The sequence below is a fragment of the Zymomonas mobilis subsp. pomaceae ATCC 29192 genome (genome assembly GCF_000218875.1).
Taxonomy (GTDB): domain Bacteria; phylum Pseudomonadota; class Alphaproteobacteria; order Sphingomonadales; family Sphingomonadaceae; genus Zymomonas; species Zymomonas pomaceae.
In genome coordinates, this window is record NC_015709.1 from 519,043 (window position 1) to 749,728 (window position 230,686).

A 230,686-nucleotide genomic window follows, 5' to 3' on the forward strand; every position below is an offset into this window, starting at 1 on the left:
CGATGAATAAACATCTCAATAAGAGATTTTATAAGAAGAGGATCAAATTTCTTTAAAACGTCTTTGTTTTTATTGCAGATTACTTCTAATCTTAATCGCCTAAATATTCTGCCCATGAATGGGGTGTTTCATAGACTAAAACAGCCGCTAATAACGGAAGATCTGTTTTGATTTTCTGCCATATCCATTGGGCGATATGTTCTGCCGTTGGATTTTCCAGTCCCGGAATATCATTCAGACAATAGTGATCTAATTGTTTAAGGACAGGGCCAAAAATATGTTCAACGTCGAAAAAATCTATAACAAACCCAGTATTTGGATTAACGGGGCCTTCCAATCGTAATTCAACGCGATAGCTATGGCCATGTAAACGATAACATTTATGGCTTTTTGGCACATGCGGAAGACGGTGCGCGGCCTCAAAAGTGAAGGCTTGCGTAATTCTCATATCTTTCTCACGTAAATTTTAAGGTTCATTTTCCAAAGGAATGCCAAGGAAAACAATGAAAAGGCTTTATAACGCTAATTAAAGAGTTAGCGCATCTCTTTTCACTCTCTTTTCAAAAAAAATAAATATTATTTTTTTATTATGAATTTTTTATTCACAAAAAAATGATAACGATAATATTTATCAATAGACGTCAATAGAAAGCTCTGTTAATTTCCTGAAATTCGGAACAGAATTGGACAAGGTAAGAGATAATATGCGTGTTTTCTTTTCTCTTTTTGTAGCCGCCGGTATTTTAACGATGGTACCGCCTGCACAGGCTCACGAAGCCTCTTCTGTTGCAAAAAAATCTATGATGAAATGTAAATGTAAGGGGTGTCATGGAGCGGCTTCGCATAAAGATGTTTCACACAGTAGTCTTTCTAAAGAAATGCCCGAAAAGGCTTCTTAATTAAAAAATCAAGCTTTTAAGATACAAAAACAGCAGTAGGATAAACCCTTATCCTGCTGCTGTTTCGTGTTTGTATCCGTATAATGTGCAATATGCTGTTAATTTGGAGTGGCTTATTATCGACAAGAAAGCAAACGGCTGACATTTTTAGATATATGAAACTTTTAGGAGAAATAATAATGCGTATTTTATTGCCTGCCCTGACAGCATTCGCCGTATTAACGGCTGCAGCTCCGGCGATGAGTGCGCCTTGCCGTGATGCCAAAGGTAAATTTACAAAATGTAGTGTTGAGAAAAAAACCGTTTCAAAACGCTGTCGGGATGCCAAAGGTAAATTTACAAAATGTAGCCCAGAAAAAGAAACTGCGGATGGTCAAACCACGATGATGAAATCATCTACCTAAAATTTTATACAATAAAACTTAAAAGAAGGGAGGTTGAAATTTTTATCAACCTCTTTCTTTTTTCACTATTTTTTCGATATTTATAAGAATTAGTCTTCTGCGACCAAGCGGGGCATAATTTCAAGATTCGGTGCTTCTTTAAGCATCTGATCTTTGGTTTCAATATTCAAATCTCGAAATTTACGGGCAGTCACGAGAACACGAGACTCAAAAGAACCGACAAATTTATTGTAATTCTTAACGCTGTTTTCCAAGCTGCTTCCCAAAGCTCTCATATGCGAATCCACTCGACTAATGCGCTCATAGAGTTCTTTGCCTAATTCTCCAATTTTACGCGCATTATGCGCTATATCTTCTTGCCGCCAGACAGCGGCAACCGTACGCGCAATCGCAATAAGATTAGTAGGCGTCGCCAGCAATACACGCTTTTGAAAGGCATATTCCCAAAGGTTATGATCTTGTTCTAACGCGGCTGATAAGAAATGTTCGCCCGGAATAAACATAATGACATAATCGGGGGCTTCCTTGAATTGATCCCAGTAACTTTTCTGGCTTAAGCCATCAATATGATTTTTAATCGCCTTGCTATGTGCTGCCAAATAAAGCTTTCTGGCATCCTCTTCTACCGCATCATAAGCGTCTTGATAGGCATTTAAGGAAACTTTTGAATCAACGATCAAAACGGAACCATTGGGTATTCTTATAAGAGCATCGGGACGAAGACGGCCCTTTTCAGTATTAATGCTGACCTCAGTTTCAAAATCAACATATTCACTGAGACCACAGGATTCTAGAACATTACGAAGCTGTTGTTCGCCCCAGCAACCCCGCGCTTTGGGTGCGGTCCTTAAGGCATTGACCAGCTTGTTGGCTTCATTTTTAACCGCATCCTGTCCTTCCCGCATAGCCGCAACCAAACTCGTCAAACTGCCATATTCTGTTTGACGCAGCTGTTCGGCCTGTTTAACCGATTCTTCATAGCGCTTCAGGCTTTCCCGAACAGGCTGTAATAAAAGCTCAAGCTTAGCTTCACCTTCGCGTTCTGATTGAGAAAAACGGCTTTGCGCTTGTTCTAAAAATTGTCCATGCGCTTTTTCTAATGTTTTCGCGGCTAAACTATCAAATTTCTGGGAGAGCGCTTCTTCTGTAGCCTTTAATTGCTCTATTTGTATCGAATAGGCTTTTTCCCGCTCTTCTTCACCCCGTTTATAGGCTGCCTGTTCTGCTGTTAAAGAGGACGCCTTTTCACGCCAGCTTTCCAAATCCCGTTCAAGCTGCGGAATTCTTTTGATCTGCACTTCTGCCTTGGCAAGATCCAAAGCCACGTTTTTCAGGCTATCCTTGTCCTTTTTAAGATGTTTTATATAGCAGAATAAAGGCAATGCGCCGAATATAAGGCCTAAAATTAATGCAATGATCGGCAAAAGCGCATTCATTAACAGCTTTCCTTGATTTTGAAGAAAGGGAAAGAGTCCCTAACCCCTTTCCTATAAGCCTGAAAAAACGCTTTTACCGTACCTAGTAACTAATCCAAGTCCAAGTTATGAGGCTTAATAGACCTCTTCACGATTTTTACGCTCTTTTAATAGCTTTTTCATCAATATACCGCGTTTTAATCGCGACAAATGATCTATAAAAAGAATGCCTTCAAGATGATCAATCTCGTGTTGAAGACAGGTGGCCAGCAACCCATCAAGACGCTCTTCATGCGGCATCCCGTTACGATCAAGCCATTTAGCATGAATAACTTTAGGCCGTTTTACATCAGCATATTGATCAGGGACAGATAAACAGCCTTCGTTATAAATAGATTCTTCATCACCTTCCGGTGTTATCTCGGGATTGATGAAAACTAGCGGCGTATGTTTATTTTTATCCTTGCCTTTATCGTTATCTTTACCCTCATTTTCATCAGGTGACTGAAGATCAATCACCAACAATCGCTTGGCAACCCCGACTTGAATAGCCGCTAATCCGATACCCGGGGCTTTATACATCGTTTCAAACATATCATCGATCAGGGTCTGTAGATTCTGATCAAAATTTTCTACAGGCACTGATTTTTCACGAAGACGAGGATCAGGCACTTCTATGATGGGCAATACCGCCATAATTACTTTCTCTAAAACGAGTTTTCAGGCTACGGGCCGTCTGGCGCGTAGGGCTTGAGCCAAGGTGCCATCATCTAAATAGTCAAGTTCCCCCCCAACAGGCAAACCATGCGCTAATTGTGTGATACGCACCGGCATATTTTCTAAACTATCAGTGATATAATGGGCTGTTGTCTGACCTTCCAGTGTCGCATTCATCGCCAGCACTACTTCTTTGATTTTACCACCTTTAACCCGATTGATCAAAGCTTCTATGGTAAGATCTTCGGGTGTTATCCCATCAAGCGCTGACAACCGGCCCCCCAAAACGTGGAATCGTCCTGAAAACAAACGCGAGCGATCCAGTGCCCATAAATCGGCGACCTCTTCAACCACACAAAGCAAAGCATCATCACGGCGAGGATCGGAACAGACAGAACACGGATTAGTCGTATCAATATTACCGCATTCAGAACAAACCGTCAGGCTTTCTTGTACTGTTTCCAACGCCTTTGCCAGACTATGAAGCGCGGTTTCTTTCTTCTTGATAAGATAAAGTGCAGCACGACGGGCAGAGCGCGGCCCGAATCCCGGTAAACAGGATAAACTTTTTATAAGGTTTTCAATAGGAGAAGCGGACATAGTCAATCTGATAAACATTTCCATAAAAATCGGTAGCCTATTTACCATGAAAGGCCGCTCAAAATCGGGTTTTTTCTATAAAATTGAAAAAATTATGTTAATTCCCGACTTGCAATCTCGGACTGATCACGCTCTTTTCTGCGTTATGAAAATTATCTTCATGGGGACGCCCGACTTCGCTTTGCCGACGCTTAATGCGCTTGTAAAAGCAGGACACGATATTCTCGCGGTTTATTCTCAGCCACCCCGACCAGCCGGTCGGGGCAAAGCCCCGCGGCCTTCGCCTGTCGAACAACGGGCACGCGCGCTTCATATAGAAGTACGCACACCCGAATCTTTAAAAAGCGCTGAGGTTCAAAAGGCATTTTCAGCTTTAAATGCCGATGTTGCCGTCGTTGCAGCTTATGGCTTGATCTTACCGGCAAATATATTGGCAATGCCTAAAATGGGATGCCTGAATGTTCATGGTTCACTTCTACCAAGATGGCGGGGGGCCGCCCCTGTGCAAAGGGCTATTTTAGCCGGAGATGAAGAAACGGGTGTAACCATTATGCGGATGGAGCGGGGCCTTGATACGGGGCCAATGCTCAAAATCGGGAAAACACCGACGGCTGATAAAAATGCCGCGATACTCTCTGATGAGATTGCCGAGTTAGGTGCAAAATTAATGGTAGAGGTTCTGAATGCGCCCTCAGATTATCCACCACAGCCACAACCCGAAGAGGGGATAACTTACGCGGCCAAGATTGAAAAAGCAGAGGCCCTACTCGATTTTTCAAAGGGAGCCGTCCAAGCTGAACGCCAGATAAGAGCCTTTGCGCCTAAACCGGGAGCCTTTTTTCTCTATAAAGAAGAAAGAATCCGAATATTAGAAGCCCAAATATCCCCGCAAGCGGGCGCTATCGGGAAAGTTTTAAATGATAGCCTTTTAATCGGATGTGGCACGGATTCTTTGCAACCTGTTGTGGTTCAACGCGCAGGTCGTAATCAGATGAAATTGGCGGATATGTTGCGCGGCTTTACTATTGATGTGGGTACCACACTTTCATGAAGCGTTATCGCCTGACAGTAGAGTTTGACGGTCGCCCCTTTATGGGATGGCAACGACAAAAACATGGGCCATCGGTTCAGGGCGCTATCGAAGAAGCGGGCTTTTCGATAACCAATCACCCTTCCCCTGTTCAAGCGGCAGGACGCACGGACGCGGGTGTTCATGGTTTAGCCATGACAGCGCATATTGATATAGCCCGTGAATTTACGCCTTTTCGGCTTATGGAAGCCTTAAACGCGCGTCTAAAACCGCAACCCATTGCCATTTTGGCCTGTGAATCTGTGGATAGCGAATGGCATGCCCGATTTTCCTGTGTTGGGCGGCGCTATCTTTACCGTATTATTAATCGGCGTGCGCCCTTAGCATTAGAGGCTGGCCGCGCATGGCGTATTACGAAACCTTTGGATGCCGAGGCGATGGACAAAGCCGCCAAAAGACTGATCGGGTTACATGATTTTACAACTTTCCGTTCGGTGCATTGTCAGTCGCAAAGCCCTGTCAAAACATTGGATAATCTTGATGTCACACGAAACGGCGATAGTATCGAAATAACAGCCGCCGCCCGATCTTTTCTTCACCATCAAGTGCGCTCGATGGTGGGGTGCTTGGCCCTGGTGGGGCAAGGGCAATGGAATGCGGATACTATGTCGGAGGCATTGGAAGCCCGTAATAGAGCAGCATTAGGCTTCAATGCGCCCCCTGATGGCCTCTATTTTACACAAGCTATTTATTGATTATAAGAAGCTATGACGCATTCAGAAATGAATACCGACGCATTACCCTATACCCCTGTCGCAGATGGTATCCGGATTGCCTTGCGCGTTACGGCGCGCGCCAGCAAGACCGGATTCACCCAGCTTGATAAAGATAGTTCGGGACGGGGGCTTTTTCGTATTCGGGTAGCAGCACCTCCGGTTGAGGGCGCTTCTAATAAAAATCTTATGGCTTATTTGTCCAAACAGTTTTCGGTTTCAAAAACGGCTGTCAGCATTGATTCTGGGGAACATTCGAAAATCAAAATTATTCATATTACAGGTAATGCGCCTGAACTGTCCCAAATAGCGGATAAGGTCATTTCTAAAATTAGCTAAGCCTCATTAAGCATCCTATAAGGCTGGATGGTTTATCTAGCCTTATAGAAGCTGTTTTTTTGTAAAATAGCCTTGGAATATCCGGCATAGCCTGTCTAAGGGCGAAAAATATCTCGCCAAGAAAACAGCAATAATTTATTGGCGTTTCCTACATGATAAAAAAACTTCCCTCCGCTCCCAAAATTGGCATGGTCTCTTTGGGCTGTCCCAAGGCTTTAGTGGACAGCGAACGCATTTTGACGCGCCTGCGTTCAGAAGGCTATGACCTATCCTCAGATTATGATCAGGCTGATGTCGTTCTGGTCAACACCTGTGGCTTTATTGATTCTGCCAAAGAAGAAAGCCTTGAAGCTATTGGTGAAGCTATTGCTGAAAATGGCAGAGTAGTCGTTACAGGCTGTTTGGGACATGAAGCGGATCGTATTCGGAACCGTTTTCCCGATGTATTGGCTATTACCGGCCCACAACAATATGAAGACGTTGTCACGGCTATTCATGAAGCTGCCCCTATTGAGGCTTCGCCTTTTCTCAATCTGGTGCCCGAACAGGGTTTGAAATTGACCCCGCGCCATTACAGCTATCTTAAAATATCTGAAGGCTGCAATCATCGTTGTAGTTTCTGTATTATTCCTTCCTTGCGGGGTGATTTAGTCTCTCGCCGTGTGGATGCTATTTTGCGTGAAGCTGAAAAATTGGTGGCCGCAGGCACCAAAGAACTTTTGGTCATTGGGCAGGATAGCTCGGCTTATGGGGTCGATTTGCGCCATGAATCCTTTCAGTGGAAAGATCGGTCAGTCAAGGCCGATTTAACGGAGTTGGCGCGGGGATTGGGCGAATTAGGAGCATGGGTAAGACTGCACTATGTTTACCCTTATCCGCATGTAGATCAGCTTATTCCTTTGATGGCGGAAGGTTTAATTCTTCCCTATCTCGATATTCCCTTTCAACATGCCGCCCCTTCTGTTTTGAAAAAAATGAAACGGCCTGCAAATGAAGTGAAAATATTAGATAGATTACAAAACTGGCGTTCGATGGTGCCTGATATTGCGCTTCGTTCAAGCTTTGTCGTCGGCTTTCCCGGCGAAACCGAGCAGGATTTTCAATATCTATTAGACTGGTTAGAAGAAGCGCAGCTTGATCGCGTAGGGGCTTTCCGTTTTGAGGCTGTAGAGGGCGCAGTAGCGAATAGCTTTGACGGCGCGGTTCCTCAAGAAGTCAAAGATGAACGGTATCAACGCTTGATGGAAAAGGCGGCGGCTATTTCTGCTGCAAAATTACAGGCTAAAATCGGACGCAATATTCCGGCTATTATCGATATTGTCGATGGTGAAGGAGGAGCATCGGGTAGAAGCTATGCTGATGCGCCAGAAATTGATGGGGAAGTCCATCTGCGGGATGCGGGTCATTTAAAAGTGGGTGATGTCATTACTCTTCATGTCGAAGATGCGGATGAGCATGATCTTTTCGGTGTTGCTTTAGATTAAAGAATAGTCTTGGCTTTTGCTTTTAGAAAAGCCAAGATAAAAATATAAAGTTAATGCGTATCAAAAACAGTTTTTAATAGCTTTTGGATGCTATTTACGCTCTCGTTATAAGCATTCATTTTATTAAGTCCGTCTCATTTTCTGTATCTGAAGGAGTATTAAAGATGCGTGCGTTTCAATCTTTACTGGCTACGGATCAGGGACAGCCTGCGCAGGCAATAGAGACGGTTACCGTTGAACAATTTGAAAAGATTATTGCGGATAAAGACCCTAACTTTAACGCCGCCGCCAAGCTTTCCCAATTTACAGGCCAACCTGGTAGCTGTCTAATTTTACCTGCTACAGAAAAGCAGGCATGGCAAATTTATGTGGGCGTTTCAGAAAAACATACCGTTTGGGATCTTGCAAAGGCAGCCAGTTTTTTACCAGAAGGCTGCTATCGGTTGAGAGCCAAGAATAGCCCGTTATTAGCTTTAGGGTGGCTATTGGCGCAGCATCATTTTGATCGTTATCGTTCTAAATCCTCCCTTCGCCCTGAATGTCAGCTTTTGATTGATGCCGATCAAAATATTGTGGACGAAATTATCGCCCAAGCTGAAGCTGTCGCTATGGTAAGGGATCTTGTGGATACCCCCGCCTGTGATTGCGGGCCTGAGGACTTACAGCACAAGGTAAAAGAGATCGCGGAATCTTTTCATGCCAAAGTGACCGTGACAAAAGGAGAAGATTTAGAAAAAGGCTATCCCATGATTGCAGCGGTTGGTAGAGCTGCCGCCCCTCATCGGATGCCCAGACTTATCGAATTACATTGGGGTGATCCCGACAAGCCCAAAATTGCCCTTGTGGGAAAAGGCGTGTGTTTTGATTCAGGGGGGCTTGATATTAAGCCGTCTTCATCCATGCTCCTGATGAAAAAAGATATGGGGGGTGCTGCGCATGCCCTCGCCCTCGCCTATTTAGTGATGGCCTTGAAATTACCTGTTCATCTCCATCTGTTAATTCCTGCCGTTGAAAATGCGGTATCTGGCGATGCCATGCGTCCCGGTGACATTCTTAATAGTCGGAAGGGCACAACGGTTGAAATTGGGAATACTGACGCTGAAGGACGGTTAGTATTGGCTGATGCTTTGACCAAGGCTAGTGAATCTCGACCTGAACTGATTATTGATTTTGCCACTTTAACGGGGGCTGCCCGTGTAGCGCTGGGGCCGGATTTGCCCGCCTTATTTTCTAATGATGACGCGTTGGCGCATGCCTTGGCTGATGCCGGTAAGAGCGTTGATGATCCATTATGGCGATTACCGTTATGGTCGGATTATCTTTCTATCCTGAAATCGACGATTGCTGATATTAATAATGCAGGTGCCGGCGGTATGGCGGGCGCGATTACAGCAGCTTTGTTTTTACAAGAATTTATTTCAGATCAGGTCAAATGGGCCCATTTTGATACCTTTGCGTGGCAACCAGTAGCAAAAGCAGGTCGTCCGAAAGGGGGTGCCGCTTATGGTCTTTTGGCTTCATGGAAAATGTTAAAAGATCGTTTTTCTGAATAATTAAAAATATTTTGGAGAAATAAGCTCAAAAAACGGTTTTCTTTTTTAGAAAATATTTCTGTAAATCTTTAATTCATAAGGAATTCTGATCTTACGAGTAATTAATTATCCTATATAAGAGGAAGAGGGAAGATGACTGTTACGAAAAAGAAGACGCCTGTTTTTTGTCTAACGGAAAAATCTTCCTCTTTCGATCCAAGGATTAATGCTTTTAAAGATGGCTTGGCGGATATAGCCCTTGCCGGCAAAATTTTTTCTTCTCATTATGCAAAACCTATCATTCGTTATTGTCATAACAAAGCGACTTTTCTGCAAAAAGAAGCCCGGGAAGATAGCCAGTCTGTCAGTCAATTATTACCGGGTGAAGCGTTTGCTATTGTAGAAATTATGAATGGTTGGGCTTGGGGATATAGCCTTCATGACCATTATGTAGGCTATTTGCCTCTTCAATCCTTAATTTTGCCCCCTCCTCGATCTCCATCTTATATAGTAACCGCTTTACAAACCCCTGTTTTTTCAGCAGCAGATATAAAATCACAACCTACTTTTTTCTGGTCAATAGGGTGTCGTTTTTCAGGTGAACCTATTGATGATTTTATAGTGACAGAAGCGGGCTATATTCATAAACGTCATGCTTGTTTATCAGAAGATTTAGAAAAAAATTTTCGTGATCCAGCGGGTATTGCAGAAAAATTGGTAGGATTGCCCTATCTTTGGGGTGGTCGTGGCTGGGGGGGTATCGATTGTTCCGGTTTAATACAGGTAAGTCTGATGATGACTGGACGATCTGTTCCCCGCGACAGCGATATGCAGCAGGCGGTATTAGGAAAAGAGATAGCGCCTGAAATACCGCTTCTTCGCGGGGATTGTATCTTTTTTTCGGGCCATGTTGGTATGATGCTTGATGAAGAACGAATAATTCATGCCAACGGCTTTTGGATGGCAGTAACGATTGAAAATTTATCGGATGTTGTCGCTCGGTTATCAAAATTAAATGCCTTGCCTATTTTGGCCCGGCGGAGATTATAAAATTATGACGGCTATTTTTATTGACGGAGGGGCTGGTACAACCGGCCTTGAAATTCGGGAACGACTGGCCAGTCGATCTGAATTTTCTTTTATTACTTTGGAAGAAAGCCGTCGCAAAGACCAAAAGGCGCGCCATGAAGCCTTAAATAATGCTGATATTGTTATTTTATGCTTACCTGATGATGCCGCCTGTGAAGCTGTTGCCATGATTGAAAATCCAGCAACACGAGTAATCGATGCCTCTACAGCCCATCGCACGGCGCAAGACTGGATATATGGATTACCGGAATTAACCAAAGGGCAACGTGAACGGATTAAATCTGCTCGTTTCGTTGCTAACCCGGGCTGTTATCCCAGCGGATTCTTATCTTTAGTACGCCCGTTAACCGAAGCCGGTGTGATACCGCATGATAAAATGCTGACAGTGCATGCCGTTTCCGGTTTTTCGGGTGGTGGACGAAAGATGATTGAAGCCTATCAGCAGGATAAACCTGTTTCGGCCTTTAATGCTTATGGTCTTACCCTTAATCACAAGCATATTCCAGAAATGAAATACCATGCCGATTTAGCGCATTCACCGATTTTTGCGCCTGCGGTTGCCCCTTGTTATCGAGGTATGCTGGTACATGTACCCTTATCTTTAGCAGATTTAAGGAAAAAGGTGACGCTTGCAGATTTACACCAAATATTAGCGACGCATCATCAAGATTCAGTGACTATCCGTGTTCAAGCTTTGGCTGAAACAACAGAGATCAAACAAATTCAAATCGAGCATTGCGCAGGTAGTGACCGAATGGAATTATTTGTTTTTGGTAATGAAAAAAATGGACAGGCTTTATTAGTGGCAGCCCTTGATAATCTTGGTAAAGGCGCAGCAGGTGCGGCTGTCCAAAATATCAATCTGATGTCAGGATGTGACGAAACAGCCGGTTTGCGCTTGTAATTTGTATTTTTACTTTCTGGTTAAATTTTGCTGAAGAAGAGCCTAGCTTTGAAAATTTTTTTTAGGGTGACCGCTCTGGCAGCGGTAATAATATCGGGCGTTACGGCTGCTAGCGCTGATATTGTCAGTGACCGTATGGCAGCCGTTGTTTTGTCTGAACAAGCCTATCGCCAACAACCAGATAATTCAGAAATACAGTTTAAATTGGGGCGCGCCTATTTGATGGCGGGACGATATCTTTCCGCTTGGCAATGTTTCAATAAATTGGTTATTCGTGAACCCAATAATGACAAAGCACGGCTTTATATGGCGCTGGCGGCCATTGGCAGTAATAATCGAGCCGCAGCACAAAGTATATTAGCGCCTATCACAAAAATTCCTCCTGTTGATTTGGGATTGGCCTTGGCTTTGGCGGGGAATCCTGCGGCGGCTATCGCTCAATTGGAACCTCTTTCAACGACACCCGCTGCCACCCCCAAGTTGCGTCAAAATCTGGCTTTTGCCTATGCTATGGCTGGGCGCTGGAACGAAGCTTCGCAAATGGCAGGCCGTGACCTACCACAAGAACAGGTGAGTGCTCGATTAACCCGATGGAGTAACATCATCCAAGAAAAGGATGGTGCGGCTCAGCTTCAGGCTTTTATTGGCGTGCCTCGCGCTAAGGATTATGGTTTTCTTTCGCCCCCTATCCGACAAGAAGATAAAAATACGAACCTCAACAGGCCAATAACGGTTGCTTCAACGACAGAGGACAGCAAAAAGAATGCACCTGTGCCTTCCTCAAACCTCAATAAGCGGCCTCCTTTAGAAATCGCAACGCTAACACGATCTGAACCGGCGTCACAATCTGCTTCAAAACCCGGTATTTCGGAAACTCAGGTGATAGTGTCCACGCAACCATCGCCTGTTGTGGCAAGCAAAAACGCACCCCTATTATCCGTTGAGACTCTCGATAAAAAACCTGAAGCAGCAAAGGAAACGACAGTTGCCTCCGTTACGCCTTCTCAAGAAACAAGAACAACGCCTTCAACAATAACCGAAATCAATTTGCCTTCTTCAGAGGATATGCCCAAAGCAACGGCTTCTGGGAACAGTCCTGAACTTGCTTCCCAGACAGAAGAAAAAGTAAAAGAAATCGAGCCCGTTTCTAAAAAGAATATGGCGCAAAGGCCTATCGAGAAGCAAAACAAGAAAACGTTAAATCTTCCAATCCAAGAAATTTTAGCGCAAAATAAGAAGATACCCTCTCAACCGGATTCATTATCTGATGATAGAGATACCTCTAAATCGCCTGTAAAGACTTTGACCAAAACAGCCAGTGTAAAAGAATCTATAATTGATAAAGAATCCCGAAAAGATCAGTCATCCGCGTTAAAAACACAGGGAATAATTTCGGGTTCAAATTGCCCATTATCTTCTGGGACAGCTTCGCATGATAGCTGTCATATTATCAGTCATCCCGCCATCCAATTGGCAACCCATAAATTACCGATTGTACCCGCTGTTTCCAACCAGATGCAAAAAATGTTCACGGCTATGCAAGGAAAAGTCCCTGCTGTCTCAAAATACAAATTTATACCTTATAGCGATGAAAATAGTCCAGTTTATCGGTTATTATTAACAGGTTTTGCCAATGAACAAGAAGCTAAGACTATTTGTAATGCCTTGATGCAAAAAGAAACGCCTTGTTTATTGTCAAGCTACAAGGAAGCTGTTTATACGCCTAAAAATGGGAATAAAAAGAAAGAAAAATAGTTTTAGGAAGGCATGAGCAGGCGTCCCTTCTTCCAGGAAGAGACGCCTTGAAACGGCGCTTATAAAAGGACTTGCCCCCCCTTTATCGTATGAAGCACCTGCCCTTGCAAAGTTTCTCCGTCAAAAGGCGAGTTACCTGCCTTTGCAGCCATTTCTGCGCTATCAAGCTTCCAGCTTTTTTCAGCGTCAAAAATAATAAGATCGGCTTCTTCACCTTCCGCCAATCGCCCCCCTGCACAGCCCAATAATTTGACAGCATTACCTGATAACAGATTGGCTAAACGGGCAAGATCGATAACACCCTGATGAACCATCGTTAAAGCGGTAGCCAGCAGTGTTTCTGCCCCCGCCATCCCAGGTTGTGCATCAACAAAAGGCAATCTTTTGTCTTCTGGCCCACGGGGATCATGCGCCGAACAGAAAATATCAATCGTTCCATCCCGTACAGCTTCGATAGAGGCTAGACGATCTTCCTCTGATCGTAACGGTGGTGATAAACGCGCAAAAGTACGGAAACCTTCAATCTGTTTTTCTGACAGTAAAAAATAGGCCGGATTAATGCCACAGGTAACCTTCACGCCGCGTTTCTTAGCTGCTCTTATCAGTTCAAAACTACGCGCGGTAGTAAGCTGGGAAAAGTGAATTTTGGCACCCGTTTCTTCAGCCAGCATTAAATCACGTGCAACCGCCATGGCTTCTGCAATAGCAGGGGCTGCCTGTAATCCTAAATGGCTAGCGACTTCCCCTTGGGTGGCAACACAACCCGCAGTAAGCCCCCCATCTTCAGCATGAAGAATGACAGTCAAGTCGAGAGATCGGGCATAATTTAACAGCCGATACATCAATCCAGAATCGGCAATCCACTGACGCCCAGTAGCGACCGCTTTCGCCCCTGCCATTTTCATCAAGCCGATTTCGGCAAGCTCTTTTCCGGCTAATCCCCGGCTAGCTGCCGCGAGAGGATAAATCCACGCATGGGGTTTACCTGCTTGCGCCGCGCGTTGCACTAAAGCCGCTTCATCTAAAGGCGGTGACTGATCCGGCATCAAGGCTGCACGCGTAATCCCGCCACGCGCAAAGGCAGGTAAATCAATAGCAAAAACGCCTATATCGACAATGGCCGGGGCAATATAATGTCCCTTGGCATCCATAATCTCATCGGCTTTTGTGGTATCAATATTACCTACAGCGATAATATGACGATCTTTTATTAAGATGCCACCTTTAACTATTTTTTCGGTAACCGGATCAATGAGTCGACCGTTCGTTATTGCCAATAAGGTCATGCCCAGCCTTTCACAGCACGTCTTTGACGGGTTAACACATCAAGACAGGCCATTCTTACAGCAACACCCATCTCGACTTGTTCTGTAATCGCAGAATGTTTGGGATCATCGGCAACAGCGGAATCAATCTCGACACCACGATTTAATGGACCGGGATGCATAACCAAGGCATCATCAGCTGCAAGCTGTAGTTTTTCAACGGTTAAGCCAAATAAGGCATGATATTCCCGCAAGGAAGGAATAAAACCACCCGACATTCTTTCGCGTTGTAGCCGGAGCATCATCACAACATCAGCACCCGCAATCGCTTGATCGAGTTCGGAAAAGACCTCTACACCAAAAGATTCTATGTGATCCGGCATCAGCGTAGGCGGCGCAACAACCCGCACATGAGCGCCTAGCTTTTTCAACGCAATCATATTGGATCGGGCGACTCGACTGTGCATAATATCGCCACAAATTGCGACGATCATACCTTCAATCCGCCCCTTACGACGACGGATAGTCAGGGCATCCAATAAAGCTTGCGTAGGATGTTCATGTTGGCCATCGCCCGCATTCAGCACCGGACAATCGACCTTATCAGCGATCAGCTGTACCGCGCCTGATGCCTGATGACGAATAACAAGCATATCCGCGTGCATGGCATTCAGCGTTACTGCTGTGTCTATCAGGGTTTCGCCTTTTTTAACGCTTGATTGGGCTACCGCCATGTTGACGACATCCGCCCCTAAACGTTTGCCTGCAATCTCGAAAGAGAGCAATGTTCGGGTCGAATTTTCAAAAAAAGCGTTAATTTGGGTCAATCCGGCCAAACTATCATCATGTTTAACCGCCGCTGCCCGATTAAGGGCAACCCAGCGTTCGGCCTCATCCAGCAGAAAATGAATTTCAGGAGCCGATAAAGGCGCTATGCCAAGTAAATGGCGATGGGGAAAAGAAGAATTTAGCGACATCGGGATAGTGGCTTACTGCCTCTTTTGATTTCATTCAATAACAGAAAAAAAGAGAATGCTTTTTTTGTGAAATGACAAGTTCTGACAAAAAAGGCTCTGCTGATAAAGCAGAGCCTATAATTTTTATAGAGACCTATTAATTTTTAAGCGGAATGTTTTCTCAAACGCAAACAGCCCAACAAAATGACAACCAAAATAAAGAAACCAGCCCCCGATAAAAACCAGGGCATCAATTTCATAAGAAGCGCTGGTGCGCTCTTATTAGCTCTTAAATCCGCGACCTCTGAAGCGGTCACATGGGCAATCGCTTTATTGCCAAAACGATCAAGCACATAGTTAGAGACGGCAACAATTTGATCATCCTTCAGCTCACCTGCATAGGCGGGCATCCCAACCGTTTCATCATTTGTCTTACGGGAGACACCATTTAAAATAGCCATAATCAGATTATTGGCCGTAATCCCACCCGTTGCACTATTATGATTAAGTGAAGGATAAAAATGATCGGCCGTACCCTGCCCATCCCGTCCATGACAGCTAGCACAAGCATTCATGTAAAGCATTTGTCCATCGGTAGAGGATGAATCCGTCATCGCCTGCGCTGTGCGGCTGGTGATAGGTTCAATCAGAACGGGATCAGCCGATTCTTGGGTGCCGAAGCTGAAACGGGATTGTCTGGTGCCGCTATGATCTTGCGGAGTGATAGTCTTCAGGTAAGCGGCCATAGCGTGCACATCAGCAGCCGATAGAAAGCGAAGACTGTATTCAATGGCTTCCGCCATATTGCCAGCCGCCTGTGCCTTGCCCGCGACATGGCCAGTATTCAAATAAGTAGCGATTTCTTCTTCGCTCCAGCTACCAATACCCCCGGTTTCATCCGGCGTAATATTAGGCGCATACCAACCGCTGACGAGCGCGCCCGTCATATAACGACGACGAGACTCTGCCATAAAAAAATTTCGGGGTGAATGGCAGGTACTGCAATGGGCTAAATTATCTACGAGATAGCGACCACGATTTATTTGATCACTTACTTTGGGGTTATTTTTAAAGGGTCCATCGTGAAGAAAGAGTAAATTCCAGCCAGACATCAGCAATCGGATATTAAAAGGAAAGGCCAATTTAGTGGTTGCTGCCGGTTTCTGATCGACAGGGGCAACGCCCTGCATAAAATAAGTATAAAGGGCATGGACATCTTGATCCGTCAAGCCCGCATAGGCCGTATAGGGCATAGCCGGATAGAGATAAGCACCGTCCTTTCGGATACCTTTTCGGATGGCCCGTGCGAATTCCTGTTCACTATAATTACCAATGCCCGATGTTTTAGAAGGACTAATATTAGGGGAGATGATCGTTCCCATCGGCGAAGCAATGGCAAATCCCCCCGCATAAAGCGGTGCTGTTAAGGATGCACCTCGATGACAGGCCAAACAATCCCCTGCCCTAGCTAAGTAATCTCCACGTTTTAAGATTGTATTTGAGTCATTCGTAAGGCCCTCCGAGGCTGTTGTTTTGACGTCAGATTGACTGGAAGTATGGGGAGGACTGCTGACCTGAGCTGAAGCTATAGCCGGAAGCGACAAACAGAATCCTGCTACGGACGCCAGATGGCGAAAAAATGGCCTGATCATCATAGCCCTTTCTTATACTTCACGTGCAATAGTATCGGCGATACGAATAGATAAGGCGATACCGGTAAGGGTCGGATTAACAACGCCAGCAGCAGGAATGACGCCAGTAGTTGCCAAGAAAAGATTAGGATGATCGTGGCTACGGCATTCTCCATTCACCACGGAATCGGAAGGATTATTCCCCATGATAACCGACCCCATAATATGGTCATGATTTTGCCATGCACTGACTTCATTGATGATAGTGCCGTTCATTCCAGTCGCGATACGTCGATAATCATTCATAATTATGGCTTTGGCGGCCTCGGTATAAGCAGGCACGTCATAATGAATAGATAAGGTCGGTAGCCCCAATGCGTCGCGCTTGGTAGGATGAGGTATCACCCGATTAGTCGGTAGAGGTATGGTTTCCAGCATGGAGGAAATATCAACCCAACGGGCAGCATCGTGACGAATACGCGCATCAAGTTCTTTTCCAAAAAAGCCTTGGGCAATTAATCTTTCTGCCACAGGCATATTAGGAGAAGCATTGCCGATATTGTGTTTTGAGGCTGCATAATGGCGACGATGCAAGCCATCCCGCATATTAACAATACAGGCTTCTTCAACGGTGCCGCGCCCCGCCCATAAGGGTTCATCAGATAAAAACTGAATAGCCAGACCATTATGATCCATGATGTTCCGCCCTACCTGATCAGAGGTATTGGCAACATCAGACATCAGTAATAATTTAGGGGTCTCAAAACCATGAGCGGCAACGATAAAATAGCGCGCTGTCAGCTTTTTATCTTCCCCTTTTCTACTACGATAATGAACCGCTTCAATCTTATTACCGCTTCCTTTTTCTAATTTAAAAGCCGTGGCGTTGGTCAACAATTTGACACCCGCTGTCACGGCATGGCGCGCATGGACGTCGCCACTATACATAGAGCCGATGGGGCAAACGGGCATACAGTTGTTATTACCAGAACAAGCGGGTCGTCCATCATAGGGCTGGTTGGTCGGACGTGCAGAAGGCTCTTGAATAAAACGATAACCGATCTTCCCCAGACGATCGATCATTCGGCTACTCATATAGGTAACAGCATCCGCCGGCATGGGATAATCTTTCGATCTTGGCGGGAAAAATTTACCACCCTGCCCACTTTGATCTTCATCTGCGCGTCCAGAAACACCGATCGCCTCTTCTGCTCGACAATAATAAGGCTCAAGATCATCATAAGATATTGGCCAATCCCGACCTTGACCGTAAAGGCTTTGTAGCTTCATATCATTTGGCAGATAGCGCCATGCACAGGCCGCCCAATGCCAAGTAGTTCCGCCTACCAATTTCAGCATACCGGGAAGATAGTTAAAAGATCCCGTATTCTCGATATAATCCTTGGCAAAAGAAGTCGGTGCTGAGGGTGCGTTCGGATAGGGGTCATTGTAATTTATTTTGCGGGGAGATGTCCGAAAATTTTCAGTGATCTTCCAACGTGGAATGGCCTCTCCCGCTTCAAGAATAATAACCGACTTTCCCTGACGAGCTAACTCGTAAGCCGCATTATTGCCTAGGGCACCTGAACCGATCACAATGACATCGGCGTCATATTCCATAATTACTCTTTTCTTTTGGAAATATGGGGAATTATAAAGACGGATAGATAAAAGCGCTGAAAAGGCCGCTGCTAATCCTGCTTGATAGTAGCGGGCGGATTTACCCAGTAGCTGGGGCCACCGCGGGCATAACTCGGAATGACGGTCGCATCCAAGGTAGGGCGATACATCAAGGCGCTACTATAGCTGATAAAGCGGGCGTTATCTTCCATCGCATGGCCTGCCGGTGTCCCGACATAGCCTAAATACCATGCCGAAATAATCGTCTTGGCCGTTGTCATTAAGGCATCATCCTGCCCTATAGCCGAGAGCCGTAATAAAGATGAATCTGTAATAGCTGCCGCTGCGATAGCCTGCCTCAGAGCTTGTGATTTGACAGAAAAATCGCTGTCGACAGCCAATAATGCATCCCATGTCCGGTCAGACAAACCCCGATCGAGATCATTATGTCCCGTCAGAAAGGTAGAAAGCGAATAGAACTGATCCCGTAAGGGTTTATCATTATTATCCTGTGCCAATAAAGGGGCCGTTCCCGCTGCAATAGCTGTCCCAGCTGAGAATCCTGCAACTTTCAGGAATTGTCGTCTATTGGTAGGTGTTCCCTCACCTCGAGAAGGGATTTCTTCAGAAGATTTTCTATTTGTCGGCATATTATCCACGCTTCTCAATAGGGACAGATTGTTAAATTATATTACTTTTTAATAAAAAAATAGCCCTATTGATATAATAAAATGCCAACCCCTTCATAATGAACACAAATTATAAATCGAAAACGAAATCAAAAAAATTTTATAAATTGAGAACGGTAATAATTTTTTTTGTAAAAAAATAAGTATTAAATCATTGCAAAAGAATCAATAGCACCTTGAAGAATATAAGCCGCTGCCATTTTATCAACAACTTCACTTCGTCTTGCACGGCTGGCATCTGCTTCGAGTAAAGTTCTTGTGACCGCTTTGGTGGACCAGCGTTCATCCCACATCAGCACCGGCAAGCCTAACGGTTCCATATTCCTTGAAAAAGCACGAACAGACTGTGTTCTAGGGCTATCGGTACCATCGAGACTAAGCGGCAATCCGATAACCAGTCCTTTTATTTGCTGCTTGGTTATAAATTGTTTTAACAATTCAAAATCGAGTGTAAATTTTTTACGCCTGATCGTCTCAGATGGGCTGGCAATAATCCACTGGCTATCACAAACAGCAAGACCAATCGTTTTTGTACCGACATCTAATCCGGCTAGTCTGCCGCCTGACGGCAACGCTTCCCGAAAAAGCTTAAGCTCCTGTTGTTTTTTCTGAATAGTGTCGTTCACTTTATCATTGATAAAAAAAGATTGATCATCCTTATCAAAAGGCATGTAAGAGTCCTTATTGTGTCTGGCTTTTTCGGCCATCTATTAAAAACATTCTGTATCAGGATTTTTTTTAAGACAGAGTAATTTTTTTCTAAAAATCGAGCCTTTTTCGCTAAAAATTCAAGAAAAAAACGCGTTGGTCTCTTAATTATGAAGCGCTCTTTTATAACAGTAGGGTGTTCTGCACTTGAAGCAAATCTTTACGGGTGCTAGCGCAAAACTATGTCCGTCATAGATGCCAGCACTGTTCGCAAAATAGCGAAACTCGCCTGCATCGCTGTAACTGAAGAAGATGTTACCGCGATGGTTCCTGAACTCAACGCCATATTGGGTTGGGGTGAGCAGCTATCCGCTATCGATACCGATGGCGTTGAGCCGCTTACCTCGGTTATCGCCCAGTCGCAACGCCTAAGAAAAGACGAAGTCACCGTCTCTGATATGCGGGATGCGCTGCTTGCCAATGCGCCTGAAGCAGAACATGGCTTTTTTACTGTGCCTAAGGTAATCGAATAATATGGCCCATATTACTGATCTCGGTGTTACCGAATTACGCGATGGTATCGCAAAGGGCGATTTTTCTGCCCGAGAAGTCGCTGAAAATTTCATTGCAGCGACCGATGCAGGAAAATCGCTGAATAGCTTTATTACCCTTACCCCCGATCATGCCCTTGCAAAAGCGGATGAAGCTGACAAAGCGCGTGTCGCTGGCACATTAAAACCGTTATCGGGTGTGCCCTTGGGTATTAAAGATTTGTTTTGCACAAATGGCTATCGTACCACTGCCGCAAGTAAAATTTTAGATAATTTCATTCCGCCTTATGAATCCAGTATCACTGAAAAGCTGTTTTCTGCGGGAGCTGGTATGATCGGCAAACTGAATCTTGATCAGTTCGCTATGGGATCATCCAACGAAACCAGCGCTTTTGGCAATGTCATTTCGCCATGGAAAAGAAAAGGGGATAACGTCGATATTACTCCCGGCGGATCATCGGGTGGATCGGCGGCGGCGGTTTCTGCCAGATTAATTCCTGCTGCAACGGGTACCGATACGGGTGGTTCTATTCGTCAGCCAGCATCCTTTACAGGTATTGCCGGAATCAAGCCGACTTATGGTCGCTGTTCCCGCTATGGTGTTATTGCCTTTGCTTCTTCTTTGGATCAGGCAGGTCCCATGGCGCGTTCGGTGAAAGACTGTGCCGCTTTACTAGAAGTGATGGCGGGTTTTGATCCCAAAGATTCTACCTCAATCGACGTAGCCGTTCCTGATTGGGAAAAACTGCTTTCTTCCGATCTTAAAGGTAAAACCATTGGTATTCCAAAAGAATATCGGGTGGATGGTATGGCCGACGAAATCGAGAAGCTTTGGCAGCATGGTATTAAAATGATGCAGGATGCCGGTGCCAAGATTGTAGAAGTATCTCTGCCCCATACTCATTATGCCTTGTCTGCCTATTATATTATTGCTCCAGCAGAAGCTTCTTCCAATCTTGCCCGTTATGATGGAGTGCGTTACGGAGAACGCGTAACGCCTGAAAATGGCAATCTTGTTGATATGTATTCAGCTACCCGCGCGGCAGGTTTCGGGTATGAAGTGAAACGTCGGATTATGATTGGCACCTATGTGCTATCTGCCGGTTTTTATGATGCGTATTATATTAAAGCCCAAAAAGTCCGCGCGCTGATTGCTCGTGATTTTGAAACTGCTTTTCAAAAATGTGATCTTTTGTTGACCCCTGCCACGCCAACGGCCGCTTTTGGTTTGGGTGAAAAACAGGATGATCCTTTGTCCATGTATTTAAATGACGTCTTTACCGTTCCGGCTTCATTAGCAGGCTTACCGGCAATGACGGTACCTGTTGGTCTGAATGAAAAAGGTTTACCCCTTGGTCTACAATTGATCGGCAAGCCTTTAGACGAACAGGGTGTTTTAAATGCCGGTCTCGCTTTAGAAGAACGGGCCGGATTCACCAGCCTGCCGGAGAAATGGTGGTAAGATGGAAAAATATATTCTTGAAGGTGCGACCGGCAGTTGGGAAATTGTCGTTGGGCTAGAAGTCCATGCACAGGTTATTTCTAAGTCAAAGCTATTTTCAGGGGCGGCTACAACCTTTGGGGCAGAGCCTAATGCACAGGTAGCGCTGATTGATGCGGCGATGCCCGGTATGTTGCCCGTTGTTAACCGCGAATGTATCCGTCAGGCTGTTCGGACGGGGCTTGCGATTAAAGCGGTTATCAACCGTGTTTCCAAATTTGATCGTAAAAACTATTTTTACGCTGATTTGCCGCAAGGTTATCAAATATCGCAACTTTATCATCCCATCGTTGGTGAAGGCAGTTTGCTGATTGATGTCGACGGTGAAGAACGCGAAATCGGCATTGAACGCATCCATGTTGAACAGGATGCCGGTAAATTGATGCATGATCAGCATCCGACTAAATCCTATGTAGATTTAAATCGCGCTGGCATTGCATTAATGGAAATTGTTTCCAAACCTGATATTCGGTCTCCGGCAGAAGCAGGTGCTTATATCCGTAAATTACGGGCAATTCTGCGCTATGTTGGTTCTTGTGATGGAAATATGGAAGAAGGCTCGATGCGGGCTGATGTCAATGTTTCCGTTCGCAAGGCTGGTGAAGAGTTCGGAACGCGTTGTGAAATCAAAAATGTAAACTCAGTACGTTTCGTACAAGCTGCGATTGAATATGAAGCCCGCCGTCAGATCGAAGTGATCGAAGAAGGGGGCACAATCATTCAGGAAACGCGGCTGTTCGATCATGATAAGGGCGAGACGCGGTCATTGCGCTCAAAAGAAGATGCGCATGACTATCGCTACTTCCCTGATCCTGATCTTTTACCTTTGGAACTGACAGAAAGTTTCATTGATGAATGCCGCGAAAGTTTGCCGGAATTACCGGATACCAAACGTCAGCGCTATATCACGCAGCTAAATTTAACGCCTTATACAGCGTCGGTTATCACAGCAGATCATGAAACCGCCGCATGGTTTGAATCGATGCTGGAATATTTTAAACAGCCCGATGCAAAAATTGCAACGGCGGCAGCCAATTGGCTCACGTCTGATTTATTCGGTGCGTTAAAAAGACTGGGTCGAGATATTACAGATAGTCCGGTTTCCCCTAAACAGGGTGCTGAACTGGTCGGTTTAGTCGCTGATGGTACGCTGTCAGGTAGTCTCGCTAAGCAAGTCTTTGAGATCATGCTTGAAAATGGCCAAGATCCAGCCCAGATTGTGGAAGAACGGGGCTTAAAACAGAACAGCGATACGGGGGCCATTGAAGCGGTTATCAACAAAATTCTGGAAGATAATCAGGACAAAGTTGAACAATACCGCGGCGGTAAAGACAAGCTGTTTGGCTTCTTTGTCGGCCAGACTATGCGTGCGATGGCAGGCAAGGCCAATCCCGCTGTTGTAAATGAGCTTTTGAAAAAAGCATTGGCTGTCTAAATAATTAGTCATAAATTTAAAAAGCCACCAGGATATATCTGGTGGCTTTTTTTATATAAGTTATTCTAAAATTATCTATCTTTAGATTAGCTCAGCGGATCTAACATGAAATCATGAGAGCTTGTTTCATCAAGCGGAAATTTAGAATGGGTATGAAGGTAATCAATTAAAACTTTCAGTTTACGTGATATACGAGGCCGTGCAGGATAATAGAGTACAAGCCCTGAAGTAGGCGGGCTCCAATCTTCTAACATGCGTACTAATCGCCCTTCTTCAATAAAACGTTCGACGTACCCATTCACCGTATAGATCACGCCTAACCCATCCAAAGCAGCCTGAACCATAACCGCCAAATCACCGAGAATAAGACGACCATCAATATTGATCATCAAATTTTCATTTTTATTGGTAAAATTCCAACGCTGGATAATCTCACCCGATGTTCGCCGGAATTTAATGCACTCATGGGTTAATAAGTCGCGTGGATGACGCGCTATGCCCCGTTTCGCAATATATTCAGGTGAAGCGACTACAGACCACATCATAGAAGGGCCAATGCTAACGCTGGTTACATCTTTTTCGACGAAACCACCAAAACGAATACCCGCATCAAAACCATGACTGGATAAATCAATCATCGTGTTATCGATGGCGATTTCCATTTTCATTTCAGGATAGGTTTCCAGAAAATCCCGTAGTAAAGGCCGTAATGCCAGAAGATAACCTGCGCGGGGCATAATAAGACGCAAGAGACCCGAAGGCGGCCCACCATCATCCCCAACATCAGTAGAAGCGCTGATAAGTTCATCTACTGCCGGTTGAACCCTTGCTAAAAAGCGGGCACCGGCATCTGTCAAATGCACACTTCGGGTCGTTCGGTGGAAGAGCATCACCCCTAATCGATGCTCTAAGGCTCGAATAGATTGGCTGACGGCTGAGGGAGAAACCCCAAGACGTTGTGCCGCAGAAGAAAAATTCGCCAGTCTGGCTACACAGACAAAAGCGACCAGACCATCAAGCTGATTTTGTCGCATAAAAGTCGAACGCGCCCATTCCTAAATGATGATGCTGTTATAAAAACAACAGCATCAAGTTCCGCATAAAAAAACAAATCTTATCTTAAAAATTATACCTATTGTAATTGGCAAGATAGGAGGTGATTTGTTTTAGACTATATTTTCGTATAAAAATTATATATTTATATAATAATATATTACTTAAATTTACTATATAATTTATCTAAGAAGATTTCCATCCTCCCCCAAAAGAACGGATCAAGCCGACTCCAGCTTGTAAGCGCTGTGTTTGAATAACAATAGCCTCACGGCGATTTTGCAATTCAGCCGTTTGGGCGATCACGACTTCCAGATAATTGGCAGCCCCTTCTTTGTAACGAATAGTCGCAAGGTTATTCGCACGCCTTGCCGCCGTAACAGCATATTCCTGATCGGTATGCGCATTAGCTAACCAATTAGCTAATGCCAGCTGATCTTCAACATCCTGAAAAGCTTTCAAGACGGTATTCCGATAAGCCGCTGCTGCCGCATCAAAATCAGCCCGAGCCTCTTTTACTCTGGCGCGACGACGGCCACCCTGAAATAGAGGTAAAACCCCCATAGCAGGCCCCAAAGCCCAAAAACCAGAAGGGGCAGATAATAAATTAGAGGCCGCAGAATTGGATCCGCCATCGGCTGATAAAGAAATAGTAGGAAAAAACGCAGCGCGAGCAGAACCGATAGCAGCATTAGCGGCTGCCATACTCCGTTCTGCGGATGCAATGTCTGGCCGCCTTTCTAAAAGCTGCGAAGGAACGGAAACAGGTATGACAGGGGGACTATTAATTTGATCAACGGGATCAATTGAAAAATTGCTGGGTTGTTCACCAATTAACGCCGCAATTGCATGTTCCATCAAGGCACGGCTTGACATTACTTGGGAAAGCTCTGCCCGTGCCGAAGAAAGCTGCATGCGCGCACGCTCAACATCGACCCCAGAAACTGCCCCGCCATCATGTCGAGCAACAGTTAACTGCAAAGCGCGCATATAAGCAGCCACAGTCTCACGATATAAGGCCGCTTGTGCATCCAAGCCCCTTAATCGCATATAGTCATCGGCTAACTCAGCTTGCAAACTGAGCCGAACTGATCCCATATCGGCAGCACTGGCCTGAGCCATCGCTTTACCTGCCTTGATCATATTACGAATGCGACCCCAAACATCGACTTCGTAACTGATACTGCCACCCGCAATAGCAGGATTATAAATATAAGGGCTATGGGTACTACCGGGATATCTAAAGACCCGTTGTCTTGTAATACTGCTGTCTATACTGATTGAGGGAAATAAACCGGCACGGGATTCCTTCACATAGGCCTGTGCGCGTTGATAATGGGCTAAAGATTCCGCCAATTCTGGACTATTTTTTTCAATACGGTCTTCAAGATCATTCAGTCGATCATCATTAAATATACGCCACCATGTGCCCCGTGGTAAGGCATCTGCCGGCTGTGCCGAAGTCCAAGCCCCGCCCTCTTTAAACGTAATCGGCATGTCTTTAATGTCATTAGCCGTCGGCGTATGATAGGGCGGTGCAAAAGAGCAGCCTGACATGAATCCGCCTAAAAGAACGGTGCCGATTAAAGAAAAAGACGATAGTTTTTTCAATATAGGGCTGCACCGATTTTTAGAAGTTTTCATAGCCTTAGGCAACGCCACTCCCAAAAAGGTCTCTCTATTTATCATGGGCGGCCCCATCAGATTTAGAATCAGGCCGGACAAGATCGTTTTCAGCAATGTCATCCATAGGACTATCAATCACACGATCGCTACGCGATATGCCTCCTGCCAATTCAATCTGGCGACCGAGATCGCGTGTAATCTTAATGATATGCAGATGGACATGATTTTGCGCATCAATAGTAGCCACTGTCATACCTTCCTGACGGAATAAAACAGCACTGGCGGGAACACGCACAATATTAGACGGTGTGGGTAAGGTGAATTCAACCTGTGTATAAGAACCGGGTTTCAAAGCATGATCCGCATTCTCTGCCGCCATTTGAACTAACATTGTTCCGCTGGCAGGCGTTACCGCATGGTTAGTATCAACATAAGTGGCATGAAAAGTCCGGTCTGGATATTCCGGTAAATGTAAAACTGCCGTGATGCCGGGCTTGATTTGTGCGGCATAAGCCTGAGGCACATTGACATAAACACGCATCTTATGAATATCAGAAACCGTAAAAAGGGGTTGCTGAGCATTATTAGCGTTTGAGGTACCCCCGATAATCAAGGCCCCAATATCAGTTGCACGTCCTGTGACGACCCCATCGAACGGAGCGACAAGCTGCTTAAAACCAATTAAAGCACGCAGCCGATCAACTTCAGCCGATGCCTCATGTTCCATAGCAACCCGTGCCGCATAATTAGCCTTTTTCTCATCGGCTTCTTGTTGGGAAACAGCATCTTCTGCAATCAGCTTTTGCCAACGATCCGAAGTCGTTTGCGCTAGAGCCCGCTGCGCCGCTGCGGTCGCCAAACTGGCTTTTGCTGCGGCATATTGCTGATCGAGATCAGGCGCGTCGATTAAACCCAATATCTGGCCTGTTTTAACGGAGGCTCCAATATCTGTGTACCAGATTTTAAGATATCCACTGGTACGGGCATAAACAGGTGCCTGATACCATGCATTTACCCGTCCGGGCAAAGTCAGGGTGCTGGTTCCGGGGGCCTCGGTCGGTGATATAACAGCGACACTCGGAATAGCCTCGTTTTCTGTCCATTTTTTAACGGTATGCTCGGTCTGATAGCGACTGTAAATTCCATAGCCTGCTACACCCACAAGCACACAAAGGGTAATAATACCAACCCATTTTAATCTATGATTTTCTTGCTTTTCATGATTTTTGTGCTGGGCCTTTGCGTCCTGCGTATCATGCATAGACTTCTCCATTGGTACCATCGCCTTTATCAGGCCCTTTTTTAGTATCCGGACGGTCGTCTTCCGACGGGTCGGCATGTTCAGGAAAATTCGGATTTATCTTGGGATCTTTACGATGCATCAAAGAAAAAAGAGAAGGCACAAAGAGTAAAGACGCGGTGGTCGCAATAATCAAGCCACCTACAACAGCACGCCCCAAAGGCGCATTCTGCTCGCCTCCATCGCCTAAACCTAATGCCATAGGAAGCATACCAATAATCATAGCAAGCGCCGTCATTAAGACCGGCCTGATACGAGTGGCACCGGCTTCAAGCGCCGCCTGTGCAGAGCTAAAACCCTCTTCCATCTTTTCACGGCAAAAACTGATAACCAGAACAGAGTTAGAAGTGGCAACCCCCATGCACATAATCGCCCCTGTTAAGGCCGGCACAGATAAAGGCGTCTTTGTAACAAAGAGCATCCAAACGATGCCTGCCAAAGCACCGGGTAACGCCGCAATGACGATAAACGGATCAAGCCATGATTGGAAATTAATAACAATCAAAAGATAGATCAGAACAATGGCGCCTAAAAGACCAAAACCCATTCCTTTAAATGCGGTATTCATGGTTTGATATTGCCCCCGCAACGTTACGGTTACGCCTAAGGGTTTTTGTTTTTCCATTTTTTGGAAAACCTTCAGAATATCATTCGTAACCGCCCCGAGGTCACGGCCCTGAATAGCCCCATAAATTTCAAATAAAGAGGCCAAGTTATATTGAGAGGTAACCGCGCTACTATGGGTTCGGATAATGGGTCCCAAGGCTCCCAATATTTGCGGTTCAGGGGAATACATTGCCTGCCCAGAAATAGGCACATTGCTAAGATGGGGCAGACTATCGACCATATATTCAGGCGTTTGGGCGACAACAGGATAAGAAACCCCGTTTTTAGGATCGACCCAAAAAACAGGAGCTAACTGTGAAGAACCCGCAAGGGATGTTCCAAGGCTGTTCGTGACATCTTGTTCCTTCAACCCCAACTGGGCGATACGAGAACGATCAATTTTGACTGTAAATTCGGGATAAGCTGAAGATTGCTGAATACGGCTATCAACCAGTCCCGGAATTTTACGCACTTCTCTTAACAAGATACGAGCATAAGCCTCGTCATCCTCAGGATTGCGGCCCGTTACCTGAATATCAATGGGAGAAGGCGAACCAAAATTTAAAATCTGGGAAACGATATCTGCGGGTAAGAAAGCAAAGGTTTCTTCGGGATATTCATGCGGCAATATTTCCCGCAATCGCTTGATATATATATCCGAAGGTGCATGATCTTCCGTAAGGCTGATCATGATATTTCCGTCTTGCATACCGATAGAACCCGTTGCGTCATAGGTTGTATTGATAGCACTCGAAGAAATACCGATATTATCAACAACCGAGCGCAACTGATCCGCCGGAATAATGGTACGAATCCGGCTTTCGATACGGGCAAAAATAGCTGAAGTTTCTTCAATACGCGTGCCGATCGGCGCTCTGACATGCAGCGTGATAGAACCTGAATCGATTGAAGGGAAAAAATTTCGCCCTAAAAATGGGGATAGAGTAAAGGACAAAATAACAAAGGCATAAAAGGCGATAATAAACAGCCAGCCTAACCGCAAAGCTTTTTCTAAAAGATGGACATAACCCAGCCGCATCTTTTCAAAGTGATGTTCAAAACCCTGTTGAAATCGTACAAAAAAATTAGAAGATCTAGGTGTATTTTCCGGATCACCCTTGTGGGGAATCGGCTTTAATAAATACATTGCTAGAGTTGGGACAAGCGTCCGTGATAGCAAGAAAGAAGCCAACATAGCAAAGATAACCGACATACCCATCGGGGCAAATAAGAAGCCCGCAATACCCGGTAAAAAGAACATCGGAACAAAGGCAATACAAATACAAAGCGTTGAAACCAGCGCAGGCGTTGCAATTTGCATCGCGCCATCAATAATAGCAGGAATAACGTCTTTACCATGTTCTAGATGCCAGTTGATATTTTCGATAGTGACTGTTCCGTCATCCACCAAAATACCGACAGCGAGCGCTAATCCCCCTAAAGTCATAATATTAAGGGTTTGACCAAAAGCCGATAGCAAACCAAGCGCTGCCATAATAGCCAATGGAATAGAAATCGCGATAATAACCGTTGAACGCCATGATCCCAAAAATAACATGATCATAAGACTGGTTAAGACAGCGGCTATAGCGGCTTCTCTTGCTACGCCTGAAATAGCTTATTTCACAAAGATAGCCTGATTAGTCAGGGCTTCGACACGCAGGCTGCTGGGTAAACCGACAAGTAGACTTGGTATTTTAGCTAAAATACCGGCAGCAACCGAAACCGTAGAGGCAGACCCGTTTTTATAAACGGTCAGAAGAACCGAGCGCGCCCCGTCAACATGCACCACGTTAGTTTGCGGTGCAGAACCATCACGGACATGGGCGACATCACTAATGTAAACGGTCGCCCCGTTGATAGTTTTTATCGGGAGATGATTAAGCTGTTCCGTTGATCCGGGAACATTATTCAAACGCACATTATATTGATAAGGCCCGATTTTGGCAAAACCGGCCGGTGTAATCTGAGTTTGTTGTGCGATAGTATTGGAAACATCTTCGGCGGTTAAACCCTTTGACTGTAAGGCATGAGGATCGACGTCAAATTGAATCTGACGTACGCGTCCCCCCCAAGGATAAGGGATAGCTGATCCCGGGACAGTGATAAGCCCTGCCCGTACTGCATTAAAGCTAAGATCATTTAACTGCTGTTCGGTTAAGCCTTTACCATGCACGGAAAGCTGTAAAATAGGAACCGTCGAGGCACTATAATTCAAAATTAAAGGTGGATTAATCCCACGGGGTAAGGATCGAAGAACCGTTTGGGCGCTTGCGGTAATTTGAGCATTAGCCAATCGGATGTCTGTTCCGGGTTGAAAGAAAATTTTAACAATACCAAAATTGGCAATCGCCATGGCTTCCAGATGATCGATATTGTTAACGACCGTCGTCATGGACCGTTGATAAGGTGTATTGATACGACTTTGAATATCATCAGGGGACATACCCTGAAATTGCCAAATAACGGCGACAATCGGAATTTTAATATCCGGGAAGATGTCAGTAGGCGTTTTAAAAGCAGATAAGACACCGACGATCAGAATCATTACCGCCATAACAATAAAGGTATAGGGGCGACGTAGGGCAATGCGTACCAGCGCGAGCATAAGCGGTGTTCCAGATCGTTGATACGAATCCTTGTTTGATCGACTATTTTAATCCAACCAAACAGGCAAAAAAGTTAATGCGTCGTTGCTGCTGTTTTACAGCCGATTTATGTCTGATATGCAACGTAAAATTTCAGACGTTAAGTAACAAATTTCTATAGAGTGTTTGAAGAATTTCTACATAATGGGCTTTCCAGTTAATCCGTTGCACTATCAAAAGAGTGCCTTTAAAAGGTATAAATCTGGCTTTTTTGTGGGTGATTATGGTCATGCCTTCCCTTTCTTCTTTCGAAAAACCGCCATTACGAGCGACCATTATACCGGTAACACCTCTACGACAAAATTGTAGTTTGATTTGGTGCCATGAAACAAAAGTCGGTGCGATTATTGATCCGGGTGGGGATTTACCCCTTATTCTCGACTCTATCGCAAAATATGGGGTAAGCGTCGAAAAAATTTTAATCACCCATGGTCATTTTGATCATTGTGGGGCTGCTGCGGTTCTAAGTCGAACCTTGAATATTCCTATTATCGGCCCTCATAAGGCAGACCAGTTCTGGATTGACCAGATTCCTGAAAATGCTCAACAATATGGATTTGAGGCAGAAAGCTTTATACCGAATAGTTGGTTAAACGACCTAGATAAAATTGATCTTGGAAACCAGATTATTATAACCCGTCATTGTCCGGGACATACACCGGGACATGTGGTTTTTCATCACGCCCCTTCGCGTTTGTCCATAGTTGGGGATGTGTTATTTAAAGATTCTATTGGTCGTAGCGACTTCCCGGGCGGTGATCCCCAAGCTTTAATTACTTCTATCACTGAAAAATTATGGCCAATGGGTAATGAAACTGCGTTCATTCCCGGTCATGGACGCCCTTCTACTTTTGGTGCGGAACGCGCACATAACCCTTTTGTTGCGGATGCCGTTTTGGCCCGAATGCCCTGATAAAATCAGGGCATTAATCAGGACAGCACATAATTTTAAAGGGACCAAAAAATCTCGAAAAAATTATTTTTATTACTTCCATGCCCAATAAAGCTGGGCAGGCGGAATATTGATCCATTCCATTTCGTGGTCAATATTGGGGAAAACAGGATCAAGAAAGTTTTTTACCTTAGGCGAAAACTGGTAAACTAAAAAAGCACCGCCCGGTCGTAAAGCCGCGCCCGTTTCTCGGGCGATGATGGTTCCAACGCCTTCAGGTAAGGTCGAAAAAGGCAAACCGGACAAGATGAAATCGGCATGATCAAAACCATGTTCCGCAATGATTTTTTGGACATCAGCGGCTGACCCATTAACCGGTATAAAGCGGGGGTCCCGAATCGTCCGTTTTAAATAAGCGATAAAATCGGGATTAGTATCTATGGCAATCAAGGTGGCATCAGGGGCCATCCGGTTTAAAACGGGGCCACAGAAAGTACCAACCCCGGGCCCATATTCAACAAACAGCTTGGTATTCTGCCAGTCGGTTTTTGATAGCATCCGGTTAATCAGTTTTTGCGATGACGGAATAATAGATCCCACCATCACCGGATGCTTCAGAAAGCCTTGAAAAAACATCGATAAAGGGCCGGATTCATGCATCTGTGTTTGCTTATTATGAGCCTGTTTCAAGGTATCATCTGCGGAAGATCCTGTCATCGCTACTCCACAACTCATCAAATATCTGGGGCAGGAAGTGCCCGCGAAGGCCTTTGGTTCGCATAAATCATCATGTCAAGGCAAGCGTTGCGATTAATTATTCGCAGAAAACGAGACTAAATCTACTAAATATCACTAAAGATTTTTTCATTTCGGATGAAAATAGCCAGAATAGCGCGCTTTTTTTCGGCGTTAGATCAAAAACAGAAGATATTTTTCAATTAAAATTGAGAACAAAAACTATTGTCACCGTTGTCATAAAAAAAAAGGTCGACCAAAAGGTCGACCACAGTATTAGGAGAGGATGCCTGAAAGGCCTAATCTTAATGGGCGTTTCAAATAGATTCTGCAATTGCTAAAAAAAACAGTGCAGTTGCATTTTTTGCAATTATAACAAGGTTAAAATTCCAATGATACCGCTAGACATGCACAAAATGAAAGCTTCGGGGCATATCAGGCGTTAAAAGGATATTTTAAAGCACTAAAAAGAACAAAAAATAACGAGAGGAATGACTATGCGAAGGTTACCGCCTTTAATCGCTATTGAGGCTTTTGTGCAGGTCGCAAGACTAGGTTCGATCAAGGCGGCAGCAGAAGAACTAGCCTTATCATCTCCGGCTTTAAGTCGGCGGATTCAACAGTTAGAACGATTTGTTAATCGACGTCTTTTTGACAGACAGCATCAGGCTATGCGGCTTAATGGTGATGGGGAAACGCTTTATAATCGTCTTGGGCCTGCTTTGGATATTTTGGCCGAAGCCGTTGAAATTTCGACAAGTGGTGGTCATGAGTTATTGCGCTTACGATTGGGGGTTTCTCCGCTTTATGCTTCTTCTCAAAATTTAATGAAGAGGATGGCTAATTTACGCGCCTATCATCCAGAACTTCACATCGATATTGATACAGCCCCCCACGCTTTATCCCGTTTGGGGGAAGGTCTGGACGTAGCTATTGCCCTCGCGCGGGAAATGGATCCGGCTTTTTATTCTTATCGGTTAGGCCTTAATAAAATTATGCTTTTTGTTTCCACTTCGTCCACAGAAGGCAATAAAATTTTAGAAAAGCCCGAAGATCTCGCCCATCAGACGTTATTTTTACATCGCGAAATGCCTGATAATTTTACCACATGGCGAGAGGCGATAGGCATGCCCAAGTTAGAACCTGCGGCTATAGATTTTTTCGATTCGGGGCAGTTGATGCTGGATGCGGCCGCAAACGGTATGGGCATTGCCTGTTTGCTGGATTGTCATTACACGGATAACTATCGTCAACTTTTAAAACCATTATTTAATACCGACGTTGACAGCCCCTATAGTTATTGGTTTGCCTGTCGCCGATCTTCGTTAAGCCGTCGGCCTGTCCGGTTATTTCACGAATGGCTGATCAATCCACCTTCTCCGAATAAATAGGATAGATTAATCAGCCGAATCGATAGGGTGCTATTTATCAGATGCAATCTTTGCTTTTTTGATTTTACCCGGTTTTACAGGTGGCTCACCCTTGGGTAAAGCGTCGATATGTTCCATACCGTCGATTACCTCACCCCAAACGCTATATTGGCGGTCAAGGAAGGTTGCGTCATCAAAACAGATAAAAAACTGACTGTTTGCAGAATGCGGATATGAAGTACGTGCCATAGAGCACACGCCTCTTACATGCTTTGCATCAGAAAATTCAGCCTGAAGATCAGGTTTTTCAGAACCAGACATGCCGGTTCCGGTTGGGTCGCCCCCTTGGGCCATAAATCCCGGAATGACACGATGAAACACAACGCCATCATAAAAACCTTCACGAGTCAGTTCTTTGATGCGTTCCACATGTTTAGGGGCGAGGTCTGGACGGAGACGAATAGTGACATCACCGTCATCCAACGTCAGGATTAAAAGATTATCGGGATCATCAGCCACAACAAGGCCTCCTTAGTCGAAAAATTACAAGACTGTTTAACTAGGCGGTTACTGCTATAGATGCCAGCGTTTTTCCCTTTTGACATAATATGATAGAGGCCATCTTCTCTCATACATCTGGGAAAGGACGGATTTCTGATATCTCATCACAAAAAATAATGAATACGGGGCGTATTCAAGTGGGACAGTATCCGAAGAGGAGGGAACGGATATGAAAAAGAATACTGTTAATGACTCTGATACAGGCATTAATCATCAGGGAACAGAGACCTGGCCCGAAAAAACTGATGAGAATAAGGTGGATGAATGGCAAAATTTGCCGAATACGCCTGAAGAAGAAAGCCGCTTGGCTAATGAATTCGTCCGTCAAATCGTATCCTGCGTTGAAGCGGGCGACAATGAAACCGTTTATGCCTTAGTGGCACCACTCCACCCTGCGGATATTGCAGAATTATTTGCCCAAGCGCCCGTTGAGATCCGCCGTCCTTTAGCCGCCGCCATTACTGATTTGATGAGTGGTGAGGTTATTTCCGAAATGAATGAATGGGTGCGGGAGGATCTGTTAAAGGCTCTTACGCCTCAAGAAATAGCGAATATTGTTGCCCAGCTTGATTTAGATGATGCCGTTGTTATCATCAGTGAATTAGATCCCCAGAAACAGCAGGAAACCTTGCAGTTAATGGCATCCGATGATCGGTTAGCTATTGAACGCGCGCTCTCCTTTCCTCTGGAATCTGCTGGCCGCTTAATGCAGCGGAATCTAATCGCTGTGCATGAAAAAATGACAGTTGGGGACGTCATTCATTATCTTCGACAAAATGATGATTTAACGACTGACTTTTGGGAAATTTTTGTCGTCGATCCATCCCATCGGCCCATTGGTACTTGCAAGCTATCATGGATTTTAAGAACACCTCGCCACGTCTTAATTTCTGATATTATGCAACCGGAACAAACCCTCATTCCTGTCACAATGGATCAAGAAGAAGTCGCACTTCGATTCCAAAAATATGGTTTGATTTCTGCAGCAGTTATCGACGAATCTGGCCGTCTCGTCGGTATGATTACGGTTGATGATATTATTCATATTATTCGGGAAGAAGCCGATGAAGATATTCTAAAAATGTCAGGGGCTGGTGATGGCGACATCAACGAGCCGGTTTTTGACAGTTACAAAAGCCGTGTACGTTGGTTGATTACCAATTTGGGCACGGCGTTAGTCGCTTCAACTATCATTGGTTTTTTTGAAGGCACCATTGCCCATATGGTAGAATTGGCAACTTTAATGCCGATTGTCGCAGGTGTAGGCGGCAATGCCGGATCGCAAACTATGGCCGTAACTGTGCGGGCGCTTGCCACCAATCAGTTGACCAGTTCCAATTCTGTGCGTTCTATTATCCGTGAAATGCGTATTGCCTTCTTAAATGGTATTTCAGTCGCTATTGTTCTTGGAATCGGAACCTGGCTTGTCTTTCATAATATTTTACTGACAGAAGTTATCGCCACCGCCATGATGGGCAACATCATTATTGGCGGTTTAGCAGGTGTATTAGTGCCATTAACTTTTCACCGGGCAAAGGCAGATCCGGCTGTTGCCTCATCTATTTTTGTAACTATGACGACGGATTCCATGGGGTTTTTAACCTTTTTAGGTTTGGCAACGGTAAGTGGTCTGACAGGGTAAAATTTTCTTATCGTTGCTTTCCCAAGAATATTCGCCAGATTTATTCAGGATTTTCAAATTTGGCAGGCACTGTTTCGGTAATCCATCCACCGCCTAATACGCGGTCACCATCGTAAAAGACAGCCGCCTGTCCCGGGGAAACACCATATTCGGGCTGTAGAAATGTAACCTTTTCCCCATCGAAACGAGCCGCAACCGGTTTCGCGGCTGAACGAATTTTTACTTGTATGATCTGATCGAAATCTTCTGCCAACCAATTAACATCTTTAATAAAAGCTTGATCCACAGCCAGCGCCCGTCGGGGGCCAACAATTAATTGCCTTGTTTCCGGTTCCAAGCGGACAACGTAAAGGGGCTCGCTTTGCCCCCCGATTTCAAGCCCTCGCCGTTGCCCGACTGTAAAATGAATAAGACCGTGATGCTGTCCTAAAACATTCCCCGAGATATCAACAATATCACCGCCTTTTCCGGCATCAGGGCACCTTTCTTCAACAACGCGCGCATAATCACCATCAGGAACAAAACAAATATCCTGACTATCCGCTTTCATCGCCACCGAAAGACCCAATTCCGCAGCCATTTCGCGCACTTTGGGTTTAGGTAATCCCCCTAAAGGAAAACGGAGATAGTCTAGTTGTTCTTTTGTGGTAGCAAAAAGAAAATAGCTTTGATCCCGTGCAGGATCTAAAGCCCGATGCATTTCTGTTTTGCCCGTATTCGATAGACGACGAACATAATGGCCGGTTGCCAAACAATCGGCGCCAAGATCACGTGCCACATTCAAAAGATCAGTGAACTTTACGCCCTGATTACAGCGAACACAGGGGATAGGGGTGCGACCCGCTGCATATTCAGATACAAAATCGTCGATAACACTTTCTTGAAAATTATTTTCGTAATCAAAAACATAATGGGCAATGCCGATTTTTTCAGCGACTGCTCGGGCATCACGAATATCTTTACCGGCACAACAGCTGCCTTTTCGTCCAACGGCCGCACCATGATCATAAAGCTGAAGCGTGATACCAATTGTCTCAGCGCCGGTTGCTTTAGCTAAAGCCGCAACAACAGAACTATCCACGCCGCCGGACATCGCAACGACAATCCGCGCTTCATTCATGGGGCGGTTAATCTGGAAATCAATAGGCATTAAAATCTCGTTTATACTAGTCGCTGTGATATATCAGAAGCGTAAATATTGGGCTTTAAGCGCATTACTACCCATAAAAAATGGAATAGAGCGATAATATAGAACAGAAGGCGTTAATTTTTGTGAAAAAAGCGATCTCTTCTCAGGAAAATCCGTCAGCTTCTTATAGCTTGTTATCAAACCGATTGAAAACTGCACAGAACAAGAGCGTTACCGCCTGCTTAGAAGAGAAAAGGCAATTCTTGAGGAAAAGGCCTTCCCCTTTGAAGGCCTTAATTGATGTACTTACACAGAAAAGCGAAAATGAGGCGAACAATCTAGACGTATTATGCGGTCATTTTAACCCAGAAGCAGCCAAGATAATGGGCACTCAAAAATCAGATTTTCCGAATTAAAAATACTACTGGAAGGGCAAATAGCGCAAACTGAAGAAAAATTCACTCATATGCGTTGTAGGTGAACCACCAACACCTTGCCAGCCCTCACGCGTAGAATAGGCTAGCTGAACACCGGCTTGCACTGTCCCGTAATGCCCTTTTAAGAAACGCCACCAACCACCGATAGTAGCTTCGCTGACCCGCTTTGTACTGCCGACACAAGCGCTGGAAAGCTCTTTGCTACAGCCAGAATTATCATAAAGCGGATTACCATATCCATAAGCTATACCATTAGCGGTAAAATACGCCCGACCCGCTTCTTGAATACCATAATAACCATAAAGATCGATACGAGGCGTCACATGCCCCATAATACCGGCTGTTGCTTGTAGGCTCCAAATCGGAACAGGACGGCCCTCTGCATCAATTGTGGCATCAGGCAACAGGACAGAACCATAACGCCCGATACCTTTCCCGACCATACCGGCTAAGCGCAATTCCACCTTTTTAGGCACAATCGGCAGCACCATGGAACCCCCACCACCGCCGGTCAGTGAAGAATAGTTGTGACCTGTGCCATCAGCCGCTGTTACACGATCATGAGGCATATGCATGATACCCACAATTTCATAATGGCCCCAAGCCGGATCCCATGCCAATTTACCGATAACATCGGGCGCAAGCTCGGATGAATAAGGCGAAGGCTGTGTCAAACCCGTACCAGTCGATGTGATTGTAGAAGTCGAACCATTGGGGAGGACTATTTTGCCATCACTATCCGTAAATCCGGTTGTATCATAAAGCGTAGCAGGATTTTCTACCGATAATGCCGCCCAGAATCGATGATTAAACCAGTCTTTAGCCAGGCGAACCTGCCACTGTCTTGCCCAAGTTTGCCCTGCCAGCATGGAAGATTCAATCGTTTCGGCGACACTTTCCTGACGAGGAATAATGCCGACACGATTAGGCGTTGCAAGACTCCATGCCTGACCGCCTAAGACATGGAAATTATAGCGGGTATTATCATAAGCAAGATAGGCTTGTCTGAGGCGCATAACATAACTGTTACTTTCGTAAGGGTCAGTTGTCGCCCCACCTGCCCCAAAATCGGTTTCAACAAAACCGGAAATAGTAGAGTTTTGAGAAATATTGCCTCTCACTAATAAAGAAAGCCGCGTGTAGCGAGCGCTCGCTTCCATATTATTGAGATGATAATCAGGATTATTTCGGTAAGGCATTGCCTGCCAGAAATTAAAGGTACCTGAGGCGACATGGCGATCGGCGGCTACACCCGAAGCATCGATAAAGCCACCAAGAACAAAGGTCATGGGACCTAAATTGAAAATCCCATGGTCACCCAATGCACCCGAAATCTGCGCACCCGCACTTTCTCTTGGATGAGGGCCAACCCCGTTATTGGCGGACATCGCAATTATATCCCGCGAGTGACGGGCAATAATAGCTTCGGTCGGCACATCCGTGTGTTTAAAGACCTCGACTTCACCATTTTCACTTTGTCTTACTTTAGCGATATCATCATCGGCTATGATTAAGGAACCATTCGCACTATGATTTCCTGAAGAAGGCGTCTGATCAGAAGGCATACCGGCTAATGAAGCCATGCCATTTTTATCCGTCTGATTTTGGAAAGGATTCATTATCAGATCAAGCGTATTAGGCACCGTATTCGCGGTATTATTATCCGTTGGATGCTTTTCGGATAAGGAATCCGCTGTGGCCAAAGTCGCCACAGAAGCCTTATTTTCAGAATGACCCTCATCCGGTAAAGACGCAACCATAGAAGAAGCCGGAGGTGTAACGCGCGCTAGTTCTTCATGGGTTTTTTGGGCTACGGTCTTTTCAGTAGCCGTAGACGCTGTAACCGCTGACTTATTGGAAATTATCCCCTCAGCCCCATTATTTTGATTTTGGGCTAACGCTTGGGTCGTTCCCTGCTTTTTGACAGCCAATTGTTGGCGCACGGCTTGCAAATCACGCTGTAAAGCGGCCTGAGCCTGTTCAATATGCTGAATTTCTTGTTCAAGAGTCTCGATCGAAACGCTGTCATTTTGTTGAGCGGCTTGCGCCAAAACGGGGGTAGGTAAAAAAGGAAATGTAATAAAGCCAGCTAACAACCATTTTCGGCATTTTTTTGAAAAATGCTTTACACGTAAATTTAAAAGGCAGTGGCTATCATTAACCAAAGACGACATTTCAGATTGGCCACCCCTATAATTATAATTTATTTTGTGTTTCAAATTATGACAGCCTTGTAAAAATATATTTACGATCTGATAATCATTCTTATATTTTCCGGCCTTTATTCCAACTATCTTTCGAAAATACCACCTATATTTTTTTCAGATTGTTATTTTTATGTAACAAACTTTATAAATTTATGATTTTTATATAAAAAATCATTTCATTTAGAATTAGCCCGCTCTGCAGCAGCCAATAGGCGTTTTTCGATAGCTTTTAATCGATTTTGGTTGGTTATCTTATGGGCCAAAAGGTCGGATACATAAAAGACATCAACAGCACGCTCACCATAAGTGGCGATATGCGCTGAACTGATCGTTAATCGCGCATTGAATAATGCACAGCCAAGATCATGCAATAAGGCAGGACGATCTTGGGCATTAACTTCGATGACTGTAAAACGATCTGAAGCTTGATTGTCAATAAAAACGGATGGCTCAACATGAAAAGCATCCCCTCGCCAAAATAACGGCGGGCGAAGGGCCGCTAATTTATTACTGGTACGAATATGACTAGTTGCGGCATCTTCAATAGCTTGCATCATACGATTTAAATGCTCGCCTGTTTTAATGATGCCGCCCTGCGTGTGTTGCACCAAAAGATTATCCATGGCCATTCCATCCCGCGTGGTATGAATACGCGCATCAAGAATAGTGCCACCGGTGGCATGAATAGCGCCCGCAATACGATAAAAGAAACCGGGGTGATCAATTGCATAAAGGCTAATCATAGTAGCGTCATAGGCAGGCATTTCTTTGCCTTTGACTGAAATCGATTTTTGAGCCTTATCCGTGGCAGCCATTTGTCGGATATTTTCAACAATAACATCAGATCGTTCTGAAAACCAATAATCATCCGGCAGACGTTTCAATAAATACTCTGAATCTTGATTATTCCATTCCAATATTTCACGAACATGTTTTTGTTGATTTTCTATTCGCTCCTGCCGTTCACTACCCCCTCGCATCGGACCTTGTTGTAAACACTGAGAACAGGCATCAAATAAAGCTGTCAGAAGCTGATTTTTCCAACTATTCCAGACATTAGGCCCTACGGCTGTAATATCAGCCAATGTCAGCAGAAATAATAACCGAAGTCTTTCGGGGCTTTTTACTTCATTAGAAAAATCTGTAATAGTTTTAACGTCTGCTAAATCGCGCTGGAAGGCGGTATGGGACATAAGTAAGTGATTTTTGATCAGCCATACGACCAATTCCGTCTCAGCGGGTGTTAACCCTAAACGCGGACAAAGACGATTTGCAATTTCAGCCCCCAATAAGGAATGATCACCGTTACGACCCTTGGCAATATCATGAAGAAATACGGCAATACATAACGCACGATGGGCATCAATCTGCTTAAAAAGTGTTACGCCTAAGGGATAATCTTCTGCCATTTCGCCTTGTTCAACACGGGCCAGCAAATCAATAGCGCGAATAGCATGTTCGTCCACGGTATAATGATGATACATGTCGAACTGCATTTGGGCGACAATCCGACCAAAATCAGGAATAAAACGGCCTAATACCCCGGTATTATTCATAGCCTTTAAAATAGGGGCCGGATTACGGGAAGACGCAAAAATAGCCGTAAAGGCAGCATTACATTCTGGGTTATTTCGTAATTCTTCATCAATTAAAATGGCATCACGGCCAGCTTGACGCATGGTCAAAGGATGAATGCCGAGTTTATGGCGATGGGCAACGGTGAAGAGTATTATTAATTTTGAGGGATTTTGTCTGAAAAAATCGTCATCCGTGACGATAATTTGCCCTTGCTCAACTGAAAAACCTTCTATTTCTCGGGCTGAAGAAGACCCCCATAGGCGTGTTTTTAAATAATGATTTTCTTTTAAGGCATCGATAAAGAGGGCCGCCAGATTTCCCACCATTTTAGTCACTAAAAAATAGTGATGCATAAAGCGCTCGACAGCTGATTTTCCTCCTTTTGCTTGATAGCCCATTCTTTCTGCTAAATTACGCTGAACATCAAAATTCAATCGTTCTTCAGGTCGGTTAACCAGAATATGAAGGTGGCACCGTACAGCCCATAAAAAATTTTCACACCGTCGAAAGCGTTTGGCTTCATGGCTGGGAATTAAATCTGCCTTGATAAGCGCGTAATCATTAAGAATAGGAACAGACAGATGATTATGTTTGGCCTCTTCCTCCAGATAAAGATATTTCGCTATCCAAAACAGACTTTGTAGGTCTCTTAATCCCCCCTTACCTTCTTTTAAATGCGGTTCGACCAGATAACGACTATCCCCACGGGTATGATGACGGGTATCCCATTCTTGTAATTTGGCGGCGACAAAGGCACGGCCAGAGCCTGCGACAACTTTTTTGATAAAACGAGAAGAGGCTTCTTCAAAAAGACTATGGTCACCGACCAGATAACGCCCTTCCAAAACGGCGGTACGAATTGTTATATCTTTTTTGGCCATTTTAACCAGATCGCCAAGGCTACGATGAGATTGGCTGACCCGTAAACCTAAATCCCACAAAAGCGATATCAGCGATTCAATGAGGCTTTTTTGTTTTTTATTCGGCACGCGTGCTGATAAAAAGGCAAGATCAACATCAGAATGAAGCGCCATTTCACCGCGCCCATATCCCCCGACCGCCATTAAAACCAGATTTTCGGCTTTTTCTGAATCATCCACTAACCAGTGAAAAGCCAGTTTGATAATCTGATCTGTCAGATAGGCATAACTTAAAGCTGTTAATCGCCCTTGTCGGGGTTTTTGGGCTAAGCGCTCAGCAATAGCGGCACGGCCATCGACGACCGCCGTTTTTAATAAACGGCAGATCGCGGAACGCTCGGCGTAAATATCCTTCCCTGCAGCCTTCTTTAGAAAGGCAATTTCCCGATCTATTCCTTCATAATCGATAATATCTTGAGGACGGGACAAGGATGCAAAGGGTGCAGACATTCTGATAAATCCTATCTGACAGAAATCAGATTCTATTTTAAATCAGGGGCAAGCGCCTCAGCAGTCAACGTTTTAATCGCTTCTTCTACCGTAACGATGCTCTGATCACGACTACCTAGGCGACGGATGGCCACTTTACCTTCTTCGGCTTCACGTTTGCCGACCACTAAAATATTCGGCACCTTGGCAAGACTATGTTCGCGCACCTTATAATTAATCTTCTCATTCCGAAGATCGGAGGTGACACGAAGGCCTGCCGCCTTCATTTTGGCAACGACGGCTTCTGCATAGCTATCAGCCTCTGAAACAATTGTGGCCACAACAGCTTGCACAGGCGCTAACCATAATGGGAAACGTCCCGCATGATGTTCAATAAGAATACCGATAAAGCGTTCAAATGTCCCGATGATCGCCCGATGTAACATTATAGGCCGTTTGCGACTTCCATCTTCGGCTACATAGCTGGCATCCAGCCGTTCCGGTAAGACATAATCAAGCTGTAAAGTACCACATTGCCATGTCCGACCAATCGCATCCGTTAAATGGAATTCGAGTTTCGGGCCATAAAAGGCACCTTCGCCCGGTAATTCTTCATAATCAATGATACCGACTTGCTCTAACGCTGATCGCAACCCGTTTTCTGCATTGTCCCAAAGCGTATCATCCCCAGCCCGCAATTCAGGACGCAAGGATAGTTTAACCGCATATTTCTCAAAACCGAGATCGCGATAAACAGCATCCAATAAACTGACAAAAGCTTTGGTTTCAGAAACGATTTGTTCTGCTGTGCAAAAAATATGGGCATCATCTTGCGTTAACTGACGCACCCGCATCAAACCATGTAAAGCGCCATGAGCTTCATTACGATGACAGCAACCAAATTCTGCCATACGTAACGGTAATTCCCGATAGGAACGGATACCTTGCTTGAAAAGCAGAATATGAGCAGGACAACTCATCGGCTTTAAAGCCATCAGATTGCCTTTACCCGACAAGACGGGCTTATCAGGATCGGTGCCCGGCACTTCATCCGGCACAACAAACATGTTTTCTCGGAATTTGCCCCAATGGCCAGACGCTTCCCATAAAGAAGCATCCATTAATTGGGGGGTTTTTACTTCTTTATAATCTGCCCCTTGTAAGCGACGACGGATATAGGCCTCTAATTGTAACCATATAGTATAACCATGCGGATGCCAGAAAACGGATCCTTGCGCTTCTGGTTGAAGATGGAATAAATCCATTTCTTGTCCGATACGGCGATGATCGCGTTTGGCTGCTTCTTCTAATCGTTCAAGATGAGCTTTAAGCTGCTTGGCATTTAACCAACCCGTACCATAAATCCGACTCAACATCGCGTTATTCTGATCGCCACGCCAATAGGCACCAGAAACGCGCGTCAGTTTAAACGCTTTGGGATCAAGCTTACCCGTCGAGGGTAAATGAGGTCCACGACACATATCAAGCCATTCACCAGCACGATAAGTTGTTAAGGCTTGCCCTTCCGGTAATTCTTTCGCCCATTCCGCCTTGAAGCTTTCACCCTGTTTTGTCCAAAGCGCAATTAAATCGTCGCGTTCCCAAACTTCGCGTAACAGCGGTTCATTACGGGCAATAATGCGCCGCATTTCCGCTTCAATAACGGGCAAATCTTCTTCAGTAAAAGGACGATCTTTTGGCGCAAAATCATAATAAAAGCCATCTTCAGTAATAGGGCCAAACGTGATTTGCGTGCCGGGGAACAGATTCTGTACCGCTTCGGCTAACACATGGGCATAATCATGACGCACCAATTCCAAAGCAGCAGCTTCGTCTTCAACCGTAATAATCTCTAAGGAGCCACTTTCCTCAAGAGGCTGGGAAAGATCTACCAGCTGTCCCTCAAAACGGGCAGCTAAGGCCTTTTTGGCAAGGGTGGAAGAGATAGACCCTGCGATCTGTGCCGCGGTAGTGCCATGCAGAACCTCGCGCTCCGAACCGTCAATAAGCGTGATCCTGATCTTCTCAGCCATTCTGTCTTTCTCGTGTATTAGAGGTTAATAAAAGCGGATTAAGCCGCTACAAAAAAGCTTATGCGCGGTCTTACCCCTGTCTTGCAACCTTTGATATGCCTCAATGATATATTATATCATTAAAAAATGAGAAAATCAGGGAGTACCCCGAAAGATAGACCTTTTTAAAAAAAGAGATAAAACTATGTCTGATTCTATTTAACGCTGTTTGCTTTACATCTGATAGCGACAATTAGGCTTGATTATAATGACAAGTTCTTTTTTAAAATCCCCTCAAGGTAATCGGCTCGCCTACCACAAATTAGAAGGTAAAGGGCCGACAATCGTTTTTTTCCCCGGCTATATGTCGAATATGCATGGTTCAAAAGCTATTGCACTGGGCGCATGGGCTGCTGAAAAAGGCCGTTCTTGTCTTCGTTTTGATTATTCCGGTTGTGGCGAAAGTGAGGGACTGTTCATAGATGGAACCCTCGAAAATTGGTTTAATGATAGTTTATCCGTCATTGATCAGATTACCGAAGGCCCTCTTGTTCTGGTGGGTTCCTCTATGGGCGGATGGCTTATGCTATTGGTCGCTTTAGCCCGTAAAAAACGTATAGCTGGACTGGTAGGCCTTGCGGCAGCGCCTGATTTTACAGAATGGGGCTTTAAGGATGAAGAAAAGAACATCATTCAAAAACAAGGAAAATTGGTTTTACCTATAGAGGGCAGTAGCGATGAAGCTATTGTTACCAAAGGTTTTTGGGAAAGTGGTCAAAAGCATCTGCTTCTTGAAAAGTCTATTTCCGTTTCTTGTCCCGTCCGCCTGCTTCAAGGACAAAAGGATCAAGAGGTTCCGTGGCAGCGGGTCTTGATGCTTGCTGAAAAATTATATTCTGATGATGTTCAGATCACCTTGATTAAGGATGCTGATCATCATTTATCACGGCCTTCTGATATTAAACTGGTTATTAATATTCTGACAGAAATGCTGGCCAGTTTTTAAAATGTTTTTTGAGAAACGCAGGTATAATGTTATTTTCTTTACTTACTTTATTAGCTGCAGGAGGGCAATTGCCCGCTATTGAGGATAATACTATCCCTATGGTATCGCTCCCTAAGTCCCCGAATTTCTTAGCAACGGGTCCTAGAGAAGAACCAAAACCCGTCGTCAAAAAGACGCCTTTGGCGCCCCAAGGGAAAGCAGAAAGCAAGCTTAAAAAATATAAATATAAAAAAAAAGATAATACCCTGCAAGTTGTAGCGCCGCCTGCCAGCTTAAAACAGCGTTATGATCATTGTATTAATATGATAGACGAAGATCCTGAACAAGCCGCTGAGATTGCGAATACATGGCGATTAAGTGCGGGGGGTGTTTTAGCTAATCAATGCTTGGGCATGGCCTATGTGGCCTTAGGGCGCTATAGTGCGGGTGTCGATGCTTTTGAGCAGGCTGCCCGTGAATCCGATTTGGAACATGACGGTCGTTCAGCGATCTTCTGGATTCAAGCGGGCAATGCAGCCTTGGCCAATCAAGATCCGGGGGCGGCTCGGGGCGCGTTTGATCATGCGCTGATGTTGTCAGTTTTACCGGATAAAATGCGGGGTAATACCCTTTCGGATCGGGCACGGGCTGATGTCGCATTGCATGATTATGCCTCTGCCCGTCAGGATATTGATAAGGCCTTAAAATTGATCGGCAAGGATGGAAGCATTTGGTTAATGTCTGCAACCTTAGCCCGCCAACAAGGTGATTTAGAACGCGCTAAAAAGGATATTATAGAAGGGGAAAAAATTGCCCCATTAGATGCCCAAATTTCTTTCGAAAAAGGGCTGATTTTTGCTCTTTCAGGGGAGATTGAAACAGCCCGTGCCGCTTGGGATCGAACTATCAGAGCTAATCCCAAAGCAGAATTAGCCGAGGTCGCCCGTAAAGCGATGGACGAAATGGAGCAGCAAAATAATACTGTTGCCGCCCCTTCCGCCTCTTCCTCTACAACGACGCCTCCGCCCCTTAAAACGAATAATCAGCCTGATCTTAAAAAATAAACAATTAAAATAGCTCGCCATAGCCTTTCAGATATTAAACAACATAAAGAATAAGGGCTAACAAGAGAAAAGACAGAATATCTGAAGAAGATAAATCGAAATTATTGCTAAATTTTTCTATAAATAGAAAGGTTTAAAATACCTTTTTATTTAAAAATTAGCTATCTTCTCAAAATGTCTTTCAGGTCATTGCGTTTACAAGAAGGCCAAAAATATGCGCTATATTCATACTATGATCAGAGTATCCGATCCTGATGCAACTATCCGCTTTTTTAATATTTTGGGATTGGAAGAAGTGGGTCGTGTTAATAATAATGAAGGCCGTTTCACGCTGATTTATATGGCGGTACCTAAGGATGATGTTCAGGTTGAACTGACATGGAATTGGGATGAAAAAAGTTATGACGGCGGACGAAATTTTGGCCATCTCGCCTTCGAAGTCGATAACATTTATGAAAGCTGTCAGAAATTGATGGATAGCGGCTATATTATCAACCGCCCACCTCGGGATGGTTGGATGGCTTTTGTCCGTACACCCGATGCCATTTCAATCGAATTACTACAAGCCGGTGATAAATTAGAAGTGATAGAACCTTGGAAATCAATGGCCAATAGCGGAAGCTGGTAAACTATCCAAGTTTATCCGGTTTTTGAGATTATAGGGATGCTTTATTATGTCGGTCGAAATTCTAGCCGTTCCGGCTTTTGAAACTAATTACATCTGGATTTTACACGATAAAGTGAGCAACAAAACAGTTGTTGTTGATCCGGGTGAAGCCGCCCCTGTCTTCGCGGCCCTTAAAAAGCACGGTTGGACTGTTGATCAGATATGGAACACCCACTGGCATAAGGATCACACAGGGGGAAACGAAGATATCAAGGCCGAAACTGGCTGTGATGTAATCGGCCCTGCCCATGAAAAACATCCTATCCCGGGCATGAACCGCCCTGTCGATGAAGGGGATGAAGTCGCAATCGGCTCACTTCAAGCACGCGTTATGGCTGTCCCCGCTCATACCGTGGGTCATGTCGCCTATTATCTACCAGATCATAAAATGCTCTTTTGTGGCGATACTTTATTTGCGATGGGTTGTGGGCGCTTATTTGAAGGAACTGCTGACCAAATGTGGCAGGCTTTACAGCGTTTTTCCAAACTTCCTCCTGACACAAAAGTCTATTGCGGTCATGAATATACGCAGGATAACGGACATTTCGCTTTAACGGTTGATCCCGATAATCTGGCATTACAAGAACGGGTTAAAGAGGTAGATAAATTGCGTGCAGACAAAAAAATCACCTTACCTTCAACGATTGCGCTTGAATGGGCTACAAATCCCTTCATGCGCACAAAAAACCCCGAGGAACTCGCTAAACTTCGCGAAGCAAAGGACAATTTTTAAGCATCCTTAAAGATAACGCTTCCTGTTTATTGAGGGAATGGAACGATGACCGATAAAGCCAAAAAAACAGCGCTTATTTTGATTGAATATCAAAATGATTTTGCCAATCCTAATGGTGCCCTTTATGAAGCGGTGAAGCCCGTAATGGATGCCAACCATATGTTGGATAATACTAAGGATTTGCTCGCAAAGGCACGGGCGTTAGGCGTAAAAGTTCTTTTTTGTCCTATCACTTTTACAAGCGATTATCATGAATTAAGCCCCAATCCTTTTGGTATTTTAAAAGGCATTATTGAAAAACAAGCCTTTCAAAAAGAGACATGGGGAGCTGAAATTATTGATATTCTTCCCATTAGAGAAACCGATATCGTCATTGAAGGCAAGCGGGGTTTATCCGCATTTTACAGCACAAATCTTGATTTTATTTTGCGTCAACTGGGCATTGAAACGGTCGCTGTTGCTGGATTTTTGACGAATTGCTGTGTTGAATCCACACTCCGCACCGCTTACGAAAAAGGCTTTGACACCATATCTTTAACGGATTGTACGGCAGCAACTAGTCAGGAAGAGCAAGATTTTTCTATTTCCAAAAATTTCCCAATGTTTTCCCGCCCTCTTCTGTATAAAGATTTCCTGAACGAACTGGAAAATGGTCAGCGCACGGATACATCGGGGGGTGGATATGCCTAAAGAGTCTATTTCGGACAAAAAAATGCAGGATCAAACGGTTCTAGCTGCTCTTATTCCAGCCTTATTTAATAAGGCACTTAATTTGAGTAAAACAGATAGAATAGCGGAAGCCATCGCGGTCTATGGTGATTTAGATCAAACGCTGGAAGGGATAACAGATCCAGCTTTGTTATCTTATTCGGCGATGGCCTTGGCTAATCAAGCTAGCTGTTTTCGGTTATTACAGCAAACCGAAGCTGAAATAAGCAGCTATGATAGATTGATCCAGCGTTTCCAAGATACTTCTGAAATAGAATTACAAGTATATGTTGGCAAGAGCCTGTTTGATAAGGCTGTTCTTCTTAGCCAAGCCAATCGTTATGATGAAGCTATTGATTGTTATGATGACTTGATTGAACGCTTCTCTGACTATTCTATGCCTCTTTTACAGTCAGGCGTCGCCAAAGCTTTATTTAACAAAGCCAGTCTTTTTAGTAAAATGGAGCAGACAGAAAAAGCAATCGCTTGCTGTGATGTATTGCTCAATCAATTTATTGATAATCCAGATCCCTGTTTTGAAAAAATTATTGCGAATACCCTACTGAATAAAGCAGGTTGCCTTGAAAAATTAAAAAATTTCGCTGAAACGGTTTCTGCTTATGATCGCTTCCTAGATCATTTTTTACAAAGTGAAGACGAAGAATTACAGCTTTGTGTAGCGATAATTTTTGTTAAAAAAGCAGAAGCTTTAAAAGAAAATAACCAGCTAGAAGAGTCATTAGCCGTTTATAACACTATGATAGCGCGTTTTCAGGATAATCTGGAAGAGAAAATAGCGTTACATTTAGCTAAGGGATATTTTAACAAAGCTGATATTTTATGTCGGTTACAACGGCGTGAAGAAGAAATTAAGACCTACACGCTCTTTATTAATCGGTTTATTAAAACAGAAGACCCTAGCTTACAAATCGGTATTGCAACGGCGCTTATTAAGAAAGCCACTAATCTTGTCGCATTGGGACGCATAGAAGAGGCCATTTCTTGCTATGATACTCTACTGACCGCACTAGATTCCGAAGAAAATCAGGAACTACAAAAATATCATATTTTAGCTGATAAGGAAAAGCAGGCTTTGGTAACTGTTCAATCGTAACAATCTTTATAGTCTTTAAAATTTAATGATGAGCTGAGTTTTCGCTGTTTTCAACATAGCGTCTTTTTCTTTTGCCCCTTATAGCAGGGACATTTCCATTCACCCTCGCCGGTTTTTTAAAAGCGATTGCAAGGTTCATCATGTCTATTGAAAATCAACAACTCGAAAATGCAAAAATTCTGTTTAATGAAATTGCCGAATTATCTGAAAAGCAAGATCATGAGGCGGCTATTACTGCTTATGAGACATGGCTAACACAATTTTCGTCACAGAAAGAAGAGGCGATTCAACTTTATGTTGCCATGGTGATGGCGAATAAAGCGGTTAGTTTAACAGCCCTTAATCGCACTGATGAGGCATTATCAGCTTATGATGCGTTGGTAACACGTTTTGCTGAATCTGAAGATAATAATTTACAAATTTTCGTTGGTAAAACGCTTTTTGATAAAGCGGTAACTTTACGAAAGGCTAAACGAAATGAAGAAGTACACGCCGTTTATGATGAGCTGATCAACCGTTTCCGCAATAGTCAGGAAGTTGAACTCCAAGTCTGTGTCGCGAAAGCTCTTTTTAATAAAGCCGGTAATCTTGATGCGGTCGAAAAACCGGAAGAAGCCTTAGCAACTTATGATGACCTTATCGTTTTATTTTCCAAATCTTCAGACCTTCAACTTCAAAATAATGTTGCAAAAGCATTATTCTACAAAGCCGTAACGCTCAAAAATCAAGAGCGCACCGAAGAAGAAATCGCCTGTTATGATGAACTGATTCGTCTTTTTTCACAATCAGATGATAAAGAATTACAAAATGGTGTTGCCAAAGCTTTATTTAATAAAGCCGCCAGTCTTTATAGTTTGGAACAGATTGACGAGGCGATTGCGACCTATGATACCTTAATTCAACGTTTCATCACCGTTGAGGATGAAGCGACAGCAAAAATCGTCGCTAACAGTTTTTTTGAAAAGATTGCCTTATTAAGCGAACAAGGCCACCTTGATGCGGAAGTCAAAGGCTATGAATCATTTCTCGAACGCTTTTCAAAAAGCAATGAGCCCACAGTTCAGATAATGACAGCAACCGCTTTGATCAATAAAGCGGTCAGTTTAGCGCAATTGGATCGGCATGACGAATCTGTCGCTAGTTATGATGATCTTTTGGCGCGTTTTGGAGATCATGAAGATAAAAATATTCAGCTTTATGTCGCACGGGCCCTTTTCAGTAAAGGAAGCAGCATCGGCGACCGTGGAAATCCAGAAGCGGCTATCCCTGTTTATGACGATTTTTTGGAACGTTTTGGAGGAACCGAAGAGGGTGGTTTACAGGTAGGTGTCGCTACGACCCATATCAAAAAGGCCATTTATCTTACGAGTTTAGGTCGTATTCCAGAAGCAAAAGCGAGTTATGAACGTTTAATTGAAGAGATGGATGCTGAAAAAAATATGACTCTTCGCCATTATATAACCATGGCAGAGCAAGGCAAAAATGAGTTAGAAAAGCATCTTTGATTAACCCTTGTTACTTTTGAAATGAAAAAAGCTCTGGTTTTTAAGACCAGAGCTTTTTAATTTAAACGAGCAATTAGCGTATAGTTTGAAAAATTTGTTTGAGTTGCATGGCTGGTCCCATTGCACCTTGCACTTTGACACGGCCTGTCATGAACGCCGTCATCGGATTAAGGTTACCATCGGCCAATGCCTGAAAATCTGCCCAGCTAAGGCTGATAACACTGTCAGCTGGCCCGTCGTCTTTTTCTACCTTACGACCGATACCATCTAAAAGAATGCTACCCTCCTGCCCAAAGTCAAATTTAATTTTTGAACCGGCAACATAGGCATCACTTTTTACGACCTTGGCGATAAACTGATCTTGCGTAAAACTCAAAATTTTTCCCTTCTACGCTGTTATACTCATGATACTAAAATATATTATTTGCCTAATAATGGGTCGAGTTTACCCGCGCTGTTTAGCGCAACCAGATCATCACAGCCGCCAATATGTTTATCATCTATAAATATTTGGGGGACGGTCCGGCCACCAGAGCGCTTGATCATTTCTGTCCTTTTAGCGCTATCCGTTGTGACATCATATTCGTCAAAGCTTACACCTTTTTCAGCAAATAACGCCTTTGCCCGCTTGCAATAAGGGCAAACATTCGTGGTATAAATTTCAATATGAGCCATAATATTTTCTCCTCTGATTAAGGTAGGATGCGCTATTCAAACAGATATAAGAAAGAGAGCCACCGATTGTTACCTATGGCCTGTTACTTTCTGCCGATTGTCTATAAAAGTGAAATACTAAAATTACAGTTATATAAAATCTTAAGCGCCTTCAGACAGTAGCGCGAAAGAGGATATTACAAAATTGTTTTATTTAAGTGAGATTAATACCAAAAAGCAAAACATTGGGATCGGGTCTGGCAACTTGCAACTGCCCTCCTCGTTCTTCGATTAAAGCATGAATTAGCCATGCCGCAGCCAATCTAGGGGTTAATTTTTCAGGAGGAATCTTACCCAAAAGAGCCGCTTCAATCTGTTCGTCAAAAACAAGCCGGCGCCCCTCTGCACGAATGACAATTTCGCGGCCTTCTGCCCCAATATCCAGCATCCCACCCCGAATCAAAGAGTCAGAGGCGATTAAAGACAGATTGAGCAATACACGGACGGCCCCTTTTTCCATAACGGGATCATTCATCATCCAGCCTAGCTGTATACGATGATCAAAACCGAAAAGTCCCGCAATCGCTTCACGGATTTCTTCAGTATCAACACTTTCAGAAAATCCACCCGCTTGTCCAAAAGCCAGCCGAAAAAATTTGAGTTTGTTAGCAGAGACCTTAGCGCTTTCCGAAAGAAGATCGACACAACGCGCCCGCATTTCAGGGTCTTGCTCATCGGCCAGTAGTTCGATCCCGTTATTCATTGCACTGACAGGGCTTAAGAGATCATGACAAAGCCTAGAACATAATAGACTTGCCAGATTGATAGCCGTCATGGTCATAAAGTCAAAAATCCTTCAAACTGACATTTTTTAAATTTATTATTGTGACATAAACATAACGGCATAAGCTTTATAAGAAAAAACAGTTTAGTCCGTGTAATTTTTAATAGCGCTATACGCTTTTATGAAGAATAAGCTCACATGGCAAGAAAACCCCTTCTATGCGGCCACTCTTACAGGCATACCATCCTTCTATTTTATTAAAAGCCGCAATAAGCCAATATTGACCATAATGCGCTAAGGCGGCATCTGTCGCCGAAGGAAGGCAGCTACCGGAAGGATGAGAATGATAATGGCCAATAACAGAAAGATGGCGACGTCGTGCCTCTCGATGGGCTGTAATTAAACCCGCTGTTTCCATTTCAAAAAAACGTCGGGGATTGGGTGCGATATTGGGCATAGGCATAATTTCTGTTACATGCCCGCTAGAACCGAGCAAAAGACCGCATATTTCAAGCATGGGTCGCGCTCGGGTCTCACTGAGAATTTTTTTTACAAAATTCGGATTGATGAAAAGTGTTTCACCCTTTTTATCAGGTGACTGAATTCGGTTGCTGGAGGCCATATTATTACCATGGCAAATCATCTGCAAAAAACCAAGAGGGGTGATAAAACGTAATGCCAACAGAGAAGGTCACGTTAACAGAAGAAATGATCGGTTGGCGACTAGATCGTGCCTTGGCCAGTGTATTAAATCGTCTTTCTCGTGAAAGACTGAAAAATCTTATTGCCACCGGATGTGTTACCAATAGTCAGGGGATATTGATAAGAGATCCTGCTTTCAAAATTAAAACTGTCGATTCTTTCACGATTGACATCCCTTTGCCCCGCCCTGCCCATAACGAGGCACAGGATATTCCTTTAAATATTGTTTTTGAAGATGACCATCTTTTGATTGTGAATAAACCGGCGGGGATGGTTGTTCATCCAGCCGCCGGTAATTTTGATAACACATTGGTCAATGCCTTGCTGCATCATTGTGCCGGTAAACTGTCAGGCATTGGGGGTGTTGCAAGACCGGGTATTGTACATAGGATTGATAAGGACACGAGCGGCCTTTTAGTGGTCGCCAAAACGGATCCTGCCCATGCAGGTCTTGCAGCTCAATTCGCAAAACACTCTATTGACCGCCGATATCAGGCGATAGTGGTAGGACGACCTTCGCTTCAAGGGCATGTCGATGCCTCCTTGGCCCGATCTTCTGTTAATCGTCAAAAAATGGCTATTGTTGCAGAAGGGCGCGGAAAGCATGCTGTAACGCATTATCGTATGGTAACCCCTTTAAAAGAGGCTGCTTTAATTGAATGTCGTCTGGAAACAGGACGCACCCATCAGGTACGCGTCCACATGGCTTCGATTGGACATTCTTTGTTAGGTGATCCTGTTTATGGGCGGAGCAAAAAAGCCCATCATGCGTTATTAAAGGAACTGGCATTTCAAAGGCAGGCGCTTCATGCAGCGCATCTCGGTTTTATCCACCCGATTTTAGGTAAACAAGTGGACTTTAACGCCGAAATGCCCCAAGATATGCAGCTTTTATTCAAGATGCTTATGGTAAGTTGAACGAATAACAGCAATTATTATAGGTAGCGAGTTTGGGAAGACGGGAGACAGATAAAATGGCCACCAGTAGCACCCTTCCAGCAGTGGTTCCTGCATTGGGCGGTGACCAGAGTCTTAATCATTATTTAGCCGACATCCGTAAATTTCCGATTTTGAAACCGGAAGAAGAATATATGTTGGCTAAACGCTTTCAGGAACATCAAGACCCAAAAGCGGCAAGTCGTCTGGTAACCTCCCATCTGCGTTTAGTCGCAAAAATCGCCATGGGATATCGCGGTTATGGCCTACCCGTTTCTGAATTGATTTCAGAAGGTAATATCGGCCTGATGCAGGGTGTCAAAAAATTTGACCCTGACCGCGGATTCCGTTTGGCTACTTATGCGATATGGTGGATTAAAGCTTCAATTCAAGAGTATATTCTGCGGTCGTGGAGCCTTGTCAAAATGGGGACCACTGCCGCGCAGAAGAAGTTATTCTTTAATCTGCGACGATTGAAAAGCAATCTTCACGCCTTTGAAGATGGTGATCTAAAGCCTGAAGAAGTCAAATCTATTGCGACCAATTTAGGGGTCAGCAATGACGATGTCGTCAGCATGAACCGCCGGATGGCCATGGGGGGCGATAGTTCCCTTAATGTCTCTGTCCGCGAGGACGGCGAAGGCCAGATGCAAGACTGGCTTGTCGATCAGGAACCGTTACAAGATCAGCAGATCGAGGAAGAAGAGGAAAGTATTGTCCGCCATAAATTATTGGTGGAAGCGATGGATAAGTTGAACGATCGCGAAAAATACATTTTATCAGAAAGACGATTGAGCGATAATCCAAAGACCCTTGAAGAACTGAGCCAGGTCTATGGCGTTAGTCGGGAACGTGTAAGACAGATTGAAGTGCGGGCTTTTGATAAATTGCAAAAAGCCATTATGGAAATCGCCGGAGATCGGAAGTTATTGCCGGCTATGGCCTAACCCCTAACAAGACAGAAGAATGGCCTTTTCTAGTCCTCTTAAACGCTCCGGTTTTAATCGGAGCGTTTTTTTATTATCCGATGAATCTAAAAAGAATTATATGCCTTTCCCATAGGAAAGCTTGATTGATCGTTTTTCAATCCTGATTTTAAATATAAAGTAAAGAGATTAGAAACATACCCTGTAAATAGGTAAGTCATTTTCTGCTAAAAATATATTTTCTCATAAGGACAGGATGAATGGCAAAAGTAAATACTATTTTAGAGGCTATAGGTAACACGCCCCATTTACGCTTGAACAAGTTGTTTCCTGACCATGAGGTCTGGATCAAAGTTGAAAAAAGTAATCCCGGTGGATCAATCAAAGATCGTATTGCTCTGGCCATGGTGGAAGACGCTGAAAAAAAAGGCAAGCTTAAAAAGGGGGGTGTCATTATTGAACCTACCAGCGGCAATACGGGTATTGGACTTGCCATGGTGGCCGCGGTTAAGGGCTATAAATTAATATTGGTCATGCCAGAATCGATGTCGATTGAACGCCGTCGCCTGATGTTGGCTTATGGTGCCGGTTTTGATCTTACGCCCAAGGAAAAAGGGATGGCTGGTGCCATTGAAAGGGCTAAAGAATTAGCTGCCCAAACGGAAGGGGCTTGGATTCCCCAACAATTTGAAAATCCGGCCAACATCAACATTCATGCAACAACAACGGGCCCTGAAATCCTAAAAGATTTTAAAGAAACGCCCATTGATGCCTTTATCAGTGGTGTAGGAACAGGGGGGCATTTAACAGGTATTGGGGAAACTTTACGAAAAGCTTGGCCTGATATTCAAATATTTGCGGTTGAACCTGCGACTTCTCCGGTATTGGCAGGTGGAAAACCGGGACCGCATGCTATTCAAGGCATAGGCGCAGGTTTTGTCCCCAAAAATCTGCATAAAGATATTCTAACAGGGGTTATAGAAATCCAAAATGACGAAGCCAAAAGCTGGGCATTAAGAGCTGCCACAGAAGAAGGTTTACTTGTCGGTATTTCAACAGGCGCCACCTTAGCCGCGATCGATAAAAAAATAAAAGATTTACCAAAGGATAGCCGTATCCTCGGGGTTAATTACGACACAGGCGAAAGATATTTATCCGTTCCAGATTTTTTGCCAGAGGCCTAATACAACCGCTAAAGTAGGTTTTGTCCCGTCTTATTTATCGGAAGCTTTCAGCGCTTATTGCGCTGTACAACTTCCGATACGACGGGCATCTGCTTTGAATAAAAATGGCATGTGTCCTGAAATACCCTGACTATCGATCCGAGCACTGTGATCGTTATCAACGTGAATGGTGCTACGCGCCCATCCTGCATCCCCACAATCATATTGTACTGTAGCTGTGTCGGGTTTGTTATCGACTACCAGCCCTTTGCATTGATTAGAAGCAATCGCACTATGCATCAATTGATGGGGATTACCCAGACACACATCGGTAATGCCTTTGGGAAGCATGGAAATGCGCCATTGGCCTGATTGCAGCGATGATAAAGCCATAGGTGTTGGTAAGGTTGTAGCCGCAAATAACGGGGTAATACCTAAAAAAGCGGCAAAATAAGCCAATCCCCTTATAGAAGATTGGTTTAGATAAAAAACAGACATATATTATCCATCAATGCTAAAGCAAATTCTTGCTTTAAAGGCGATATCAAGGCTGGGTAAGTTTTTTTAACAGGACAAATATTGTTTAATGTTAAACATAACTTTCACTGTCAGTTGAGGCTCTCTTGCGGATTAACACCCCATAAGTTGCGGATATGGATGTATCCGGTTTGTCCGTGAATATTGAATAGACACCAGTTATCTTGGCATTTTGAAATGCGTCCTATGACACCCGCTTCCGCGCGCCAAACAACCTGAGAGTTTGCAGACGGAAGAGCGTATAAATTCTGAACGCCTTGACCATTTAGAATGGCTGTACGTCTATCGGACAGCAGCGCGGCGGCAATCCAACCCGTTGCGCCATCAACATCTTCGACTTTTCGCCAATTCTCATGACGGGCAATCACCTTAACCGGTAAATCAGGCCGTTGATAATGCCAAATAGCCGGATAATTAGCCCCCGGCCCGCTTCTCATAAAGGCTTCACTGGCACTGATAGAAGCCCAATAAGGCAAAGTAGAATGATTGACCGCCGCCCATACCGGTATACTGACATTTAACGCTTCTAAACTAAGGGATAAGACAAAAAATTTTGCGGCTACACAGAAGAAGCTTTTTTTCCCAGACTGAAATAATCGCATCATATAATTGTCTAAGCCTAGTTGTTATTTCTGAGCGCGCTCCTATCGGAGAAGAAAATACTCAAAAATAATAAACAAATAAAAATAAGTCTATGAAGGAAAAGGGCAATAAGCGTCAATATTGCTTTGACATATCCTATGCTTTTTATAAAATTCCTGTAACGGGCAAATTTTCCCTCTCCTATAAGCTATGCGCTTATAAAGAAAACGCACTAACAGGAGAAAGCCCTGATCTGTATATTTATTGCAAAAAATACTTCCCTTAAAAAGCGTATGCTGCTAAGAGCGCACTCCTCACCGAGTAATTGGTGACGATCGCATTTCTATGCGGGAGAGGTGGCCGAGTGGTTTAAGGCAACGGTCTTGAAAACCGTCGTGCGCGGAAGCGTACCGTGGGTTCGAATCCCACCCTCTCCGCCAACATCTCATCTTAATATATACATTTTTTATGCCTGCTTACGTAAAACGGGCTTTGCAATTCTTATCGCAGTCTCGCCAATATAATTGGGGCTGTAAAAATTACTGATTACATGAATCAATGTTCTAATATTATTTCCGTTGTCAGAATATTGTGCATAGATATAACTAATATTCCTATTGCTCTTATATCCCGAATGCCGCTTTTCAAGCCTGCTCTATATTCCTATATTGGGCTATATAATCACCTCATCACCTCAAATATCGAACCCCCTTTATAAACCGAGCGCAGTAAGGGACGGATGGTCATCAGGGCGGCGGCCTATCGGCCAGAAAAACAGTCGATCATTTTCTTTTATCGCGACATCGTTAATACTCGCTAAACGGCGCTGCATAAGCCCTGCCGCATCAAATTCCCAATTCTCATTTCCATAGGAACGAAACCATTGTATTTCGCTATTATGCCATTCATAGGCAAAGCGAACTGCAAGGCGATCGCCGGAAAAGCTCCATAATTCCTTGATAAGCCGGTATTCTAATTCTTTTTCCCATTTTCTTTTCAGGAATAGTTTGATGGCATCACGCCCTTGGATAAATTCGTTTCTGTTGCGCCAATAGCTATCCGATGTATAGCTTAGAACTATCTTTTCAGGATTACGGCTATTCCACGCATCTTCCGCTAACCTGACTTTGGTAGCCGCAGCCTTCTCTGTTAAGAAAGGCGGTAATGGGGGGCGATCGATATTCATATAGGCCCTCTAACAATAAAATTACGTATTTTTAATATTAGTAAAGCTATGGAATTAAAAAGAAAATTTTCTCAAATATTATTAGAAAAAAGGTCGGTTGTACTGTATCCGTTATTTATGGAAAAATGCACAATCGATGGTTATCCGCAATAATTTTATCTTATAAAAAATTTATCTAAAATCTTTTACTAATGCCTAAATATATCTGTTCCGCTGGTGTTGCACTATTAAGACCAACATTAGCACCAATATCAAGTTGCACCGTATCAGTTAACGCATAAACTAAAGCACTATCAGCGGAATATTGCGTGGTTTTACCCGTTGGATCAAAGTTAGTCGCAGACCATAGTTCAGCGATAATATTCAACCTTGGGGTAATCGCATGGGTCAGGTTAAAGACATTTTGCATCGCCGCATGCATACCCTTATTATCGTTGTTAAGGACAATATCGAGTTCAGGGGCCAAGGTTAACAGGAATCCAGCAGGTAACTTGATGTTAGCCGCCGCCACCATGCCCCCTTCCCAATGGCGATTGCCAATATTATGGCCAGCAGCTGGCGCTTTAACATAAGGTATAATCGCAAGGCTTACCCTATCATCTTCATAATATCGGGTTTTCCAACGCATAATTACATCGCCGGAACCGCCATAACTGTGTTTTTCTTTGCTAATGCGATCCTGTGTCCAGACCTGCGTATAGGGAATCCAGTTGACCTGAAAATCCATATAGCTGTTGATACCATATTTCAGGGTCGGATTAGTGGCATAAAGGGTTTGAGTATTAAGGTTACCTACCCTTGATTCACTATAATTAGTAACATCTGATTCTATCTGCCAATGACCTTTGGGAACGGTACAGGCAGCGGAAGATTTTGTGGGACGATCCGTACAGATAGGCCCTAATGGATCGCCGTCTTGCAGAAGATCACCCGTCTCCGCATAGACAGCGCCACTACTCATGCAGAATGCACCCAGCAAGCCCCATGATAAATAAGAAAGTGATTTTTTGAAAGAGAAAGAAATAAATCACCTCTATAAAATATAATGCTGATACCAAAAATCAGTAGCAAATAGCCTTTCGCTAAAAAAGTAACATAATGTATATTTTTTATTCGTTTGATAATTAATCATTCATTTAATAATATAAATTTATTTCTTTATAAAAATTAATACTATATTATATTTTCTTATTAATTTATTTTTAATTATATCTATCGTCTTTCTTTGGTAGCCACAAAACGAATATCAGGATTGCGACCAGAAACGTAATTGAGTTCCCATTCATCTTTAGCCATAAATACGGGCGCTTTGTCTCGATCTTCTGCAATAGCGGATTGATGCGTGGCAATAAAACTAGCTAACAGTTTAGAATCGTCAGAAGCCAACCAACGCGCTGTCTGCCAAGGCGATTGTTCTAATGTGGCAGCAACCCGATATTCTGCCTCTAACCGTGATATCAGAACCTCTAATTGTAGCTGACCAACAACCCCAATAATCCATTGCGCACCGATAACGGGATGGAAAACGCGAATAATGCCTTCCTCTGCCATATCATCCAGCGCTTTTCTTAGCTGCTTTGATTTGGTGGGATCCGACAAAATAACACGTCGTAAAATTTCCGGTGCAAAGTCGGGTAACCCTGTAAAATTGAGATCGCTATTATTTTCGCTTAGGGTGTCCCCTACCCGTAAAGTACCATGATTAGGTATACCGATAATATCACCCGGAAAAGCTTCATCGGCTACTTCGCGATTTTGTGCGAAAAATAAAATCGGACTATGAATAGAAATTGCCTTGCCGGTACCTATCTGATTAAGTTTCATGCCCCGGCGAAAACGACCTGAACATAAACGCATAAAAGCGACCCGATCACGATGGGCAGGATTCATATTAGCCTGAACTTTAAAGATAAAGCCATTGACTGTGGGATCGTCGGGATCAATAGGGTCTGGTTGTGCGGGTTGCACCCGAGGCCCGGGGGCATGGCGCGCAATAGCTGAAATCAACTGTTCGACACCAAAATCTTTTAGAGCCGAGCCAAAATAAACAGGTGTCAAATCACCGGATTGATACGCTTTTTCATCAAAAGGCGCATAACCGATTTCAGCCAATTCCACTTCTTCCCGAAGCCGGTTCAAGGCATTATCGGAAATTAAAGACGCCAGTTTTGGATCATCTAAACCCGTAACAGCTGTCTCATCACCGGTATAAGCGTGGTTGTCTTCTGTTGAAGGTCTTAAAAGCTTTTTATTTTCAATGTCATAAAGCCCTTCAAATAACCCGCCCATACCGACTGGCCAAAGCATGGGGCTTATATCAAGGGCTAATTGATCAGCAATTTCATCAAGAAGCTCGAAAACAGGTCGCCCTTCCCGATCTACTTTATTAATAAAAGTAATAATCGGTACAGAGCGAAGGCGACAAACTTCAAAAAGTTTACGGGTCTGGGCTTCAATACCTCTTGCCGCATCAATAACCATAATAGCCGAATCAACAGCGGTTAGAGTACGATAGGTATCTTCCGAAAAATCTTCATGTCCTGGTGTATCCAACAGGTTAAAAGTCAAACCTTGATATTCAAAGGTCATGACAGAAGACGTTACTGAAATACCGCGTTGCTGCTCAATTTTCATCCAGTCAGAACGGGCGCGACGATTATCACCGCGGGCTTTCACTTCACCCGCTAGATGAATAGCGCCTCCAAAATATAATAGTTTCTCCGTCAGCGTCGTTTTACCGGCATCAGGATGAGAAATAATAGCGAATGTGCGTCGATCTGGGCGTGCGTTAGAAGTCATGAAACCTGAATCAGATTAAAAGCCTGTTAGAAAAGCGCTCCTATAAAATAGCGCTGTGGTCGGGAAGGCTTGATCCCCAACCGCTTCAGAATGACATGAACAAAAATAAGGATTTTAGCAAGCAAAAGGCCCTATCTTTAAGAAAGGAAAAAATTGGCGCGGTAAAAAATTAGCTTAATTTATATATTTTTTATAAAATTCAACAATAAAAATATTGAAAAATTTTAATATTTTTGGGTCATTATAGCAAAAAAAAACGCGTCTATCTTTAGAATAGACGCGCTATAATAAGGAGAGGGAATTTAAAAAAAACTATGATTTAATGTCTCGCATAACTTTTTTACTTTTTGACTTAGCTTCAGATTTATGTTCCTGTGCCGAGTCTTTTAAATCCTCATATTTATCTTTTGCACTTTCTTTAAGATCTTCGAAAGTGTCTTTAACTTTGTCAATACCATCGCTTAAGGCTTCTTTGGCCGCACCCAGCGCTTTGCTAGCAGCCCCTTGAGCCTGATCCATGATACCTTTGCTCTGTAGTTCAGGATCATCGAAAGCTTTTCCGACTTTCTCTTTACCTTTACCAAGGGTTTGTTGTGCAGAGCCTTTTAATTTATCATAAGTCCCAGACATTTCGACCTCCTCAATTAATTACCTGAATTCTAGGTTAATCTACCCAAAAAGTAGATAATCCTTAGAATAAAATACGTGAGACATTTTATAGTATTAATAACGAAGAGATTGATGAGAAGGTTCCTGAAATATTGAATTTATTTTTTTAGCAATGCTTTTTACAATTTGCAGGAAACTTTATGAATTTCTGTTCATATTGATTAAAATTTTAACCTTCATTCTTAACATTAACCTTCATTCTCAACCGATTACGGAGATTATTTATGATTTACGAATTTTTACAAATTTCTATTAAGGAAGATACAGATAGTGAATTTATTGCGGCTGTTGAGAAAGCCAAACCTTTATTTTTAAATTCTCCTGGTTGCGAAGGCTTAGAATTGACGCGCTCGCATGAACATAAAGGTCGTTTTTGTTTAATTATACGCTGGGCTTCGATAGAGGCACATGTGGAAGGTTTTCGGAAATCAGATGCCCTGCCTAAATGGCGCGCTTTGGCCAACCAATATTTTGCAGAACCACCGCGGGGCGAGCATCTTATCCCCGTTTTTGAGGTTTAAATAGTAAAAGGCAGGCTTTCGCCTGCCTTTTACCATCATCGATAACTAATTGCTGAAAGATATAAGGTAAAAAATCAAATTAGACCTGCCAACGGGCTTGATGGATCGGCATACAATCGGCGTCCCATACGGCCCGCCCGATAGGCCAAACGACCTGCTTCTACCGAAGCTTTCATGGCCTGTGCCATCATGACGGGGTCCTTAGCTTCTGCGATAGCGGTATTCATCAACACCCCTTCACAACCCAATTCCATCGCAACAGCGGCATCCGAGGCGGTACCAACGCCTGCATCAACCAACACAGGCACATTAGCCCCTTCGACAATAAGACGAATCATAACCTGATTTTGTAAGCCCAATCCTGACCCAATGGGGGCCCCTAGCGGCATGATAGCTACAGCCCCGGCATCTTCTAATCTTTTAGCCATGATGGGATCGTCACTACAATAAACCATTGGCTGAAAGCCTTCTTTGACAAGCTGTTCAGTGGCTTTAAGTGTTTCGATCATATCAGGATAAAGCGTCCGAGCTTCACCTAAAACCTCTAATTTGACTAATGTCCAGCCACCCGCTTCTCTTGCTAGCCGTAAAGTTCTCAAAGCTTCATCGGCTGTAAAACAACCCGCTGTATTGGGTAAAAAACAGTATTTCTTCGGATCAATATAATCTGTCAACATAGGTGCAGAAGTATCGGTTAAATTAACACGACGCACAGCAACCGTTACAATTTCAGCACCCGAGGCGACTAAAGCAGCAGCATTTTGGGCATAGTCTTTATACTTACCCGTACCAACAATAAGCCGTGAATTGAAGGTTCGACCTGCAACTGACCAACTATCTTTGTGAGACATTATTTATTACCTCCACCAACAAAATGAACGATTTCCAGTTGATCGCCCGCTTCAATTGTCACATTGCCAAGTTCAGAACGTGGCACAATTTCAAGATTGCGCTCAACGGCTACTTTAGCAGGGTTTAAACCAATTTCTTTCGCAAGACCGGCAATTGTTGTTCCGGCTCTAACCTGATGGGGTTCACCATTAAGCTTGATATTGATGACACTATCACTCATGAAAAGCTGCCTTTGCCTGAGAAATGTTTTCTGTCCTATAAAGAGCCTTTACCCTTACTCGCAACCGGAAGTAACATTATGGCAGAAAAGCCGACAATATTTATTCTTAATGGGCCTAATCTGAACCTTTTGGGTTTAAGAGAGCCTGACATTTACGGTCATGAAACGCTTGATGACATTGCGGATAGCCTTGAAGATCGCGCTTTAGAACTGAATGTTGCGGTTGATATCCGACAATCTAACCATGAAGGCCATTTAATTGATTGGCTACAGGAAGCACAAGCTGTAAAGGCAAAAGCCGTTATCTTGAATGCAGCAGCGTATACCCATACATCTGTTGCGATTTATGATGCAATCAGAGCAATCTCGGTACCGGTGATTGAAGTTCACTTGTCGAATCCCCATGCTCGTGAGTTTTTCCGTCATAAAAGTTATGTCGGTGAAGCGGCCTTGGGGACAATTTCGGGTTTTGGCGCAAAAAGCTACCTTCTTGCGCTGGACGCCGCCGCCAAGCTCTGACATGGCAGAGTCAGTATAACTGTCCGGTTATCGTAGGCTATGTCGAATAGTTTAAAAATACCGGACAGATGGAATAATTTGATGAGCGTAAGAATGACAGAAAAACACAAAGAAGCCATGCAGGTCGATCCCGAACTGGTTAATCAACTCGCAAAATTACTCGACGAGACCAACCTAACCGAAATCGAAGTACAAGATGGTGACCGCCGTATTCGTGTCGTTCGTAACGCTACGGTCTATGCCGCCCCCACAACTATGGCCGTACCAACTGCGGCTATGCCCGCTCCCGCTGCCCCGCCCGCAGCTCCAGCCGGAGTGCCCCTTGCCGATCATCCGGGTACCGTGCATTCACCCATGGTAGGCACTGTCTATCTTGCACCTGAACCCGAAGCCTCTAATTTTATTCACGTGGGCGACAAGGTTGAAAAGGGAGCAACTTTGCTGATTGTTGAAGCCATGAAAGTTATGAATCCGATTGTTGCCCCCAAAAGTGGGGTCGTAACTTCAATTATGGTAGAAAATGCTCAGCCGGTCGAATTTGATCAGCCGCTGGTAGTAATAGAGTAACTCTGTGGCCATCAAAAAAATCCTTATCGCCAATCGTGGCGAAATCGCTCTTCGTATTCATCGCGCTTGCCATGAAATGGGCATCAGCACCGTTGCTGTCCATTCAACAGCCGATGACGAAGCCATGCATGTTCGTCTGGCAGATGAGACGGTCTGTATCGGGCCAGCACCTGCTGGTGAAAGCTATCTTAATATCCCCAATATTATTGCTGCCGCTGAAATTTCTGGCGCAGATGCGATTCATCCGGGATATGGCTTTTTATCTGAAAATGCGCGCTTTGCTGAAATTGTTGAAAGTCATGAATTAATCTGGATTGGGCCCAAGCCCGAGCATATTCGAATCATGGGCGATAAAGTCGAAGCAAAGCGGACAGCGGGTAGATTGGGTTTGCCCTTGGTGCCCGGATCAGATGGTCCTATTCATAATTTTGCTGAGGCAAAGGCAACCGCTGATGAAATCGGTTACCCGGTTCTCATTAAAGCGGCATCCGGCGGCGGTGGTCGGGGTATGAAGGTCGTCCCTTCGGAAGATCAACTTGAAGTGCTAATGGCACAAGCCAAATCAGAATCCAAAGCGGCTTTTGGCGATGATACCATTTATATGGAAAAGTATCTCAGTGCGCCCCGCCATATTGAATTCCAGATTTTCGGGGATGGAGAAGGTAAAGCCATTCACTTAGGGGAGCGTGATTGCTCCTTACAGCGTCGCCATCAAAAAGTTTTGGAGGAAGCGCCTTCCCCTGTTATTTCCGCAGAACAGCGGGCTGAAATGGGCGCAATTGTCTCCAAGGCGATGTCTGATATGGCTTATCGCGGGGCGGGTACCATTGAATTTCTTTACGAAAATGGCCAGTTCTACTTTATTGAAATGAATACCCGTTTACAAGTTGAACACCCCGTAACAGAAGCCGTTACCGGTCTCGATTTAGTGCGTGAACAAATCCGTATCGCAGAGGGTAAGGGTTTATCACGCACCCAAGATCAGATTGTATTATCAGGACATGCGATTGAATGTCGGATCAATGCTGAAGACCCTGATAATTTTACCCCGTCACCGGGTACCGTCAAAAATTATCATGTTCCTGGTGGATTTGAAGTTCGGATTGATAGCGGCCTTTACAATGGTTATACCATTCCACCCTATTATGACAGTATGATTGCTAAGCTGATCGTTCACGGGGAAACCCGTAGCGAAGCTATCAGTCGTCTTTCACGCTCTTTAGAAGAATTCATTATTGATGGTATCAAAACGACGATACCTCTTCAGCGTTCGCTTTTAGAGAAGCAAGCCTTTGTTGATGGTGACTATACCATTAAATCGCTTGAACAATGGCTAGAAGAAAAAAGTCTGAAAAAATTCTAATATTTATCCTTAGCATTCTAAAATTAATTATATGAAAAAGAGCCGTAGAAGTACGGCTCTTTTTTTGTAATATTTGGCCTAAGAAAAATTAAGACTGAGGGGGTAATAAAGGCTGTTCTGCCCCATAAGCAATAAACCCGGGATTTAGATAACCGGGCTTTCCATAGAGTAAAGCTTCACCGTCAACAGTTACAACATTGCCACCAGCGGCCAAAAGAATGGCATGTCCGGCAGCCGTATCCCATTCATGGGTTGGCGATAAACGGGGATAGATGTCGGCTTTTCCTTCTGCCAACCAGCAAAATTTCAATGAAGATCCCGCCTTTATTCTTTCTCCAACCGGTAAGCTATCCAAATAAGCCTCTGTCGCCGGATTATTATGAGAAAAAGAGGTCATAACATCTAGCTTCTCACTAGGTTGACGGGTCGTAATAGCCGTGTGATTTAAAAATTCTTGATTAGGTTCAACTTTTGCGGTCCATGCAGATTTTGCCAAGACATCGCCTCCATATATCTGGCCGGTAGCAGGCGCATAAATAACCCCCAAAATCGGCATACCCTTTTTGATGAGGGCAATATTAACCGTGAATTCATCCCGTTTATTAATAAACTCTTTGGTTCCATCGATGGGATCAACTAAAAAGAAGCTGTCTGTGTTGTACCCTTTTTTTGTTGCAGCATATTGTTCTTCCGCGATGACAGCGACACCCGGCTGCAGCTTCTTCAATCCTTCTAAAATGATAGCTTCGGCTTCCCGATCTGCACGGGTGACGGGACTGTCGTCTTCCTTAGTCATGACAGTGAAGTCACCATGATAAATTTCTAGAGCTTTTTCACCGGCCTGTAAGGCGATTTGAACTAATCCTTCCAATAAAGCGGCCTGAGGTGAAAGTGATGGTATAAGCATAAATATCTCCTTGAGGCTGAAGGCTTTTCGGAAGAAAATCCTTCTTTCCTATCTAAAGTTTCTCTAAAAATAAGTGTAAATTTTTTAAAAGCCAAAAAAAAGGCAGCGCTTTTCGAAGCGCTGCCCCTTTAATAAAAATAAGCGATTGAGCCGTTATTCAGCAGCATCCGTTGTTTCAGGCGTTTCCGTCACATCGACTTCAAAACCGATGGAGGGTTGACCAAAATCAACCGTCTTTTGGGCTGCCCGTAGAGCCGCATCACGACTATTGGCCGTTACACGCATCCGCTTCATGGCAGCACCCGTACCAGCCGGGATCAGACGTCCGACGATGACGTTTTCTTTAAGACCGCTTAAGGTATCAATCTTACCTTGGACAGCGGCCTCGGTAAGAACGCGGGTCGTTTCCTGGAAGGAGGCGGCAGAAATAAAGCTGCGGGTCTGAAGCGAAGCTTTAGTGATACCTAACAGAATAGGCATAGCCTGCGCTGGTTCCTGACCTTCGGCTTCCAGCTTGGCATTAACCGCCTCGAAGTCTTCTTTTTCGACCTGTTCACCCGGTAAGAAGATACTATCTCCAGCCTGCGTAATTTCAACTTTAAGCAACATCTGACGAACGATCGTTTCAATGTGCTTATCGTTAATTTTCACACCTTGCAGACGGTACACTTCCTGAATTTCCGAAACAAGATATTCAGCCAAGGCTTCAACACCCAGAACTTCCAGAATATCATGCGGATCAGGGCTACCACTGATCAGATTGTCACCCCGTTTGACGTGGTCACCTTCCTGAGCATCAATAACCTTGGATTTCGGCACCAGATATTCGATTGGCTCTGAACCATCATCTGGACGGATGATAACTTTCCGTTTGGCTTTATAATCTTTACCAAATTCGACGCGACCAGACACTTTCGCAATGATCGCATTTTCTTTTGGTTTCCGGGCTTCGAACAGCTCGGCCACACGTGGCAGACCACCGGTAATATCACGCGTTTTAGCCGATTCACGGCTGACACGCGCAAGAACGGTACCGGCCAAGACTTCTTGTCCGTCATCGACCGAAATAACCGTACCCGGTGACAGCATGTAACGGGCAGTTTCGCCAGAATCACCATTTAACAAAGTTAAACGTGGGCGAAGGTCTTCTTTACCCCGTGGTGCGCGATATTCCACTACCACGCGTTGAGAAATACCCGTTGCTTCGTCGACCTGTTCTGTCAGGGTCTGATTCTCTACCAAATCCTGATATTTGACGACGCCCGCACTTTCCGTCAGCACTGGAATGGTGAAAGGATCCCATTCGGCCAGTCGATCGCCCTTCTTCACCATATCACCATCTTCATGCAGCAAATGGGCACCCAGAAGGATACGGCTTGAGGCAAGTTCACGACCGTCAGCACCCATCAATGCCAATTCACCCGTACGGCTAAGCGCAATCAGCTTACCCTGAGGGTCAATAATGGTACGAAGATCACGATATTCCAGACGACCATCCGTGACAGCTTCAAGATGAGACTGTTCATTTAACTGAGCAGCACCACCAATATGGAAGGTACGCATCGTCAACTGAGTACCCGGTTCACCGATTGACTGTGCCGCAATAACGCCGACAGCTTCACCGATATTAACCGGCGTACCACGCGCAAGATCACGACCATAACAAGCGGCACAAACCCCGCCATGGGATTCACAGACCAACGGACTACGGATTTTTACAGACTGGATACCAATATCTTCGATAACAGCGATATGCGCTTCATCGAGCAGCGTGCCTACGGCGATCGCTGTTTTACCGTCGGTACCGATAATATCTTCCGCTAAAGTCCGTCCAAGGATACGTTCACCCAAAGAGGCAATAACATTACCGCCCTGTGTAATGGCCTTCATCTCAAGCGCGCGTTCGGTACCGCAATCCTCTTCAACGACCACACAATCCTGACTGACGTCCACAAGACGACGGGTCAAGTAACCAGAGTTAGCCGTCTTCAATGCGGTATCCGCAAGACCCTTTCGAGCACCATGGGTAGAGTTAAAGTATTCAAGAACGGTCAAACCTTCCTTGAAGTTCGAGATGATCGGCGTTTCGATGATTTCACCTGATGGTTTCGCCATCAAACCGCGCATACCAGCCAGCTGTTTAATCTGGGCAGCAGAACCACGGGCACCGGAATGCGCCATCATGTAAATAGCGTTAACCGGCAATTCCCGTCCATCTGGTCCTTTATGAACCATCTGGATTTCTTTCATCATCTCGGCCGCAACACGATCACCACAACGCGACCATGCATCGATGACCTTGTTGTATTTTTCCTGCTGCGTGATCAAACCATCCTGATACTGTTGTTCAAAATCTTGAACCAGACCACGGGTTTCTTCAACCAGGGCTTCTTTCGCCGCAGGAACGATCATATCGTCCTTACCGAAGGAAATGCCTGCCTTACAAGCGTATTTGAAGCCTAGCGACATGATCGCATCGGCAAACAATACCGTATCCTTCTGACCCGTATGACGGTAAACGGTATCGATGACATCACCGATATCTTTTTTCGTCAACAAACGGTTGATCGTTTCAAAAGGAACCTTGAAGTTTTTCGGCAGGGTTTCACCCAACAGCATACGACCCGGCGTAGTTTCAACCCGCTTCATGTAGGTCTCACCCTGCTCGTCCACCTGTGGCACACGGCTGGTGATTTTGCTGTGCAACGTAACCGCACCGACATTTAAGGCCTGATGCACTTCCGTCATATTGGCAAGACGCATACCTTCACCCGGTTCATTTTCTTTCGCCATGGAAAGATAATAAATACCGAGAACCATATCCTGCGACGGCACAATAATAGGCTTACCATTGGCCGGTGACAGAATATTATTGGTAGACATCATTAGCACGCGCGCTTCAAGCTGTGCTTCAAGGGATAGTGGCACATGAACGGCCATCTGATCACCATCAAAGTCAGCATTAAAGGCCGAGCAGACCAGAGGATGAAGCTGGATAGCTTTACCTTCGATCAAAACGGGTTCAAATGCCTGAATACCCAAGCGATGCAAGGTTGGTGCACGGTTTAACATCACGGGATGTTCGCGGATAACCTCTTCCAGAATATCCCAAACTTCTTTCCGCTCTTTTTCAACCCATTTCTTAGCTTGCTTCAAGGTCATTGAAAGACCTTTCGCATCAAGCCGCGAATAGATGAAGGGCTTAAAGAGTTCGAGCGCCATTTTCTTAGGCAGACCGCACTGATGTAATTTCAGCTCCGGCCCCGTCGTGATGACAGAACGACCTGAATAGTCAACGCGTTTACCCAACAGATTCTGACGGAAACGCCCCTGCTTACCTTTCAGCATATCTGATAAGGATTTCAGCGGACGTTTGTTACCCCCTGTAATCGTGCGACCGCGACGTCCATTATCAAACAGGGCATCGACCGCTTCTTGCAACATCCGTTTTTCATTGCGGACAATGATATCCGGTGCACGGAGATCCATCAGCCGCTTTAAACGGTTGTTACGGTTAATAACCCGACGATAAAGATCATTAAGGTCAGAGGTCGCAAAACGCCCTCCATCCAACGGCACCAACGGACGTAATTCTGGTGGAATAACCGGAATAACTTCCAGAATCATCCATTCAGGGCGGTTACCAGATTCGATGAAGCTTTCGACAACCTTCAAACGTTTGATAATCTTCTTCGGCTTCAGCTCTGATTTAGTATGCTTCAGCTCTTCAAGAAGATCTTCGCGCTCGGTTTCAAGATCAAGGGCTTCTAAAAGCTTCTTAACTGCTTCAGCACCGATACCCGCCGAGAAAGCATCTTCCCCATACTGATCCTGCGCATCAAGCAGTTCATCTTCAGTCAAAAGCTGGAATTTTTTGAGCGGGCTCAAACCCGGCTCAATAACGATATAGCTTTCGAAATAAAGGACCCGTTCGAGTTGCTTCAACTGCATATCAAGCAGAAGACCGATACGGCTTGGTAAGGATTTTAGGAACCAGATATGCGCAACCGGCGCTGCTAGTTCAATATGACCCATCCGCTCACGGCGCACCTTGGAAACGGTGACTTCAACGCCGCATTTTTCGCAGACGATGCCTTTATATTTCATGCGCTTATACTTGCCGCATAAGCATTCGTAATCTTTAATCGGGCCAAAGATACGTGCGCAGAAAAGACCATCCCGTTCCGGTTTAAAGGTACGGTAATTGATCGTTTCAGGCTTTTTTATCTCGCCATAAGACCATGAACGGATCCGCTCAGGAGAAGCGATGCTGATCTGGATGTGATCAAAATGCTCCGGACTAGCAAGCGGATTGGCAAAATTAGCTAATTCGTTCATTCTCAATCCCTTCATAGAAAGGGCCAATAGATAAGGCAGGGGCACATGGTACAGCGATTAGAGCCATACCATGTGTAGGAAGATCAGCGTTTATTCAGCGGCTACCTGAAAACTGCCATCGTCTTCATCCTGCGCCTTGGTCGTCTTAAGCTCGACGTTCAGCCCCAGACTGTGCATTTCCTTGACAAGCACATTGAAGCTTTCAGGAATGCCCGCCTCAAAGGTGTCATCGCCCTTTACAATGGCTTCATAAACCTTGGTTCTGCCGACGACATCATCAGATTTGACCGTCAGCATTTCCTGTAAGGTATAAGCAGCCCCATAAGCCTGCAACGCCCAAACTTCCATTTCACCGAAGCGCTGGCCACCGAACTGTGCTTTACCACCCAGCGGCTGCTGCGTGACAAGACTATAGGGGCCAATGGAACGGGCATGGATTTTGTCATCGACCAAATGATGCAGTTTAAGCATATAAATATACCCAACCGTCACCTTACGATCGAACTGTTCACCTGTCCGACCATCGTAAAGCTCAACCTGTCCAGAATCATCGACACCGGCCAGAGCTAACATGTCGGAAATATCTTCAGGTTTGGCACCATCGAAAACCGGCGTTGCCATAGGCACACCATTTTTCAAAAGGCCAGCCATCTCAACGATCTGGGCATCGCTACGCGCATTGATATCGTCTGTATATTTCTCGCCATAGACTTCCAACAGCCGTTCTTTCACAGCTTCGGGTGGAGAGAAATCCCATTCGTAACGATCAGCATTCGCTTCACGCCATTCATCAAGAGCATTACGGATTTTAGCACCCAGACCACGAGCAGCCCAACCCAAATGGGTTTCGAAGATCTGACCGATGTTCATACGACTTGGCACACCCAATGGGTTAAGCACAATATCGACAGGCGTCCCATCCGCAAGGAAAGGCATATCTTCAGGTGGCAAGATACGGCTGATAACCCCTTTGTTACCATGACGACCGGCCATCTTATCACCTGGCTGAAGCTTACGCTTCACGGCGACAAAGACTTTTACCATTTTCAGAACACCCGGTGGTAATTCATCACCCCGTTGTGCTTTTTCAACGCGATCTTCAAACCGCTTCCGAATGATCTCATCAGCACTATCATACTGATTTTTGATCGCTTCGAGGTCAGCCTGACGTGCATCGTCGATTACCGCAAATTTGAACCATTTATGGGGTTCAACAGAGACGAGCACTTCCTCGTCAATTACGGCACCTTTTGGGATAGTTTTGAGCGGAGCAGCAGCCACCTGCTGACCCATCAATACTTCCTGAAGCTGCGCATAGGTGGCGCGATTCAAAATCGCGCGTTCATCCTCACGGTCTTTCGTCAAACGCTCAATTTCTTCGCGTTCGATAGCCATTGCGCGTTCATCTTTATCCACACCATGACGGTTAAAGACACGAACATCGACAATAGTACCCGCAACACCGGGGGGCAGACGTAAGGAGGTATCGCGAACATCCGACGCTTTTTCACCAAAAATGGCGCGCAGCAATTTTTCTTCTGGCGTCATGGGGCTTTCGCCCTTGGGGGTGATTTTACCGACTAAAATATCGCCCGGCTGCACTTCTGCACCGATATAAACGATACCGGCTTCATCAAGGTTGCGAAGGGCATCCTCGCCGACATTCGGAATATCACGGGTAATATCTTCCGGCCCAAGCTTGGTATCCCGTGCCATTACTTCAAATTCATCAATGTGAATTGAAGTGAACACGTCATCCTTCACAATGCGTTCGGAAATCAGAATGGAATCTTCATAGTTATAACCATTCCAAGGCATAAAGGCGACGAGCACATTGCGCCCTAACGCCAATTCACCCATTTCGGTGGAAGGCCCATCCGCTAACACATCACCGGCATTCACAATATCGCCAACACTTACCAACGGACGCTGGTTAATGCAGGTTGATTGATTAGAACGCTGGAATTTCATTAACCGATAGATGTCGACACCGGGTTTGCCAGCTTCGACTTCGCCGGTTGTACGGATAACGATACGAGAAGCATCAACCTGATCGACGATACCGGAACGTCTGGCCGAGATGGCAGCTCCAGAATCACGTGCGACGGTTTCTTCCATTCCGGTACCAACAAACGGTGCTTCTGCCCGAACTAACGGAACAGCCTGCCGCTGCATGTTGGAACCCATCAAAGCGCGGTTAGCATCATCGTTTTCAAGGAACGGAATGAGAGAGGCTGCTACCGAAACCAACTGTTTCGGGCTCACATCCATCAACGTAACCTGTTCACGCGGAGCCATGAGGAATTCACCCGCTTCACGTGCAGAAACCAGATCTTCCACAAAATGCCCTTCGGCATCTAATTCTGCGTTAGCCTGTGCAACCGTGTAACGGCTTTCTTCCATTGCGGAAAGATAGACAACCTCATTTGTTACCTTGTGATCGACGACCTTACGATAAGGCGTTTCGATAAAGCCATATTTGTTAATACGGCTAAAGGTAGCAAGCGAGTTAATCAGGCCGATATTCGGACCTTCTGGCGTTTCAATCGGGCAGATACGACCATAATGCGTAGGATGAACGTCGCGCACTTCAAAGCCCGCACGTTCACGCGTTAGACCACCCGGCCCAAGCGCTGAAACACGACGTTTATGCGTGACTTCAGAAAGCGGGTTGGTCTGATCCATAAATTGTGAAAGCTGCGAAGAACCGAAGAATTCACGAACCGCGGCAACCGCTGGTTTCGCATTAATCAGATCATTCGGCATCACCGTTGAGACATCAACCGAGGACATGCGCTCTTTAACGGCGCGTTCCATGCGGAGAAGACCTACACGATACTGATTTTCTAGCAATTCACCGACAGAACGGACACGACGGTTACCGAGGTTATCGATATCGTCGACTTCTCCCTTACCATCTTTTAGATCAACCAGCGTTTTTACAACGGCCAGAATATCTTCAGCGCGTAAGGTAGTCGTTGTATCCGGACAATCCAGATCAAGACGCATATTCAATTTTACGCGACCAACAGCGGATAAGTCATAACGTTCTGGATCGAAGAACAAACCATAGAAAAGGGCTTCAGCCGTTTCCTTGGTGGGCGGTTCCCCCGGACGCATAACACGATAGATCTCGGCCAGGGCATGGTCGCGATCTTCGGCTTTATCTGCCTTTAAGGTATTCCGAATCCATGGACCCGTTGAAACGTGGTCAATATCCAAAAGATCAAGAGTGACGACACCGGCATTATCCAGTAATTCCAGATTTTCAGGCGTGACTTCATCACCTGCCTCAATCCAGATACGTCCCGTTGATTCTTCGATAATATCGTAGGCGGAATAGTGACCGTAAATTTCTTCAGTCGGAATGAGAAGCGTTTCTAAACCATCCCGTCCGGCTTTATTGGCGGCACGTGGAGAAATTTTCTGACCCGCTGGAAAGATAACCTCGCCGGTATCGCCATTAACGATATCAAAAATCGGTTTACGACCACGCCAGCTTTCAGCGATATAAGGCACCTTCCAGCCCCCGTCACCACGGACGAAAGTGATCGTATTATAAAAATGATGCAGAATCTGTTCTGCATTCAGGCCTAAAGCATAGAGTAGGCTCGTAACCGGTAACTTGCGCTTACGGTCAATCCGAACATTAACAATATCTTTGGCATCGAATTCAAAATCGAGCCAAGAACCACGATAAGGAATAACACGGGCAGCAAACAGGTATTTACCTGAAGAATGCGTTTTACCTTTATCATGATCAAACAGAACACCCGGGCTACGATGCATCTGGCTGACAATAACGCGTTCTGTACCATTGATGAAGAAGGTACCATTCCGCGTCATGAGGGGCATGTCACCCATATAGACATCTTGTTCTTTAATATCGAGAACAGAACGGGTGTCAGTGTCGGGATCGACTTCAAAAACGATCAGACGCAAGGTGACGCGCATCGGTGCAGCATAGGTAATACCCCGCTGACGACATTCATCTACGTCAAATTTGGGTTCTTCAAGCTCATACTGAACAAAATCCAGCTCAGCCACGCCCCCAAAATCACGGATCGGGAAGACAGACCGAAGTGTCTTTTCTAATCCCGAAACATAATTATCCTGTGGGCGTGAACGCAGAAAGTTTTCATAACTATCACGCTGAACTTCAATCAGATTCGGCATATCCACTACTTCATGGATATTACCAAACATCTTGCGAATACGCTTCTTCATACTCGCATGGCCGATAGCAGATGCCTTGGTCGCCATATAATCCTCACGCTTCTCAACCGGTCGCCTTGTTAGGGGCGGACTCCTGCCGACAAAGAGTTTATCTCTTGGACAAGATATAAAACTGTTTTATCGGTTTGGCCGAATGCCTTAATGCACATTGCTATAGACAACAAAAAGCCGCGACACATCGAAGGTATCGCAGCTGTCAGCGTCTTTTGCCTGTAGTTTCCTATACTTAGATCCCTGCGCAAGATGGATCTTATCCCGAAAAACTAACAGGAAAGCTTAAATATAAAAATATCTAAGCGTTTACTATGATAGCAATATAGGGAGGCTATCGGTAATTGTCGAGAGGGCACTCGATTTTTTATCTAAAAAAATTATAAATTTTTATAGAAGCAGATTTTTTCCAACGAAGTTTTAAAAAAGTAGAATTATCCGCAACCAAAAATTGGACTCTATATAAACAAAAAAGGCGGCCTTAGGATAAGACCGCCCTTTTTTATAAGGCTTAAGAAGCTTTAAAGCTTACTTCAGCTCAACGGTAGCACCGGCGGCTTCAAGCTGCTTTTTCAGCTTTTCAGCTTCGTCCTTAGCAACGCCTTCTTTGACGGGCTTCGGAGCACCTTCGACGAGCGCTTTAGCATCCGTCAAGCCAAGACCCGTGATTGCACGGACTTCCTTAATGACGTTGATCTTCTTGCCACCGTCACCGGTGAGGATCACATCAAATTCGGTCTTTTCTTCAGCAGCAGCAGCGCCAGCAGCAGCAGGAGCAGCAACAGCAACAGCGGCAGAAGCAGAAACGCCCCATTTGTCTTCGAGAAGCTTAGAAAGTTCAGCAGCTTCAAGAACGGTCAGCGCGGACAGATCTTCAACAATTTTTTCTAAATCAGCCATGATTAACTCCGTAGCGGGGTAAAAATATGCCCCGTGGTTTCAGTTGTTTACTCAAAAAAATCAGGCAGCATCTTTGGCGGCATAAGCACCAAAAACACGTGCAAGCTGACTGGCGGGAGCCTGAATCGTCTGGGCGATTTTGGTTGCAGGTGCACTGATGAGACCCACAATTTTCGCACGCAGTTCGTCCAGGGACGGCAGTTCAGCAAGCGCCTGCACGCCAGCCGTATCGAGGAGAACGTTACCCATGACCGCGCCAACGATTTCCAACTTTTGGTTGGTCTTCGCGAATTCGACCGCTACTTTGGCAGCAGCAACCGGATCCGGTGACGTGGCAAGAGCCGTTGGACCCGTCAGCAATTCGCTGAGCGGAGCCTGCGGCGTTCCTTCGACGGCAATGCGGGCGAGCTTGTTTTTAGCCACTTTGAAGCTGGCACCGGCTTCACGCATTTTTGAACGCAACACAGTGGACTGTGCAACGGTCAAACCGAGATTACGGGTGACAACAATGACACCTGACTCAGCAAACGCGCTTTTAAGACCGGCAACCAGCTCAACCTTTTGAGCTCGTTCCATGCCTCACTCCTTATACGTTGCCTCAATGACCATCCATTAAGGCATTCAAAGTCATCAGATAAATACGCCATCTGATAACTTGTCCGAGGGGTTCGGCAACCAGTCTTAGTTTGCACTTAAAGCCGGTTAAACACTGAAACCCCGTCTATGCGGGTGATTAAGATAGAAAAACCTATCTCCCGCAGTCTCGGACGGCACTGGTTCTGGATAAAAATTCTATCCAAAACAAACTATAAAAAACTTTTCAGGCGGGTCTTTAAAGAAAGACCCGATGAAGATCAAGCCGCAGCAGGAAGATCGGCGATATCAATATCGATACCAGGGCCCATCGTGGAAGAAAGCGCAATTTTCTTCACATAACGACCTTTGGCACCGGCTGGTTTTGCTTTTAACAGAGCATCAACCAACGCATCGAAATTGGCGCGAATATCTTCTGCAGAGAAGCTCGCTTTACCAATACCGCTATGGATAATACCGGTACGATCGACACGATATTCAACCTGACCGCCCTTGGCCGCTTTCACGGCTTCCGTGACATTCATCGTCACCGTGCCAAGCTTAGGGTTAGGCATCATACCCTTTGGCCCAAGAATCTTACCTAAACGACCAACAACACCCATCATGTCAGGGGTTGCAATGCAACGATCGAAGTCAATCGTGCCGCCTTGAATAGCATCCATCAGATCTTCTGCGCCCACGACTTCTGCACCAGCGGCCTTGGCTTCTTCGGCCTTAGGTCCACGGGCGAAAACACCGACGCGAACATTTTTACCCGTACCCTTAGGCAGAGTCACAACGCCACGAACCATCTGATCAGCATGACGCGGATCAACACCAAGGTTAACGGCCAATTCAATGGTTTCATCGAATTTAGACGTTGCATATTGACGCACCAGCGCAATAGCTTCTTCTACGGTGTAGAGTTTCGTCTTATCAACGCCGGCTGCAATAGCTTTCGCTTTTTTTGAGAGTTTAGCCATCTAATCAGCCCTCCACCACTTCGAGGCCCATAGCACGGGCAGAACCTTCGATGATGCGCGTTGCTGCATCGACATCATTTGCGTTAAGATCAGGCATCTTGGTGTTAGCGATCTCAACAATCTGGGAGCGCTTGATTTTACCAGCTACAGCCTTACCCGGTTCTTTAGAACCAGATTTCAAGTTGAGCGCCTTTTTCAGAAGGTAAGATACAGGGGGCATCTTGCTTTCAAAAGAGAAAGAACGGTCAGCATAAACTGTAATGATGGTTGGAAGCGGAGTACCTGGCTCCATACCCTGCGTTTTGGCATTGAAAGCCTTGCAGAATTCCATAATGTTAACGCCGCGCTGACCCAAAGCTGGACCGATTGGCGGACTTGGATTAGCTTTACCTGCCGGCACCTGCAGCTTAATATAGCCGGTAATCTTTTTTGCCATTTTATTCACCCTTTTTCAGGTTGAGCGGTTTACCGGTGACCCCTGTGGTCACCTCCCGCAAAAGGCTTCAATTTTTGTATTGAAGCCTAATTCTTAATAATTTCAGTAAAATTTACTCGGCGCGTTCAACCTGTTCAAACTCTAATTCAACAGGCGTTGCACGACCAAAAATGGAAACAGACACTTTAACTCTTGCGCGGTCAAAATCGAGATCTTCAACGACACCATTAAAGCTAGCAAAGGGGCCTTCAAGCACTTTCACTTGATCACCGATTTCAAAATCGACCTTGATCTGTGACTTTTTGCCCGCCACTTCAGCCTCAGCTTTACGATTGAGGATATGATCAGCCTCGGCATCACTAATAGGTTGAGGTTTTCCAGAAGATCCCAGGAAACCGGTTACCTTCGGTGTATTTTTAACTAGATGATACACATCTTCGTTCATATTCAACTTGGCAAGAACGTATCCGGGAAAGCATTTCCGCTCGACAGCTACTTTTTTACCACGACGAACTTCAACGGCTTGTTCAGTTGGAACTTCGATAGCCTCGACAAGATGCTGAAGACCTAAACGATCAGCCTCGGAAGCTACCGCTTCTTTAACCTTATTCTCAAAACCGGAATAAGCGTGAATAATATACCAGCGCGACATGAAACCAAAAATCCCTTAAGCCAGTAACGACAAGAGAAGCCGAACAACATGGCTGAAAGCAGCGTCGACAACAAAGAAAAAGACACCAAGCAAGATAGCCATTATGGCGACCATAATAGCCGTCATGATAGTTTCCCGTCTGCTTGGCCATACTACTTTAGCAGTTTCGGCCCGGACCTGCCGAAAAAATTCGGCCGGTGTTATTTTGGCCATGTATGCCTCCAAGCTGAAAGCCAGTTTCGTTTGACGCAATTGGCCAGATCTTCTGAAATCAGCCTTGCATAAATCTTTCTATTCCGCGTTACCTTAAATTACCAGAAAAATGGCAGGAGCGGAGGGACTCGAACCCACGGCCCTCGGTTTTGGAGACCGATGCTCTACCAACTGAGCTACACTCCTACGGTAACGGAGGTCGGGTTAATAACCGGAGGAAATGATAAAAGCAAGGGGGATATTCAAAAATTACATATTCAATATGCGTATTAACGGCAATAATACTGTCTTCGTTTTTGTCTTTACTGAATATTTAGGAAAAAAGCCTGAGGGTCTCCTCAGGCCTTTTTCTTTCTCATTTTAAAACAAGAATTTGTTACCAGATACGAACACGATCAGCCGGTGCTAGATAAAGCTGATCCCCTTCTTTAACATCAAAGCTTTGATACCATGGATCAAGATTACGGACAGTAGCCACCCGATAACGTGAAGGTGAGTGCGGATCTGTTAAGAGTTGCTGCCGTTCAGCGGCCTCGCGCTGTTTTCTACGCCACACCTGCCCCCAACCTAAATAAAAGCGTTGGTCGCCGGTTGTGCCGTCAAGAATAGGCGCAATCTGATCGCCAAGGCTAGCATGATACGCATCATAAGAAAGCGTTAAGCCAGCCAGATCAGCAATATTTTCGCCCAAGGTTAAACGGCCTTGAACATGGAAACCAGGAAGAGGTTCATAATTATCATATTGTTTAGCTAGTTTATCGGTAAGCGCATTAAAGTTCTTGATATCAGAAGGAAGCCACCACTGCGCTAAAGCACCCTTTTCATTATATTTGGCCCCTTGATCATCAAAGTGATGACTCAATTCATGCCCAATAACAGAACCGATTCCGCCATAATTGATCGCTGGATCAGCATTAGGATCAAAGAAAGGTGGCTGAAGAATGGCTGCTGGAAAAACAATTTCATTCATCGGTGGGTTAGCATAGGCATTAACGGTCATGGGGGTCATAAACCATTCACCCCGATCAAGCGGCTTCCCGAGTTTTGACAGATTATACTGATAATCGAAAATATTGGATCTTTGCACGTTCCCGAACAAATCATCACGTACGACCGTCAAACCTGTATAATCCCGCCATTTATCTGGATAACCGATTTTAGGCGTAAAGGAAGCCAACTTTAAATGCGCCCGCTTTTTAGATTCTGGGGACATCCAACTTAAATTATCGATGCGGCGGTCCATCGCAGCGGTAATATTTTTAACTAATTGGTCAGCCGCCGCTTTTGCTTCAGGTGGGAAATAACGCGCTACATAAATTTTGCCGATTTCTTCGCCCAAAGCACTATCAATTAAATCAGTACCTTTTTTCCAGCGGGGACGATCCTGTGGTTGGCCAGAAAGCGCCGTACCATAAAAAGCAAAATGCGCATCAGAAAAAGGCTGAGAAAGAAAAGGGGCACCTGCACTAAGCGCACGAATATAGAGATAATCCTTTAAGGTCTGAATAGACGTCTTGGAAATACTTCTAGCCATAGCTGTGAAGGCTGTTGGTTCGCTAACCAAAAATTCTTGCTGGCTATTAATGTCAGCGGCAGAAAAGAAAGCATTCCAGTCAAAATGCGGCGCTTTTGAATCAAAATCAGAACGCTGCCATTTATTATACGTCAAATCACGATCGCGACGGTCTGCTTTCCGCCATTGAACAGTTGCCAGATTAGTTTCGAAGGCCATAATATTGGCAGCGCGTTGCTCTGCATAAGCCTGACCTGTTAACTGAAATAACTTGGTTAAATAGGCAACATAGGCTTTCCGCGTATTTTCTAATTGGGCATCTTTATTGAGATAATAATCACGGTCAGGCATTCCTAAACCCGATTGGTGGAAACTGACGATATACTGTTCAGGATTACGATCATCTTGTTCAACCAAGAAGGTGAAAGGCCCACTAACCCCTAAGGGCATCAAAGCGCCCAATTGCCTAGCAAAGTCATGACGATTTTGAATGGCTTTGATGGCGTCAATAGTAGGTTGTAACGGCTTTATACCTTTTAAATTGACTGTTTTTTGATCCATATAACTGGCATAAAAATCACCGATTTTATTGCCCGGATTTTGGACAAGTTCATCTAAAATAGTTTTCATGCGCTGCGTAGAGAGATCGGCTAACTGCGTAAACATACCATAGCTTGCACGATCATCAGGGATAACTGTCTTTTGATCCCAGGCACCATTGGCATAATTATAGAAATCATCCCCCGGTTTTGTAGAACGATTCATCCCCGCTTCATCAAAACCAAAAAGACCGATCTGCGGTCTGCTCAGTAAAGGCTGTACGCCAGCAGCCAAAGCTGGCGCGGCTACTGAAGTCAAAGCTAACACAGATAAAAATGAGCATTTGGCAGAAAAACGAGGATATTTCACAGAAAACCTTCCTTAGTAATATCGTATATTAAAGTTTTTCACTGTTTTTAAAAAATCAGATATTAAATATTATTTGGAGTCAAGTATAAGAAATTATTCAATCTTTATTGGAGATTAAATAAAATTTTTATATTATCATTTACAATATTATTATCATTTTTTAAAATTGAAAATTATTATATTCTATCAGAGTAACATCTGTTTTGACTATATCAACCCTTTTCGCGTAATAATCGTGCTTTATCCCGCTGCCAATCCCGTTCTTTAATCGTGGCTCGTTTATCATGTGTTTTCTTACCGCGTGCCACCGCCAATTCCACTTTAGCGCGTCCTTTATCATTAAAATAAAGACTAACAGGAATAAGCGTCATACCTTCACGGGAAACAGCGGTCTGCATTTTACCGATTTCGCGTTCACGCAATAGTAATTTTCTAGGCCGTTTTGGTTCATGATTAAAACGGTTGCCATGACTGAATTCAGGGATATTGGCATTGACCAACGTAACCTGACCATTTTTTATCTCTGCATAGCTTTCCGCGATGGATCCCTGACCGAAGCGTAAGGATTTAACTTCGGTTCCGGTTAGCGCAATACCCGCTTCATAAAAATCTTCAAACGCATATTCATAACGCGCTCGACGGTTTTCCGCGAGAATTTTGGCTTTTTTGAATTGTGGCGGACGGAAAACAGCCATAAATTAAATTAACCTTGCATGAGAAAGAGCTGCCTCGACTAAAGCTTTGCTGGCCTCTGAAGGCGGTACTAAAGGCAGACGCAATTCATCCGAGAATTCTGGATACAAACGGGAAAGCGCGTATTTTACCGGCCCCGGTGAGGAATCGCTGAATAAAGCAGAATGCAAGGGATAAAGACGATCCTGCAAAATCAGCGCATCATTATAACGATTTTCAGCACAAGCTTTCTGGAAGTCAGCAGAAAGTTTAGGGGCAACATTAGCCGTAACTGAAATACATCCAACCCCACCCATGGCATTAAAAGCAAGCGCCATGTCATCGTTACCGGAAAGCTGACAGAAGTCAGTTCCGCAAGCTAATCTTTGGGCGGACACCCGCGCGATCTGTCCTGTTGCATCTTTGATACCCACAATAGCTGATAAACGCGAAAGTCGCCCTAAAGTTTCAACCGCAATATCACTGCTTGTCCGCCCCGGCACATTGTAGATAACAATAGGAATCGGGCTTCTTTCAGCCAAATAACTATAATGGGCAAACAGGCCTTCTTGGCTGGGCTTATTATAGTAAGGCAGCACCACAAGACCAGCAGAAGCGCCTGCTTTGGCAGCATGTTGCAAGTGAAGAAGAGATACTTTTGTATCATTGGAACCACAACCGGCAATAACGGGTACGCGTCCTTTAACCTGATCAATACAAACAGCCATAACATGGTTATGCTCTTCTATCGTCATGGTGGCACTTTCGCCCGTTGTGCCGCAAGGAACCAAAGCTGATGAGCCGCCCTCTATCATGCGGTCAACATGCGCCCTGAAAACCACTTCATCAAACTTTCCGTTGCGAAACGGTGTCACAAGAGCGGGAATTGAGCCCGTGAACATTATCATCTCCTTCCCTTTGGTCTGAAGCTGTCTCATATAATAAAGACTATGGCCCATAACCAAACTTTACTGTCGTCTGATAAAGACGTGAAGCCGCTGCTGTCCAGACAACTAAAACGTCGCATTCAGTTTCTTGCCCTGTTTGCGAGTTTTATTCCGGCAAGTCTGTTCCTTTCTGATCAGACTTATGGGCAACGCAATAGCATTGCCATTGTCAATCAGCCAGCGGTCACAGATAGTAAAATTGCAAAATGGCAAACCTTACGATCAGGTACATCGTTATCTTTTCAAGATTATGCCAGTTTTTTAATCGAGAATCCGCATTGGCCAGCCGAAAATATTTTACGTCACTCCGCTGAAAAGACCCTGACAGATGGTTTAATCGCAATGGGGGAAAAGCCCCAATCCGCTATTCGCTTTTTTGAAATATATCCGCCGACAACGAATAGTGGTCGTGCCGCTTATGCCTTGATTTTAGCGGCTTATGGACAGCAAGCGGAAGCCATTAAACAAGCTAAATGGGCGTGGACCGAAGGCTATTTGCCCCTTGATATAGAAAATGCACTTCTTACGCGTTTTAATAACGCTTTTACATCCCAAGAACAGGCGCTTCGTGAGGATAGATTATTGTGGAGTCATAATATTGACGCTGCCCGCCTTCAATTATCGCGTGTCCCTGAAGATCAAAAACCTGCATTTGAAACCCGCATCGCCTTACAAAGCGCCGCCCCTGAATCAGAATCACTTTTAGCGGCATTAGGTACTAATGCTGATGATGACCCAGGAATGTTGGCCGACCATGTCCTTTATTTACGCGCACAATCCCGTCCCTTTGATGCAAGAAACTTATTGGCGGCTAGTCGCAAATGGCAACATCCTCCCCTAGATGCCGGCGAATGGCTTAATCTGCTTTTAACTTTTGCTCAAGCGACCGCGAATGATAAACAATATGCTCAAACTCTAGCGATTGTTCGTCAAGTTTTTAGCGCATTTTCGGATGGCACAAAGGTAAAGGACCAATCTTTTACTATTCGAGATCGTTATACCGATCTTCTGTTTTTAGGAGGACGAACCGCTTTAAAACATTTGGGGCAGCCACAAGAAGCCTTGGCTCTCTTTAGTCATTATGCCGCTGCCTCTAAAAGCCCCCAAAGTCGTAGTCGGGGATATTATTGGGCAGCACGTTCAGCCTTGGCTATGCAGGATAAAGGCGCAGCGCGGCATTATCTAATGCTTGCAGCGCGCGCCCCTGATCAATTTTATGGCCAACTCTCCCTAGAGATATTAGGCCAAGATGTTCCGATTCCGCCTTATGCACCGGCCCTCCCCGATCAGCAAAGACAAAATCTATTTTATGGGACATCCTTAACCCAAGCGAGTATTCGTTTAGGACAGCAGCAGAATTGGCGAGACCAAAGTATCTTTTTGCGTGCTTTGGCCAATGCTTTAAAACAACCCGAAGAATATGCCTTGGCGACGGATCTAAGCCTACGCATTGGTCGTCCCGATTTAGCGGTTATGGCTTCTCGATCTATGCGTAATAGTGATTTAATATCTTATAATCGTAGCGGCTATCCCAGCTATAGCTTGCCCGTAGAAAGTCAACCAAGCTGGGTTATGGTTCACGCCCTGTCCCGACAAGAAAGCCAATTTGATCGCCATGCAAAAAGCAGTGTCGGCGCACTGGGCTTAATGCAATTGATGCCTAAAACAGCCAAGGATCAGGCGCAAAAACTGGGATTGTCTTACGATCCGGCACGACTGGTTGATGATCCGTCTTATAATCTGACTTTGGGCGCAAGCTTTTATGAAAGAATGCGGCGTTACTATCAAGGTAGCCATCTACTTGCTGTTGCGGCTTATAACGCAGGCCCCGGTAATGTGAATCGTTATCTGTCAAGCTATGGGGATCCACGACTTGCTAATGTTGACGTTATTGACTGGATCGAAGATTTTCCATTGGATGAAACCCGTAATTATATTCAACGCGTTTTAGAAAATGCAGTGGTTTATAGTCGCATCGATCCTGATACCAATCGTAGCCGTGTAGGGGGCCAAGCTTTGTCGGATTATCTTGGGGGGATGAACCATATCGGCCCGACCTTATCTCAATCTCAATAAGTCTGAAAATCGGGCAATTTTCTTAATCGAAATAGATTAACGCATCCCCGTGATTGTTTTTCTGTTTTCTTTAAATCCGGGCTATAAAAAGACAAATTAATGCAGAGCAAACCCAACTATATTACCCCCAATGGCTTACAGCGTTTGAAAGAACGCTATCATCATTTGATGAACGAAGAGCGTCCTAAAATTGTCGAGATTGTTAGCTGGGCGGCAGGAAATGGTGACCGTTCAGAAAACGGTGATTATATTTATGGCCGCAAAAAAATGAGAGAAATTGATCGTGAATTATCTTGGCTCGCCCGCCGTCTTAAAGCTGCCCGTGTCGTTAACCCTGCTGAGATTAAAGATCGTTCTAAAATATGGTTTGGTGCAAAAGTAGTTATTGCTGACGAAGAAGATAATCAACGTACAGTCATTTTAGTCGGTGAAGATGAAGCGGATGCCAGTCAAGGCTTAATTAGTTGGCAATCGCCGCTCGCCCGTGCTTTACGAGGCGGTAGCCTAGGCGATTTACGGCGTGTACGATTGCCTTCGGGTGAAAAAGAATGGGAAGTGGTCGAAATCCTATATCCTTAAGAGATATACTTAATAGAGATAGATTGAAGAATATGATCTTAGATCAAAATATTTGTTCTAAGGTGTATAAAGCGCAGGACGCCTGCTAAATATCCAAATCCAGTTTTTCTTTCGCCAATTTTACGATTTCCGGATCTATGGGGGGCGGTGCTGTCGGCAGATTTTTTTCTAGCTCATCAGCAATAAGCGTCAGGGCTGTAATACGGGCTGCTTTTTTATTGTTAGCATCGATAACATGCCAAGGCGCCCAATGCATACTGCATTGCTTGAACATATCGGAAAAAGCGGCGTTATATTCATCCCATTTATCCCGTGCTTCAAAATCTGGAACTCCCAGTTTTTGATGTTTCCATGGGTGGGTTAGACGCCGTTTAAAACGATCATCCTGCGTTTCCTGTGTAATATGACAAAATAGCTTAACGATATTGGTGCCATCTTCTCTTTGTTGGGATTCAAACTCATTGATTTCATCATAGCTACGCTGCCACGCTTCTGGTGTCGCCAGATGCTCGACCCGCTCTACCAACACACGGCCATACCAGCTACGGTCAAATACAGCGATTTTACCCGCAGAAGGCATTTTTGACCAAAAACGCCATAAAAAATGATGTTCTTTTTCTTCTTGGGTGGGGACGCCAATAGGCCAAACATTAAAATGACGCGGATCCCATCCCGATGTCAAACGTTGAATAATACCGCTCTTGCCCGCTGCATCTGTTCCTTCGAACACGACAATCGCTCGCCGACGATAGACGATATAAGCCACCAGAATATGCGACAACCTTTTTTGAAGTTGCGCCAGAGCTTTATCATAATCACCGTTGAAGGATTTTCCCTGTTCGTAATCGGCAAGATTGATGGGCATAGCGGTATTATCCTTTTAAAAGTTCAGTCTTACTTTAAGCCTTTTGAGAACTGCCTTTCTGTATAGTCGGCTTAGTCGCGATACGGAGAGATAATTCCCGAAGCTGACGCTCACTGACCGCAGCAGGGGCACCCATCATCAAGTCTTCGGCTTTTTGGTTCATAGGAAATACAACGACTTCGCGGATATTTGGTTCACCAGCCAGCAGCATGACCATTCGGTCAACACCCGGTGCCGCGCCACCATGAGGCGGTGCACCATATTTGAAAGCATTAATCATGCCGGCAAAATTTTCATCAACCATAGCCTGATCATATCCAGCGATTTCAAAGGCTTTGTACATAATATCCGGTCGGTGATTACGGATAGCCCCTGATGAAAGCTCAATACCATTACAGACAATATCATATTGATAGGCCAGAATATCGAGTGGATCTTTGGTTTCCAAGGCTTCCATACCGCCCTGTGGCATAGAAAAAGGATTATGGCTGAAAATGACCTGTTTGGCTTCTTCATCATATTCAAACATAGGGAAATCAACAACCCAGCAGAAACGGAAGCTATCCTTTTCAATCAATTCCAATAATTCGCCGACACGGTTGCGGGCAGCGCCAGCCAGTCGTGCGGCTTCGCTTTCTTTACCAGCCGCAAAGAAAACGCCGTCATTGGGACCAAGATTCAAGGCTTCTAAAAGTTTTTTAGTCGCTTCTTCACCCAAATTACGCGCAATCGGGCCGCCTGCTTCGCCATTTTTAATATTGATATATCCCAGACCGGCAAAACCTTCGTCACGGGCCCAAACATTCATGTCATCAAAAAATTTACGGCTACGCTCACCGGCCTTAGGCGCAGGAATTGCGCGCACCACGCCCCCTTTGGCGACGATTCCGGCAAATAATCCAAAACCCGAATCGCGAAAATGCTCGCTGACATCACTAATTTTAAGGGGATTACGGAGATCCGGCTTATCAGAACCATAATATAACATGGCATCCCGATAAGCTATGCGTGGAAACGGCGCTGGGGTAACCGTTTTACCTTCGCCAAATTCATCAAAAACACCCGCTAAAACCGGCTCGATCGCTGCAAAAACATCTTCTTGCGTGACAAAGCTCATTTCAAAATCGAGCTGATAAAATTCACCCGGCGAACGATCAGCACGGGCATCTTCATCACGAAAACAAGGCGCAATTTGGAAATAACGATCAAAACCGGCGACCATCAGCAGCTGTTTGAACATCTGTGGTGCTTGCGGCAATGCATAAAATTTGCCCGGATGGACACGGCTAGGTACCAAATAATCACGCGCCCCTTCTGGACTGGAAGCCGTTAGAATCGGGGTTTGATATTCGGTAAAACCCTGATCAATCATCCGGCGGCGCAAGCTGGCAATGACATTAGAGCGTAAGACAATATTGCGATGTAATCTGTCCCGACGAAGATCAAGATAACGATACCGTAAACGAATATCTTCAGGATAATCCGCTTCACCGGCTACCGGTAAAGGTAATTCTTGGGCAGAGGACTGGACTTCGATTTCTGAAGCCCGAATTTCAATTTCACCTGTTTTGAGGTTAGGATTGATAACTTCCGGTGCTCTTTCGACAACTTCGCCCGTAACGGTGATAACCGATTCGAGTCGTAAACGGTCTAATTCGGCAAAAACCGCCGAATCACTATCGGCTACGATTTGCGTTAAACCATAGTGGTCGCGAAGATCGACGAAGAGTAACCCACCATGATCGCGTTTGCGATGCACCCAACCAGAAAGGCGGACGCGCGCACCGACATCGGTACGTCGAAGGGCTGAACAAGTATGGCTGCGATAGGCATGCATGAATTAAATTTCCTGATTGCACTAGATTTTTGTTTACTGTGGCGCTTCGCTCGGACAGCTTGTCTTTGTCAAGGCACACAATCCGGTTATGAGTAGGCTAATGCAGATTCATCCTCTTATTTCAGATAGCGAAACGCTAGCCGCTCTTTGCGCCCGATTATCTCGGGCTGACTTCGTTGCCATTGATACCGAATTTATTCGGGAAAACAGCTATTGGCCGGAGTTATGCCTGATTCAGATCGCGGATGATAAAGAAGCCGCGGCCATTGATCCACTGGCTAACGGCCTGGATATGACCCCTCTTACTGATTTGTTGGTCAATAATGAACAGCTTCTTAAAGTTTTTCATGCTGGTGGCCAAGATCTTGAGATTGTCCACCATCATACAGGGAAAATGCCCTTCCCCCTTTTTGATACCCAGATTGCCGCTATGGCACTTGGAGTCGGGGAACAGGTTGGTTATTCCAATCTGGTAGAACATTACCTCTCTATAAAATTAGATAAAGGGGCGCGTTTTACCGACTGGTCACGCCGTCCCTTGGATCGTCGTCAATTAGATTATGCCATTGGAGATGTAACCCATCTCGCTACTTTATTTCCTATGTTACTGAATGAACTGCGCGAGAAAGGACGCGGGGATTGGTTAAATCAGGAAATGGAACGGTTGGCTGATCCTGAACAATATATCAATGATCCTGAAAAATCATGGCTAAGAATAAGAATACCCAATCGTAAATCGGATACTTTAGGGCGATTGAAGGCCTTGGCTGCATGGCGAGAATATGAAGCCCAGGAGAAAAATTTACCGCGTGGACGCATTGCCAAAGATGAAACCTTGGCCGACCTAGCCGCCCATCCCCCACGCCGCCAGCAAGAACTGATAAAAGTTCGAGGCCTTTCAGGTAATTGGGGCAATAACGATATTGGTCAACGTTTGATGTCCGCCTTAAAGGAGGCAACCCCTTTAAAACCTGAAGAAATCCCTAATCGCGGCGATAAAAAGGGGGGCATCGGTAAAGACGGGGCCATGATCGCGGATTTACTAAAGTTACTTTTAAAAGTGCGGGCCCGCGATGCAGAAGTAGCCGCCCGTTTGATAGCCAGAAGTGATGATATTGATGCTCTTATCGCTGGTCAGAGGGAAGATATGCCCATTTTGACAGGATGGCGTTATGAGCTTTTCGGAAAAGATGCCTTGGCCCTGATTGAAGGGAAAATGGCTTTTAGCGTTCAAAAAAATAAAGTGGTAATGACCATGATTGAGAATGCGTGAAATAGAAAATGCGCAGTTTTGCAGCTTTGGTCTTAATCTTGAATAAGAAATTTTTCTTAAAGGCGAAGATCAAAGCTTTTTTTTAAAAAAATTCTACGGCCTCCGTTGCGTTGAAACTATGCGCCAGTGCTTTTAATCGGCGGCCAACAGTCTCGCCATTAAGCCTGTGATTTCCATAAAACTGTAGAATAACCTGATTATCACGGCGAATAATACGACTTTCTTTTAAGGTTGAAGTAACGCCTGCTGATAAACGCATACCTAGGCGAATAGCCTTACCCCAACGAAAAGCGCGAATTCTGTCTTCTTCCGTTAGCAGGTTATTGACCACCTTTTTATCCATAGTGCCGTCATAACTGGTAGCCAGCGCTTCCCCAATCAAAGCACGTCCTCGGGCATCCAGCCCGACCCAACGCCCATGTAGAATAATACTTAGAATTTGTTCTGCCCGAAAATCGGGATTAATTTGCCATGCCGTATCGGCCAATAAACACGCCGCATGGCGCAAACGATGGTAAGCAGGTAGCTCATCGATAAAAAGCGGTGTCATCCAATTATAAAGCGTTTCACCTTGCTGATAGAATCGGCCTGAAGCCTCGCCGCGTTGATTCGCACTCCAGATTAGAGGATCGAGTTTTTGGGTTTCTTTATCCAAGCCAAGATACAGCAGACCTTCCCGCAGACCATAAACAGAGGTCACAAGATGCTTGCTATTCAGTTGCCGACTAACAACCGATAATAAAGCGGCAGCATCGGATAATTGCCCGATACGGGAAGAAGAGATGCCCGCCTTATTTCTTAATTTTTTAGGATTGTGACGTTGAATTATACGCAATAACTTAGTCGGACGATCTCTACCCATAATATAGTTATGTAAGACGGGAATCGGGTAACGAGTTGCGTAAAGATCCAATCGTGTCAAAGAGCGCCATGCACCACCGACCATATAAAAAGGTAGATTTTTAGCCTCTTTTAACCAACTTGCTTTTTTAAAAGCTTCGGCGACAGCCCGATCGAGGGCATTACGATTTTTTTTACGAATATCTGCAATTCGAAGAACCCCAAAAGGAAAGGAAATACGCTCGCCGACTTTTCCATTTTCAATCCGTATAAGCTCTAAACTACCACCGCCGAGATCGCCGACGATACCGTTTGCATCAGGCATAGCGGATATAACACCATAGCCAGACCCTTGGCCCTCTTCTTCACCGGATAAAACCTCTACTTTTAGCCCAATTGCTTTTATGGCCTCTAATACTACGTTGCCATTTTCGGCATCTCTTATCGCCGCCGTTGCGACTGTGCGCAAAGAACTTAATTTCATCGCCTTTGAGAGTTCCCAGAAGCGTTTTAGTCCATCTAACGCGCGGGCAATGGCTTCATCATCAATATTCCCATTAATAGGAATATTCCGCCCAAGCTGGGCCGCCACTTTTTCATTGAATAAAATACGGGGTGTGCGCGTAAGCTGATCATAGACGACTAAACGGATTGAGTTGGAACCAATATCAATAATCCCTATCGGCCCAGTATTACACCAACGCCTTTGTTGAGGGAAAAAGGAATCCGCAGTGGCCTGCCTTGCATTCAGCATTATAAAAAAATCCGTATAAACTGTTCGCTATGAAACTAGGCAGTGAAACAAGAGCCACAACCCTTATACCGCCCCGATAATTTCTGGTAAAAAATTTACCAGAAATTATAACATTATTACTAATCGATACCCATTAGGGCATATAACAACGCTTTAAAGGAAAAAATATAATAAAGATTATATCTTATATTTCTTCATGAAGGCTTAATTTGGGTATCTTGCCTTCAATTAAAGCTGTTCCCCGTCCTGAAAGCGAAGGATTTGTCATAAAGTAATGATGAAGATTAAACCGATGTTCGGTATCTTTAATACGTTCATAGCGCCCATCAGGAAGTAGCCGCCAGCTTTGTTCGCTATCCAAAAGATTAGCGACCATAATCTGATCTAATACTTGCGCATGGACTGTCGGATTTTCGATAGGAACCAAGGTTTCAACCCGCCGGTCAAAATTACGCTGCATCCAATCAGCTGAGGAAATAAAAACCAGTGCATCCTTATTCGGCAAAGCTTTACCGTTACCAAAACAGACTATGCGACTATGCTCAAGAAAGCGGCCAACAATTGATTTTACCCGAATATTATCAGAAAGACCCGGAACCTGAGGTCTGAGGCAACAGATACCTCTTATAATCAAGTCGATATGCACCCCGGCTTGAGAAGCCCGATAAAGGCTTTCAATAATAGCTGGATCGACAAGCGAGTTCAGTTTGGCCCAGATGACACCCGGACGTCCCGCTTTAACATGCGCGACTTCGGCCTCAATCAATTTTTGTAATTTATCCCGCAAACCATGAGGGGATAAGGCAAGCATTTCTAAATGAGGCGGTTCAATATAGCCCGTCACATAATTAAAGAGCTGTGCAGCATCCCGACCGGCACGTTGATCCGCCGTAAAAAAGCTGAGATCCGTATAAATACGCGCGGTTACAGGGTGATAATTACCCGTACCAAAATGGCAATAGGTTCTATAGCTGTTTCCTTCACGGCGTACCACCATGGAAACTTTGGCATGGGTTTTCCAGTCAATAAAACCATAAACGACCTGAACCCCTGCCCGTTCTAACTGGGTTGCCCATTTTAAATTTTGCTCTTCGTCAAAACGGGCTTTTAATTCGACTAATGCCGTAACAGATTTTCCAGCATCGGCGGCATCGACCAGCGAACGAATAACGGCAGATTGTTTGCCCGCCCGATAAAGGGTTTGTTTGATGGCGACAACATCAGGATCAGCCGCCGCTTGCTGTAAAAAAGCAAGAACAACATCAAAAGTTTCGTAGGGATGGTGAACGATGATATCTTTTGCCCGAATGGCGGCAAAACAATCACCACCATATTCCATAATTCTTTCAGGAAAACGGGGTGTAAAAGGCGCAAATTTTAAATCGGGACGATCTTCTTCAACCAACTGCCCCAGATCTGAAATAGCTAAAAAACCACTGCTCTGGAAAAGAATAGCGTCCCCGCTAATTTCATCACACACTAATTTTTCAAGGTCATGGGGCATATCCTTTTCCATTTCCAGCTGGATAACACGCCCTTTACGGCGCATTTTTAAGGCAGAATGGAAAGAAAGGACAAGATCTTCTGCTTCTTCTTGAAATTCGATGTCACTATCCCGAATAAGACGGAATGCGCCATGGCGTATTACATCAAACCCGGGGAACAAAATTGAAACAAAACGCCTTATCAAGGTTTCTACTGCCACATAACGCGCGGGTTTAGTAACAGAGCTTTGGCCGGATGGTAAACGCACAAAACGGGGTAACGTTGACGGGATCATGACCAATTCCCGCACCGGAATTTTATCCGCCTGCCGCACCAGATCAAAAACGAGGCTAAAGCCTTTATTGGGAATAAAAGGAAAAGGATGCGCGGGATCAAGCGCTTGAGGGGTCAATACAGGGAAAACCTGTTCCCGAAAATGATTTTCTAATATCTTGGCATCTTCACCTTCGATTTCATCCATGCTTAGAACATGAATACCGGCACTTCTCATTTCATGACAGAGACCATGCCAACAATCCTGCTGATTAGCCATGAGTTCACGCGTACTGGCGGTCAAAGATTCAAGCTGTTGACCAATGGTCATACCATCATTGGAATAGGCGTTTAGACTTTGAACTTGTTGCCCTTTTAGACCAGCAACGCGCACCATAAAAAATTCATCAAGATTGTTACCCGAAATCGAAAGAAAGCGAAGTCTTTCAAGAAGCGGATGAACTTTATTACACGCTTCTTCCAATACACGATGGTTAAAGGAAAGCCATGAGAGTTCCCGATTAAAAAAGCGTTCATTTAGAGGGAGTTCAGCGATAGTGGCCATGTTATTCTCTTCCATCAGTAGCGGATCGGATGAACCGGATTGGCTTTTATCCTCAAGAGTACAAAGCCGCTTTTTTCGATTCTTTATGCAGGGGTATTTTGATTGAATGACAGCATGATAAGTTTGTTTTAAAAAAATAAGACACCGCTTTAAATAGCAAAAATTTTTTAAAATTTCTCTCTATATCCGCAATTTTTATCCCAGAATTTCACCCATCAGAAATATATCTTTATTTTTCTATGTCAGTAATCATTTGTCCCATCATAACAGCACGTACAACGTTTAAAGTCAGAGGGCCTCGACGCTTTAAGGCCGCTTGATCAAGTTTATCAATCCAATCCAGAACCATAATATAATTACGTTCTATGCGCGGGGTCACCCATTCCAGTATTTCAGAAGATACAGCCAACCCCCGTCGTCCCAACCGTCGTTCAATCAACGCTGCAATCAAGGCTTCGTCAGGCGAATTCAAACTAAGATGCGGACTGGCAATCATACGTGACCTTAAATCTGGAAGCTTGATTTTCCAAAGCGGTGGTGGCTGATCTGCAATGACTAATAAAGGACGTTTTAATCTTTCAGCCCGATTCCATGCGTGAAAAATAGACTCTTCGGAATGCTTTTCTGCATTATCAATTAATTCCCCCCCTGTGCGCGCTACAAAAAGCCGGCCTAAAAGGCTACGGCCCGATTTTCGCATCCCGGTTAAAAGCGCCGATTTTACCGGCCATTGCTGCCATAAACGAAGCTGTTCAACCGCAATATGATTAGCGGCACTAACAATAAAGTCTCCATCATTTTCTGGTTCTGGCCAGATCAGAGGCAACGCCATCTGGGTGATAGGAGGAAAAGTATTCATTGATCAGGGCGTGGGCGCCAAGGGCGCCACCTTTCTTTTTACAACAGGTATTGGGTTAGCGTGATCCGTATTTTTCACAGGTGGATTTTGATTATAGCTCTCAACCGGTTTAGTCATTATTTTTTGGGTAAAGGTAGCCACTTCGGAAGCGGGCGCTTCAATCGAAATGAAGGTTTGATCATCTCCGAGATTCCCGCCAAATAAAGCCATCATATAGATAGCATCTATATGCTCAACACCCGCTTTTAACAACATAGGAAGATTATCATCCGAGGTTGATTTCAAAGTAAACCGTGCCAGTATTTTTTGATCAATACCATATTTAGCTAAGAAAAGAACCGATACAGGCCCGTTTGGCCAACTATAATGAATGTGAATTTCTGGGACTAAAAGACCACTAGCCCCATATTGCTCTAAAATACTTTGCCACTGCGCTTTATTATGACTGCCTAATTGGGTTGTATTAAGCAATATCGGATCAAGGTTATCACCTGTTGGCCGAATATAAGCAATATGGCTGTGGATCGTCTTGAATTCGGCCCATGCTTTCTGCCACGCATTGCGCCATTCAAAGCTAATGGGTGCTCCCGCTGTCCATGTTACAGGAACCAACAACATAGGGGGAGAGCGATGCCGATCTTTCCTGAGACCTAACAAGGCCCCCCCTCGCGCACGATCAAATTCAACACCCAACGTCGCAATATAACGATTCGGGCCAATTTCTTCTTTTTCGACCACAATGGAAGAAACGATCGAATCAAGTTTCCGATCGGAAAAAGGCGTTTCAGAATCTTTTAAGGTTTCGTCCCGATCAAAGTCGTTTCGTTTCGCCCATAATAACTGCCAAGCTCGTCTTTCGGCCAGACGCCAACCGATCAGCCGCGCCGTTTCTCCCGATGATGCGCTAACATCCACTCTAAGGCCGGAAACCAAAAGATTTTCAGTCGTTTCTACAGGAGGGATACCTCTATCTCCGGGTTCAAGTTGAGCATAAAGCGGCATAAAGGATAGCTGATAGCTTCCCACTATGACCAGCAACGCCCGAAAATAATAACGGAAAATTCCGTAAAAAAATGATAATCTCCGCTTCACATTCAACCTTTTGAACAGTTCGGTCTAGAAATCCAAGTCTGATGGTGTAGGGCTGTCTTTCATGACTACAGAAAGCAAGCAAAAATATAGCTATGCCGATGCCGGCGTTTCCATTGCAACCGGTAATGCACTGGTCAAAGCGATTGCCCCCCTTGCCCGCGCGACAGCGAGAGCAGGGGCTAATGCAGATCTGGGCGGCTTCGGCGGCTTTTTCGATTTAAAAGCCGCAGGCTTCCATGATCCTTTACTCGTCGCTGCCAATGATGGTGTCGGGACTAAGGTAAAATTAGCCATTACCAGCAACCGCCATGACTATGTAGGCATTGACCTTGTCGCGATGTGTGTCAATGACCTGATTGTCCAAGGTGCCGAACCTTTATTCTTTTTAGACTATTTTGCTTCAGGTCATCTGGATCCGGCTTTGGCAGAACGCGTCATCGCTGGCATTGCAGAAGGCTGTAAAATAGCGGGGTGCGCTTTAATCGGGGGAGAGACAGCAGAAATGCCGGGTCTTTATGCCGATGGTGATTATGATCTTGCAGGTTTTTCAGTCGGTGCCGTAGAACGTTCACAGGTATTGGAAGCCGGTCGCGTCCAAGCGGGCGATATTATTTTAGGTTTAGCGTCTTCGGGTGTGCACTCTAACGGTTTTTCACTGGTCAGAAAATTAGCCGAAGGGCAAAAATGGGATTTAAATACTCCGGCCCCTTTCAAAAAAGAGTCCTTGCTGATTGATGTCTTAATGACGCCAACCCGCATTTACGTCCGATCGCTATTGCCGCTTATTCGTCAAGGCGTCATTGCCGCTTTAGCTCATATTACTGGCGGCGGCTTGCTTGAGAATATTCCCCGTATTTTGCCAGAAAATTTGCATGCCCGCATTGATGCTTCCAGCTGGGAACAACCCGCATTGATGGCCTTCTTGCAGCAAGAAGGAAGCCTTGATCAGGCTGAAATGGCACGCACCTTTAACTGTGGTATTGGCATGGCCGTTATTGTCCGTCCAGAAGAGGCCGATAAAGTTATGAAATCGCTGCAAAATGCTGGAGAGGTCGTGGCAAAAATCGGGACAATCGAACAAGGTCAAAAAGGGTGCACCGTCTTTGGAAAAGCAGGAAGCTGGGCGAGTGAACACCCGTGGGAGGCGACCCATCATGCTTGAGGCGAGTAAGAAAAAGCGTGTTGCCGTTCTGATTTCAGGACGTGGATCTAATATGGAAGCCTTAATCGAGGCTTCCAAACATCCCGATTGCCCTTATCAGATCACTTTGGTTTTTTCTAATATTGCTGAAGCAAAAGGCTTGGAAACTGCTAAAAAAGCGGGCATTGAAACAGCCATTCTTGATCATCGTGGTCATGGGGGGCGCGCCGCTTATGATCGTAAAGTTTTGGATATTCTTAAGGCTGCTAATGCTGACATTGTCGTTTTAGCAGGCTATATGCGGATCATAACGCCTGAATTTGTTGCGGCATGGGAAGGCCGAATGTTGAATATTCACCCTGCTCTTTTACCAAGCTTTACGGGTCTTGATACGCATCAACGGGCTTTGGATGCAGGTGTTAAACTTCACGGTTGTACGGTGCATTTTGTAACGGCTGAATTGGATGCAGGCCCTATTATTGCTCAAGCTTCTGTGCCTGTTTTAGATGAGGATACCGAAGAAACGCTCGCCCATCGTGTCTTAAAGCAAGAGCATCGCATTTATGCTGAAGCCTTAAAAGATTTGGCCGCGGGTAATCTTATCCTAAAAGATAAACGCGTTTTTCATAGGAAGGGATAATCTTATGGCAGACGAAACAAAAATAAAGATTGGTTTGATTGGTGCTGCCGGCCGTATGGGTAAAGCTATTCAAGAAGCCGCTGCCCAGCAAGTCGAAGTCAATCTATTAGGCGGTATTGGAAGCCAAGGCGCTGTTTTCGGTGATTATAAAAATAGCACTTCTTTAGCGGAAGCCTCAGATGTTCTCATCGATTTTTCTGCCTTTAAGGCTCTGAATACTAACGTTGAAGCCGCTCTTCAATATAAAAAGCCTATAGTTATCGGAACAACAGGGCTTAGTGATGAAGATCATCAGTTCATTCAACAAGCAGCTAAACATATTCCGGTAATTGTCGCCGCAAATACGTCGTTGGGTGTTAATATGCTGGCAGCGCTTGTCGAACAAGCGGCGGCAAAATTAGGCTCGGACTGGGATATTGAAATCGTTGAGATGCATCATCGTCACAAGAAAGATGCCCCATCAGGTACCGCCTTATTACTAGGACGGGCCGCAGCCGAGGGCCGCGGTGAAAAATTGGAAGATATTGCGGATTTACAGCGTTGTCCTGCGACCGAGCCCAGAAAAACCGGTTCGATCGGTTTTGCCAGTTTAAGAGGCGGCTCGGTAGCCGGTGATCATATGGTCGTTTTTGCCAATGAAGGCGAACGTATTGAATTGGGTCATCGTGCTGAAAGTCGGATTATCTTTGCACGCGGTGCATTAAAAGCCGCTTTGTGGTTAACCCATCAGTCTGCAGGGCTCTATCAAATGAAAGATGTCCTAGGTCTATGACACCTGATGATATTGAAGAGTTTTATCGACGCTTAGCCAAGGATAATCCGAACCCTCGTTCTGAACTCGTTTTTAAAAATCCTTATACGTTATTAGTTTCGGTCGTCTTGTCGGCACAGGCAACAGATGTCAGCGTTAATAAGGCGACAGAACCCCTTTTTGCGTTTGTAGATACCCCGCAACAGATGGTCGCGCTGGGGGAATCGCGTCTTAAAGAGTTTATCCGATCTATCGGGCTTTATAACAATAAAGCTAAAAATATTATGGCGCTTTCTCATATCTTGGTAGATCAATATGGAGGGCAAGTTCCAGAAGATCAAAAAGCCTTGGAGGCATTACCGGGGGTCGGACGGAAAACGGCTTTAGTCGTTTTGAATGTTGCTTTTGGACAGCCTACAATTGCTGTAGATACGCATATTTTTCGGGTCGCTAATCGGACAGGTTTGGCGCCGGGAAAAGATGTAAGAGCAGTTGAAAACAAGCTGGAAGTGATTACGCCTGATAAATATCGGTTACATGCCCATCACTGGCTTATTCTTTTTGGCCGTTATACTTGTAAAGCGCGAAAACCCGCTTGCCTCCGATGTATAGAATCTGATCTTTGTGAGGCCGTAAAAAAAACAGGTATCCCCTTGCCTACTTAAATTAAAATTCAGCTTCATGAATATCTATCTTAAAAACTTTAGCGATAACATCCTCACTATGTCCCGCTCTTATCATAGCCGCAAAATGTCGTCGTTTTACTTTTATATCATCTCGATCATCTTTTAGATAAAATGGCCCTAGCCGTCTTTTTTGGGCATAACTAATAGCTGTTTCTAAAAAATGATCGCTATCTGAAAGCTCGTTTTTTTCTGTGAGACTCGCAATAATCTTTTCATCAATACCTGCGATTTTTAAACTAGCCTTTATGCGCCTCATGCCGTACCCCCGCCGCATTAAGGCAGAAAGTTTCATTTCGGCAAATAAAGGATCATTGATATAGCCTAAATTCGTACAATGTAGAATAATAGCTTCAATATTGGGCGCTTTTTTACCAATCCATCCTGATTGATTTATTTTGCGCTTTAAATAATCTGATAATTTTTTCGAAGATGTGGCATAGCGTCCGACATAATATAAAGCGAGTTGCTGTAACAAAATTTCATCAAGAGGTTTTGGCTGTTTATTCTTTAAGTTTTGTGGCACGGCTTGCGTCTCTGTCATAGTTTGATAAAGAATTGAACAGTTATTATCCCGGGACTAGGGCGGGATATATTGTCTGACAGCATACTCCAAAGAGCATGCCCCGGGGAGGAATAAAGCGTTGTCGACTTTGGTCGGAAAAAAAATTGCCGTGGGTGATGAAAAACCTGTTTTATTACCTACGCCTACAAATGATGATAGGATAGAGCGTCGTAGATGTGACTTTTCAACGCTTGGTGAAGCACTGGATTATGCAGCGCTGACCACGAAAGGTATGAATTTTCACGATGCGCGCGGGACTTTGATAAAGCCCTATCCTTTTAGCGAAGTGCGTTCAGATGCCTTAATCGTTGCATCAAAGCTTATCGCCCGTGGTATTAAACCCGGAAGCCGATTGGCACTGATTGCAGAAACCTGTCCTGAATTTGCAGCCTTGTTTTTTGGGGCTGTCTATGCAGGTATTTGGCCAGTTCCCTTACCTTTACCAACGTCTTTTGGGGGAAAAGAGGCCTATATTGAACAGCTCGCTATTCAATTAAAAAGTAGTGACCCTGCTTTAATCGCCTATCCTAAAGAATTGGCAGAGTTTGCAGAAAAAGCCGCATTCCTGAATGGGGTGCCTGCTGTTGCATGGGAAGATCTGTCCTTAGAAGAGGCTGATGTTGTTGAATTACCCAAGGCTAAAAAAGAAGACATAGCCTATCTTCAATATTCTAGCGGGTCTACACGGTTTCCGCATGGGGTTATCATCACCCATGAAGCCTTATTAAGTAATTTATCAGCCCATGGTTTTGGCATGAATATGCAGGATAATGATCGCTGTATATCATGGTTGCCTTGGTATCATGATATGGGCTTGGTCGGCTGTATGCTGTCGATTATGGCTAATCAGGTTTCAACGGATTACCTAAAGACCAATGACTTTGCACGGCGTCCTTTAGCATGGCTGGATTTAATTACCCGTAACAAAGGGCGTACTATCAGTTATTCTCCGACTTTTGGTTATGATATTTGTGCGCGTCGCATGTCCAGCCAGACAAAAGCCGTCGATCGTTTTGATCTTTCCCGTTGGCGGGTAGCCGGAAACGGCGCTGACATGATCAGACCCGATGTCATGCAAAAATTTGTCGATGCCTTTTCAGAAGCAGGCTTCAATCCAAAAGCGTTTATGCCTTCTTATGGTTTAGCAGAAGCAACATTAGCCGTCTCTTTGATGCCTTTGAACGAAGGTATCCGGGTTGAAATGGTCAAAGAAAGTCTGCTTTCCGGTACAACCCAAAATGATCCGGATCAGCCCGAGCGTTATCGTGCTATCGTTAATTGCGGTAGACCTGTGCGCGATACGATTATTTCTATTCGTAATGATAAAGGGGAAGAATTACCGGATAGAAGTGTCGGACAGGTTTGGGTCAAAGGCCCCGGCATTATGAGTGGCTACTTCCGTGACGAAGCGGCCACCAAGGCTTGTCTGGTGGATGGTTGGCTTGATACCGGCGATATGGGATATATGTCCGAAGGTTATATTTATATTGTTGGCCGCGCCAAGGATATGATTATTGTCAATGGATGTAACTATTGGCCTCAGGATATTGAATGGGCTGTCGAGCAATTACCCGGTTTTAAGGGCGGCGACATTGCTGCTTTTGCGATTACGACGGATTCTGGTGAAGAAGTGCCCACCGTACTTGTCCAATGCCGAATGTCAGATCCCATCGAGAGAAAGAAACTCCATACCCAGATAAGCGAAAAAGTACGGACGATTATGGGGATGCGTTGTATTATTGAGTTAGTACCGCCCCGTTCTTTACCGCGTACCAGTTCTGGAAAATTAAGCCGTATTAAAGCGTGTAGTATGTATCTATCAGGCGCTTTAAAGGCATACGAGATTGACGATTAATAATATCTTTCATTCCGGTTTGATTTCTATCAGGCCGGAATGAAATTTAAAGATCATCAAAATCATTTAAAATATTGGGGTATTATCACTTCATTTTTGTATCCTGAATTTTTTCAGAAGGCATCTTGGGAATGCTTTTGCCCTTATCTTCAAGGCCACATCAATCTTTTCAATTTTTAGGGCAAAATGCCTTTTCTCTGGTCTTTTTTCTTTTTTTAATTTCTATCTCTTCAGTAGCATCCTGCGCGGAGGTGACTTTTACCACCTCGAAGCAATCCCCTAGGGAAGCTAACCAAACGGAAGATTTGGATCAGCTTATGGCTATGCCCCAATATAGCCAGCTTACGGGAGCCTATCGCCATGAACAATGGGCTTTTGTCCGCTACCAAGCGGGGCAACATCAGCTTATAATCAGTGGCGCTGATCCACACCCTTCAAAGTTACCGTTGTTCTCTATTCTTGCTCATTATAAAAAGGATGATGGGCAGGCTATTTATAACGTTCGGTTTTCACCAGATGACCGTTTGTTAGCCTATGTACGCGGTGGCGATCCCGAATTTCCAGATGATCCTCCGCCCAATCCCACATTTGAACCAGCGCCGCCGCAACCGACAATCCATCTTGTCGATCTTGAACAAGCTACAGAAAAAACCATAGCGATAGGTTATCAACCCGTTTTTTCACCCGATAACAGCCAATTAGTCTATGTCTCTCAAGACCAATTATGGCAGCAATCCTTAAAAGAGGCTTCCCCACCCCGAAAATTACTAACTGTTAAAGGGCACATCCGCTCGTTAAGTTGGTCTTCTGATGGTAAGCACTTAGTGTTTACTGATGATCGAACAGATCATAGTTTTATTGCACTCTATGATTTATCAATGGACAAGCTGACCTATCTGCCTTCTGCGCTTGGAAATGATTTATTTCCGGTTTTTTCGCCTGATAACAAAAAAGTAGCGTTTATTCGCGCTTATGGCTTACCCCCAACGCCCTTAACTGCCTCTATCTCTTCTCAGCAAAGCAGTGGTTGGTGGTCTATTATGATCGCTGATCTGGAAAAAGGTTCTCTGACTGAACAGTGGAAGGCCTCTTCTGGGCGTGGGAATGTCTATGCGGGCACACGCCATCAAAATCTTTTCTGGACCGATAAAAATGCGCTCATTTTTCCTTGGGAGAAAGACGGCTGGCTGCATGTTTATAGCCTGAACCTTCAATCTGAAGAGGTCAGACTACTGACAAGGGGGGATTTTGAAGTTGAACAATTTCTTGTTGATAACACTCAAAATCGCCTGATTTATACGTCTAATACTGAAAATAGCGATCGTTATCAATTATGGGAAAGGTCTCTTTCTTCTGAAAAGCAACAACTTTTGGGGGATTCTCGCGCACTCGCTTTTCAACCGGTTCTAGCCAAGGATCAATTAGCCGCTTTAGTCAGTAATATTTTTGAACCGCCCTATCCTGTTCGCGTTGAGCAGAAACAATTTTTTTCCTTGGTCAAAGAAGACAAGTCCGAATTAGCTAAAAATATTTTTAGCCACCCTGAAACGGTTAGATTTCCTGCCGAAGACGGAAAGACCGTCTATGCTCAATTCTTTCCAGCCCATAGTCCGTTAAAAAAACAGGCTTACCCCACCGTCATCTTTATTCATGGCGGCCCACGCCGACAAATGTTAGCGGGCTTTCCTGCGCTTCATTATTATGAAAATGCCTATATTTTTAATCAGTGGCTGACAACAAAAGGGTATAATATTTTAAGTGTGAATTACCGTGGCGGCACGGGTTACGGGCATGATTATAGAGAAGCACCGGAAACAGGTCGTCAAGGAGCCAGCGAATATCAGGATATTTTGGGCGCTGCCCATTATCTACAGGCACGAAAAGATGTTGATAGCAATCATATCGCCTTATGGGGAGGCAGTTGGGGCGGGTATTTAACTGCCCTAGCACTTGCGCGTAACAGCGACCTTTTTAAAGTGGGTATCGATTTTCACGGAGTTCACAACATGCTGCGCCCTCCCCCTGATATATTTTCCCCAGAAGAGCAGGCAAAAGCGCGTGAGGATATGTGGCAATCATCCCCTTTATCTAGCCTTAATAAATGGCATTCACCTATTCTTTTGATTCACGGCGATGATGATCACAATGTCCCATTTTATCAATCGGAAGAATTAGCAAAACAGTTAAAGATTCACGCTATACGTCATGAAGATATAAGCTTTCCTAATGAACGTCATGGATTCCTGCTTCATCACCATTGGTTAGAAGCTTACCATCACAGTTTTATATTTCTTGAACATTATTTGCCTGTACCAGCAGATCATTAATAAGATTAACCTTTTTAAGGTAAATCTCCATATAGGGCATAACTGTAAAAAAGGTCCGCTCGCATAATAATTTCTACAGAATCGCCTCCTAAAGCAATAGAGCGTTCCAACCAGTAACTTCTACTTTCAACTAAGTTATTTTTTAGACTTCTATCTGTCTCAATTCGAAGATTTTCTTCATAGTTCAGTTTTTTTTTATTTTCCATGCCACCTTACTCAAGCAAATTTATATCCATTATGACAAACCGTTTTTATGATAACTTCACGAAAAATTGGTTAAAACGATAACCATTATTTCATAAAATTTTGTATTAAATTTTAATATGCAAAACAACCAATATTTTGCAGAGACTTAGGAGGAATTATTCGCATTGTGCTACCATGCTATCTCCATGCAAGAAATTGAAATTGCTGCGAAAAGCAGCCGATCCGCCCATCACAATAAGAGCTCTTGCCGAGGCTTTAGGTATGCCACCTTCCAGCTATGCTTTTTACGAGGATATGAACAGATTTAAGAAAAATTATTTACCAATAGAGTTAAGTCGAAAATTGGCAACGGTTTTAATGCGCCACAATATTGATCCGGCAGATGTCTTTATATTGGCAGGATTAACAACCTATGAAGCAGAGACTGAAATTTCTGCGATTAAAAATCAGCCCGTTCCGATCCAATTTGTTCAAATGAATATCGCTTTACCAGATGAAACGCTTCTAACCGATATGTTTGAAAATTTATTATCCTCTATAGATATGAAAAATTCTAAGAAAGAAATTGCTCATCTGTTAGCAAAACGTCTGCCTGACGGTTTATCAAAAGCTGCTAACAAGGTTAGTAAGCTATAAAATAGACCTCACCGTTTAAATAATTTAAATCAGCGCTCTCATCTTAAATCTTAAGAGAATTTTGCATGGCATGGATTTTGGTAGTGATTGCCGGTTTGTTAGAAGTCGTGTGGGCTTATTTTATGAAGCAATCGCAAGGATTTACCCGATTACTTCCGACGATCATTATGTTTATTACCATGTTTGCCAGTTTTGGTTTATTGTCGTGGTCAATGAAAACGCTGCCCTTAGGAAGTGCTTATGCAATTTGGACAGGTATTGGTACAATAGGTAGCTTTATCGCAGGCATAATACTGCTTAAAGAACCAGTAAATTTCTTTCGCATTTTATCAATTTTATTGATAATATCTGGTCTTATTTTAATGAAAATATTTAATGTTGAAGAATAAGATACATAAAATTTTAAACATTAAGAAAAATTTTACTTTAAATTCTAAATAATTTGTCAATATTATTGATAAATTATTGTATTTTATCTTCATATTGACGACTGGTTTGTAAAACTATAGAGAGGCAATGTTTGCCCCCGTAGCTCAGTAGGATAGAGCGACGGTTTCCTAAACCGCAGGCCGGAGGTTCGAATCCTCTCGGGGGCACCATTCCTAGAAGACTATCCGAAAAATACGAAATAATAATAGCCACTGCCCTAAGAATAAGGACAGTGTATTCTTTAACGCACCCTCTTGAGGGCACAATTTTCAAAAAAAAACAGCCTCTGCTCTAAAGCATGGCTGTTTTGGATTTCATCAAAGAAATCTGGTGGACGCGGCAAGGATTGAACTTGCGACCCCTGCGATGTCAACACAGTGCTCTACCACTGAGCTACGCGTCCTCCGTGGGAGCGGTTCCTATTGATAATAGCGTAAGGATGCAAGCTTTTTTTTCTATTTTTTTCAAAATAGGAAAAAATATCTCTTATCTTTATACTATAAGCCAATTTTTAAAATACTAGTATGCATTATTGCTTAAAATTTAAATGGTTATTATAATCCCATAAATATAAAAAACTATAATATAAAATAATTATGAAAAATTTGATGATTATTTATAAATAACATAATATTTTAAAATAAAGTAATCATTGCACTTTCTTATATTTATTATTTCAAATATAAGTAATTTTTTGCATTATGTTCCTTTTGCAATGAATTTTCCTTGAAATGCTTTCTTTAAGAAAATAGATAGACCTTTGAGAGGGGGTTCGGGAAAGGAAACACCGCTATGCGTTTGTTCATGTCATTAACAGCCCTAGCCGTTTTGGCGACAACGCCTTCTTTGGCGTCACCGGCCTCTTCTATTCATACAAAATGGGAAGAACACAAAGCAGATCGGGCATTGGATCATCTCTCAATCGATGGCCAATATGCTATGGTTGATATTTTACAGGCGAAGCATATTCTGGATTCAGGTCAGACAACAGCGGCGCTACCTATGTTACGTAGTGCAACAAAGCGGCTTACCGCAGCAGGCAGCGCACGTAAAAAATTCATAGCGGCAGAAAATGATCTACATCCTGCCCCACAACATCCGCTTTCTGCATCGCACAGTCCAGCCGCATCTCCCGTTACTTGGGTACCTGTGGGCGGTGAATTCTTTATAGGTGAGACTCTGGCACCTGAAAAACAACAGGCTGTGACAACGGCAAATAATCAGTTAAAAGCAGGGAAAAACCAACAGGCTGTGCAGACAATGCGGGTCATTGGAGAGGAAACGGATTTTGTCGTCGCTCTCGCCCCGCTGGATCAAACGGAAAAGGCGGTAAGCCAAGCAACACTATTGGCAAAAGGTAAACAGGCCCAAAAGGCTTCTCAGGCCCTTGACCAAGTGATTGATAGCCTCGTTTTTGTTTCTGATGATGATGTGGAAAAGGCTCTACCTACCTCAAACCACAAACCAGCCACCCGCACGCATAAAGCCGGATAAAGGCAATAAGGCTTTAAGTTTTAGATGAATATAGCCTTCTGAATAGGGGGCTATATTCCAAAACTAGAGTGTAATTTTCAAAAAATGAAAAAAATTCGGAAAGGGATAGCGATTTATGCGTTTCATTTAAAGAACGCTTGATCAGAAGCCTTATCTTTTATGACTTTTGGTCAACAGGAGCGGTAATCCTTTAAGCATAAAGGACTGCGGTTTTCAGTTTAATAAGACAGATAGGGTAATATCTGTCTTAGAAATTATAAGGAGCATTCCCATGCCTGTTGATGCCAAATATCATGCTACAGCTATTGCCACGGGTGGCCGCGATGGCCGTTCACGGACAAAAGACGGCTCATTAGATGTCAAATTGACTATCCCAAAAGAGCTTGGAGGTCCAGGCGGCGAAGGCAATAATCCTGAACAGCTTTTTGCAGCGGGCTATTCCGCCTGTTTCCTAGGCGCGATGAAAGCGGTAGCCCCTAAATTGAAATTAACGGTACCTTCCGATGCAACGGTTGAAGCTACTATTGGCATTGGCCCCCGTTCAGAAGGCGGTTTCGGCATTACTGCCGATTTAGCGATCCATCTGCCGGGGGTTCCCAAAGAAGACGCCCAAAAACTGGTAGAGGCTGCCCATCAGGTATGCCCTTACTCTAATGCAACCCGCAATAATGTTAATGTGGGTTTGAAAATCGTCTAATAGGACGATTTATCCTAATTTTTTATGGATTTATCGGGCTTTCGGTGCCTATTCCCCGTTATGTGGGGTGGCGCCGGAGGTTGTCTTACGCTAGAAGAGGATGAGCGTTTCCCAAACGCTTATTTATGTCCACTTAAATCGGAAGATATGATCCCTTGGCCAGCGTACCGCCGTCCATAGACAATAACGACATTTCGCCTGTTTCAATTATTGATGAAATGAAGTCGAGTTATCTCGACTATGCTATGTCTGTCATTGTATCCCGTGCCTTACCTGATGTTCGTGACGGTTTAAAGCCTGTTCACAGACGTATTCTATTTGCGTCACAAGAAGGCGGTTTTATTCCGGGACGCCCCTATCGTAAATCGGCGAAAATCGTCGGTGAAGTGATGGGTAATTTCCATCCTCATGGTGATTCTGCTATTTATATGGCATTAGCCCGTCTGACGCAGGACTGGTCGATGCGTGTACCTCTGATCGATGGTCAGGGTAATTTCGGTTCTATGGACCCCGATGCACCGGCAGCGATGCGTTATACCGAGGCGCGACTTTCACCCGCTGCTATGATGCTATTAGCGGATATAGATCGTGATACTGTCAATTTTTCACCTAATTATGACGGTTCGCGCGAGGAGCCACAGGTATTACCTGCCCGTTTTCCTAATCTGTTAGTCAATGGTGCAGGCGGTATTGCGGTAGGTATGGCAACCAATATTCCGCCCCATAATTTAGGGGAAGTTTTGGCAGCCTGTCGGGCTTATATTGCTGATCCAGCAATTTCAGTAGATGATCTTATCCGTTTTGTGCCTGGGCCTGATTTTCCTACAGGTGGTATTATTTTAGGGCATAGCGGTGCTCGTTCTGCTTATCAGACGGGTCGTGGTTCTGTCATTATCCGTTCACGGTATAAAATCGAAGAAAAGCGGGGTGATCGGCGCTCTATTGTTCTGACTGAAATTCCTTATCAGGTAGGTAAAAGCGCCCTTGTTGAAAAGATTGCCGAGGCAGCAAAAGATAAACGAATTGAAGGTGTTAGCGACATTCGCGATGAGTCCAATCGTGAAGGGGTTCGGGTTGTTATCGACCTAAAACGGGATGCGACCCCGGATGTTGTTTTAAATCAGTTGTGGCGTCATACTCCTGCCCAAAGTAGCTTTCCGGCGAACATGCTAGCTTTAAATGGCGGCCGTCCTGAAACGCTGTCATTAAAAGATATTATTGCTGCTTTTGTGCAGTTCCGCGAAGAAGTTATCACTCGTCGTTCAAAATACGACCTCTTTAAAGCCCGAGAACGCGCCCATTCCTTATTAGGTATGGTTATCGCAGTTACTAATCTTGATGAAGTCGTACGCATTATTCGGGCTGCGCCTACAGCCGCCGAGGCGCATAGCGAACTTTTAGCGCGCCATTGGCCAGCCTCTGAAATCACGCCCTATATCAAATTGGTTGAAGCGGTAGAAACGCTTGAAGATATTAGTGAATATACGCTGTCGGAAGCGCAAGTTGATGCCATTTTAGCCTTACGGCTTAGCCGTCTTACGGCGATGGGACGCGATCAGATCGGGGAAGATCTGAAAAAACTGGCTATTTCCATCAGCGAATTACTGGAAGTGCTTCGGAATCGTGAACGTCTTTATGAGATAATGCTAGAAGAGCTTGATGAGGTAGAGGCACAATTTGCGACCCCAAGACGTACTGAAATTGTGGCAGCCAGTGATGCTATTGAAGATGAAGACCTGATCGAGCGCGAAGAAATGGTCGTCACGGTTACGCTTGGCGGTTATATCAAGCGTACGCCGCTCGATACTTTCCGCACCCAAAATCGGGGCGGTAAAGGTCGTTCAGGGATGGCTACCAAAGATGAAGATGCGGTCACCAACATCTTTGTAACGTGCACCCATACGCCGGTTCTCTTCTTTTCCAATCATGGCAAGGTGTATCGTCTAAAAGTGTGGCGATTGCCCGAGGGTGCGCCGCAGGCACGGGGTCGCCCTATGGTTAATCTCTTACCTTTAGCCGAAGGCGAAGTTATTTCGACAGTATTGCCGTTACCTGAAGATGAATCCGAATGGGGTAATCTTCACGTTTTGTTTGCAACAGCAAAAGGAAGTGTACGGCGTAATTCCATGGATTCATTTACCAATGTCCCCAGCAATGGTAAATTTGCTATCCGTTTCGAAGAAGACACGCCAGATCGCCTTATCGGGGTAACCTTACTATCCGAATATGACGATGTACTTCTTGCTACTCGATCTGGTAAAGCTATTCGCTTTGCAGCCACTGATGTGCGGGTATTTCAAAGCCGAACCTCTACAGGTGTGCGCGGTATTACCTTAAAGAATGATGATGAGGTTATTTCACTTTCAACCTTACGTAGCTTTGAAGCTACAACGGAAGATCGTGATAAATATCTTCGTTCTGCTGCATGGAAGAATGAACCCGCCGAACCAGAATTGTTAGAAGATCAGATGAAGGCGTTTGCGGAAGCTGAAGATTTTATTCTGACGGTTACAGCCAATGGCTATGGTAAGCGCACCTCTTCTCATGAATACCGACGCAGCAATCGTGGTGGGCAAGGTATTACGAACATCGAAACTTCGGAACGTAACGGTCACGTGGTCGCCAGCTTTCCTGCTGATGACAGTCATCAGTTAATGCTGGTTACCGATCAGGCAAAAGTCATTCGGACAACCGTTACTGACATTCGTATTGCGGGTCGTAATACGCAAGGTGTTACTATCTTTAATGTGGCGGATGGTGAAAAGGTTGTTTCAGCAGCGCGTATCAATGATGATAATACTGAAGAAAACGAAGAAGAAAGCCCTTCTGTGACAGAAGAAGCCTGATAATTAGGTTTCCTCTTTATCTTTTGGGTTTATTTTCTCAATCCTGACATTGAATGAATGGTAATAATGCGTCCTGTAACTATTATTGGTGGTGGTCTGGCGGGTTCCGAAGCGGCATGGCAACTAGCCTCGCGCGGGGTGCCGGTTCGACTTTATGAAATGCGTGGGCTGGAAAAAACACCGGCTCACAGTTCCGATAAATTAGCCGAATTAGTGTGCTCTAATAGCTTCCGATCGGATGACCCCAATAGTAACGCCGTCGGTGTCTTACATGCTGAAATGCGTCAGATGGGTTCTCTCATCATAACTATGGCTGATCGTCATCGTGTGCCTGCGGGTTCTGCGCTAGCGGTAGATCGGGATCACTTTGCAGAAGCCGTTACAGAAGCCCTCACCAGCCATCCTTTAATCGAAATCTCTCGGGAAAGAGTTGACCACTTATCCCAAGAAATAAATCCAGAGGATACGACTATTGTTGCCTCTGGTCCCTTAACAGCATCCACGCTCGCAGAATCAATTGCTGACCTTACGGGCCGCGATGCCTTATCCTTTTTCGATGCGATTGCCCCTATTGTCCATCGCGAAACCATTGATATGGACATCGCTTGGTTTCAATCTCGTTGGAATAAAGGCGATGGTCATGATTACATCAACTGTCCCTTTAACAAGGATGAATATCTTGCTTTTCACGCGGCTTTGTTAGCGGGTGAAAAAGGCGATTTTCGCGAGTGGGAAAAAGATACCCCTTATTTTGAAGGGTGTATGCCCGTCGAAGTCATGGCTGAACGCGGTATCGATACACTCCGTTATGGGCCGATGAAGCCTGTTGGTCTTGACGATCCTCGTACCGGACGCTGGCCTTATGCTGTTGTGCAGTTAAGGCAAGATAATGCCCTCGCAACGCTTTGGAATATGGTTGGATTTCAAACCAAGCTAAAATACGCTGAACAAGTACGTGTTTTCCGTATGATCCCCGGATTGGAAAAGGCTGAATTTGCGCGTCTTGGGGGTATGCACCGTAATAGCTTTATTCGTTCCCCTGTCTTATTGGATACGCATCTGCGTTTAAAAAGCCGCCCCGACGTCCGTTTTGCGGGCCAGATTACAGGCTGCGAAGGCTATATTGAATCGGCTAGTATCGGTCTTCTGGCGGGCATTTTTACAGCCGCTGATAAATTACAACAGTCGATAACGCCCCCACCGGCTTCAACAGCCCTTGGTGCTTTATTAGGACATATCACTCAAAATGCGGATCCTGACCATTATCAGCCGATGAATATCAATTTTGGGCTGTTTCCGCCCATTGAAGAAAAGCATCCCAAAAAACAGCGCAAATCCATGATGGCTGAACGTGCCCGTCAAGCGTTAGAAGCATGGAAAAAAGAAGAGCCTTTCTTGAAAGAGAAAGTTTGATTTTTCCGTGTAGGCGCCCTTAGCGCTGAAATAATATATTAAATTTCGGCATCGTTAACAGGCAAAAAGCCTGAAATTAGCGCGCATCACTCAATATTATTCTGCTTACCTTTAGTCATTTTAGGCATAGTTATTGGTATTCATTCAATAATTATACCTTAAATTGTGTTGTCAAATTTAAAGAGCAGCCCAATCATGGCGCTTTTAATTAGCTATTTTTCTACTTTATAAGCTATTTTTTGATTAAATATTTCGTATAAGCTTAAGATATTTTATCTAATTAAATATTATTTAATTATTAAAAGAGGCATAAATCTTCTTAAGAAGACAAAAGTCTTTTGCTAGCAATTATCCTATAAACTTAAATTTATAAAAATTTCTCAATCTTTCTTGATTATAATGTCTGAAATGCCTTGTCATAAAATTTAGTTTTTATGTAACATTTTAGAAATAAATTAAATATTATATACATTGTTTTACAATTTATAAGGCTAAATTATAAAGTTTACATTTATAATTTTTGGGGAAAAATATAAATATTATGATCAATATTTAATTTTTTTGGAGAAAACCCGCTATTTTATTTTACAATACTATGTTACAAAATTGTCTGACAACGACAGTATTCTAGTATAATAATAGTACAAAAAGTAAGGATCAGGCATCCTCCGAATATATTCTATCGGCGAATGATATTGCTGAATGAGATAGGTCGTATTAAAGCCGTTTCCAGTCTAAACCGTCTATCGAAATAAAAACCTTTAGTGAAATATAAGACAGCGGTGGATTCTTCGAATATTTTTTCGGTGTAATCCGTAAAAGCGATAAGAAAAGCTTTGATGTAAAGTTGTAAAAATCAAAGTTATCTCTTTTGGCTTTACGGGCAGTAAGGAAGAAAATGCTACTATGACGGATAATATCTCGTCTTCAGACAATACAGAGGCAACTTCATCCCCGAATACCGTCGATAAAGCCTCTCTCTCTAAAAATACCCCTGATATGACGCGTCGTGCTCTTATGGGTGGTGGTATGGGACTGGCAGCTGCAGGGGCTTTGGCTAGCGGATTGTCAGCTTCAAAAGCACAAGCAGCCCTTCCCCCGGAAGTTAATCAGGTTCCATTGACCCCAGCTGGTCGACCAATACCTTATGCTATTCGTCCGATGCCAGAAGATCGCCGTTTCGGTTATGCGATCGTTGGTCTGGGTAAATATGCCCTTAACCAGATTCTGCCAGGTTTTGCCGGATGTCAGCATTCTCGCATTGAAGCTTTAGTCAGTGGTAACGCTGGCAAGGCCAAGATGGTCGCTGCTGAATATGGTGTTGATCCCCGTAAAATCTACAATTACGACAACTTTGACAAGATTGCTAATGATCCCAAGATCGATGCTGTCTATATCATCCTGCCAAATTCGCTTCACGCTGAATTTGCTGTTCGGGCTTTCAAAGCCGGTAAGCATGTAATGTGTGAAAAGCCGATGGCGACCTCAGTTGCTGATTGTCAGCGTATGATTGCAGCCGGTAAAGCTGCTAATAAAAAGCTGATGATTGGCTATCGGTGCCATTATGATCCAATGAATCGCGCTGCGGTTCAGTTGATCCGTGATAACCAGCTGGGTAAACTCGGCATGGTAACCACCGATAACTCAGACGTTATGGATCCTAATGATCCGGCTCAGCAGTGGCGTCTGCGTCACGCGCTTGCAGGCGGTGGCTCCATGATGGACATTGGTATTTATGGCCTGAATGGTACGCGTTACCTGTTAGGTGAAGAACCGATCGAAGTACGGGCAACGATCTATAGTGATCCTAATGACGATCGCTTCCGTGAAGTTGAAGATCGTATCATGTGGCAGATGCGCTTTAGAAGTGGTGCGCTGGCTCATGGTGCATCCTCTTATTCAACTACCACGACTTCACGCTTTTCAGTTCAAGGTGACAAAGCGGTATTGTTGATGGATCCAGCAACTGGTTATTACCAGAATCTGATTTCTGTTCAGACGCCAGGCCATGCTAACCAGTCTATGATGCCACAGTTCATCATGCCGGCTAACAATCAGTTCTCTGCTCAGCTGGATCACCTTGCCGAGGCGGTGCTTAATAATACCGCCGTCCGTAGCCCGGGTGAAGAAGGTATGCAGGACGTTCGCCTTATCATGGCATTTTACGAAGCTGCCCGCACGGGTCGCCCTGTTAATACTGACTGGGGCTATGTCCGCCAGGGTGGTTATTGATTTTTTCTCTAGAGAGAAACGATCAGAAGAAAATCCTTCTATAGTCTGGGTTATAAACCCTGCACATTATAGAATATTTTGCACGTCGCCGATTATCATCGGCGGCGTGTTTTTATTACCCCTGCGCTTTCTTAATAAGATTAAGCATTCTTTTCCCTGTTATCGTTCTTATAAAAACAGATCCGCTTTAGACATAGTTTGTTAATTTATTCCAATCCTGTAAAAGCACCAAGCGGATAGCCGGGGGATAAGAATGCCAGAAGTCATCATAACAGCGTTATTGCCTATTATAACGACTTTGATGTTGGGTTTTTTTGCTGGCTGGCGTCAGGATTTTAATGCCAAGCAAGCGGCTATCTTTAATAAGATGGTATTACGCTATGCGCTTCCTATGACTTTATTTGCGGGCATTTTATCCATGCCTAAAACGCAGATTTTTTCATCAGGGCCTGTTGTCATTCTATTATTACTAGGCATGGGAGGAGGGTACGGCATTACTTTTCTGATAGCTCGTTATTTAGGGCGATGTCCTGTTAATGAATCCGCATTATGTGCTTTATCCGTGGGTGCCCCTGCGGTACCTTTTGTTGGCATTTCCGTTTTAGGCCATCTTTTTGGCTCTTCCAGTATATTATTGATTTCTATCTGTAGTTTGATGATGAACATCGTTCAGGTGCCAATTACCGTCATGCTTTTATCTTCAACTGCAACAGCCGATACCGAAAACACATCCCCTCACCCGTCTTCTTTTTTTCAGCATATTATCCACGCTTTTACAGAACCTATCGTTATCGCGCCTATTGCCGCCATTCTGTTTGTTTTTTGTTCAATCCCTTTACCAGAAGCGCTTAAATCTTCTTTAATGCTATTAGGAAAAGCAAGCGGTGGTGTTGCATTATTCTCTTCTGGAATTATTTTGTTTTCACATAAAGTAACTTTAAACTTTAAAGTGATAACATTGGTGGTATCAAAAAATATTGTTATGCCTCTAGCGATATGGAGTATCGCTTTTTTAAGTAAAATACCGCACGCTAATATTGCTCAGACTACTATTACTATGGCTATTCCAAGCGCTGCCATCACGACTATGCTTGCTATTCGCTATGGTTCATCTGAACGAGACATGGCCTCGACGTTATTTTTTAGTACAATTTTCTCTATTATCACTATGGGAGGATTTATTCTTCTAATTACTCTATAAATAGATGTAAGAGAGGCCGGCTTTTTGGAATCGGAAAGTATCAAAAAAAAGGTCGTTTTTTTATGTCTGATGCACAGTCTACGGTGGCAAAGCTCTTAGTGCAATGCCTAGAAGCCGAAGGCGTTGAGTATGTTTTTGGAATTCCAGGCGAAGAAAATATTCGTCTGATTGATGCAATGGCTGGTTCAACTATCCGTTTCATTTTGGTGCGCCATGAACAAGGGGCGTCTTTTATGGCGGATATGTATGGACGGCTTACAGGAAAAGCGGGTGTTTGTACCGCAACCTTGGGGCCTGGCGCGATTAACCTTTTACTAGGCGTTGCGGATGCTCAAACGGATAGTACACCGGTAGTAGCGATCAGTGCCCAAGTTGGATTAAACCGTATTTATAAAGAGTCACATCAGTATATTGACTTACAGGCCATGTTTGCGCCTGTCACGAAATGGTCGGATACAATTTTGACGCCGGCTTCTGTGCCTGAAATGATGCGAAAAGCCTTTGATCTGGCACAGCGTGAACGTCCAGGGGCTGTCTATCTTGCAGTGCCTCAGGATTTAGAAGAATCGGCTGTTTCAGAGACCTTGAAGCCGATTACGGTTCATCCTGTTCACAAAACTGCCCCAGATGCCGATCAGGTAGCCGCCGCTATTGCGTTGATTCAAAAAGCAAAACAACCTATTATTCTGGCAGGACATGGGGTTGCCCGTAATCATGCGTCTAAACAGTTGGTCGCTTTATCGGAACTTTTAGATATACCCGTTGCCACAACTTTCATGGCAAAAGGCGTTATTCCAGATCGTCATCCCAATGCGTTGGGTGTCGCCGGTTTTATGCGGCGTGACTATGAAAATTTTGCCTTTGATGCGGCAGATGTCATTCTATCCGTCGGCTATGAATTACAGGAGTTTGCGCCTTCTAAAATCAATCCAGCGCATGATAAAAAAATCATTCATATTCATCATTTTGCTGAAGATATTGATGCCGCCTATCCCGTAGATATTGCGATCGAGGCGGACATTGATAAATCGTTAGAAGCGTTGATTGAAGGTCTGAAAAAGGTCAAATTACCCCAATTCAACAATCATGCAAAAATCAAGCAGATTAAAAAAGAAGAATTGGAAGGAAATGCCCACGACCAAAGCTTCCCGATGAAGCCACAGCGGATTATTTCAGATATTCGCAGGGCTATGGAGGATGATGACATCGTGCTTGCGGATACCGGTGCCATCAAAATGTGGATGGCACGCCTTTATCCCGCTCAAAAGCCGCAAACCTGTCTTATCTCTAATGGTCTTTCGACTATGGCCTTTGCGCTTCCGGGTGCTTTGGCGGCTAAGTTAGCCTGCCCAGAACGCAAAATACTGGCCGTTATGGGCGATGGATCTTTTCTGATGAATTCTCAGGAAATTGAAACCGCTATCCGTGAAAAAATTCCGTTAGTTGTTTTGGTCTGGGTTGATGATGCCTATGGCCTCATCAAATGGAAAATGGATCTGGAAATGAAGCGGCATCGGGATGTTGATTTCACTAATCCTGATTTCGTGCAATATGCGGAAAGTTTTGGTGCCAAAGGGTATCAGATCGAAAAAGCGGATGATCTGTTGCCAACAATTGAAAAAGCCTTAGCGGATGAAGGCGTTTCTATTATTGCGTGCCCTGTTGATTATTCAGAAAATAATAAACTGACCGATAAATTAGGTGAATTAACCATTACAATTTAATGGTCTAATTTATCCTCAACAAATAGAAAAGCACAGGATATTTTTAAATATCCTGTGCTTTTGATTTCTGGTTATGGCGTAATAAAGAATAAATTGCGGGTATTACCAACATGGATAATAAAGGTGCCGTCACCATACCGCCAATCATCGGGGCGGCAATGCGACGCATAACCTCGGAACCGGTGCCACTTCCCCACATGATAGGCAATAATCCCGCCATAATAGTTGCAACTGTCATGACTTTGGGGCGCACTCTTAGCACGGCCCCTTCATGGATGGCTTGGTGGATTTTTTCATCCGTTAAAGCGCCCTCCTCTTTCTGATATTTTGCAACTGCCTGATTAAGATAGAGTACCATAATAATGCCAAATTCTGCGGCCACCCCTGCCAAGGCAATAAAACCCACTGCTGCGGCTACTGATAGATTATAACCCAATATATAAAGAAGCCATACCCCCCCAATCAAGGCAAAGGGCAAACTACCCATGATCATCAAGGCATCTCGAACACGGCTGAAGGTCATATAAAGTAGTAAAAAAATAATCGCCAAAGTAAAAGGTAACACAATTTTAAGTCGTGCAGTGGCGCGTTCCATATATTCGAACTGACCTGACCAGCTGAGAGAAATGCCTTGCGGTAGTTTTACTTGCTGATCTACCGCTTTTTGCATATCAATAACGGCTGACTTTAAATCCCTCCCCCGCAAATCAACATATACCCAATCCGAGAGACGCGCATTCTCGCTTTTTAACATAGGCGGCCCTTCGGCTACCGTTACAGAGGCTAGTTCAGAAAGACTAATCTGCGCCCCACTCTCGGCTACAACGGGCAAATCACGGATGGCCTGAACGGAATCCCGTAATTCTCTTGGATAACGAACATTGATAGGATAGCGCTCTCGCCCTTCAATGGTTTCACCAATATTTTCGCCCCCGATGAGCGTGGCCACTAATGACTGTAATTCTTGGACGGATACGCCATAGCGCGCCGCCTTTTTCCTATCGATATTAATATCAATATAACGGCCACCGGTTAAACGTTCTGCTAAAGAAGACGTCACACCGGGGACATGCCTTACAGCCCGCTCGATCTGTTCAGCAACAGATTCAATCTGATTAATGTCATTACCATTCACCTTGATTCCAACGGGTGTTTTGATACCCGTTGAAAGCATATCAAGACGATTACGAATAGGGGGTACCCAGACATTGGCGATACCTGGAATTTTAACGGTATTATCCAGTTCTTTGACAAGTTTATCCATCGTCATACCCGCCCGCCATTGCGCTTTGGGCTTAAAACGGATGGTAGTTTCCAACATCGTCATCGGTGCAGAATCGGTGGCCGTTTCTGCGCGTCCAGCCTTACCAAATACGGTCTCTACTTCGGGAATGGTTTTTATGAGCCTGTCCGTTTGCTGTAACAGTGTGGTTGCACTCTGTACGGAAATTCCCGGTAAGGCTGTCGGCATATAAAGTAAGTCGCCTTCATCAAGCGAAGGCATAAACTCGCTACCTAATCTTGCGAGGGGATAAGCGGTCACCGCCAATAGTAACGCCGCCATAAGCAGAATGCTTTTCGGCTTTTTCAAAACAAAGGCTAAAATAGGTTCATAACCGGCAATCAACCAGCGATTAAGGGGATTAGCCTTTTCATCAGGAATATTGCCCCGAATAAAATAGCCCATCAAAACCGGAACAAGCGTAATACCCAAGCCTGCCGATACGGCCATTGCATAGGTTTTGGTAAAGGCCAGCGGCGAAAACATTCGCCCTTCTTGCGCTTCAAGTGAAAAAACAGGCACAAAAGAAAGCGTAATAATAGCTAAACTACTGAACAGTGCGGGGCCGACTTCAAGCGCAGCGATTTCGGATATATGCCAGTAATCAGCGGGAGAAGGCTGGATATTCGGATGGTTATGTTTCCACTGTTCCAAAACTTTATGCATATTCTCTATCATAACAATGGCCGCATCGACCATAGCGCCAATAGCGATAGCGATACCGCCTAAAGACATGATATTGGCATTTACCCCTTGATAGCGCATGATAATAAAAGCGCCCAAAATACCCAATGGTAGGGTAATAATAGCGACAAGCGCTGACCGCAGATGAAAGAGAAATAAAGAACAAATAACTGTAACAACAATAAATTCTTCAATTAATTTATGGGATAAATTATCAACAGCATGATTAATCAGTTGTGACCTGTCATAAACAGGTATTATTTCGACTCCAGCAGGTAAAGTTTTCTTTATCTGGTTAATTTTTTCTTTAACGGCATTGATAGTTTGAAGGGCATTCTTACCGTAACGCATGACAATAATACCGCCTGCGACCTCACCTTCTCCATCTAATTCTGCAACATTACGCCGCATTTCGGGGCCTATCCGTAAAGTCGCAACGTCAGAAAGAAGGACAGGAATAGCGGATCGAACGGTAATGACTGTATTTTGAAAGTCTTCTAAATTTTTGAGATAGCCCGAGGTCCGCACCATATATTCGGCCTCTCCCATCTCAATGACCGAGCCGCCGCCTTCCTGATTGGCCTTTTTAAGAGCTGTTATGACCGCTTCATGCGTTATATTTAAAGCACGCAAACGATCAGGATGGAGAACAACCTGATATTGTTTGACCATGCCGCCTACACTGGCCACTTCTGAAACATCGGCGACCGTTTTTAATTCATATCGTAGCACCCAATCTTGTAAGGCACGTAAATCAGCCAGACTATGGCGTCCTGTCCGGTCAACCAAAGCATATTCATACACCCATCCGACCCCTGTTGCATCAGGGCCCAAGCTCGCTTTTGCTTCGGTGGGAAGGCTAGACTGAATTTGGCTAAGATATTCTAATACCCGTGATCGAGCCCAATAAAGATCGGTCTTATCTTCGAATAAAACATAGACATAAGAATCGCCGAACATCGAATAGCCCCGCACGGTCTTGGCACCCGGCACGGAAAGCATCGTTGTCGTCAAGGGATAGGTAACCTGATCTTCAACGGTACGAGGCGACTTTCCAGGATAGCTGGTGCGGACAATAACTTGAACATCGGAAAGATCTGGTAAAGCGTCTAGGGCGGTATCTTTTAAATTCCAAAATCCCAAGACTGCTAACAGGACAGCCATCAGGATAATGAGAAGTCTGTTTTTTAAAGACCAACGGATAACAGCCGCGATCATGCGCCACCGGCCTTCATAGAGGCCATAGGATCAGAAGAATTCATCAGCATAAGATCAATAATACGCGCCCCACTATCATTCAGGATAAAACGGAACATTACTGTTTTTCCAACTGTAATATCTGAAGGAAGGCCTTTTTCAGGCAGCATAAAATCCATCGTCATCGCAGGCCATTTTAAAGCCGGTATAGCCTTATGCGATAAGGTTATAGTTTTGTGGCTAATCGCCTTCACTATCCCCTCCCCTGAATAGACAGGCTGTTGCTGATTTTGTTTTTTCTGATCACTTTCGTTTTTATTATGATTTTGATCTGTTTTTTTATCACCTGCCATTTGCGGTAAAGCACTGCGTAAATTAGCTTCTGAATCAATCAGGAATTGTCCTGAGGTCACAACAGACTGACCTTCAGACAGACCTTCTTTAATCTCCACCCAGCCATTCTGACGGAGACCGGCGACAACCTCGACCGGCTTAAAATATCCCTGCCCCTGTGAGACCAGAACAATATTTTTACTGCCGGTCAGAATAAGCGCTTCTTCAGGAATGGCGAGAACCGCTTTAGGGGTTATTGCTTTCGTCAATCTGACATTAACATACATGCCAGGCTTTAATTGGAAGGACGGATTATCAAGGATAACCCGCGCTTGTAAGGTTCGTGTTTCAATATCCAAGTTAGGCAGCAATTCACTGACTTTACCGTAGAAATTTTTTCCCGGCCAACTGCTGCTAGTGGCGATAATGGCGCTGTTTGGCGTCAAATAGGCCGCCTGTGATTCTGGATAACTGATAACAATCCAGACAGGATTGAGACTGGCTAATTCAAATAAAGGTTGAGAGAAGCTAACCTGCGCCCCTTCTTGTATATTAAGCTTACTGACATACCCGCTTTTTGTTGCCCGCAGCATAATGCGACTTTGCGGTTTATGGGTCGTTTCAACCGTTCTTATTATAGCTTCAGGCATGAACTGTAATTGCAGCCGCTGTCTTGCTGCCGCCGTTAATGACGGATCACCCAATTTTGTTATTGCAAGATATTCTTGTTGTGCGGCAGTCCATTCAGGAATCCATAACAAGGCCAAAGCTTGATGGACTGTGACGAATTGATCGGGGGCTTTTACAAATAGTTTTTCGACAATGCCATTGGCACTAGCGGGTATAGTCTCCTTACTTCTTTCATCCGTCGTAACCGTGCCATAGGCATCCATCTGATATTGCAAGGATTTAAACTGAACAGCTTGCGTTTTGACGCCAAGATTTTGTTGTTGGCGTGCACTAATAGCTATGCCATCCGCCTCCCCTGCTTCATCCGCATAGCGAGGCAATAAATCCATATCCATAAAAGGCGATTTACCGGGTTTATCAAAGCGTTGTTCCGGTTTCATCGGATCGTACCAATATAATATTTTACGCGCTTTATCGCTATCCGAAGCGGCTATTTTGGGGCTGGATTCTGTGGCAGAATGATGTTTGCCGCCGGCAACATATCCCAGACCACTAGCGGCCATCACGGCTAGAATAACAAGGGATAGCTGAAAAGCACGGCTCATCCTAAATATCCTGCGGAATAAGATATCGGATAGCCGCCCATATCTTGGCGACATCTTTTTCCGCATTACCAGCCTCAATCTCACTATCCAGCAACTGACGACGTGCTTCTAAAATAGCAGATAAATTGGATTTTCCGGCTTGGAATTGGGCTTCCATCAAAGTAACTTTTTGATGTTGCAAAGGCAGAATTTCATCCGTCTGTCTTTTCCATCGCGCATAAGCGGCATTATATTCCGCAACAAGGGTATGAATTTGGGCCGTGTGATCCCGCATTAACAGGGTTATCTGATCATTCGCAGCCATCATGCGGGCAAGATCAGCTTCATGGTCTTTATCTTGTCGATGGGACTGAAGAATAGGTAAACCGACCGTAAACATGATACCGGCCATATCTTCATAGCCATTTCGTTTAGCATAGTAGAGTTCGACCCCGACATCAGGAATAGCGGCGACTGCAGATTGGGCAGAGCGCGCTTTGGCGACATCGGCGGTTCTATTCGCTTCAATAATTTCTGGATGATGGGAAACCCCATATGCCAGAGTTCTTTCATTGGAAGGTAAATGATTAAAAGAAGGCAAGGCACCTGCGATAGAGTCGATATCTTTACCTGTCAGTTCTGCTAAACGGGCTTTAGCAATCAGCATATCTCTCTCGGCATTGGTCACTTTATCCTGCATGGCTGACAGCGTAATTTTTATATCCAGCACATCACTGGCAAGAGTGCGTCCAGTTGCAACCCCAACCTTCTGTAAGTCGATTTGCTTGGTCGTTTCAGCGACTAAATTTTCGGCAGATTTAAGAATTTTCTCCGATAGGGCCAAGTCCAGCCATGCTTGTGCGGCTTCTCTTTGTATTCTGCCACGGATGACATCATTATCTGATTCTGTTTGTCTTGCCTGTGCCAGAAACGAATCCGACTGTCTCGCGCGCTTTTTTCGGCTAATATAATCTTGCATAAAACCGACCCGTTCCATCGTCATTTCGTTACGGGTAAAACGGCCATTATTGGGGCCCTCAACAGGCACATTATCAATGCCAAATCTTAATTTCGGATCGGGCAACTGCATGGCCGAATCGGCCTGATTATGTAAGGCATGGATTTCATGATTATTGGCAGATAAGGCCGCTGAATATTTTTCAGCAAAAGCAAGCGTCTGATCTAAACTATATTCAGTGGCAAAAGCAGACGTGGCTGTAAAAAAGAAAGTCCCAATGCCATAGGTCAGAGCCATGCTTATAACACGAGCAGTGATTAAAGATTTATATCCAGCCTGCCGCAATAGACACCTATATTATTTAGGAGAGATAGAGGTTATTTGATAACCCTCTGCTACTTGCTTGAATGAAAAACGGACATTTTGCCCTATTTTTAAAAGAGAAGCCTGTTTTTTATCGGCCAGCTTAAAAGACATAGTCATTGGTGGCCAACTTAATGCAGGAATCGCCGCATGGGCTATCGCTACTGTCGTTTTATCAAGCGCCTTGATGGTTCCTTGTGCGCTATAAATTGTTTCCGAAGTATTTTTACTATGGGTCCCATGTCCCATAGACATCCTATCCATATCAGTTTGTGCCAGAGCAGGCATAACCGGAACGGTTGCTATAAAAGATAAAAAAGCAACAGAATGAACTAATGGGCGCATCGTATATCTCCTAAACAGATAGGCTCAATTTATGGTTCAACGCCTTTTTCGTCTTGCCCCTTATGGTTATCAATGACGGCAAAATCTTCCATATTCAAGAAACCATCATGATTATGATCGGCCTGATCGAAACGATTCATGGCAGAAGCAGCATATTCATCAAAATTTAAAACACCATCCTGATTTTTATCCAATCGTTTAAAAGAACGTCTTCGTCCAGCCAGATACTCATCTCGACTTACTTTTTGATCATGGTCAAGATCATAATGTTCAAAATGTCGCTTGGATTTATCCGCAAGATAGGACTCTTTAGCCTTTTGTGCATAGATTCTTACCGGAGAAGCTGATTTCATCGATTCTGATATAAGGTCAGAAGCCCGGCCTGATCGGCTTACAAAAAAAACACCGACTGCTATTAAGATAGCTACACCGCTTATAATAAACGGTAATTTATTTTTCATAACCAACCTCCTACCATGACTTCTAAGAATGGTTTTTTTCGTAAAAACTGAAGTAATTTATAAAATTTTATTAATTTTAGAGATCTGTACAGATTATTTTTCAAAAATAGAAAAACTGTCCGAGAAACTAAAACACATTCCAAGCATTATAAAAAAAACGAGGCTATTTTGTGATATGCTAAAAATACTCTGTAGTATTTCTTCGTTTTTGATATTTTTTTCAGCTCTATGCGTAATTTTAGCTACAGATAAGGCATTATAATACCGAATCTGTTTTTATTTAGGGATAGAATATGGATATTTTCTCTGAAAGAATAGATATTCCTGCGGCCACTATATCTATCGATAGTTATATATTTTATCCTAAGAATAAAATTTCACAGCCGACATTATTACCCGCTATTATTTTGTTTACCGATATTCGCGGCCCGCGCTCCGTCTATGATGAGTTGGCTTCACGTCTTGCAGCACAAGGCTATTATGTGGTGATGCCCCATATTTACTATCGAGAGGGAACGGCTCCTGTGATTGATCCCACTATTCCGGTAGCGGAAGAACCCACCTTCACCAAACGTCGTGAGCTCGCTGCGACTTTAACAACAAAAGCACAGGAACAAGATTTTTCTTATATTATTGACTGGCTAGAGCATAATCCGCACGTAATACCCCATCACTATGGGGTCGTCGGCTATTGCATGACTGGGCCTTTTGCGCTTCGTTTAGCGGCGTTATATCCTGAACATATTGTCGCTGCGGCCGGTTTTCATGGGGCAAACTATGTTACCGGAGAAGCTGATTCAGTCGATCATCTCGTAAAAAAGATAAAAGGAGCCGTTTATCTTGGTCATGCAAAAGAAGATGCCTTAAACCCGCAATCTGCCATTGATCAGTTAGGTAAAGCGCTTGCAGAGGGACAGATAAATTATCAAAATATTATTTACGATGCAGGGCATGGATATACGATGCCGGATTCACCCGCCTTTGACCAAAAGGCTTCAGAAAAAGCCTTCAAAAATTTAGTCCAGTTTTTCGACCACTATTTAAAGGTTTGATTGAATGCACTTACCTAATCTAGGAATTTTAAAAAATGCCTGCTTCTGATTTAGATAATAAACAGGCGTTAGCGCGTATCGCCGATTATCCCATCGATCCAGTTTTTTTAAAACGCTGGTCGCCCTTATCTTTTACTTCTGAAAAAATTAGTGAGCAGACCCTTTTTTCCTTATTAGAAGCGGCGCGCTGGACGCCTTCTGCCTATAATTCACAGCCTTGGCGCTTTGTTTATGCGATGAGGGACACGGAATTCTGGCCACAGTTTATTGATTTGCTTTTTGAAGGCAATCGTAGCTGGGCATCGCAAGCCGCTGCTATTATTTTTATCATTTCACGCACGATCCTGAAATCGCCGAATAGTGACAAAGAGCAACATGCCCCAAGTCATAGTTTTGATGCCGGTGCGGCATGGATGGCTATGGCTTTACAGGCAACACAAATGGGACTGGCAACCCGACCGATGACAGGGGTTTACTTCGATAAAGCACGAGAAATGCTGAACGTTCCTGAATGTTATCATTTAGATGCCGCAATTGCGGTAGGACACCCCAGTCCAACCGCCCAATTAGAAGAATCACATTTCAAGAGGATGAAATTCTCGAATTTAAGACGCCCTATTCATGAAATGACAGGTGAAGGTTATTTCAAAATCAAGTAAGTATTTTAGCCTTAATAGATATAGTTTAGAGGCTTAAATTCTATCTTCTGTCATTTCCTATGCAAAAGCTTGCGCTCTTCTTATGCTTACGGCATGGCCTTTTTAAAGAGATATATAAAAGGAGTGCCCTATGCGTATTGCATTGTTGGCCGGAGATGGCATCGGCCCTGAAATTACAGCAGAAGCCGTTAAAATATTAAAAGCGGTTGTTGGTAGCGATATTGAATTTGACGAAGGCCTTATTGGTGGGGCGGCATGGAAAGTAACGGGTCACCCCTTACCAGAGGAAACTTTGAATTTATGTCGTAAGTCAGATGCTATTCTGTTTGGAGCAGTCGGTGATCCCGAATGTGATAATCTGGAACGTGCTTTGCGGCCTGAACAGGCTATTTTGGGCCTTAGAAAAGCATTAGATCTTTTTGCCAATCTGCGTCCTGCCAAACTGTTTCCTGAATTAGAGGCAGAGTCTCCTTTACGGACAGATATCGCATCAGGCACTGATCTTGTTATTGTGCGTGAATTAACAGGCGACGTTTATTTCGGTACGCCGCGGGGACAACGCAAGGATGATCAAGGCCGTCGGGAAGGCTTTGATACCATGCGCTATAATGAAGATGAAGTGAAACGCATCGCCCGCATTGGTTTTGAAACGGCCCGTGCGCGCAGCGGTCATCTTTGCTCAATCGACAAATCTAACGTACTGGAAACATCCCAGTTATGGCGGACAGTCGTTTTGGAAATTGCTGCCGAATATCCCGATGTTGATCTTAGCCATATGTATGTTGATAATGCGGCTATGCAGTTAGTGCGGGCACCTGATCAGTTTGATGTCATTGTCACCGGCAATCTGTTTGGAGACATTCTTTCCGATTTGGCCTCTGCCTGTGTTGGCTCTATTGGTCTGTTGCCTTCCGCTTCTTTGAATAGTGAAGGTAAAGGTCTTTATGAACCTATTCACGGTTCTGCCCCTGATATAGCGGGACAAGGTAAAGCTAATCCTCTCGCTACAATCTTATCGGGTGCCATGATGCTACGCTATACCCTGAAACGGGAAGAGGAAGCTGTGCGGATCGAAAAAGCCGTGGCGACTGCGCTTGCTAAGGGGGCACGTACTCAGGATCTAGGCGGTAAGCTTTCTACCTCGGAAATGGGCAATGCCGTTTTAGCAGCACTTTAATAATCAACATAAAAAGCGGCCTGATAATAGGCCGCTCTTACCCGCTTTCTTAATGAGGATTCAGGAATATTATGAAAAGGCATACCGGACTTGATCGTACGATAACCCGTAAATGGCGGCCAGCCACGCAGGCCATTAGAGGGGGCGTAACCCGTTCAGAATTTGGAGAAACCAGTGAAGCGCTTTTTCTAACTTCTGGTTATTCTTACGAACGAGCAGAAGATGCTGCCGAACGTTTCGCGGGTGAACAGGCGGGCATGATTTATTCCCGTATGCAGAGCCCAACCGTCATGATGCTAGAAGAAAAACTGGCCTTGATGGAAGGCGCTGAGACGGTTCGCACGATGTCAACCGGCATGGCCGCTATGACTTCAGTTTTATTATCTGCTCTTTCGGCGGGTGATCATTTTGTCATCGGACGGGTTGCCTTTGGTTCTTGTCGGTGGCTTTCAGATTCTTTACTGCCCCGTTTTGGTATCACGGCAACTGTTGTAGATGGTGGCGATCTTCAGCAATGGAAAGACGCTATCAAGCCCAATACTAAGCTGTTTTTCTTTGAAACGCCGACCAATCCTACTTTGGATTTGGTGGATATTGAAGGCGTCTGTAAAATTGCCAAAGAGGCAGGCATTTTAACGGTTGTTGATAATGCTTTCTGTACGCCCGTTATTCAGCGCCCGATGGATTTTGGTGCTGATGTCATTGCCTATTCTGCTACAAAAATGATGGATGGTCAGGGTCGTGTTTTGGCCGGATCAGTTGCAGGTAGCGAAAAATTCATCAATGAAACCCTTGTTCCTTTCATCCGTAATACCGGTCCTAACTTGTCACCTTTCAATGCATGGGTCGTTATGAAGGGGTTGGAAACGCTTGAACTGCGGAGCATCCGTCAAAGCGAAAATGCCCAAGCCTTAGCCGAATTCCTTGAAAATAGGGTACCTCGCATCGCTTATCCGGGATTGAAGTCTCATCCTCAATATGCCTTGGCCAAAAAACAAATGAAAACCGGCGGCACGGTTTTAGCCGTGTTCTTAGGAGGGGGTCGCGAACAAGCGCTTTCACTGCTGAATAATCTGGAATTGATAGATATTTCTAATAACCTTGGCGATACGCGCTCTTTAATGACGCATCCTTGCTCTACAACGCATAGTGGTGTCGCAGCGCAAGAGCGTGAAGCTATGGGAATTACAGAAGATATGCTACGTCTAAGCGTGGGGCTTGAAGATGTCGAAGATCTGAAAGAAGATCTGGATCAGGCCTTACGTAAAATCGGGCTATAAATTAAAATTTAAAGATGCAGGTTATGAAAAGGCTAGTGATGTCGGCAAAGGAATATCATTTATGAAGCGGACTCACTTACCCTTTAATGGCTTGCGGGTAATGGATGCCGCCGCCCGTCATCTTTCTTTTACCCGAGCAGCTGACGAACTGGCCGTGACGCCTGCAGCTGTTGGTCAACAAATTCGTGCTTTGGAAGATACCCTTGGCGTTGTGCTCTTTCGGCGCAACGCTAAAGGTCTGGAATTAACCCCAGAAGCGACGGCTGGTCTTGAGGCATTACGGGACGGGTTTTTAAAATTTGAAGAAGCTGTCCATGCCATGCAAGCCGGACAATCTTCTAAAAGATTGACCATTGCCACGCCCCGCGACTTTACCGATGGCTGGCTATCTTCACGCTTGGCAAGCTATCATCAGAATAACCCTGATATTCATTTCACCTTATTAGCAGCAGAAAAAGATTTAGACTTTACGCAGGCTAATTTAGATATTGCTATTCGCTATACGGATGATCCCGGCAACCATGAAGCCGTTACCTTAAGCGATGGCCTGTTAGTGACGGTGGGTTTACCCAATGCACCGGAAGAATTTATCGGATGGCCGGATGCAGAACATGATCATAATATAACCATCGTCATACAAGTAGCTGATGCAGGTCTCGCCATAGCGGCGGCATTGAATGGTTTTGGCCGATGCCAAGTCCCTTTAATTTTGGCTAAGCCCTTTCTTGAAGCTAAAAAATTGCAGCAATTTGGCCCCATTATGGAAAGCGAAATGCAATATTGGCTTATGGCCCCCCTACCGCAATGGCGTCAGAAAAAAGTCAAATCGTTGGTTACAGCTTTAACTGCAGAATTAAAAACAGAAATCTAGCTTATCTTTTCCCATAAGATAAAAATATCGGCTTATAGAAAAAGGAAAAAAGGCACCTTTTCTTTATCGAATGGGAAGACCACCTCCTGAACATTTTGGATCGGAAAGCCCGACTATCGGCTGCGTTAGTTGAATAATAATCACTTTAGCGGGTTGATTGCCTACGCTACCGGATTGATGGCCTTGTTGTCCATTGACGATCTGAGCATTCTGATCGCCCCCAAAAGATATTTCACCGGGGCCCATTTCAAGGCGTTTCCCGTCGGTTGTTTTTACGAACCATCGGCCTGATAAGGGAATAATCCACTGAGGTGCCGGATTTTTATGCCAGTTACCCACCCAACCAACCGGCATTACATTGAATACATATCTTTTACTGGCAGGATCATTCTGGGACACCCATTCTGGATTACCTGAACTGGCAAAATCTTCTAACTGTAGATTACTAACCGCACATCGTGTTTGATGCGTTACCCCTTCGGTGTCTGCCCACACACTCCAATAGGGGATAGCGGGCGGCGATGCAGATTTTTCTGCTTGTGCAGAGTTTATAGTGAAGCCAAGACCTAAAACCAAAGCGGTTACTAATCTTTTCATCATTTTTTCCTGACAGCCGTATTGATGAAGATTTCGAGTAAACTACTCTGCCATTATCTTCATCTCGATAAGCATAGCCTAATTTCCTATAATATACGCTTTTGACTTAGAATTGTCATAGTACATTGGAAAAAATTATCAGCTTTTATGCTTTGATAAAAAATTTTGTGATGTGCCGGATTAAACGGTCTCGGGCACTGAATAAACGCCGGTGATAGAAACTATTAAAATGACGGTTTAGAAAGAAACCACTCAAGCGTAATCCTTTCTGCAAAGCCAACCAGTCAGGGATATGATCTTCTGTATGTCCCCTCTTTTTTTGCAAAAATTGCGGTAAAGGCAATAGTTTTGCTTCATGGCCTTGAGCTACTTGTTGACTGACTGCGGCATGATGCTTGGGACTAACCCATGTTAAATTGTCGCTTTTTCCAGTGAAAATACAGCGTGATAAACTGAGTCCATAACCCAACTCAGATAATAACAGTAATTCAAAGCGGACAAGTTCTGCCAAGGACACTATGGGCTGAATAGATTTTTCAGTAATATTCAATAGATGATTGAGGGCTGAAAAAATTCGGGGTTCAGGCTGTGCTTCGGGCAAAATACTTGCTGTAAAAGGGCATATCCAACCCAGCACTAGCGCCCGTAAAGGGTCAGTTATCATTGATGCCCGACTATGCAACAATTCAATCTGGATAGAAGGTAACGAATAGCCTGCTTTATTGCGCCAGCTTGCCTGAAGCTGATTACCGGCCAGTAATAAAGGGCGTCTATGGCGCGATTTTGCCCCCTGCACATAACCCGCTTGCAAGCCTTTTTCAGTCAGGAATCGAATGACGGCCCCCGATTCTCCGTGCGGGCGACTGGTCAACAACAAAGAAGAGGTCGAAACGGAGGACATAGCCTCTTCCTTATACCAAGGTATAGACTTCACGGCAGGAATAATTATGTATGGCTATGAAAAAAATCATAGATTTGATGCGCTGTTTTCGAAGAAATACCGGCTACTTTTTCCAATTCGGAAGGGGCAGCATTACGAACGTCTCTTGCCGTTCCAAAATGTAAAAGCAGAGCTTTCTTTCGGCTAGGCCCAATGCCCGGCACTTCATCAAGAGGGCTTGATGTCAAATTTTTGGCGCGTCTTGCCCGATGCGTTCCGATTGCAAATCGATGGGCTTCATCTCGTAAACGTTGAAGATAAAAAATCAGGCTACTATTCGTCTCCAAGGCATATTCACGCCCATCGGAGAGATGAAAATGCTCTCTCCCTGCATGACGATCAGGCCCTTTTGATATACCGACAACGGCCACATCCTCTATGCCCTGCTCCTTCAAAATATCGACAACGGCACGGACTTGACCTTTTCCACCATCAATTAACAAAAGATCCGGCCACTCACCACTATGACGATCTGGATCGGCACGTTCCAATCGAGAGAAGCGACGGCCTAAAACTTCACGCATCATCTCAAAATCATCACCGGGATTGATGGTCTGAGACTTAATATTAAATTTGCGATACGCATTACGCCGAAATCCTTCTGGCCCTGCGACAATCATAGCCCCAACCATATTCGTTCCCGCAATATGACTGTTATCGTAGACTTCTATTCTATCTGGGGTCTTATCCAATTCGAAAAGGGTCGTCATTTCCTGTAACAACTGACGCTGAGTGGCCCCTTCTGCCATACGACGTTCTATCGCTTCTTTGGCATTACGGACGGCTTGGTCCAGTAATTTTTTTTGATCGCCTCTTTTGGGCTGATGAAAATGGACGGCATACCCCACGCGCGAAGATAGCGCTTCTTCAAGTAAAGACGTTTCTTGGGGCATACAGTTGGTCAAAATAAATTCAGGCGCGACCATATCCTCATAGAACTGCCCCAAAAAACTTTGTAAGATAGCAGCCAGAGATTGTTCTTCTATATGATTGAGAAAATAAGCGTGGTGACCCCAATTTTGGCGGTTACGGATAAAGAAAACCTGAATACAGACCAATCCCGCATTACGTTCGATCGCGAAAATATCCGCATTACGAAGATTGTCGCTATTAATAGCTTGATGGTTTTGAATAAAGGTTAAGGCCCGTAATCGGTCACGATAAACTGCCGCTAATTCGTAATCCTGACGTTCTGCGGCCTTTTCCATTGTTACTACTAATTTTTGGCGCACATCAGTCGATTTTCCAGCCAGAAAATTACGCGCGTCTATCACTAATTCCTTGTAATCTTCTGGTAAGATCCGCCCAACACAAGGGGCAGAACAACGCTTGATCTGATAAAGTAGACAAGGACGCTTGCGATTACGAAAAAAGCTATCTGAACAGGATCTCAGTAAAAATAATTTTTGCAGACTGTTCAGAGTAAGGGTAACAGAATCGGCGCTAGCAAACGGGCCATAATAGGTGCCTTTACTGCGTCTTGCCCCTCGATGTCTCTGGACGGAAGGGAATTCTGGATAACTACCCTCTTCTTTTAGAAGAATATACGGAAAGCTTTTATCGTCGCGTAGTAAAATATTATAAGGGGGACGATAGCGCTTGATAAGTTGAGCTTCCAGCAGAAGCGCTTCTGATTCTGTGGTCGTAGTGACAATAGTCATACTGCGCGTTTGGGAAACCATGCGCTGGATACGACGCGATAAACCCGCCAATTGCGTATAGTTTGCAACGCGATTTTTTAAAGCCCGCGCTTTACCAACGTAAAGGACATTACCTTTACTATCATACATACGGTAAACACCGGGACGCATAGGCAAAGTTTTTAAGACATTGCTAATCGCAGCAACGCCTTTTTCTAGATCAGGAAGATCATTGCCTTTGAAAACATGAATAGATTGTTCTTCGCTGAAACGATCAGCCCGTGGGGAGTCACTAATCAGATTATGCCTTATTTCTAGTTTACATGCTGTATCGCTTGTATCTGGAACTATAAAATTTAAGGCCGTATCCGCTTATAGCAAGCGCTATAACAAAATTTAAAAGAGCCTGATTTTATCGAATTGAGAAAATATCTTGGAGCAACAAAAAAGCGCCATCGCGTAAGCGACGGCGCTGATCTGCTAAGACAAATTTTCGATAAATCAATTAAGCCGATTTCTCGGCTGACTTAAAGATTCAATTGTCTGGTCAATTAAGGCCTTGTCGTGCGAGGCATCATTACGATCTTGAATGATACGGGTCGCAGCTTGCAGAGCCAGCTTGGCAGCCGTATGTTGAATTTCAACAATGGCTTCTTGCTCTGCTGCAGCAATTTGGTCCGTCGCCATTTTTTGACGACGTTCGACTAACTGCTGGGACTGTTTCTGTGCTTCAGCAACAATGCTGGTCGCTTCCTCTTTAGCCCGTTCAACAATAGCTTCGGCTTCTCCGGCAGCCTGACGCGCTTTTTCATCATATTCGGCTCTTAAAGCTTCAGCTTCCTTGCGTAAGCGTTCAGCATCTCCAAGACGATTACGAATTTCACCGATTTGTTTATCAAGCGCCGACGTAATAAGAGACGGTACTTTTTTCCAAATCAGAATAAGCAAAAAGACAATGATGGAGGCAGAAACCCAACCAGGGCCACTTAATCCAAGCAGAGTCGATTCATGTGGTTCTTCATTTTGAACCCCACCCGGTGCTTCCGTGGATGCCGTTACGTTTGGTGCACCAGGAGCCGTCTGAGGCATAGTGTCAGACACAGGCGGTGTAGCTGGCGCTGAAGTCTGAGTTGTATTAGCCATTAGGTAATCTCCCTCAGACCATATCAGCAGAAATTACATGAGAAACGGCTTTAGTAACCTGATCTTTTGGAACAGATTTACCGATAACATGCTTGAGAATATCCTGTGCAGCATCAGCTGCGATATTTTCAAGATCAACCATCGCTTTTGCTTTTTCATCAGCGATTCGCATTCTAGCAGAATCAAGCTGATGATCGTAATCGGCATTAGCAACAGCGTTTTGTTTTGCCGCATCTTTCGAGGCTTGTTCTTTAGCTGCCTGTAAGCGGGCATGTGCATCGGAACGAACCTTAGCAAGACGCGACTGGCATGCCTCATCTGCTTCCTTCGCTGCTTTGTGGGCAGCTTCCGCAGCAGCTAGATCATCAGAGATCTTGCTGTCACGTGAATCCATAGTAGATTCAACTTTCTGGAGCATGGTTTTGGCGATCCCAAAATAGATCAGACCAAACACCATCAGCATCCAGAAAACCTGGGAAGCGTAAGTAGAGGCAAGCTGGGCTATCTGAGGCATGATCGCATCCAGACTTTTTCTAAAAACAGATTAACTAAAAGAGAATCTGTTTTTTAACTGATTTACTACATTTTTCGAACACCGGCTGAAAACAGCCGGTGCGAAAAATGCTGCGAGAGCCTGAAGAATCAGGCGACGAAGATCAGCAGAATCGAGATAACGAATGACAGAAGGCCCAAAAGTTCAGCGGCCGCAAAACCGATGAACAAACGACCTTGCTGACCATCAGCAGCGGCTGGGTTACGCAGAGCGCTTTCAAGAAAGCCTGCGAAAACACTACCAACACCAACGGAGGCAACACCGGCACCAACAGCAGCAACACCACCACCGATTAACTTACCGAGCACTCTTGCAGCTTCAACGTCCATGACAATACTCCTTTACCATTCCATATACTGGGAAATCAGTGAAGATTGATCGCGTCGTTCAAATAGAGCGACGTAAGCAAGGCGAAAACATAAGCTTGAATGGCGCAAACCAAAAATTCAAGCGCAGAAATACCGATCATCAAAAGAAAGGTCGGGATACCCACAAGGGTATAATAACCTGCTAAAAAAGCAGTAGAGGCAGATTGAACCGGCGGGTTAACAATAAAGTTAGCCAAAACTTCCAGAAGAACGTGCCCTGCGGTCATAGCAACGAAAAGACGAAGCGCAAGACTAAAAGGCCGTAAAACGAAAGAAAAGGCTTCAATCCCGGGGATCAGCCAAATAAGAGCCATGGGGGTACCATGCGGCACAAACAGCTTGAAAAAGCCTAATCCATGACGCGTGAAACCCACAACAAGCACTGTACCAAATGCAATCGCCGCCAGCGTTGCTGTAACAGTAACGTGACTGGTTGAGGTGAAAGGCTCGGCACCTGGCAAAAAGCCGAATAAAGGCACCAAACCAAGCATATTGGCAAAAAGGATGAACATAAAAAGGGTAAAGACCAGCGGAGTAAACGGTCGGCCTTTTGGGCCTATGTTCGCGCTGACCATATCGTTAACAAAGCGAGTCATAACTTCCACGGCCATCTGCCAGCGACCGGGAATCAGCGCCTTCCTTCGACCGCCTGCCATAAAAACAGCAAGAGCGACCAGCGCAATCACCATCCAGAGAGAGGAATTGGTGAAGGAAATATCATATTTTCCGATATGAAACCCATGTAAGGGCTCCACGGTAAACTGATGCATGGGGTCTACATTGTTAGTAGCAGCCATATTACGAGCCCCTAGCTATCTATCCATTAACAGAGCGGCTCCGGTTTCTCATTCCGGACGCTCACGAGAAATCCGTATCACATTTCTAAACGCAATACAGACCCCTAATAGAAGAAATATGATCAGAAATATTGGTTTAGTTCCAATCAGGCGATCGAACAACCACCCGATCAGTCCGCCACCAGCCGGGCCCGCAATCATCTCAGTCAACACTCTGTTCCCTTGAGCAAAACCCTTGCCAGCAGGCCCATCCGTCTTGGCTTTATGACTATCAGAATCAGATCTGATGGTCTGAAGTCGTCCTTCAAGTTCTGCTAACCTAGGATCTTGTGGTCCCGGCCCTTGATTAGAATCGTTACTCATCGCAGCCAATCGCTCTTCCTTGAAATCCAACCCTTTGAATTCCAAGGATTAAATGCTCTACAGCATGACGAGTAACTATCTCGTCAGGTGGGCCTTTTTTAAGAAGGCGGTGAAAGCAAGTCAACTCAAAGCGCAGCCAACAAAAAAACTAATCCTTTTGCTATTCGCTTATTTTTTATTACCAAAAAGGCTTTACCTTTTACAAATTAGAGCAGTTTTTTAAGTGAAACCGCCCTAAAAACAGCTTTTTTTAACCACAAGTCGAAGGCAAAGCGATAGGGCCCGATTTTTTTTGCCATTTGCCATCGGCCAAAGCATAAAATTGTCCATCCTGAACCCGACTGGCTAATGTTTTACAACCAACAGCAACAGCCCATTCTTCGACAGTAACCCCCCGTTTAGCCGCTTCTGCCGTATAAGCCGCTCTTCTTTTAATATTTAAAGCATCGACACTCGCCTTGATACTAGAAGAGGGCGATTTCGCAAAACCCATATAGCCATCAATCTTTTCACCAATCACGCCGTTTGCCAACCCTGATTGTAAAATATCATCACCGCCTTGCGCTCCAGCTGCTGTAGCCAGCGTCAAACCCAAAGCAAAAGCGGTCCTGCTCAGACTTTGAAAACAGCTTTTTTTTATAAAACGTATCATTGTGGGAATAACTCCGGATTATTTTGAATAAAATCGCCTGCATCTTTTTGTAAATGCACCACTACTTCTTGGCGGATATTAACATTAAGATTGATCTCGATCGGCTTTTCCGGTGCCTTAACCGAAATACAGCCCCCAACCATTAGTAAACTAGCAAAAAGAAAGCCCTTTTCTATATTTCCGGTTTTCTGCCTCATCTTTAATCCTAATAGTAGTTAAATGATATATTGTCTTGTTTTAAGGCCAGAGGATGCGTGGCGTGTATTCACAATTGCGATTGATTCAAAACAGAACGCGGATCATTATAAGAACGCATGGCATTCAATAATCCTCGAAAGGGCGCTTTTACCTGAACGTTAAAATGGAAGGGGACCTTTTCAATTTCACGCGCAAGATAGGAGCGTGAACCAGTGGTTTTGACCTCTTTCACCCCGCCAAAATGAATAGAACTGATAAAATCCCCATCAAGATTACCATTAAGGACTATATCAAGTTGCTTATACCGCAGGCCTTTTAAAACATCGAACGTCAACTTGCTCAGCATACCCTGATGCGCATTAGAAACGGTACCGACGTAACTGACTACGCCGCCCGGATCGCGGCTTATCAAATGTCCTCCTTCTATTTTGCCACTATTAGAACCAAATTCGAGCGGTAGAATCCCGTCAAAACGTCCACTGACAAAAAGATTTTTCATCTCAAGATTATCAACAAGGGGAGCGCTATCCATATTAGTGACATGAAATGTCACGCGATGCATAGCCGTGTGGCTAAAATCTAAAACAGCTTGATCCAAGGCCAACTGACCATCGAAGAATGGCCAGATTCCCTTTTCGATAACAATCTTCTTCTCAGGCAAAATCTGATAATGGATTTTGCCGTCTTTGATCGCAATACCGGCGTTGATTTCATTGATACCGGCGATTTGATCTGGAGGTGTTTTTAGATTTAAAAGATCTGAAAAATGAATCTTGCCATTAAAGCCTGAGATGGTCCCAAAAGCGACAGCGAAGTCGAGATTATCACTTTTAAAATCTCCTGTGCTGATGACGCCTTTATTAGACCAATCAATTCGTCCTTCTCCCTGAACTATACCCCTCACATCAGCAAATACTCCTAAAGTAAGGGGGGTAATTTGTTCAGGCTGTAAGGTTTTATCAAATGCGACCCCATTAACATGAAGCACAACATGCCCCCGTCCATCTGAGAAATGATGTTCGATGCGACTATCGAGGATATGTGACCAACGCATACCGATTTGCCGTTCCAGACCAGCCGTAATATGAATGCGTTCTTTATTAATTTGTAAAAGTAAATCTTGAGCACGCATCGGCAAAAAACGAGGCGAAGCCTGATTCGCATCAGCAATATCCACACCACCATGCAGCACTATATCGCTGTTATTTTGTGATTCGAGCGCACCACCCTTGTTCTGCCATTCCCAATGGGCAGCCCCATTACTCATAATCAGGGGTGCAAGTCCTATATGGCCAGAAATGCCTGTTAAGTCGCCCGCGCCCTTTATTCCGGCCAAGTTACCCGTAACATGTTCTATATGAAGATGCGTATCATCCTGCCCCGTCGCACCTTTTTCATCAAAAGTAAGGTCAGATACCTCGCCATAGTGACGCGCCAGAGAGAAGAAAGACGATTTTAGCTTAATTGTAAAAGGCTGATTATTTATTTCGCCTGTGATAGTCGGTTTTTCCAACTGAAACCCGCCATTTGTAAACTGCCCTTTTCTTACCTGAAGAAAAGCAGCCTCTACAGGGCAAAGCGGCAAGGCAATATTGTGCCCTGTAATGCCCGCCATGGTTACGCGGGCGATATGGACTGTCATGCAATCCTTGTTAATAAGGGTCTGATCGTTGCTACCTTCTATATGCAAAGGAATTGTAAGCGATTCCACCTGCTCTTCTTTTCCAAGAGAACCTGTAATATTAGCCTCAGTCGCCACCAAGAAATGCTGCTTATCATAATAAAAATTAACAGGTGTTAGCTGCAATGAAGTCTGATTTTGATCATCGCGATAGGGTGCAACCTCAATCTTACCTTTAAAAATTCCATTCGTTACGGGTAGCAGGTGAATTTTTGTAGTGGGCAACCCCTGCCCTTTGATATTGAGATCACCTTTTAAATCCCAAGGTTGCTCTTTTCTATGCGCCTGCCAACTGGCGGCCCCTAAAAACTGAGCTGATTGACCTGAGGGACTCGTTAAAAGCACTTTATGTAAAGCGGCCTTTAAAGCACCTTGTTTATTATCAAGGGTAATATCGGTTTCACCCGAAATGTTTTCCGCTATTTTTGACAAAGCCTGTTTTAACTGTTTCACTATAGGGGAGAGCGGAATGTCATCAGATATAGAAAAATGCTTCAAATCATTTTTTATCTGGCCATTGTGAAGCGAAATATGGGTCGTCGTCAAAAATGGATCATTTTTCTGAGAATCGTGAGAATATTTAAACGGTATATTAAAGACACTCGAAACGTCCCAGCTTCCTCCAGTAAGCCAAGGCATATCTTCTTTACCCGCTATTTCTAATCGGCCCTGTGTTTTTTGATCATTACCCTTAAGTGCCAAATGGCCCTTTAGAGCCGATAATTGCCAAGGGGCTCCGTTAAAAGAGGCCATTTCATAGGCCGAAAGAAGCGCTGTCCCTTGCCAGTTATTCAAAGCCTTATTGAAATGACCTTCAATAATGGACTTTGGGTTTTGAACTGCCCAATAGCCGATATTACAACGAATATTTTGTGCGGTAGCAGGCCCTTGGAAAAAAGGGCGACCATGAACCACCGATGCGTTTAAAAAAAACTGACCTTTTTCTGCCGTGCAAGCATTCGATGAGAAATGAGGCATAGAGGCAGCTAGTCTCGCTTGAAAACCATTCGCCAGATTTCCATTACCATCCATCGCTATGCCAATATTACCGTTGGGAGTACGCAAACGTAACCGAACATCTTTTAGGTGAAGATTGATAATAGGAAGACCCGAGGAGGCGCCTGCCGTTGTCAAATAAGAACGTAAAGAATCAAGGCTGCCAAAATGTATGCCCTCCTTATCCAGATGACCCTGTATTCTTACTGTATCGAGATCAATGGAAGATATCTGTAAACCGCGCCATGTAGGCATAACATGAATAATAACATGCTTTGCTGTCAGATCAGGATGGTAGCTATCACCAATAACTAGATTGTCCAATTGCTGTGCCATAGGGTCAAGACGCGTTAAACGATAATGGGCCTTTAAATGTAGTCGGTTTGCTTCCCGACTAATCAGCCAGCGCCCCAACCCTATACGTTGTGACCACAGCCCGACTAGTAATCCACCTAGAATAACCCCCGCCAGCAGCCATAAATGCTTTTTAGTAAGCCGATGATTTTTTATTTCTTTGTGGGTCATCCCGGATTTTTCTTTATAGTAAATGAGCGGATATTTTTAATATTTCTTGATTTTCAAACTATAAAATGCAGTCAATTTTATTGATGAAAATATTCCGATGAATTGTTTTTTTATATTACTATCAAAGCTAAACAGTATTACATATCGCTTCAATCCTTTATATTCGTTGAAAATGGATAAAAAAGAAATCGATTATCATGGTCATCGTAGCCGCTTACGGGATCGCCTGTTAAATGGGGGTTCAGATGCACTGCTTGATCATGAGGTAATAGAATATCTTTTAGCTTTGGCTATCCCACGTCGGGATACGAAACCGCTTGCGCGTGCTTTATTGACAGAGTTCGGTGATATTGAAACGCTGTTAACAGCCGACCCCGGTATGATTGCCCGCGTCAAAGGTATGGGGCCAACGGCGATTGCCTCTCTCAAAATTGTTCAAATAGCCGCTTTAAGATTATTAAAAACCAAAGCTAAAAAAGCGCCTATTTTGGCTGGGTGGCAAGCTTTACTCGATTATCTTCATGCCGATATGGCTTATCGTTTAACAGAACGATGCCGGTTATTACATCTTGATAGTCACAATCGCCTTATCCGTGACGAAGCCTTAAGTGAAGGCTCTGTCGATCGCGCGCCTATCTATGTCCGAGAGGTTATCCGTCGCGCTATTGAGCTGGGATCAATCGGTTTAATTTTAGTTCACAATCATCCTAGCGGGGATGCCAATCCCAGTGAAATGGACATTCAGTTGACGCGTTCAGTGATTGCGGCGGCCCGTCCTCTTAAAATATATCTTCATGATCATGTTATCATCAGTACAGAGGGATTTTGTAGTATGCGTAGCCTCGGCCTGATTTAAGGTTATAGCTTTTGAAAAGCTCAACTTTTTGACAATATGTTGTTTTTACAAAAATATAAAATGCATCAACCCCTATAAAAGATTGATAGCGATTAAGGGCTTTGTTAGGTCGGGGAATATTTTTGCCAGCCGGAAAAACCGGAATACTATTAAACCCGAGGAGCCTCTATTATGATCCCCCGTTATTCCCGCCCAGAGATGGTCAAATTGTGGGAGCCAGAAAGCCGGTTTCGGATCTGGCTTGAAATCGAAGCCCATGCAACAGATGCTTTAGCGGAAATTGGCATTGTTCCAAAAGAAGCCGCTAAGGCTATCTGGGATAAAGGGGCCTTTGAAGTTGAGCGTATTGACGAAATCGAAGCCGAAGTGCGTCACGATGTTATTGCCTTTCTTACGAATGTTGCTGAACATGTAGGCGAACCTGCTCGTTTTATGCATCAGGGCATGACTTCTTCTGATGTGCTTGATACCTGCCTTGCGGTGCAGTTAAATCGGGCAGCCCTTATTTTGCTTGCCGATATTGATAAGCTGTTAGAAGTACTGAAAAGACGTGCTTTTGAATACAAAATGACGCCGACAATCGGGCGCAGTCATGGTATCCATGCAGAACCCACTACTTTCGGCTTAAAAATGGCCGAAGCTTATGCCGAGTTCAAAAGAAACCGTGCCCGTTTAGAAGCGGCGCGTCAGGATATTGCGACCTGTGCTATTTCTGGGGCTGTGGGTACATTTGCCAATATTGATCCTAAAGTTGAAAGCTATGTTGCGGAAAAAATGGGATTGACGGTTGAACCTGTTTCCACCCAAATTATTCCGCGGGATCGTCATGCTATGTTCTTTGCGACTTTAGGCGTGATCGCTTCTTCTGTAGAACGGGTAGCTATTGAAGTTCGGCATTTGCAGCGCACAGAAGTGTTAGAGGCGGAGGAATATTTCGCCCCGGGTCAAAAAGGATCCTCTGCAATGCCCCATAAACGGAATCCGGTCTTAACCGAAAATTTGACAGGTCTTGCCCGTTTAGTTCGGGGTTATGTGACACCTGCTCTTGAGGATGTAGCTCTATGGCATGAACGGGATATTTCCCATTCATCGGTAGAAAGAATGATCGGCCCTGATGCTACGGTTACTTTAGATTTTGCTTTGGCTCGTCTTACCAATGTGATGGATAAGCTGCTTGTCTATCCTGAACGGATGCAGCGTAATCTTGATCGTATGGGTGGCCTTATTCACTCACAGCGTGTGCTTTTAGCCCTTACACAGGCGGGCGTCAGTCGTGAGGCCGCTTATCGGCTGGTACAGCGTAATGCTATGAAAGTATGGGAATCCGATGGACAAATTTCGTTATTGGATCTGTTAAAAGCCGATACCGAGGTTCCGCTCTCAGATGAAAAATTAGAAGATTTATTTGATCTTGGTTATCATCTAAAACATGTAGATCACATATTCAGCCGCGTTTTCAATGAAAACGAGGCAGAAAAGACAAAATAGTCTCTTATAAAGGCTGATTATTTTTCTTGAGAGATAAAAAAGGAGGTCTTTTAAAGACCTCCTTTTTATTTTTATGTTGTATGCAACGAAAAACTATTCGCCTGTCAGCATATTTTTAATCCGTGCGAAAAAACCAGAGGATTTTGGACATTCCTCTCCGGTTTCTGTTTCACGGAACTGCTCCAGTAATTCGCGCTGTTTGACAGTCAGATGCGTAGGTGTTTCAACATCAATCTGAACAATCAGGTCACCCCGTCCACGACCATTTAAAACGGGCATTCCTGCACCGCGACGGCGCAATTGTTTTCCCGACTGAATACCGGCCGGAATATCAATTTCATGCTGTTCGCCATCCAAACTTGGAACATGGATAGAGCCACCCAGTGCCGCTTTGGTAAAAGAAATCGGCACATGCGCAAATAAATTATAGTTTTCACGCTGGAAAACCTGATGCGGTATAACATGGATAAATATATAAAGATCGCCTGCCGGCCCACCATGCGCTCCGGCTTCACCCTCACCAGATAGCCGAATACGGGTACCGTCATCAACGCCTGCCGGAATATTGACAGAAAGCGTCTTATGCTTTTCCAGACGCCCTTCCCCATGGCATTCTGGACAAGGATCGCTGATTACTTCGCCCTTGCCGTGGCAAACGGGACAGCTTTGTTCAACAACAAAGAAACCTTGCTGAACACGAATTCGTCCACTTCCATGGCAAGTTTGGCAGACTTTCCGACCAGAATCGGCCTTGGCGCCCGATCCGTGGCAGGCTTCACAAGTCGCGGCAACATCCAACTCAATATCAACAGATTTGCCTTTGAAGGCTTCCTCTAAATTGATTTCAAGATCGTAACGTAAGTCAGCACCGCGTTGTACCGAAGAGCGCGATTGCCCACGCCCTCCCATGAACTCGCCAAAAACGGATTCAAAAATATCTGAAAAACCGCTAAAATCCTGAGCACCGGGACCTGCACCACCCCCTTGAAAGGCGGCCTTACCGAAGCGGTCGTAAGCGGCCCTTTTTTGAGGATCTTTCAAGCAATCATAGGCTTCAGAAATCGCTTTAAAGCGTTCTTCTGCTTCTCTGTCGCCGGGATTTCGATCGGGATGATAACGCATCGCCAAACGGCGATAAGAAGATTTAATAGTTTTACCGTCGGCAGTACGCTCGACTTCTAATAATTCGTAATAGTCAAAGTCAGACACAAGGCTCCCCCAGCTTCATGGCAAGGCCACCACCAAAATCATCGGCACAATTGCTAACAATATTGATGGTGGCAAAGTCATGATAAGCCTTCTCAGGCTGATTTTCGGGTCGCAATAACCGGATTATTTTTTATCCTGGTCATCTATTTCCTGAAATTCGGCATCAACCACATCATCCGTGGCGGCTTTTTCAGTTTCACCCGTATCATGCCGTTCATTGCTTGCCTGATCCTGCTCATAGAGAGCCTGACCTAACTTCATGGCGACCTGAGCCAAAGCCTGCGTCTTTTCGGTCATTTGTGCTGCATCTTGACCTTCAAGGGTCGTTTTAACAGCAGCAATGGCCGCTTCAACTTCAGATTTCAGACCGGCATCAATCTTATCGCCGAGCTCTTCAAGCTGACGCTCGGTCGTATGAACCAAGCTATCGGCATTATTTTTTGCTTCGGCCAATTCACGACGAGTCTTATCCTCTGAGGCAAATTGCTCAGCATCCTTGACCATCTTGTCGATATCCGCTTCGGAAAGACCACCAGATGCCTGAATACGGATCTGCTGTTCTTTACCCGTGCCTTTATCTTTGGCGGAAACGTTCACAATACCATTGGCATCAATGTCAAAGGTTACTTCAATCTGAGGAACACCGCGCGGCGCTGGCGGCAGACCCACTAAATCAAACTGGCCCAACATCTTATTGTCAGCGGCCATTTCGCGTTCACCTTGGAATACGCGAATGGTAACTGCGTTCTGATTATCTTCAGCGGTTGAATAAACCTGTGACTTCTTGGTCGGGATAGTCGTGTTGCGATCGATCATACGGGTGAAAACACCACCCAGTGTCTCGATACCCAGTGATAATGGCGTCACATCAAGCAACAACACGTCTTTGACGTCACCTTGAAGCACACCAGCCTGAATAGCGGCACCCATGGCAACCACTTCATCAGGGTTCACACCTGTATGCGGTTCTTTGCCAAAGAATTCTTTTACGACCTGACGCACTTTTGGCATACGGGTCATACCGCCAACCATCACGACGTCGTCAATATCAGAAGCCTTCGCACCCGCATCAGCCAAGGCTTTTTTCACTGGCTCCAGTGTACGTGCGATAAGATCAGCAACCAAACGTTCGAGGTCAGCCCGAGAAATCGTTTTGACAAGATGTTTCGGACCCGTAGCGTCTGCTGTGATAAAGGGCAGATTGACTTCAGTGGTCTGTGCAGAAGAAAGTTCGATCTTGGCTTTTTCAGCAGCTTCTTTCAAACGCTGAAGCGCAAGACGATCTTTGGTCAGATCAATGCCTTCGGCTTTTTTAAATTCTTCAGCCAAATAGCTTACAATTTTGGTATCAAAATCTTCACCACCGAGGAAGGTATCACCATTGGTAGCTTTAACTTCAAAAACACCATCGCCGATTTCCAGAACGGAAATATCGAAGGTACCACCACCCAAATCGTAAACGGCAATAGTTTTACCGTCATTTTTATCAAGACCATAAGCCAATGCGGCCGCTGTCGGTTCGTTGATAATACGAAGCACTTCGAGACCGGCAATTTTACCGGCATCTTTCGTTGCCTGACGCTGGGCATCATTGAAGTAGGCTGGAACCGTAATAACGGCCTGATCTACAGCTTCACCGAGATAAGATTCAGCAGTTTCCTTCATCTTTTGCAGGATAAAAGCTGAAATCTGTGATGGGGAATAATCCTGACCACCGGCCTGAACCCATGCATCCCCATTGCTACCGCGAACAATATGATAAGGCACCAGTTCAGTGTCACGCTTGGTAATGGGATCGTCAAAGCGACGGCCAATCAAACGCTTAACCGCAAAAATCGTATTTTCAGAATTAGTAACAGCCTGACGCTTAGCCGGTTGACCAATCAGACGTTCATTATCTTTTGTAAAGGCAACGATAGAAGGCGTAGTGCGTGCACCTTCTGCATTCTCGATAACCTTGGGTTGACCACCTTCCATAACAGCAACGCAGCTATTCGTGGTACCAAGGTCAATACCTATGACTTTACCCATGTCCTACCTTCCTTCCCCAGGAATGATACAATTTACTCTTAAAAAACTAAAAGCTTGCATTCGAAACAAGTCTACCAAGGGCGATATAAGAACGCTTTTTGCAAGCGCAAGCCACCCTTTATGAACAGACTCTTATTATTTTGATTTTCAACAATATTTTATCGTATCAAAGCCACCTAATGGGTTTTTAAATCCTATTTTTCAAGAATACGATAAAATAAAAATAAACCACCTTAGTTATGTTTCCAATCAAGGCAGGGCCAACCTTCTTTTTTAGCCAGAACCGCTAAACGGCGACAGGGATTAATGGCAAAAGGAGCATCTGACCATTGGAATACAGGTTCATCAGACACATGATCACTATAAAAACGGATATGACAATTTTGCCGTTCCAAATCGGATGCGGTCATCCACGCTAAAATCATTCTCAATTTAGCAGGCCCATAATTATTTTCGCCTTCAATGCGAGCAATAAGATGGCCATCTTTTCGGATAGTGCTGTTTGTGGCAATGACATCATCAAAGCCTAGTTTTTTGGCAATAAGGTCAGCATAAAGCCGATAAGAAGCCGTTGCCATCACCAGCCGCCGCCCGGCTTTACGATCCGCCTCTATGGATTTTAAGGCACCGGGTCTAATATTATTGAGGATAGTTTCCTCGGCAAAGCTTTCTGCTAAAGGGGCAAGGTCTTTGGGCGCAATATGGCGTCCTAACAATAAAGCATGGGTGATTTCCTTTAGCCTACCTCTAGAGATAAAATGCATGAGGTAGGAAAGCATTGCTAGCGCCACTAAAGGCAAAAAGAGCAATCGCCATTTCTGACGACGACAGGCCGCATGGATAAGAAAAGGTGTCCATGTTGGATGATAAGTGATCGTACGATCCATATCGTAAATAGCAAGTTCTATCGTCATAGCTCCCTTGAGCAAGCAGAGATATAAAAAGACCTAAAAATAAAAATATATTACATTCAGATGATATTTTATATTTTTATAATATCTTTTCTGAAGGTCGAGATATTTTCCTTTTTAAGATCCCACTCTGTTCTACCTTCCTTCTTTGTCATTGAGATAGGAAACTATCCGGCCTGTTTCTGGTATCTAGAAGTAAGGCATTTGCCATTTTTCTTTAAAATGATCTAGAATTATCTGACAGAAATAAAAAATCCTTAAGGGTTTTTCAAATATCTTCTCTCGGAAAAAAAGATCAGGATGGGAATCGGATAAAGATATGGTCGATAAAATAAGCCCCTGTGAACAGACGGTTTTAGAAAAAGCGGCAGCCTATCCCATGCTAGATCGTGTCATTGAATGGGCCAGTATCAACAGCGGATCTCATAATAAATCAGGGCTTGTTCGTATGGCCTCTGTACTGAAACAGGCTTTTTCGACCTTACCGGGAAAAATAACCGAAATAACCCTACCTTCAGGTAAAATGATTACGCCAGAGGGGGATGAAATTCTGTCCCCCGATGCGACCCATCTTCATTTGGTTGTTCGCCCCAATGCGCCGATACAAATTCTTTTAACGGGGCATATGGATACCGTTTTCGGTGAAAATCATCCCTTCTCTGTTGTAACCCCCTTAGAAGGTAATCGTTTAGGCGGGCCGGGTGTAGCGGATATGAAGGGAGGGCTGGCTGTTATGCTTTCTGCCTTAACGGCCTTTGAGCATTATCCTGATCATGAGCAGTTAGGCTATGAAGTCATTTTAAATAGTGATGAAGAAATTGGTTCCCTCTCTTCTGCGCCTTTGTTGGTAAAGGCCGCAGAAGGCAAAACAGCGGCTTTCACGTATGAACCCTCTGCTTTACCTGATGGCACTTTTGCGGCCGCACGTCCGGGAAGTGGTAATTTTTCTATTATTATCAAAGGCCTTGCCGCCCATGCGGGTCGAAATCTTACGGGGGGACGCAATGCCCTTATAGCAGCGGCTGATTTTGCACTTCGATTAAAGGCGGCCAGTCGGGAAGGCATGGGCATCAATCCTGCCAAGATTGATGGAGGTGGCCCTAACAATATTGTCCCTGATCATGCCATACTCCGCGTCAATATTCGCCCTTCAACACTGAAGGATATGGAAGAGGCGCAACAGCTTCTTCAAAAAACAACAGAAGATATTGAGAAAAAACACGACGTAACCCTTAAAATTCATGGAGCTTTTGGACGACCGCCTAAAAATATTAGTGAAAAGAGCAAGGCTCTTATGGCATTGGTTGAAAATAGCTGCCAAGATCTTGGTCTAGGGGCTCGATGGAAAGATACAGGGGGTGTTTGCGATGGCAACAATATCGCAGCAGCAAACATACCCGTCATTGATACTATGGGCGTAAGAGGAGGCGCTATTCATTCAGATCAGGAATTTCTCATTATTGAAAGCCTGAAAGAGCGTGCACAATTGTCAGCGCTAATCTGGATACGTCTTTTAAAAGAGGGGGGACTATGAACTACAGAATTCGGCCAGCCAAAACGGGTGACGAAGAAGCGCTTTATGCTTTAGCGCAATTGACAGGTGGGGGTTTTACGAACCTACCGGCTGATCTTGAAGCCTTACGGGCTAAAATAGACCGCAGTAATCTTGCTTTTTCTGACGCAGAAGAAATCGTCAGTGATCACGTTTATGTACTTGTCTTAGAACATACGGAATCCGGTCAGATTGTAGGCACAGCTCAGATTTTTGCCAAAGTAGGGACGAAACAGCCTTTTTATAGCTATCGTCTAAGCAAACTGACAAAAGTATCGCCTGAATTAAATCAACGCATTACAACCCAAATGCTATCTTTAACCACTGATCTTGAGGGATGTTCAGAGGTAGGAGGCCTTTTTTTACATCCCGATCATAGAACAGGTGGTCTGGGATTATTGTTGGCGCGTTGTCGTTATCTTTTTATACGGTTACATCGGGCCCGCTTTGCTGATCGTTTCTTAGCTGAATTACGCGGCGTAATTGATGAAAAAGGACAAGCCCCTTTTTGGAATGGCCTAGGAAACAAATTTTTTGGTATGTCTTTTCAAGAAGCCGATCAGCTTAATTCGCTTAAGGGTAATCACTTCATCTCGGATTTGATGCCGGATTATCCAATCTATACAGCTTTATTGCCAGAATCAGCGCAAGCGGTTATCGGGCAGCCGCATATGAGTGGTCGACCCGCTATGAGAATGCTACAAAAAGAAGGCTTTCAAGCAGGGGATTATATCGATATTTTTGATGGAGGCCCCACGATGATTGCGGCAACAGATCAAATACGATCAATTGCCAATGCGCGTGAAGCTGTATTAGAAGGCAGCTCGATAGAAAAAGAAGGTCAACTTTCTATTATAGCGACTGGTCATTTAAAAAATTTCCGGGCAAGCTACGGGACCATCAGGAAAAATATAGAGAATAATAAGCAGGTAAAAATCAATCAGGAAGCAATTGATAATTTACAGCTTACATCGGGTGATAAGTTTATTCATATTCCCCGCTGACATACAAGACGGCTTTATTTAGAATAAGGCCGTCTGTTTTATTCTTTTTCCAAACGGAATAATGGAAGTCATGGCGCAGATTGAATTTACGCATATCAATAATGAAGTCTTTATCAGTGATGTAAAAGCCGTCGCTGAGCAGGTGGTACAGGCGGGAGAGCAGCCTCATTTCGTCGTGGGTGTTGGACGCGGGGGTCTTGTCCCTGCGGTTTACCTCTCTCACCGTTTAAATGTGCCAATGCTCTCTGTTGACCATTCTTCCAAGTTATTCGATTTTGCTGATGAATTATTGTTAAAACTGGCCAAGCTTACCCTTGATGGCCATAAGCTTTTATTCATTGATGACATCAATGATTCCGGTGGCACCATTCTTTATTTACGCGAGGCTATGAATAAAAACGGTGCCGTTAACGATAATATCAGGTTTGCCGTTTTGCTGGATAATATTCGATCAAAGGCGCGTGTTGATTTTACAGCGCGCAACATGGATCGCAATATTGATAAAAGCTGGCTGATTTTTCCGTGGGAAGGCATGGGCAATCAGGAAACGATCGAAAAAGAGGCTAATTCTATACCAGAAAGATTAGCCTGATCCTTTAATGTTTAACCAATATACATCCTGACAGAGAGGCCATTCAGAGACTATCTTAGCAGGATGTATATTATATCCGTTTTACAGAATTATTAATTTATTCTGATAAACCTACAAAATACCCTTTATAACTTTTTCCTGATAAAGGATGAATGCCGATTCCAGCTGCCACTCTAGGGCCGCTTTCTTATTTTTGGCTAAAAATTCAGCACATTTTCCTTTGGGTGCCGTTGTAAACGGCGTTGAAAGACAGACATTCTGCACAGCTGAACCGCTACCTTGCTGCCAAAGACTTTCACCGGATAAAAAGGCATATTCCAAACTGTCGCGAGATAATTTTTTCAATTCGCTGTAGGATAAATTCTGTTCTCTTACAGCACGCATATATTCGGTTGTTAGATCACCCCTCGAAACACCGGGATCATCGGTGGAAATCACAACAGGTACGCCATACCGTCGGTAAAGGGTAAAGGGATGATCGGCACCACGAATATTAAGAATTTCATCATTACTGGAAAAATTAATTTCAACTGGAACGGGCTTTGTTGCCATAGCCTGTAACAAAATCGTTGGATCGTTTTCCCAGCCGATGTCAATACCGTGTCCAACACGATCAGCCCCCGCATCAAAGACGGCTTTATTGATATGATTACGCAGTCCCGCCGGTGGTACTAATTGCGGAGCCAATTCTCCGGCATGAAGCGTAATTTTTACATGGGGATATTTCTTCTTCAGGTAGCTAAAAAATTGCATATGGAGATCATAATCTTGAACCGCCACGGTGCCATCTTCAGGGGCCACAATATTGACACCTACCCACCGAGGATCTTTTTCAGCCAAGGCAAAGCCAAGGGCTAGCTGGGCAAAAACTACTTCCGGTGGCAGCGCCCGAATAGCAAAAACCATATAATGCATTGTGACTGAGCAACCCACCTTGGGAGTCGATGTAGCACACTGTAAAATTTCTTGTGCTTGTTTTTCGGCGTGATCCGTTTCAGCCTGCGATTTAGAGACTATCTCTGTAAGATAAGGATTTAAAATTTTCCATAAAGTATCTGGATCATGTTTGTCAGAGACCTTTTGATAAGCTATTTTTGTTAAATCGGAAATAGCCTCTGGATTCTGCATGGTTTCGATATAGAAAAGATTATTAGCCGCCGCATCCTGTTTACTATACGCAATCATCCGCCCAAAATTATTATCTAAGGCTGCCATGAATCGAAAAAAACTGGCAAAGAAATGGTCATGGCCAGAATGTTCACTTATCGCCGGACTAAAATGGTAATTACGCATTGAGAAAGCATCAACTAGTTCTTCCCAAAGCGCAGGATCTTGCCGATCAAGATTTTTTGCGGGTCTTTTATCAGAGGATAAAGAACAAGGCGCGGGTATAAGGGCTAATTTTCTAGCATCCACACATAATCCAGCATCACCCGCCCAGTGAAGCATCGTTTCTGCATCAATAGCACCAGCCAGATGATGATGCAGATCCCCACCCTTAGGAAAAGGGGCAAGAAGCATCCGCAAACGTGATGGGTCAGACTTTGCCGTTTCAATTGTATTTGAAACTTTTTGATCTATATCCGAAATACGGGATGGATCTAATACAAAAGCCTTCGTGGGTGAGAGGAACAAAGGTAATATACATAGAAATAAAGCGAATACCCTTGTTTTTAATTGGGGCAATAAACTAGGGGGTATGCTCTGAAGAAACAATCTGTTGGTTCCTTTTTATCACTAAATTGCACGCAAATTTTATATAGTAAATAATAAAGCTTCGATACATCCATCCTTTGATAAAGACGCATCGTACAAACAAAAAAGCGCATAAAAATAAGAAATATGGATAAAAAACCAGTATTTTATGATTCATCGGGGAAAAGACGGCGGCGATTTCGTATTGCTATCACCGCTTTTTTTATGTTGTTTTTTTTAGCTATTGTCACTTTATTTGCGACTGTTGCTATTGCACCTATCGGAAAAAACCTGCCTTTTACGGTAGGAAGGCCCCCGATTAAAGCGCAACCGAATGGCATTTTACCTCACACACGCATTAATCTCCATCGGGCATTATCGCGTATCGGTTTTGCAAAGACGCCTCCAAAAACGCCTAAAGATACCATAACGATGGCTTTCTATACGCCTTGGGATGATCCCAGTGTGGCTTCGTTATCGCGCCATATTAACGATATTGATTGGTTATCACCGGGCTGGTTGTCAGTGACAGGGCCGCATCACGAATGGACAGAATTTTCTGATCCGCGTGGTCATGCTATTATCAATAGTGCCAAACAACGGCCTAAAATTTTACCGATGATTCAAAATGTCAGCAATGGCGAATGGGATGGTAAAAATGCAGCGGCTTTGATGAAAGATCCTGTAGCGCGTCTTCGTTTCATTGATCAGGTTGATAATTTTCTACTTAAAAATCAGGCAGATGGTGTCGTCTTCGATTTTGAATCGCTTCCCAAAACAGCCCTTCCCTTTTATCTTAAACTTCTGGCTGAAACCCATGCTCGCTTTGAAGCGCATCACTGGATTTTAACAGTCGCGGCCCCTGTTGCTGATGAAGCCTGGAATCTACCTGCTTTCGCAAAAGTCAGTGATAAGCTCATTTTGATGGCTTATGATGAACATTATCCAGGAGGAGAGCCAGGCTCTATCGCATCGAATGATTGGTTTGCCGATGTCGTAGAAGAAGCAACCCGTCATTTACCCCCCGAAAAGGTTATTATTGCACTGGGTTCTTATGCTTATAATTGGAAAAAAGGCGGGGATACCGATGCCATTTCAATAGAGCAAGCGTGGTTAACCGCCCATGAGTCTGGGACAACGCCTCTCTTTGATAAAAATACAGGAAGCACCCATTTTTCGTATGATGAAGCAGGCGCATACCATGATGTATGGATGTTGGATGGCGTTAGCTTTTCCAATCAGATGAACCTATCCCATCATTTGGGTTTTAATGCTTTTGCTTTGTGGAGACTAGGTTCAGAAGATCCTTCTTTATGGAATATTTTTGGGAAGACTCATTCTCTCTCCTTTCAATCAACTGATCTGACCAAGGCGTTAAGCCATATTCCTGCCGGTACAGAAGTCGATATTGAAGGTACCGGGGAAATTTTGCGGGTCGCTAGCCGTCCAGTAACGGGGAAACGTCAAATATCAGTCGATCATCAAGGCATGATTACCGATGAACATTTTTCGGCTATTCCTCTCCCCTATGCTATTGAACGGGCGGGGTATCGACCGGGCTTAATTGCTTTAACTTTTGATGATGGGCCAGATACTAAATGGACCCCTCAAATTTTGGACATCCTAAAAAAAGAGCATGTCCCTGCTACTTTTTTTATCATTGGAGAAAATGCCCTTACAAACCGAAGTTTGCTTCTAAGAGAAATTGCAGAAGGGCATGAAATTGGCAATCATACCTACACTCATCCCAATCTGGGTTGGGCTAGTGTCCAAAGCACGATACTTGAAGTCAACGCGACCCAACGTCTTTTTCAAGCTTTCACCGGTCATTCATTACGCTTTTTTCGAGCCCCCTTTTTTGGAGACGCTGAACCTACGACAGCCGACGAAATTGATCCGGTCTATGCCGCCCAAAATCTAGGCTATCTTTCCGTTGGCTTACATGTTGATCCAGATGACTGGAAGAGACCGGGCCGAGATCAGATTATCCAACAGGTTTTAGAACAAGTAAGTCAGGGTTCCGTACAGAGAAGCGCCCAAATTGTTTTGTTACATGATTCTGGTGGGGATCGAACTCAAACTATTCAGGCGTTGCCTGAAATAATTCATGCCTTACGGGCTAAGGGGTATCGTCTAGTACTGGTTTCAGATCTCCTCAATTTAAGCCGTAATGCAGCAATGCCACCGTTAAGTCCGATGGAACAAATGACAGCCCGTTGGAATTTTGCGCTTTTCTCCTTTTTGGGAGGAACGGTTATTGCTCTTCGCTGGATATTTGCTTTGGCAATCACGCTGGGTATTTTGCGGGCGCTGTTTTTATCAGCTCTGTCTATTTTACAAGCACGGCGCGAAAACCGTCTTATTTTTCCGCCTATTACCCCTGATCGTTCCGTAACAGTCCTTATTCCTGCTTTTAATGAAGCAAGGGTTATTGAATCCTCTGTCAGACAAGTGCTCGCCAGCCATGATGTCAATAATATTGAGGTTATCGTTATTGATGATGGTTCTACTGATGACAGCGCGGCCATTGTCGAACGCGTCTTTGCCGACAATCCTAAGGTTCGTCTTATCCGCCTGCCTAATGGCGGAAAAGCGCGCGCTTTGAACTATGGCGTCGTAGAAGCTAAGGGTGAAATTATCATTGCTCTTGATGCTGATACCCATTTTGAACCGACTACTATCGCTCGTCTGACACGTTGGTTTTCTGATCCTCGCTTGGGGGCTGTTGCCGGCAACGCCAAAGTCGGCAATCGTATAAATCTGATTACACGTTGGCAGGCATTGGAATACATCACAGCTCAAAATCTGGAACGCCGCGCTACAGTTTTATTAAATGCTATGACTGTTGTTCCTGGGGCTGTTGGCGCATGGCGTGCCGAAACCTTACGTCAGGTTGGAGGTTTTCCAGATCAGACCTTGGCAGAAGATCAGGATCTGACGATTCTTATTCAAGAACAAGGCTGGAAAGTGCGCTACGACCCTTATGCCGTAGCATGGACAGAGGCACCCGAAACTATTCAGGCCTTGGCGCGGCAGCGTTTCCGTTGGGCTTTTGGTACCTTACAATGTCTGTGGAAACATCGCCGTATTATCAAAAGAGGAAAACCGAAAGGTTTGGCCTATATCGGGTTACCCCAATCCCTTGTCTTTCAGATCGGTTTTGCGGCAATTTCTCCTATTATTGATCTCGCTTTCGTCGTGAATATCATCGCAACAACAATAGCGGTCTATCAACATGGCTGGATTCAACAGTGGGATGATCTTGAAAATATGGCGGCTTACTGGGCTGTCTTTACCTTAATAGACCTCATGTCTGGTGTTGTAGCTTTTGCTTTAGAACGCAAGGAACATTGGTCTTTATTATGGCTGTTGATACCTCAGCGTATCGGTTATCGCCAAATTATGTATTATGTTGTTATCAAGGCTTTAGCACAAGCTATCAGAGGGCCTTTAGTTGGGTGGGATAAATTAGAAAGGTCCGGTCATGTCCAAACAGAAAGTAATCAGTAATTATTTTGGTGTAAATAATTATTAAAATATTTTAATAATTATTTATCTATATATTGTATTAAATTTTTTAATTTAGATGTGGATTTTACTATGACTAGTCGGCCACAATTTTTTCGCTTTATATTTCTGGCTGCCATCACAGCCTTAGGCTTGTGGACGATCCGTCATTTTTGGGCAGCGCTTATCTGGAGCGTTATTATTGCAATCGCCTTTTGGCCGCTCTGGCTTAGATTAAAAAATGCTTTGGGTCCTAAACACGAAAAAGTGCTTTCGCCGACTGTAGCGACGATTACTATTGGTATCACCTTGGTGTTGCCGTTTTTGTTTTTTGGATTGGAAATAATGAATGATTTTCAGGCGGCAATGCATTTCTTTCAAGATTTAAAAACACAAGATGCTGCTCCGCCTGAATGGCTTAATAAAATACCTTTTATCAATCAAAATTTAGTCAATAAGTGGCATGATTTCTTCTCGTCAAATACGCAAGACAGCCCGAGTATTCATCTGGCACAAGTATTTAATGGTAATTTCATCAATCATGGACGGGCTTTTGGGGCGAATATTGCCCGCCGCATAACGACCTTCTTTTTTATGTTAATGAGTCTGTTTTTTCTGTTCCGGTCGGGTACTGAATTACAAAAAATGTCTATTAATATCAGTCGGCGCCTCATGGGGCCGGATATGGAACGATTTGCCCATCAAGTTGTCTTATCGGTTCGAGGCACCTTAGACGGTTTAGTCTTAGTGGGTTTGGGCGAAGGCGTGCTTTTAGGGGTTATTTACGTTTTTACAGGCACCCCTCATGCCGTAATGTTTGGAGGAATGACGGCTATTGCGGCGATTATTCCTTTTTGTGCTCCGATTATATTTTCTATCGTCGCTATTATTTTAGTGGCGCAAGGCCATATTGGCGCTGCCATTACAGTGATTATCTCCGGTATGGTCATTCTTTTGGTAGCTGATCATGTTATTCGTCCGATCCTTATTGGTGGTGCTACGCGCCTGCCCTTCTTGTGGGTATTGGTCGGTATTTTGGGAGGTATTGAAAGTTTTGGCTTGTTAGGGTTATTTCTTGGGCCAGCCCTTATGGCTATTTTAATGATGGTTTGGCGAGATGTAGCGGATGGCCCTGATATTCAAAATGAACATGCCAAAAATGTCCAAAAAGACAAATAAAATTATCAAGAATAAAAGCGTTTATTAAATATAAAGGCATTCATCCGTCATAATCTTAAATAAAAAGAGCCGTTTTCTTCATCTAAGGAGAAAATGGCTCTTTTTTTTAAAGGAAAACTGTTTTTTTGTTAAGCCTAGTTCTTTGGCTAAGCTTGGCTACCTATTGGCTACCTATTTCATTCCAAGCTGATAAAAGCTCTGCAACCGCCTTACGGGCTTCGGTAAGAGGCTCTGGATCAAGAGTACGCAAAGTTTGGGCAAATCGTTGTCGAATATAGGCATAGCTATGAAACAAACTTCTAGCGACATCGCCCCCTTTTTCAAAATTAAGGGAGCTCTCGAGATTACCGATAATATTAAAAATTTTTTGCTGTGCTGTGTAACGTCGTTCACGATCCTGTTGTTCTAAGGCTGACCTATAAACGTTAAACTCACGGATCAACTCTTCATAGAGCAAAGAGATCAATCCGTGCGGTGTCGCATTCATTACCTTTGAATCGAGATCTACGTCCCGATAGCGAGCCGCAGCCCGTGAAAAAGGAGCATAACTCATCTGTTACAGCCCGCAACCTCCACCAGCATTCCCCTATTATCTCTGTTACGCACGTTCACTTAACTGTCGCTGTCACTGTTTGTCCACAAGGCAATTTGCTGCTTCAAAAAGCTTAGAGTCGATTTATAACCTGAAACGGCTGTATTCATAGCCGTAAATTGAGAACTTAATCGGGTGCGATAGTCATCCATCTTTGACGATAGAGCGGTTTCTTGTTTGGTAATATTCGCTGCCACTTTATTATAAGTGTTTTCACTGGCTGTCAAAGCACCACCCGTAGCCGTCATTTGCGTATAAAGCTGGTTAACCGCTCCACCTACCCCCGCATCAATAGAAATAGTGGAATTGGTAACGCTACTACCGCTTATTTTTAGAACAAGACCAACAGCTGGCGAATCTGAAGAAGCGATAAGACTGCTGCCTGAAACCAGCATTGCTTTACCGTTTAATTTTGCGCCGGTAAGGTTACCCGTACTGTCATAGGTTACATCGGTAAGGGAGTAGGTTCCCGGCGTTACCTTGCCAACGCTACTTGTAATAGAAACCGCCGAATTACTCGTACTTTGGGTTGGATTGAATAAGGCTTCCACAGAATCAGGATCATTCGCCAAGGCAGCATCCAGCTGGGTCGTATTGGCCGTCAATGTCCCATCACGATTAATAGCGACGCCGATTTCACCTAAGGTAGAATAAGTCCCATTAGAAGACAGCTTTTGATTGATCATGCTGTTGAGCGAATTTTTAAGGGTTCGCACCCCCGCATCATTCGCTAGTACCCCAGAAGCAGAAGTCGAACTACTTGAAGAAGAGCTAACAGCTGTATTGGTGCTAATATCTGAATAAAGTTCGTTGTAAGCGTCAACAAAATTCAGCACTGCCTGACGAACATTACTTGTCTGACGCTCGGAACCCAGAGTAACAGCCTGAGAAGACGTTGATTTTAAAGTGATACTGACGCCACTGATCAAATCACTGAAACTATTGGAACTACGCGTTACATCGACATTATTATAAGATAATTTCGCGTCTTGCGCGACCACATTAGCCGTCATACTGCCCGAATTAGAACTGCTATCATAATTTATATCAGACAGACCGTCAGAACCAGTGACACTATAGGCATAAGCTGCCCCTGTATTTCCAGTAATCATTAACTGCTGGCTGCCTGATGACTGGGTCAAAACAGTAGCCGTAAAACCAGCCTGCTTTTTGTTGATCGCAGTGGCAACATCCGTCAAAGAAGATCCCGCATCAATTGAAACGGTGGCACTACCATAGCTATTGGTAAAGGTCAGCGAACCCGCAGAAAAAGTTTTATTAGCATCATAAGAAGCACTACTAACCGTTTCAGCCTGAGCTAACTGCTTTACGACAATAGAGCCGGAAAGATTACTTAATCGTGAGCCGGTTTGCGCAGTTGCGGTTAAGACAGAGCTATCTGAAACCGTAGGCTGCGTTAAAAGAGAACCACCGCTAATCAAGGAAGAGAGCGACGTATTCAAGGTACTAAGATCCGAAGTGATCGTCCCTAAAGCGGATATCTGATTAGTATTCTTGGTACTCGCTGTATCAAGAGTTGCCTGCTGGGGTGCTTGGGTAGCCGTGACAAGTTCATCTACCAAATTCGAGGTATCAAGTCCTGAACCAGCGCCTAAAGTTGTCAGGATTGACGAAAGTGCCGCCGACGTAGATGTCGTTGCCGCAGTTGAGGTAGACGTAGAAGTTACGCCGGTAGTTGAACTCGTCATAAAACAATCCTTTCACTCTTTGATAACGGCAAAAGAGGAATAAATTTAAATACAGCCTTTACTATAGGGTAGTTTTAAGGACGATAGATCAAAGCTTCTCCTTTTTATCAGGCTCCGTTTTGGGTCTTTTTTCGGGTTGTCCTTCCTCATTGAACCGGACTTCTTCAGGTATATCCACAACGGGCGGCACTAGCCCCGGTTCACCCGCATTAAGACGAAAAATAAAGGCCAGAATAGAAGCCACTGCCTTGTATAATTCTTCTCTTATCAGTTCACCAGATTTTGAAGTAAAATAAAGCGCACGAGCTAAAAGGGGATAATGCAGGATCGGAACTTTACTTTCCTCAGCCATTTCACGCAAGGCAAGCGCTAATTCATCAGCGCCCCGAGCCATAACTATCGGTGCAATATCTTCCCCTGTTTTATAGCGTAAAGCGACCGCAAAATGCGTTGGGTTAGCAATAACGACGGTCGATTCCTGAACAGCCTTACGATTGGATGCACGAAATACCGCAATTTGTCTTTGGCGGATTGCTGCCTTTATTTCGGGTGACCCTTCTGTTTGTTTGTTTTCATCCTTAATTTCTTGTTTACTCATTCTTAAACGGCGATTCCGCCGAATAATCTGGATTGGAACATCAATAACGGCAACAGCGGCCAAGGCCAGTGACATGACCAGAACAAGTAATAGAAAGATATTGCCTAATTCAGAGACAGCCGCCTTCAAATCATGACGACCTAAACCTATAATAAGAGGAAGCCGTTGCCATAAAATCCATAGACCCAAGCTACCAATCAGTAAGGTTTTTAATAAAGATTTTCCGAGTTCGACCAGACCTTGCAACCCGAAAATTCGCATAAATCCGGTAAAAGGATTTAACCTTTCAGGCTTAAAATTTAAAGCTTCCCAGCGAAAACCTAAAGAACCTAAAATAGCAGGCGCAGCAATCGCAGCCACCGAAATCAGCAAAAACAACATCGAAAAAGGTAATATAATACAGGCAATCAAACGTTTAAAAAGCGTGAAGGGATCAAACCGCGTAATTGTATCATGGCTAAAAGTAAGTCCCATTTTCAGCATGATAGTGAGATCATGGAACATCGTGTGACTAATCATCAGAAACCAGGCCAAAGCGGCCAGCATAGCAAAAGCAATCGTTAATTCTTTTGATTGAAGGACATCCCCTTTTTCGGATACTTCCCGTAACCGTTTTTGGGTTGGTGCCTCGGTTTTTTGGTCTTGTTCAACCTCACTATCCGCCATGGGTGGCCCCTGTCTTTGCTAACTGGTCCGCCATGTCCAAACCCGCACGGATGGCATCCATGAAGCCCTCGCTGATCATCGGAGCCGTAACCGCCAGTAGGAGAAAACCTATTAAAAGCGCCATGGGCATACCCACTGCAAAAAGGTTAAGTGCAGGCGCTGTGCGGGATAAAAATCCCATCATAATCTGAACAAGAATAATAGAAAAAGTAACCGGCAACGCGATAAGCATGCCTATAGAAAAAAGCTGCCCACCGAATTGGGTTAACTTCAAAAACAAGCGCCCATCAAGGCCAGGGCCGCCAACGGGCATCGTCTGATAGCTTTCAACAATGATACGTATTAAAAGAAGATGGCCATCGGCTGCCAAAAAGAAAAAAGCCCCTAAAATAGTGAATATTTGGGTTAAGACGTTAGAATTGCTTCCATTGACGGGATCGATCATAGAAGCAAATCCAAGTCCCATAGCATTACCTATAAGTTCACTGGTACAATAACCGGCAGAGTAACCGATCTGAACGGCAAAACCGATAGCGATCCCCGTAACGATCTCCCCTGCAACCAAGAAAAAGCCAGTAAAAGATAACAGGCCGGAATCCGGTAAAATCAGATGGGCATCCATTACAGCAGGTAATCCTACAGCTAGAGCCAGCATAATTCGAACAGTGACAGGAAAAACATTAGCGCCCAATAACGGCGCCGCCACAAAGGCAGCGCCCGGTCTTAATAACGCCACCAGCCATATCCAGAGATAATTTTCGATCTCTGCTAAATGTGCCGGAATCATACTTAAATGCTCATCATCGCATTAAATCCGGAATCCGACCGTAAGTTTCGTGCATAAAATCAACGATCAGCCCAAAAATACTGCCACCAAACAGAGCTAACACAAGCGCGATAACAATCAGCTTGGGTAAAAAGCTTAATATTTGCTCATTAAGAGAGGTGGCGGCTTGCACCATACCGATCAGTAGGCCCACTATCAAAGCAGGGATGAGAATAGGCGCAATAGCTAAGGCGGCTATCCACATTGCTTGTTGCGCAACACCGATGAAATAATCGGGATCGGTCATTGGACAAACGAACTCGCAAGAGAGCCTACCGTTAATGTCCAGCCATCCACCATTATAAACAACAACAATTTAAAGGGCGCTGAAATAATTTGCGGAGAGAGCATCATCATGCCCAAGGCCGTTAACGTGCAGGCCACCACAATATCAATGATAATAAAGAGTAGAAATATTAGAAACCCAATCTCAAAAGCAGTCTTTAACTCACTTGTTACAAAAGAAGGCACCAAGACTGTGAAAGGAATAGATTCTGCATTTTCATAACGAGGATGATGGGCAAGATCCGTAAATAGCTGTAAATCTGCCTTTCTAGTCTGCTTCGTCATAAAGCCATGCAAGGCATTACCCGAACGCATAATAGCTTCTTCAATCTGGATTTCGCCTTTCCCATAGGGTGAAAAAGCGGTGGTATTGATCTCATCCAAAACAGGCCGCATCACAAAAAGCGACAAAAATAAAGCCAATCCGATCAATACCTGATTTGGGGGCGTTTGTTGTAATCCAATAGCCTGACGTAATAATGACAGCACAATAATAATACGCGTAAAACTCGTCATCATCAGAATAATAGACGGCAGAACCGTCATTAAAGTCATCAAAATCAGAATTTGCAAAGATAACGTTAACGGCCTTCCATTATTGAGGAAGGTATTCATACTTCGACTTAAAGCGGCACTGGTATTGCTGGCACCGGTATTAGATCCCGCAGGAGGCACTGGGGGTGTTGGTGCAGAAGGCCTTTCAGGCGAGGAGGCCGCCGGTGCTGCGGCCGCGTGGGATGTTATCGGTGCATGTTGTGCGACAGCGACAGAGGAGCACAGCAGCCCTAAAGGGATAAGAAAGCGTAATCCCCATTTAAAAACACCCGATTTCTGTCTCAGCGTGCCATGAGGCTCTAAGGCTAGCGTGGAAGACGGTAATAGAGACGAATCTTGAACACCGGCCATCAGATTAGATCCTCCCCTTCGGAAGTCTCGGGTAAAGAAAACGGAGGCGGTGCATCAGTTTCCGATAAACAGGTAACAGTATTATCCGTTATGGCGAGCAACAATCTTTTATGAGCAAATTCAACGACGGTTAACTGCTGACGCCGACCGATAGGAAGGGTTTCAACCAATTTAATGGTTCGACTTTCCTTGGGATCGACAGGCTGTAAAGCGGGCAACAGGTTAAAGCGTTTTAACAGCCATATCGTCAGTATGATCAGTCCCGTAACAATCGCTAACGGGATCATCATATGGAGAAGATAACCCCCGATCATCGTGATTAATCATCCTCTGCGGAGTTATTTTCTGTAGATACGACATCGACAACGCGCACCCCGAAACGGCCATTTACGGTGACAACTTCGCCTTTAGCGATTAGCTTACCATTCACGACCACATCTAATAATTCATTAGCCTGACGATCTAATTCGACAATGCTGCCTTCTGCAAGATCTAGTAATTCAGCGAGAGACAACGAAGTTGAGCCCACTTCAAGCGACATTTTTACAGGAATGTCCGATAGAAGGCCAAGATCCTTCGCACGCTTAGATTTCGCAGTTTTAGAGCCATTACCAGATGAATCATCACTCATATTTCAGGTTCCTGTTCAATTTTTTCTATCAATAAGGCCGCTTTCCCATCCCGATCTCCGATGCTGCCATAGGCAATCTTTTTATTGCCCGCTAACAACGGCAAATGTTCGGGTAAGGTGATCGGAATAATATCCCCGACCTTTAGATTTTTTAACTGCCCCATCGTAATTTTAGGGCGCGCAAGAATAGTCTTTACCGGAATAGGAATACCTGCAACGGCCAAACGCATCCGTTTTGTCCAGTTTTCATCAGCAGGTCCGGCATCATCATGCACTTTCGTTTCAAGGTGCATTTCAAAAGGACGCAGCGTTGCCCGAGGATAAACAATAGAAATACGTGCTGCACGACCATTCCCCGGCACAATTGTAAAGCGCTGTACAACGACCGCTTCATCATTTCGGATCATGGTGACATAGGCGCCGTTATTTTCACGGGAAAGAAATTGTGCCTTCAATTGGACAACATCGGACCATGCTTCCACAACACTTTCAGCGATGGTATCAGAAAGACGAGCAAGCAACCTTTCTTCCGCAGGCGTAAATTCTTTGGCCCGAGACGGCGTGACAATACCTGTCCCTCCGTAAAAGGCATCGACCAGTCCTGTAATAAATTGAGGGTCCATAACGATCATGGTGCCCCCTTTTAAAGGGGCCAGACGATATAGGCTGATACTCACAAATTCAGGTAAATCACGCCGCCATTTTTCAAAATGATGGATGTCGACACCATCAACCGTGACTTGTGTTCGAGCACGCGCAAAGGGTTCGATAATCAGGCGTAAACGGCGTGCCAATTTTTCAGCAATGCGTTCCAGCCCTGCCATACGGACAATAGGATTGAGCGTTTCCTGCCCGAAAACAAAGGTGTCATGTTCCTTTTCGGAATCTTCATCCGGTGTATCGCCGCCCAGCTCTGCCAATAAGGCATCCATTTCGGCGCCGGATAAAGAGGTTGCCTCGTCCTGATCTTTTTTGGAACTGGATGCTTTACTCATTGGATAAGAAAACTCGTAAAGTAGATGCTATCCACGCCACCAAAGCCTTCTTTGTCTTTAAGAACGCCGTTAATGACATCTTTTATCTGATTTTGGAGCTGCTTTTTACCGGCCTCAGTTGAGATAGTCTGATTATCCTGATTAGAGATCGTCATCAAAATAGCAGAACGAATAGGTAATTCATCCTTCTTGATATTATTAATTACTCTCTCATCATAATAAGTAGCAACCCCGATACCGATCTGTACTAGATTACTGCTATTTTGGACATTAGAAATGAAAGGCTTATCAAAAGCATAATAGCTGGCTTTGAACTGACCGGAAGAGGCATCCTTTTCATCAAGCGGCACTTTTTTCGGCAAGTTTTCATCAACTTTTGACTGATTAGCCTTATTGTTGCCACTTGAAGCCGGTGCAAATATAGCCGGTATATATCGCGGCAAGAAATATCCCCCCGCCACACTACCACCTGCAACAAGCCCGATAGCAAGAAGCGCTAAAATCAGTATTTTAACTATCGATTTCAATAAACCGCCTTTTTTCGGCAGTTTCGCGTCATCTTCGCTCACTTACATCCCCTGTTAAGCGTAACGCGCACGATTTTTATGCTCTTCAGCAAAATCATCGTCCGGTTTTTCGTTTAAAGTATTATTCACAGTTGGCACAGACTGGCTGAAGCGTTGATCTGTGTTTTGCTGATTTTGCTGCCCACTTTGCCCCGATCCTTGCGACATTGTCTGACTGCTTAAATCAACCTGTGTATGGGTGATTTGAACCCCTTGTGCCCGCGCTTCATCTACTAAATCATGACGCGCATTAGCGATAATAGACTGCGCCGCTTCACTACTCGCTGTCATATGGACAGCCAGACCATCCGTTCCTGACTGAAGCGATACATGCAACATCCCAAGGTGATCCGGATGTAAGTTAAAGGTAAGATTAGTATTCTGACCAGAAGCCTGAGCAATATCACGTGTCAATTGATCAAGCCATATCGTTTGATGTTCAAGATCAAGCTGATTATTGACCGCCATCTGGTCATGATTATCAGAAACACCACCACTAATCATAGTATTATTATCTATTTTATTTGTATTATTGGAAATATTAAGGCTAGTTGCTGTCGCAACATCGGTTGCAAAACTATGATTTGCACTCTGACTTGAGATGTTCGGTGCAGTAGAATCAACAGTAAGCGTTGTTTTCGGCGTGCTATCATCAGATAGAGCAGCTACTTTTGTATTGTCATGCGTAGAGACGGAAGCGCTACGTAGATCAGTACCATTAGTCGCGATATTGACAGCGTTCTCACTATTCCCTGCCCCCTGACCCGAAGCAGGGGTAGCAACTGCGCTATTCAACTCCCCAATATAACTATTCTGTGATGACAGATTTTCTGTTTTAGACAAAGCAGCAGTCTGAACGGTCGCTGTTTTATCAGTGGATTGGCGAGTATCTGATTGAGATACAGAAATATCACGGGCATTTATTGTATCACGATTACTCTTACGGCTGGTAGCATGCGTAGCAGCTTTTAACTGCCCATTACCTTGTAATTGGTTAGCAACAGCTGCTGTCAATGAGACGACTTCGCTAGGCTGTGTAGAACTTATTTCGGACGGAACATTAGAGGCAGTCGCTACGGCTGAATTATCAGGAAGCTGCGCCGATGATAAAGTCGATTGAGCTGTAGGCGGATTGCCTCCTGCTGCTGCCACATCTTTTGGGCTGTTAGTAGAGGATGCCGACAAGGTAGAGGCTGACGTCTGCGCTATGGCCGACTGTACCGAATTTGTAGCGGTCGCTACGGCTGAATTATCAGTAAGTTGCTCTGACGATACAGTCGATTGAGCTGTAGGCAGATTGCCTCCTGCCGCCGCAACATCTTTCGGGCTGGTGGACGAGGATGCCGTCAAGTTGGATGCTAACGTCTGCGCTATAGCCGGCTGTACTGTAAGATTTATACTATCACTCTGAAGGAAAGATGGACCATTCCCAACCGATTGCGTCGTTAACAGGCTTTTAGGCTCTGTATTCGTAGCGCTAGTAGAAACCGCTGATGGAGTGTTCTTGACTGAAAAACGTTGAGAAAGGGTCGATAAAGAAGAAGCATCACCCGTGTCATTATTAGGCTGTTTGCTTCCTTCTGAATCCGCACGCGCCTTCAGCACAGAGGTCAAAGTTGAAATAGAGGCTTGATCGACATCGCTTCTGAGCGTCAACGCTGTTTTAGGATCAGAGGTCGAGATATTCTTAGTCCCCAAGGAAACGGTATCGTTCCCTATCAAAAATTGGGGGTTACTATTTTGAATAGAAGACGATGTGTTGAGTGTTGCGCTATTCCCTATTGCTGCGTTCATACTTACGGCGAACGGAACAGTAGGTGTTTTAGAGGCTTCATTATCGACAGAAGCGCCTTGTATGATCCCAGAAGGCGCAATCGGAGCGTTAGGAATGGTCGCAATATTACTTGAACTCGCTACCGCCTGCATCGACGCGCTAGCCTCTGTACCTGCATTTTGAGACGTATCATTCTGTCTGGCGATAATTGTCTGTACCGCTGTTAAAATAGCCGGAGAAGCGGCTAATGCTGCTGTTAAGCTCGAAATATCACCTGACGAGGTATCACTGATAGTATCAGATACGGTTTCCTTAGAATCCGAATCTTCGTCTAAGATTTTTTCATCCTTTGTAAGGCTATCAACTGGAGAAGATGCCGCATTATTGTTTTTCGATATAACCGGAGCAGCAATAGCAGAATAATTGGCGGCCTTTACAAGTGCTATTGCTCCCTGTGCGGCATCATCCTCTTTGGCAGACAGCCAGCTGGCAGAGGCTCCAGAAGTTTCACTATCTTCTTCATTCTCGACATGCACACCGACAGAGGCCAATAAGTCAGCTGAATCTTTCGGCATAGCCTTAACTAAAGGGATGTTTTCTTCAGAGCTAGAAGAGGACGAGGCGTCATCCTCTTGATCTTCATCCTTCTCGTCTGAAGAAGTGCTATTAACAAGATTAGTTGTTTTCGTGTTTTTGAGCTGAGGGGTATTTTTACCCTGAAGCGAAGAAGTATTATTCTTTCCAGCCATCGTATCAGCTGTTTTTTGCAAGGCGGCAGCCGTTATTTTCGAGGTATTTTGGACATCATTATTCTGTTGGGAAGTATCTTTTCCGGTCATAGAAAGCGCTACTGTCTTATAGGCCGCCGCCATTTGGACCGTATTTTTAGAAGAAGATGTCGTCTGAACAAAATTCAGCATATCGCTGAATTGGCTTTCAGCTTTCGCTGCTTTCTTACTTCCCCCCAATACCGAATTGGAAGACAGAGGTGAAGTGCTGGCTACGATAGGCGTAATATCTGTCATAATGCTTCACCTCGCTTAAAGGATCGCGGTTGAGTCATCGTCATCAAACGACGTTCACGGGTCTTTTCGGCTTCCTCTTTTACCGTATCCCGCAATTTTTCAGCTGTTTCCTGTTGGATACGGGTTTCAATTCTTTTTTGCCGCTGACGGGCAACGATATGATTGGCTTGCGTCAACATATTCGTCAAATCTTTATACGCTGTATTTAACCGTATCATCAGTTCTCCAGCATTCGCCATAGTAGCGCCTGTTACGCGTCCGGTTACAGGGGTTAGCGAATCCTGAATTTCTGTCAGCCGTTCTACCGAAGCGACCAAACTATTCACACGGCCCTCAGCGCGTAACAAATCATTTTGCGCCTGCACATGCTGAATATGTCGAACTCTAGCTATTCTTTCCCGTCGTAAAAGCTTCTGCTTCATCCCCCAAATCCTCTAATCAACGCATCAACAGAAGAAGCCAGATCAACCCTTTCATTTTGCGCCTGTTTAATAAACGCTAAAATATCAGCATGTCGATTGATAGCATCATCAATAGCAGGATCGGTGCCCGCACGATATGCACCCATTAGAATAAGATCACGATTTTCTTCATAAACAGACCACAGACGTCTCAAATGAGAAGCGGCCTGCCTGTGTTTATCTGTAATAATATCACTCATCACCCGAGAAAGGGAGCGCCCAATATCAATGGCAGGGAAAACACCCTGCTCGGCTAAAGAACGGGAGAGAATAATATGCCCGTCAACAATAGCGCGTGCAGTATCGACAATAGGATCATCAGGATCATCACCGTCAGCTAACACGGTGTAAATCGCGGTAATGGCCCCTTTGGAATGAATATCAATACCCGCCCGTTCAACCAAGCGGGGAATAAGGCCGAGGGCGGAAGGGGGATACCCCTTAATCGTCGGAGGTTCGCCTAAAGAAAGGCCAACTTCCCGTTGCGCATGGGCAATACGGGTAAGACTATCTATCAAAAGAAGAACATTTTTACCTTTGGCGCGAAAATATTCAGCGATAGCCGTAGCACGCATGGCCGCGCGTAATCGTAATACAGGTGGATGATCAGCGGGCACAGCGACGACAATACTTTTAGGACGCACCTCACCACTGATTTTTGTTTCTACGAAATCGGAGACTTCGCGTGATCGCTCACCAATAAGGCCGGTAACAATGACATCGGCCTTAGCGCCTGCAATCATTTGCCCCATTAAAACCGATTTTCCGACCCCTGAACCCGCCATAATGGCAATGCGCTGTCCAATACCCGCCGTAAGTAGCGCGTTAATAGCTCTAACGCCCATATCAAAACTTTGGGTCACCCGTCCCCGGTTAAGCGGATTGCCCATTTTTCCGACAAGAGGCCAATATTCATCCGCAATAACAGGTCCTAAACCATCTAAAGGCTCACCTAACGCGCCAATGATACGCCCTAACAATCCATCGCCGACGTGAACCACACTTAATTGACGATCAGGCTCAACCCTTGCGCCGGGGTTATGCGGCGCATCGGCATCCAAGGCCATCAACAGGGTACGTTGCCCTCGGAAACCGACTACCTCCGCGCGGGATGATTGGCCATTGGCATCCAAAATAAGCGCACCATGACCAATAGGCATAGGAAAGCCCGTCGCCTCCAACATAAGTCCATCATAGGCTACCAGCTTTCCGATCCAGCGCGGTTCGCCTTCATCAATAGAGACATGCCCGAATATACGGGAAGCATAGGCAGCTAGACTTTCACTCACGCTTCAGCTCCCACCTCGACTAGAGCAGCATCAAGCTTTTCTAATAAACTCTTCGTGCCATTTTCTATCCAGCCATTATTAGTCTCAAGGCGCACACTGCCTTCGGGTAGAGACGGATCGGGTTTCAATTCTACCGGTAAGGAAACACCCCCCAAGCGTTCAATATCTGCCGGATTAAGGAACATGAAACAAGGCTTGGCTTCTTCCGTAATCATGGCAGCAACAGCATCGACACGCTTGCGCAGTCGAACAGCATCAATAGAAACTTCCCCTATGACCTGATGCACTAATCTATCAACGACATCAGCCAAAACAGAAGCCAAGGCGCGAGGGGGTTCAGCCTTCAAAACTTCAAGACCACGGGCTAGTTGCCCAACAGCCTGACGTTCTTCCCGCATTTCAGCCAGAACACTGCTACGCCCCTGTTCAAATCCGCTATTGTAAGCATCTTTTTTCAAAGCTTCTATATCAATAGGCGGCGGAACAATCTGTTGCGGTTCTTCCTCGACTTTTTCTTCAGAAATTTCCTGTTCCTGAGCGCCCTTTTCGGGTTCCGGTTCGGGTTTTTCTTCCTCAATTACAGGTTCAGGCACAAGACCAAAACGGACAGCCCAAGGAATAAAAGGCGGCTGCTCGGCTTTCATACCCGTATAAGGTGTTTTTTTGACCGCCTCATTTTCTTCTTGGGTGATGGCCTTCGCTGCATAAGGCTGAATATCCTGTTTTATGGCATCAGACATAATCATCTCCCTTGCCGCCTAACATGATTGATCCCCCTTCAGCCAATTTCCGAGCGATATTAAGCACTTGCTTCTGTGCTTCCTGCACCTCAGAAACGCGCATCGGGCCGCGCTCGCTCATTTCATCTTCAATGGCTTCAGCCGCCCGTTTAGACATACAACCCAGCATTCTGGTCTTGAGTTCTTCTTGTGCACCCTTAAGCGCAACAACCAAAATATCATTATCAATAGCCCGCAACAGCGTGCCCAGATTACGATCATCAAGATCATTAAGGTCATCAAAGACGAACATTTCATCTTCGATTGCCCGTGCCAGTGACTTATCCATTTTAGAAACGGCTTTCATCAGCCGTTGTTCACCGTCACTCATATTGTTAACAATTTGGGCCGCTTCAGCGGCACCGCCACGATGGGCACCACCGGCATTACTGCCCCCATTGGTCGCCCCTACCCTTGAAACCTGTCCTAATAATAACCGCTCTAATTCTTCCAGCGCTTCGACTGAAACCGTATCAAGCGTTGCGATACGGTAAATAATATCGGGCTGTAGCCCGTCATCCAATTGCTCCAGCACATCAGCCGCCACCACCGGATCAAGACAGGCCAATACCAAAGCCGCAATCTGGGGATGCTCATTCTCGATCAAAGTCGCAATTGTGCGCGCATCCATCCATTTCAGGGTATCAAGAACGGTCGTATGGGCAACCGGCGTAATACGCGCCATAACATTTTCAGCGCGATCCGCCCCCAAGGCTAATTCCATAATCCCGCGGATTTGGCTGTCGGCATCAAAGCCAAGCGTCGTTCTTGCCCGCGCGCGCGAGGTAAAATTATCCAAGACGGATTCTATTTGTTCCTGCGAAATATCTGAAACCGTAAACATGGCTTCACCCAGACGCTGCACTTCATCCGGGTCAAGGCGGCTCAAGATAGAGGCAGCCTCTTCTTTCGTCATCAACATCATAAGAATAGCCGCCGATTGCGTACCACTTAAGTCTGCTGTTTTCTCAACGGCTTCAGCCATTGTGACCCTCCAACGCTTTATAGTCTGAACGCATCATATCATGGACAACCAAAGCCGCTCTTGCCGGATCTTGTTTGACAAAATGGCGAACAAGATCGACGCGGTCTTTATATCCCGGAGCCGATTCAATCATATCCAAAGTAATCGGCTGTCCGTGATTTTCGGGTTCCTGCTCACTTTCAGCAAGAAGCGTATCAATATTATTACCTTCTAATTGCGGTATAGCCGAAGGATTTTCCGCCAGACGTTTTCTGGCAGCCGCTTCTGCACGGGCCTTTAATAAAGGTCTGGCAAAACCAAAGATAACCAAGGCAGCGACCAAAAGCGCTGATAAATTCCGCGCCAATAAAGGCACCCATGAATTCTGGTACCAAGGCAGACTGAACGCATTACCGCCAAGAAAATCAGAAGCCGTGATCGCGACTACATCGCCCCGCTGTGCATCAAAGCCAATAGCGCCTTTAATCAGTTTTTCTAATTGGGCGATCTGATCTTGGGACGGCGGTTTGCCATGCTGGCGTAAGGCCAAAGCCACCGTTAAACGTTTTACAGAGCCCGTTGGATTCCGAACGACAGAGACTTCACGACCCAGTTCATAATAACGGTTAAAGTTTTCAGACGTGCGCGCTTGTGCTTGCTGGGTATTTTCAGCCGGTGCCGTGCCAGGAGCACGGGCATTATTCTGCCCTTGTTGTCCATTCTGCCCCTGTTGTCCATTTTGACCTTGCTGGCCATTTTGGGCATTTTGCTGGTTCGCATTTTGCTGATTAGGGGCCGCCGGTGGTTGAAGATTGGGCGGTGGATTTTGAGTCGGATTGGCCGGCATAGGGGGCGAATTGGACATAGCCCCCGGAATACCGCCATTCTGATCAGGGCCACCCTCTTTATTCCAGCTGCCACTTTCAGAACGCAAGGAGCCTTCTTTGGGATAGCTTTCCCTTGTCGCCTGACTTTCCGTAAAATCCAGATCCGTATGAACTTCTGCGGTATAGTTATTTTCCCCCAGTAAAGGCACTAACAGCTTGTTCAAAGCATCCATATAACGGGCTTCGATTGTCTGTTGCAGCCGCAACTGACGGTCATTCATGTCATTATCAGAATTAGAAGAAGCCGATAATAAATGACCGGCCTGATCGACGACCGAAACCGCTTCTGCACTCAGTCCCGGAACAGATGAAGCAACCAAATTTTGGATAGCCTGCACCTGAGAATTGGAAAGGCTACGACCGCCGGTCAATTTCAACATGACCGAGGCGGATCCGTGCACCTGTTCCCGCAAAAATGGGCTAGGCTGTTGTTCAGCGATGTGAACACGCGCCTGAGTAACAACATCAATAGTTTCAATGGTGCGTGCAAGATCGACTTCACGGGCAGCGCGCAAACGCTCCCCTTCAACGGCACGGCTTGCCCCTAGGGGTAACGAACTGATGACGTGATCGCCGTCCGGTGCAGATTTGGGCAAGCCTTGCTGGGCCAAGAGCATCTTTGCCCGATAGAAATCCTTTTCGGAAACGGAAATAACGCCATTATTTTGATCAATGTTATAGTGGATTCCCCCCGTGTCGAGGGCACTGGCGATAGAGGCCCGATCCGCATCACCAAGACCCGGATATAAATCGCGTTTGGGCGGTGCCGATAGCAAAAACCATATCAAAGCGCCAACAGCTACAAGACTGATCAGCCCCATCAAAGGCAAACTGCGTTTGATAGCGGGTTGCTGGATAAATCCCTTTATCCGATCAACCACAGCATTTAACCGGCTGTTATTGGCCAGAAAATTAGCAAAAGGCCCCGGTACAGCTACACTACCAGCAGTATCATTGGGGGTAGGAACCACATCTGCCATAGATTACACCGACATATTCATAATTGTTTTATAGGCATCCATCAGTCGGTTGCGCATTTGAAGCGTCGCTTGAAAGGCAACCGAAGATTTTTGGCGGCTCAACATGACCGAGGCAATGTCAGTGGTTTCGCCTTTCTGATAGGCATCTTGCGCTGCATTAGCCTGAATATAGGAATCATTGACATCAGACATCGCCTCTTTCAGAGCATCGTTAAAACTAAGGATACCGCCCGTTTTTTGTCCCGATGTCACAGCCTCGCTACTGGTCGCGCCACCCACGCCCGATGTCGATAATCCGGCTGCATTTTTGAGAGAATCCGCGCGCTGTAAAATAGCATCATGCATATTTGTAAGGCTGGATGTATCAAGCGTAGTCATAAATTTCCCCCGAATTTATCGGCTATAATCTGATTTGAAATATCAAAGACGATGTAAGAATAAAAAACGGGTCTTTATGAAGCCGCCCGCATATCGGCTAATCTGTAGCGCAAAGTGCGCTCGCTAATGCCCAGTCGCTGTGCAGCCTGTCGGCGATGCCCGTTGGTCGCTAATAAAGCCTCTTCAATAAGCTTGTTTTCCGCTGCCCGCGCGGCATCAGCCAATCGAAAAGAGCCTCTGTTTTCAGCATGACGGCCTTCTTCATAAGAAGAAGATATTTCAACGATTTTACTATCTGAATCTTTCAAAACAGCGACAGAAAAATCAGGCGTTTCAATAAGCAAATCTCCGGCATCAATATGCGTTCCACGATGAAGCAGGATGGCGCGTTGAAGACAGTTTTCCAACTCTCTTACATTCCCGGGCCAACTGTGTTTTATCAAAAGATCAAGGGCTGCTGGGGTTAACCAAGGAAAATCGGTATCTTCCGGCGCGTGACGCAATAATAAAGCGGCCGCCAAGACACGAATATCTTGTTTTCTTTGGGCCAGCGGTATCAACGTAACCGGCACCACATTAAGCCGCCAATAAAGGTCGGCACGAAAATTCTTGGCCGACACTTCTGCCGCCAGATCACGGTTGGCGGCGGCAATAATACGAACATTAATAGGCTGGGGTTCGGATGCGCCAACCGGCAAAACTTCACGCTCTTGCAAAACACGCAATAACTTGGCTTGCAAACCCAAAGGCAATTCTGCGATTTCGTCTAATAGTAAAGTGCCGCCTTCGGCTGCACGAAAAAGGCCTTTGTTATCCGCCGAAGCTCCGGTAAAGCTGCCTTTGACATAGCCAAAAAGCATCGCTTCAAGCATAGTTTCAGGTAAGGCCGCACAATTTACCGGAATAAACGGTTTATCAAACCGCGCTGACATTTGATGAATATAACGCGCAATGCCTTCTTTGCCGGTGCCGGTTTCGCCCTGCACTAAAACCGTTGCATTACTGCCAGCGATACGGGCAACCAGATGAAGAAGATCAACCGTTTGTTTATCACCCACGGCGGGACGTCCGGCGGGACGCACTAAACCGGCAATCAAAGCCAATCCAAAAGCACTGTCAGAAGAGCCAAAGCTTATTTCGGCTGGCCGCCCTTCCGCATGAAATTTTAATTTGGGCAAACCCTCACGAAAATGGATGAGAATATCGCGTGGGCCAGCGAGAGAGCGTTCCTGTGGCGATAGTAAACGAATAATAAACTGTGCCGGTGTTTTACCCAACGGGGCACATTCCAGATCCAACGCATTCAGCCAAGGCGCTAATGCAGGAATCTGTTCGGCGATGACCGGACTGACGCCGATAGCGGCCTCAGATATAGCCTGCGCCTGTTCTTTGCTTCCCCTATTTTTCCCCATCAGGATTTCCGCCCTTTTGTAATGCTTCCATCCGCTAAGCCCTGCTTTTACAGATGCTTAACCGTATATCGGATACCTAGCAAAAACTATGCCAACTATTCCAAGATATTGGGAAATAGAACAAAACCGCTGCGATGTTTAATTAAAAATAATGATAAAAAAGGGAATGAAACCCTCTGAAGATATTCAGCATATTTCTACTGTAATCTTGGGTTATTTTTTATTTTATCTTTATTTATCAATATCTTATAATCATACTTTATATTTTGCGCCGCTATCTAAACCAAACTTGGACAGGGCTTTTAACTATCCCGATAGACGTTTTTAAAGAGAGAGGCTTCTTTTACAGGATTTTGAAATCCCCATGGGTTTTATTGCACCCTGAATTATCAGGCGTCAAAATTCCGTCAGTTTTCTGATAAGGCTATACTGTATCCGATTTAAGGGAACAAAATTAAATCTTAAAAAAATAAAATCATTATTTTTCAAAAACTTATGATGATTTTTGAAATAAATAATAAATTTTTTTCGGTGAGGAATTTAAAAAAAAATCGGGATGGTCGTTACTGAATTTATGGCGGTCACGGACATTTTAGTCCTGCTGCCCCTCTCTAACCGCACTACCTTGAGAAGGAATTTTTTTGTGACCGTTATTAACACCAATACCAGCGCCCTCCGTGCTCAGAATGCTTCCCGTTTGGCCGACAACAGCTTGAACACGGCGATGACCCGTCTGTCCAGCGGTAAAAGCATCAACAGCGCTTCCGATAACGCTGCCGGTCTTGCTATTTCCAGTTCAATGACCGCTCAGATTAACGGTATGAACCAAGCCATCAGCAATTCCAACGATGGTATTTCTTTGGCTCAGACGGCTGATGGTGCTTTGGGTGAAGTCACCAATATGGTGCAGCGTATTAACCAGTTGGCTGTTCAGTCCGCCAACGGCACCTATCAGCAGAGCGACCGCACCGACATGAACACTGAAGTGAAACAGCTTCAGGCTCAGATCACGCAGGTTGTTAAAGGCACCAACTTTAATGGCGCTACGCTTTTCAGCACAGATTCGGCTGGAAAGTCCTTCAAAATTCAGACTGGTGCAACGAACAGCACCACAACCGATCAGGTCACCATTTCTATTAGCGGCCTTGCGAAATTAGCTACCGTTATGAGCAATACCACCCTATCGGTTGGCACCTCTACTGCTGCATTGTCTGCCTTATCAACCATCACTTCGGCCCTGACCGCTATCAACACCACGCGTGCAGGTCTTGGTGCTTCTGAAAGCCGCTTGAGCTCAGTTGTCAACAATCTGACGACCAACGTTACCAACCTTTCTGATGCACGTAGCCGTATCCAGGATACTGACTATTCCTCAGAAACGACCAATCTGGCGCGTGCACAGATCCTCAGCCAGGCTTCAACCGCCATGCTGGCTCAGGCTAACCAGTCCCAGCAGAATGTTCTTTCCTTGTTAAAGTAAGCTTTACTTAAACAGCTTGAAAAAGAACACAAAAGAAGCCGCCCGATATTCATCGGGCGGCTTTCTTATTTTAAAAGCCTTCAAAAAACTTAATTATCACCAACTGTATAAGGTATCTGGCCGATATGTTTTACCTTTTGGGTAACATCCATATCAAACCATAATTGATAACCGGCATTTATTGCTCTGACACTAAAGACGTAATCTTCACCAAAAAGGGATTTTTTCTCTTTTCCTTCAAAATCCCGTAAAGCGAATAAGAAATAAGGGCGAGGAAGATGATCGAAAACCGACATTTTAATCAGTAAACAACCTGTCGCGATTAGCATTGCTGGCAATAATCCATGATCAACTAAATTTTCGGGTTTTTCTGTATTCTCAACGCCTGCGAACCCAACATCTTCACTCCTTTTGCGATAATTGGCCCCGACTATATCTTTGTTATGAGATAAAAACCTTGTGAGGGTATCAGATGGCACATCCATATCACTGTCGATAAAGAACAGATAATCGGCGTTGGCTTCCTGTGCCATTGCGACACAAGCATTCCGCGACACTGAAATATTAGGCGATTTATTGTTAATCAGGATAAATTCAACATCAGGCGTTTGTTGCATCATAATAGCAGTCGAAATCATAAAATCGACATGCACCATAGGGCCTGATGGAAAACAGATAGCGATCTTGACCGGCGACTTGGTCGGTTTTGCTGTCATGTGGACATCCTTGCAGCAAAGCGGGAAGAGAAAAAGAACTGACCTAATGGCCTGAATAATCAGGCCGAAGGCGGTAATAATTTCTCTTTTTCAGTTTTTAGTAATTCCTGTTCCATCAATAAACGGCGTTCTTCAATATCCGGCATATGGTAAACCCGCTGGCCAATACGGCCCATTTCGGCAGATAAATTACCATCGCACCAAATATCATAACCCAATTCACGAACACGATCGCAGAAGACAAACTCATCGCTCATGACATCATCCTGAAAGACGTCATAATAAAAATGAGGTAAATTGGGATCCAGCTTTTTAAAAACATCCGTTTTTACCAACAAGCAACCACCCGGCATATAATGCATTTTCAGCAAGCCTTTTTCGACTTCTTCAGGGATTTGCTGATCCGAGGTAATCCCTAACAAATTATAAGGCGCAATCGGTTTGGGATAAGTGACACCGATAATATCTTTTTTATGGGCCAACAGACGATGTAAGGTATCATTGGGAAAGGTGATGTCCCCGAACAGAAACAGGATATAATCGGCATCCCATTGCAGGCTGTCTTTGACCGCTATATTTTTAGCGTTTGCCAGAACGGAAGAACGACCACAAATAATATTAATATTCATATCACGAGCCTGCTGAATCAAGCCCATGGCACTGATTGAGAACTCAACCAAAATCATGTCACCCGGTGCGATAATCGCAATCGCGACTTTTGGCTGTTTGCTTTCACCCTGTTCCATATAAAACTCCCCTAAAAGGCCGAAATTAGCCTTAAAATTGATTATAGCGCTCGATGGTTATTAGAATGTTGACATTCACCCTACCCTAAAGGGTAGAAATACCTTCTACAACACGGCCATACCCGACCACGAAAAAGGATATGGTCGATCATAAAATGTTCCCTACAGCAGTATCATGCCGTCATTTAGCCTTTCCCCAATACGGCCTGTGCCTTCTCTTATTCCGATCCGAGGTCGCCTATAGCTTTTGAATCACTGTTGTGCTTTTCCTCCCAGCACAAACAACGATGAAAACTATAGGCCTTGATAACACGCCCCGATAACGGCCTTTCGACATCTTAATCTTATCAGCTATCGGTTTTTATCGGTTTAATGCTGCCAGTCTGTCATTTTTTGACGGAGGTGATCGACCGCCGCCTTTTTAATCTGACTAATTCGGGCTGTCCCCAAGTCTAAGACTTCCCCAATTTCTTTCAGATTCAGTTCTTCGACATAATACAGCTGTAACACCATAGCTTCTCGTTCAGGCAGGTTTTGAATATGTTCAGCCAAAGCCTTTTGCAGTCCTTGCCGCTCTAAATCACCTACGGGATCGGCAGTCTCATCGGAAAAAATACTGGAATGATCGGAATAAACATCATCCAAGGATTCTTGGCGAATACTGATCGCACTGTCGGCCCATTCCCGATATTCGCTGGCCGTCATACCTAATTTTTCGGCCATTTCAGAATCTTCGGGCGGACGCCCCAAGGCCGCTTCCAATTCTTCCCGCGTTTTATTCAATGTCTTGCGTCGCGCAATGCTAGATCGACCGGTTGCCGCATGTTGCCGCATATAGTCGATCATCGCCCCTCTTATGCGCATTGAAGCATAGGTAGCGAAGGCAAATCCCCGATTTTCAAAAGCATTAGCCGCTTCAATCAGGGCAACCATACCGATTTGAATCAAATCTTCTATTTCAATGGCATTGGAAACACGACCATGAACATGCCATGCTATTTTGCGCACTAATTGCAAATGGCCTTTAATTAAGGCCTCAATATTCTTCTTTGACGGATTACGGCTGTAAACAACGGGAATCGCTTCGGAATCTTCAAATTCATTAAGATGCACTCACCGTCTCCAAACCGAAAAAGAAGCTATTTCGCCGTCCTTTTGGTAAAGAGTGGTCATCCAGTGCATGAGCCAGACGATCAAAGGCTTCAGCCGCTCTTGATTTCGGAAATAATTCTAAACAACAACGCTTCCGCAATACCGCTTCCCGTAAATGAGGATCGCGGGGAATAGAGCCAAGATGATAAAGCTTTGTGCCTAAAAAACGTGCTGATACGTCCGAAAAGCGTCGAAAAAGATCACGACCTTCGGTTTCATCTTCTACCATATTCGTAACTACTGAAACTTCTTTCACTTTATATTCAAGCGCCAATAGCTTGATTAAAGCATAACCGTCCATAAAAGATGTGGGTTCTGAAGAAATTACCAGAATAACGCGATCGGCTGATGCCGTTAAAGCCAGTGAACTGGGAGAAGCCCCACTGGGGCCATCTAACAGAATATAGTCAAAAGATTTGGTCCAAGGCCGCAAGCTATCGACTAATCGACGTTTGGCGACCGCATCCATTTCCATGATCCGCCCTGCCCCGTTCACACCGGGAACAAGCATCAAACCAAACGGGCCTTGTTGGACAACATCTTCATATTCATGCCGACCCGTCAGAATATCTTCTATCGTTTTATCGGCATTCATGCCAAGAACTATGCCGACGTCCGCCATCCCAAGATCGCAATCGAGCAATAGCGTCCGTCTTTTCATTTTTGCTAATGCTGCGGTCAGATTAGCAATAACGTTCGTTTTTCCAACCCCACCTTTACCACTGGCAACAGCAATAACCTGAGGTGTACGTAACAGTTTGGGCATCATTACGACACTACCTCCGCCTTGTTATTGGCTATCGAAGGAGAAGACGATTGTCCATCCCCCACGACAGCAACAACTTCTACCGGCTTTCCATCTGGAATTTCAAGGAAAGATAAGACCGGAATATCTGAAAAATGGGGTTTTAACAGCCTTGCTAACGGACGACGAATAACGGGCGAAGTCACAATAGCAAAGCGTTGTCCTGAAGAAAGCAAAGGATGGGCTGCGGATTCCAATGCCGTCACGATGCGATTAGCCAAGGCCGGTTCAAATGGATGCGTCGCCTGTGGGCCAGAACGAACCCCCTGAGAAAGAAGGGATTCAAGCTTAGGCTCAAAGGTAACAACCGAAAGGGGCATTTTCACAGGAACGATAGATTGAACAATAATGCCACCAATCCTTATTCTGATAGCTTCCAGTAAAGCATTAGGTTCGGTTTCTTCTCTTGCGGCATCCGCCATAGCTTCTGCAATACGGCGGAATTCATGAAGAGAAACACCTTCGGATAAAAGAGAGCGACACATTAATGTAATAAGCGCCAAAGATAACGGCTGTGGCGTTAATCCGCCTACTAATTGTGGTGCAGACTCTTTCAGCATATCCAACAATTTTTGTGCATCATCCATGCCGAATAAATCAGCGGCATTACTCAGGATGGCTTGATTAAGATGGGTAGCAATAACCGTTGCCGCATCCACGACCGTATAACCCGCAACAATAGCATCCGAGCGGCGATTTTCAGGAATCCATACCGCATCTAATCCAAAGCTGGGATCTTTTACTACGCGACCCTCCAATGTGCCATCAGCATCACCATTATTCAGAGCCAATAACTGGTCAGGCCAGATTTCATCTTCACCTATCACAACACCCGCAACACTAACGCGATAACTATTCGGACCCAAGGATAAATTATCCCGCACCCGAACCAAGGGAATGACAAAACCCAAATCGCGGGAAAGTTGACGTCGAATACCCGTTATACGTGCCATTAACGGGGCCTTTTTTCGTTCATCCACTAAAGAGATAAGCGCATATCCGATTTCTAATGTCAAAACCGAACCATCAGAAACGTCATCCCATGATACAGGCGGCGGCGTATCGGGTACAAGGGTCGGTGGCGGCGCTTCTTTCAAAGCGGCTTCGGCTTGGGCTGATTTATGCAATTTCCATGCGGTCCATCCGGCTAATCCCGCAGCCGGTAAAATAACAAAATGGGGCATACCGGGCAAAATGCCAAGGAAACCCAAAATAACGGCAACCGGCGTCCAAGCGCGTGGGGAATTAAACTGACTGACAATTTGTCCGGTCAAATCAAAAGAGGAAGAGACCCGCGTAACAATGGAAGCCGTCGCAAAAGATAAAAGGAAAGATGGGATTTGAGCAACAAGGGCATCACCGATGGCCAGTTGCACATAATTAGAAGCGGCTTCACTGAAAGAAAGATTATAGCTGAAAACACCAAGGATCAAACCACCAACGATGTTGATCACCAGAATAAGGACACCAGCGACCGCATCCCCCTTAACAAATTTGGAAGCACCATCCATAGAACCATAAAAACCGGCCTCTGTGGAAACTTCTTGTCTTCTGGTCTTAGCTTCTTCTGGCGTAATGAGACCGGCATTAAGGTCAGCATCAATAGCCATTTGCTTACCGGGCATAGCATCCAAGGTAAAACGCGCTGACACTTCTGACACGCGTCCGGCACCTTTCGTCACCACAACCAAATTGATAATCATCAAAATGGAAAAGATGAACACGCCGACCATGTAATGATCGCCGATAAGAAAGTGACCAAAAGATTCAATCACCATACCCGCGGCATCAGCCCCTGTATGACCATTGACCAACACAACACGGGTCGAGGCCACATTAAGCGACAAACGAAGTAAGGTTGCAAAAAGAAGAACGGTCGGAAAAGAGGAAAAGTCCAAGGGTTTTGCTGCATTAAGCGAAACCATTAACACAGCGAGAGAAATCGTAATGTTGGAAATAAAGCCAATATCAAGGACGGTTGTTGGCACTGGGACGACCATCAACCCGACCAATACCAAAATAGCGATTGGCAAAATAGCAGTTCGACCAGCGGCAAGCCAAATCGTCTTTTTGACTGCGGCTGTTGCCATCAATATTCCCCTTTTACAGAAAGACGACTATAATTTTGTTGATTAGCCATCCTTACTCCCGCCAAATTTACGACATTTCATGGTGCTCTTACATATTCTAAGCAAATTTTATGCCATAATTAATAAAGTTTTCAGGCTCGCCCAATCTCAGGATTGAATGTTATTGGCTTTTGATAATTTTTTTCACAAAAAAGGAGAGACAGTAACTTTATTGCGAAAAACAAGAAGTCAACTCTTGTGAAATTATTTTGGGGTGAATTTAAAATACAGAATAAATTTGTTATTTATTTTTTATCTTTTGAAAACAGATAAAAAATCTGCCCATCAATTTTAGAGAAAAATAAAAAAACGCTTATTGTCCGACAGCAGATAGAGTTAAAACCGACACCTGATACGGGAAATTCGTCACCTTTGAATTAGTCTAAATTATTTAGAATTTTCCAGTACGTCGATAAGCTAGTGGAACATCCGCCAAACCGTAAATAGCCATTTGGCTTAATAATTTTTGCATCATATCTGCACTATATAGGCTACGCTGGCGACCCGCTTCCGCTTGTTTCATCGCAAGTTGCAAACTGTCGCGCAGCGAGTCCGTTGTGTGCCAAGCATCCTGTTCCCGCAGTTTTTCAACGCCGACTTGGACAGCCTTACAGGCTTGTTCAATATGATCGATATTCTGCCCGTCCAGAGCCTCGACCAATGCTATAATAGCATTCTGTAATTCTTTTACGTATTGCTCACTCATCAGGCGTTAGATGAATCAGAAGAAACCGCAGTGGAATCAGAAGAAGTCGAGGTGCCGGGCACCTCATATTGCAACATTTTAGAAGCAATCATATTCGCACTGATAGGATAACGCCCTTCCGAGATCAAAGCGCGGATAGCTTGTATCTTTGCCTGATTAACAGGCGGACCAGAGGCCGCTAAAGCCTCGGATAAACTGACGGGGCTGGAAGAGGCGACGCCCTTTTTGACGTCGTCTTTTTTGGACGTATCGGTTACACTGCTAACCCCTGTGTCAGACGTTTTAGACACAGATGAAGATGTAGTGTCATCCGCCGCTGCCGCCGCCGTATTATTCTGGAGAGGGGTGGTATCTCCAGAAGATCCTATCGAGGAAACAGCACTGACCGCTTGCAATGCGCCACTGGCATTTCCGATACTGTCAACCATTCTATTCGCCCCAAATTATAAAATACTGATAACAACAAAGCTCCTGTTGTCTTTATAACGGCAATAATTTTAATTATTTAAATTACTCAAAGCCAGGAATTCTCACTTTACCAGATTCAACGACAACAGCGATCACAGGGGGCTTATTGGGATCAGATTTTACACGTATATGATCGCCTAAGGCACCGTCTTGCTGGGCTGTACCTTGCACTGATACCGTAAAATTGCTGTTGCCTGCAATCAATTCGACAGGATCGCCGCGTTTTACCAAAATTTCACCTTTGGTATTATCCTTGGAAGTGCCCGTATTTTGGCCATTTTGGCTAGTTTCATGATGGTTGAGTGCATGGGTCATCGTCCGCACCAAGGGCACACGAATACGCCACCCAATCGAAGGACAATGAACCGAAACGGTGCCTGCTGCCGGTTTATCGACGACAACATTTTCTGGACATTGTGTCAGATGAAGCCGTCTATCAACGGGCGATACCGCCCCGCCCTCGGTTCCGATAGCCGCCCCCAGACTAGTCGCTATTTGTTTATCTAAAGCGGATAAATCTTGAAAATCAGCCGCGAAAACGGATATAGTTGATAATGAAAAAGTTACAATGCCTAGAAAAACGCTAAAATATGAAGATTTCTTTTTCATTATAGTTCTCGTTTCCCTCTGTTATGGCTTATTATTGAGGCCAATATAATATCCATTAATTTTTATTCGCGGTAATCATTAAATGCTGCCCCTTATCTGACGATGGATTATCAGGGGCCATCATAATTTTTAAGCGATCATCGGCAACACCAGCAGCTTTTAACTGTCGCGCTACAGTAGCCGTTCGGGCGGCGGCCAATTCCCATTTATCAAATCGGGCATTTCCATTGCCAATGCCTTGGCTTTCTATCAGAAAATGAGCCGACAATAGATCAGATTTCTTAAAAAAATCCGTCAAGACGGCCTTGCCTTGATCGGTTAACACCGCTTCTTCCGGTTGAAACAGGGCATCGGCTACAAAATCATGGGTCGGACAGGCGATGCCCGTTGTCGTCCCACAGTCTTTATTAGCTGCCTTTTCTGCTGTTTCAGCTTTACTGACCGCCTCGCTGTCTTTGGGAGACTGTGCAGTCGATGACTTATTGCTGTTTTTATCACTATTATGGGTAAAAGCTGAACGAAGACTGGCTGCAACCGCATGAGGATCATGCTCTCTTGCATAAAGCAGCACAAAAAAGCCTAACAGCGTCATTAAAAGGTCAATATAGCTGATAGCCCAGCGTGAACTTCTTTTTAGCTTCACAACTCTGCCTTCTGTTGATCTACCCTTAACAACGGAATACGGGCAGGCACAGGCGCTAACTCTCCCATAGCGGCTAGAACCAAATTATCCGCTACATTTTGCCACCAACGGCCTTCCATATCAGACAGATATTCCAACCTTCCGGCAATAGGAACGGCAATCAGGGTAGAAAGGCATAATCCATAAAGGGTTGTCAAAATAGCCATCGCCATAGAAGGCCCCAGCGTATTTATATCATCCAGATGGGAAAACATATTTACCAACCCGATCACCGTCCCGATCATAGCGACAGAAGGCGCGACATCAGAAATAATATGCCAAAAATTTATAGCACCCTGATGGCGATCTTGACGTTTTCTTATCTGTTCGACCGTCCATTGATGAAATATTTCGGGATCAGTGCAATCCGTTAATTCATTGACGGCCTGTTGCACAAAGCGCGGCGCAAAAGCAATATCAACCCGGTCAGCCGTTGCAATGCCCTTGGCTTGCACCTGACGAAGAACCGATTGCACCGCATGGGCGGCCACTTCGCCATCCCGTTCAGGGGTAGCCTTTATCAAAGGCACAAAGGCTTTCAAAACACGCAAAAGATCGGAAAGGGTCGAACGAAAAATCGCAATGGCAAACGCCCCGATAAAAACCAGAAAAAAAGCTGTGGCGTCAAAAAAGTGACTAACTGACGTCAGGAGATACATGACAGCCCGCCTTTCCCAAAGAAAACAAAGCGGCAACAAGCGGCAAACATTTGCCGCTTTCGGCAAGACAATGTCTGTTTTCTATAAAAAATATTAAATATCATAGCGTTTTGATGACATTTCTTCATTTGGCACAGCTTTTGAATAGAAAGTTTCAATACAATTCCAACATTCGTTCAAAGGGGGGCGACATGGCGATCAGTTCAACTTTGTTTGGTATTCAGGGCGATGCGCTTGTTTTACGTAATAAGCGTATGGATATGCTTGCATCTAATATCGCCAATGCTGCAACACCTAACTACAAAGCACGAGATATTGATTTTAACAAGGCGCTTAATGATTCTACCAGCGGTAGCGCTACCAACGAGGCCGTCGAAAATGCGATAGGGTACCGCGTCCCGATTGATACGTCGATTGACGGAAATACCGTCGAATTACCGACCGAGCAGACGCAATTCGCTGAAAATGCAATTAAATATCGTTCGACCCTTACCTTTCTGCAAGATCGTATGTCGGATGTTATGTCCGCCTTAAAAGGAGAATAAAGCGCTTTATGGATCGTCCTCTTTCCGTTTTTGACATTTCCGGTCGGGCTATGTCTGCGCAGTTGGTACGACTGAATACCAACGCGTCGAACCTTGCTAACGCAAATTCCGTAGCCAGCAGTCGGGACAACGCCTTCCGTGCTTTAAAACCGATTTTTTCAACCGTTACCCAATCCCCCGGCGTGGCAACGGTTCAGGTGCAAAAAGTGGTAGCAACGGATACCCAACCGACCCAGCTTCACGACCCGACCCATCCCTTGGCCGATGAAAACGGCAATGTATGGTCAGCCGGTGTCGATACCGCTCAGGAAATGGTGGAAATGATTGAAACAGCCCGCGATTATCAGAACAATGTTCAGGTGATGCAAACGGCAAAATCTTTAACGCTCGATACCTTGAAGATGGAGCGTTAATTAAAGAGGGCGGTAATATTATCCGCGCTTCATTTTCCTAAAAAGGGAGAATATGATGTCAACAACAAGTTCTGTTTCCGGCCAAAGTTATATCAATCAGCTCTCGACAGGTTCCAGTTCGTCAGCCACGACGACCAGTTCTTCCAGCGATCCAACGGCGGCGCTTTCTTCTACTGACTTTTTAAAACTGCTGACGACACAGCTGCAATATCAAGATCCTGATAGTCCGGTCGATGATACCCAGATGGCTGCCCAGATGGCGCAATTCTCCAGCGTGGCCGGTATTAATCAGATGAATACTACGCTCAGCAGTATTCAAAGCGATGTTTCTAATTCCCGTCTTTCCAATGCGTCCGATTGGATTGGTAAGGCCGCCTTGGTAAGCTCGAATACGGTTACTTCCGTCGATGGTATCTTTGCCGGTCAGGTGGCACTGGATAGTTCAGCAGCCGATGTCAAAATCAGCCTTGCGGATAGCACGGGTAAGGTCGTCTATTCTCAGGATTACGGCTCACAAAGTGCGGGCAATGTCAGCTTCTCATTCTCGGGCACTGACAGCAATGGCGACACGGTTTCCGGCCCGTTAAGTGTCAAAGTCAATGCGACCAACAGCTCCGGCGGCAGCGTCAGCAGCTCTACTTCGACATGGACGATGGTCAATGCTGTCAACTCGCCTGCCAGCGGCACCACACAAATCGTAACGTCGCTTGGAACCTATGATCCCAGCGATATTACCAGCATCAGTTAACCCTCTTAATCCGCCACCTTCACTCAGGAGAGTTATAATATGGCTTTTTATACGTCCCTTACCGGACTTAATGCTGCCCAGACTGATCTTTCGGTCACGTCAAACAATATCGCGAATGCCGGTTCTTATGGTTTTAAGAAAACCACGACCGATTTTGGTGAACTGGTGGCGGATTCGCCGCTGTCTTCCGGTCAGAATATCGGTCAGGGTACCCGCCTGCGTGCCACTATTCAGGATTTCACTTCGGGTAGTATGAAGACTACTAACCGTGCCCTTGATATGATGGTCAATGGCGATGGCTTCTTTCTGGTCAAATCACAGGGCGCATCCGGTACCATTTCCTTGACGCGCGATGGTAGTTTCTTGACCGACAAGAATAACAACGTCGTCACCTCGGATGGTAACTATCTTCAGGTCTATGCCACCAGTAATTCAGGCGACATCTATACTGGTAGCGACACATCAACCGCCACCGGAGGTCGTGTGCTTCAGAATTTGAAGCTGCCTTCTTATGAAGATCAAATTACCGTCAGCAATAGCAATAGTGGTAATTTGATTCAGGTTGGATCCAGTCTGATTGCTAATGGTACTATAACGATTAATAATACTGATGGCTCGACGACTTCTATTACAGGCGCCCAGATTACCTTAGGCGGTGCTGGATTTGATACAGGCAGTACTACCTCGCTTTCAGGTGGTGTAATGACGATCACCGGAGGTAAGGCTACTACTACAGACAGCAGCGGTAACACTGTTGGGACAGCCGATGCGATCAATACCACAACTTATACTTCGACGAATGGAACGGCTACTGTCAATCCGACTACAGGTGAGTTGACCGGCTTAGGTATTGCTAGTGGCGGTACTCTGACCGCTAATGGTAATAGTTATACTGGCAGTGTCGCTTTTACCAAAGCCATAACCTCCGACGACAGTGGCGACACATCTTCGGCGCTCAGCAATATTTCTGTCGGTACCGATGGTAAAGTCACCGCAACCTTCGCCAATGGTAACCAATATACATTGGGTGCCGTTGCTTTGGGCGATGTGAACAACCGTAACGGTCTTCATTCTACGGGTAATGCCAGCTGGACGACAACCGGCACCTCGGGTTCCCTTCTCTATCGTGAGGCGGATACTTCCGGTCTCGGTTCTGTGCAGTCGGGTGCTTTGGAATTGTCGAATATCGATCTGACACAGGAATTGGTTAATCTGATTTCTGAACAGAGAAATTTTCAGGCAAACTCCAAAGCGATCAGTACCGATAACCAGATGGTCAGCGCTGTTATGAATATTCAATCATAACCCATTGTATGAATTGAGTATTGTAAACGGACACAGGGGATAAGATGGACCGTCTTCTTTACACTTCACTGTCAGGTATGCGGGCAACCATGCGGCAGCAGATTGCGACCGCATCGAACCTCGCCAATACCAACACGCCCGGCTTTAGAAAGGAGCTGTCAACACAGGCGGCTTTCTGGCTACGCGGGGGCAATAGCAGTCGGGCAATGGCCTCTCAGGGCATTTATTCTGCTGATTTACAAAAGGCAGAAGTGCAACAAACCGGACGAGATTTAGATCTCGCTATGGCCGGAGATTCCATGTTGGCAGTGCAGGCAGAAGATGGTCAGGAGGCTTATACGCGGCGGGGCGATCTTCAGATTACCGATTCAGGTGTTTTGGTAAATGGTGAGGGTCGCCCCCTCGTCGGGGAAAGAGGGCCGATTACGATCGGTGCCGCCGATAAGGTTTCTATTGATAAAGAAGGCACGGTTTATATCGTCCAGCCCGGGCAAAATCCTATCCAGCCCGAAGCTATTGATCAGATTAAACTGGTTTCCCCTTCTGCCCAGCCCAGAAGCCGCATTGCAAAAGGTTTGGATGGTTTATTTCGTGTTGTCGATGGTGGCACTTTAAACCGTGATCCCGCAGCGACGGTTCAGGCTGACAGTCTTGAAAATTCTAATGTCGAACCAACGCAAGCGCTGGTTGATATGATTCAAGCCAGCCGATCTTATGAACAATCGGTAAAAATGGTGGCGACAGCGCGGCAGCTTGATGAAAGCAGCGCCAGCCTAATGGATATACCCAGCAGCTAATTTCGCTATTTTACCGCCGATCATTGTATCGCACAGGCGAACGACAAGACTTAATTGTAAGGAATACAAAGAATGCCAACCACGCCGCTACAAGTTGCAAGAACGGGATTGGATGCTCAAAACACCCGTATGCGGGTTATCGCGAACAACCTTGCAAACGTTAATACAACTGCATTTAAGCGCGATCGGGCAGCCTTTGAAACCTTGGCCTATCAGGCAGAACGGCAACCGGGTGCCCAGTCAACCAACAGCTATTATTATGCGACCGGCTTAACCTTGGGTTCGGGTGTGCAGACGATTGCCACCGAACGGCAAGAAACAGAAGGTTCGTTAACCAATACCGGCAATGCCCTTGATCTCGCTGTTTCAGGGGTGGGCTATTTTCAGATCCAGATGCCTGATGGCACAATCGGCTATACGCGGGCAGGTAACTTCCAACTGTCCCAAGATGGGCAAATTGTGACCGATGACGGAAAGCCTTTGATCCCGAACATCAACATACCGCAAAATGCTCAGCAAATTACGGTGGGTGAAGATGGCACGGTGTCAGTGCAGTTACAGGGTCAGACACAGTCCAATCAGGTCGGCCAAATTCAGACTGTGCGCTTTATTAATCCGGCAGGTCTTCAGGCCAATGGTCAGAATATTTACATTGAAACGCAATCTTCAGGTCAGCCCCAGATCGGTTTACCGCAACAAGATGGTATGGGCGCGGTTTTACAGGGCGAACTTGAACAATCAAACGTGAATATTGTTCAGGAATTGGTCGATATGATCGAAACCCAGCGGGCGTATGAAGTGAATTCTAAAATGATTAAGGCTTCTGATGAAATGCTCCAGTATATCAATCAGCAGATCTCTTAAGATGAAGCATTTTGTGAATTCCTCTTTTACGATAGCGTTTATGGCACTTGTGGCTCTGGCTGCAACGCCTGCGGACGCACGTAAAAAGGCACTTCAACCTGACCCTAACTTTGCCGCGACCTTTCCGGACGATCCCAGACCGGCGGTGACGCCAAATGGGGCCATTTTCCAGCCGACCTATGGCTATATGCCCATTATCTCAGGGGCACGTGCTTCCCATGTTGGCGATATGGTGACGATTACGCTCACGGAATCTTTTGCGGCGAGCAAGTCTGCAAATACAACAACGTCTCGTTCAGGGGGTATTGCCCTTATTCCTCCGACGACGGGTGTTTTGGCAGCCTTTAAAAGCACTGATGCGGCCGCCAGCAGTTCACAAAACTTTAAAGGGTCAGGCACAACCGGACAGTCAAACAGTCTTTCCGGCGAAATTACGGCGACAGTGGCACGTGTTTTTCCTGATGGCACCATGCTTATTCGGGGTGAAAAAATTATGACCATCAACCGAGGGGATGAACATATTCGTATCTCCGGTTTGGTTCGACCTTGGGATATTGATGGCACCAATCATGTGCTTTCAACCCGTATTGGGGATGCTCGTATCAGTTACACCGGCACCGGAGATGTCGCCAGAGCCAGCCGCATGGGTTGGTTAGGACGCTTTTTCCAAGCCATCAGTCCTTTCTAATGGACAGGGAGTCTATGGGCATTTTGTTTTTTGCACCTGAAAGAGGCACTATAGGCAGGTTATTCCGTTCGGGGATGCTTGGACTACTGCTTCTCTGTCTGGGATTAATGACGCCCTTTATGACAGCGGCACAGGCAGATCGCATTAAAGATCTCGGTGCTTTTCAGGGTATGCGAACCAACCAATTGACCGGATATGGTATTGTGACGGGTTTGGCCGGAACGGGCGATTCCAGTTTGCAATATACCATTGCCGCTATGACGGCATTATCTGCGCGTTTCGGGCTGAGTATGCCCAGCAATGTCAGCCCGACTTTGCAAGATGCCGCTGCGGTTATTGTGACAGCGGATTTGCCCCCTTTTGCAAAGCCGGGTCAACCTATTGACATTACGGTATCTGCATTGGGACGGGCGCGCTCTATCCGTGGTGGTGCCTTGATGATTACGCCGCTTTATGGTGCGGATGGTCAGATTTACGCCATGGCACAAGGTAACCTTGAAGTCGGCGGCCTCGGTATTAGTGGACGGGATGGTTCTAATCTGACCGTCAATATTCCGACTGCCGGCCGTATCCCGAGTGGGGCCACCGTTGAACGGGCGGTCGATCCCGGTTTTGCCTCGGCACCTTATTTACAGTTTAACTTAAGTGAAGCTGATCTCACAAATGTGCAGCGGGTAGCAACCGCGATCAACAACGCCCTTGGCCCCGGTCGTGCGCATGTTCTGGATGGTGTTTCCGTGGCGATCACCGCACCAGAAGGCGCAGAAGTCCGCACGGCTTTGATGGGTGAGATTGAAAATCTGCCTGTTGATCGTGCCGATGCCCGTGCCCGTGTTACGATCAATGCCCGTACCGGCACAATCGTTATCAATGGTGCAGTCCGAATATCACCGGCTGCCATTACTCATGGTCGATTAACTGTAAGAGTGGATGAAAACTATGGTGTTTCTCAACCGAATGCCTTTGGACAGGGACAAACCGCCGTCGTACCTAACAGCACGATTACAGCGGAACAGACCCGTTCACCTATGTTCCATCTTCAAACCGGCGCTAATCTGACAGACATCGTAAAAGCGGTGAATGCCATTGGTGCTACCCCGGGCGATTTGGCCGCTATTTTAGAAGGCTTGAAACAGGCCGGGGCCATGAATGCGGATTTGATAATCTTATGAGTAGTATTTCAAAAATCACGACTGGTCAGTCTTTGGCCAGCGAACTGGCTGCCAGTCAAAACAACATCGCGTCTTCCAGCGCGGCGTCGGCAGCTGTCAAAGCTTATGGAGAGGCTTCTTCTGCAAAAACGGATAATTCCAAAATTGCCGCTGTGGCTCAAAAGTTTGAGGCGATTTTCAATCGGCAAATGCTTTCTGAAATGCGTAAAGCTTCCCTTTCTGATGATGATCTGTTGGGAAGTGATGCCGAAGATCAATTCCGCGATATGCAGGATTCAAAATTAGCGGATAACTTGGCTGCTAATTCGGGTCATAACGGTATCTCGGCTATGTTGATCCAACAAATGGGGGGACAACTCTCGGCTTCAACAGGCACGAAATAAAATAATATCTCTGAACATAGGGATAAAAAACTTTTAAAAATAATAGTTTATAAGAATATCTGCCCTATTTTTCTAAAAAATTTATAAGGGCAGTCGTAAATAAACATAAGATAAGTGCAGCCGGTCAGAAACGATCCTCTGCATGGTGACAGGATAGTGAAACGATATGAGCGATATTCTTCAAATCGGAGCTTCTGGCGTCCTTAACTACGGTAAGGCGATGGACGTTATCAGCGAAAACGTTTCCAATGCCCAAACCACCGGCTATGCAAGACGTGATGTTAAATTAACGGAAGCCCCTAATGGCGGAAGCGGTATTCTTGGCCTTAATCAGGTTAGCGGGAATGGCGTATCGACCCAATCGGTTACCCGCGCATGGGATGGATTTGCCGCTACCCATGTCCGCAATACCGCCAGTGATGCCGGTGAAGCTAGCGCCGTTTCCCGTTGGATGTCCTCGGCTGAAACGGCTATTAACAGCGGAACTTCTGGCACAGATAGCCAGATAACCTCTTTCTTTACCAGTATTACGGCGCTTGCTTCCAATCCTTCTAATACGACCCAGCAATCTGCGGCTATTACCTCTCTTAGTGATGCCACAAAAGCGATCAGCGATTCAGCCACCAGCCTGAAAGGCGTTTCCACCGGGATTAGTGATGAAGCCGATGGCACGGTTTCGGTTATCAATTCCGATCTTAGCACCTTGGCGAAGGTCAACACCGCCATGTTGCAAACCCCTGCCGGCACGGATGCCTCGGCCGGTCTTGCCGATCAGCGCGATCAGTTGTTGGATGATCTTTCTTCAAAAATCGGTATCAATGCCGATATTGCCAGTAATGGTACCGTCAAAATAACGCTTAGCGGCAGCGGAAACGGACAGACGTTATTGTCCAGCACGGCGGCAGGTCAATTCGCCGGTTCGTTTTCCTCTTCGATGGATTCAAGTGGTAATCTGACTATTGGCGTAAAAGACGCGCTTAATAGTAGTAATAATCGCAATATGACCAATACCGCAGGGGGTTCCCTTACGGGTTTGATGACTGTTGCCTCCAATGTTGCCGATGAGCGTAGTGATTTAAATACTATCGCAAGTGACTTTGTGACGCAGGTCAATAGCTGGAATGGTAACGGAACCACCACGTCAGGCGCGACAGGGGGTGACTTATTATCCATTACCGATGGCGATGCTACCACGATTACGACTACAACCAGTGATGGCAGTGCTATCGCGGGGGCGAATTCGTCTAGCGCCAATGGTAACTTGCAAAATATTTCTAATTTGCGGGGCAGTAATGGCGTAGAAGCCAATTATGCTACGCTGGTTAGCAATAATGCCCAGCTGACCTCCACCGCTTCTACGAATGCGACCAATACTGAAAATTTATACACAACAGCCTCAAAAACGCGGGACAGTTTATCCGGTGTCGATCTGGATACTGAAGCGGCACAGCTCCTTCGTTATCAGCAAGCCTATCAAGCATCTGCTAAAGTATTGCAGGTCGCGCAATCGACCATGCAATCTATCTTCGAACTGTTTTAAGGAGGGCTACGTATGTTAACGCGAATTGGTCTTAATAACGTTATCAGCAGTATGCAATCGACGAATAGTCAGATACAAAAATACCAAGATCAGACGGATACAGGTATTAAAATTCAAAAGCCTTCTGATGATCCGGTTGCGGCCAATCAAATCGGGAATCTTAATCGTAGTCTAAGCAACAATAGTGCTTATACTTCGAATGTTAAGACTGCGACCGCCGTATCTGATCAGTCCGGTGCAGCCTTGTCCGATATGGCAACCCAGCTTAGTTCGATCCAGAATTACTTACAACAGGCTATGAATAGCACCAGTAATGATTCAACTCGGGGTGTATTGGCCGGTGAAATCGGAAGTGCCGCTGATCAAATCAATTCGTATAAAACGACAACTGATAGCAATGGTAACGCCTTATTTCCAGCGAGCTCTAACCAACTGATTACCTATCCGATCGGTGATAATCGGTCTGTGGCCGCTACGCTCTCCCAGAGTCAGGTTTTTAGTTTTACCGCCAGTTCGGGAAGCAGCGCTGGGACAAGTGTTGATCTGACGACTTTGTTGCAAAACACCCAAACAGCGATCAAAAATAATGATACCGCTGGAATGTCCGATGCCTTGGGTCAGATTCAGGATGCGATTACCAATACAACTAATATGCAAGGACAACAAGGTGTGCTTGCAACCCAATTAAGCAACCAAAGTGATCGCCTCTCTAGTCAGTCTGTTACGCTAAAAACGACACGGTCTTCCTTGCAAGATGCCGATGTCACAGAAGTTTACAGCAATTTATCTGCGCTCGTTACTCAGCAAGCCGCTGAACAGTCAGCGCTTATTCGTGTGTCGAGTTCAAATCTCTTCGACAAGCTGGGTTAAGAAATGAATAGACACTTTTTAAAGATATGGCTTTTCGCTATGCGTTAGAAATATTTAATTAATTACGCTTTGTATGAATAGAATATTTTATATCTGTATTCATATAATATTTTAAATAACAATATTTACCTGCCGCTACTTCTTTGTAACAAGGTAGCTTGTTACATTTAAATAATACTAATCGGGAAGTAAAAATGACCCGTCAGAAAGGCTTTTAATGTTCGCGGCAATCGGCTTTGTTATTTTGCTCGTTATGGTGTTCGGTGGTTTTGCCATTACCGGCGGCCATCTCGGACCAGTATTAGAAGCAATTCCGCATGAGCTGATTGTTATCGGAGGTGCTTCTATAGGCAGTGTTGTTGCTGGTAACTCAATGCTCGAACTTAAATTATTGATGAAGGGTTTTTCCGCTGTTTTTAAAGGCCCCAAATTTAAAAAAGAGGATTATAAGGATACTATCTTCCTTGTGGGAAGGCTGATGCGCACCCTGAGAACAGAAGGGCCGGTCGCGTTGGAATCCCATGTTGAAAATCCTGAATCCAGTGCCTTTTTTACAGAATTTCCGAGACTGCTCAAGGACAAAACCCTGGTGCGGCTTATTACGGATACGTTGCGTCTGGTTGTGGTTTCATCGGGAACGCTTGACCCCAATGCCGTTGAAGATGTGATGGATAACACCCTTAAAACGCATCATCATGAAGTTGTTCTACCCGCAGATATTCTGCAAAACCTATCTGAAGCGCTTCCCGCTTTTGGTATTGTCGCGGCCGTTTTGGGGGTGGTCAAAACCATGGGTTCCATTGACCAACCGCCGCCTATTCTTGGGGCAATGATCGGTTCTGCCTTAGTGAGTACTTTCTTAGGGGTGCTGCTTGCGTATGGTATCGTCGCCCCAATGGCTAATCGTTGCCGTGCGGTGATTGATTCCGACAATCATATTTATCAGGTTATCAAACAAATGATTGTTTCTTCTATGCAGGGACACCCCCTTCCCTTGGTCATTGAAGCGGCACGATCTGATATTCCAGAAGAAAATAAACCAGAATTTGCCGAAATATTTGATGGGATGCGGGGGCGTTAATCTCTTAAGGCACCGCTATTTCAGGCAGGACCATCATAAAGACAGAAAAAATTTTAAGGGCAAAAGCCGGTGGCAAGAAAAAGCAATAAGAATGAGGCCGAAGTTCGGCCAATTATCGTTAAAAAAATTATTGCTGATGACCATGCGGGCCACCACGGTGGGGCTTGGAAAGTGGCCTATGCTGACTTCGTGACCGCAATGATGGCCTTCTTCCTATTGCTATGGCTTTTGGGGGCAACCAACGACAAAGAACGTAAAGGCATAGCGGATTACTTTAAGCCGACCATTCTTTCCGAACCTACCGATAATTCTAATGGGGGTGTAGGCTTCTTAAAGGGCGACACCTTGGCGGTTGATCAAGATTTGCCGACCCATGCTAAACTTTCACCGGATGGCCCAAAACTGATTGCTAAAAATCCTGATACCTTGGCGCAAGCCAAAGAAATTATCAAACAGCATGATCAGCAGCGCTTTGATCAGCTCCGTAAAATGCTTGAAGAACATATGCAAAAAGACCCCGCTTTGGCAAAATTGAAACAAAGTGTGCGTTTAGTTGAAACGCGCGAGGGATTACGCATTGATCTTGTTGATCAATCCGATTTTGCTATGTTTACACTGGGCACTGAAACCATGGTGCCCCCTGCTCGAAAACTTATTGCTGAGGTGGCACGTGTTATCAAAGATGTGCCTAATATGATTATCGTCAGAGGCCATACAGATGCACTACCCTATGCCTCTGGGCGTAATGTTAATAACTGGACATTATCAGCGGATCGGGCCGACGCAACACGTCAGGCCTTGATTGCAGGCGGTGTCAATGTGGATCGTTTTGACCGGATCGAAGGTCTTGCTGATCGCGAACCCTATGTTCCAGATAACCGTATGGATCCCCGCAATCGTCGTATGTCTATCATTCTTAGCTGGCTTAATAATGACAGCGGCCGTGATCAGCCAATAACCTCCAATGAAGGACGATCAGACCCGACCCCTCATGAGACCAAGGCCGCCGCTACACTGAATACCCAGTCTCAAAATAAGGCTACGAAATAAGGTATAATTATTCCTTGGCATTTAAGACTTTACCCACGGCTATGGCTAAGTCCTGAATAGAAAAAGGTTTAGGTAAAAAGGCGACATGTTCTAAACTGATAGAACGGCGTAGCTGTTCTTCGGCATAGCCGGAAATGAATAATACGGGTAAATCTGGTCTGAGTTTGCGGGCTTCACTTCCCAAGGTCGGGCCATCCATGCCCGGCATAACGACATCAGAAATTAAAAGGTCAATCTTGGAATTATCTTTTAATAGAGAGAGGGCTTCTTCGCCATTTTCGGCGGTCAAAACATCATAGCCCTGACGTTTTAAGCCAAAGCCTGCTACATTCCGCACAGTTTCTTCATCTTCTACTAATAAAATCTTGCCGCTACCCCATAATAAGGCCGATTTTTCAACAGAAACTTCTATTTGTTTTTGGGGTGCGACACCTTCATAGACGGGGAGATAAATAGTAAACTGTGTGCCGACACCCATTTCGGAATCGGCAAAAATAAAGCCGCCTGACTGTCTTACGATACCATAGACGGTAGCCAACCCAAGACCGGTGCCTTTCCCTACTTCTTTGGTTGTGAAAAAAGGCTCAAATATTTTACTAAGAATTTCAGGTGGGATACCCGAGCCCGTATCAGAAATAATCAAAGCCGTGTATTCACCATCAGGTATGCTATGATTGGTATTTTTATGCACGTCTTCAACAGAAATAGGCTGGGTTTGGATAGTTAAATGGCGCTGTTCTCGACTGTTCATCATCGCATCACGCGCATTAACCGCTAAATTAACGATGACTTGTTCAAGCTGTCCCGGATCGGCTCTCACAAGGCCAAGATTACGGCCATGCTTAACCGTCAGTAAAATCTTCTCGCCTAATAATCTTTTTAAAAGATTAGAAATTTCTGAAATGACATCCGGTAATTGCAGTATCTGGGGCCGCATAGTCTGCTGACGAGAAAAAGCCAACAATTGACGGGTTAAAGCGGCGGCACGATTACTATTATGCCGTATCTGCTGAATATCATCATAATCACTATCGCCCGGAACATGGCGCATCCGCATGACATCGCAATATCCAATAATAGCGGTCAAAATATTGTTAAAATCATGGGCGACGCCCCCTGCTAACTGTCCGACTGCCTGCATCCGTGTGGCTTGTGCCATTTGTTGTTTAATCTGATTTTCGGCACCTGATTCTCTAAGACTGATGACGACGGCTATGCCCCCTAAATGGCGTGTCCCTGTCAGCATCAAGACGATTGTTTCTTCGGGCTTAGAGGCTAACCTGACTGAAATTTCACCTGAAAGAGGCTGCCCTGCCCCATAACGATGAACAGCATCCGCTACCGCAGCTTTGTCCTCTTGTACGACCCAATCGCTAGGATAAAGCACCGACTGACGAGACATACTGACCGTCTGCACCATCGCCCGATTCATAAACAACAACCTTCCGTCTTGGCCCGTAATAGCTAAACTATAAGGCAAGATAGAAAGCATTGAGCAGATAACATCGAGTATATCTTTACTATTGCGAAGAGCCCCCGAAATTTCATCCATCATCAAAATAAGGCTATCGCTTGTCTTATTGTTGCGATCCAAATCAACTTTTACCAAGCGGAGGGCTGATTTATTTTCTACAGCGCCTTTTATAAAATACTGACCGTTCATATCGCTTTCAAAAAGTGACATGAAATCAGCCCCTACTATAGAGCCATCCGGAAATCCGGTCTGTCGAAAAGTTAATATTGGGCTGGCGGTAAGAATATGGCCTTGGGCATCAAGTAAAGCGGTCATAATGCCCGCTTCGGCTAATGATGTGCTGATTTCACCTTCAATGAGAATCTGAATATTTTTTGAAAGTTTAGCGGTATTATCCTGAATAAGACGCCAAATTAGATAATTATTATGGATACCCGCCCGCTGGATAGAAATTTTATATCTGTCGCCTGTATCTCTTCCCCATGTAAAAAGACTGATACCATTCCGCCAGACTTGCCTTAGCGCTTGTTCAAAAAGGGCTTTTTCCGAGGGAGATTCTGCAAATTCGGAAGGGTCACCTAGTGTAGGGAACCATTGAGTATAAAGGCTACTCGCAGCCCAAATTTTACCGGATCGATCATTTATAACAATAGCTTCTTGATCATTTTCGATAATAGCCTGCAACAAAGCTAAGTCGGGTAAATTAACCGTAGAAGGCATCGAATTTTTAAGAAACAAGCGATAAAAAGAAGCGGCGAACAAAATAGAAAAAAGTATCGTAATGAGAAACAAAAAAGATAATCTATAATCTTTTAAAAACCACTCTAATAGAAAAAAAGGCAGAAATAGAAATATAAATGCAATAAAAATAGAAAACCAGAATATCGATTTCTGGCCTTTTTTTAGAAAATAAAAAGGCAAAGCAAATTTCATAGGATTTTCATCGCTTAGCCTATCACGAAGGTCAAGCCGCTTACTTTTCCATAGGAGGCTTTAATAGGAGAAAAGCCATCGCCTTTTGCAAAAGCTATTTCGTGCCCTGTCTTAGATAAAAACACATACCACGAAATAACCTTTTACAAAAAAACATCCGTAGTCTTTCTTGGAAGAAAGATTATCCCCCAATATCCAAGAATTTTTTACGACGCATACTCCGTAAGGCTTGTGCATCCAAAGGGGTCAAAAAGGCAAGTTCCTGAAGAATAGCTACTTTAAGCGCCGCTATGGCTGCAACAGGTTCGCGATGCGCGCCGCCAACAGGTTCCAAGACAATACGATCGACAATACCTAATCCGTAAAGATCGGTTGCTGTCATTTTCATCGCGGTTGCCGCATCACTCGCTTTTTCAGCCGCACGCCATAAAATAGATGCACAGCCTTCCGGTGAAATCACAGAATAAACGGCATGTTCAAACATCAAAAGACGATTAGCGGCTGCAATCGCGATAGCACCCCCTGAGCCCCCTTCACCAACGATAATAGAAAGCAAGGGTACCCCAATTGACAAACAGGTTTCAGTCGATCGGGCAATCGCCTCAGCTTGACCGCGTTCTTCTGCATCAACCCCCGGAAAGGCTCCAGAGGTATCAACCAATGTAACGACTGGAAGGTTGAATCTATCAGCCATTTTCATCAATCTGATGGCTTTTCGATAGCCTTCCGGTCTGGCCATGCCAAAATTATGCTTAATCCGGCTTTCGGTATCGTTGCCTTTTTCCTGACCAATAATCATCACACGCTGATTGTTAATCCGCGCTAACCCACCGATGATAGCCGGATCTTCACCAAAAAGACGATCCCCCGCCAAAGGGATAAAGTCATCGCAAAGCGCTTTGATATAATCGTGGAAATGAGGACGTTCGGGATGGCGTGCTACCTGCGTCTTTTGCCACGGAGTAAGATGGGCATAGGTATCGCGTAATAGCTTTTGCACCTTGCTTTCGAGATCAGAAATCTCGCGCTCAAGATCCATTTCATCCGAAGTGACTTTACGGAGTTCGGCAATGCGTGCCTGTAACTCAGCCACTGGTTTTTCAAAGTCGAGATAGGAAACCATTGTTTCGCGGTTAAGCCGGGTTTACAGCGACGTCAACGAGCGGATGACGCGTGTTGACTAATTCGACTAATTTTCGGCTATCTACATGCGTATAAATTTGCGTGGTAGTAATATCCGCATGGCCTAATAATAACTGCAAGACTCGCAAATCCGCGCCTCCTTCTAATAAATGCGTAGCAAAAGCATGGCGTAAGACATGAGGGCTTACTCTTTCACGGGGTAAATCGGCCTCTACCGCTAAAGCTTTGATTAACTGATAGAGCCTAATACGGCTAATATGCCCTTTACCTGATGGAAAAAGCCATAGACTTTTTGCCGGTACGTGTATTAACCATGCTGCAATAGCTTCTGTAGCTCTGTCTGATACCGGTACTAAACGCTCACGTTCTCCCTTCCCCTTCAAAATAAGAAAGGGCTGTTTTCGTTTAAATGCCTGTTTTGGCAAAGAAACAAGCTCGCTTGCTCTTAAGCCGGAACCATAAAGCAATTCGACCAAAGCAATCAACCGTAACGTCGCAGGCGAAGGGTCAAGACAACGGCGTTGATCTAAAACGGTAAACAAGCGATCGACTTCTTCGACGGTCAGAATCTTGGGTAAAACCCGTGCAATGCCCGATTGGGGTAATGCCGCCGAAGGATCATCAGAACGAAAGCCTTCTTCTACCAAAAAAGCATAAAAATGCTTTAATGCCGCCGATTTTCGAGCAACAGTATTTCGCGCATAGCGAGACCAGGCTTCTCCCAAACGCAAAAGATCATCACTCTCTGCCTGCACCAACCCTTTTTCTATCTGTTCAGAAGCCAACCGTAGATCACTGCCATACGCCATCAATGTATTGGGAGAAGATCCGACTTCTGCCGACATCATTTCTAGAAAACGGGCAATAAGCGCCCTATCTAACGATAAGGATTCGTTTTTTTGGGCCTCTGTCATCCGGCTATCTTCAGTTTAGAAGAGAATATTTCTAAAAATTGCTGTATCATTATTCTATATAATTCTATGTCCGGCTCATCATTTCAGCCGCTATCATCCGTGCTTCGCTATCGAGGCCGACATTCTCCATAGCGGCTAGCATATGATAAAAAGAAGAGGGTGCTACCATACGCCAAGGGCGATTTTGCATCCCAATAGCTACTAATAACGCTACTGTTGCAGGCGCATGATGCAACGAAGCCCGATCCAAAGCCGCAATCCAACCATTATGATCTGAAAAAGAAAGGTCGTAATGCTGTTGTAACCATGCACTATCCTCTTGATTGATTCGTTTTAAGGCTGCCAGTGCAGCAATGGCCATTTGAGCGCGCCATGGATCATTACGGCTACTCCGTTCTATAAAACCACGAACGCGATTACGGCTGAAATCAACCACTGGATCGGGGGCACCAATCGCTAATAATATCCAAGACGAATCGCTCTCTTCCTCCGGCATTGCTTTGACAACTGATGCCCATCGCGAGGCTGCCCGATCAAAACCAGCCGAAAGCATCGAGGCTACTAGATGCGGTATCACAGTATGATAGGACGAGGACGGCGATATATAGCTAGCGGCGCGGGCAGTTAAAATCATACCTGCATAATGATCATCGGCTTCATTTCCTGCAGCAATAAGCGATTCAACCGCTTTTACCCGATTATCGGCATACCGATCAGTATAAGCCTGTTTCAGGTTAGGCACATCTTCGGAAATCGTAGTATCATTAGCATCATGATCGCTATCATTGCTGGTTAAGGAAGAATAAAAATCTACTAGGGCCGCATTAGAAAAGACCCCAGAAACCGCAGCTTTTCGGACAGCGCCTAATCGGGCTTTGATGGGCAACATCGCCGCGCGTGCCATAAAAGAGGCAAAAGCAGGATTAACCCCATTATAAAGATAGTCAGGTAAAACAACACCCGCAGCCGTTGCCATACCATAACGCCAAAAGGTCAGATGACCTATATCGTTACGCCCAATATGGATGCTGTGATCGTCATGGCTGCCCACAATCGCAATTTTTTGCGCTAGCCGCCGATCAGTTTGATCACCCTTATAATTCGCACGACTGAATAACCAACTGGAAAGCGCCCCTTCACCACTAAGACCTGCACAAAGGGCTTTGACCAAAGTTTCGTTAATATCCTTAATATCAGTATTATCATGGAGCAAAGGCAACAACGGACATAAACCCGCAGGATCGGCAGTGGCTAAAATAGTATGGAGGGTAGCCTCTAATAGGGCATTATTAGAAGTAGAAAGGCCTGTTTGTTGAAGAATATCACTCTGTTGAACCAGCGCCCGCGCAGCATCAGCCTCCCCTAATTGTAATAAAAGTTCAGAACGCGCGGCTACCCACGCTTGAGCCTCAACTGATTTTGGGGTTCCAACTTTTAGCAATAAAGCCCGACGTAGCGTAATTTCTGCCCAACGTGAGGCCAAAGGCGTATCGACATGTTGCATCAAGGCTATTAAATAGCGACCGGAAAAATCGCCCCAACCCGCTTGTAAATTACCCGCTTTTTGACGTGTAATCAGACCGGTTGCGGCTGAATAGGGATAAAATCCTTCTTTTTTTTCAATTTTTTCTTTTTTTTCTATCCTAATAGGATGTTTTAACGCATTAACTGAATAAGGCGATAAAGATGCAGCATGGCTCTGTGCAAAACAGGCGTCAGTTGCTATGCCTCCGACCAGTATCAAAAATGACAGGAAGAAAACCCATTGCCGCCGATAATGAACAGCCATGGGTCTCATTCCCTTTTTTGCCTGATTTGGAAGGGCTATCTTAATGGGCAAGAACGTCATTACCGACGTTTTTTTCTATAGACCGAATCGGAACTTCAAAATGCATGAAGCCGAGGCTGAGAAAGCCGACAATCAATATCAATATGATTACCGACAAGAAAGCGCGTAAAATTGTCATATCACTCCCCAAAAGTCAGCAAAATTCACTAACTTATTCATCAACCTAGGTAATTGTGTAATCTCATTTCTTTCGTGTATAGCGTCTTGGCCATGCTGCAAAGCCCTTCTTCTCATCCTTATCCACGCACAATTACCTTGATCGGTATGATGGGCGTTGGCAAGTCCACTATTGGCCGTCGTCTGGCCTGTCGTCTTAACATGCCTTTTTCAGATTCTGATATAGAAATCGAAGAGGCCGCTGGACAGACCATTAGTGAGATATTTGCCCGTTTTGGTGAATCCCATTTTCGTGATGGGGAGCGCCGTGTTATCTCACGTCTTATTGCGGGTGAGCCTAAAATCCTAGCCGTTGGTGGAGGTGCCTTCATGGATGAAGAAACCCGCCAGCTCGTTTTAGAAAAAACACTCGCTATATGGATCAAGGCCGATGTCGATGTATTAGCCGAACGAATCACTAAGCGAGAAGATCGGCCTTTATTGATAGGGCATGATATTCGAACCCGACTTCAGGAACTGGCTGCAGTCAGGGATAAATTTTATGCGATGGCGCCGTTGCATGTATGGACTGGGGCGCAACCGCATGAAGAAATGGTGGATGCAATTATGATGGCTTTACCGCGATGATGAAAGAAACGCTTGATATAACCTCTGTGCCCATTGATCTTGGCAGTCACAGCTATAAAATCGATATTGGAGCTGGTCTTTTTCAATCAGCGGGTTCGATTTTACAGCCTTATACCCGCCAAAATCGTTTAGTTGTCATTACTGACGAAAATGTAGCACGGTGCCAGCTCCCTGAATTGGAAAAGGCTCTGAATAACGCTGACATTACAGTAGATGCGATCATTTTACCCGCGGGGGAAAGCACAAAAAGCTGGCATCATTTAGCAGAACTGTGTGATCAATTGATTCGTCGGGGTATTGAACGCCGCGATGCGATTGTGGCTCTGGGTGGCGGCGTTATTGGCGATTTGGTAGGTTTTGCGGCTGCTATCTTGAAACGGGGTTGTCGGTTTATTCAGATTCCGACCAGTCTTTTAGCGCAAGTGGATTCTTCTGTCGGGGGTAAAACCGCTATTAACTGTGAAGCGGGTAAGAATCTGATCGGTGCTTTTCATCAACCAGTTTTTGTGCTGATTGATCCTAACGCACTTGATACTTTACCGATCCGTCAGGTTCGGGCTGGTTACGGCGAAGTTATTAAATATGGCCTGATTGATGACGCTGCATTTTTTGAGTGGTGTGAACAATATGGCACAGATTTAATTTCTGGCGATAAGGCTGCCCGTCATTATGCCATTGAGCACAGTATTCGCGCCAAAGCGGCTATCGTCGCAGAAGATGAAAAAGAATTAAGCGGGAAACGGGCGCTTCTTAATCTGGGCCATACTTTTGGCCATGCCTTAGAGGCAGATACTGGATTTTCTGAAAAATTATTTCATGGTGAAGCTGTGGCCGCCGGTTCTGCTTTGGCCTTCGGTTTTTCAGCAGTGAAAAACTTGGCACCTAAAGAGGATGCGGCACGGGTAATTCATCATTTAAGGGTTATGGGGCTTCCCGCCAGTTTGGAAGAGGCAGGTGTGAAGGCCTCCGGTAAAGAACTGGTGGCCCATATGATGCACGACAAAAAGATGGAGGGCGGACAGCTTCCATTCTTATTAGTACAGGGTATCGGCCAAACTTTTCTTGATCGGCACGTTAATCTCGATGAAGTGGCGCGTTTTCTGGATAGTGATATCGCCCGTAGAGGGGAAATCTAAACAAAGCGCACAAATTTCCCCATATGCCTTTGTTTTGTGCCGTTTGATCTGTTTTTGATTAAACGGCATATTATTCTCATAGTGAATATTTTAATATTGAATCTGATCTTCTTTATTTATTCTGCTTTCGGCTTTGTATACCATGCTGAATAGGCTACTGCGAACCAACCCAAAATCATCAGAAAACCCCCAATCGGGGCAAAATGCGCCAGAAATTTTGGTGCACCAAAGGCTAATGCATAAAGCGTAAAAGAAAAAATGCCGGAGCCTACTAAAAGAAGAATAGCAGGACAGCGGGCTGAAATTTTAGTTTGAACGGCTATAACGGCTACAGCATGGATTAACTGAAACTCAGCGCCGGTTTTCATCCAGTTTGCCGCTTGCACGTGACCTTGAAAGGCATGAGCGCCAGCCGCACCCGCAGCGACAGCTAAAGCTGCAAATAAGGCAGCAAGGGTGATAATCGGCTCTCGTTTCATCGTTAAGCACCCTTAATGTTCATTTGAGCCTCTATAAAGACTCGAGCTTTTCTATTTCCATCTTAGAAGCAATAGCGGTTTCAAAAGCAGCAATAGCGGCGTCGAAAGGCAAACAAATGGCTCCATGGCGACCGGTGTGGGGACGGGCAGGCTCAAAAATCATCAGACCCGGCCATGTACCACTATCGGGACGAATGCCCGCTAAAAAATCAGCCAAGGCCTGACGGGCGGTTTTAATTTCGTCTAAAGAACGGCCTATAATATGTTGGCCTAGTAAAGCCGCAGAAGCTTGGCCTAAAGCGCAAGCGGATACATCCATACCGACAGCCGTAATTTTTTCATCTCTATCAATACAGATGTCAAAATCTATATGACTACCACAAATAGGGGCACGTTTTTTTGCCCGTCCATCCGCCTTTTCCAATCGATCTTCATAAGGAATGGATGTGGCTAGCCGAAGAATATCGCGGGTATAAAGCGTTTCTGCCATGGTAAACCTATAGATAAGCAGACCGAAAAGCGATCTATCTGTTATCAGTTTAACGAATTTTGGTAATTCTGCCCATAGGGTGAGATAATTTTCTGTCTGTTATTTTAATCATTTAAGAGAAAAAACAGGCTTATTTCCTCTAAAAATAGCCCTTAAACCAACCAGGCCAACAAGAAATTGGATACGCATTTTTAGCTGGAATGTCCTAAAGAATGAGGCGTCATCTTTTTCTTAACAGGCGGTGATGAGGTAGAAATATCTTGATCTTCAGGGGTGCACTCTCCCTCTTCAGCGAAAAATAAGTCTTCAAGATGTGTTCTCATTAATCGCTTTTGAGAGGCAATCACTTTATCCGAAGGCCAACCATCATTCTTTTCTTCCTGCCCTGATTGTCTAATCTGACTGCCCAGCCAAAGCGGATCAGGAAAACCGGTATAATCCAAAATAGCGGAACTGCCGCTTTTTAACCATGGATAGCTAACAGCTGACGCTAACCATAAAGGCGGGCGATGTTTATAATTTTTAGAAAAGGTAGAGTTTGCCAGTATAACCATTAGAAAAAGACATTCGGCAATAATAGCGCCTTTTATCAATCCAAACCCACCCCCCAAAACTCGATCAGGAAAGGCGAGAAAAGAACGTCGAACTTTAGCCCCGATATTATCAGATAACCATTGTCCTAGAAAATAAACAACGACAAACAGTAAAACAAAGGCTATCAGACTAGAACCGAAAATACCGACACCAAGCCAGCGGTGAAGTTGGCTTGCAACGGCGATATGCCCCATTCTGACAGCGATAATAGCCGCTATCCATGAAAAAAGGGATAAAGCAGCGCCGATAAAACCACGCCAAAATCCCATAAAAGCAGTTATAACTAATAAAGCCATAACCATTAAATCAACTGGATGAAAATTGGCCATTAACGTCCTAGTAAATGATCGACACACGCACCAAGCGTAGAAAAAGAAGAAACAGCGATATTGTCAACTGTTTCACCAATTTTAGGCGCCATAGCCTTAGAAAAACCTAATTTGGCCGCCTCTCGCAATCGAAGCCGGCTGTGCGCAACAGGACGAATTTCCCCGGATAGAGCTATTTCACCAAAAGCTACGGTATCAGAAGAAACAGGGCGTTCCGCCAAGGCAGAAATCAATGCCACGGCCACCGCAAGATCAGCCGCAGGGTCAGTCACCCGATAGCCGCCAGCGACATTCAAATAAACTTCAGCGGACGAAAAATTAAGGCCACAACGGGCTTCTAAAACGGCCAAAATCATCGCCAGACGTCCCGAATCCCATCCGACGACGGCACGTCTTGGGGTGGCTCCACTGGAAAGCCGCACCGTCAATGCCTGCATCTCAACCAGAACTGGACGAATCCCTTCCATAGCTGGAAAGACGATCGCCCCGCTCATATTTTCATCTCTTGAGGTTAAAAACAAACTGCTGGGGTTGGTGACTTCAGAAAGGCCTTCCTCGGCCATTGAAAAAACGCCAATTTCTTCAGTGCCACCAAAACGGTTTTTAGTCGTCCGCAAAATTCGGTATTGGTGACTACGTTCACCTTCAAAACTTAAAACCGTATCCACCATATGTTCCAAGACACGGGGGCCTGCAATGGCACCATCTTTCGTGACATGACCAACCAGAATTAAAGCTACGCCCGCTTCTTTTGCAAAACGAATCAATTCTTGAGAGGACGCCCGAACTTGACTGACGGTTCCCGGAGCCCCTTCGATCATATCCGAATACATGGTCTGAATAGAATCGATTATCAGGAAATCAATGGCAGGTAGTTGTTCTAAGGTCGCCAGAATATCACGCACTGAAGACGCGGCGGCTAATTGAACAGGGGCTTGTCCAAAACCTAAACGCTTTGCACGCAGTCGTATTTGATCGACTGCCTCTTCACCGGATATATAAACCACCTTTTTATTGGCTAGAGCCAAACGAACAGCAGCTTGTAATAACAGGGTTGATTTACCAATCCCCGGATCACCACCAATCAAGGTAGCAGATCCTGCAACAAAGCCTCCTCCTAAGACCCTGTCAAATTCGGCAATTTCTGTTACCATTCGGTCAGGAAGGGGCTGATCTGTATCAAGATTGCCAAGCATGACAAGGTTACCACCACTTCGGAGGTTGTGGCGGGTTGAAAAAGGCGTTTTTGGCGCAATTTTTTCTTCAACCAAGCTGTTCCATGCACCACAATCGACGCATTGCCCCTGCCATTTCGTGGCAACTGCGCCACAAGATTGACAGATATATCGTTTCTGTTGTCGAGCCATGGTTTTTCATACGAACATAAAGCGAACATGACAAGTAATCGTGCTATTTTGACCTTGCTTGATGAAAAACAATAAGAGAGGATGTTCGGTATGCAATTCTTACGTACAATGTTCGCGGCGGTTTTGTTCGCCATTTTCCTTACTTTTTGTGCTAGCAATTATAATGTTTCCGTTAAACTTCAGATGTGGCCGGGATGGGAAGCTGATATTAATGTCGTTCTTTTATTACTCATTGTCTTTTTAATTGGCCTGATGCCCGCCCTACTTTATCATAGTGCATCTCGCTGGAATTGGCGGCGAAGGATTGACAAGCTTAATCGTCAGATTGAAGATATGCAGCCAGAAAACCCGCCGTTAGTGACGCCGCCGTTAGGTGAAGATGGCACCCCGCGTCCCGGCCAATAGAGTTATAATTTACTGTGTCCCATGCTGATTTACTGAATCCCGTTTACGTTGCGCTTGATACCCCTAATCTCAAACAGGCTGAAAAATTAGCTTCCACGCTTCAGCCTTATGTAGGGGGTATCAAGCTGGGGCTTGAATTTTTCATGGCCCATGGTCGCTATGGGGTAGAGGCTATCGCCGATAAAGGGCTGCCCATTTTTCTTGATTTAAAATTCCATGATATTCCGAATACAGTAGCCTCAGCCGTAAAAGCATTTTTCCAAGCCTCAAGCTGTGCACCGGCAATTATGACCGTACATGCGGCAGGGGGCGAAGCCATGATGCGGGCGGCAAAACAGGCCGCCGATAAAGGCACAAAAATAGTCGGTGTTACTATTCTTACTAGCCTTGATCAAAGCGATCTGGGTGCTATCGGTATGACAGGAACGCCTTCTTCTCAAGTCGCTAAACTGGCTAATTTAGCCCGCAGAGCAGGCCTTGATGGTATTGTTTGTTCCGGTGCCGAAGTAGAAGAAGTCTATAAAGAATGGCGTGATGGCTTTTTTGTTGTTCCCGGAGTGCGACCTATCGATACGGTCGTAGGGGATCAAAAACGAGTTTGCACCCCTTCTGAGGCCTTAGCACGCGGAGCTTCTGTTCTTGTTATTGGTCGCCCGATTACACAAGCAGAGGCACCCCTTGAAGTCGCATCAGCCATTGCGAAACAATTACGCCATAAATAAAGAGCATCCTTAAAAAAATTGTGACCGGATGGATAAGATCGTTTAGAGACCTCTTATCTCTCTGGTTATTTGAATAACGTTAGCCGATAATCAAGTCGGAACGTAGGAAGCTGTTTTATGTCGGTTCGCACCAAGATATGTGGCATATCCACACCGGAAACTCTGCTGGCTGCGGTCAAAAACGGCGCAAGCCACATCGGTTTTGTTTTTTTTGAAAAAAGTCCGCGTGCTGTGCAACCGGAAATGGCTTCTATGCTTATCAATCGGATTCCCGATCATATTGATAAAATAGGCGTTTTAGTAGATCCTGATGATAATTTACTCGAAAGAGTAGTCCATGCTGGTTTAACAGGCTTTCAGCTTCATGGTCATGAAACACCCGAACGGGTCGCTTTTATCCGCCGAACATTTCCTAAGGTAAAAATATGGAAAGCGCTTCCTATCACCCGCAGTCAGGATCTCGACCAGACACTGCATTATCGTGGTCTGGTCGATCGCGTACTTTACGATGCGCGTACCGATGGCGCATTACCCGGTGGAATGGGCAAGCGCTTCGACTGGCGTTTACTCAAAGACTATAACCATCCCATGGCATGGGCTTTATCAGGCGGTCTTGATGCCGATAATATTGCTCAGGCTGTCGCTATCACCGGTGCTGAACTGGTCGATGTTTCTTCGGGTGTCGAAACGGCACCCGGTATCAAGGATATGGACAAGATTGCCCAATTCCTTCAAGCGGTTCGTCTATTATGAAACACACAACTTCTGTTCTTCCAAACTCTTTGCGGGCGCAACCCGATACAAACGGCCATTTTGGCCAATTCGGAGGACGCTATGTCCCCGAAACCCTGATGCCTCTGATTTTAGAATTAGATCAGGAATATCGGCGTGCCATCAAGGACCCCGCCTTTATTGCTGAACGGGATGATCTTTTAGAACATTACGTTGGGCGTCCCAGCCCCCTTTATTTTGCAGCACGTCTGACAGAAGCATGGGGTGGGGCTAAGGTTTATCTGAAACGCGAAGACTTAAATCACACCGGCGCCCATAAAATTAATAATTGCATCGGTCAGATTCTTCTTGCCAAAAGAATGGGTAAAACCCGCGTCATTGCTGAAACGGGTGCCGGTCAACATGGCGTGGCAACAGCAACGGTTGCCGCTCGCTTTGGTCTTTCTTGCACTGTCTTTATGGGAGAACTGGATACAGAACGGCAGCAACCGAATGTTTTCCGAATGAAATTGCTAGGGGCAGAGGTTCGGCCAGTCAAAGCGGGTGCACGTACGTTAAAAGACGCCATGAATGAAGCGTTGAGAGATTGGGTCGCCCATATTGACGATACTTTCTATATTTTGGGGACAGCAGCGGGCCCCCATCCCTATCCAGAATTAGTGCGCGACTTTCAGTCGGTGATTGGCCGTGAAGCGCGGGAACAAATCCAAAAAGCAGAAAAGCGCTTACCCGATTTATTGATTGCCGCTGTGGGCGGCGGTTCCAATGCAATCGGTCTTTTTCACCCTTTCCTTGACGATACGAATGTTGCCATGGTTGGGGTAGAAGCCGCCGGTGAAGGTCTTGAAACAGGCCGTCACGCTGCCAGTTTAAACGGTGGAGCGCCGGGAATTGTCCATGGGAATCGCACTTATTTGTTATATGATGAAAACGGGCAGATCAAAGATGCACACTCCATTTCAGCAGGGCTCGATTACCCCGGAATAGGCCCTGAACACAGCTGGTTGAAAGATATAAAGCGTGTAAAATACGAAACTATTACCGATGATGAAGCAATTGAAGCGTTTCAAACTCTTTGCCGATTAGAAGGGATTATTCCAGCATTGGAATCTTCTCACGCTTTGGCAGCGGCGGCAAAAATTGCGCCGACGATGGATAAAGACAAGATTATTATTGTTAATCTTTCGGGACGAGGTGATAAAGATATTTTCACAGTGGCCCGCCATTTAGGGGTTACATTATGAGCCGGATTACAGACGTTTTTGCAAAAGCCAAAAAAGACAATCGTGCTGCTTTGATTGCTTTTATTACAGCGGGCGACCCTACCCCTGATAAAACCCCTGATTTGCTGGATAAATTGGTGGAAAATGGGGTCGACATTATCGAATTAGGGATGCCTTTTTCCGATCCGATGGCCGATGGCCCCGCTATCCAAAAGGCTAATCTGCGGGCTTTAGCGGCCAAAACCAGTCATGATGATATTTTTGCTATTGCGGCCGATTTTAGAAAGCGGCATCCTAATACGCCTCTGATTTTAATGGGCTATGCCAATACAATGACTTTTAAGGGAAGTGATGACTTCTCAAGTCGGGCTAAAAAATCAGGCATAGACGGGGTTATTTGCGTCGACATCCCCCCCGAAGAAGATGCAACATTAGGGATCGATATTCGGAAATATGGATTAGATATGATCCGGCTGGCAACCCCCACCAGCGATGAAAAAAGGCTAAAAACTATTCTCCATGGTGCTACGGGCTTTTTATACTATGTTTCCGTCGCTGGTGTCACAGGCTTACAGCAAGCAACAGAAGCGAGCATAACTTCTGCTATGGACCGCATCAAGGCAGTAACAGATTTACCCGTGGCAGTTGGTTTTGGTATCAGAACGGCTGAACAAGCGGCAGCGGTTGCTCAAAAAGCCGATGCGGTTGTCGTTGGGTCTGCTTTTGTCAACAAGATTGAAGACGCTGTTCGTCAAAACCAAGACCCAGCCCCTGCCTTAGCCCAGCTAGCACAAATGCTTAGTACGGCTGTCTGTCATGCGCGCAAGGAGAAAGTAGCATGACATGGCTTGAAAAAGTCCGAAACAAAATAACCTTTATTGTAAAACGGGAAACCCCGGATAACCTTTGGCATCGTTGTCCGGGCTGTAAGACGATGATCTTCAACAAAGAGTATGAAGAGAATTTATCAGTCTGCCCGAAATGTGGCTATCATGGCCGTATCGGTAGCCGTGCACGTTTTGATTTTCTTTTTGACGAGGGTGATTACAGCGTCTTGCCACCGCCCGTTGTTGCAGAAGACCCGTTAAAATTTCGGGATACCAAGCGTTATGCGGATCGTTTGAAAGCTGCCCGTACAAAATCAGGCGAAAATGATGCCCTTCTTAATGCCCAAGGGTTATTTGGAGGACGACAAACCATCATCGGGGTGCAAGATTTTTCCTTTATGGGGGGATCTATGGGACTGGCCGTTGGAAGTGCTTTTGTTGCCGGTATAAGAGCGGCGATCCGACATCAATCACCCTATATTATTTTTACGGCAGCGGGTGGAGCGCGTATGCAGGAAGGGATTTTATCCTTAATGCAGATGCCAAGAACGACAGCGGCTATTGCTGAATTAAAGGAAGCGGGTCTCCCTTATATTGTCGTTTTGACCGATCCTACCACGGGCGGTGTTACCGCATCTTATGCTATGTTGGGAGATATTCAGATTGCAGAACCGGGGGCTTTGATCGGTTTTGCCGGTCAAAGGGTGATTGAATCAACTATTCGGGAAAAGCTTCCAGATGGTTTTCAGCGCGCTGAATATTTACTAGAGCATGGTATGATCGATATGGTCGTACCCCGGTCAGAACTGCGTAATCGTTTGATTTCGCTTATGGATTATCTGCTTCCTGTCAGTGAACCGGCCTGACATAGCATTTTCTTTCGGGATACAGATATGGCTGATCACGCTCGTTCCGATCACCCTGCCGTCCAATCTCAATTGGACAGATTAGCACAGTTATCACCTGGTAGCGATGTTTTAGGATTAAGTCGCATTAGCGAATTGCTTAAGCGACTTGATCATCCTGAACGCCATCTACCGCCCATTTTTCATGTGGCGGGAACAAATGGTAAAGGATCAACCTGCGCTTTCTTAAGAGCTGCTATGCAAGCCGCAGGTCTATCCGTTCATGTTTATACCAGCCCTCACCTCGTTCGCTTTAACGAACGTATTCGAATAGCAGACAAACTGATTGACGATGAAACGTTAGCCGCCGTTTTAAAAGAAGTATTGGACGTTGGAGAAGATGTCGGCGCCAGTTTCTTCGAGGTAACGACGGCAGCCGCTTTTTTGGCTTTTTCACGCAAATCAGCAGATGCCTGCATTATAGAAGTAGGTCTAGGCGGAAAATTAGACGCGACTAACGTCATCTTAAATCCCGTTGCTTGCAGCATTGCGCAGCTAGGTGTGGATCATCAGTTTTTTTTAGGGAATAGCCCGGAAGATATTGCCGAAGAAAAAGCCGGTATCGCCAAAGAAAAAGTGCCGCTTCTGACGCAGAATTATGCCCCCAACATTGCCAATCGCGTTAAACATATCGCTGAGGGGAAAAAAGCAATTTGGTTGCCGCGTGGGGGCGCTTGGGAATGGGCTGTTTATCAAAATGAGCTCCATTATCGGGACGAAGCCGGAATGATTCATCTTCCTTTACCTCGTCTCAATGGTAGCCATCAAAATGATAATGCGGCGCTAGCCGTGGCTATGTTACGCCATCAAAAAGCAATCATATTACCGGAATCAGCCTATAAAGCGGCGATGGGTTGGGCATCATGGCCAGCACGTCTTCAACATTTATCTCACGGCCATTTAGTAAGAACATTGCCTGTCGGGGCGGAATTATGGATAGACGGTTGCCATAATCCAGCGGCAGCCCCTTCTACAGCGGCCTTTTTTCAAGATCATGTTGAAAAAGAGAAAAAACCTTTTCATCTCATTATGGGGATGCTGGCGAATAAAGATGCCGAGGGTGTATTACAATTTTTCTCGGATTCTCAGGCTCGTTTTTATGCGGTTCCGGTTCCCGGGCATGCGTGTTACACGCCAGAAGCGTTGGCTTCTATTGCGGAAAAATTCGGTATGTCTGCAAGAACAGCGGATAATCCAGAAAAAGCGCTTCAGTTAATTACAGAAGAGGCTAATCCTGACAACCCTCCGATTATTGCATTGATCGGCTCTCTTTACCTTGCGGGCTCCTTTTTAGACGCTAACAGAACACCCCCTGAATAAAATCCTTATCTTCATGTTGTAGTTTAAAAATTAGCTAGAGGCGATCATGCCTCTAATTTTCTGCGACTGATCGATCTACCATGCCGGCTTTCATCATAAAGGCATAAAGTAGAATACTAGGCAGCGAAATCACGGTTGTTAAAATATAATAATTTACATATCCTATGCTGTCTATCAAAGCGCCCGCTGTCGTGCCCGTCAAAAAACGACCAAGAACCCCCGCCAAGGCGCTTAGTAGAGCAAATTGGGTCGCGGTAAAACGGAGACTACATAAGGCAGAAAGATAGGCCACAATTGTTACCCCCCCGACGCCGCTTGAAAAATTCTCAAAGCTTACAGCAAAAATCAACATAGGCATCGAATGCCCACAATGGGCTAAAATGGCAAAGCTGATATTGGATATTGCCATTAAAATCAGGCTTAACATCACAGAACGCTTCATGCCCATACGTGTAAAGAGAATTCCACCCACAAAAACACCGGCTAATAAGGCAAAAAAGCCGACATTCACATCACCCAAAAGAATTTCCTGCTTTGTAAAACTAAGGCTAACTAACAAATTGCGCAGCATCAAATTAGCCATGGTGTCACCGACTTTATGCAGCAAGATAAACAGTAAAACCAACCATGCGCCCTGTCGTTTTAAAAAGTCACTGAGAGGATTAATAAAGGCAGCCAGCATATCACTCGGATTTTTCAAGGCTTGGGGTTCACGATAGCGGCTAGGCTCTCCCATAAAAACAGATGTAAAAGGGGCAATCAGGACAAAAGGGGCACAGGCGATATAGCCGACATTCCAACCCGCCTTATCCGCCAAGAATAAAGCCCCGGAACTCGCCAGAAACGCGCCGATGCGCCAACCATATTGAGATAAACCAGATCCCACACCTAAACGGGAAGGATCTAGCAATTCGATCCGATAGGCATCCAAGGTAATATCAGCCGTTGCACCGCAAAAACCAAGGACAATGGCCCAAAAAATGACCTGTTCTAAATGATGATAGGGATCAGCGAGACCTAGCATAACAATAGCAAAAGCCGTCGCTATACCACTTAACCATAACCATGCCCGGCGTTGCCCGATTGCAGAGGTTAAAAAAGGCACGGGTACGCGATCAATCAACGGTGCCCATAGCCATTTCAAACTGTACATTAACAAGGTGAGCGCAAAAGCAGAGATAGATTTTTTATCAATACCGGCATCAGATAAACGATGGGTCAAAGTTGCAGCTAATAAGGTATAAGGTACCCCAGATGCAATACCGAGAAAAAACGCGGCTAGAGAAGTTTTTTCAAAATAAGGTATGATTGCTGTTTCTATACGCTGCACCCAGTCCTTCATTAGTTCGCCTATTCCTTCTTATATTTCAAAAAATGAAATACTAATTTTAATAAATTATAACGAAACGTTTTTATTTAATCTGACAAATAAAAATCAGCGTTTTTTATTCTCTTTTTATTTTAATTTTCTCTTAAAAATAAAATTTCCTTTTCAAAAAAACGATTTTATTTAAAATCCTATTTCTATTAGGGGTCTTTTTCATAAAATTTGCCTTTTTCCTTTTTTTAAAAGACAGAAAGCTTTTTCAAAAAAAGAACCTTTCAATTTTCCTTGATAAAAGAGAGACATCTCTTGCCTCTTATTTTTCTTAATTCCTGTTCTGGAGAAAAGCGTGGTTAAGCGGCTTACCTTTTGGATTATAGCAGCATTAGTGGTAGGTTTGATTATAGGGACAATATTTAATCTTACTATCCATGATCAAAACTGGATAGAATATCTAGTCGACAGATTGTCTTTATTAACGCTCATTTTTCTGCGGCTGATCAAAATGATCATCGCGCCCTTGGTTTTTGCAACGTTGGTATCTGGCATTGCCCATATGGGGAATGGTAAAGAATTAGGCCGTATTGGCCTAAGAACTATGTGCTGGTTTATAGGTGCCAGCTTGTTATCCCTCGCCATGGGACTTATTCTGGTTAATCTTTTACGTCCCGGTACGGGCCTTAATTTAGTGCCTCCCGTCTCCGCGGCACCGGTTGCTCCCGCGGCGGATTTCTCTCTGAAAGATTTCATCTCGCATATGGTACCCCAGTCAATGGTGGATGCTATGGCCCATAATGAAATCCTCCAGATTGTTATTTTCTCGGTCTTTTTTGGTCTTGGTCTTGGTAGCCAAGGCAAAAAGGCAGCGCCTTTATTAAAAGGTGTCGAAGCGCTGTCAGCCGTGATGCTAAAAGTTACTAATTATGTGATGTATTTTGCCCCATTAGCCGTTTTTGCAGCAGTTACCTCGGTCATTACACAACGGGGTATCGGGGTTGTTCTGACTTATGGTTATTTTATTGGAAGCTTTTATCTGGGGCTCGCTGTTATGTGGGGCCTTATTTTATTGGTCACTCGCCTTTTGGTAGGAAAGGGTGTTTTAAATATTCTTCCACTTTTGCGTTCTCCAGCGCTTATTGCTTTTACGACTTCTTCATCTGAAGCTTCCTTACCGCCGACTTTAGAAGCCTTGGAAAAATTCGGGGTTCCCCCCCGTATTGCAGGTTTTGTGTTGCCCCTTGGATATTCTTTTAATCTCGACGGCACGATGATCTATTGTACCTTTGCAACGATGTTTATCGCGCAATCGTATAATATTCATGTCCCCATTGGACAGCAGATCATGATGCTGCTTATGCTGATGATTACTTCAAAAGGCATGGCCGGTGTGCCGCGTGCCAGTTTAGTTGTTATCGCTTCGACGCTCTCTTTTATGCAGATTCCAGAAGGGGGATTATGGCTTATTCTGGCGGTCGATCATTTCCTTGATATGGGGCGTTCAGCTACCAATGTTATTGGTAATGCAGCAGCAAGTTTAGTCATTGCCCATTGGGAAGGTGAATTAAAAATTCCTGACAAACGCGAAGTTGAAAAAATACAATCTGCCTAAAAGATTTAAATTTTTCTTCTGCATTTTTTATAGCCCGGCTCATGACAGGTCGGGCTATAATGCTCTTTTGGCGAGATTATGATTCGCCCGCCCTCTTCTCCCGATGCTAAAAGCCTCTTGTTGCTGCACAGCGTATTTAATCAGATAAGGATTTATGGTTTTCAATCGCCCTCCGAAATCCGGCAAAGGCCGGCCCCATTCTTCTTCCCGTCCTGATCGCGGAAAAACGGGTTCAGAAAATAAAAGAACTTTATCAGCAAAAACACCGAATAAAACGGGTCGGGTATTTTCTAAAAATGCTCCTCATAAAGGGTATAAATCCCCTGACAAACCTTATGGTCGTCCAACGCGGAATCCTTCTGAATCCTACACAGAAGGGCGTCGGGAAAATCGTAATTTTCATAAGAATGCCGAAAGTCACCCTTCAGATAGAGTAAGCGATAGAGGCGATTTTCAAAGAGACGGGGGTAGTTCTCGACCTAGATCTTTTGCGGATGCAAACCGAAGCCATAAAAACGAATATGCTCGGGGTAACAGCGCCCATTATTCTTTGAAGAATGCCCGAAATGACAGCAGGGATGACCGGAGAAGAGGGGATAAACCCGCATCTCGGGAAGATCGTGATTATCGGGATTCGGCTTCACGGAATAAATATTCCCGCAGTGGTAATCCGCAGGACAGGAATACGCGGCGTGATAACGGCTATGCTGCCTCGCAACAGCCGACAGATCAACGTCGCCCTTCCTTTCGAGACAAGGATAACCGTCAAGGAGGCTATGCCGCCGATCGGCGATCACCGCGTTTTTCCAATCAAGAAAGATCAGAGAGCTTTCGTGATCGGCCTCGCCGTTTTGAAGAAAATAATCGCTTTGATCGGGATAGAGAACCTCTTGGAGAAAGGCCCCGCTATAGCCAAGGCCGTGATAGGACGGGTTCTGATCGGAACAATTTTTCACCACGGGATAGAAATTTTCGCGCACAGCCGCCTCGTGATCGTGAAGCTTCGAGCTATGGCGAACCGCATCGTTACAAGGCTGAACGACCAGAAGGTTATCGCAATTATGACCGAAGCCGCGATAATCGGTCACAGGATAGCGAAAGACGTTTCGGTAGTGATAGACCGCGCAATCGCAATTTAGCGGTCAATCCTTCCTATTCACCTGATGCCCGCCCTTTCAAAAAACGGGGCAATACCGAACCCGCTTCTGCGCGAAAGCCACGCGAAAATGGACCGCAACGTATTGCTAAATTGCTATCCCGTGCGGGTATCGCTAGCCGCCGCACCGTTGAAAGAATGATCGAAGAAGGTCGGATCGCGCTTGATGGTGTTAAGATAGAGACCCCCGCTACTTTAATGACGTCCCTGACAGGGGTGACCGTTGATGGCAAATCTGTCAGCGCCCCGACAACGACCCGATTGTTTTGTTATCATAAAGCAACGGGGCTTTTGACTACAGAAAGAGATCCCGAAGGCCGTCCGACGATATATGACAGCCTTCCGCCTGATTTACCACGGGTAATGCCGGTGGGGCGCTTGGATATGAACACGGAAGGCTTGTTATTATTGACAACCAATGGGGGCTTTAAACGAGCGTTAGAATTACCGGCTACCCACATTGAGCGTTGTTATCGGGCGCGCGTTTTTGGCGATGTATCACAAGATCAGCTAGAAGAACTGATTGAAGGGGTAACGATTGATGGTGTTCAGTATGGTTCTATTGATGCCAATTTAGAACGCCGGACAGGCCGTAACGGTTGGGTAGAATTAAAATTGCATGAAGGCCGTAACCGTGAAGTACGGCGTGTATTAGGCTATCTGGGTTTACAGGTATCCCGCCTAATTCGTATCAGCTATGGCCCGTTTATGCTGGGTGACCTACCTGTCGGGGCGATCGAAGAAGTAGATGCCGGAAGCTTGATTGCTTTTCAGGCAAGCTTACCCGAAAAATCTTAAAGGATAAGCCTAAGATGAGGATTATTGCCGGAAAATGGCGTGGCCGGATGTTAAAAACGCCGAAAAGCGATGTAACCCGTCCAACGAGTGATCGTGCACGTGAAGCCCTGTTTTCAATGCTTGAAAGCCGGATGGGCAGTTTGGAAGACTTACGGGTAGCGGATATTTTTGCTGGGACGGGGGCGCTGGGCTTGGAAAGCCTGTCCCGAGGGGCGGCCTTTAGTGCCTTCGTCGAACAGGATCAAGACGCCTGCAAAATATTGCAGGCGAATATTGATATGCTGAAAGCGAAGGGTGAAACGCAAGTTTTCGCACAGCCCGTCTCTACCCTTTCCCCTGCCCGTCAGGCTTTTGATCTTTTGCTGTTTGATCCGCCTTATAATAGCGGCGGCGGTGGCGCGTTATTAGAAAAATTAACCCGCCTTGGCTGGGCTTCTCCTTCGGCATGGGCCAGCATTGAAACAGCACGAAAGGAAACAACCTCTGCCGGTGGGTGGGCCGTAGAAGCCGAACGCACTTATGGTAAATCGCGGATTACTTTATTACGTCGCCTTGCTGAGGGATAATTTTTCCATCAAAACAGACGGGGCTACTTGCCCCCTTTGTTATTGCTGTTTACCTTAAAGCGGTGACTGACTCTTTAGACTTTTCGCCTTTTTCTGAAAATTTTCCAGAAGAACCGGCCTATCTTACGCGTCTCAACCCTGAACAAAAAGAGGTTGTAGAAACTACAGAAGGGCCGGTTCTCGTACTGGCTGGGGCTGGCACGGGGAAAACCGCTGCTTTAACGGCGCGATTAGCGCATCTTATCGACCGTTTGAAAGCGTGGCCTTCCCAGATATTGGCGGTGACTTTTACGAATAAAGCTGCCAGTGAAATGCGCCAACGGGTAGGCGAATTATTGGGCAATCATGCAGAAGCTATGCCTTGGCTGGGCACCTTTCACGCGATTGCTGCCAAAATGTTGCGACGACATGCTGAATTAGTCGGACTCAATTCTAATTTCACTATTATTGATACCGATGACCAAATCCGTCTCCTAAAACAGCTCATTCAAGCCCAAGATATTGATGAAAAACAATGGCCAGCCAGACAACTGGCCGGTATTATTGATCGTTGGAAAAATCGTGGCCTCACCCCCGATAAAGTCTTTGGTAAAGAATCCGATAGCTTTGCTGATGGTCAGGGATGTCAGCTTTATAAAGCCTATCAACAGCGATTATTAAGCATCAACGCCTGTGATTTTGGTGATCTTTTGCTCCACATGTTGGTTATCTTCACCCAACATCAAGAGGTGTTGAGCGATTACCAAGAGCGTTTCCGCTATATTATGGTCGATGAATATCAGGATACTAATCAGGCACAATATTTATGGCTTCGCCTACTGGCACAAAAAAGACAAAATATCTGTTGCGTCGGTGATGATGATCAGTCGATCTATAGTTGGCGTGGTGCAGAAGTTGCCAATATTTTACGCTTTGAAGAGGATTTCACAGGGGCAAAAATCATCCGTCTTGAGCACAATTATCGCTCGACACCGCATATTTTGGCCGCTGCTTCTGGTTTAATTGCCCACAATAACAGCCGTCTAGGGAAAACCCTGTGGACAGAGCGTCCCCAAGGCGAAAAAGTAAAAGTAGTGGGCGTGTGGGATGGCCCAGAAGAAGCCAAAAGGCTGGTAGCCGATATTCAAAGCTTACGCCACAGCCAGACACCCCTTAATTCTATGGCTATTCTGATACGGGCCCAGTTCCAAACCCGTGAATTTGAAGATGTGTTTGTTGCGAAGAATATTCCCTATCGCATTATTGGCGGCTTCCGCTTTTATGAACGCGCAGAAATACGGGATGCTTTGGCCTATCTCCGTGTCATTGCACAACCGTCTGATGATCTGGCCTTTGAACGGATTATCAATGTGCCCCGTCGCGGTATCGGCAAAAAGGCAATGGAAAAGCTTTATTATCGCGCCTTCTCGGATCACATTCCTCTGACGGAAGCCGCCGAAAAGTTGGTATCCGAAAATGCCTTTGGTAGCATTGCAACACGCGCCTTGAGTCAGTTGTTGACTGATTTTAGCCAATGGCGCGAGGGCTTATCCATTATTGGTCATGCCGATATTACCCGAAAAATGCTGGATGAATCCGGTTATAAAGCGATGTTGAGGGCCGATGCCGATATTCAATCCGCAGGGCGGTTGGAAAATTTAGTCGAGCTGGCACGCGCTATGGAGGATTACGACGATCTTGGCAGTTTTCTAGAACATGTCAGCTTGGTGATGGAACATGAAACAGGGCCAATAGACGACAAAGTTACCTTGATGACGATGCATGCGGCCAAAGGGCTTGAATATGATCATGTCTTTCTGGCTGGCTGGGAAGAAGGCGTATTTCCTTCGCAGCGTTCTTTGGATGAAGGCGGCTTGCAAAGCTTGGAGGAAGAACGACGGCTTGCCTATGTCGGAATCACACGGGCTAAAAAATTCTGCACTATTTTTCATGCGGCTAATCGGCGGATATATGGTCAGTGGATGTCCTCGTCTCCTTCCCGTTTTATTACAGAACTACCTGAACAGCATATTTCGCAAAAATCCTTGTCAAATAAAAAAACGTCCCCTTCAAGCTGGCGCGATGTCTGGGCGGCAGACCGTCACAAAAATTCGCCGACATCAATCCCGCCTGTTTTTACCTCTCGTAAAAAAGATGAATCATCGCCTTGGCAATTAGCTAGCCATCGAGGCCCAGGATGGGCGCGGGCGCAAAAAGTCGCCCCTGCCCCGCTTTCTTCTCCCCGACCTATTCGGAAAGAAGCCACAGCCATTTATCATCGAGGCGATAAGGTTACCCATCCAAAATTTGGACAAGGTACGATTGAGAATATAGAAAGCGACAAACTTACTATTCGTTTCCATGATGAAGAAGCTGGTATCAGAAAGCTGTTAAACCGTTTTGTAACACCCGCTTAACCATTTTATAAAGCGCTCTTTTAAACAGCGACAGCATCCAGCAAACTGACTTTTGATAGTTTAGACATCGTCTGTAAATAGGTAGCAACTTCAAGAGGGTAATGGGCATTCTTTACAATAGAAAAACTGCGTAACTGTGCAAATAAATGAAAATCATCGGTTGATAACTGACCGTTTACCGCATTGGATTCCTTAATCATGGGCGCTAATTTTTCTAATAATAAATTAAGTTCTTCTACCAAACTTTCACTTTTCCCCAAACATTCATTGAATGGGCCTGTCAGTGCCTCTTTTTTACAAAGAAAATAAGCTCTTGCTCCTGTCGTCGCAAAATCTTTAAGCGGGGCACAGGCGACTCTTGGCATAATGAGCGGCGCAGAAAGCGGCATCACTTCTTTTAGCCAAGCAGCAATTTCAGGCGAGGTTGGCCCCACAACAATCGGTTGGTTTTGTTTATCAACATGGGCGACAATATCCATACTTTCGCCCATAAAATGACCCTCTTCTTCTAAAATAGGAAGTGTTTTTTTCCCAACCATCCGGATAGGATCAGCTTCATTATCATTAAGCAAGATAACTTTTTCGAAAGCTATGTTTTTCAATCCGAAAATCATGCGGGCTTTGACACAAAAAGGGCAATGCTCATATACATATAACTTGGGCGTCATCAAAATACCCTTTCTTATAATCATCTTTGACTATTTACGAATAGGAAACCTATAGGTTTCAATCATAGAGAAAATACCGGACAGAGAAATAAGGGTTACATCCAATTACAACCCAAGCGCATACGCTTCTTTTGTTTCACTTTTTATTTTAAGTTTTTTGAAATAAAAATATCTAAAATACAAAAAATATTTCAAAATTATTTTGAATAATAATAGTATTTTTAGTCAAAATTCTTAAAAAATTATAAATTATTATTAATATTATCTATTAAATCATAATAATTATATCCATCATTATTATGATTATATTTTAATCGCATATAATTTAGCTTGGATTTTCAAGTGTAAATAGATCAGCTTCTTCATCATAGGCAAAGTATTCTGCATAGCGAGCCATGCTCGTCACTGCTTTTACCGTATCATTAGCGGCTTCTTCGGACATATGATCCTGTAACTCATCCCGAAAACGTTGCGCAGCGGCTTTATGACTTGGTCTTTCATCTAATACACAACGGATATGGGCAGCAAGCGGCACATAAGCTGCCAATTGTTGAGAAAAGAGATGTTTGCGATCGTCAACTTCGCTTTCAACAAAACGCTGTCCTAAGGGCGTTAAGCGAATATCGCCACCTTCCATTTCAGCAAATCGTAAAAGTTGTAACGTTTCTGCAACAGGAAAAAGATCATCAATTTCAAGCCGCAGATTGGCGGCAAGCGGTGGAAGATCGGCTTTACCATTATAGGGTTCTGCCGCAACGGTCTCTATAAGACCGGCCAGTTCATTGACTGAAACTTTGGGAAGGACAATCGCAATACCATTACCCAAAAACGGTTCAGAAGGCACAGGTGTGATTGTCCCCGTCTTGACCGTCATTCTAGCGTAAATATCTTCTACAATTTCGCGGAAAGCCGGATCAAGTCGGTTACGGGGTTGTGGTAATTCAACATGAATTTCACCGATAACATGACCGGGGTTAGAGCCAAAAATAAGAATATGGTCGCACATCAGCACGGCATCTTCGATATTATGCGTGACCATCAGGATAGATTCTATCGGCATCCGTCCTTCTGACCATAGATCGAGTAAGTCCGTACGCAGCGTTTCTGATGTCAAAACATCCAGAGCTGAAAAAGGCTCATCCATCAAAAGAAGTTTCGGATGAATGACCAGCGCCCTTGCCAAGCCGACCCGTTGACGCATACCGCCCGATAATTCCTTAGGATAGGCACTTTCATATCCATCAAGGCCAATAAGATCGATTGCAGCCAAAGCTTTCTGCCGTCGTTCTGCTGGCTTTACCCCACGGGCTTCAAGCCCTAATTCAACATTTTCGAGAACGGTTAACCATGGGAAAAGCGCAAAGCTTTGAAAAACAACCGCCACTTCGGAAGAAGTGCCCGAAATCAATCTTCCCTGAAAGGTAATGGTACCCTGACTAGGTTGAATAAGACCGGCAATAGCCCGTAACAAGGTTGATTTACCCGATCCCGAACGCCCTAACAAACCGACAATTTCGCCGGTATGGAGATCCATATTTACATTATCGAGTACGACTAGTGACCCAGAGGCCCCATTATCATAAGTCTGGCATACACCTTGTACAGAAACCAAAGGCGGATTCTTGACGGAGACAAGATCATCCATAGATAACTCTCCAAACAATAAAGTCAGTTAAGACGCACGCGACGTTCTGCAAAAACATAGAGCGGTCGCCAAAGAATACGGTTAAATAAAGTCACGAAAAAGGCCATCACGATAATACCCAGTACAACACGCCTGAAATCACCGGCAGTCGTCGCATTGGCAATATAAGCGCCTAGTCCGAAAGCTTCGAGTTTCGTACTACCCCAGCTGGCTACTTCAGCGACAATGCTGGCATTCCATGATCCACCGGTAGCGGTAAGCGCACCGGTAATATAATAAGGAAAAATACCCGGCAGCATCACTCGCCGCCACCATGTCCAAGATCGGATTTGATAAATTGTCGCGGCCTCTTGCAAGTCAGTGGGAAAATTTGCAGCCCCTGCAATCACGTTAAATAAAATATACCACTGCGTTCCCAGCACCATTAAAGGCGATAGCCAAATATTGGGATTGGCACCGGTTGCAACAATCGCAATTACCACAAAAGGAAAAAGCACATTGGCGGGGAAAGCGGCCAAAAATTGGGCAAGAGGTTGAATGCGTTGGGATAAACTGGGGCGTAATCCAACCCATACCCCAATAGGCACCCAAATCAGACTGGCAATAGCGATCAAAACAATAACCCGCAGTAAGGTTACAAAACCACCACTGAAGGCTATCCAAACATCATACCATGAAAGCGTCTGGCGAAGATAATCGAAAGCAATCCAACTCCCCCAAATGACTCCAGAGAAAACTAGGGCAAGCCAAAGATAATCGATAATCTTGGTCGTATGACTGGATTGAGAAGCGTTTATCTGCTGCTTGGCAGAATAAAAACGAATAAGCATCAGACGCTGCCCTAACCAGCAAAAAGGCATAGTCAGGCGTTTCATGAGACGCGTATGACGAATAATGTCATACACCCATGATTGGGGTTTTTGGCTACTGGCGGTTTGTTCTACACGGAATTTATCTGCCCATGCTATAATAGGCCGGAATAATAACTGATTATATAAGACGATAATAATGGCCATCACGGCGACAGCATAGCCGATAGCTGTAAAATTCTTCTCATCAATCGCGAGCGCTAAATAAGACCCGATACCCGGCAAGCGTATATCGGTATTGCCAACGGTAATAGCCTCGGACGCTACCACAAAAAACCATCCGCCTGACATCGACATCATCGTATTCCAGATAAGCCCTGGTGCAGCAAAAGGCGCTTCCAGTCGCCAAAAACGCTGCCATGCCGAAAGCTTGAAACTACGGCTTACTTCATCAAGATCATTAGGAATACTAGTCAGCGATTGATAAAAAGAAAAAGTCATATTCCAGACTTGGCTTGTAAAAATCGCAAAAATCGAAGCGCATTCTGCTCCTAGAAGGCGTCCTGGAAAAAGCGCCATAAAAAAGGTTACCGTAAAGGTAAGAAAACCCAACACCGGAACCGATTGTAGAATGTCAAGCGCGGGAATAATAACCAATCCAGCACGGCGGCTTTTGGCGGCAAGGGTTGCCACGAGAAAGGTAAAAACAAGAGAGGCTATAATACCTGCAAACATCCGCAAAGTGGTGCGCAGGGCATATTCAGGCAAGTGATTAAAATTGAGTGAAATCGGGGTAGTTGATAAGGTTGCAAGGGAACCACGCATATCAACAGTGCCCTGAACAACAAGGGCAATCGCTATACCTAATAAGGCAAAGGCGACCAGATCATAGGCATTTGGTAGAATCCGACCCCGTGCAAGCGCGGCCACAGCGGTTTGCCCCGATCGGTCATGAGGAAAAAAAACCATAATGAACCTCACCGCAAAAAGGCAGAAAGAAATAGAGATTTTCTGCCACAATAAAATAACGCTATTATGACAAGGCGTACAATAATAAGCCTGTTAAAGAAAAATCTTAGAACTGTCTGCCCGTCTATTTTTGTTGTAGTTGATAGAAAGAAAGTCGTCTGCTTTAGATCACATAGAAAAAAAGTGTTTTCTTACTATGATAACCTTTAAGACGTAGTTTTTTACCAGACAGCCCGTCTGTAATAGATAGGTAAAATAAGATTGTGATAAAGCGACACAATATTTATACACATTGATGTAACCTCCCGGAAAATTCCATCGGGAGCCAGAAGGCGGGTTAAATAAAACCTATTAAAGATTTAATCAAACTCGTACGGCGGGCTGCGCCGAGAACCGTCCTGGTTGACTGAGTATATAGTTTCCGAGATAGAAAGTTGACCATCATCGAAAACAAAAAACAGCTATCCTTGACTGGCTTCAAAGTTAAATTATTTCAGAAGCTTTATTTTATCTGCTCTTTATCAACTGTAGTGTCAAGCAGTGAAGAAATATAACGTTACAATTTTAACATCCACTCTGGTCTAGAGATTAGGTATTTCTCTAGTAAGACGGTCATGCCCAACTGTGAGAACGTTGTACGCGGCCTTAATCGTAATTATGAAGCACATAACAAAGGCAGCAGATTTATTTTTTCAAAAATTTTCAAAGTATTTCTGGGATCAGCTGCATATTTCACTATGAATTTCATTTTAGTTTAACGAATTAAGTCTGCTACCCTCTTCCTAAAGGGGAATACTTTTCGATTATTATTAAAAATTTATTCCATAATTATATATTATATTTTAAAAAATTATTTCATTACTTTATTTTTCGATAAAATGTCAAAAAAATAATCTTTTTATTATTGAATTATTTGTATTTTTTCCGCATCCCAAGATGAATATGCAGTGTATGTTTTTTTCCATCCAAAGCTACGCGAACGTTTTTTCCTTCACATAAAAAGGGAGCGCCATCTAAAGTAGCCTCTAAAACTTTATCCCCCGAGGGTGAAGTATTGTCGATATAAATAGAATAACAGGTGGCCTCTACGTTTATTGTAGCCTCAAAATTCGACCATGTATCAGGAATACAAGGATCGATAATGATGAAGCTACCTGCGCGCTGAATACCTAAAATTTTTTCGACACCGGCACGGTACATCCATGCTGCAGAACCCGTATACCATGTCCATCCCCCGCGTCCTCTGTGAGGCGGATCGGAATAAACATCCGCGGCAACAACATAAGGTTCTACTTTATAAAGCGAGGTTTCTTCAGGCGTCCTTGTATGATTGATAGGATTGAGAAGGTGAAAAAGGTCTACTGCCTTTTCAGCTTCGCCCAACTGCGCAAAAGCCACCATAGCCCACATAGCCGCATGACTATATTGGCCTCCATTTTCACGAACTCCCGGCGGATACCCCTTAATATAGCCGGGATCATGAAATGTTTTATCAAAAGGCGGTGTGAATAAAAGAACTAAACCCTCTTCAGGATAAACAAGATGCTGTTCAAAGGACGCCATGGCCTGCATGGCACGGGAAGGATCAGCAGCCCCTGATAAAACAGCCCAAGACTGGGCAATAGAATCTATCTGGCATTCATCATTTTCCTTTGAGCCAAGCCATGCACCATCATCAAAGGTTGCACGACGATACCATTCACCATCCCAAGCTTCACGTTCGATAGCCGCCTTTATAGAAGCCGCTTGATCACGCCAATCTTTGGCCCTTATCGCGTCACGTTCATCTGCAAAAGGAACAAAAATATCAATAGTACGCAATAAGAACCATCCAAGCCAGACACTTTCCCCTCTACCCAGATCGCCCACCAAATTCATACCGTCGTTCCAATCTCCGGTACCGATAAGCGGGAGACCATGTTCGCCTATATGCCGAAGACATTGATCGATACCCCGGGCACAATGCTCAAAGAGTGAGGCCTTCTCATCAGACGCAGTTGCTCGGAAAAAAGCATCAAGCTCGCCATCGTTTAAACATCGTCCTTCTAAAAAAGGAATGACTTCATCTAATATCGCGATGTCACCAGACGTAGTAATATAAGTCGCCGTTGCAAAACCTAGCCAGACACGATCATCCGATATTCGTGTCCGTATGCCCTGGCCCGAATGGGGCAACCACCAATGTAGGACATCACCTTCGACAAATTGGCGTGCGGCTGCACGGAGAATATGGCGTCGGGTCTCCTCGGGAGCGGCAAAAGATAATGCCATGCCATCTTGTAACTGGTCACGAAAACCATAAGCACCACCGGCCTGATAAAAAGCGGAACGGGCTAAAAGACGGCAAGAAATTGTTTGATAGAGCAGCCATCCGTTTAGCATAATATCCATCGCACGATCAGGGGTCTTCACCTGAACAGCACCTAGTATTTTTTCCCAATGCTTTGTTACGGCCTGTAAGGCTCTATCGAGATCAGCTTCACGGTAACGGGCTATTAAAGCGTGAACTGTTTCAAGTGATTGACATTGCCCCATCAGCCAAACCACCTCAACCGATGCGCCGACCGCTAACTCAATAGGGGTGGTTAATGCCGCACAAGGGTCTAAACCAGCGCCTACTCTACCGGATAGCGGGCGCGGCTGGGTAAGCGCGGCTGGCGCCTTGGGATCACCATTACACCCTAAAAATTCTGTTCGATCTGCTGTCCAGCTTGTTTGTTTTCCACCAAGATCAGAAAAGGCAATTCGCCCCGGAAAGGTTGTACTCCACGGGTTACGAGCCAATAGAGCGGCTGTAACGCTATCCCTTTCTGTCACAATAAAGGGCGCAGATGCCCCGCGCGACATACCAAGCACCCATTCAGCATAGCTTGTCACAGACAATTTGCGCGGTTTATCTGAACAATTCCGAAGCGTTAAACGAGAAATCTTGATCGGATCATCAAGCGGTATAAACTGAAGCAGATCAAGGGCAATCCCATGTGATTCATGCTCAAAACGACTGTAGCCAAAACCATGGCGTACAATATATGGGCTTTCCTCGCGGATAGGGTTCGCTGTTGGGCTCCATAAATCGCCCGTTTCCTCATCCCGAATATAAATAGCTTCCGTAATAGGGTCTGTTACGGGATCATTTGACCATTGAGTAAGCTGATTCTCATGGCTATTCTCAGCCCAAGTATAACCGCTGCCTTCTGTTGAAACTTGGAATCCAAAATCAGGATGCGCGATTACATTAATCCAAGGCGCAGGCGGTACATGATTATTATCAATAACAGTCACATATTCACGGCCATCCTTATCAAAACCACCAAAGCCATTAAAAAATTCCAGATTAAATTTTTCTGCGGTCGATAAAGATATAGTGGACGGTGATGCCTGCTTAGGTTGCGGTATACGCGCAACAGGCGTGTGTTGTTTCAGTGATTCCAAATGGCCCAGTTGAAGAGAAAGCAAGCCATCCCGTGCATATAAAACAACACGCGCGACAGAAGGAAGTAAATCACGGGCTTTCTCATTTATAAGACTAGCCTGAAGGGGATAAATTTTACCTGACATAGGCGTATCACAGGGTGTTAGACGCGATAGGTGATTATCAACTATGATTTCTATCGCTTTTTGAAGATCATCCCCTTCGGAACCGCCTTGCTCATTAAGGATAACAAGATCAACATCAACGCATTTCATGCGCCAATATTCATAAGCCCTGAGTATCTGTTTAACGGGCGCCATATCGCTCATTTTATCGATATAAAACAAGACAATCGGTAGTTCGCCGGAAATAGCGTAAAGCCACAGATCAGATTGAGGCCCAGCTCCTTTTATAATCTTATCAGAAGAAGGGCGAAAATTAGAATTTGTATAAAGGACAGGTGCCCCAAGCCGCTGGAATTCGGCGGCCTCTTCTATGTTCACTTCTAATTGTTGAAGGCGAGTCTTTGCATTATTCCACGCTAAGCCTTTAGCCCGATTAAAGGCATTGCGATCGTGATACTTATCAATTAATCCCAAAAGCTCGGCATAGGTGGAGGCAACAACCGTCCAAACCGTAAGCTGTACCGTTTCGCCGGCTGGAACGATTATACGCTGTCTAAGGGCAAATATAGGATCAAGAACCGTACCGACCGTATTCGATAAAGGTTTATTATCTACAATAGCCGTTGCCTCGGCAAGCGAGTTACCCCGTCCCAGAAAACGGGCGCGGTCGGTTTCATATTGTAAGGTATCCCGAACACCGCCTTCGGCCACTACAAACTGGGCGACCCATAATCGCGGTTCTTCATGCGATCTTGGACGACGTCTAGCAATAAGAGCCCCATATTCAGGGATGCATTCCGTTTGGACAAACAACTTGGCAAAGGCGGGATGTGCCTTGTCGGCAGCGAGGGAAGCTAAGACAATTTCTGCATAAGAGGTAACTTCAATCTCTTTTTCCGAGCAATCTGTATTACGCAGACTTAAACGGCGCACCTCTCCATCATTTTCTTCTAAAACCACGACATCTATTGTCGCTGTTAAATTATCATGATGATGAACAAAACGGGCGCAATGTTCAGCAAAAAAAACTTCGCGATCTACGACATCATTATCTGCAGACAGATTACCAGAAGACCATAATTTCCCGCTTTGACAATCCTTTAAAAAAAGAAACGTGCCCCAATTGTCACGGGTCGCATCCTCTCTCCATCGTGTAATAGCGACATCTTGCCAGCGGCTATATCCAGCCCCAGAAGACGTTAACATCACCGAATAACATCCATTCGAAAGAAGATGGGTTATCGGCTTACTAATTTCTGGTGTAGAAAAATAGCGAACAGCGGCTGCTTCACGACCGACTGAGGTCGCACTTACCGAGGAGGAACCGCCCGTCATGGGTGGCACCAAGAATAAAGAATGCTTTGCAGGCGCATTGTCTTTATAAAATTACAGGAAATAAAGGCACACTCAGCCGTGCCTCTATCAATAAATTTGGCCTCTGCGACGACATGGAAGGCAGACATCAATTTTTCTCCCGCACGGGATAGCGCAGTAGCAAGGCTATTTATTATTCTAATCAACTAAGGGCCGATAAGAATAAGATGTCAAACTACCTCTATTTCAGAATAATTATACCACATTTAAAACCCTCCCCATAGGAGAGATCACACCCTTCATCATGATTAAACACAAAGATGCGATAATTATATCAAGATACCAATGGGAATTTGATTATTAGATACTAAGGGGGACAGGATATGCCCAATTATTAAGGAAATTTATCTAAATTTTTAAATTAGGCGTACGCGTATCAGACAGGTTAAATTTGAATGAAGCTGAAGACAACCGCCTTTACTCGTCTTTAGTGTCATCATCTCTGATTATTTAGGTCTAGTAAAGATTTGTAGATAACGAAAATACTAGAAAGAGATGGTACGGGTGGTCGGACTCGAACCGACACTCTATCGCTAGAAACGGATTTTGAATCCGTCGCGTCTACCAATTCCGCCACACCCGCGTGACTGGCTGAAGTATTCAGCTTGAATATCAACAGCTAAGGTCAAGCCGGATGCCACAAGCTGCTCACTACGTCCAGTCTCTATTTTCATTTTTTTAGGATTTTATGCCTAAAAAATGAAAAATATTAAAAATTGGGTCTTTTTACCAGCAAAAGGCTGGGCCAATCGCCCAAAACCACACGATCTGCCAGACGCATCCCTAAACGTTGATAAGCACGACAGACCGCTTTTTCCTGTTCTTTGACCAAACCCGCTAGAATCAAACATCCCCCTGAGGCAAGAGCAGGGACAAAGGAATCCGCTAATTCGATTAAAGGACCTGCCAGAATATTGGCTATCAGCAAATCATAAGGGGCACGCTGTTGTAAACGCCGATGAGCCAGACCGGCAGCGATAACCATTTCGACCTGACAACGTCCCCGCCCCATCGGTATGCTATTGATAACAGCATTTTCCTTGGCAACCTCAATGGCTACCGGATCAAGATCCGAGGCTATAACCTTCGCGGATTGCCAAAGATATCGCGACGCAAAAGCTAATAACCCTGTGCCTGTGCCAATATCAGCAATATTTGAAAAATGCTGTCCTTGGCGTTTTAATTTATCCAGCATCATAAGACAGCCCGTCGTCGTCTCATGGTGACCTGTCCCAAAAGCCCGACCCGCATCAATCGTAAAAGCTTTCAAGCCCTTTTCTGCGGGAATAATATTGGCCGGTGTGCATACCAAGAAACGGCCAGCACGAACGGGTTCTAGTCCAGACTGCGATAAAACGACCCAATCCTGTTCTTCGATATGTTCGATAACGGGTTGTAGGTGAGAAGCACTAGGCACCAAGTCACGCAGCATCGCTACAAGCGTACCATCAGGCTCACGGTCGAAATAAGCCTCTAAACGCCAATTTTCAGGAAGATTGGGATCCGGTTCGCTTACCATAATAACTGGAGGTTCATCCATCAGTATAAAACCCCCAATTTCACCTTCGGCCAAAGCCTGCGCTTCCTCGCGATTACAGGGTAAGATTAGTTTCCAACTTCCATTACAAGGCGCATTATAAGGAAATCCTGTTATCGTGTCGCCGTTACCCTGCTTTCTACTCGCCATAGCGTCCTATTCGTCCTTTTCCGTTTTTATTTTTATCTTTAAAACCGATCATCAGTTGCGCCATATTATCTATGGTTTAAAAGATAATTTTCGAGAGCTGATATATTTCTTCCGTCTAACCGGAGTATTTT

General features: G+C 44.9%; 200 protein-coding genes, 5 tRNA genes and 2 pseudogenes. 90 read left to right on the forward strand and 117 right to left on the reverse strand.

Annotation, left to right across the window (positions count from 1 at the left end; genetic code table 11):
* Nucleotides 1-91: 91 nt before the first annotated feature.
* Complete coding sequence (gene queD / locus ZYMOP_RS02290; RefSeq protein ID WP_013933748.1) at nucleotides 92-448, reverse strand: 6-carboxytetrahydropterin synthase QueD; 357 nt, start codon at nucleotides 446-448, stop codon at nucleotides 92-94.
* A 256-nt stretch (nucleotides 449-704) separates the two neighbouring features.
* Here queD and ZYMOP_RS02295 point away from each other — a divergent pair, with 256 nt between their 5' ends.
* Nucleotides 705-899: a hypothetical protein gene (locus ZYMOP_RS02295; protein WP_013933749.1), complete on the forward strand. Its 195-nt coding sequence runs from the start codon at nucleotides 705-707 to the stop codon at nucleotides 897-899.
* Nucleotides 900-1,078: 179 nt separating this feature from the next.
* Nucleotides 1,079-1,303, forward strand: coding sequence for a hypothetical protein (locus ZYMOP_RS02300; protein WP_013933750.1), 225 nt, complete (start codon nucleotides 1,079-1,081; stop codon nucleotides 1,301-1,303).
* Nucleotides 1,304-1,392: 89 nt separating this feature from the next.
* Here ZYMOP_RS02300 and ZYMOP_RS02305 read toward each other — a convergent pair whose 3' ends face one another.
* The 3 genes from ZYMOP_RS02305 to recR form a co-directional block, all read right to left on the reverse strand.
* Nucleotides 1,393-2,739 (reverse strand): DNA recombination protein RmuC, encoded by a 1,347-nt coding sequence (locus tag ZYMOP_RS02305; protein WP_013933751.1) that lies wholly within the window; start codon nucleotides 2,737-2,739, stop codon nucleotides 1,393-1,395.
* Nucleotides 2,740-2,853: 114 nt separating this feature from the next.
* Nucleotides 2,854-3,414, reverse strand: a complete 561-nt coding sequence (def, locus tag ZYMOP_RS02310) for a peptide deformylase (protein ID WP_013933752.1) — start codon at nucleotides 3,412-3,414, stop codon at nucleotides 2,854-2,856.
* A gap of 24 nt (nucleotides 3,415-3,438) precedes the next feature.
* A complete protein-coding gene (gene recR / locus ZYMOP_RS02315; protein WP_013933753.1) occupies nucleotides 3,439-4,035 on the reverse strand; it encodes a recombination mediator RecR in 597 nt (198 codons plus the stop codon).
* Between the two features lie 145 nt (nucleotides 4,036-4,180).
* Between recR and fmt the strand changes: the two genes are divergently transcribed.
* The 8 genes from fmt to ZYMOP_RS02355 all read left to right on the forward strand — a co-directional run bounded on the left by fmt (nucleotide 4,181) and on the right by ZYMOP_RS02355 (nucleotide 12,941).
* Nucleotides 4,181-5,086 (forward strand): methionyl-tRNA formyltransferase, encoded by a 906-nt coding sequence (gene fmt, locus ZYMOP_RS02320; RefSeq protein WP_013933754.1) that lies wholly within the window; start codon nucleotides 4,181-4,183, stop codon nucleotides 5,084-5,086.
* Nucleotides 5,083-5,820, forward strand: a complete 738-nt coding sequence (gene truA / locus ZYMOP_RS02325; RefSeq protein ID WP_013933755.1) for a tRNA pseudouridine(38-40) synthase TruA — start codon at nucleotides 5,083-5,085, stop codon at nucleotides 5,818-5,820. The genes fmt and truA overlap by 4 nt, the downstream gene beginning before the upstream one ends.
* Nucleotides 5,821-5,832: 12 nt before the next feature.
* A complete protein-coding gene (locus ZYMOP_RS02330) occupies nucleotides 5,833-6,177 on the forward strand; it encodes a DUF167 domain-containing protein (RefSeq protein ID WP_013933756.1) in 345 nt (114 codons plus the stop codon).
* Nucleotides 6,178-6,329: 152 nt separating this feature from the next.
* Nucleotides 6,330-7,661, forward strand: a complete 1,332-nt coding sequence (gene rimO / locus ZYMOP_RS02335) for a 30S ribosomal protein S12 methylthiotransferase RimO (protein ID WP_013933757.1) — start codon at nucleotides 6,330-6,332, stop codon at nucleotides 7,659-7,661.
* Nucleotides 7,662-7,825: 164 nt separating this feature from the next.
* The gene (locus tag ZYMOP_RS02340) at nucleotides 7,826-9,214 is read left to right on the forward strand and encodes a leucyl aminopeptidase family protein (RefSeq protein WP_013933758.1); all 1,389 of its coding nucleotides are present in this window, start codon (nucleotides 7,826-7,828) and stop codon (nucleotides 9,212-9,214) included.
* 132 nt (nucleotides 9,215-9,346) lie between these two features.
* Entirely contained in the window at nucleotides 9,347-10,243 is an 897-nt protein-coding gene (locus ZYMOP_RS02345; RefSeq protein WP_013933759.1) for a C40 family peptidase, read from the forward strand.
* A 4-nt stretch (nucleotides 10,244-10,247) separates the two neighbouring features.
* Nucleotides 10,248-11,186, forward strand: coding sequence for an N-acetyl-gamma-glutamyl-phosphate reductase (gene argC / locus ZYMOP_RS02350; RefSeq protein WP_013933760.1), 939 nt, complete (start codon nucleotides 10,248-10,250; stop codon nucleotides 11,184-11,186).
* A gap of 48 nt (nucleotides 11,187-11,234) precedes the next feature.
* Entirely contained in the window at nucleotides 11,235-12,941 is a 1,707-nt protein-coding gene (locus ZYMOP_RS02355; RefSeq protein ID WP_013933761.1) for a tetratricopeptide repeat protein, read from the forward strand.
* A gap of 59 nt (nucleotides 12,942-13,000) precedes the next feature.
* Here ZYMOP_RS02355 and ZYMOP_RS02360 read toward each other — a convergent pair whose 3' ends face one another.
* The 6 genes from ZYMOP_RS02360 to ruvX form a co-directional block, all read right to left on the reverse strand.
* On the reverse strand, nucleotides 13,001-14,227 hold the full coding sequence (locus tag ZYMOP_RS02360) for a dihydroorotase (protein ID WP_013933762.1): 1,227 nt from the start codon (nucleotides 14,225-14,227) through the stop codon (nucleotides 13,001-13,003).
* On the reverse strand, nucleotides 14,224-15,183 hold the full coding sequence (locus ZYMOP_RS02365; RefSeq protein WP_013933763.1) for an aspartate carbamoyltransferase catalytic subunit: 960 nt from the start codon (nucleotides 15,181-15,183) through the stop codon (nucleotides 14,224-14,226). Before ZYMOP_RS02365 ends, ZYMOP_RS02360 begins: the two co-directional genes overlap by 4 nt.
* Before the next feature lie 143 nt (nucleotides 15,184-15,326).
* Nucleotides 15,327-16,817: a cytochrome c gene (locus ZYMOP_RS02370; RefSeq protein ID WP_252507435.1), complete on the reverse strand. Its 1,491-nt coding sequence runs from the start codon at nucleotides 16,815-16,817 to the stop codon at nucleotides 15,327-15,329.
* A 9-nt stretch (nucleotides 16,818-16,826) separates the two neighbouring features.
* The gene (locus ZYMOP_RS02375) at nucleotides 16,827-18,413 is read right to left on the reverse strand and encodes a GMC family oxidoreductase (RefSeq protein WP_013933765.1); all 1,587 of its coding nucleotides are present in this window, start codon (nucleotides 18,411-18,413) and stop codon (nucleotides 16,827-16,829) included.
* A 71-nt stretch (nucleotides 18,414-18,484) separates the two neighbouring features.
* Entirely contained in the window at nucleotides 18,485-19,063 is a 579-nt protein-coding gene (locus ZYMOP_RS02380; RefSeq protein ID WP_013933766.1) for a sugar dehydrogenase complex small subunit, read from the reverse strand.
* Between the two features lie 185 nt (nucleotides 19,064-19,248).
* A complete protein-coding gene (gene ruvX / locus ZYMOP_RS02385) occupies nucleotides 19,249-19,773 on the reverse strand; it encodes a Holliday junction resolvase RuvX (protein WP_013933767.1) in 525 nt (174 codons plus the stop codon).
* A gap of 219 nt (nucleotides 19,774-19,992) precedes the next feature.
* Between ruvX and gatC the strand changes: the two genes are divergently transcribed.
* Genes gatC through gatB form a run of 3 tightly spaced genes read left to right on the forward strand, consistent with a single transcriptional unit; the run spans nucleotide 19,993 to nucleotide 23,237 of the window.
* Nucleotides 19,993-20,283, forward strand: coding sequence for an Asp-tRNA(Asn)/Glu-tRNA(Gln) amidotransferase subunit GatC (gene gatC / locus ZYMOP_RS02390; protein WP_013933768.1), 291 nt, complete (start codon nucleotides 19,993-19,995; stop codon nucleotides 20,281-20,283).
* 1 nt (nucleotide 20,284) lies between these two features.
* Nucleotides 20,285-21,763, forward strand: a complete 1,479-nt coding sequence (gatA, locus tag ZYMOP_RS02395; RefSeq protein ID WP_013933769.1) for an Asp-tRNA(Asn)/Glu-tRNA(Gln) amidotransferase subunit GatA — start codon at nucleotides 20,285-20,287, stop codon at nucleotides 21,761-21,763.
* Between the two features lies 1 nt (nucleotide 21,764).
* Entirely contained in the window at nucleotides 21,765-23,237 is a 1,473-nt protein-coding gene (gatB, locus tag ZYMOP_RS02400) for an Asp-tRNA(Asn)/Glu-tRNA(Gln) amidotransferase subunit GatB (RefSeq protein WP_013933770.1), read from the forward strand.
* Nucleotides 23,238-23,323: 86 nt separating this feature from the next.
* Here the strand turns inward: gatB and ZYMOP_RS02405 are convergent, their stop codons facing one another.
* From ZYMOP_RS02405 to ZYMOP_RS02420, 4 genes and pseudogenes are all read right to left on the reverse strand, one after another.
* Entirely contained in the window at nucleotides 23,324-24,271 is a 948-nt protein-coding gene (locus ZYMOP_RS02405; protein ID WP_013933771.1) for a LysR family transcriptional regulator, read from the reverse strand.
* Between the two features lie 205 nt (nucleotides 24,272-24,476).
* The gene (locus ZYMOP_RS02410; RefSeq protein ID WP_013933772.1) at nucleotides 24,477-25,934 is read right to left on the reverse strand and encodes an efflux transporter outer membrane subunit; all 1,458 of its coding nucleotides are present in this window, start codon (nucleotides 25,932-25,934) and stop codon (nucleotides 24,477-24,479) included.
* 34 nt (nucleotides 25,935-25,968) lie between these two features.
* Entirely contained in the window at nucleotides 25,969-27,177 is a 1,209-nt protein-coding gene (locus tag ZYMOP_RS02415) for an efflux RND transporter periplasmic adaptor subunit (RefSeq protein ID WP_013933773.1), read from the reverse strand.
* Nucleotides 27,170-30,430, reverse strand: a pseudogene (locus tag ZYMOP_RS02420) (efflux RND transporter permease subunit). The gene ZYMOP_RS02415 and the pseudogene ZYMOP_RS02420 overlap by 8 nt, the downstream one beginning before the upstream one ends.
* 269 nt (nucleotides 30,431-30,699) lie before the next feature.
* Here ZYMOP_RS02420 and ZYMOP_RS02425 point away from each other — a divergent pair.
* Entirely contained in the window at nucleotides 30,700-31,383 is a 684-nt protein-coding gene (locus ZYMOP_RS02425) for an MBL fold metallo-hydrolase (RefSeq protein ID WP_013933776.1), read from the forward strand.
* A gap of 72 nt (nucleotides 31,384-31,455) precedes the next feature.
* Here the strand turns inward: ZYMOP_RS02425 and ZYMOP_RS02430 are convergent, their stop codons facing one another.
* Nucleotides 31,456-32,079 carry a class I SAM-dependent methyltransferase gene (locus ZYMOP_RS02430; protein WP_013933777.1) on the reverse strand — a complete coding sequence of 208 codons (624 nt, stop codon included), beginning with the start codon at nucleotides 32,077-32,079 and terminating at the stop codon, nucleotides 31,456-31,458.
* Nucleotides 32,080-32,594: 515 nt separating this feature from the next.
* Here ZYMOP_RS02430 and ZYMOP_RS02440 point away from each other — a divergent pair.
* Nucleotides 32,595-33,488, forward strand: coding sequence for a LysR family transcriptional regulator (locus ZYMOP_RS02440; RefSeq protein WP_013933778.1), 894 nt, complete (start codon nucleotides 32,595-32,597; stop codon nucleotides 33,486-33,488).
* 30 nt (nucleotides 33,489-33,518) lie between these two features.
* Here the strand turns inward: ZYMOP_RS02440 and ZYMOP_RS02445 are convergent, their stop codons facing one another.
* Nucleotides 33,519-33,986, reverse strand: coding sequence for a peptidylprolyl isomerase (locus ZYMOP_RS02445; RefSeq protein WP_013933779.1), 468 nt, complete (start codon nucleotides 33,984-33,986; stop codon nucleotides 33,519-33,521).
* A 211-nt stretch (nucleotides 33,987-34,197) separates the two neighbouring features.
* On the opposite strand from ZYMOP_RS02445, the gene mgtE reads away from it, so the two are divergent.
* Nucleotides 34,198-35,670 (forward strand): magnesium transporter, encoded by a 1,473-nt coding sequence (gene mgtE, locus ZYMOP_RS02450; protein ID WP_013933780.1) that lies wholly within the window; start codon nucleotides 34,198-34,200, stop codon nucleotides 35,668-35,670.
* 40 nt (nucleotides 35,671-35,710) lie between these two features.
* Here mgtE and mnmA read toward each other — a convergent pair whose 3' ends face one another.
* Nucleotides 35,711-36,820 (reverse strand): tRNA 2-thiouridine(34) synthase MnmA, encoded by a 1,110-nt coding sequence (gene mnmA / locus ZYMOP_RS02455; protein ID WP_013933781.1) that lies wholly within the window; start codon nucleotides 36,818-36,820, stop codon nucleotides 35,711-35,713.
* A gap of 122 nt (nucleotides 36,821-36,942) precedes the next feature.
* Here mnmA and ZYMOP_RS02460 point away from each other — a divergent pair, with 122 nt between their 5' ends.
* Entirely contained in the window at nucleotides 36,943-37,215 is a 273-nt protein-coding gene (locus ZYMOP_RS02460) for a hypothetical protein (RefSeq protein ID WP_049778860.1), read from the forward strand.
* Between the two features lie 5 nt (nucleotides 37,216-37,220).
* On the opposite strand, the gene ZYMOP_RS02465 is transcribed toward ZYMOP_RS02460, so the two are convergent.
* The 3 genes from ZYMOP_RS02465 to thrS all read right to left on the reverse strand — a co-directional run bounded on the left by ZYMOP_RS02465 (nucleotide 37,221) and on the right by thrS (nucleotide 44,403).
* Nucleotides 37,221-39,410, reverse strand: coding sequence for a hypothetical protein (locus ZYMOP_RS02465; RefSeq protein ID WP_013933782.1), 2,190 nt, complete (start codon nucleotides 39,408-39,410; stop codon nucleotides 37,221-37,223).
* 209 nt (nucleotides 39,411-39,619) lie between these two features.
* Nucleotides 39,620-42,391: a [protein-PII] uridylyltransferase gene (locus ZYMOP_RS02470; protein WP_013933783.1), complete on the reverse strand. Its 2,772-nt coding sequence runs from the start codon at nucleotides 42,389-42,391 to the stop codon at nucleotides 39,620-39,622.
* A gap of 32 nt (nucleotides 42,392-42,423) precedes the next feature.
* A complete protein-coding gene (gene thrS / locus ZYMOP_RS02475; RefSeq protein WP_013933784.1) occupies nucleotides 42,424-44,403 on the reverse strand; it encodes a threonine--tRNA ligase in 1,980 nt (659 codons plus the stop codon).
* Nucleotides 44,404-44,650: 247 nt separating this feature from the next.
* On the opposite strand from thrS, the gene ZYMOP_RS02480 reads away from it, so the two are divergent.
* The 7 genes from ZYMOP_RS02480 (at nucleotide 44,651) to ZYMOP_RS02510 (ending at nucleotide 51,158) form a co-directional block, all read left to right on the forward strand.
* Nucleotides 44,651-45,388: an alpha/beta hydrolase gene (locus ZYMOP_RS02480; protein ID WP_013933785.1), complete on the forward strand. Its 738-nt coding sequence runs from the start codon at nucleotides 44,651-44,653 to the stop codon at nucleotides 45,386-45,388.
* Nucleotides 45,389-45,414: 26 nt separating this feature from the next.
* On the forward strand, nucleotides 45,415-46,431 hold the full coding sequence (locus ZYMOP_RS02485; protein ID WP_013933786.1) for a tetratricopeptide repeat protein: 1,017 nt from the start codon (nucleotides 45,415-45,417) through the stop codon (nucleotides 46,429-46,431).
* Nucleotides 46,432-46,645: 214 nt separating this feature from the next.
* The gene (locus ZYMOP_RS02490; RefSeq protein ID WP_013933787.1) at nucleotides 46,646-47,059 is read left to right on the forward strand and encodes a VOC family protein; all 414 of its coding nucleotides are present in this window, start codon (nucleotides 46,646-46,648) and stop codon (nucleotides 47,057-47,059) included.
* 46 nt (nucleotides 47,060-47,105) lie between these two features.
* Entirely contained in the window at nucleotides 47,106-47,831 is a 726-nt protein-coding gene (gloB, locus tag ZYMOP_RS02495) for a hydroxyacylglutathione hydrolase (protein ID WP_013933788.1), read from the forward strand.
* A 45-nt stretch (nucleotides 47,832-47,876) separates the two neighbouring features.
* Nucleotides 47,877-48,521: a cysteine hydrolase family protein gene (locus tag ZYMOP_RS02500; RefSeq protein ID WP_013933789.1), complete on the forward strand. Its 645-nt coding sequence runs from the start codon at nucleotides 47,877-47,879 to the stop codon at nucleotides 48,519-48,521.
* Nucleotides 48,514-49,653, forward strand: a complete 1,140-nt coding sequence (locus ZYMOP_RS02505; RefSeq protein ID WP_041581647.1) for a tetratricopeptide repeat protein — start codon at nucleotides 48,514-48,516, stop codon at nucleotides 49,651-49,653. Before ZYMOP_RS02500 ends, ZYMOP_RS02505 begins: the two co-directional genes overlap by 8 nt.
* Before the next feature lie 140 nt (nucleotides 49,654-49,793).
* Nucleotides 49,794-51,158 carry a tetratricopeptide repeat protein gene (locus tag ZYMOP_RS02510; protein ID WP_013933791.1) on the forward strand — a complete coding sequence of 455 codons (1,365 nt, stop codon included), beginning with the start codon at nucleotides 49,794-49,796 and terminating at the stop codon, nucleotides 51,156-51,158.
* A 73-nt stretch (nucleotides 51,159-51,231) separates the two neighbouring features.
* Here ZYMOP_RS02510 and ZYMOP_RS02515 read toward each other — a convergent pair whose 3' ends face one another.
* The 4 genes from ZYMOP_RS02515 to ZYMOP_RS02530 form a co-directional block, all read right to left on the reverse strand.
* Nucleotides 51,232-51,534: an SCP2 sterol-binding domain-containing protein gene (locus ZYMOP_RS02515; protein WP_013933792.1), complete on the reverse strand. Its 303-nt coding sequence runs from the start codon at nucleotides 51,532-51,534 to the stop codon at nucleotides 51,232-51,234.
* 44 nt (nucleotides 51,535-51,578) lie between these two features.
* Complete coding sequence (gene grxC, locus ZYMOP_RS02520) at nucleotides 51,579-51,833, reverse strand: glutaredoxin 3 (RefSeq protein ID WP_013933793.1); 255 nt, start codon at nucleotides 51,831-51,833, stop codon at nucleotides 51,579-51,581.
* Between the two features lie 193 nt (nucleotides 51,834-52,026).
* Nucleotides 52,027-52,653, reverse strand: a complete 627-nt coding sequence (locus ZYMOP_RS02525; RefSeq protein WP_013933794.1) for a histidine phosphotransferase family protein — start codon at nucleotides 52,651-52,653, stop codon at nucleotides 52,027-52,029.
* A 112-nt stretch (nucleotides 52,654-52,765) separates the two neighbouring features.
* Complete coding sequence (locus ZYMOP_RS02530) at nucleotides 52,766-53,218, reverse strand: M67 family metallopeptidase (protein ID WP_013933795.1); 453 nt, start codon at nucleotides 53,216-53,218, stop codon at nucleotides 52,766-52,768.
* Nucleotides 53,219-53,271: 53 nt separating this feature from the next.
* Between ZYMOP_RS02530 and ZYMOP_RS02535 the strand changes: the two genes are divergently transcribed.
* The 3 genes from ZYMOP_RS02535 to cysK all read left to right on the forward strand — a co-directional run bounded on the left by ZYMOP_RS02535 (nucleotide 53,272) and on the right by cysK (nucleotide 56,344).
* Entirely contained in the window at nucleotides 53,272-54,216 is a 945-nt protein-coding gene (locus ZYMOP_RS02535; protein WP_013933796.1) for an RluA family pseudouridine synthase, read from the forward strand.
* A 56-nt stretch (nucleotides 54,217-54,272) separates the two neighbouring features.
* On the forward strand, nucleotides 54,273-55,181 hold the full coding sequence (gene rpoH, locus ZYMOP_RS02540) for an RNA polymerase sigma factor RpoH (RefSeq protein ID WP_013933797.1): 909 nt from the start codon (nucleotides 54,273-54,275) through the stop codon (nucleotides 55,179-55,181).
* A 239-nt stretch (nucleotides 55,182-55,420) separates the two neighbouring features.
* A complete protein-coding gene (gene cysK / locus ZYMOP_RS02545) occupies nucleotides 55,421-56,344 on the forward strand; it encodes a cysteine synthase A (protein ID WP_013933798.1) in 924 nt (307 codons plus the stop codon).
* A 54-nt stretch (nucleotides 56,345-56,398) separates the two neighbouring features.
* Here cysK and ZYMOP_RS02550 read toward each other — a convergent pair whose 3' ends face one another.
* A complete protein-coding gene (locus ZYMOP_RS02550; RefSeq protein WP_013933799.1) occupies nucleotides 56,399-56,821 on the reverse strand; it encodes a hypothetical protein in 423 nt (140 codons plus the stop codon).
* A gap of 110 nt (nucleotides 56,822-56,931) precedes the next feature.
* Nucleotides 56,932-57,465: an SH3 domain-containing protein gene (locus tag ZYMOP_RS02555; protein WP_013933800.1), complete on the reverse strand. Its 534-nt coding sequence runs from the start codon at nucleotides 57,463-57,465 to the stop codon at nucleotides 56,932-56,934.
* A 327-nt stretch (nucleotides 57,466-57,792) separates the two neighbouring features.
* Between ZYMOP_RS02555 and ZYMOP_RS02560 the strand changes: the two genes are divergently transcribed.
* Nucleotides 57,793-57,882: transfer RNA gene (locus ZYMOP_RS02560), tRNA-Ser, on the forward strand.
* Nucleotides 57,883-58,154: 272 nt separating this feature from the next.
* On the opposite strand, the gene ZYMOP_RS02565 is transcribed toward ZYMOP_RS02560, so the two are convergent.
* From ZYMOP_RS02565 to ZYMOP_RS09195, 4 genes are all read right to left on the reverse strand, one after another.
* Nucleotides 58,155-58,628, reverse strand: coding sequence for a nuclear transport factor 2 family protein (locus tag ZYMOP_RS02565; RefSeq protein WP_013933801.1), 474 nt, complete (start codon nucleotides 58,626-58,628; stop codon nucleotides 58,155-58,157).
* 175 nt (nucleotides 58,629-58,803) lie between these two features.
* Nucleotides 58,804-59,589 carry a transporter gene (locus ZYMOP_RS02570; protein ID WP_013933802.1) on the reverse strand — a complete coding sequence of 262 codons (786 nt, stop codon included), beginning with the start codon at nucleotides 59,587-59,589 and terminating at the stop codon, nucleotides 58,804-58,806.
* Nucleotides 59,590-59,840: 251 nt separating this feature from the next.
* Complete coding sequence (locus ZYMOP_RS02575; protein WP_013933803.1) at nucleotides 59,841-61,427, reverse strand: peptide chain release factor 3; 1,587 nt, start codon at nucleotides 61,425-61,427, stop codon at nucleotides 59,841-59,843.
* A gap of 312 nt (nucleotides 61,428-61,739) precedes the next feature.
* The gene (locus ZYMOP_RS09195; protein WP_013933804.1) at nucleotides 61,740-62,057 is read right to left on the reverse strand and encodes a CsbD family protein; all 318 of its coding nucleotides are present in this window, start codon (nucleotides 62,055-62,057) and stop codon (nucleotides 61,740-61,742) included.
* Nucleotides 62,058-62,320: 263 nt separating this feature from the next.
* On the opposite strand from ZYMOP_RS09195, the gene ZYMOP_RS02585 reads away from it, so the two are divergent.
* Nucleotides 62,321-62,617 carry an antibiotic biosynthesis monooxygenase family protein gene (locus tag ZYMOP_RS02585; protein WP_013933805.1) on the forward strand — a complete coding sequence of 99 codons (297 nt, stop codon included), beginning with the start codon at nucleotides 62,321-62,323 and terminating at the stop codon, nucleotides 62,615-62,617.
* A gap of 74 nt (nucleotides 62,618-62,691) precedes the next feature.
* Here the strand turns inward: ZYMOP_RS02585 and thiS are convergent.
* Nucleotides 62,692-63,689 (reverse strand): annotated as a pseudogene (gene thiS / locus ZYMOP_RS02590) (sulfur carrier protein ThiS).
* 78 nt (nucleotides 63,690-63,767) lie between these two features.
* Between thiS and aroQ the strand changes: the two are divergent.
* From aroQ to accC, 3 genes are all read left to right on the forward strand, one after another.
* The gene (aroQ, locus tag ZYMOP_RS02600) at nucleotides 63,768-64,208 is read left to right on the forward strand and encodes a type II 3-dehydroquinate dehydratase (RefSeq protein WP_013933806.1); all 441 of its coding nucleotides are present in this window, start codon (nucleotides 63,768-63,770) and stop codon (nucleotides 64,206-64,208) included.
* A gap of 93 nt (nucleotides 64,209-64,301) precedes the next feature.
* A complete protein-coding gene (gene accB, locus ZYMOP_RS02605) occupies nucleotides 64,302-64,775 on the forward strand; it encodes an acetyl-CoA carboxylase biotin carboxyl carrier protein (protein WP_013933807.1) in 474 nt (157 codons plus the stop codon).
* A gap of 4 nt (nucleotides 64,776-64,779) precedes the next feature.
* Nucleotides 64,780-66,138 carry an acetyl-CoA carboxylase biotin carboxylase subunit gene (gene accC, locus ZYMOP_RS02610; protein ID WP_013933808.1) on the forward strand — a complete coding sequence of 453 codons (1,359 nt, stop codon included), beginning with the start codon at nucleotides 64,780-64,782 and terminating at the stop codon, nucleotides 66,136-66,138.
* An 88-nt stretch (nucleotides 66,139-66,226) separates the two neighbouring features.
* Here accC and cysQ read toward each other — a convergent pair whose 3' ends face one another.
* The 13 genes from cysQ to dapA all read right to left on the reverse strand — a co-directional run bounded on the left by cysQ (nucleotide 66,227) and on the right by dapA (nucleotide 83,363).
* Nucleotides 66,227-67,045, reverse strand: a complete 819-nt coding sequence (cysQ, locus tag ZYMOP_RS02615) for a 3'(2'),5'-bisphosphate nucleotidase CysQ (RefSeq protein WP_013933809.1) — start codon at nucleotides 67,043-67,045, stop codon at nucleotides 66,227-66,229.
* Between the two features lie 153 nt (nucleotides 67,046-67,198).
* A complete protein-coding gene (rpoC, locus tag ZYMOP_RS02620; RefSeq protein ID WP_013933810.1) occupies nucleotides 67,199-71,383 on the reverse strand; it encodes a DNA-directed RNA polymerase subunit beta' in 4,185 nt (1,394 codons plus the stop codon).
* A gap of 90 nt (nucleotides 71,384-71,473) precedes the next feature.
* Nucleotides 71,474-75,646: a DNA-directed RNA polymerase subunit beta gene (rpoB, locus tag ZYMOP_RS02625; RefSeq protein WP_013933811.1), complete on the reverse strand. Its 4,173-nt coding sequence runs from the start codon at nucleotides 75,644-75,646 to the stop codon at nucleotides 71,474-71,476.
* A gap of 492 nt (nucleotides 75,647-76,138) precedes the next feature.
* Nucleotides 76,139-76,510 carry a 50S ribosomal protein L7/L12 gene (rplL, locus tag ZYMOP_RS02630; protein WP_013933812.1) on the reverse strand — a complete coding sequence of 124 codons (372 nt, stop codon included), beginning with the start codon at nucleotides 76,508-76,510 and terminating at the stop codon, nucleotides 76,139-76,141.
* A 60-nt stretch (nucleotides 76,511-76,570) separates the two neighbouring features.
* A complete protein-coding gene (gene rplJ / locus ZYMOP_RS02635; protein WP_013933813.1) occupies nucleotides 76,571-77,086 on the reverse strand; it encodes a 50S ribosomal protein L10 in 516 nt (171 codons plus the stop codon).
* A gap of 278 nt (nucleotides 77,087-77,364) precedes the next feature.
* Nucleotides 77,365-78,066 carry a 50S ribosomal protein L1 gene (rplA, locus tag ZYMOP_RS02640; RefSeq protein ID WP_013933814.1) on the reverse strand — a complete coding sequence of 234 codons (702 nt, stop codon included), beginning with the start codon at nucleotides 78,064-78,066 and terminating at the stop codon, nucleotides 77,365-77,367.
* Between the two features lie 4 nt (nucleotides 78,067-78,070).
* Nucleotides 78,071-78,502: a 50S ribosomal protein L11 gene (rplK, locus tag ZYMOP_RS02645; RefSeq protein ID WP_013933815.1), complete on the reverse strand. Its 432-nt coding sequence runs from the start codon at nucleotides 78,500-78,502 to the stop codon at nucleotides 78,071-78,073.
* A 112-nt stretch (nucleotides 78,503-78,614) separates the two neighbouring features.
* On the reverse strand, nucleotides 78,615-79,154 hold the full coding sequence (gene nusG, locus ZYMOP_RS02650; RefSeq protein ID WP_013933816.1) for a transcription termination/antitermination protein NusG: 540 nt from the start codon (nucleotides 79,152-79,154) through the stop codon (nucleotides 78,615-78,617).
* Between the two features lie 15 nt (nucleotides 79,155-79,169).
* A complete protein-coding gene (secE, locus tag ZYMOP_RS02655) occupies nucleotides 79,170-79,367 on the reverse strand; it encodes a preprotein translocase subunit SecE (RefSeq protein ID WP_013933817.1) in 198 nt (65 codons plus the stop codon).
* Between the two features lie 110 nt (nucleotides 79,368-79,477).
* A tRNA-Trp gene (locus ZYMOP_RS02660) sits at nucleotides 79,478-79,553 on the reverse strand.
* A 190-nt stretch (nucleotides 79,554-79,743) separates the two neighbouring features.
* Complete coding sequence (locus tag ZYMOP_RS02665) at nucleotides 79,744-81,789, reverse strand: M13 family metallopeptidase (RefSeq protein WP_013933818.1); 2,046 nt, start codon at nucleotides 81,787-81,789, stop codon at nucleotides 79,744-79,746.
* Between the two features lie 212 nt (nucleotides 81,790-82,001).
* Complete coding sequence (gene smpB, locus ZYMOP_RS02670; protein WP_013933819.1) at nucleotides 82,002-82,484, reverse strand: SsrA-binding protein SmpB; 483 nt, start codon at nucleotides 82,482-82,484, stop codon at nucleotides 82,002-82,004.
* Nucleotides 82,485-82,487: 3 nt separating this feature from the next.
* Nucleotides 82,488-83,363, reverse strand: a complete 876-nt coding sequence (gene dapA, locus ZYMOP_RS02675; protein WP_013933820.1) for a 4-hydroxy-tetrahydrodipicolinate synthase — start codon at nucleotides 83,361-83,363, stop codon at nucleotides 82,488-82,490.
* Between the two features lie 48 nt (nucleotides 83,364-83,411).
* Between dapA and ZYMOP_RS02680 the strand changes: the two genes are divergently transcribed.
* Entirely contained in the window at nucleotides 83,412-85,484 is a 2,073-nt protein-coding gene (locus ZYMOP_RS02680; protein ID WP_013933821.1) for a lytic transglycosylase domain-containing protein, read from the forward strand.
* Nucleotides 85,485-85,583: 99 nt separating this feature from the next.
* On the forward strand, nucleotides 85,584-86,063 hold the full coding sequence (greB, locus tag ZYMOP_RS02685; protein WP_013933822.1) for a transcription elongation factor GreB: 480 nt from the start codon (nucleotides 85,584-85,586) through the stop codon (nucleotides 86,061-86,063).
* A gap of 85 nt (nucleotides 86,064-86,148) precedes the next feature.
* Here greB and ZYMOP_RS02690 read toward each other — a convergent pair whose 3' ends face one another.
* Together ZYMOP_RS02690 and aspS are read right to left on the reverse strand one after the other, a co-directional pair.
* Entirely contained in the window at nucleotides 86,149-86,928 is a 780-nt protein-coding gene (locus ZYMOP_RS02690; protein ID WP_013933823.1) for a polyphosphate kinase 2 family protein, read from the reverse strand.
* Nucleotides 86,929-86,962: 34 nt separating this feature from the next.
* Entirely contained in the window at nucleotides 86,963-88,765 is a 1,803-nt protein-coding gene (gene aspS / locus ZYMOP_RS02695) for an aspartate--tRNA ligase (protein ID WP_013933824.1), read from the reverse strand.
* Between the two features lie 100 nt (nucleotides 88,766-88,865).
* Here aspS and rnd point away from each other — a divergent pair, with 100 nt between their 5' ends.
* The gene (rnd, locus tag ZYMOP_RS02700) at nucleotides 88,866-90,038 is read left to right on the forward strand and encodes a ribonuclease D (RefSeq protein WP_013933825.1); all 1,173 of its coding nucleotides are present in this window, start codon (nucleotides 88,866-88,868) and stop codon (nucleotides 90,036-90,038) included.
* 82 nt (nucleotides 90,039-90,120) lie between these two features.
* Here the strand turns inward: rnd and ZYMOP_RS02705 are convergent, their stop codons facing one another.
* The 4 genes from ZYMOP_RS02705 to ZYMOP_RS02720 form a co-directional block, all read right to left on the reverse strand.
* On the reverse strand, nucleotides 90,121-91,632 hold the full coding sequence (locus ZYMOP_RS02705; protein WP_013933826.1) for a Ppx/GppA family phosphatase: 1,512 nt from the start codon (nucleotides 91,630-91,632) through the stop codon (nucleotides 90,121-90,123).
* A 184-nt stretch (nucleotides 91,633-91,816) separates the two neighbouring features.
* A complete protein-coding gene (locus ZYMOP_RS02710; protein WP_041581912.1) occupies nucleotides 91,817-93,955 on the reverse strand; it encodes an RNA degradosome polyphosphate kinase in 2,139 nt (712 codons plus the stop codon).
* 229 nt (nucleotides 93,956-94,184) lie between these two features.
* Complete coding sequence (locus ZYMOP_RS02715; RefSeq protein ID WP_013933828.1) at nucleotides 94,185-94,814, reverse strand: HdaA/DnaA family protein; 630 nt, start codon at nucleotides 94,812-94,814, stop codon at nucleotides 94,185-94,187.
* Nucleotides 94,815-94,817: 3 nt separating this feature from the next.
* The gene (locus tag ZYMOP_RS02720; RefSeq protein WP_252507436.1) at nucleotides 94,818-95,840 is read right to left on the reverse strand and encodes a hypothetical protein; all 1,023 of its coding nucleotides are present in this window, start codon (nucleotides 95,838-95,840) and stop codon (nucleotides 94,818-94,820) included.
* Between the two features lie 127 nt (nucleotides 95,841-95,967).
* On the opposite strand from ZYMOP_RS02720, the gene purM reads away from it, so the two are divergent.
* From purM to nth, 4 genes are read left to right on the forward strand one after another with little or no spacing between them, the layout of a single operon-like run.
* Nucleotides 95,968-97,068, forward strand: a complete 1,101-nt coding sequence (purM, locus tag ZYMOP_RS02725; RefSeq protein ID WP_013933830.1) for a phosphoribosylformylglycinamidine cyclo-ligase — start codon at nucleotides 95,968-95,970, stop codon at nucleotides 97,066-97,068.
* A complete protein-coding gene (gene purN / locus ZYMOP_RS02730) occupies nucleotides 97,061-97,687 on the forward strand; it encodes a phosphoribosylglycinamide formyltransferase (RefSeq protein ID WP_013933831.1) in 627 nt (208 codons plus the stop codon). Before purM ends, purN begins: the two co-directional genes overlap by 8 nt.
* Nucleotides 97,688-97,691: 4 nt before the next feature.
* Nucleotides 97,692-98,459, forward strand: a complete 768-nt coding sequence (gene dapB, locus ZYMOP_RS02735; protein ID WP_013933832.1) for a 4-hydroxy-tetrahydrodipicolinate reductase — start codon at nucleotides 97,692-97,694, stop codon at nucleotides 98,457-98,459.
* The gene (gene nth / locus ZYMOP_RS02740) at nucleotides 98,456-99,103 is read left to right on the forward strand and encodes an endonuclease III (RefSeq protein WP_013933833.1); all 648 of its coding nucleotides are present in this window, start codon (nucleotides 98,456-98,458) and stop codon (nucleotides 99,101-99,103) included. Before dapB ends, nth begins: the two co-directional genes overlap by 4 nt.
* 1 nt (nucleotide 99,104) lies before the next feature.
* Here the strand turns inward: nth and ZYMOP_RS02745 are convergent, their stop codons facing one another.
* On the reverse strand, nucleotides 99,105-99,647 hold the full coding sequence (locus tag ZYMOP_RS02745; RefSeq protein WP_252507437.1) for a regulatory protein RecX: 543 nt from the start codon (nucleotides 99,645-99,647) through the stop codon (nucleotides 99,105-99,107).
* A gap of 118 nt (nucleotides 99,648-99,765) precedes the next feature.
* Between ZYMOP_RS02745 and ZYMOP_RS02750 the strand changes: the two genes are divergently transcribed.
* Nucleotides 99,766-101,541, forward strand: a complete 1,776-nt coding sequence (locus ZYMOP_RS02750) for a fatty acyl-AMP ligase (RefSeq protein ID WP_013933835.1) — start codon at nucleotides 99,766-99,768, stop codon at nucleotides 101,539-101,541.
* Between the two features lie 251 nt (nucleotides 101,542-101,792).
* Complete coding sequence (locus ZYMOP_RS02755; protein ID WP_252507438.1) at nucleotides 101,793-103,868, forward strand: S9 family peptidase; 2,076 nt, start codon at nucleotides 101,793-101,795, stop codon at nucleotides 103,866-103,868.
* A 14-nt stretch (nucleotides 103,869-103,882) separates the two neighbouring features.
* Here ZYMOP_RS02755 and ZYMOP_RS02760 read toward each other — a convergent pair whose 3' ends face one another.
* Entirely contained in the window at nucleotides 103,883-104,074 is a 192-nt protein-coding gene (locus ZYMOP_RS02760; RefSeq protein ID WP_013933837.1) for a hypothetical protein, read from the reverse strand.
* Nucleotides 104,075-104,276: 202 nt separating this feature from the next.
* Here ZYMOP_RS02760 and ZYMOP_RS02765 point away from each other — a divergent pair, with 202 nt between their 5' ends.
* The 3 genes from ZYMOP_RS02765 to ZYMOP_RS02775 all read left to right on the forward strand — a co-directional run bounded on the left by ZYMOP_RS02765 (nucleotide 104,277) and on the right by ZYMOP_RS02775 (nucleotide 105,310).
* Nucleotides 104,277-104,711: an XRE family transcriptional regulator gene (locus ZYMOP_RS02765; protein WP_252507439.1), complete on the forward strand. Its 435-nt coding sequence runs from the start codon at nucleotides 104,277-104,279 to the stop codon at nucleotides 104,709-104,711.
* A gap of 65 nt (nucleotides 104,712-104,776) precedes the next feature.
* The gene (locus tag ZYMOP_RS02770) at nucleotides 104,777-105,100 is read left to right on the forward strand and encodes a DMT family transporter (RefSeq protein WP_013933839.1); all 324 of its coding nucleotides are present in this window, start codon (nucleotides 104,777-104,779) and stop codon (nucleotides 105,098-105,100) included.
* Between the two features lie 133 nt (nucleotides 105,101-105,233).
* Nucleotides 105,234-105,310, forward strand: a tRNA-Arg gene (locus tag ZYMOP_RS02775).
* A gap of 158 nt (nucleotides 105,311-105,468) precedes the next feature.
* Here ZYMOP_RS02775 and ZYMOP_RS02780 read toward each other — a convergent pair.
* A tRNA-Val gene (locus ZYMOP_RS02780) sits at nucleotides 105,469-105,543 on the reverse strand.
* A 389-nt stretch (nucleotides 105,544-105,932) separates the two neighbouring features.
* Between ZYMOP_RS02780 and ZYMOP_RS02785 the strand changes: the two genes are divergently transcribed.
* The 7 genes from ZYMOP_RS02785 (at nucleotide 105,933) to ZYMOP_RS02815 (ending at nucleotide 116,747) form a co-directional block, all read left to right on the forward strand.
* A complete protein-coding gene (locus ZYMOP_RS02785) occupies nucleotides 105,933-106,634 on the forward strand; it encodes a YfdX family protein (protein WP_013933840.1) in 702 nt (233 codons plus the stop codon).
* Nucleotides 106,635-106,905: 271 nt separating this feature from the next.
* Nucleotides 106,906-107,331, forward strand: coding sequence for an organic hydroperoxide resistance protein (locus tag ZYMOP_RS02790; RefSeq protein WP_013933841.1), 426 nt, complete (start codon nucleotides 106,906-106,908; stop codon nucleotides 107,329-107,331).
* A 155-nt stretch (nucleotides 107,332-107,486) separates the two neighbouring features.
* Nucleotides 107,487-110,177, forward strand: coding sequence for a DNA gyrase subunit A (gyrA, locus tag ZYMOP_RS02795; protein ID WP_013933842.1), 2,691 nt, complete (start codon nucleotides 107,487-107,489; stop codon nucleotides 110,175-110,177).
* A 66-nt stretch (nucleotides 110,178-110,243) separates the two neighbouring features.
* Nucleotides 110,244-111,590: a methylenetetrahydrofolate--tRNA-(uracil(54)-C(5))-methyltransferase (FADH(2)-oxidizing) TrmFO gene (gene trmFO, locus ZYMOP_RS02800; protein WP_041581662.1), complete on the forward strand. Its 1,347-nt coding sequence runs from the start codon at nucleotides 110,244-110,246 to the stop codon at nucleotides 111,588-111,590.
* A gap of 906 nt (nucleotides 111,591-112,496) precedes the next feature.
* Nucleotides 112,497-113,822, forward strand: coding sequence for a Gfo/Idh/MocA family protein (locus ZYMOP_RS02805; protein ID WP_013933844.1), 1,326 nt, complete (start codon nucleotides 112,497-112,499; stop codon nucleotides 113,820-113,822).
* Between the two features lie 253 nt (nucleotides 113,823-114,075).
* The gene (locus ZYMOP_RS02810; protein WP_013933845.1) at nucleotides 114,076-115,023 is read left to right on the forward strand and encodes an AEC family transporter; all 948 of its coding nucleotides are present in this window, start codon (nucleotides 114,076-114,078) and stop codon (nucleotides 115,021-115,023) included.
* Nucleotides 115,024-115,085: 62 nt separating this feature from the next.
* Nucleotides 115,086-116,747, forward strand: a complete 1,662-nt coding sequence (locus ZYMOP_RS02815) for an acetolactate synthase large subunit (protein WP_013933846.1) — start codon at nucleotides 115,086-115,088, stop codon at nucleotides 116,745-116,747.
* A 43-nt stretch (nucleotides 116,748-116,790) separates the two neighbouring features.
* On the opposite strand, the gene ZYMOP_RS02820 is transcribed toward ZYMOP_RS02815, so the two are convergent.
* From ZYMOP_RS02820 to ZYMOP_RS02840, 5 genes are read right to left on the reverse strand one after another with little or no spacing between them, the layout of a single operon-like run.
* Nucleotides 116,791-119,931: an efflux RND transporter permease subunit gene (locus ZYMOP_RS02820; protein ID WP_013933847.1), complete on the reverse strand. Its 3,141-nt coding sequence runs from the start codon at nucleotides 119,929-119,931 to the stop codon at nucleotides 116,791-116,793.
* Nucleotides 119,928-121,478, reverse strand: a complete 1,551-nt coding sequence (locus ZYMOP_RS09635) for an efflux RND transporter periplasmic adaptor subunit (protein WP_013933848.1) — start codon at nucleotides 121,476-121,478, stop codon at nucleotides 119,928-119,930. Before ZYMOP_RS09635 ends, ZYMOP_RS02820 begins: the two co-directional genes overlap by 4 nt.
* Before the next feature lies 1 nt (nucleotide 121,479).
* Nucleotides 121,480-122,712 carry a TolC family protein gene (locus ZYMOP_RS02830; RefSeq protein ID WP_049778861.1) on the reverse strand — a complete coding sequence of 411 codons (1,233 nt, stop codon included), beginning with the start codon at nucleotides 122,710-122,712 and terminating at the stop codon, nucleotides 121,480-121,482.
* 60 nt (nucleotides 122,713-122,772) lie between these two features.
* A complete protein-coding gene (locus tag ZYMOP_RS02835) occupies nucleotides 122,773-123,123 on the reverse strand; it encodes a copper-binding protein (RefSeq protein ID WP_013933850.1) in 351 nt (116 codons plus the stop codon).
* Nucleotides 123,124-123,152: 29 nt separating this feature from the next.
* Entirely contained in the window at nucleotides 123,153-123,584 is a 432-nt protein-coding gene (locus ZYMOP_RS02840; protein ID WP_013933851.1) for an EF-hand domain-containing protein, read from the reverse strand.
* A 293-nt stretch (nucleotides 123,585-123,877) separates the two neighbouring features.
* On the opposite strand from ZYMOP_RS02840, the gene ZYMOP_RS02845 reads away from it, so the two are divergent.
* From ZYMOP_RS02845 to ZYMOP_RS02865, 5 genes are all read left to right on the forward strand, one after another.
* The gene (locus ZYMOP_RS02845) at nucleotides 123,878-124,636 is read left to right on the forward strand and encodes a dienelactone hydrolase family protein (RefSeq protein WP_013933852.1); all 759 of its coding nucleotides are present in this window, start codon (nucleotides 123,878-123,880) and stop codon (nucleotides 124,634-124,636) included.
* 35 nt (nucleotides 124,637-124,671) lie between these two features.
* Nucleotides 124,672-125,295, forward strand: coding sequence for a nitroreductase family protein (locus ZYMOP_RS02850; RefSeq protein WP_013933853.1), 624 nt, complete (start codon nucleotides 124,672-124,674; stop codon nucleotides 125,293-125,295).
* Between the two features lie 130 nt (nucleotides 125,296-125,425).
* Nucleotides 125,426-126,472 (forward strand): 3-isopropylmalate dehydrogenase, encoded by a 1,047-nt coding sequence (gene leuB / locus ZYMOP_RS02855; RefSeq protein ID WP_013933854.1) that lies wholly within the window; start codon nucleotides 125,426-125,428, stop codon nucleotides 126,470-126,472.
* 71 nt (nucleotides 126,473-126,543) lie between these two features.
* Nucleotides 126,544-127,752: a trans-sulfuration enzyme family protein gene (locus ZYMOP_RS02860; RefSeq protein WP_013933855.1), complete on the forward strand. Its 1,209-nt coding sequence runs from the start codon at nucleotides 126,544-126,546 to the stop codon at nucleotides 127,750-127,752.
* 61 nt (nucleotides 127,753-127,813) lie between these two features.
* On the forward strand, nucleotides 127,814-128,623 hold the full coding sequence (locus ZYMOP_RS02865; protein ID WP_013933856.1) for a LysR family transcriptional regulator: 810 nt from the start codon (nucleotides 127,814-127,816) through the stop codon (nucleotides 128,621-128,623).
* A gap of 63 nt (nucleotides 128,624-128,686) precedes the next feature.
* On the opposite strand, the gene ZYMOP_RS02870 is transcribed toward ZYMOP_RS02865, so the two are convergent.
* From ZYMOP_RS02870 to ZYMOP_RS02920, 11 genes are all read right to left on the reverse strand, one after another.
* The gene (locus ZYMOP_RS02870) at nucleotides 128,687-129,223 is read right to left on the reverse strand and encodes a cupin domain-containing protein (RefSeq protein WP_252507440.1); all 537 of its coding nucleotides are present in this window, start codon (nucleotides 129,221-129,223) and stop codon (nucleotides 128,687-128,689) included.
* Nucleotides 129,224-129,365: 142 nt separating this feature from the next.
* Nucleotides 129,366-130,121, reverse strand: a complete 756-nt coding sequence (gene recO / locus ZYMOP_RS02875) for a DNA repair protein RecO (RefSeq protein WP_013933858.1) — start codon at nucleotides 130,119-130,121, stop codon at nucleotides 129,366-129,368.
* A 44-nt stretch (nucleotides 130,122-130,165) separates the two neighbouring features.
* Nucleotides 130,166-132,097 (reverse strand): excinuclease ABC subunit UvrC, encoded by a 1,932-nt coding sequence (uvrC, locus tag ZYMOP_RS02880; protein WP_041581665.1) that lies wholly within the window; start codon nucleotides 132,095-132,097, stop codon nucleotides 130,166-130,168.
* Nucleotides 132,098-132,301: 204 nt separating this feature from the next.
* On the reverse strand, nucleotides 132,302-132,943 hold the full coding sequence (locus tag ZYMOP_RS02885; protein WP_013933860.1) for a F0F1 ATP synthase subunit B family protein: 642 nt from the start codon (nucleotides 132,941-132,943) through the stop codon (nucleotides 132,302-132,304).
* A 13-nt stretch (nucleotides 132,944-132,956) separates the two neighbouring features.
* Nucleotides 132,957-133,457 (reverse strand): F0F1 ATP synthase subunit B family protein, encoded by a 501-nt coding sequence (locus ZYMOP_RS02890; protein ID WP_013933861.1) that lies wholly within the window; start codon nucleotides 133,455-133,457, stop codon nucleotides 132,957-132,959.
* Nucleotides 133,458-133,585: 128 nt separating this feature from the next.
* Nucleotides 133,586-133,825, reverse strand: coding sequence for an ATP synthase subunit c family protein (locus ZYMOP_RS02895; RefSeq protein ID WP_013933862.1), 240 nt, complete (start codon nucleotides 133,823-133,825; stop codon nucleotides 133,586-133,588).
* 35 nt (nucleotides 133,826-133,860) lie between these two features.
* Entirely contained in the window at nucleotides 133,861-134,661 is an 801-nt protein-coding gene (locus ZYMOP_RS02900; RefSeq protein WP_013933863.1) for a F0F1 ATP synthase subunit A, read from the reverse strand.
* A gap of 48 nt (nucleotides 134,662-134,709) precedes the next feature.
* Nucleotides 134,710-135,024, reverse strand: coding sequence for an AtpZ/AtpI family protein (locus tag ZYMOP_RS02905; RefSeq protein ID WP_013933864.1), 315 nt, complete (start codon nucleotides 135,022-135,024; stop codon nucleotides 134,710-134,712).
* Nucleotides 135,025-135,274: 250 nt separating this feature from the next.
* Nucleotides 135,275-135,676 (reverse strand): YdbL family probable chaperone protein, encoded by a 402-nt coding sequence (locus ZYMOP_RS02910; RefSeq protein ID WP_013933865.1) that lies wholly within the window; start codon nucleotides 135,674-135,676, stop codon nucleotides 135,275-135,277.
* Complete coding sequence (locus ZYMOP_RS02915; protein WP_013933866.1) at nucleotides 135,673-135,873, reverse strand: YnbE family lipoprotein; 201 nt, start codon at nucleotides 135,871-135,873, stop codon at nucleotides 135,673-135,675. Before ZYMOP_RS02915 ends, ZYMOP_RS02910 begins: the two co-directional genes overlap by 4 nt.
* Before the next feature lie 68 nt (nucleotides 135,874-135,941).
* Nucleotides 135,942-139,076, reverse strand: coding sequence for an intermembrane phospholipid transport protein YdbH family protein (locus ZYMOP_RS02920; protein ID WP_013933867.1), 3,135 nt, complete (start codon nucleotides 139,074-139,076; stop codon nucleotides 135,942-135,944).
* Nucleotides 139,077-139,248: 172 nt separating this feature from the next.
* On the opposite strand from ZYMOP_RS02920, the gene radC reads away from it, so the two are divergent.
* Both radC and purB read left to right on the forward strand, forming a co-directional pair.
* Nucleotides 139,249-139,932, forward strand: coding sequence for a RadC family protein (gene radC / locus ZYMOP_RS02925; protein WP_013933868.1), 684 nt, complete (start codon nucleotides 139,249-139,251; stop codon nucleotides 139,930-139,932).
* Between the two features lie 171 nt (nucleotides 139,933-140,103).
* Nucleotides 140,104-141,420: an adenylosuccinate lyase gene (gene purB / locus ZYMOP_RS02930; protein ID WP_013933869.1), complete on the forward strand. Its 1,317-nt coding sequence runs from the start codon at nucleotides 140,104-140,106 to the stop codon at nucleotides 141,418-141,420.
* A 93-nt stretch (nucleotides 141,421-141,513) separates the two neighbouring features.
* Here the strand turns inward: purB and dnaJ are convergent, their stop codons facing one another.
* From dnaJ to ZYMOP_RS02945, 4 genes are all read right to left on the reverse strand, one after another.
* The gene (gene dnaJ / locus ZYMOP_RS02935; protein WP_013933870.1) at nucleotides 141,514-142,629 is read right to left on the reverse strand and encodes a molecular chaperone DnaJ; all 1,116 of its coding nucleotides are present in this window, start codon (nucleotides 142,627-142,629) and stop codon (nucleotides 141,514-141,516) included.
* Nucleotides 142,622-142,744, reverse strand: a complete 123-nt coding sequence (locus ZYMOP_RS09640) for a hypothetical protein (protein ID WP_255312302.1) — start codon at nucleotides 142,742-142,744, stop codon at nucleotides 142,622-142,624. Before ZYMOP_RS09640 ends, dnaJ begins: the two co-directional genes overlap by 8 nt.
* A gap of 8 nt (nucleotides 142,745-142,752) precedes the next feature.
* Nucleotides 142,753-144,660: a molecular chaperone DnaK gene (gene dnaK, locus ZYMOP_RS02940; RefSeq protein ID WP_013933871.1), complete on the reverse strand. Its 1,908-nt coding sequence runs from the start codon at nucleotides 144,658-144,660 to the stop codon at nucleotides 142,753-142,755.
* A 233-nt stretch (nucleotides 144,661-144,893) separates the two neighbouring features.
* A complete protein-coding gene (locus tag ZYMOP_RS02945; protein WP_013933872.1) occupies nucleotides 144,894-145,574 on the reverse strand; it encodes an HAD family hydrolase in 681 nt (226 codons plus the stop codon).
* A 316-nt stretch (nucleotides 145,575-145,890) separates the two neighbouring features.
* Between ZYMOP_RS02945 and ZYMOP_RS02950 the strand changes: the two genes are divergently transcribed.
* From ZYMOP_RS02950 to ZYMOP_RS02960, 3 genes are all read left to right on the forward strand, one after another.
* Nucleotides 145,891-147,105 carry a hydrolase gene (locus ZYMOP_RS02950; RefSeq protein ID WP_013933873.1) on the forward strand — a complete coding sequence of 405 codons (1,215 nt, stop codon included), beginning with the start codon at nucleotides 145,891-145,893 and terminating at the stop codon, nucleotides 147,103-147,105.
* Entirely contained in the window at nucleotides 147,102-148,127 is a 1,026-nt protein-coding gene (locus ZYMOP_RS02955) for an arginine N-succinyltransferase (RefSeq protein ID WP_013933874.1), read from the forward strand. Before ZYMOP_RS02950 ends, ZYMOP_RS02955 begins: the two co-directional genes overlap by 4 nt.
* A gap of 70 nt (nucleotides 148,128-148,197) precedes the next feature.
* The gene (locus ZYMOP_RS02960) at nucleotides 148,198-148,719 is read left to right on the forward strand and encodes a phosphoribosyltransferase (RefSeq protein ID WP_013933875.1); all 522 of its coding nucleotides are present in this window, start codon (nucleotides 148,198-148,200) and stop codon (nucleotides 148,717-148,719) included.
* A 111-nt stretch (nucleotides 148,720-148,830) separates the two neighbouring features.
* On the opposite strand, the gene ZYMOP_RS02965 is transcribed toward ZYMOP_RS02960, so the two are convergent.
* Nucleotides 148,831-150,435 (reverse strand): adenosine deaminase family protein, encoded by a 1,605-nt coding sequence (locus tag ZYMOP_RS02965; protein WP_013933876.1) that lies wholly within the window; start codon nucleotides 150,433-150,435, stop codon nucleotides 148,831-148,833.
* 126 nt (nucleotides 150,436-150,561) lie between these two features.
* Here ZYMOP_RS02965 and ZYMOP_RS02970 point away from each other — a divergent pair, with 126 nt between their 5' ends.
* Both ZYMOP_RS02970 and ZYMOP_RS02975 read left to right on the forward strand, forming a co-directional pair.
* A complete protein-coding gene (locus tag ZYMOP_RS02970) occupies nucleotides 150,562-153,924 on the forward strand; it encodes a glycosyltransferase (RefSeq protein WP_013933877.1) in 3,363 nt (1,120 codons plus the stop codon).
* Nucleotides 153,925-154,014: 90 nt separating this feature from the next.
* Nucleotides 154,015-155,100 (forward strand): AI-2E family transporter, encoded by a 1,086-nt coding sequence (locus tag ZYMOP_RS02975; RefSeq protein WP_013933878.1) that lies wholly within the window; start codon nucleotides 154,015-154,017, stop codon nucleotides 155,098-155,100.
* Nucleotides 155,101-155,260: 160 nt separating this feature from the next.
* Here ZYMOP_RS02975 and ZYMOP_RS02980 read toward each other — a convergent pair whose 3' ends face one another.
* The 18 genes from ZYMOP_RS02980 to ZYMOP_RS03065 all read right to left on the reverse strand — a co-directional run bounded on the left by ZYMOP_RS02980 (nucleotide 155,261) and on the right by ZYMOP_RS03065 (nucleotide 172,823).
* The gene (locus ZYMOP_RS02980; RefSeq protein ID WP_013933879.1) at nucleotides 155,261-155,653 is read right to left on the reverse strand and encodes a flagellar export chaperone FliS; all 393 of its coding nucleotides are present in this window, start codon (nucleotides 155,651-155,653) and stop codon (nucleotides 155,261-155,263) included.
* A 59-nt stretch (nucleotides 155,654-155,712) separates the two neighbouring features.
* Nucleotides 155,713-157,401: a flagellar filament capping protein FliD gene (fliD, locus tag ZYMOP_RS02985; protein ID WP_013933880.1), complete on the reverse strand. Its 1,689-nt coding sequence runs from the start codon at nucleotides 157,399-157,401 to the stop codon at nucleotides 155,713-155,715.
* Nucleotides 157,402-157,489: 88 nt separating this feature from the next.
* Complete coding sequence (gene flhB, locus ZYMOP_RS02990; RefSeq protein WP_013933881.1) at nucleotides 157,490-158,665, reverse strand: flagellar type III secretion system protein FlhB; 1,176 nt, start codon at nucleotides 158,663-158,665, stop codon at nucleotides 157,490-157,492.
* Nucleotides 158,655-159,452 (reverse strand): flagellar biosynthetic protein FliR, encoded by a 798-nt coding sequence (fliR, locus tag ZYMOP_RS02995; protein WP_013933882.1) that lies wholly within the window; start codon nucleotides 159,450-159,452, stop codon nucleotides 158,655-158,657. Before fliR ends, flhB begins: the two co-directional genes overlap by 11 nt.
* A 13-nt stretch (nucleotides 159,453-159,465) precedes the next feature.
* On the reverse strand, nucleotides 159,466-159,738 hold the full coding sequence (locus ZYMOP_RS03000; RefSeq protein WP_013933883.1) for a flagellar biosynthetic protein FliQ: 273 nt from the start codon (nucleotides 159,736-159,738) through the stop codon (nucleotides 159,466-159,468).
* Nucleotides 159,735-160,682 carry a flagellar type III secretion system pore protein FliP gene (gene fliP / locus ZYMOP_RS03005; RefSeq protein WP_013933884.1) on the reverse strand — a complete coding sequence of 316 codons (948 nt, stop codon included), beginning with the start codon at nucleotides 160,680-160,682 and terminating at the stop codon, nucleotides 159,735-159,737. The genes ZYMOP_RS03000 and fliP overlap by 4 nt, the downstream gene beginning before the upstream one ends.
* Nucleotides 160,682-160,996 carry a flagellar biosynthetic protein FliO gene (fliO, locus tag ZYMOP_RS03010; RefSeq protein ID WP_013933885.1) on the reverse strand — a complete coding sequence of 105 codons (315 nt, stop codon included), beginning with the start codon at nucleotides 160,994-160,996 and terminating at the stop codon, nucleotides 160,682-160,684. The genes fliP and fliO overlap by 1 nt, the downstream gene beginning before the upstream one ends.
* A 5-nt stretch (nucleotides 160,997-161,001) precedes the next feature.
* Nucleotides 161,002-161,313 (reverse strand): flagellar motor switch protein FliN, encoded by a 312-nt coding sequence (gene fliN / locus ZYMOP_RS03015; protein ID WP_013933886.1) that lies wholly within the window; start codon nucleotides 161,311-161,313, stop codon nucleotides 161,002-161,004.
* The gene (locus tag ZYMOP_RS03020; RefSeq protein ID WP_013933887.1) at nucleotides 161,310-162,308 is read right to left on the reverse strand and encodes a flagellar motor switch protein FliM; all 999 of its coding nucleotides are present in this window, start codon (nucleotides 162,306-162,308) and stop codon (nucleotides 161,310-161,312) included. Before ZYMOP_RS03020 ends, fliN begins: the two co-directional genes overlap by 4 nt.
* Nucleotides 162,305-162,877, reverse strand: a complete 573-nt coding sequence (locus tag ZYMOP_RS03025) for a flagellar basal body-associated FliL family protein (RefSeq protein WP_013933888.1) — start codon at nucleotides 162,875-162,877, stop codon at nucleotides 162,305-162,307. The genes ZYMOP_RS03020 and ZYMOP_RS03025 overlap by 4 nt, the downstream gene beginning before the upstream one ends.
* 12 nt (nucleotides 162,878-162,889) lie before the next feature.
* Nucleotides 162,890-165,673 carry a flagellar hook-length control protein FliK gene (locus ZYMOP_RS03030; RefSeq protein ID WP_013933889.1) on the reverse strand — a complete coding sequence of 928 codons (2,784 nt, stop codon included), beginning with the start codon at nucleotides 165,671-165,673 and terminating at the stop codon, nucleotides 162,890-162,892.
* Complete coding sequence (locus ZYMOP_RS03035; protein ID WP_013933890.1) at nucleotides 165,670-166,095, reverse strand: flagellar FliJ family protein; 426 nt, start codon at nucleotides 166,093-166,095, stop codon at nucleotides 165,670-165,672. Before ZYMOP_RS03035 ends, ZYMOP_RS03030 begins: the two co-directional genes overlap by 4 nt.
* On the reverse strand, nucleotides 166,092-167,423 hold the full coding sequence (locus ZYMOP_RS03040; protein WP_013933891.1) for a FliI/YscN family ATPase: 1,332 nt from the start codon (nucleotides 167,421-167,423) through the stop codon (nucleotides 166,092-166,094). Before ZYMOP_RS03040 ends, ZYMOP_RS03035 begins: the two co-directional genes overlap by 4 nt.
* A complete protein-coding gene (locus ZYMOP_RS03045; protein ID WP_013933892.1) occupies nucleotides 167,420-168,163 on the reverse strand; it encodes a FliH/SctL family protein in 744 nt (247 codons plus the stop codon). Before ZYMOP_RS03045 ends, ZYMOP_RS03040 begins: the two co-directional genes overlap by 4 nt.
* Complete coding sequence (gene fliG, locus ZYMOP_RS03050) at nucleotides 168,156-169,187, reverse strand: flagellar motor switch protein FliG (protein ID WP_013933893.1); 1,032 nt, start codon at nucleotides 169,185-169,187, stop codon at nucleotides 168,156-168,158. Before fliG ends, ZYMOP_RS03045 begins: the two co-directional genes overlap by 8 nt.
* Complete coding sequence (gene fliF / locus ZYMOP_RS03055) at nucleotides 169,180-171,033, reverse strand: flagellar basal-body MS-ring/collar protein FliF (protein WP_013933894.1); 1,854 nt, start codon at nucleotides 171,031-171,033, stop codon at nucleotides 169,180-169,182. Before fliF ends, fliG begins: the two co-directional genes overlap by 8 nt.
* A gap of 3 nt (nucleotides 171,034-171,036) precedes the next feature.
* Nucleotides 171,037-171,411: a flagellar hook-basal body complex protein FliE gene (gene fliE, locus ZYMOP_RS03060; RefSeq protein ID WP_013933895.1), complete on the reverse strand. Its 375-nt coding sequence runs from the start codon at nucleotides 171,409-171,411 to the stop codon at nucleotides 171,037-171,039.
* Between the two features lie 74 nt (nucleotides 171,412-171,485).
* A complete protein-coding gene (locus tag ZYMOP_RS03065; RefSeq protein ID WP_013933896.1) occupies nucleotides 171,486-172,823 on the reverse strand; it encodes a sigma-54 interaction domain-containing protein in 1,338 nt (445 codons plus the stop codon).
* A 643-nt stretch (nucleotides 172,824-173,466) separates the two neighbouring features.
* Here ZYMOP_RS03065 and ZYMOP_RS03070 point away from each other — a divergent pair.
* The gene (locus ZYMOP_RS03070; RefSeq protein ID WP_013933897.1) at nucleotides 173,467-174,303 is read left to right on the forward strand and encodes a flagellin N-terminal helical domain-containing protein; all 837 of its coding nucleotides are present in this window, start codon (nucleotides 173,467-173,469) and stop codon (nucleotides 174,301-174,303) included.
* Nucleotides 174,304-174,392: 89 nt separating this feature from the next.
* Here the strand turns inward: ZYMOP_RS03070 and ZYMOP_RS03075 are convergent, their stop codons facing one another.
* The 10 genes from ZYMOP_RS03075 to ZYMOP_RS03120 all read right to left on the reverse strand — a co-directional run bounded on the left by ZYMOP_RS03075 (nucleotide 174,393) and on the right by ZYMOP_RS03120 (nucleotide 182,975).
* Nucleotides 174,393-175,019, reverse strand: coding sequence for a glycosyltransferase family 2 protein (locus tag ZYMOP_RS03075; RefSeq protein ID WP_013933898.1), 627 nt, complete (start codon nucleotides 175,017-175,019; stop codon nucleotides 174,393-174,395).
* A gap of 59 nt (nucleotides 175,020-175,078) precedes the next feature.
* On the reverse strand, nucleotides 175,079-175,765 hold the full coding sequence (locus ZYMOP_RS03080) for a glycosyltransferase family 2 protein (protein ID WP_013933899.1): 687 nt from the start codon (nucleotides 175,763-175,765) through the stop codon (nucleotides 175,079-175,081).
* A 369-nt stretch (nucleotides 175,766-176,134) separates the two neighbouring features.
* Nucleotides 176,135-176,878: a FliA/WhiG family RNA polymerase sigma factor gene (locus ZYMOP_RS03085; protein ID WP_013933900.1), complete on the reverse strand. Its 744-nt coding sequence runs from the start codon at nucleotides 176,876-176,878 to the stop codon at nucleotides 176,135-176,137.
* Complete coding sequence (locus ZYMOP_RS03090; protein WP_013933901.1) at nucleotides 176,868-177,686, reverse strand: MinD/ParA family protein; 819 nt, start codon at nucleotides 177,684-177,686, stop codon at nucleotides 176,868-176,870. Before ZYMOP_RS03090 ends, ZYMOP_RS03085 begins: the two co-directional genes overlap by 11 nt.
* The gene (flhA, locus tag ZYMOP_RS03095) at nucleotides 177,686-179,812 is read right to left on the reverse strand and encodes a flagellar biosynthesis protein FlhA (protein WP_013933902.1); all 2,127 of its coding nucleotides are present in this window, start codon (nucleotides 179,810-179,812) and stop codon (nucleotides 177,686-177,688) included. The genes ZYMOP_RS03090 and flhA overlap by 1 nt, the downstream gene beginning before the upstream one ends.
* Before the next feature lie 430 nt (nucleotides 179,813-180,242).
* Entirely contained in the window at nucleotides 180,243-180,557 is a 315-nt protein-coding gene (locus ZYMOP_RS03100) for a hypothetical protein (RefSeq protein WP_013933903.1), read from the reverse strand.
* The gene (gene flgM / locus ZYMOP_RS03105) at nucleotides 180,557-180,985 is read right to left on the reverse strand and encodes a flagellar biosynthesis anti-sigma factor FlgM (RefSeq protein ID WP_013933904.1); all 429 of its coding nucleotides are present in this window, start codon (nucleotides 180,983-180,985) and stop codon (nucleotides 180,557-180,559) included. The genes ZYMOP_RS03100 and flgM overlap by 1 nt, the downstream gene beginning before the upstream one ends.
* Before the next feature lie 82 nt (nucleotides 180,986-181,067).
* On the reverse strand, nucleotides 181,068-181,634 hold the full coding sequence (flgA, locus tag ZYMOP_RS03110) for a flagellar basal body P-ring formation chaperone FlgA (RefSeq protein WP_013933905.1): 567 nt from the start codon (nucleotides 181,632-181,634) through the stop codon (nucleotides 181,068-181,070).
* Nucleotides 181,635-181,689: 55 nt separating this feature from the next.
* On the reverse strand, nucleotides 181,690-182,277 hold the full coding sequence (locus ZYMOP_RS03115) for a flagellar motor protein MotB (protein WP_013933906.1): 588 nt from the start codon (nucleotides 182,275-182,277) through the stop codon (nucleotides 181,690-181,692).
* Nucleotides 182,274-182,975, reverse strand: a complete 702-nt coding sequence (locus tag ZYMOP_RS03120) for a motility protein A (protein ID WP_013933907.1) — start codon at nucleotides 182,973-182,975, stop codon at nucleotides 182,274-182,276. Before ZYMOP_RS03120 ends, ZYMOP_RS03115 begins: the two co-directional genes overlap by 4 nt.
* 191 nt (nucleotides 182,976-183,166) lie before the next feature.
* Here ZYMOP_RS03120 and flgB point away from each other — a divergent pair, with 191 nt between their 5' ends.
* The 13 genes from flgB (at nucleotide 183,167) to ZYMOP_RS03185 (ending at nucleotide 194,431) form a co-directional block, all read left to right on the forward strand.
* Complete coding sequence (gene flgB / locus ZYMOP_RS03125; protein WP_013933908.1) at nucleotides 183,167-183,520, forward strand: flagellar basal body rod protein FlgB; 354 nt, start codon at nucleotides 183,167-183,169, stop codon at nucleotides 183,518-183,520.
* An 8-nt stretch (nucleotides 183,521-183,528) separates the two neighbouring features.
* A complete protein-coding gene (gene flgC, locus ZYMOP_RS03130; RefSeq protein ID WP_013933909.1) occupies nucleotides 183,529-183,933 on the forward strand; it encodes a flagellar basal body rod protein FlgC in 405 nt (134 codons plus the stop codon).
* 52 nt (nucleotides 183,934-183,985) lie between these two features.
* Nucleotides 183,986-184,681 (forward strand): flagellar hook assembly protein FlgD, encoded by a 696-nt coding sequence (locus tag ZYMOP_RS03135; protein WP_252507441.1) that lies wholly within the window; start codon nucleotides 183,986-183,988, stop codon nucleotides 184,679-184,681.
* Between the two features lie 39 nt (nucleotides 184,682-184,720).
* Complete coding sequence (locus tag ZYMOP_RS03140; RefSeq protein ID WP_013933911.1) at nucleotides 184,721-185,986, forward strand: flagellar hook-basal body complex protein; 1,266 nt, start codon at nucleotides 184,721-184,723, stop codon at nucleotides 185,984-185,986.
* Nucleotides 185,987-186,030: 44 nt separating this feature from the next.
* A complete protein-coding gene (locus tag ZYMOP_RS03145; RefSeq protein WP_013933912.1) occupies nucleotides 186,031-186,783 on the forward strand; it encodes a flagellar basal body rod protein FlgF in 753 nt (250 codons plus the stop codon).
* A gap of 72 nt (nucleotides 186,784-186,855) precedes the next feature.
* Entirely contained in the window at nucleotides 186,856-187,647 is a 792-nt protein-coding gene (flgG, locus tag ZYMOP_RS03150; RefSeq protein WP_013933913.1) for a flagellar basal-body rod protein FlgG, read from the forward strand.
* A 1-nt stretch (nucleotide 187,648) separates the two neighbouring features.
* Nucleotides 187,649-188,335: a flagellar basal body L-ring protein FlgH gene (locus ZYMOP_RS03155; protein WP_013933914.1), complete on the forward strand. Its 687-nt coding sequence runs from the start codon at nucleotides 187,649-187,651 to the stop codon at nucleotides 188,333-188,335.
* Between the two features lie 74 nt (nucleotides 188,336-188,409).
* Nucleotides 188,410-189,507 carry a flagellar basal body P-ring protein FlgI gene (locus ZYMOP_RS03160; RefSeq protein WP_252507450.1) on the forward strand — a complete coding sequence of 366 codons (1,098 nt, stop codon included), beginning with the start codon at nucleotides 188,410-188,412 and terminating at the stop codon, nucleotides 189,505-189,507.
* The gene (locus ZYMOP_RS03165) at nucleotides 189,504-189,890 is read left to right on the forward strand and encodes a rod-binding protein (RefSeq protein WP_013933916.1); all 387 of its coding nucleotides are present in this window, start codon (nucleotides 189,504-189,506) and stop codon (nucleotides 189,888-189,890) included. Before ZYMOP_RS03160 ends, ZYMOP_RS03165 begins: the two co-directional genes overlap by 4 nt.
* A 166-nt stretch (nucleotides 189,891-190,056) precedes the next feature.
* Nucleotides 190,057-191,430: a flagellar hook-associated protein FlgK gene (gene flgK / locus ZYMOP_RS03170; protein WP_013933917.1), complete on the forward strand. Its 1,374-nt coding sequence runs from the start codon at nucleotides 190,057-190,059 to the stop codon at nucleotides 191,428-191,430.
* A gap of 12 nt (nucleotides 191,431-191,442) precedes the next feature.
* Nucleotides 191,443-192,300, forward strand: coding sequence for a flagellin N-terminal helical domain-containing protein (locus ZYMOP_RS03175; protein ID WP_013933918.1), 858 nt, complete (start codon nucleotides 191,443-191,445; stop codon nucleotides 192,298-192,300).
* 217 nt (nucleotides 192,301-192,517) lie between these two features.
* Nucleotides 192,518-193,381 carry a flagellar motor stator protein MotA gene (motA, locus tag ZYMOP_RS03180; RefSeq protein ID WP_013933919.1) on the forward strand — a complete coding sequence of 288 codons (864 nt, stop codon included), beginning with the start codon at nucleotides 192,518-192,520 and terminating at the stop codon, nucleotides 193,379-193,381.
* Between the two features lie 69 nt (nucleotides 193,382-193,450).
* Nucleotides 193,451-194,431: a flagellar motor protein MotB gene (locus ZYMOP_RS03185; protein ID WP_013933920.1), complete on the forward strand. Its 981-nt coding sequence runs from the start codon at nucleotides 193,451-193,453 to the stop codon at nucleotides 194,429-194,431.
* Between the two features lie 7 nt (nucleotides 194,432-194,438).
* On the opposite strand, the gene ZYMOP_RS03190 is transcribed toward ZYMOP_RS03185, so the two are convergent.
* The 4 genes from ZYMOP_RS03190 to ZYMOP_RS03205 all read right to left on the reverse strand — a co-directional run bounded on the left by ZYMOP_RS03190 (nucleotide 194,439) and on the right by ZYMOP_RS03205 (nucleotide 200,684).
* Nucleotides 194,439-196,838, reverse strand: a complete 2,400-nt coding sequence (locus ZYMOP_RS03190) for a response regulator (protein ID WP_013933921.1) — start codon at nucleotides 196,836-196,838, stop codon at nucleotides 194,439-194,441.
* Nucleotides 196,839-197,019: 181 nt separating this feature from the next.
* Entirely contained in the window at nucleotides 197,020-197,961 is a 942-nt protein-coding gene (locus tag ZYMOP_RS03195) for an acetyl-CoA carboxylase carboxyltransferase subunit alpha (RefSeq protein ID WP_013933922.1), read from the reverse strand.
* A 10-nt stretch (nucleotides 197,962-197,971) separates the two neighbouring features.
* Nucleotides 197,972-198,895, reverse strand: a complete 924-nt coding sequence (locus ZYMOP_RS03200; RefSeq protein WP_013933923.1) for a tyrosine-type recombinase/integrase — start codon at nucleotides 198,893-198,895, stop codon at nucleotides 197,972-197,974.
* Between the two features lie 64 nt (nucleotides 198,896-198,959).
* A complete protein-coding gene (locus tag ZYMOP_RS03205; protein WP_013933924.1) occupies nucleotides 198,960-200,684 on the reverse strand; it encodes a hypothetical protein in 1,725 nt (574 codons plus the stop codon).
* A gap of 270 nt (nucleotides 200,685-200,954) precedes the next feature.
* Here ZYMOP_RS03205 and ZYMOP_RS03210 point away from each other — a divergent pair, with 270 nt between their 5' ends.
* Together ZYMOP_RS03210 and aroB are read left to right on the forward strand one after the other, a co-directional pair.
* A complete protein-coding gene (locus ZYMOP_RS03210) occupies nucleotides 200,955-201,488 on the forward strand; it encodes a shikimate kinase (protein ID WP_013933926.1) in 534 nt (177 codons plus the stop codon).
* Entirely contained in the window at nucleotides 201,485-202,624 is a 1,140-nt protein-coding gene (gene aroB / locus ZYMOP_RS03215) for a 3-dehydroquinate synthase (protein ID WP_013933927.1), read from the forward strand. The genes ZYMOP_RS03210 and aroB overlap by 4 nt, the downstream gene beginning before the upstream one ends.
* Nucleotides 202,625-202,740: 116 nt before the next feature.
* On the opposite strand, the gene ZYMOP_RS03220 is transcribed toward aroB, so the two are convergent.
* From ZYMOP_RS03220 to radA, 4 genes are all read right to left on the reverse strand, one after another.
* Complete coding sequence (locus tag ZYMOP_RS03220; protein ID WP_013933928.1) at nucleotides 202,741-203,103, reverse strand: DUF423 domain-containing protein; 363 nt, start codon at nucleotides 203,101-203,103, stop codon at nucleotides 202,741-202,743.
* A 31-nt stretch (nucleotides 203,104-203,134) separates the two neighbouring features.
* Nucleotides 203,135-203,593: an iron-sulfur cluster assembly scaffold protein gene (locus ZYMOP_RS03225; RefSeq protein ID WP_013933929.1), complete on the reverse strand. Its 459-nt coding sequence runs from the start codon at nucleotides 203,591-203,593 to the stop codon at nucleotides 203,135-203,137.
* 191 nt (nucleotides 203,594-203,784) lie between these two features.
* Nucleotides 203,785-204,516, reverse strand: a complete 732-nt coding sequence (locus tag ZYMOP_RS03230) for a CvpA family protein (RefSeq protein ID WP_013933930.1) — start codon at nucleotides 204,514-204,516, stop codon at nucleotides 203,785-203,787.
* Nucleotides 204,516-205,883 (reverse strand): DNA repair protein RadA, encoded by a 1,368-nt coding sequence (gene radA, locus ZYMOP_RS03235; protein ID WP_013933931.1) that lies wholly within the window; start codon nucleotides 205,881-205,883, stop codon nucleotides 204,516-204,518. The genes ZYMOP_RS03230 and radA overlap by 1 nt, the downstream gene beginning before the upstream one ends.
* Nucleotides 205,884-205,973: 90 nt before the next feature.
* Between radA and ZYMOP_RS03240 the strand changes: the two genes are divergently transcribed.
* The 7 genes from ZYMOP_RS03240 to ZYMOP_RS03270 all read left to right on the forward strand — a co-directional run bounded on the left by ZYMOP_RS03240 (nucleotide 205,974) and on the right by ZYMOP_RS03270 (nucleotide 212,017).
* Complete coding sequence (locus tag ZYMOP_RS03240; protein ID WP_013933932.1) at nucleotides 205,974-206,288, forward strand: lipopolysaccharide assembly protein LapA domain-containing protein; 315 nt, start codon at nucleotides 205,974-205,976, stop codon at nucleotides 206,286-206,288.
* 14 nt (nucleotides 206,289-206,302) lie between these two features.
* A complete protein-coding gene (gene pyrF, locus ZYMOP_RS03245) occupies nucleotides 206,303-207,010 on the forward strand; it encodes an orotidine-5'-phosphate decarboxylase (protein WP_013933933.1) in 708 nt (235 codons plus the stop codon).
* A 117-nt stretch (nucleotides 207,011-207,127) separates the two neighbouring features.
* Nucleotides 207,128-207,763 (forward strand): phosphoribosylanthranilate isomerase, encoded by a 636-nt coding sequence (locus ZYMOP_RS03250; RefSeq protein ID WP_013933934.1) that lies wholly within the window; start codon nucleotides 207,128-207,130, stop codon nucleotides 207,761-207,763.
* Nucleotides 207,760-208,986 (forward strand): tryptophan synthase subunit beta, encoded by a 1,227-nt coding sequence (gene trpB / locus ZYMOP_RS03255; protein ID WP_013933935.1) that lies wholly within the window; start codon nucleotides 207,760-207,762, stop codon nucleotides 208,984-208,986. The genes ZYMOP_RS03250 and trpB overlap by 4 nt, the downstream gene beginning before the upstream one ends.
* Entirely contained in the window at nucleotides 208,983-209,807 is an 825-nt protein-coding gene (gene trpA, locus ZYMOP_RS03260; protein WP_013933936.1) for a tryptophan synthase subunit alpha, read from the forward strand. The genes trpB and trpA overlap by 4 nt, the downstream gene beginning before the upstream one ends.
* Nucleotides 209,804-210,658 carry an acetyl-CoA carboxylase, carboxyltransferase subunit beta gene (gene accD / locus ZYMOP_RS03265; protein ID WP_013933937.1) on the forward strand — a complete coding sequence of 285 codons (855 nt, stop codon included), beginning with the start codon at nucleotides 209,804-209,806 and terminating at the stop codon, nucleotides 210,656-210,658. Before trpA ends, accD begins: the two co-directional genes overlap by 4 nt.
* 27 nt (nucleotides 210,659-210,685) lie before the next feature.
* Nucleotides 210,686-212,017 carry a bifunctional folylpolyglutamate synthase/dihydrofolate synthase gene (locus ZYMOP_RS03270; protein WP_013933938.1) on the forward strand — a complete coding sequence of 444 codons (1,332 nt, stop codon included), beginning with the start codon at nucleotides 210,686-210,688 and terminating at the stop codon, nucleotides 212,015-212,017.
* A gap of 52 nt (nucleotides 212,018-212,069) precedes the next feature.
* Here the strand turns inward: ZYMOP_RS03270 and ZYMOP_RS03275 are convergent, their stop codons facing one another.
* Nucleotides 212,070-213,359, reverse strand: a complete 1,290-nt coding sequence (locus tag ZYMOP_RS03275) for an AmpG family muropeptide MFS transporter (RefSeq protein WP_013933939.1) — start codon at nucleotides 213,357-213,359, stop codon at nucleotides 212,070-212,072.
* A 331-nt stretch (nucleotides 213,360-213,690) separates the two neighbouring features.
* On the opposite strand from ZYMOP_RS03275, the gene ZYMOP_RS03285 reads away from it, so the two are divergent.
* From ZYMOP_RS03285 to ZYMOP_RS03300, 4 genes are all read left to right on the forward strand, one after another.
* On the forward strand, nucleotides 213,691-214,950 hold the full coding sequence (locus ZYMOP_RS03285) for a dicarboxylate/amino acid:cation symporter (protein ID WP_013933940.1): 1,260 nt from the start codon (nucleotides 213,691-213,693) through the stop codon (nucleotides 214,948-214,950).
* 154 nt (nucleotides 214,951-215,104) lie between these two features.
* Nucleotides 215,105-216,904: a pseudouridine synthase gene (locus ZYMOP_RS03290; protein ID WP_013933941.1), complete on the forward strand. Its 1,800-nt coding sequence runs from the start codon at nucleotides 215,105-215,107 to the stop codon at nucleotides 216,902-216,904.
* Nucleotides 216,905-216,918: 14 nt separating this feature from the next.
* Nucleotides 216,919-217,470, forward strand: coding sequence for a 16S rRNA (guanine(966)-N(2))-methyltransferase RsmD (rsmD, locus tag ZYMOP_RS03295; protein ID WP_013933942.1), 552 nt, complete (start codon nucleotides 216,919-216,921; stop codon nucleotides 217,468-217,470).
* 62 nt (nucleotides 217,471-217,532) lie between these two features.
* The gene (locus ZYMOP_RS03300; RefSeq protein ID WP_013933943.1) at nucleotides 217,533-219,866 is read left to right on the forward strand and encodes an ATP-dependent helicase; all 2,334 of its coding nucleotides are present in this window, start codon (nucleotides 217,533-217,535) and stop codon (nucleotides 219,864-219,866) included.
* Between the two features lie 20 nt (nucleotides 219,867-219,886).
* On the opposite strand, the gene ZYMOP_RS03305 is transcribed toward ZYMOP_RS03300, so the two are convergent.
* The 6 genes from ZYMOP_RS03305 to ZYMOP_RS03330 form a co-directional block, all read right to left on the reverse strand.
* Entirely contained in the window at nucleotides 219,887-220,534 is a 648-nt protein-coding gene (locus tag ZYMOP_RS03305; protein WP_013933944.1) for a GrxB family glutaredoxin, read from the reverse strand.
* Between the two features lie 325 nt (nucleotides 220,535-220,859).
* Nucleotides 220,860-222,179: an ABC transporter ATP-binding protein gene (locus ZYMOP_RS03310; RefSeq protein ID WP_013933945.1), complete on the reverse strand. Its 1,320-nt coding sequence runs from the start codon at nucleotides 222,177-222,179 to the stop codon at nucleotides 220,860-220,862.
* A 23-nt stretch (nucleotides 222,180-222,202) separates the two neighbouring features.
* A complete protein-coding gene (locus ZYMOP_RS03315; protein ID WP_013933946.1) occupies nucleotides 222,203-223,957 on the reverse strand; it encodes an ABC transporter permease in 1,755 nt (584 codons plus the stop codon).
* A 909-nt stretch (nucleotides 223,958-224,866) separates the two neighbouring features.
* The gene (locus ZYMOP_RS03320) at nucleotides 224,867-228,829 is read right to left on the reverse strand and encodes a GH36-type glycosyl hydrolase domain-containing protein (protein WP_013933947.1); all 3,963 of its coding nucleotides are present in this window, start codon (nucleotides 228,827-228,829) and stop codon (nucleotides 224,867-224,869) included.
* Between the two features lie 535 nt (nucleotides 228,830-229,364).
* Nucleotides 229,365-229,451: transfer RNA gene (locus ZYMOP_RS03325), tRNA-Leu, on the reverse strand.
* A 126-nt stretch (nucleotides 229,452-229,577) separates the two neighbouring features.
* The gene (locus ZYMOP_RS03330; protein ID WP_013933948.1) at nucleotides 229,578-230,555 is read right to left on the reverse strand and encodes a 50S ribosomal protein L11 methyltransferase; all 978 of its coding nucleotides are present in this window, start codon (nucleotides 230,553-230,555) and stop codon (nucleotides 229,578-229,580) included.
* Nucleotides 230,556-230,686: the final 131 nt, after the last annotated feature.

Excerpts from the sequence above, each read along its gene's own strand:
- ZYMOP_RS02305 (WP_013933751.1), bottom strand. The coding sequence starts at position 2,739 with ATGAATGCGCTTTTGCCGATCATTGCATTAATTTTAGGCCTTATATTC.
- ZYMOP_RS03135 (WP_252507441.1), top strand. The coding sequence starts at position 183,986 with ATGATGTCAACAACAAGTTCTGTTTCCGGCCAAAGTTATATCAATCAG.
- ZYMOP_RS02915 (WP_013933866.1), bottom strand. The coding sequence starts at position 135,873 with ATGAGGCAGAAAACCGGAAATATAGAAAAGGGCTTTCTTTTTGCTAGT.
- rpoC (WP_013933810.1), bottom strand. The coding sequence starts at position 71,383 with ATGAACGAATTAGCTAATTTTGCCAATCCGCTTGCTAGTCCGGAGCAT.
- gatA (WP_013933769.1), top strand. The coding sequence starts at position 20,285 with ATGGCCCATATTACTGATCTCGGTGTTACCGAATTACGCGATGGTATC.
- ZYMOP_RS03230 (WP_013933930.1), bottom strand. The coding sequence starts at position 204,516 with ATGGCCAATTTTCATCCAGTTGATTTAATGGTTATGGCTTTATTAGTT.
- ZYMOP_RS02510 (WP_013933791.1), top strand. The coding sequence starts at position 49,794 with ATGTCTATTGAAAATCAACAACTCGAAAATGCAAAAATTCTGTTTAAT.
- ZYMOP_RS03065 (WP_013933896.1), bottom strand. The coding sequence starts at position 172,823 with ATGGGGAAAAATAGGGGAAGCAAAGAACAGGCGCAGGCTATATCTGAG.
- rsmD (WP_013933942.1), top strand. The coding sequence starts at position 216,919 with ATGAGGATTATTGCCGGAAAATGGCGTGGCCGGATGTTAAAAACGCCG.
- ZYMOP_RS03310 (WP_013933945.1), bottom strand. The coding sequence starts at position 222,179 with ATGGATGATCTTGTCTCCGTCAAGAATCCGCCTTTGGTTTCTGTACAA.
- fliE (WP_013933895.1), bottom strand. The coding sequence starts at position 171,411 with ATGACTACGCTTGATACATCCAGCCTTACAAATATGCATGATGCTATT.
- ZYMOP_RS03315 (WP_013933946.1), bottom strand. The coding sequence starts at position 223,957 with ATGGTTTTTTTTCCTCATGACCGATCGGGGCAAACCGCTGTGGCCGCG.
- cysK (WP_013933798.1), top strand. The coding sequence starts at position 55,421 with ATGGCAAAAGTAAATACTATTTTAGAGGCTATAGGTAACACGCCCCAT.
- ZYMOP_RS02835 (WP_013933850.1), bottom strand. The coding sequence starts at position 123,123 with ATGCGCCCATTAGTTCATTCTGTTGCTTTTTTATCTTTTATAGCAACC.
- ZYMOP_RS03145 (WP_013933912.1), top strand. The coding sequence starts at position 186,031 with ATGGACCGTCTTCTTTACACTTCACTGTCAGGTATGCGGGCAACCATG.
- ZYMOP_RS02710 (WP_041581912.1), bottom strand. The coding sequence starts at position 93,955 with ATGGCCACTATCGCTGAACTCCCTCTAAATGAACGCTTTTTTAATCGG.
- ZYMOP_RS02945 (WP_013933872.1), bottom strand. The coding sequence starts at position 145,574 with ATGACGATAGAACTTGCTATTTACGATATGGATCGTACGATCACTTAT.
- ZYMOP_RS02500 (WP_013933789.1), top strand. The coding sequence starts at position 47,877 with ATGACCGATAAAGCCAAAAAAACAGCGCTTATTTTGATTGAATATCAA.
- ZYMOP_RS02890 (WP_013933861.1), bottom strand. The coding sequence starts at position 133,457 with ATGCCTCAGATAGCCCAGCTTGCCTCTACTTACGCTTCCCAGGTTTTC.
- ZYMOP_RS02885 (WP_013933860.1), bottom strand. The coding sequence starts at position 132,943 with ATGGCTAATACAACTCAGACTTCAGCGCCAGCTACACCGCCTGTGTCT.
- ruvX (WP_013933767.1), bottom strand. The coding sequence starts at position 19,773 with ATGCCTTTTGATAAGGATGATCAATCTTTTTTTATCAATGATAAAGTG.
- ZYMOP_RS03250 (WP_013933934.1), top strand. The coding sequence starts at position 207,128 with ATGTCGGTTCGCACCAAGATATGTGGCATATCCACACCGGAAACTCTG.
- ZYMOP_RS02760 (WP_013933837.1), bottom strand. The coding sequence starts at position 104,074 with ATGGAAAATAAAAAAAAACTGAACTATGAAGAAAATCTTCGAATTGAG.
- ZYMOP_RS03100 (WP_013933903.1), bottom strand. The coding sequence starts at position 180,557 with ATGAGTGAGCAATACGTAAAAGAATTACAGAATGCTATTATAGCATTG.
- ZYMOP_RS03030 (WP_013933889.1), bottom strand. The coding sequence starts at position 165,673 with ATGACAGATATTACGCCTATCGTAGCCAGCACTTCACCTCTGTCTTCC.
- ZYMOP_RS03275 (WP_013933939.1), bottom strand. The coding sequence starts at position 213,359 with ATGAAGGACTGGGTGCAGCGTATAGAAACAGCAATCATACCTTATTTT.
- ZYMOP_RS03020 (WP_013933887.1), bottom strand. The coding sequence starts at position 162,308 with ATGAGTAAAGCATCCAGTTCCAAAAAAGATCAGGACGAGGCAACCTCT.
- mgtE (WP_013933780.1), top strand. The coding sequence starts at position 34,198 with ATGAAAAAGAATACTGTTAATGACTCTGATACAGGCATTAATCATCAG.
- ZYMOP_RS03165 (WP_013933916.1), top strand. The coding sequence starts at position 189,504 with ATGAGTAGTATTTCAAAAATCACGACTGGTCAGTCTTTGGCCAGCGAA.
- ZYMOP_RS02490 (WP_013933787.1), top strand. The coding sequence starts at position 46,646 with ATGCGCTATATTCATACTATGATCAGAGTATCCGATCCTGATGCAACT.
- ZYMOP_RS02410 (WP_013933772.1), bottom strand. The coding sequence starts at position 25,934 with ATGAAAACTTCTAAAAATCGGTGCAGCCCTATATTGAAAAAACTATCG.
- ZYMOP_RS02860 (WP_013933855.1), top strand. The coding sequence starts at position 126,544 with ATGAAAAGGCATACCGGACTTGATCGTACGATAACCCGTAAATGGCGG.
- ZYMOP_RS03045 (WP_013933892.1), bottom strand. The coding sequence starts at position 168,163 with ATGTCTGATGCCATAAAACAGGATATTCAGCCTTATGCAGCGAAGGCC.
- ZYMOP_RS02440 (WP_013933778.1), top strand. The coding sequence starts at position 32,595 with ATGCGAAGGTTACCGCCTTTAATCGCTATTGAGGCTTTTGTGCAGGTC.
- dapA (WP_013933820.1), bottom strand. The coding sequence starts at position 83,363 with ATGTTCACGGGCTCAATTCCCGCTCTTGTGACACCGTTTCGCAACGGA.
- ZYMOP_RS02770 (WP_013933839.1), top strand. The coding sequence starts at position 104,777 with ATGGCATGGATTTTGGTAGTGATTGCCGGTTTGTTAGAAGTCGTGTGG.
- ZYMOP_RS03155 (WP_013933914.1), top strand. The coding sequence starts at position 187,649 with ATGAAGCATTTTGTGAATTCCTCTTTTACGATAGCGTTTATGGCACTT.
- fmt (WP_013933754.1), top strand. The coding sequence starts at position 4,181 with ATGAAAATTATCTTCATGGGGACGCCCGACTTCGCTTTGCCGACGCTT.
- ZYMOP_RS02555 (WP_013933800.1), bottom strand. The coding sequence starts at position 57,465 with ATGATGCGATTATTTCAGTCTGGGAAAAAAAGCTTCTTCTGTGTAGCC.
- ZYMOP_RS03270 (WP_013933938.1), top strand. The coding sequence starts at position 210,686 with ATGGCTGATCACGCTCGTTCCGATCACCCTGCCGTCCAATCTCAATTG.
- ZYMOP_RS02970 (WP_013933877.1), top strand. The coding sequence starts at position 150,562 with ATGGATAAAAAACCAGTATTTTATGATTCATCGGGGAAAAGACGGCGG.
- fliD (WP_013933880.1), bottom strand. The coding sequence starts at position 157,401 with ATGACGAGTTCAACTACCGGCGTAACTTCTACGTCTACCTCAACTGCG.
- ZYMOP_RS02470 (WP_013933783.1), bottom strand. The coding sequence starts at position 42,391 with ATGTCTGCACCCTTTGCATCCTTGTCCCGTCCTCAAGATATTATCGAT.
- ZYMOP_RS02900 (WP_013933863.1), bottom strand. The coding sequence starts at position 134,661 with ATGGCTGCTACTAACAATGTAGACCCCATGCATCAGTTTACCGTGGAG.
- aroQ (WP_013933806.1), top strand. The coding sequence starts at position 63,768 with ATGGCAGAAAAGCCGACAATATTTATTCTTAATGGGCCTAATCTGAAC.
- ZYMOP_RS02485 (WP_013933786.1), top strand. The coding sequence starts at position 45,415 with ATGTTATTTTCTTTACTTACTTTATTAGCTGCAGGAGGGCAATTGCCC.
- ZYMOP_RS03305 (WP_013933944.1), bottom strand. The coding sequence starts at position 220,534 with ATGACGCCCAAGTTATATGTATATGAGCATTGCCCTTTTTGTGTCAAA.
- flgK (WP_013933917.1), top strand. The coding sequence starts at position 190,057 with ATGAGCGATATTCTTCAAATCGGAGCTTCTGGCGTCCTTAACTACGGT.
- grxC (WP_013933793.1), bottom strand. The coding sequence starts at position 51,833 with ATGGCTCATATTGAAATTTATACCACGAATGTTTGCCCTTATTGCAAG.
- ZYMOP_RS03140 (WP_013933911.1), top strand. The coding sequence starts at position 184,721 with ATGGCTTTTTATACGTCCCTTACCGGACTTAATGCTGCCCAGACTGAT.
- ZYMOP_RS02330 (WP_013933756.1), top strand. The coding sequence starts at position 5,833 with ATGACGCATTCAGAAATGAATACCGACGCATTACCCTATACCCCTGTC.
- flgG (WP_013933913.1), top strand. The coding sequence starts at position 186,856 with ATGCCAACCACGCCGCTACAAGTTGCAAGAACGGGATTGGATGCTCAA.
- ZYMOP_RS03240 (WP_013933932.1), top strand. The coding sequence starts at position 205,974 with ATGCAATTCTTACGTACAATGTTCGCGGCGGTTTTGTTCGCCATTTTC.
- ZYMOP_RS02810 (WP_013933845.1), top strand. The coding sequence starts at position 114,076 with ATGCCAGAAGTCATCATAACAGCGTTATTGCCTATTATAACGACTTTG.
- ZYMOP_RS02370 (WP_252507435.1), bottom strand. The coding sequence starts at position 16,817 with ATGATGATCAGGCCATTTTTTCGCCATCTGGCGTCCGTAGCAGGATTC.
- ZYMOP_RS02535 (WP_013933796.1), top strand. The coding sequence starts at position 53,272 with ATGCCAACAGAGAAGGTCACGTTAACAGAAGAAATGATCGGTTGGCGA.
- nth (WP_013933833.1), top strand. The coding sequence starts at position 98,456 with ATGACACCTGATGATATTGAAGAGTTTTATCGACGCTTAGCCAAGGAT.
- ZYMOP_RS03075 (WP_013933898.1), bottom strand. The coding sequence starts at position 175,019 with ATGACAGCAAAACCGACCAAGTCGCCGGTCAAGATCGCTATCTGTTTT.
- ZYMOP_RS03330 (WP_013933948.1), bottom strand. The coding sequence starts at position 230,555 with ATGGCGAGTAGAAAGCAGGGTAACGGCGACACGATAACAGGATTTCCT.
- motA (WP_013933919.1), top strand. The coding sequence starts at position 192,518 with ATGTTCGCGGCAATCGGCTTTGTTATTTTGCTCGTTATGGTGTTCGGT.
- flhB (WP_013933881.1), bottom strand. The coding sequence starts at position 158,665 with ATGGCGGATAGTGAGGTTGAACAAGACCAAAAAACCGAGGCACCAACC.
- argC (WP_013933760.1), top strand. The coding sequence starts at position 10,248 with ATGACGGCTATTTTTATTGACGGAGGGGCTGGTACAACCGGCCTTGAA.
- mnmA (WP_013933781.1), bottom strand. The coding sequence starts at position 36,820 with ATGCCTATTGATTTCCAGATTAACCGCCCCATGAATGAAGCGCGGATT.
- rplA (WP_013933814.1), bottom strand. The coding sequence starts at position 78,066 with ATGGCTAAACTCTCAAAAAAAGCGAAAGCTATTGCAGCCGGCGTTGAT.
- rplL (WP_013933812.1), bottom strand. The coding sequence starts at position 76,510 with ATGGCTGATTTAGAAAAAATTGTTGAAGATCTGTCCGCGCTGACCGTT.
- ZYMOP_RS02895 (WP_013933862.1), bottom strand. The coding sequence starts at position 133,825 with ATGGACGTTGAAGCTGCAAGAGTGCTCGGTAAGTTAATCGGTGGTGGT.
- radC (WP_013933868.1), top strand. The coding sequence starts at position 139,249 with ATGGATAAAAAAGAAATCGATTATCATGGTCATCGTAGCCGCTTACGG.
- ZYMOP_RS02570 (WP_013933802.1), bottom strand. The coding sequence starts at position 59,589 with ATGAGTAGTGGCGCTGTCTATGCGGAGACGGGTGATCTTCTGCAAGAC.
- ZYMOP_RS02415 (WP_013933773.1), bottom strand. The coding sequence starts at position 27,177 with ATGCATGATACGCAGGACGCAAAGGCCCAGCACAAAAATCATGAAAAG.
- radA (WP_013933931.1), bottom strand. The coding sequence starts at position 205,883 with ATGGCTCGACAACAGAAACGATATATCTGTCAATCTTGTGGCGCAGTT.
- smpB (WP_013933819.1), bottom strand. The coding sequence starts at position 82,484 with ATGGCTGTTTTCCGTCCGCCACAATTCAAAAAAGCCAAAATTCTCGCG.
- ZYMOP_RS02790 (WP_013933841.1), top strand. The coding sequence starts at position 106,906 with ATGCCTGTTGATGCCAAATATCATGCTACAGCTATTGCCACGGGTGGC.
- ZYMOP_RS02425 (WP_013933776.1), top strand. The coding sequence starts at position 30,700 with ATGCCTTCCCTTTCTTCTTTCGAAAAACCGCCATTACGAGCGACCATT.
- ZYMOP_RS03080 (WP_013933899.1), bottom strand. The coding sequence starts at position 175,765 with ATGGAACAGGGTGAAAGCAAACAGCCAAAAGTCGCGATTGCGATTATC.
- aspS (WP_013933824.1), bottom strand. The coding sequence starts at position 88,765 with ATGCATGCCTATCGCAGCCATACTTGTTCAGCCCTTCGACGTACCGAT.
- fliF (WP_013933894.1), bottom strand. The coding sequence starts at position 171,033 with ATGGCAGATGTGGTTCCTACCCCCAATGATACTGCTGGTAGTGTAGCT.
- trpB (WP_013933935.1), top strand. The coding sequence starts at position 207,760 with ATGAAACACACAACTTCTGTTCTTCCAAACTCTTTGCGGGCGCAACCC.
- rplJ (WP_013933813.1), bottom strand. The coding sequence starts at position 77,086 with ATGGAACGAGCTCAAAAGGTTGAGCTGGTTGCCGGTCTTAAAAGCGCG.
- nusG (WP_013933816.1), bottom strand. The coding sequence starts at position 79,154 with ATGTCGCGCTGGTATATTATTCACGCTTATTCCGGTTTTGAGAATAAG.
- trmFO (WP_041581662.1), top strand. The coding sequence starts at position 110,244 with ATGCGTCCTGTAACTATTATTGGTGGTGGTCTGGCGGGTTCCGAAGCG.
- accB (WP_013933807.1), top strand. The coding sequence starts at position 64,302 with ATGACAGAAAAACACAAAGAAGCCATGCAGGTCGATCCCGAACTGGTT.
- trpA (WP_013933936.1), top strand. The coding sequence starts at position 208,983 with ATGAGCCGGATTACAGACGTTTTTGCAAAAGCCAAAAAAGACAATCGT.
- flhA (WP_013933902.1), bottom strand. The coding sequence starts at position 179,812 with ATGGCAACAGCCGCAGTCAAAAAGACGATTTGGCTTGCCGCTGGTCGA.
- ZYMOP_RS03225 (WP_013933929.1), bottom strand. The coding sequence starts at position 203,593 with ATGGCAGAAACGCTTTATACCCGCGATATTCTTCGGCTAGCCACATCC.
- truA (WP_013933755.1), top strand. The coding sequence starts at position 5,083 with ATGAAGCGTTATCGCCTGACAGTAGAGTTTGACGGTCGCCCCTTTATG.
- ZYMOP_RS02365 (WP_013933763.1), bottom strand. The coding sequence starts at position 15,183 with ATGTCGCTAAATTCTTCTTTTCCCCATCGCCATTTACTTGGCATAGCG.
- ZYMOP_RS02960 (WP_013933875.1), top strand. The coding sequence starts at position 148,198 with ATGGCGCAGATTGAATTTACGCATATCAATAATGAAGTCTTTATCAGT.
- gatC (WP_013933768.1), top strand. The coding sequence starts at position 19,993 with ATGTCCGTCATAGATGCCAGCACTGTTCGCAAAATAGCGAAACTCGCC.
- dnaK (WP_013933871.1), bottom strand. The coding sequence starts at position 144,660 with ATGGGTAAAGTCATAGGTATTGACCTTGGTACCACGAATAGCTGCGTT.
- ZYMOP_RS03160 (WP_252507450.1), top strand. The coding sequence starts at position 188,410 with ATGCTTGGACTACTGCTTCTCTGTCTGGGATTAATGACGCCCTTTATG.
- ZYMOP_RS02405 (WP_013933771.1), bottom strand. The coding sequence starts at position 24,271 with ATGCGACAAAATCAGCTTGATGGTCTGGTCGCTTTTGTCTGTGTAGCC.
- ZYMOP_RS02950 (WP_013933873.1), top strand. The coding sequence starts at position 145,891 with ATGGTCGATAAAATAAGCCCCTGTGAACAGACGGTTTTAGAAAAAGCG.
- secE (WP_013933817.1), bottom strand. The coding sequence starts at position 79,367 with ATGGCCAAAATAACACCGGCCGAATTTTTTCGGCAGGTCCGGGCCGAA.
- ZYMOP_RS03210 (WP_013933926.1), top strand. The coding sequence starts at position 200,955 with ATGCTGCAAAGCCCTTCTTCTCATCCTTATCCACGCACAATTACCTTG.
- ZYMOP_RS03205 (WP_013933924.1), bottom strand. The coding sequence starts at position 200,684 with ATGGCTGTTCATTATCGGCGGCAATGGGTTTTCTTCCTGTCATTTTTG.
- ZYMOP_RS02870 (WP_252507440.1), bottom strand. The coding sequence starts at position 129,223 with ATGATGAAAAGATTAGTAACCGCTTTGGTTTTAGGTCTTGGCTTCACT.
- gatB (WP_013933770.1), top strand. The coding sequence starts at position 21,765 with ATGGAAAAATATATTCTTGAAGGTGCGACCGGCAGTTGGGAAATTGTC.
- ZYMOP_RS02550 (WP_013933799.1), bottom strand. The coding sequence starts at position 56,821 with ATGTCTGTTTTTTATCTAAACCAATCTTCTATAAGGGGATTGGCTTAT.
- ZYMOP_RS02430 (WP_013933777.1), bottom strand. The coding sequence starts at position 32,079 with ATGACAGGATCTTCCGCAGATGATACCTTGAAACAGGCTCATAATAAG.
- fliP (WP_013933884.1), bottom strand. The coding sequence starts at position 160,682 with ATGGCCGGTGTTCAAGATTCGTCTCTATTACCGTCTTCCACGCTAGCC.
- ZYMOP_RS03320 (WP_013933947.1), bottom strand. The coding sequence starts at position 228,829 with ATGACGGGCGGTTCCTCCTCGGTAAGTGCGACCTCAGTCGGTCGTGAA.
- gloB (WP_013933788.1), top strand. The coding sequence starts at position 47,106 with ATGTCGGTCGAAATTCTAGCCGTTCCGGCTTTTGAAACTAATTACATC.
- ZYMOP_RS02480 (WP_013933785.1), top strand. The coding sequence starts at position 44,651 with ATGACAAGTTCTTTTTTAAAATCCCCTCAAGGTAATCGGCTCGCCTAC.
- fliO (WP_013933885.1), bottom strand. The coding sequence starts at position 160,996 with ATGATCGGGGGTTATCTTCTCCATATGATGATCCCGTTAGCGATTGTT.
- ZYMOP_RS02585 (WP_013933805.1), top strand. The coding sequence starts at position 62,321 with ATGATTTACGAATTTTTACAAATTTCTATTAAGGAAGATACAGATAGT.
- ZYMOP_RS09635 (WP_013933848.1), bottom strand. The coding sequence starts at position 121,478 with ATGAGCCGTGCTTTTCAGCTATCCCTTGTTATTCTAGCCGTGATGGCC.
- ZYMOP_RS02905 (WP_013933864.1), bottom strand. The coding sequence starts at position 135,024 with ATGAGTAACGATTCTAATCAAGGGCCGGGACCACAAGATCCTAGGTTA.
- ZYMOP_RS02785 (WP_013933840.1), top strand. The coding sequence starts at position 105,933 with ATGCGTTTGTTCATGTCATTAACAGCCCTAGCCGTTTTGGCGACAACG.
- ZYMOP_RS02980 (WP_013933879.1), bottom strand. The coding sequence starts at position 155,653 with ATGAGTTATGCTCCTTTTTCACGGGCTGCGGCTCGCTATCGGGACGTA.
- ZYMOP_RS02525 (WP_013933794.1), bottom strand. The coding sequence starts at position 52,653 with ATGACCATGACGGCTATCAATCTGGCAAGTCTATTATGTTCTAGGCTT.
- ZYMOP_RS02865 (WP_013933856.1), top strand. The coding sequence starts at position 127,814 with ATGAAGCGGACTCACTTACCCTTTAATGGCTTGCGGGTAATGGATGCC.
- ZYMOP_RS03200 (WP_013933923.1), bottom strand. The coding sequence starts at position 198,895 with ATGACAGAGGCCCAAAAAAACGAATCCTTATCGTTAGATAGGGCGCTT.
- greB (WP_013933822.1), top strand. The coding sequence starts at position 85,584 with ATGCAGAGCAAACCCAACTATATTACCCCCAATGGCTTACAGCGTTTG.
- ZYMOP_RS02505 (WP_041581647.1), top strand. The coding sequence starts at position 48,514 with ATGCCTAAAGAGTCTATTTCGGACAAAAAAATGCAGGATCAAACGGTT.
- ZYMOP_RS02295 (WP_013933749.1), top strand. The coding sequence starts at position 705 with ATGCGTGTTTTCTTTTCTCTTTTTGTAGCCGCCGGTATTTTAACGATG.
- def (WP_013933752.1), bottom strand. The coding sequence starts at position 3,414 with ATGGCGGTATTGCCCATCATAGAAGTGCCTGATCCTCGTCTTCGTGAA.
- leuB (WP_013933854.1), top strand. The coding sequence starts at position 125,426 with ATGCGTATTGCATTGTTGGCCGGAGATGGCATCGGCCCTGAAATTACA.
- flgC (WP_013933909.1), top strand. The coding sequence starts at position 183,529 with ATGGATCGTCCTCTTTCCGTTTTTGACATTTCCGGTCGGGCTATGTCT.
- purB (WP_013933869.1), top strand. The coding sequence starts at position 140,104 with ATGATCCCCCGTTATTCCCGCCCAGAGATGGTCAAATTGTGGGAGCCA.
- ZYMOP_RS02345 (WP_013933759.1), top strand. The coding sequence starts at position 9,347 with ATGACTGTTACGAAAAAGAAGACGCCTGTTTTTTGTCTAACGGAAAAA.
- ZYMOP_RS03220 (WP_013933928.1), bottom strand. The coding sequence starts at position 203,103 with ATGAAACGAGAGCCGATTATCACCCTTGCTGCCTTATTTGCAGCTTTA.
- thrS (WP_013933784.1), bottom strand. The coding sequence starts at position 44,403 with ATGGCTGAGAAGATCAGGATCACGCTTATTGACGGTTCGGAGCGCGAG.
- ZYMOP_RS02375 (WP_013933765.1), bottom strand. The coding sequence starts at position 18,413 with ATGGAATATGACGCCGATGTCATTGTGATCGGTTCAGGTGCCCTAGGC.
- rpoB (WP_013933811.1), bottom strand. The coding sequence starts at position 75,646 with ATGGCGACCAAGGCATCTGCTATCGGCCATGCGAGTATGAAGAAGCGT.
- fliG (WP_013933893.1), bottom strand. The coding sequence starts at position 169,187 with ATGGCTGAAGCCGTTGAGAAAACAGCAGACTTAAGTGGTACGCAATCG.
- ZYMOP_RS09195 (WP_013933804.1), bottom strand. The coding sequence starts at position 62,057 with ATGTCTGGGACTTATGATAAATTAAAAGGCTCTGCACAACAAACCCTT.
- recR (WP_013933753.1), bottom strand. The coding sequence starts at position 4,035 with ATGTCCGCTTCTCCTATTGAAAACCTTATAAAAAGTTTATCCTGTTTA.
- ZYMOP_RS02975 (WP_013933878.1), top strand. The coding sequence starts at position 154,015 with ATGACTAGTCGGCCACAATTTTTTCGCTTTATATTTCTGGCTGCCATC.
- ZYMOP_RS02920 (WP_013933867.1), bottom strand. The coding sequence starts at position 139,076 with ATGACCCACAAAGAAATAAAAAATCATCGGCTTACTAAAAAGCATTTA.
- ZYMOP_RS02360 (WP_013933762.1), bottom strand. The coding sequence starts at position 14,227 with ATGACCTTATTGGCAATAACGAACGGTCGACTCATTGATCCGGTTACC.
- ZYMOP_RS03120 (WP_013933907.1), bottom strand. The coding sequence starts at position 182,975 with ATGTATCTCCTGACGTCAGTTAGTCACTTTTTTGACGCCACAGCTTTT.
- ZYMOP_RS02690 (WP_013933823.1), bottom strand. The coding sequence starts at position 86,928 with ATGCCCATCAATCTTGCCGATTACGAACAGGGAAAATCCTTCAACGGT.
- queD (WP_013933748.1), bottom strand. The coding sequence starts at position 448 with ATGAGAATTACGCAAGCCTTCACTTTTGAGGCCGCGCACCGTCTTCCG.
- ZYMOP_RS02815 (WP_013933846.1), top strand. The coding sequence starts at position 115,086 with ATGTCTGATGCACAGTCTACGGTGGCAAAGCTCTTAGTGCAATGCCTA.
- rimO (WP_013933757.1), top strand. The coding sequence starts at position 6,330 with ATGATAAAAAAACTTCCCTCCGCTCCCAAAATTGGCATGGTCTCTTTG.
- flgA (WP_013933905.1), bottom strand. The coding sequence starts at position 181,634 with ATGAAAAAGAAATCTTCATATTTTAGCGTTTTTCTAGGCATTGTAACT.
- recO (WP_013933858.1), bottom strand. The coding sequence starts at position 130,121 with ATGTCCTCCGTTTCGACCTCTTCTTTGTTGTTGACCAGTCGCCCGCAC.
- rnd (WP_013933825.1), top strand. The coding sequence starts at position 88,866 with ATGCAGATTCATCCTCTTATTTCAGATAGCGAAACGCTAGCCGCTCTT.
- purM (WP_013933830.1), top strand. The coding sequence starts at position 95,968 with ATGACTACAGAAAGCAAGCAAAAATATAGCTATGCCGATGCCGGCGTT.
- ZYMOP_RS03000 (WP_013933883.1), bottom strand. The coding sequence starts at position 159,738 with ATGACCGATCCCGATTATTTCATCGGTGTTGCGCAACAAGCAATGTGG.
- ZYMOP_RS02380 (WP_013933766.1), bottom strand. The coding sequence starts at position 19,063 with ATGCCGACAAATAGAAAATCTTCTGAAGAAATCCCTTCTCGAGGTGAG.
- ZYMOP_RS02850 (WP_013933853.1), top strand. The coding sequence starts at position 124,672 with ATGCCTGCTTCTGATTTAGATAATAAACAGGCGTTAGCGCGTATCGCC.
- ZYMOP_RS02910 (WP_013933865.1), bottom strand. The coding sequence starts at position 135,676 with ATGATACGTTTTATAAAAAAAAGCTGTTTTCAAAGTCTGAGCAGGACC.
- ZYMOP_RS02715 (WP_013933828.1), bottom strand. The coding sequence starts at position 94,814 with ATGAATACTTTTCCTCCTATCACCCAGATGGCGTTGCCTCTGATCTGG.
- ZYMOP_RS02340 (WP_013933758.1), top strand. The coding sequence starts at position 7,826 with ATGCGTGCGTTTCAATCTTTACTGGCTACGGATCAGGGACAGCCTGCG.
- ZYMOP_RS02575 (WP_013933803.1), bottom strand. The coding sequence starts at position 61,427 with ATGACTTCTAACGCACGCCCAGATCGACGCACATTCGCTATTATTTCT.
- aroB (WP_013933927.1), top strand. The coding sequence starts at position 201,485 with ATGATGAAAGAAACGCTTGATATAACCTCTGTGCCCATTGATCTTGGC.
- rpoH (WP_013933797.1), top strand. The coding sequence starts at position 54,273 with ATGGCCACCAGTAGCACCCTTCCAGCAGTGGTTCCTGCATTGGGCGGT.
- fliR (WP_013933882.1), bottom strand. The coding sequence starts at position 159,452 with ATGATTCCGGCACATTTAGCAGAGATCGAAAATTATCTCTGGATATGG.
- rplK (WP_013933815.1), bottom strand. The coding sequence starts at position 78,502 with ATGGCAAAAAAGATTACCGGCTATATTAAGCTGCAGGTGCCGGCAGGT.
- cysQ (WP_013933809.1), bottom strand. The coding sequence starts at position 67,045 with ATGCTTATACCATCACTTTCACCTCAGGCCGCTTTATTGGAAGGATTA.
- ZYMOP_RS02530 (WP_013933795.1), bottom strand. The coding sequence starts at position 53,218 with ATGGCCTCCAGCAACCGAATTCAGTCACCTGATAAAAAGGGTGAAACA.
- ZYMOP_RS02955 (WP_013933874.1), top strand. The coding sequence starts at position 147,102 with ATGAACTACAGAATTCGGCCAGCCAAAACGGGTGACGAAGAAGCGCTT.
- ZYMOP_RS02805 (WP_013933844.1), top strand. The coding sequence starts at position 112,497 with ATGACGGATAATATCTCGTCTTCAGACAATACAGAGGCAACTTCATCC.
- fliN (WP_013933886.1), bottom strand. The coding sequence starts at position 161,313 with ATGAGTGATGATTCATCTGGTAATGGCTCTAAAACTGCGAAATCTAAG.
- ZYMOP_RS03190 (WP_013933921.1), bottom strand. The coding sequence starts at position 196,838 with ATGAAATTTGCTTTGCCTTTTTATTTTCTAAAAAAAGGCCAGAAATCG.
- ZYMOP_RS02830 (WP_049778861.1), bottom strand. The coding sequence starts at position 122,712 with ATGGCTCTGACCTATGGCATTGGGACTTTCTTTTTTACAGCCACGTCT.
- ZYMOP_RS03290 (WP_013933941.1), top strand. The coding sequence starts at position 215,105 with ATGGTTTTCAATCGCCCTCCGAAATCCGGCAAAGGCCGGCCCCATTCT.
- accD (WP_013933937.1), top strand. The coding sequence starts at position 209,804 with ATGACATGGCTTGAAAAAGTCCGAAACAAAATAACCTTTATTGTAAAA.
- ZYMOP_RS02705 (WP_013933826.1), bottom strand. The coding sequence starts at position 91,632 with ATGCTGAATGCAAGGCAGGCCACTGCGGATTCCTTTTTCCCTCAACAA.
- purN (WP_013933831.1), top strand. The coding sequence starts at position 97,061 with ATGCTTGAGGCGAGTAAGAAAAAGCGTGTTGCCGTTCTGATTTCAGGA.
- ZYMOP_RS03090 (WP_013933901.1), bottom strand. The coding sequence starts at position 177,686 with ATGATGCCCAAACTGTTACGTACACCTCAGGTTATTGCTGTTGCCAGT.
- flgB (WP_013933908.1), top strand. The coding sequence starts at position 183,167 with ATGGCGATCAGTTCAACTTTGTTTGGTATTCAGGGCGATGCGCTTGTT.
- ZYMOP_RS03175 (WP_013933918.1), top strand. The coding sequence starts at position 191,443 with ATGTTAACGCGAATTGGTCTTAATAACGTTATCAGCAGTATGCAATCG.
- ZYMOP_RS02300 (WP_013933750.1), top strand. The coding sequence starts at position 1,079 with ATGCGTATTTTATTGCCTGCCCTGACAGCATTCGCCGTATTAACGGCT.
- ZYMOP_RS02840 (WP_013933851.1), bottom strand. The coding sequence starts at position 123,584 with ATGAAAAATAAATTACCGTTTATTATAAGCGGTGTAGCTATCTTAATA.
- ZYMOP_RS02680 (WP_013933821.1), top strand. The coding sequence starts at position 83,412 with ATGGCCCATAACCAAACTTTACTGTCGTCTGATAAAGACGTGAAGCCG.
- ZYMOP_RS03195 (WP_013933922.1), bottom strand. The coding sequence starts at position 197,961 with ATGGTTTCCTATCTCGACTTTGAAAAACCAGTGGCTGAGTTACAGGCA.
- ZYMOP_RS02465 (WP_013933782.1), bottom strand. The coding sequence starts at position 39,410 with ATGTCGTCTTTGGTTAATGATAGCCACTGCCTTTTAAATTTACGTGTA.
- ZYMOP_RS02845 (WP_013933852.1), top strand. The coding sequence starts at position 123,878 with ATGGATATTTTCTCTGAAAGAATAGATATTCCTGCGGCCACTATATCT.
- ZYMOP_RS02565 (WP_013933801.1), bottom strand. The coding sequence starts at position 58,628 with ATGAATATCGATCGCCCCCCATTACCGCCTTTCTTAACAGAGAAGGCT.
- ZYMOP_RS03035 (WP_013933890.1), bottom strand. The coding sequence starts at position 166,095 with ATGAAGCAGAAGCTTTTACGACGGGAAAGAATAGCTAGAGTTCGACAT.
- flgM (WP_013933904.1), bottom strand. The coding sequence starts at position 180,985 with ATGGTTGACAGTATCGGAAATGCCAGTGGCGCATTGCAAGCGGTCAGT.
- ZYMOP_RS02820 (WP_013933847.1), bottom strand. The coding sequence starts at position 119,931 with ATGATCGCGGCTGTTATCCGTTGGTCTTTAAAAAACAGACTTCTCATT.
- dapB (WP_013933832.1), top strand. The coding sequence starts at position 97,692 with ATGGCAGACGAAACAAAAATAAAGATTGGTTTGATTGGTGCTGCCGGC.